The organism is Halovibrio variabilis (genome assembly GCF_007991175.1).
In the GTDB taxonomy this organism is placed as follows: Bacteria; Pseudomonadota; Gammaproteobacteria; order Pseudomonadales; family Halomonadaceae; genus Vreelandella; species Vreelandella variabilis.
In genome coordinates, this window is the sequence record NZ_BJXV01000002.1 from 171193 (window position 1) to 399968 (window position 228776).

The 228776-nt window shown below is 55.1% G+C and carries 211 protein-coding genes, 5 tRNA genes and 1 pseudogene (2 of these 217 only partly in view); 98 read left to right on the forward strand and 119 right to left on the reverse strand.

Annotated elements, in window-relative coordinates; genetic code table 11:
* A protein-coding gene (gene gcvP / locus HVA01_RS02730; RefSeq protein ID WP_146872998.1) for an aminomethyl-transferring glycine dehydrogenase crosses the window boundary here: on the reverse strand, positions 1 to 1423 show its 5' portion. The gene continues 1472 nt to the left of window position 1, outside the view; only the first 1423 of its 2895 coding nucleotides appear in the window; the start codon lies at positions 1421 to 1423; its stop codon lies off the left edge, out of view.
* Between the two features lie 83 nt (positions 1424 to 1506).
* Positions 1507 to 1896 (reverse strand): glycine cleavage system protein GcvH, encoded by a 390-nt coding sequence (gcvH, locus tag HVA01_RS02735; RefSeq protein ID WP_146872999.1) that lies wholly within the window; start codon positions 1894 to 1896, stop codon positions 1507 to 1509.
* Between the two features lie 378 nt (positions 1897 to 2274).
* On the opposite strand from gcvH, the gene HVA01_RS02740 reads away from it, so the two are divergent.
* Positions 2275 to 3672, forward strand: coding sequence for an alanine/glycine:cation symporter family protein (locus HVA01_RS02740; protein WP_146873000.1), 1398 nt, complete (start codon positions 2275 to 2277; stop codon positions 3670 to 3672).
* 136 nt (positions 3673 to 3808) lie between these two features.
* Complete coding sequence (gene gcvT, locus HVA01_RS02745) at positions 3809 to 4921, forward strand: glycine cleavage system aminomethyltransferase GcvT (protein ID WP_146873001.1); 1113 nt, start codon at positions 3809 to 3811, stop codon at positions 4919 to 4921.
* Positions 4922 to 4994: 73 nt separating this feature from the next.
* Here the strand turns inward: gcvT and HVA01_RS02750 are convergent, their stop codons facing one another.
* The 3 genes from HVA01_RS02750 to HVA01_RS02760 all read right to left on the reverse strand — a co-directional run bounded on the left by HVA01_RS02750 (position 4995) and on the right by HVA01_RS02760 (position 7814).
* The gene (locus HVA01_RS02750; RefSeq protein WP_146873002.1) at positions 4995 to 5867 is read right to left on the reverse strand and encodes a LysM peptidoglycan-binding domain-containing protein; all 873 of its coding nucleotides are present in this window, start codon (positions 5865 to 5867) and stop codon (positions 4995 to 4997) included.
* A gap of 59 nt (positions 5868 to 5926) precedes the next feature.
* On the reverse strand, positions 5927 to 6808 hold the full coding sequence (gene yihG, locus HVA01_RS02755; protein WP_146873003.1) for a 1-acylglycerol-3-phosphate O-acyltransferase, YihG family: 882 nt from the start codon (positions 6806 to 6808) through the stop codon (positions 5927 to 5929).
* Between the two features lie 109 nt (positions 6809 to 6917).
* The gene (locus HVA01_RS02760) at positions 6918 to 7814 is read right to left on the reverse strand and encodes a LysR family transcriptional regulator (RefSeq protein ID WP_146873004.1); all 897 of its coding nucleotides are present in this window, start codon (positions 7812 to 7814) and stop codon (positions 6918 to 6920) included.
* A 192-nt stretch (positions 7815 to 8006) separates the two neighbouring features.
* Between HVA01_RS02760 and HVA01_RS02765 the strand changes: the two genes are divergently transcribed.
* Both HVA01_RS02765 and HVA01_RS02770 read left to right on the forward strand, forming a co-directional pair.
* Positions 8007 to 8705, forward strand: coding sequence for a CoA transferase subunit A (locus tag HVA01_RS02765; protein ID WP_146873005.1), 699 nt, complete (start codon positions 8007 to 8009; stop codon positions 8703 to 8705).
* Between the two features lie 64 nt (positions 8706 to 8769).
* Positions 8770 to 9435 carry a CoA transferase subunit B gene (locus HVA01_RS02770; protein ID WP_146873006.1) on the forward strand — a complete coding sequence of 222 codons (666 nt, stop codon included), beginning with the start codon at positions 8770 to 8772 and terminating at the stop codon, positions 9433 to 9435.
* A 40-nt stretch (positions 9436 to 9475) separates the two neighbouring features.
* On the opposite strand, the gene HVA01_RS02775 is transcribed toward HVA01_RS02770, so the two are convergent.
* Both HVA01_RS02775 and HVA01_RS02780 read right to left on the reverse strand, forming a co-directional pair.
* Positions 9476 to 10243, reverse strand: a complete 768-nt coding sequence (locus HVA01_RS02775) for a VOC family protein (RefSeq protein WP_146873007.1) — start codon at positions 10241 to 10243, stop codon at positions 9476 to 9478.
* 114 nt (positions 10244 to 10357) lie between these two features.
* Positions 10358 to 10621 carry a GrxA family glutaredoxin gene (locus HVA01_RS02780; RefSeq protein WP_146873008.1) on the reverse strand — a complete coding sequence of 88 codons (264 nt, stop codon included), beginning with the start codon at positions 10619 to 10621 and terminating at the stop codon, positions 10358 to 10360.
* Between the two features lie 169 nt (positions 10622 to 10790).
* On the opposite strand from HVA01_RS02780, the gene hybE reads away from it, so the two are divergent.
* Both hybE and HVA01_RS02790 read left to right on the forward strand, forming a co-directional pair.
* Positions 10791 to 11216 carry a [NiFe]-hydrogenase assembly chaperone HybE gene (hybE, locus tag HVA01_RS02785; RefSeq protein ID WP_146873009.1) on the forward strand — a complete coding sequence of 142 codons (426 nt, stop codon included), beginning with the start codon at positions 10791 to 10793 and terminating at the stop codon, positions 11214 to 11216.
* Positions 11217 to 11271: 55 nt separating this feature from the next.
* Positions 11272 to 12045: a 3-hydroxybutyrate dehydrogenase gene (locus HVA01_RS02790; protein WP_146873010.1), complete on the forward strand. Its 774-nt coding sequence runs from the start codon at positions 11272 to 11274 to the stop codon at positions 12043 to 12045.
* Between the two features lie 183 nt (positions 12046 to 12228).
* On the opposite strand, the gene HVA01_RS02795 is transcribed toward HVA01_RS02790, so the two are convergent.
* The 3 genes from HVA01_RS02795 to HVA01_RS02805 are packed head-to-tail and all read right to left on the reverse strand — an operon-like array spanning position 12229 to position 14514.
* On the reverse strand, positions 12229 to 12768 hold the full coding sequence (locus tag HVA01_RS02795; RefSeq protein WP_146873011.1) for a response regulator transcription factor: 540 nt from the start codon (positions 12766 to 12768) through the stop codon (positions 12229 to 12231).
* Between the two features lie 50 nt (positions 12769 to 12818).
* Positions 12819 to 14090, reverse strand: coding sequence for an ATP-binding protein (locus HVA01_RS02800; RefSeq protein ID WP_146873012.1), 1272 nt, complete (start codon positions 14088 to 14090; stop codon positions 12819 to 12821).
* Positions 14091 to 14097: 7 nt separating this feature from the next.
* Positions 14098 to 14514 carry a hypothetical protein gene (locus HVA01_RS02805; protein ID WP_146873013.1) on the reverse strand — a complete coding sequence of 139 codons (417 nt, stop codon included), beginning with the start codon at positions 14512 to 14514 and terminating at the stop codon, positions 14098 to 14100.
* A 141-nt stretch (positions 14515 to 14655) separates the two neighbouring features.
* Here HVA01_RS02805 and pyrC point away from each other — a divergent pair, with 141 nt between their 5' ends.
* On the forward strand, positions 14656 to 15693 hold the full coding sequence (pyrC, locus tag HVA01_RS02810) for a dihydroorotase (protein WP_146873014.1): 1038 nt from the start codon (positions 14656 to 14658) through the stop codon (positions 15691 to 15693).
* A gap of 64 nt (positions 15694 to 15757) precedes the next feature.
* Here the strand turns inward: pyrC and mtnN are convergent, their stop codons facing one another.
* Together mtnN and folD are read right to left on the reverse strand one after the other, a co-directional pair.
* Complete coding sequence (gene mtnN, locus HVA01_RS02815) at positions 15758 to 16465, reverse strand: 5'-methylthioadenosine/S-adenosylhomocysteine nucleosidase (RefSeq protein ID WP_146873015.1); 708 nt, start codon at positions 16463 to 16465, stop codon at positions 15758 to 15760.
* Between the two features lie 52 nt (positions 16466 to 16517).
* Positions 16518 to 17390 carry a bifunctional methylenetetrahydrofolate dehydrogenase/methenyltetrahydrofolate cyclohydrolase FolD gene (gene folD / locus HVA01_RS02820; protein WP_146873016.1) on the reverse strand — a complete coding sequence of 291 codons (873 nt, stop codon included), beginning with the start codon at positions 17388 to 17390 and terminating at the stop codon, positions 16518 to 16520.
* A 221-nt stretch (positions 17391 to 17611) separates the two neighbouring features.
* Here folD and HVA01_RS02825 point away from each other — a divergent pair.
* From HVA01_RS02825 to HVA01_RS02840, 4 genes are all read left to right on the forward strand, one after another.
* Positions 17612 to 17688 (forward strand) — tRNA-Pro (locus HVA01_RS02825).
* An 89-nt stretch (positions 17689 to 17777) separates the two neighbouring features.
* Positions 17778 to 17854 (forward strand) — tRNA-Arg (locus tag HVA01_RS02830).
* A gap of 64 nt (positions 17855 to 17918) precedes the next feature.
* Positions 17919 to 17993 (forward strand) — tRNA-His (locus HVA01_RS02835).
* A gap of 34 nt (positions 17994 to 18027) precedes the next feature.
* Positions 18028 to 18102: transfer RNA gene (locus HVA01_RS02840), tRNA-His, on the forward strand.
* Between the two features lie 161 nt (positions 18103 to 18263).
* Here HVA01_RS02840 and amt read toward each other — a convergent pair.
* Positions 18264 to 21641, reverse strand: a complete 3378-nt coding sequence (amt, locus tag HVA01_RS02845; RefSeq protein WP_146873017.1) for an ammonium transporter — start codon at positions 21639 to 21641, stop codon at positions 18264 to 18266.
* A 321-nt stretch (positions 21642 to 21962) separates the two neighbouring features.
* On the opposite strand from amt, the gene HVA01_RS02850 reads away from it, so the two are divergent.
* The 4 genes from HVA01_RS02850 to HVA01_RS02865 all read left to right on the forward strand — a co-directional run bounded on the left by HVA01_RS02850 (position 21963) and on the right by HVA01_RS02865 (position 26193).
* Complete coding sequence (locus HVA01_RS02850; RefSeq protein ID WP_146873018.1) at positions 21963 to 23204, forward strand: NAD(P)/FAD-dependent oxidoreductase; 1242 nt, start codon at positions 21963 to 21965, stop codon at positions 23202 to 23204.
* Positions 23205 to 23359: 155 nt separating this feature from the next.
* Complete coding sequence (locus tag HVA01_RS02855) at positions 23360 to 23569, forward strand: putative motility protein (protein WP_146873019.1); 210 nt, start codon at positions 23360 to 23362, stop codon at positions 23567 to 23569.
* Positions 23570 to 23816: 247 nt separating this feature from the next.
* The gene (locus tag HVA01_RS02860) at positions 23817 to 25406 is read left to right on the forward strand and encodes a peptide chain release factor 3 (RefSeq protein ID WP_146873020.1); all 1590 of its coding nucleotides are present in this window, start codon (positions 23817 to 23819) and stop codon (positions 25404 to 25406) included.
* Positions 25407 to 25425: 19 nt separating this feature from the next.
* A complete protein-coding gene (locus tag HVA01_RS02865) occupies positions 25426 to 26193 on the forward strand; it encodes a TatD family hydrolase (RefSeq protein WP_146873021.1) in 768 nt (255 codons plus the stop codon).
* Here HVA01_RS02865 and ygfZ read toward each other — a convergent pair.
* Complete coding sequence (gene ygfZ, locus HVA01_RS02870) at positions 26190 to 27149, reverse strand: CAF17-like 4Fe-4S cluster assembly/insertion protein YgfZ (RefSeq protein WP_146873022.1); 960 nt, start codon at positions 27147 to 27149, stop codon at positions 26190 to 26192. The two genes, HVA01_RS02865 and ygfZ, sit on opposite strands and share 4 nt — an antisense overlap.
* A 151-nt stretch (positions 27150 to 27300) precedes the next feature.
* Here ygfZ and HVA01_RS02875 point away from each other — a divergent pair, with 151 nt between their 5' ends.
* From HVA01_RS02875 to HVA01_RS02905, 7 genes are all read left to right on the forward strand, one after another.
* A complete protein-coding gene (locus HVA01_RS02875) occupies positions 27301 to 27498 on the forward strand; it encodes a hypothetical protein (RefSeq protein WP_146873023.1) in 198 nt (65 codons plus the stop codon).
* Positions 27498 to 27905: an OsmC family protein gene (locus HVA01_RS02880; protein ID WP_146873024.1), complete on the forward strand. Its 408-nt coding sequence runs from the start codon at positions 27498 to 27500 to the stop codon at positions 27903 to 27905. Before HVA01_RS02875 ends, HVA01_RS02880 begins: the two co-directional genes overlap by 1 nt.
* 37 nt (positions 27906 to 27942) lie before the next feature.
* On the forward strand, positions 27943 to 29967 hold the full coding sequence (gene uvrB, locus HVA01_RS02885) for an excinuclease ABC subunit UvrB (RefSeq protein ID WP_146873025.1): 2025 nt from the start codon (positions 27943 to 27945) through the stop codon (positions 29965 to 29967).
* Between the two features lie 4 nt (positions 29968 to 29971).
* Positions 29972 to 30793 carry an endonuclease VIII gene (nei, locus tag HVA01_RS02890; protein WP_146873026.1) on the forward strand — a complete coding sequence of 274 codons (822 nt, stop codon included), beginning with the start codon at positions 29972 to 29974 and terminating at the stop codon, positions 30791 to 30793.
* 197 nt (positions 30794 to 30990) lie between these two features.
* Entirely contained in the window at positions 30991 to 32496 is a 1506-nt protein-coding gene (locus tag HVA01_RS02895) for a fumarate hydratase (protein WP_146873027.1), read from the forward strand.
* Positions 32497 to 32592: 96 nt separating this feature from the next.
* Positions 32593 to 34011: a cardiolipin synthase gene (gene cls / locus HVA01_RS02900; protein WP_146873028.1), complete on the forward strand. Its 1419-nt coding sequence runs from the start codon at positions 32593 to 32595 to the stop codon at positions 34009 to 34011.
* 61 nt (positions 34012 to 34072) lie between these two features.
* Entirely contained in the window at positions 34073 to 34990 is a 918-nt protein-coding gene (locus HVA01_RS02905; protein ID WP_146873029.1) for a LysR substrate-binding domain-containing protein, read from the forward strand.
* Between the two features lie 36 nt (positions 34991 to 35026).
* On the opposite strand, the gene HVA01_RS02910 is transcribed toward HVA01_RS02905, so the two are convergent.
* Positions 35027 to 36121, reverse strand: a complete 1095-nt coding sequence (locus HVA01_RS02910; RefSeq protein ID WP_146873030.1) for a bifunctional nicotinamide-nucleotide adenylyltransferase/Nudix hydroxylase — start codon at positions 36119 to 36121, stop codon at positions 35027 to 35029.
* Between the two features lie 155 nt (positions 36122 to 36276).
* On the opposite strand from HVA01_RS02910, the gene HVA01_RS02915 reads away from it, so the two are divergent.
* Together HVA01_RS02915 and HVA01_RS02920 are read left to right on the forward strand one after the other, a co-directional pair.
* A complete protein-coding gene (locus HVA01_RS02915; protein WP_146873031.1) occupies positions 36277 to 37176 on the forward strand; it encodes a YihY/virulence factor BrkB family protein in 900 nt (299 codons plus the stop codon).
* A gap of 50 nt (positions 37177 to 37226) precedes the next feature.
* Positions 37227 to 37502 carry an acylphosphatase gene (locus HVA01_RS02920; protein ID WP_146873032.1) on the forward strand — a complete coding sequence of 92 codons (276 nt, stop codon included), beginning with the start codon at positions 37227 to 37229 and terminating at the stop codon, positions 37500 to 37502.
* A gap of 18 nt (positions 37503 to 37520) precedes the next feature.
* On the opposite strand, the gene HVA01_RS02925 is transcribed toward HVA01_RS02920, so the two are convergent.
* On the reverse strand, positions 37521 to 38459 hold the full coding sequence (locus tag HVA01_RS02925) for a D-2-hydroxyacid dehydrogenase (protein WP_146873033.1): 939 nt from the start codon (positions 38457 to 38459) through the stop codon (positions 37521 to 37523).
* Positions 38460 to 38673: 214 nt separating this feature from the next.
* Between HVA01_RS02925 and HVA01_RS02930 the strand changes: the two genes are divergently transcribed.
* From HVA01_RS02930 to HVA01_RS02990, 13 genes are all read left to right on the forward strand, one after another.
* The gene (locus tag HVA01_RS02930; protein ID WP_146873034.1) at positions 38674 to 38973 is read left to right on the forward strand and encodes an FmdB family zinc ribbon protein; all 300 of its coding nucleotides are present in this window, start codon (positions 38674 to 38676) and stop codon (positions 38971 to 38973) included.
* Positions 38974 to 39038: 65 nt separating this feature from the next.
* Positions 39039 to 40820 (forward strand): aspartate--tRNA ligase, encoded by a 1782-nt coding sequence (gene aspS, locus HVA01_RS02935; protein WP_146873035.1) that lies wholly within the window; start codon positions 39039 to 39041, stop codon positions 40818 to 40820.
* 93 nt (positions 40821 to 40913) lie between these two features.
* Positions 40914 to 41477 (forward strand): crossover junction endodeoxyribonuclease RuvC, encoded by a 564-nt coding sequence (gene ruvC, locus HVA01_RS02940; RefSeq protein WP_146873036.1) that lies wholly within the window; start codon positions 40914 to 40916, stop codon positions 41475 to 41477.
* Between the two features lie 78 nt (positions 41478 to 41555).
* A complete protein-coding gene (gene ruvA / locus HVA01_RS02945; RefSeq protein WP_146873037.1) occupies positions 41556 to 42176 on the forward strand; it encodes a Holliday junction branch migration protein RuvA in 621 nt (206 codons plus the stop codon).
* 46 nt (positions 42177 to 42222) lie between these two features.
* The gene (gene ruvB / locus HVA01_RS02950) at positions 42223 to 43260 is read left to right on the forward strand and encodes a Holliday junction branch migration DNA helicase RuvB (protein WP_146873038.1); all 1038 of its coding nucleotides are present in this window, start codon (positions 42223 to 42225) and stop codon (positions 43258 to 43260) included.
* Complete coding sequence (ybgC, locus tag HVA01_RS02955; RefSeq protein ID WP_281288460.1) at positions 43257 to 43670, forward strand: tol-pal system-associated acyl-CoA thioesterase; 414 nt, start codon at positions 43257 to 43259, stop codon at positions 43668 to 43670. Before ruvB ends, ybgC begins: the two co-directional genes overlap by 4 nt.
* A 58-nt stretch (positions 43671 to 43728) precedes the next feature.
* Entirely contained in the window at positions 43729 to 44424 is a 696-nt protein-coding gene (tolQ, locus tag HVA01_RS02960) for a protein TolQ (RefSeq protein WP_146873039.1), read from the forward strand.
* Positions 44425 to 44435: 11 nt separating this feature from the next.
* Complete coding sequence (gene tolR, locus HVA01_RS02965) at positions 44436 to 44879, forward strand: protein TolR (RefSeq protein ID WP_146873040.1); 444 nt, start codon at positions 44436 to 44438, stop codon at positions 44877 to 44879.
* 7 nt (positions 44880 to 44886) lie between these two features.
* Entirely contained in the window at positions 44887 to 46074 is a 1188-nt protein-coding gene (gene tolA / locus HVA01_RS02970) for a cell envelope integrity protein TolA (RefSeq protein ID WP_371860122.1), read from the forward strand.
* The gene (gene tolB / locus HVA01_RS02975; protein ID WP_146873042.1) at positions 46074 to 47363 is read left to right on the forward strand and encodes a Tol-Pal system beta propeller repeat protein TolB; all 1290 of its coding nucleotides are present in this window, start codon (positions 46074 to 46076) and stop codon (positions 47361 to 47363) included. The genes tolA and tolB overlap by 1 nt, the downstream gene beginning before the upstream one ends.
* Positions 47364 to 47415: 52 nt before the next feature.
* The gene (pal, locus tag HVA01_RS02980) at positions 47416 to 47961 is read left to right on the forward strand and encodes a peptidoglycan-associated lipoprotein Pal (protein WP_146873043.1); all 546 of its coding nucleotides are present in this window, start codon (positions 47416 to 47418) and stop codon (positions 47959 to 47961) included.
* A gap of 68 nt (positions 47962 to 48029) precedes the next feature.
* The gene (gene ybgF, locus HVA01_RS02985; RefSeq protein ID WP_146873044.1) at positions 48030 to 48830 is read left to right on the forward strand and encodes a tol-pal system protein YbgF; all 801 of its coding nucleotides are present in this window, start codon (positions 48030 to 48032) and stop codon (positions 48828 to 48830) included.
* 21 nt (positions 48831 to 48851) lie between these two features.
* Complete coding sequence (locus HVA01_RS02990; RefSeq protein ID WP_146873045.1) at positions 48852 to 49613, forward strand: YciK family oxidoreductase; 762 nt, start codon at positions 48852 to 48854, stop codon at positions 49611 to 49613.
* A gap of 57 nt (positions 49614 to 49670) precedes the next feature.
* Here the strand turns inward: HVA01_RS02990 and HVA01_RS02995 are convergent, their stop codons facing one another.
* Together HVA01_RS02995 and ubiG are read right to left on the reverse strand one after the other, a co-directional pair.
* A complete protein-coding gene (locus HVA01_RS02995) occupies positions 49671 to 50339 on the reverse strand; it encodes an HAD-IA family hydrolase (protein WP_146873046.1) in 669 nt (222 codons plus the stop codon).
* Positions 50340 to 51083: a bifunctional 2-polyprenyl-6-hydroxyphenol methylase/3-demethylubiquinol 3-O-methyltransferase UbiG gene (ubiG, locus tag HVA01_RS03000; RefSeq protein WP_146873047.1), complete on the reverse strand. Its 744-nt coding sequence runs from the start codon at positions 51081 to 51083 to the stop codon at positions 50340 to 50342.
* A 194-nt stretch (positions 51084 to 51277) separates the two neighbouring features.
* On the opposite strand from ubiG, the gene galU reads away from it, so the two are divergent.
* The 7 genes from galU (at position 51278) to HVA01_RS03035 (ending at position 61641) form a co-directional block, all read left to right on the forward strand.
* A complete protein-coding gene (gene galU, locus HVA01_RS03005) occupies positions 51278 to 52168 on the forward strand; it encodes a UTP--glucose-1-phosphate uridylyltransferase GalU (protein WP_146873048.1) in 891 nt (296 codons plus the stop codon).
* 3 nt (positions 52169 to 52171) lie between these two features.
* Positions 52172 to 53464, forward strand: coding sequence for a nucleotide sugar dehydrogenase (locus HVA01_RS03010; protein ID WP_146873049.1), 1293 nt, complete (start codon positions 52172 to 52174; stop codon positions 53462 to 53464).
* A 9-nt stretch (positions 53465 to 53473) separates the two neighbouring features.
* Positions 53474 to 54298: a coiled-coil domain-containing protein gene (locus tag HVA01_RS03015; protein WP_146873050.1), complete on the forward strand. Its 825-nt coding sequence runs from the start codon at positions 53474 to 53476 to the stop codon at positions 54296 to 54298.
* A 177-nt stretch (positions 54299 to 54475) separates the two neighbouring features.
* Positions 54476 to 56329 (forward strand): autotransporter assembly complex protein TamA, encoded by a 1854-nt coding sequence (gene tamA / locus HVA01_RS03020; RefSeq protein ID WP_146873051.1) that lies wholly within the window; start codon positions 54476 to 54478, stop codon positions 56327 to 56329.
* A gap of 9 nt (positions 56330 to 56338) precedes the next feature.
* Positions 56339 to 60430, forward strand: a complete 4092-nt coding sequence (tamB, locus tag HVA01_RS03025; RefSeq protein WP_146873052.1) for an autotransporter assembly complex protein TamB — start codon at positions 56339 to 56341, stop codon at positions 60428 to 60430.
* Positions 60431 to 60441: 11 nt separating this feature from the next.
* Positions 60442 to 61062 carry a peptide-methionine (S)-S-oxide reductase MsrA gene (gene msrA, locus HVA01_RS03030; RefSeq protein ID WP_146873053.1) on the forward strand — a complete coding sequence of 207 codons (621 nt, stop codon included), beginning with the start codon at positions 60442 to 60444 and terminating at the stop codon, positions 61060 to 61062.
* Between the two features lie 45 nt (positions 61063 to 61107).
* The gene (locus HVA01_RS03035) at positions 61108 to 61641 is read left to right on the forward strand and encodes a cytochrome c (RefSeq protein WP_146873054.1); all 534 of its coding nucleotides are present in this window, start codon (positions 61108 to 61110) and stop codon (positions 61639 to 61641) included.
* A 29-nt stretch (positions 61642 to 61670) separates the two neighbouring features.
* On the opposite strand, the gene can is transcribed toward HVA01_RS03035, so the two are convergent.
* Positions 61671 to 62318: a carbonate dehydratase gene (gene can, locus HVA01_RS03040; protein ID WP_146873055.1), complete on the reverse strand. Its 648-nt coding sequence runs from the start codon at positions 62316 to 62318 to the stop codon at positions 61671 to 61673.
* 136 nt (positions 62319 to 62454) lie between these two features.
* Here can and gorA point away from each other — a divergent pair, with 136 nt between their 5' ends.
* The 4 genes from gorA (at position 62455) to HVA01_RS03060 (ending at position 66759) form a co-directional block, all read left to right on the forward strand.
* Positions 62455 to 63837 carry a glutathione-disulfide reductase gene (gene gorA, locus HVA01_RS03045; protein WP_146873056.1) on the forward strand — a complete coding sequence of 461 codons (1383 nt, stop codon included), beginning with the start codon at positions 62455 to 62457 and terminating at the stop codon, positions 63835 to 63837.
* A gap of 268 nt (positions 63838 to 64105) precedes the next feature.
* A complete protein-coding gene (ectA, locus tag HVA01_RS03050) occupies positions 64106 to 64684 on the forward strand; it encodes a diaminobutyrate acetyltransferase (RefSeq protein WP_146873057.1) in 579 nt (192 codons plus the stop codon).
* A gap of 309 nt (positions 64685 to 64993) precedes the next feature.
* Positions 64994 to 66262, forward strand: coding sequence for a diaminobutyrate--2-oxoglutarate transaminase (gene ectB / locus HVA01_RS03055; protein ID WP_146873058.1), 1269 nt, complete (start codon positions 64994 to 64996; stop codon positions 66260 to 66262).
* 104 nt (positions 66263 to 66366) lie between these two features.
* Positions 66367 to 66759: an ectoine synthase gene (locus tag HVA01_RS03060; protein WP_146873059.1), complete on the forward strand. Its 393-nt coding sequence runs from the start codon at positions 66367 to 66369 to the stop codon at positions 66757 to 66759.
* A gap of 89 nt (positions 66760 to 66848) precedes the next feature.
* On the opposite strand, the gene HVA01_RS03065 is transcribed toward HVA01_RS03060, so the two are convergent.
* On the reverse strand, positions 66849 to 67382 hold the full coding sequence (locus tag HVA01_RS03065) for a DUF3833 domain-containing protein (RefSeq protein WP_146873060.1): 534 nt from the start codon (positions 67380 to 67382) through the stop codon (positions 66849 to 66851).
* Positions 67383 to 67605: 223 nt separating this feature from the next.
* On the opposite strand from HVA01_RS03065, the gene HVA01_RS03070 reads away from it, so the two are divergent.
* From HVA01_RS03070 to yidD, 6 genes are all read left to right on the forward strand, one after another.
* Positions 67606 to 68442, forward strand: a complete 837-nt coding sequence (locus HVA01_RS03070) for an ATP-dependent zinc protease family protein (RefSeq protein ID WP_146873061.1) — start codon at positions 67606 to 67608, stop codon at positions 68440 to 68442.
* 82 nt (positions 68443 to 68524) lie between these two features.
* On the forward strand, positions 68525 to 70048 hold the full coding sequence (locus HVA01_RS03075; protein ID WP_146873062.1) for an inactive transglutaminase family protein: 1524 nt from the start codon (positions 68525 to 68527) through the stop codon (positions 70046 to 70048).
* Positions 70045 to 71043 carry an alpha-L-glutamate ligase-like protein gene (locus HVA01_RS03080; RefSeq protein WP_146873063.1) on the forward strand — a complete coding sequence of 333 codons (999 nt, stop codon included), beginning with the start codon at positions 70045 to 70047 and terminating at the stop codon, positions 71041 to 71043. The genes HVA01_RS03075 and HVA01_RS03080 overlap by 4 nt, the downstream gene beginning before the upstream one ends.
* 34 nt (positions 71044 to 71077) lie before the next feature.
* Positions 71078 to 71524: a transcriptional repressor gene (locus tag HVA01_RS03085; protein ID WP_146873064.1), complete on the forward strand. Its 447-nt coding sequence runs from the start codon at positions 71078 to 71080 to the stop codon at positions 71522 to 71524.
* A 5-nt stretch (positions 71525 to 71529) separates the two neighbouring features.
* Positions 71530 to 72006, forward strand: a complete 477-nt coding sequence (hisI, locus tag HVA01_RS03090; RefSeq protein WP_146873065.1) for a phosphoribosyl-AMP cyclohydrolase — start codon at positions 71530 to 71532, stop codon at positions 72004 to 72006.
* Positions 72007 to 72068: 62 nt separating this feature from the next.
* A complete protein-coding gene (gene yidD / locus HVA01_RS03095) occupies positions 72069 to 72350 on the forward strand; it encodes a membrane protein insertion efficiency factor YidD (protein WP_246129432.1) in 282 nt (93 codons plus the stop codon).
* Positions 72351 to 72352: 2 nt separating this feature from the next.
* On the opposite strand, the gene HVA01_RS03100 is transcribed toward yidD, so the two are convergent.
* Together HVA01_RS03100 and HVA01_RS03105 are read right to left on the reverse strand one after the other, a co-directional pair.
* Entirely contained in the window at positions 72353 to 72784 is a 432-nt protein-coding gene (locus HVA01_RS03100) for a SufE family protein (protein WP_146873067.1), read from the reverse strand.
* 16 nt (positions 72785 to 72800) lie between these two features.
* A complete protein-coding gene (locus tag HVA01_RS03105) occupies positions 72801 to 73994 on the reverse strand; it encodes a tyrosine-type recombinase/integrase (RefSeq protein ID WP_146873068.1) in 1194 nt (397 codons plus the stop codon).
* Between the two features lie 230 nt (positions 73995 to 74224).
* Between HVA01_RS03105 and HVA01_RS03110 the strand changes: the two genes are divergently transcribed.
* Positions 74225 to 75265, forward strand: coding sequence for a DNA-binding protein (locus HVA01_RS03110; RefSeq protein WP_146873069.1), 1041 nt, complete (start codon positions 74225 to 74227; stop codon positions 75263 to 75265).
* A 93-nt stretch (positions 75266 to 75358) separates the two neighbouring features.
* Here HVA01_RS03110 and nfuA read toward each other — a convergent pair whose 3' ends face one another.
* Positions 75359 to 75985 (reverse strand): Fe-S biogenesis protein NfuA, encoded by a 627-nt coding sequence (gene nfuA, locus HVA01_RS03115; protein ID WP_146873070.1) that lies wholly within the window; start codon positions 75983 to 75985, stop codon positions 75359 to 75361.
* A 317-nt stretch (positions 75986 to 76302) separates the two neighbouring features.
* Between nfuA and metH the strand changes: the two genes are divergently transcribed.
* The 4 genes from metH to HVA01_RS03135 all read left to right on the forward strand — a co-directional run bounded on the left by metH (position 76303) and on the right by HVA01_RS03135 (position 83689).
* Complete coding sequence (gene metH / locus HVA01_RS03120; protein ID WP_146873071.1) at positions 76303 to 79998, forward strand: methionine synthase; 3696 nt, start codon at positions 76303 to 76305, stop codon at positions 79996 to 79998.
* A gap of 3 nt (positions 79999 to 80001) precedes the next feature.
* Positions 80002 to 81339 carry an MATE family efflux transporter gene (locus HVA01_RS03125; protein ID WP_146873072.1) on the forward strand — a complete coding sequence of 446 codons (1338 nt, stop codon included), beginning with the start codon at positions 80002 to 80004 and terminating at the stop codon, positions 81337 to 81339.
* Positions 81340 to 81495: 156 nt separating this feature from the next.
* Complete coding sequence (locus HVA01_RS03130) at positions 81496 to 83148, forward strand: nitrite/sulfite reductase (protein ID WP_146873073.1); 1653 nt, start codon at positions 81496 to 81498, stop codon at positions 83146 to 83148.
* Positions 83141 to 83689, forward strand: coding sequence for a DUF934 domain-containing protein (locus HVA01_RS03135; RefSeq protein ID WP_146873074.1), 549 nt, complete (start codon positions 83141 to 83143; stop codon positions 83687 to 83689). The genes HVA01_RS03130 and HVA01_RS03135 overlap by 8 nt, the downstream gene beginning before the upstream one ends.
* A gap of 128 nt (positions 83690 to 83817) precedes the next feature.
* Here the strand turns inward: HVA01_RS03135 and smrA are convergent, their stop codons facing one another.
* Positions 83818 to 84408 carry a DNA endonuclease SmrA gene (smrA, locus tag HVA01_RS03140; protein ID WP_146873075.1) on the reverse strand — a complete coding sequence of 197 codons (591 nt, stop codon included), beginning with the start codon at positions 84406 to 84408 and terminating at the stop codon, positions 83818 to 83820.
* A 184-nt stretch (positions 84409 to 84592) separates the two neighbouring features.
* Between smrA and HVA01_RS03145 the strand changes: the two genes are divergently transcribed.
* From HVA01_RS03145 to HVA01_RS03155, 3 genes are all read left to right on the forward strand, one after another.
* Positions 84593 to 85072: a gamma-glutamylcyclotransferase family protein gene (locus HVA01_RS03145; RefSeq protein ID WP_246129414.1), complete on the forward strand. Its 480-nt coding sequence runs from the start codon at positions 84593 to 84595 to the stop codon at positions 85070 to 85072.
* Between the two features lie 89 nt (positions 85073 to 85161).
* Entirely contained in the window at positions 85162 to 85785 is a 624-nt protein-coding gene (wrbA, locus tag HVA01_RS03150) for an NAD(P)H:quinone oxidoreductase (RefSeq protein WP_146873076.1), read from the forward strand.
* Complete coding sequence (locus HVA01_RS03155; RefSeq protein WP_146873077.1) at positions 85782 to 86171, forward strand: DUF2069 domain-containing protein; 390 nt, start codon at positions 85782 to 85784, stop codon at positions 86169 to 86171. Before wrbA ends, HVA01_RS03155 begins: the two co-directional genes overlap by 4 nt.
* 8 nt (positions 86172 to 86179) lie before the next feature.
* Here the strand turns inward: HVA01_RS03155 and HVA01_RS03160 are convergent, their stop codons facing one another.
* Entirely contained in the window at positions 86180 to 86869 is a 690-nt protein-coding gene (locus HVA01_RS03160) for a cytochrome b/b6 domain-containing protein (RefSeq protein ID WP_146873078.1), read from the reverse strand.
* A 198-nt stretch (positions 86870 to 87067) separates the two neighbouring features.
* On the opposite strand from HVA01_RS03160, the gene pdxH reads away from it, so the two are divergent.
* The gene (pdxH, locus tag HVA01_RS03165) at positions 87068 to 87712 is read left to right on the forward strand and encodes a pyridoxamine 5'-phosphate oxidase (protein WP_146873079.1); all 645 of its coding nucleotides are present in this window, start codon (positions 87068 to 87070) and stop codon (positions 87710 to 87712) included.
* 39 nt (positions 87713 to 87751) lie between these two features.
* Here the strand turns inward: pdxH and HVA01_RS03170 are convergent, their stop codons facing one another.
* Positions 87752 to 90499, reverse strand: coding sequence for a bifunctional acetate--CoA ligase family protein/GNAT family N-acetyltransferase (locus tag HVA01_RS03170; protein ID WP_146873080.1), 2748 nt, complete (start codon positions 90497 to 90499; stop codon positions 87752 to 87754).
* A gap of 104 nt (positions 90500 to 90603) precedes the next feature.
* Here HVA01_RS03170 and HVA01_RS03175 point away from each other — a divergent pair, with 104 nt between their 5' ends.
* Positions 90604 to 91545 carry a histone deacetylase family protein gene (locus HVA01_RS03175; protein ID WP_146873081.1) on the forward strand — a complete coding sequence of 314 codons (942 nt, stop codon included), beginning with the start codon at positions 90604 to 90606 and terminating at the stop codon, positions 91543 to 91545.
* Between the two features lie 36 nt (positions 91546 to 91581).
* Here HVA01_RS03175 and HVA01_RS03180 read toward each other — a convergent pair whose 3' ends face one another.
* From HVA01_RS03180 to HVA01_RS03200, 5 genes are all read right to left on the reverse strand, one after another.
* Positions 91582 to 91932: a TusE/DsrC/DsvC family sulfur relay protein gene (locus tag HVA01_RS03180; RefSeq protein ID WP_146873082.1), complete on the reverse strand. Its 351-nt coding sequence runs from the start codon at positions 91930 to 91932 to the stop codon at positions 91582 to 91584.
* Between the two features lies 1 nt (position 91933).
* Entirely contained in the window at positions 91934 to 92224 is a 291-nt protein-coding gene (gene tusB, locus HVA01_RS03185; RefSeq protein ID WP_146873083.1) for a sulfurtransferase complex subunit TusB, read from the reverse strand.
* A 17-nt stretch (positions 92225 to 92241) separates the two neighbouring features.
* Positions 92242 to 92607, reverse strand: a complete 366-nt coding sequence (locus HVA01_RS03190) for a DsrE family protein (protein ID WP_146873084.1) — start codon at positions 92605 to 92607, stop codon at positions 92242 to 92244.
* Positions 92608 to 92618: 11 nt separating this feature from the next.
* On the reverse strand, positions 92619 to 93020 hold the full coding sequence (tusD, locus tag HVA01_RS03195) for a sulfurtransferase complex subunit TusD (protein WP_146873085.1): 402 nt from the start codon (positions 93018 to 93020) through the stop codon (positions 92619 to 92621).
* A gap of 83 nt (positions 93021 to 93103) precedes the next feature.
* Entirely contained in the window at positions 93104 to 93784 is a 681-nt protein-coding gene (locus tag HVA01_RS03200; protein WP_146873086.1) for a Bax inhibitor-1/YccA family protein, read from the reverse strand.
* 159 nt (positions 93785 to 93943) lie between these two features.
* On the opposite strand from HVA01_RS03200, the gene HVA01_RS03205 reads away from it, so the two are divergent.
* From HVA01_RS03205 to HVA01_RS03215, 4 genes are all read left to right on the forward strand, one after another.
* Positions 93944 to 94702 (forward strand): dienelactone hydrolase family protein, encoded by a 759-nt coding sequence (locus tag HVA01_RS03205; protein ID WP_146873087.1) that lies wholly within the window; start codon positions 93944 to 93946, stop codon positions 94700 to 94702.
* A 327-nt stretch (positions 94703 to 95029) separates the two neighbouring features.
* Complete coding sequence (locus tag HVA01_RS03210) at positions 95030 to 95356, forward strand: hypothetical protein (protein WP_146873088.1); 327 nt, start codon at positions 95030 to 95032, stop codon at positions 95354 to 95356.
* Positions 95353 to 95496: a hypothetical protein gene (locus HVA01_RS17365; RefSeq protein WP_170243460.1), complete on the forward strand. Its 144-nt coding sequence runs from the start codon at positions 95353 to 95355 to the stop codon at positions 95494 to 95496. The genes HVA01_RS03210 and HVA01_RS17365 overlap by 4 nt, the downstream gene beginning before the upstream one ends.
* An 87-nt stretch (positions 95497 to 95583) precedes the next feature.
* Entirely contained in the window at positions 95584 to 96495 is a 912-nt protein-coding gene (locus HVA01_RS03215) for a homocysteine S-methyltransferase family protein (RefSeq protein ID WP_146873089.1), read from the forward strand.
* A gap of 6 nt (positions 96496 to 96501) precedes the next feature.
* Here the strand turns inward: HVA01_RS03215 and HVA01_RS03220 are convergent, their stop codons facing one another.
* From HVA01_RS03220 to HVA01_RS03245, 6 genes are all read right to left on the reverse strand, one after another.
* Positions 96502 to 97446, reverse strand: coding sequence for a Brp/Blh family beta-carotene 15,15'-dioxygenase (locus HVA01_RS03220; protein WP_146873090.1), 945 nt, complete (start codon positions 97444 to 97446; stop codon positions 96502 to 96504).
* A gap of 41 nt (positions 97447 to 97487) precedes the next feature.
* Positions 97488 to 98672, reverse strand: a complete 1185-nt coding sequence (locus HVA01_RS03225) for a lycopene cyclase family protein (protein WP_170243462.1) — start codon at positions 98670 to 98672, stop codon at positions 97488 to 97490.
* A 2-nt stretch (positions 98673 to 98674) separates the two neighbouring features.
* Positions 98675 to 99739 carry a phytoene/squalene synthase family protein gene (locus HVA01_RS03230; RefSeq protein ID WP_146873092.1) on the reverse strand — a complete coding sequence of 355 codons (1065 nt, stop codon included), beginning with the start codon at positions 99737 to 99739 and terminating at the stop codon, positions 98675 to 98677.
* Positions 99736 to 101289 carry a phytoene desaturase family protein gene (crtI, locus tag HVA01_RS03235; RefSeq protein WP_218031528.1) on the reverse strand — a complete coding sequence of 518 codons (1554 nt, stop codon included), beginning with the start codon at positions 101287 to 101289 and terminating at the stop codon, positions 99736 to 99738. The genes HVA01_RS03230 and crtI overlap by 4 nt, the downstream gene beginning before the upstream one ends.
* Positions 101286 to 102359, reverse strand: coding sequence for a polyprenyl synthetase family protein (locus tag HVA01_RS03240; protein ID WP_146873093.1), 1074 nt, complete (start codon positions 102357 to 102359; stop codon positions 101286 to 101288). The genes crtI and HVA01_RS03240 overlap by 4 nt, the downstream gene beginning before the upstream one ends.
* A 63-nt stretch (positions 102360 to 102422) precedes the next feature.
* Entirely contained in the window at positions 102423 to 103235 is an 813-nt protein-coding gene (locus tag HVA01_RS03245) for a bacteriorhodopsin-like (protein ID WP_146873094.1), read from the reverse strand.
* A gap of 515 nt (positions 103236 to 103750) precedes the next feature.
* Between HVA01_RS03245 and dsrO the strand changes: the two genes are divergently transcribed.
* The 3 genes and pseudogenes from dsrO to HVA01_RS03260 all read left to right on the forward strand — a co-directional run bounded on the left by dsrO (position 103751) and on the right by HVA01_RS03260 (position 108831).
* Positions 103751 to 104527 (forward strand): sulfate reduction electron transfer complex DsrMKJOP subunit DsrO, encoded by a 777-nt coding sequence (dsrO, locus tag HVA01_RS03250; RefSeq protein WP_146873095.1) that lies wholly within the window; start codon positions 103751 to 103753, stop codon positions 104525 to 104527.
* 49 nt (positions 104528 to 104576) lie between these two features.
* Positions 104577 to 105740 (forward strand): annotated as a pseudogene (gene nrfD, locus HVA01_RS03255) (NrfD/PsrC family molybdoenzyme membrane anchor subunit); the annotation flags it as partial.
* Positions 105733 to 108831 carry a molybdopterin dinucleotide binding domain-containing protein gene (locus tag HVA01_RS03260; RefSeq protein WP_146873096.1) on the forward strand — a complete coding sequence of 1033 codons (3099 nt, stop codon included), beginning with the start codon at positions 105733 to 105735 and terminating at the stop codon, positions 108829 to 108831. The pseudogene nrfD and the gene HVA01_RS03260, both read left to right, overlap by 8 nt.
* 8 nt (positions 108832 to 108839) lie before the next feature.
* Here the strand turns inward: HVA01_RS03260 and HVA01_RS03265 are convergent, their stop codons facing one another.
* The 8 genes from HVA01_RS03265 to HVA01_RS03300 all read right to left on the reverse strand — a co-directional run bounded on the left by HVA01_RS03265 (position 108840) and on the right by HVA01_RS03300 (position 115745).
* Positions 108840 to 110306 carry a dihydrolipoyl dehydrogenase gene (locus tag HVA01_RS03265; protein WP_146873097.1) on the reverse strand — a complete coding sequence of 489 codons (1467 nt, stop codon included), beginning with the start codon at positions 110304 to 110306 and terminating at the stop codon, positions 108840 to 108842.
* A gap of 14 nt (positions 110307 to 110320) precedes the next feature.
* Positions 110321 to 112063, reverse strand: coding sequence for a SulP family inorganic anion transporter (locus HVA01_RS03270; RefSeq protein ID WP_146873098.1), 1743 nt, complete (start codon positions 112061 to 112063; stop codon positions 110321 to 110323).
* Positions 112064 to 112116: 53 nt separating this feature from the next.
* Positions 112117 to 112545, reverse strand: a complete 429-nt coding sequence (locus HVA01_RS03275; RefSeq protein WP_146873099.1) for a protein tyrosine phosphatase family protein — start codon at positions 112543 to 112545, stop codon at positions 112117 to 112119.
* A 29-nt stretch (positions 112546 to 112574) separates the two neighbouring features.
* Positions 112575 to 113483 (reverse strand): MBL fold metallo-hydrolase, encoded by a 909-nt coding sequence (locus HVA01_RS03280; protein WP_146873100.1) that lies wholly within the window; start codon positions 113481 to 113483, stop codon positions 112575 to 112577.
* 51 nt (positions 113484 to 113534) lie between these two features.
* Positions 113535 to 114182, reverse strand: coding sequence for a peroxiredoxin (locus HVA01_RS03285; protein ID WP_218031529.1), 648 nt, complete (start codon positions 114180 to 114182; stop codon positions 113535 to 113537).
* Positions 114183 to 114390: 208 nt separating this feature from the next.
* Positions 114391 to 114579 (reverse strand): YgaP family membrane protein, encoded by a 189-nt coding sequence (locus HVA01_RS03290; protein WP_146873101.1) that lies wholly within the window; start codon positions 114577 to 114579, stop codon positions 114391 to 114393.
* Between the two features lie 29 nt (positions 114580 to 114608).
* Positions 114609 to 115082, reverse strand: a complete 474-nt coding sequence (locus HVA01_RS03295) for a DsrE family protein (RefSeq protein ID WP_246129421.1) — start codon at positions 115080 to 115082, stop codon at positions 114609 to 114611.
* A gap of 72 nt (positions 115083 to 115154) precedes the next feature.
* Positions 115155 to 115745: a rhodanese-like domain-containing protein gene (locus HVA01_RS03300; RefSeq protein ID WP_146873102.1), complete on the reverse strand. Its 591-nt coding sequence runs from the start codon at positions 115743 to 115745 to the stop codon at positions 115155 to 115157.
* A gap of 292 nt (positions 115746 to 116037) precedes the next feature.
* Between HVA01_RS03300 and dsbG the strand changes: the two genes are divergently transcribed.
* Positions 116038 to 116820: a thiol:disulfide interchange protein DsbG gene (dsbG, locus tag HVA01_RS03305; protein WP_146873103.1), complete on the forward strand. Its 783-nt coding sequence runs from the start codon at positions 116038 to 116040 to the stop codon at positions 116818 to 116820.
* A 41-nt stretch (positions 116821 to 116861) separates the two neighbouring features.
* Here the strand turns inward: dsbG and HVA01_RS03310 are convergent, their stop codons facing one another.
* The 9 genes from HVA01_RS03310 to HVA01_RS03345 form a co-directional block, all read right to left on the reverse strand.
* Complete coding sequence (locus tag HVA01_RS03310; protein ID WP_146873104.1) at positions 116862 to 117878, reverse strand: c-type cytochrome; 1017 nt, start codon at positions 117876 to 117878, stop codon at positions 116862 to 116864.
* Entirely contained in the window at positions 117875 to 118540 is a 666-nt protein-coding gene (locus HVA01_RS03315) for a c-type cytochrome (RefSeq protein ID WP_146873105.1), read from the reverse strand. The genes HVA01_RS03310 and HVA01_RS03315 overlap by 4 nt, the downstream gene beginning before the upstream one ends.
* Positions 118541 to 118581: 41 nt before the next feature.
* Positions 118582 to 118839, reverse strand: a complete 258-nt coding sequence (locus tag HVA01_RS17610; protein WP_246129436.1) for a sensor histidine kinase — start codon at positions 118837 to 118839, stop codon at positions 118582 to 118584.
* On the reverse strand, positions 118740 to 119900 hold the full coding sequence (locus tag HVA01_RS03320) for a histidine kinase dimerization/phospho-acceptor domain-containing protein (protein ID WP_246129424.1): 1161 nt from the start codon (positions 119898 to 119900) through the stop codon (positions 118740 to 118742). Before HVA01_RS03320 ends, HVA01_RS17610 begins: the two co-directional genes overlap by 100 nt.
* Entirely contained in the window at positions 119897 to 120598 is a 702-nt protein-coding gene (locus HVA01_RS03325; protein WP_146873106.1) for a response regulator, read from the reverse strand. The genes HVA01_RS03320 and HVA01_RS03325 overlap by 4 nt, the downstream gene beginning before the upstream one ends.
* Positions 120599 to 120725: 127 nt before the next feature.
* Positions 120726 to 121130 (reverse strand): DUF6691 family protein, encoded by a 405-nt coding sequence (locus tag HVA01_RS03330; RefSeq protein WP_146873214.1) that lies wholly within the window; start codon positions 121128 to 121130, stop codon positions 120726 to 120728.
* A gap of 71 nt (positions 121131 to 121201) precedes the next feature.
* Entirely contained in the window at positions 121202 to 121666 is a 465-nt protein-coding gene (locus HVA01_RS03335) for a YeeE/YedE family protein (protein ID WP_146873107.1), read from the reverse strand.
* Between the two features lie 178 nt (positions 121667 to 121844).
* Entirely contained in the window at positions 121845 to 124094 is a 2250-nt protein-coding gene (locus tag HVA01_RS03340) for a putative bifunctional diguanylate cyclase/phosphodiesterase (RefSeq protein WP_146873108.1), read from the reverse strand.
* Positions 124084 to 127074, reverse strand: a complete 2991-nt coding sequence (locus tag HVA01_RS03345; RefSeq protein WP_146873109.1) for a CheR family methyltransferase — start codon at positions 127072 to 127074, stop codon at positions 124084 to 124086. Before HVA01_RS03345 ends, HVA01_RS03340 begins: the two co-directional genes overlap by 11 nt.
* Before the next feature lie 260 nt (positions 127075 to 127334).
* Here HVA01_RS03345 and HVA01_RS03350 point away from each other — a divergent pair, with 260 nt between their 5' ends.
* The gene (locus tag HVA01_RS03350) at positions 127335 to 128618 is read left to right on the forward strand and encodes an MFS transporter (RefSeq protein ID WP_146873110.1); all 1284 of its coding nucleotides are present in this window, start codon (positions 127335 to 127337) and stop codon (positions 128616 to 128618) included.
* On the opposite strand, the gene HVA01_RS03355 is transcribed toward HVA01_RS03350, so the two are convergent.
* The 5 genes from HVA01_RS03355 to HVA01_RS03375 form a co-directional block, all read right to left on the reverse strand.
* On the reverse strand, positions 128615 to 129208 hold the full coding sequence (locus HVA01_RS03355; protein WP_146873111.1) for a nucleotidyltransferase family protein: 594 nt from the start codon (positions 129206 to 129208) through the stop codon (positions 128615 to 128617). The genes HVA01_RS03350 and HVA01_RS03355 overlap by 4 nt on opposite strands.
* Complete coding sequence (locus tag HVA01_RS03360; protein ID WP_146873215.1) at positions 129205 to 130194, reverse strand: XdhC family protein; 990 nt, start codon at positions 130192 to 130194, stop codon at positions 129205 to 129207. The genes HVA01_RS03355 and HVA01_RS03360 overlap by 4 nt, the downstream gene beginning before the upstream one ends.
* A gap of 5 nt (positions 130195 to 130199) precedes the next feature.
* Positions 130200 to 132530 carry a xanthine dehydrogenase family protein molybdopterin-binding subunit gene (locus HVA01_RS03365; RefSeq protein ID WP_146873112.1) on the reverse strand — a complete coding sequence of 777 codons (2331 nt, stop codon included), beginning with the start codon at positions 132528 to 132530 and terminating at the stop codon, positions 130200 to 130202.
* Positions 132527 to 132988: a (2Fe-2S)-binding protein gene (locus HVA01_RS03370; RefSeq protein WP_146873113.1), complete on the reverse strand. Its 462-nt coding sequence runs from the start codon at positions 132986 to 132988 to the stop codon at positions 132527 to 132529. Before HVA01_RS03370 ends, HVA01_RS03365 begins: the two co-directional genes overlap by 4 nt.
* 280 nt (positions 132989 to 133268) lie before the next feature.
* The gene (locus tag HVA01_RS03375) at positions 133269 to 133928 is read right to left on the reverse strand and encodes a metallophosphoesterase (protein WP_146873114.1); all 660 of its coding nucleotides are present in this window, start codon (positions 133926 to 133928) and stop codon (positions 133269 to 133271) included.
* 275 nt (positions 133929 to 134203) lie between these two features.
* On the opposite strand from HVA01_RS03375, the gene HVA01_RS03380 reads away from it, so the two are divergent.
* On the forward strand, positions 134204 to 134680 hold the full coding sequence (locus HVA01_RS03380; protein WP_146873115.1) for a type 1 periplasmic-binding domain-containing protein: 477 nt from the start codon (positions 134204 to 134206) through the stop codon (positions 134678 to 134680).
* Positions 134681 to 134836: 156 nt separating this feature from the next.
* On the forward strand, positions 134837 to 137101 hold the full coding sequence (locus HVA01_RS03385) for a sensor domain-containing protein (RefSeq protein ID WP_146873116.1): 2265 nt from the start codon (positions 134837 to 134839) through the stop codon (positions 137099 to 137101).
* Positions 137102 to 137626: 525 nt separating this feature from the next.
* Here HVA01_RS03385 and HVA01_RS03390 read toward each other — a convergent pair.
* The 5 genes from HVA01_RS03390 to HVA01_RS03410 form a co-directional block, all read right to left on the reverse strand.
* Positions 137627 to 138622 (reverse strand): aldo/keto reductase, encoded by a 996-nt coding sequence (locus tag HVA01_RS03390; RefSeq protein WP_146873117.1) that lies wholly within the window; start codon positions 138620 to 138622, stop codon positions 137627 to 137629.
* Between the two features lie 184 nt (positions 138623 to 138806).
* Entirely contained in the window at positions 138807 to 139088 is a 282-nt protein-coding gene (locus HVA01_RS17920; RefSeq protein WP_218031530.1) for a type I restriction enzyme endonuclease domain-containing protein, read from the reverse strand.
* Between the two features lie 384 nt (positions 139089 to 139472).
* Positions 139473 to 142670, reverse strand: coding sequence for a type I restriction endonuclease subunit R (locus HVA01_RS03400; protein ID WP_146873118.1), 3198 nt, complete (start codon positions 142668 to 142670; stop codon positions 139473 to 139475).
* On the reverse strand, positions 142660 to 143772 hold the full coding sequence (locus HVA01_RS03405) for a PD-(D/E)XK nuclease family protein (protein WP_146873119.1): 1113 nt from the start codon (positions 143770 to 143772) through the stop codon (positions 142660 to 142662). Before HVA01_RS03405 ends, HVA01_RS03400 begins: the two co-directional genes overlap by 11 nt.
* 155 nt (positions 143773 to 143927) lie before the next feature.
* Complete coding sequence (locus tag HVA01_RS03410) at positions 143928 to 144488, reverse strand: hypothetical protein (RefSeq protein ID WP_146873120.1); 561 nt, start codon at positions 144486 to 144488, stop codon at positions 143928 to 143930.
* 223 nt (positions 144489 to 144711) lie between these two features.
* Between HVA01_RS03410 and HVA01_RS03415 the strand changes: the two genes are divergently transcribed.
* A complete protein-coding gene (locus tag HVA01_RS03415) occupies positions 144712 to 145224 on the forward strand; it encodes a hypothetical protein (protein WP_146873121.1) in 513 nt (170 codons plus the stop codon).
* Positions 145225 to 145339: 115 nt separating this feature from the next.
* On the opposite strand, the gene HVA01_RS03420 is transcribed toward HVA01_RS03415, so the two are convergent.
* The 7 genes from HVA01_RS03420 to HVA01_RS03450 all read right to left on the reverse strand — a co-directional run bounded on the left by HVA01_RS03420 (position 145340) and on the right by HVA01_RS03450 (position 152607).
* Positions 145340 to 145861 (reverse strand): hypothetical protein, encoded by a 522-nt coding sequence (locus tag HVA01_RS03420; protein ID WP_146873122.1) that lies wholly within the window; start codon positions 145859 to 145861, stop codon positions 145340 to 145342.
* Entirely contained in the window at positions 145854 to 146795 is a 942-nt protein-coding gene (locus tag HVA01_RS03425; protein WP_146873123.1) for a GIY-YIG nuclease family protein, read from the reverse strand. Before HVA01_RS03425 ends, HVA01_RS03420 begins: the two co-directional genes overlap by 8 nt.
* 77 nt (positions 146796 to 146872) lie before the next feature.
* Positions 146873 to 147076: a hypothetical protein gene (locus HVA01_RS03430; RefSeq protein WP_146873124.1), complete on the reverse strand. Its 204-nt coding sequence runs from the start codon at positions 147074 to 147076 to the stop codon at positions 146873 to 146875.
* Positions 147073 to 148470 (reverse strand): restriction endonuclease subunit S, encoded by a 1398-nt coding sequence (locus HVA01_RS03435; RefSeq protein ID WP_146873125.1) that lies wholly within the window; start codon positions 148468 to 148470, stop codon positions 147073 to 147075. Before HVA01_RS03435 ends, HVA01_RS03430 begins: the two co-directional genes overlap by 4 nt.
* On the reverse strand, positions 148467 to 150443 hold the full coding sequence (locus HVA01_RS03440; protein WP_146873126.1) for a type I restriction-modification system subunit M: 1977 nt from the start codon (positions 150441 to 150443) through the stop codon (positions 148467 to 148469). Before HVA01_RS03440 ends, HVA01_RS03435 begins: the two co-directional genes overlap by 4 nt.
* A gap of 318 nt (positions 150444 to 150761) precedes the next feature.
* Positions 150762 to 150852 (reverse strand) — tRNA-Ser (locus HVA01_RS03445).
* A gap of 48 nt (positions 150853 to 150900) precedes the next feature.
* Positions 150901 to 152607, reverse strand: a complete 1707-nt coding sequence (locus tag HVA01_RS03450) for a potassium/proton antiporter (RefSeq protein WP_146873127.1) — start codon at positions 152605 to 152607, stop codon at positions 150901 to 150903.
* Positions 152608 to 152909: 302 nt separating this feature from the next.
* On the opposite strand from HVA01_RS03450, the gene HVA01_RS03455 reads away from it, so the two are divergent.
* The gene (locus tag HVA01_RS03455; protein WP_246129426.1) at positions 152910 to 153896 is read left to right on the forward strand and encodes an ABC transporter substrate-binding protein; all 987 of its coding nucleotides are present in this window, start codon (positions 152910 to 152912) and stop codon (positions 153894 to 153896) included.
* 25 nt (positions 153897 to 153921) lie between these two features.
* Positions 153922 to 155310 (forward strand): 3'-5' exonuclease family protein, encoded by a 1389-nt coding sequence (locus HVA01_RS03460; RefSeq protein WP_146873129.1) that lies wholly within the window; start codon positions 153922 to 153924, stop codon positions 155308 to 155310.
* A gap of 39 nt (positions 155311 to 155349) precedes the next feature.
* Here HVA01_RS03460 and HVA01_RS03465 read toward each other — a convergent pair whose 3' ends face one another.
* The 3 genes from HVA01_RS03465 to HVA01_RS03475 form a co-directional block, all read right to left on the reverse strand.
* Positions 155350 to 156153, reverse strand: a complete 804-nt coding sequence (locus HVA01_RS03465; protein ID WP_146873130.1) for an alpha/beta fold hydrolase — start codon at positions 156151 to 156153, stop codon at positions 155350 to 155352.
* Between the two features lie 39 nt (positions 156154 to 156192).
* The gene (locus HVA01_RS03470; protein WP_146873131.1) at positions 156193 to 156861 is read right to left on the reverse strand and encodes a 7-cyano-7-deazaguanine/7-aminomethyl-7-deazaguanine transporter; all 669 of its coding nucleotides are present in this window, start codon (positions 156859 to 156861) and stop codon (positions 156193 to 156195) included.
* 165 nt (positions 156862 to 157026) lie between these two features.
* Complete coding sequence (locus HVA01_RS03475; protein ID WP_146873132.1) at positions 157027 to 158940, reverse strand: propionyl-CoA synthetase; 1914 nt, start codon at positions 158938 to 158940, stop codon at positions 157027 to 157029.
* Between the two features lie 380 nt (positions 158941 to 159320).
* On the opposite strand from HVA01_RS03475, the gene HVA01_RS03480 reads away from it, so the two are divergent.
* Entirely contained in the window at positions 159321 to 159641 is a 321-nt protein-coding gene (locus HVA01_RS03480; protein ID WP_146873133.1) for an ArsR/SmtB family transcription factor, read from the forward strand.
* Positions 159642 to 159657: 16 nt separating this feature from the next.
* Here the strand turns inward: HVA01_RS03480 and sohB are convergent, their stop codons facing one another.
* Entirely contained in the window at positions 159658 to 160701 is a 1044-nt protein-coding gene (gene sohB / locus HVA01_RS03485; RefSeq protein ID WP_146873134.1) for a protease SohB, read from the reverse strand.
* Between the two features lie 183 nt (positions 160702 to 160884).
* Between sohB and HVA01_RS03490 the strand changes: the two genes are divergently transcribed.
* Positions 160885 to 161196, forward strand: coding sequence for an SCP2 sterol-binding domain-containing protein (locus HVA01_RS03490; protein WP_146873135.1), 312 nt, complete (start codon positions 160885 to 160887; stop codon positions 161194 to 161196).
* Between the two features lie 48 nt (positions 161197 to 161244).
* Here HVA01_RS03490 and nudC read toward each other — a convergent pair whose 3' ends face one another.
* From nudC to HVA01_RS03510, 4 genes are read right to left on the reverse strand one after another with little or no spacing between them, the layout of a single operon-like run.
* Positions 161245 to 162027: an NAD(+) diphosphatase gene (nudC, locus tag HVA01_RS03495; RefSeq protein WP_146873136.1), complete on the reverse strand. Its 783-nt coding sequence runs from the start codon at positions 162025 to 162027 to the stop codon at positions 161245 to 161247.
* The gene (dnaQ, locus tag HVA01_RS03500; RefSeq protein WP_146873137.1) at positions 162020 to 162757 is read right to left on the reverse strand and encodes a DNA polymerase III subunit epsilon; all 738 of its coding nucleotides are present in this window, start codon (positions 162755 to 162757) and stop codon (positions 162020 to 162022) included. Before dnaQ ends, nudC begins: the two co-directional genes overlap by 8 nt.
* A complete protein-coding gene (gene rnhA / locus HVA01_RS03505) occupies positions 162757 to 163227 on the reverse strand; it encodes a ribonuclease HI (RefSeq protein ID WP_146873138.1) in 471 nt (156 codons plus the stop codon). Before rnhA ends, dnaQ begins: the two co-directional genes overlap by 1 nt.
* Complete coding sequence (locus HVA01_RS03510; RefSeq protein ID WP_146873139.1) at positions 163220 to 164095, reverse strand: methyltransferase domain-containing protein; 876 nt, start codon at positions 164093 to 164095, stop codon at positions 163220 to 163222. Before HVA01_RS03510 ends, rnhA begins: the two co-directional genes overlap by 8 nt.
* Positions 164096 to 164262: 167 nt before the next feature.
* Between HVA01_RS03510 and gloB the strand changes: the two genes are divergently transcribed.
* The 6 genes from gloB to HVA01_RS03540 all read left to right on the forward strand — a co-directional run bounded on the left by gloB (position 164263) and on the right by HVA01_RS03540 (position 172015).
* Positions 164263 to 165030: a hydroxyacylglutathione hydrolase gene (gloB, locus tag HVA01_RS03515; RefSeq protein ID WP_146873140.1), complete on the forward strand. Its 768-nt coding sequence runs from the start codon at positions 164263 to 164265 to the stop codon at positions 165028 to 165030.
* A 30-nt stretch (positions 165031 to 165060) separates the two neighbouring features.
* The gene (locus tag HVA01_RS03520; RefSeq protein ID WP_146873141.1) at positions 165061 to 166266 is read left to right on the forward strand and encodes a transglycosylase SLT domain-containing protein; all 1206 of its coding nucleotides are present in this window, start codon (positions 165061 to 165063) and stop codon (positions 166264 to 166266) included.
* A 69-nt stretch (positions 166267 to 166335) separates the two neighbouring features.
* Entirely contained in the window at positions 166336 to 168189 is a 1854-nt protein-coding gene (locus HVA01_RS03525) for an extracellular solute-binding protein (protein WP_146873142.1), read from the forward strand.
* 76 nt (positions 168190 to 168265) lie between these two features.
* Positions 168266 to 169339 (forward strand): microcin C ABC transporter permease YejB, encoded by a 1074-nt coding sequence (locus HVA01_RS03530; RefSeq protein ID WP_146873143.1) that lies wholly within the window; start codon positions 168266 to 168268, stop codon positions 169337 to 169339.
* 2 nt (positions 169340 to 169341) lie between these two features.
* Positions 169342 to 170418, forward strand: a complete 1077-nt coding sequence (locus HVA01_RS03535) for an ABC transporter permease (RefSeq protein ID WP_146873144.1) — start codon at positions 169342 to 169344, stop codon at positions 170416 to 170418.
* The gene (locus tag HVA01_RS03540; RefSeq protein WP_146873145.1) at positions 170411 to 172015 is read left to right on the forward strand and encodes an ABC transporter ATP-binding protein; all 1605 of its coding nucleotides are present in this window, start codon (positions 170411 to 170413) and stop codon (positions 172013 to 172015) included. Before HVA01_RS03535 ends, HVA01_RS03540 begins: the two co-directional genes overlap by 8 nt.
* Positions 172016 to 172188: 173 nt before the next feature.
* Here the strand turns inward: HVA01_RS03540 and HVA01_RS03545 are convergent, their stop codons facing one another.
* On the reverse strand, positions 172189 to 172893 hold the full coding sequence (locus tag HVA01_RS03545; RefSeq protein WP_146873216.1) for a pseudouridine synthase: 705 nt from the start codon (positions 172891 to 172893) through the stop codon (positions 172189 to 172191).
* A gap of 2 nt (positions 172894 to 172895) precedes the next feature.
* Complete coding sequence (locus tag HVA01_RS03550) at positions 172896 to 173723, reverse strand: amidohydrolase (RefSeq protein WP_146873146.1); 828 nt, start codon at positions 173721 to 173723, stop codon at positions 172896 to 172898.
* 72 nt (positions 173724 to 173795) lie between these two features.
* On the opposite strand from HVA01_RS03550, the gene rarD reads away from it, so the two are divergent.
* The gene (gene rarD / locus HVA01_RS03555; RefSeq protein ID WP_146873147.1) at positions 173796 to 174704 is read left to right on the forward strand and encodes an EamA family transporter RarD; all 909 of its coding nucleotides are present in this window, start codon (positions 173796 to 173798) and stop codon (positions 174702 to 174704) included.
* On the opposite strand, the gene HVA01_RS03560 is transcribed toward rarD, so the two are convergent.
* Positions 174675 to 176324: a methyl-accepting chemotaxis protein gene (locus HVA01_RS03560; RefSeq protein ID WP_146873148.1), complete on the reverse strand. Its 1650-nt coding sequence runs from the start codon at positions 176322 to 176324 to the stop codon at positions 174675 to 174677. The genes rarD and HVA01_RS03560 overlap by 30 nt on opposite strands.
* Before the next feature lie 247 nt (positions 176325 to 176571).
* On the opposite strand from HVA01_RS03560, the gene HVA01_RS03565 reads away from it, so the two are divergent.
* The 5 genes from HVA01_RS03565 to HVA01_RS03585 all read left to right on the forward strand — a co-directional run bounded on the left by HVA01_RS03565 (position 176572) and on the right by HVA01_RS03585 (position 181870).
* The gene (locus tag HVA01_RS03565; protein WP_146873149.1) at positions 176572 to 178272 is read left to right on the forward strand and encodes a SulP family inorganic anion transporter; all 1701 of its coding nucleotides are present in this window, start codon (positions 176572 to 176574) and stop codon (positions 178270 to 178272) included.
* A 92-nt stretch (positions 178273 to 178364) separates the two neighbouring features.
* Complete coding sequence (locus HVA01_RS03570) at positions 178365 to 179480, forward strand: MlaE family ABC transporter permease (protein WP_146873150.1); 1116 nt, start codon at positions 178365 to 178367, stop codon at positions 179478 to 179480.
* A complete protein-coding gene (locus HVA01_RS03575; RefSeq protein WP_146873151.1) occupies positions 179477 to 180280 on the forward strand; it encodes an ABC transporter ATP-binding protein in 804 nt (267 codons plus the stop codon). Before HVA01_RS03570 ends, HVA01_RS03575 begins: the two co-directional genes overlap by 4 nt.
* A gap of 19 nt (positions 180281 to 180299) precedes the next feature.
* Positions 180300 to 181241 carry an MlaD family protein gene (locus HVA01_RS03580; RefSeq protein ID WP_146873152.1) on the forward strand — a complete coding sequence of 314 codons (942 nt, stop codon included), beginning with the start codon at positions 180300 to 180302 and terminating at the stop codon, positions 181239 to 181241.
* A complete protein-coding gene (locus tag HVA01_RS03585; protein WP_146873153.1) occupies positions 181238 to 181870 on the forward strand; it encodes an ABC-type transport auxiliary lipoprotein family protein in 633 nt (210 codons plus the stop codon). Before HVA01_RS03580 ends, HVA01_RS03585 begins: the two co-directional genes overlap by 4 nt.
* Positions 181871 to 181882: 12 nt before the next feature.
* On the opposite strand, the gene HVA01_RS03590 is transcribed toward HVA01_RS03585, so the two are convergent.
* From HVA01_RS03590 to HVA01_RS03635, 10 genes are all read right to left on the reverse strand, one after another.
* Positions 181883 to 183727 (reverse strand): protein kinase domain-containing protein, encoded by a 1845-nt coding sequence (locus HVA01_RS03590; RefSeq protein ID WP_146873154.1) that lies wholly within the window; start codon positions 183725 to 183727, stop codon positions 181883 to 181885.
* 11 nt (positions 183728 to 183738) lie between these two features.
* Complete coding sequence (locus tag HVA01_RS03595) at positions 183739 to 185004, reverse strand: 2-oxo acid dehydrogenase subunit E2 (protein WP_146873155.1); 1266 nt, start codon at positions 185002 to 185004, stop codon at positions 183739 to 183741.
* A 17-nt stretch (positions 185005 to 185021) separates the two neighbouring features.
* The gene (locus HVA01_RS03600) at positions 185022 to 185999 is read right to left on the reverse strand and encodes an alpha-ketoacid dehydrogenase subunit beta (RefSeq protein ID WP_146873156.1); all 978 of its coding nucleotides are present in this window, start codon (positions 185997 to 185999) and stop codon (positions 185022 to 185024) included.
* A gap of 1 nt (position 186000) precedes the next feature.
* A complete protein-coding gene (locus tag HVA01_RS03605) occupies positions 186001 to 187203 on the reverse strand; it encodes a thiamine pyrophosphate-dependent dehydrogenase E1 component subunit alpha (protein ID WP_146873157.1) in 1203 nt (400 codons plus the stop codon).
* Positions 187204 to 187355: 152 nt separating this feature from the next.
* Positions 187356 to 188126, reverse strand: coding sequence for an ABC transporter permease (locus HVA01_RS03610; protein ID WP_146873158.1), 771 nt, complete (start codon positions 188124 to 188126; stop codon positions 187356 to 187358).
* Complete coding sequence (locus tag HVA01_RS03615; protein ID WP_146873159.1) at positions 188123 to 189079, reverse strand: ABC transporter ATP-binding protein; 957 nt, start codon at positions 189077 to 189079, stop codon at positions 188123 to 188125. Before HVA01_RS03615 ends, HVA01_RS03610 begins: the two co-directional genes overlap by 4 nt.
* Positions 189076 to 190275, reverse strand: coding sequence for an ABC transporter permease (locus HVA01_RS03620; protein WP_146873160.1), 1200 nt, complete (start codon positions 190273 to 190275; stop codon positions 189076 to 189078). The genes HVA01_RS03615 and HVA01_RS03620 overlap by 4 nt, the downstream gene beginning before the upstream one ends.
* A gap of 48 nt (positions 190276 to 190323) precedes the next feature.
* Positions 190324 to 191250, reverse strand: a complete 927-nt coding sequence (gene osmF / locus HVA01_RS03625; RefSeq protein WP_146873161.1) for a glycine betaine ABC transporter substrate-binding protein OsmF — start codon at positions 191248 to 191250, stop codon at positions 190324 to 190326.
* Positions 191251 to 191374: 124 nt separating this feature from the next.
* Positions 191375 to 192769: a cysteine--tRNA ligase gene (gene cysS / locus HVA01_RS03630; RefSeq protein WP_174787754.1), complete on the reverse strand. Its 1395-nt coding sequence runs from the start codon at positions 192767 to 192769 to the stop codon at positions 191375 to 191377.
* A gap of 19 nt (positions 192770 to 192788) precedes the next feature.
* Positions 192789 to 194468: a glutamine--tRNA ligase/YqeY domain fusion protein gene (locus tag HVA01_RS03635; RefSeq protein ID WP_146873163.1), complete on the reverse strand. Its 1680-nt coding sequence runs from the start codon at positions 194466 to 194468 to the stop codon at positions 192789 to 192791.
* Positions 194469 to 194653: 185 nt separating this feature from the next.
* Here HVA01_RS03635 and HVA01_RS03640 point away from each other — a divergent pair, with 185 nt between their 5' ends.
* A complete protein-coding gene (locus HVA01_RS03640; RefSeq protein WP_146873164.1) occupies positions 194654 to 195154 on the forward strand; it encodes a peptidylprolyl isomerase in 501 nt (166 codons plus the stop codon).
* Positions 195155 to 195167: 13 nt separating this feature from the next.
* Positions 195168 to 195941 carry a UDP-2,3-diacylglucosamine diphosphatase gene (locus HVA01_RS03645; RefSeq protein ID WP_146873165.1) on the forward strand — a complete coding sequence of 258 codons (774 nt, stop codon included), beginning with the start codon at positions 195168 to 195170 and terminating at the stop codon, positions 195939 to 195941.
* A gap of 65 nt (positions 195942 to 196006) precedes the next feature.
* Here the strand turns inward: HVA01_RS03645 and HVA01_RS03650 are convergent, their stop codons facing one another.
* The 8 genes from HVA01_RS03650 to HVA01_RS03685 form a co-directional block, all read right to left on the reverse strand.
* Positions 196007 to 197827 (reverse strand): SurA N-terminal domain-containing protein, encoded by a 1821-nt coding sequence (locus tag HVA01_RS03650; RefSeq protein WP_146873166.1) that lies wholly within the window; start codon positions 197825 to 197827, stop codon positions 196007 to 196009.
* A gap of 118 nt (positions 197828 to 197945) precedes the next feature.
* A complete protein-coding gene (hbs, locus tag HVA01_RS03655) occupies positions 197946 to 198218 on the reverse strand; it encodes a non-specific DNA-binding protein Hbs (RefSeq protein ID WP_009724302.1) in 273 nt (90 codons plus the stop codon).
* A 195-nt stretch (positions 198219 to 198413) separates the two neighbouring features.
* Positions 198414 to 200825, reverse strand: a complete 2412-nt coding sequence (lon, locus tag HVA01_RS03660; RefSeq protein WP_146873167.1) for an endopeptidase La — start codon at positions 200823 to 200825, stop codon at positions 198414 to 198416.
* A 266-nt stretch (positions 200826 to 201091) separates the two neighbouring features.
* Entirely contained in the window at positions 201092 to 202372 is a 1281-nt protein-coding gene (clpX, locus tag HVA01_RS03665; RefSeq protein WP_146873168.1) for an ATP-dependent Clp protease ATP-binding subunit ClpX, read from the reverse strand.
* 74 nt (positions 202373 to 202446) lie between these two features.
* Positions 202447 to 203064: an ATP-dependent Clp endopeptidase proteolytic subunit ClpP gene (gene clpP, locus HVA01_RS03670; protein ID WP_146873169.1), complete on the reverse strand. Its 618-nt coding sequence runs from the start codon at positions 203062 to 203064 to the stop codon at positions 202447 to 202449.
* Between the two features lie 68 nt (positions 203065 to 203132).
* Positions 203133 to 204485, reverse strand: coding sequence for a trigger factor (gene tig, locus HVA01_RS03675; RefSeq protein ID WP_146873170.1), 1353 nt, complete (start codon positions 204483 to 204485; stop codon positions 203133 to 203135).
* A gap of 257 nt (positions 204486 to 204742) precedes the next feature.
* Positions 204743 to 205120: a hypothetical protein gene (locus HVA01_RS03680; RefSeq protein WP_146873171.1), complete on the reverse strand. Its 378-nt coding sequence runs from the start codon at positions 205118 to 205120 to the stop codon at positions 204743 to 204745.
* A gap of 3 nt (positions 205121 to 205123) precedes the next feature.
* On the reverse strand, positions 205124 to 205585 hold the full coding sequence (locus tag HVA01_RS03685; RefSeq protein WP_146873172.1) for a flavodoxin domain-containing protein: 462 nt from the start codon (positions 205583 to 205585) through the stop codon (positions 205124 to 205126).
* 143 nt (positions 205586 to 205728) lie between these two features.
* Here HVA01_RS03685 and HVA01_RS03690 point away from each other — a divergent pair, with 143 nt between their 5' ends.
* Positions 205729 to 205935, forward strand: coding sequence for a DUF2788 domain-containing protein (locus tag HVA01_RS03690; RefSeq protein WP_146873173.1), 207 nt, complete (start codon positions 205729 to 205731; stop codon positions 205933 to 205935).
* A gap of 127 nt (positions 205936 to 206062) precedes the next feature.
* On the opposite strand, the gene HVA01_RS03695 is transcribed toward HVA01_RS03690, so the two are convergent.
* The 13 genes from HVA01_RS03695 to HVA01_RS03755 form a co-directional block, all read right to left on the reverse strand.
* Positions 206063 to 206359, reverse strand: a complete 297-nt coding sequence (locus tag HVA01_RS03695; RefSeq protein ID WP_146873174.1) for an integration host factor subunit alpha — start codon at positions 206357 to 206359, stop codon at positions 206063 to 206065.
* Positions 206360 to 206452: 93 nt separating this feature from the next.
* On the reverse strand, positions 206453 to 208834 hold the full coding sequence (gene pheT / locus HVA01_RS03700; RefSeq protein ID WP_146873175.1) for a phenylalanine--tRNA ligase subunit beta: 2382 nt from the start codon (positions 208832 to 208834) through the stop codon (positions 206453 to 206455).
* Positions 208835 to 208860: 26 nt separating this feature from the next.
* Complete coding sequence (gene pheS, locus HVA01_RS03705) at positions 208861 to 209880, reverse strand: phenylalanine--tRNA ligase subunit alpha (RefSeq protein ID WP_146873176.1); 1020 nt, start codon at positions 209878 to 209880, stop codon at positions 208861 to 208863.
* Between the two features lie 158 nt (positions 209881 to 210038).
* Positions 210039 to 210392 (reverse strand): 50S ribosomal protein L20, encoded by a 354-nt coding sequence (rplT, locus tag HVA01_RS03710; RefSeq protein WP_007114344.1) that lies wholly within the window; start codon positions 210390 to 210392, stop codon positions 210039 to 210041.
* 64 nt (positions 210393 to 210456) lie between these two features.
* Positions 210457 to 210651 (reverse strand): 50S ribosomal protein L35, encoded by a 195-nt coding sequence (rpmI, locus tag HVA01_RS03715; protein WP_007114345.1) that lies wholly within the window; start codon positions 210649 to 210651, stop codon positions 210457 to 210459.
* Positions 210652 to 210733: 82 nt separating this feature from the next.
* Positions 210734 to 211225, reverse strand: a complete 492-nt coding sequence (gene infC / locus HVA01_RS03720) for a translation initiation factor IF-3 (protein WP_146873177.1) — start codon at positions 211223 to 211225, stop codon at positions 210734 to 210736.
* A 60-nt stretch (positions 211226 to 211285) separates the two neighbouring features.
* Positions 211286 to 213208, reverse strand: a complete 1923-nt coding sequence (gene thrS / locus HVA01_RS03725; protein WP_146873178.1) for a threonine--tRNA ligase — start codon at positions 213206 to 213208, stop codon at positions 211286 to 211288.
* A gap of 228 nt (positions 213209 to 213436) precedes the next feature.
* Positions 213437 to 214306 carry an OmpA family protein gene (locus HVA01_RS03730; RefSeq protein WP_146873179.1) on the reverse strand — a complete coding sequence of 290 codons (870 nt, stop codon included), beginning with the start codon at positions 214304 to 214306 and terminating at the stop codon, positions 213437 to 213439.
* Between the two features lie 307 nt (positions 214307 to 214613).
* Positions 214614 to 215081: a DUF2489 domain-containing protein gene (locus HVA01_RS03735; protein WP_146873180.1), complete on the reverse strand. Its 468-nt coding sequence runs from the start codon at positions 215079 to 215081 to the stop codon at positions 214614 to 214616.
* Between the two features lie 96 nt (positions 215082 to 215177).
* Positions 215178 to 216095, reverse strand: a complete 918-nt coding sequence (gene cyoE, locus HVA01_RS03740; RefSeq protein WP_146873181.1) for a heme o synthase — start codon at positions 216093 to 216095, stop codon at positions 215178 to 215180.
* A gap of 17 nt (positions 216096 to 216112) precedes the next feature.
* Positions 216113 to 217159, reverse strand: coding sequence for a COX15/CtaA family protein (locus HVA01_RS03745; RefSeq protein WP_146873182.1), 1047 nt, complete (start codon positions 217157 to 217159; stop codon positions 216113 to 216115).
* A gap of 35 nt (positions 217160 to 217194) precedes the next feature.
* Positions 217195 to 217704, reverse strand: a complete 510-nt coding sequence (locus HVA01_RS03750; RefSeq protein ID WP_146873183.1) for a redox-active disulfide-containing membrane protein — start codon at positions 217702 to 217704, stop codon at positions 217195 to 217197.
* A 63-nt stretch (positions 217705 to 217767) separates the two neighbouring features.
* Positions 217768 to 218394, reverse strand: a complete 627-nt coding sequence (locus HVA01_RS03755; protein WP_371860126.1) for an SURF1 family protein — start codon at positions 218392 to 218394, stop codon at positions 217768 to 217770.
* Between the two features lie 58 nt (positions 218395 to 218452).
* On the opposite strand from HVA01_RS03755, the gene HVA01_RS03760 reads away from it, so the two are divergent.
* Entirely contained in the window at positions 218453 to 218644 is a 192-nt protein-coding gene (locus tag HVA01_RS03760) for a DUF2909 domain-containing protein (protein ID WP_146873185.1), read from the forward strand.
* Between the two features lie 3 nt (positions 218645 to 218647).
* Here HVA01_RS03760 and HVA01_RS03765 read toward each other — a convergent pair whose 3' ends face one another.
* The 5 genes from HVA01_RS03765 to HVA01_RS03785 form a co-directional block, all read right to left on the reverse strand.
* Positions 218648 to 219508 carry a cytochrome c oxidase subunit 3 gene (locus HVA01_RS03765; protein WP_146873186.1) on the reverse strand — a complete coding sequence of 287 codons (861 nt, stop codon included), beginning with the start codon at positions 219506 to 219508 and terminating at the stop codon, positions 218648 to 218650.
* On the reverse strand, positions 219505 to 220152 hold the full coding sequence (locus HVA01_RS03770) for a cytochrome c oxidase assembly protein (RefSeq protein ID WP_146873187.1): 648 nt from the start codon (positions 220150 to 220152) through the stop codon (positions 219505 to 219507). The genes HVA01_RS03765 and HVA01_RS03770 overlap by 4 nt, the downstream gene beginning before the upstream one ends.
* A gap of 31 nt (positions 220153 to 220183) precedes the next feature.
* The gene (gene ctaD, locus HVA01_RS03775; RefSeq protein WP_146873188.1) at positions 220184 to 221818 is read right to left on the reverse strand and encodes a cytochrome c oxidase subunit I; all 1635 of its coding nucleotides are present in this window, start codon (positions 221816 to 221818) and stop codon (positions 220184 to 220186) included.
* Positions 221819 to 221869: 51 nt separating this feature from the next.
* Entirely contained in the window at positions 221870 to 222985 is a 1116-nt protein-coding gene (gene coxB / locus HVA01_RS03780; RefSeq protein ID WP_146873189.1) for a cytochrome c oxidase subunit II, read from the reverse strand.
* A gap of 131 nt (positions 222986 to 223116) precedes the next feature.
* Positions 223117 to 223290: a DUF2970 domain-containing protein gene (locus tag HVA01_RS03785; protein ID WP_146873190.1), complete on the reverse strand. Its 174-nt coding sequence runs from the start codon at positions 223288 to 223290 to the stop codon at positions 223117 to 223119.
* A gap of 191 nt (positions 223291 to 223481) precedes the next feature.
* Here HVA01_RS03785 and HVA01_RS03790 point away from each other — a divergent pair, with 191 nt between their 5' ends.
* Together HVA01_RS03790 and HVA01_RS03795 are read left to right on the forward strand one after the other, a co-directional pair.
* Positions 223482 to 223685 (forward strand): hypothetical protein, encoded by a 204-nt coding sequence (locus HVA01_RS03790; RefSeq protein ID WP_146873191.1) that lies wholly within the window; start codon positions 223482 to 223484, stop codon positions 223683 to 223685.
* A gap of 136 nt (positions 223686 to 223821) precedes the next feature.
* The gene (locus HVA01_RS03795; protein WP_146873192.1) at positions 223822 to 226536 is read left to right on the forward strand and encodes a cation-translocating P-type ATPase; all 2715 of its coding nucleotides are present in this window, start codon (positions 223822 to 223824) and stop codon (positions 226534 to 226536) included.
* Between the two features lie 8 nt (positions 226537 to 226544).
* Here the strand turns inward: HVA01_RS03795 and hrpB are convergent, their stop codons facing one another.
* On the reverse strand, positions 226545 to 228776 hold the 3' portion of the coding sequence (gene hrpB, locus HVA01_RS03800) for an ATP-dependent helicase HrpB (RefSeq protein ID WP_146873193.1). It continues 213 nt past the right edge of the window; the window shows 2232 of its 2445 coding nt (coding positions 214–2445); its start codon lies off the right edge, out of view — the gene reads right to left on this strand; its stop codon occupies positions 226545 to 226547.

The window sequence follows — 228776 nt, forward strand, 5'->3', positions numbered from 1 at the left end:
CACTGTCACGACGACAAGCAGCGGGGATGCCTGAGGTGCCGTTAGCAATAGCGTGCTCATCCAGGGCCGCGACAGAAAGCCCGTGCTCGTCACCGAGTAGTACATCAAACAATGCCGCCACATCGTGGGCGGTGGTGGTTTCGTCCAGGCTAATGCCGACATCGCCGTTGGCAAAGTAGTGCAGGTTAATATCGTCGGCCATGGCGCGGCCATGGATTTTGCCCGCATCGACGCCGGTCAGGCGCAGCGTATCAAACCAGCTGTCATGGGCGAGTGTGACGCCTGCCTGCTTAAGGCCTTCGGCCAGCAGGGTTGCCAAACGGTGAACGCGACCAGCGATTTTGCGCAGTCCTTCCGCGCCGTGATAGGCGGCGTAAAAACCGGCAATGTTGGCGAGAAGCGCCTGGGCGGTACAGATGTTCGAAGTCGCTTTTTCGCGGCGGATATGTTGCTCGCGGGTCTGCATTGCCATGCGCAGGGCGGTGTTGCCACGGCTATCTTTAGAGACACCGATAATCCGCCCAGGAATTGAACGCTTGAGTTTGTCGGCGGTGGCGAAGAAAGCCGCATGGGGGCCGCCAAAGCCCATTGGCACGCCAAAACGTTGGGAGTTGCCCACCACGATGTCCGCGCCAAGTTGGCCAGGTTCTTTAAGCAGCACCAGGCTCAACAGGTCGGTGGCCACGCAGGTCATAATATTGCGCTCAGCCGCGGTGCTTAATAGCGGGGCCAGGTCGCGGACTTCACCACTGGCGGACGGGTACTGGAGTAGCGCGCCAAACACATCATGCTCGGCCAAGGTGTCGGCTGGGCCGGTAATGAGTTCAAAGCCAAAAAACGCAGCGCGGGTTTTGACCACATCCAGCGTTTGTGGGAAAACATCGTCGGCGACGAAGAAGGTGTTGGAGTTGCTTTTCTTATTGCCGCGTTTGCACAGCGCCATGGCTTCGGCGGCGGCGGTGGCTTCGTCGAGCAGTGAGGCATTCGCCAGCTGCATACCGGTTAAATCCATGACCACTTGCTGGAAGTTAAGCAAGCCTTCCAGGCGGCCCTGGGATATCTCCGGCTGATAGGGCGTATAAGCCGTGTACCAGCCGGGGTTTTCCAGCACGTTGCGCTGAATCACTGCGGGCATGTGGGTGCCGTAATAGCCCTGACCAATATAGCTTTTCGCCACACGGTTTTGCCGCGCTAGCTGGGCCAAATAATCCAGCGCTTCAGTTTCGCTGCGGGGTTCGTCCAAGGCCAGTTCGCGGCCAAGGCGGATATCGCTCGGCACGGTTTGCTCAATCAGATCTTCCATGCGCTGCATGTTGAGCGCTTTTAGCATGCTGGCCACATCATCGGCATTGGGGCCGTTATGGCGTTTGATAAAAGCATCATGGTCGGCCAGCTCGGCCAGGCGGCGTGTTTCAAAAGACATGGGTAGATTCCGAACGTGAAGAGAGAGCCGTGCAGGGATGAAAAGCCAAGCGCCTGCCGGAAAAGGCAGGCCCAGTCGTGCGTTTAATCGTCGGCGCTTAGCGTGGCTTGATAAGCATCGGCGTCTAGCAGGTCGTCAAGGGCGTCGTTGTCCAGGCGTACTTTCATCATCCAGCCGCCTTCGTAAGGGGCTTCGTTAACGTTTTCTGGTGAGTCCTCAAGAGTGTCATTAACTTCGATAACTTCGCCCACAACCGGCGAGTAAAGGTCAGACGCGGCTTTGACTGACTCAACGACACCAAACTCTTGTCCCTTGGATAGCGCAGTCCCCACTTCAGGCAGCTCGACAAACACCACATCCCCGAGCGCCTGCTGGGCGTGATCGGTGATGCCCACGGTGACGGTGCCATCTTGATTATCAAGCACCCATTCGTGGCTTTCAGCGTAATGAAGATTGGCAGGAAGATTGCTCATGATGGTTTCCTATGTGTGAAACAGTTTTCTGGACCCGAATACTAACGCCTGTTACTTGCACTATCGGCAGGGGCTGACCGAGACAATAATGCTGCATGTTAACGTGTTTCCAATCGGAAACAAATTCCTTCCTGGCTCCTTGCTAAGTGTAATGAAACAAGTGGTTCTGATACCGTTATGCGCTTGTATTGGGTTGTCACAAAAGTGGCATTCTCTATGCGTAAGCGACATCCGTGTAGATGCTCGCTAAGTTAATGGTGTAAAACGTTTACTGCGTGAGCTGATCGACCATAGCAGTGCTACAACCATAGCAGTGCCAGATGCAGCCAATGATGGATATTAACCAACAATTCACACCAATAGGGTAAGGAGAAGCGCGTGGAAACATTAACTAGCCTATTTAGCGCGATCAACAGCGTGGTCTGGGGACCCTTGATGTTGATTTTGTTGCTGGGGGTCGGGGTTTACTTACAAGTTGGCTTGAAACTGATGCCGATTAGAAAACTCGGCACGGGGTTCAAGCTAATGTTGGCTGGTCGTGGCGCCAAGCCAAGCGCTGATAAAAAAGACGCCGATGAAGGTGAAATATCGCCTTTTGAAGCCTTGATGACGTCGCTCTCAGCGACCATCGGCACCGGTAATATTGCCGGTGTGGCCACGGCCATTGCCTTGGGTGGCCCTGGTGCAGTTTTTTGGATGTGGATCACAGCGTTAGTGGGCATGGCGACCAAGTTTGCCGAAGCCGTGCTGGCGGTGCGTTTCCGTGAAACCGATAGCACCGGCTTCCATGTCGGTGGGCCGATGTTTTATATCAAAAACGGTTTGGGTAAAAAATGGCTATGGCTGGGCGGTGTCTTTGCTTTCTTTGGCGCCGTGGCGGCGTTCGGTATTGGTAATACCGTCCAGTCGAACTCCGTGGCGGATGCCATGGATGCGACCTTCGGTGTGCCGCACTGGCTGACGGGTCTCATCATTATGGTGCTGGCAGGCGCGGTGATTCTGGGTGGGATCAGACGGATCGCCAAAGTAGCCGGTAAGCTGGTGCCCATTATGGGCATTGCCTACGTGGTGGCAGGCCTGCTGGTATTAATTCTTAATGCTGGGCAGATTGGCGAAGCCTTTGGCCTGATCTTCTATTACGCCTTTAACCCCATGGCGGCAGCCGGTGGTTTTGCCGGAGCAGCGGTAATGGCAGCGATTCGGTTTGGTGTAGCGCGTGGCATCTTCTCTAACGAAGCGGGGTTAGGTAGTGCGCCCATTGCCCACGCCGCGGCCAAAACCAAAAACCCGGTGCGCCAGGGCTTAATCGCCATGCTGGGTACCTTTATCGATACCATCGTTGTGTGCACGATTACCGCCCTGGTGATTTTGACCTCAACGGTTTGGCAAGAGGGTGAAGCGGGTGCTTCGTTGACCGCGCTCTCTTTTGATGCCGCCTTGCCTGGGTTTGGTAATCAAATCGTCGCCATAGCCCTGGCCATTTTTGCCTTTACGACGATTCTGGGCTGGTCATTTTACGGTGAGAAATGCTTCCAGTTCCTGTTTGGTACCCGCTCCATTATGATCTATCGGGTGCTGTTTGTATTGGCGATCCCGTTGGGGGCTATCGCTCAGCTAGGCTTTATCTGGCTAATGGCAGATACGTTCAACGCCATGATGGCGATTCCCAACTTGATTGCCTTGGCGCTGCTGTCGCCGGTAGTCTTTAAGCTAACCAAGGACTATTTCGACGGCAAAGATGTGTTGCCAGGCGAAGAGTTGGATCACGATCAATAAGTAGGCCCTGATAGGCCCTGTATGTGAGCAGTAGGGTAAAAAGTGACAGAGTCGGGAAGGCACTTGATCGGTGACTTCCCGTTCTCTTTTTTAAGCGAGCCTTTTTAAATCAGTCATCGTTACGTGAGGAACCCCCATGTCCGAATTAAAGCAAACGCCGCTGCACGCGCTGCACTGCAAGCTGGGCGCCAAAATGGTGCCTTTTGCTGGCTACGATATGCCGGTGCAGTACCCGCTAGGGGTTAAAAAAGAGCATGAGCATACGCGGCAAAAGTGCGGCCTGTTTGATGTGTCCCACATGGGGCAAATCACTGTTTCAGGTCACAACGTCGCTGAGGCCCTTGAAACCTTGATACCGGCTGATTTAGTGGGGCTTGAAAAAGGCGCGCAGCGTTACGGGCTTTTCACCAACAACGACGGCGGCATTATTGACGACTTGATGGTGGTAAACGCAGGCGATCACTTTTATTTGGTCGTCAACGCTGCCTGCAAAGACCAAGACCTGGCGCATTTACGGCTAAATTTAGCGTCGACTCATGCTATCGAACCACAAGAGCGTGGCCTGTTGGCGCTGCAAGGCCCCCAGGCAGGTGAGGTGATGCAGCGGCTTTGCCCAGCAGCCTGCGATTTGGTGTTTATGCAGCATGGCCGCTTCACCATTGCCGGTCAGCATGTGTGGGTGAGCCGCAGCGGCTATACTGGCGAAGATGGCTTTGAAATTTCAGTTGCTGCCGATGCCTGTGAAGCTTTTGCCGAACGGCTGCTAGCCGAGCCAGAGGTAGAGGCCATTGGCCTGGGCGCGCGTGACTCGCTGCGGTTGGAAGCGGGTTTATGCCTCTACGGTCACGATATGGATGAGCAAACCACGCCGGTGGAAGCGGGTTTGATCTGGGCGATTGGTAAGCCGCGCCGTCATGGCGGTGAACGTGCCGGTGGCTTTCCCGGTGCCGAGGTAATCCTGCATCAAATGGATGCAAGGGATCACACGCGCAAGCGGGTTGGATTGTTAGCTGAGGGTCGGGCGCCAGTGCGCGAGGGTGCGTCGCTGGTTGATGAAGCGGGCAACGCAGTGGGCGTGGTCACGTCGGGCAGCTTTGGCCCGAGCGTAGGTAAACCGGTGGCAATGGGCTATGTCAGCCGCAAGCTGGAATCACCGCAAAGCACCGTGTATGCCGTTGTACGCGGTAAGCACTTGCCCATGGTGGTGACCCCCATGCCGTTTGTGAAGCCGGGTTACTATCGCGGTTAACCCCTCGGCCCTGCGTCTGCAGGGTCAAGGGGAAAGCAGTGCCAAGGTACCCGGTATTAAGCGGTGTTATCTTTCAGCGCAGCACCTGTCTGGGGTCAATAGGCTTGCCGCCTTGGCGAAGATCAAACAACAAATCATAGCGCTGGGTTGAATCGCTTTGGCCGACTTCGCACAGCGGGTCGCCAGCGCTAACCTGCTGACCCACCTGAACCACTATGCGCTCACACAGCGCGTACACGGTTTGTAAATTGTCGGCGTGATGCACAATGACCACGTCGCCTAGCTGGCGCATGCCATCCGCAAAACGGACCTCGCCGGGAGCAACGGATTTAGCCTGGGCGCCCGCCTGGGTGGCAAGCAGCATGGGCTGCAGGGTGCCACGGCTATCTGGACCGTAGCGGCGAACCACCCGGTAGTCGTCCAGCGGCCAGGGCCAGCGGCGTGCCGAGCCAGGCAGCGACTGGCTGGGCGCGCTACTGGCGGGTGCGGCAGCGGGTTTGCTTGCGTTTGAGGAAGTGCTACTAGCGCGAGCAGCGCTGCTTGCTGTGGCATTGCTTAAGGGGACGGCCACCACTTGGCCGATTCGCAAACCGGTGGGCGATGCGTTCGGGTTGGCGCTTTGAATGCGGCCACTGGTCGTTCCAAAGTGGCGGGCGATACTTGCGAAGGTATCGCCAGGTCGGATTTGGTAGCGGTAGGGGCCACCAGAGGGGGCGCGCTCTTGCTGGGTGGGTATCAGCAGGCGTTGACCGATTTTAAGACGCCGAGTATCCGCGCTCGGGTTAAAGCGCTGTAAGCGCTCCAGGGGAACGCTGGCCCGGGTTGCCAGCTTGCCAAGCGTGTCACCGCGCTGTACCTCAACCCAGTTACCGCTGATATGTCTGGCGCTGGGGACGGATGCCCGCTGGGATGACGCTGGCGGCGTGCTGGCACAGCCAGTCAGCATGGCCCCTACTACTACCCACGCGGCAATCCCCGTTAGCAGGCGAGCGCTTAACCGGTTGGCTAGTCGTGATCGGTGCGGTTGTCCAGCATGCCGTCTTTTTCCAACCAGAGTGCATTGATCCATGTGTGGAAGCGTTCCTTTTGCTGCTTTTCGTCGTGGTTATCTGGCGCGTACATCCACTGTGGAATGTCCAGTTGCCGTGCATGCAAAGTGACAGACCCTTCCTTGCCGCATAAATACCCCCAAAAAGTAGGCGAGGGATTGGTATAGCTGATCGTGACATCCAGGATACCACTCAATTGATTGCCTAGCAGGCTAAGTACTTGAGCCACACCACCCGCCTTGGGACGTAACAAATGACGGTAGGGGCTCTGCTGTGCGTCGCGTTTAGCAACGCTAAAGCGAGTACCCTCAACAAAGTTAAAAATGGCAATCGGTGCGTTGCGGGCCTGTTGGCACATGCGCTGGGTAGCGGTGCGGTCAATGGCCGCCAGGCGGGGGTTTTGGGCTATTTGTTCGCGACTAAAACGGCGCATAAACGGAAACTCTAGCGCCCAAAAAGCCAAACCGACGATGGGAATCCAGATTAATTGACGCTTTAGAAAAAAACGCGGCATCGGAATACGCCGGTGTAACGCCATCAGCAGCATAAAAATGTCGGTCCAGCTACGGTGATTGGAGATGACTAGCCACCACTGTTGAGGGCTCAAATGGTGGGGGACGCTGGCGTGAAGATCGGGTTTAAGCCAGTGACGCATCCACCATAAATTAAACCCAATCCAATTTAACGCGACCGCATTTAAACCCTGTAATACCCGCTGCCTCAGTCGCTGCCCGGGGGCAATGACTTTGAGAAGGGTCAGCAGAATAAGCGGTACGCCCCAGAATAGCGTGTTGAGCGTCAGCAGCAGCGCGCTGACAAGCCCCTTGAAAATCGGCATACCAGGTTTCCTTACCGTCAGACGAATAGCTCATTGAGGTTGAATGCTAAAGGATCGTTGCCACGCTGCCCAGCATAAACCCACCGGATAGAATCATGTTAAGCGTCATTCAGTCGTCGCTTAAGCAAGGCGCTTGAACCGTTTTGCATAAGACGGTGCGTAACGCATGGGCCGCGACCGATAGCTCTTGCTGGGTCAAAATGCCCACGCGGCAGGAGATGCCCGGGGTTGTTAGCGGTATGCACCGTGCGCCCAGTTCGTGCATTTGACGAATACACATCGAAGGCACCGCGCTGACGCCCAGTCCGTCAGCAACCATGCGGCCCACCGTGGAAAGCTGGTGGCTTTCAAAAGCCACCGGCAGTGCCATGTGCTGATTACGCAGTTCCTGCTCAAGTAAACGGCGGACCATTGACGGGCGCTGAAGGGTGATAAAGTCGTGCCCAAGAAGTTGCGCCCACGATAGCTTTGCACACTGGTTTAGCGTAGAGGCGGGAGGAACGACAGCCACAAAATGGTCTTCAAAAAGCGGTGTAAACAGCAGACTGCCGGTGCCTTCAGGGGAAAAGGCGATGCCTAGCTCTACTTGGCGTGAGCGCACCATTTCGGTGACTTCTTCGTTAATCACATCGTGCACGGTGATATTGATTTTAGGGTACTGCTGGCGAAATTTCACCAGCGCGGCGGGAAGTAGGTTGCAGGCAAACGCGGGCATCGCGGCAATACTAAGACGCCCGAGTTGGAGGGTAAAACGCTGACGCAACCGTTCTTCGGTATTGTCCCATTGGGCAAGCAGGTGTTTGGCAAGCGGTAGCAGCGACTCGCCTTCTGGGGTTAGTCTGACACTACGGGTGCTTCGAATTAACAGTTTGCCGCCCAGCGATGCCTCCAGCCCTTTAATTGCCAAGCTTAGCGCTGGCTGAGAAAGGTGGAGCCGCTCGCAGGCCTGGGTAAAGCTAAGGGTTTGGGCGACCGCAAGAAAGGCGCGAAGCTGTTTGACGGTCATGGCAACCCCTTTCATAAGTTTTACAAATAAATTGATAAGAAAAACAAACTTAACAAATATATCATCAGGGACAACACTGGAGTTGTTCAAGGCTACACTCTAAAGCGACACTTAACGTATCACTGACAGCATCTTTCAACGACAGCACTCTCAACGACAGCACTCTCAACGACAACAATGCGAGGCACAACAATGGCAGGATTCGATAAGCGTGTGGCTTCTTACCAAGAAGCAATGGAAGGCATCGAAAGCGGTATGACCGTGCTCGCCGGTGGCTTTGGTTTGTGCGGTATCCCCGAAAACCTTATCGCTGAAATCAAGCGCCGTGGTGTCGATAACCTCACCGTCGTTTCCAATAACTGCGGGGTGGATGGCTTTGGTTTGGGCATACTCCTTGAAGATCGCCAAATTCGTAAAATTCTTGCCTCTTATGTGGGTGAGAACGCCTTGTTTGAGCGGCAAATGCTCAATGACGAAATTGAGGTGGTGTTAACGCCCCAGGGCACGCTGGCTGAGAAGATGCGGGCCGGGGGCGCGGGTATTCCAGCATTTTACACCGCTACCGGTTACGGCACGCCGATTGGCGAGGGCAAAGAAGTCCGCGAGTTTAATGGCCGCCACTGTATCTTGGAAGAAGCCATTATCGGTGACTTTGCGATTGTGAAAGGCTGGAAGGCCGACCGCTATGGCAATGTAATGTACCGGCATACGGCACAGAACTTTAATCCTATGGCCGCCACCGCGGGAAAAATCACTGTGGTGGAAGTTGAAGAAATTGTTGAGCCGGGAGAGCTTGAGCCTAGCCAGATCCATACCCCGGGTATTTATGTGGATCGGATTATCCAAGGCACGTTTGAAAAACGCATTGAAAAACGCACGGTGCACAGCTAACCCTCAGCGTTTCAAGCGTCTCATAACGATTCAACAAGCGAAGATTCAACAAGAGGAAGTCACCATGGCCTTAACACGTGAACAAATGGCGCGTCGCGTCGCCCGCGAACTCGAAGATGGTTTTTACGTCAACCTGGGTATCGGTATCCCCACGCTGGTTGCCAATTATATTCCTGACGGCATCGATGTCATGCTGCAATCCGAAAACGGGCTGCTGGGGATGGGCCGATACCCGACTGACGACGAGCTGGACCCGGATATGATTAACGCCGGCAAAGAGACCGTCACGGCCCGCCCAGGGGCGGCAATTTTTTCCTCGGCTGAATCCTTTGCCATGATACGCGGTGGTCACGTGGATTTAACCGTGCTGGGTGCCTTTGAAATTGACCAGGAAGGTAATATTGCCTCGTGGATGATTCCCGGCAAATTGATCAAAGGAATGGGCGGTGCCATGGACTTAGTCGCCGGTGCTGAGAATATTATTTGCACCATGACCCATGCCTCCAAGCATGGCGAATCCAAGCTGCTGGAGAAATGCGCGCTGCCGCTGACCGGCGCTGGCTGTATTAACCGTGTGTTAACGGATTTGGCGTACCTTGAAATTAAAGACGGTGCCTTTATTCTCAAAGAGCGTGCACCGGGTGTAAGCGTTGAAGAAATCGTCGAGAAAACGGCGGGTAAACTGATTGTTCCAGACCATGTGCCCGAGATGACCTTTGTCGACGAATAAATACTTAAATGGCGTAAGACTTGCCGATAAAACACACGTCTTACGCCATCACGCAGCGGGTGTGGTGAGGCAGTAGCACCTCGGCAACTCGCTCGTGGTCGTCTTCCACGTGCTTTTGGACCAGCGCCAGGCCGCCTAAGCATAGCCGGTGTTCGTCTCCCTCTCCGAACACCATTTTTTGCGCTGCCGTCGGGTAAAAGCGATGATCGAGCAATGAAGAAACCGCAAAGACGCCGTTTTGTTGGCCACTTAAGCTTGGCATGCCGACGTCTTTGAGTTGTTGATCCAGGGCTGTTAGTGGCTCGCCCAGCTGGCCGCAATCGTAGCCGACGTGATGCAAACGAGGGCCCATCACGGCGAGCCAGGCGGCAAGTGGATGAGCGTATTGCAATTGCTGGTAAAGCGGCCACGACGGCATTGGCCAAGGCCTGCCGCGGCAAAGTAGGTTGTGCCCTTTGCAGTCTTGGGGGTGTGACTGCCGCACTAGTGCTTCCAGTGCTTCGCGAGGCGCCTTGGAAAGCGTGCCCATCTGCAATTCCGCTAGCACCAGCCAGCTGCTACCGTCGCTAGGCGCCAGCAGGTGAACTAGCAGGCCTTTATCGGCCATCGCAAAGTGGCCCATAGGGCGATAACCCATATGCGCCAAGTTGCCAGCAAGCGCAGTAGCGGAAAAAGGGCCGTAATTTAGGGTGACTAGAGTGAGATACTCGGCTTCAGCAGAGAGCGGCCATAGCCGAAGTGCCCCAATATCGGGGTGGGTATGTATGTAGTCAAGCCAAAGCTGCTGTACAAACTCCTGGCGTTGCATAGTGAACTCCTTGCCCAAAAGTGATGGCGCAGCCTAAGTCGAATAATTGTTCAGTATAGGCAAATGCGCAAGGCAAGGGTTCAACGGGTATTAACGGCATCGAATTAGCTAACGTTAAGAGGCAAGCAGCTGCTTGTCGCGCACGAACTGGTCAAACTCAGTGAAGCCGCCCACGTGGGTTTGATCGACAAACACCTGGGGTACGGTATGAATCGGCTTCCCAGCGGTTTTGGCAATGTCTTCTTTGGTAACGCCTTCAGAAGGCATATCGACATAGCGAAAACCTTCAATTTTATTGGATTTTTCTAATTGCTCGGCAAGCTGTTTTGCGCGCACACAGAAAGGGCATGACAGGCGTCCAAAAATAACCACAAACATAGGTGGCGCTCCTTTACGATAAACGGGGAAGTGACATAGCGGTTGCTATGGCTAATATAGCCAAGTGCTAAACTTGCGCCCATTGTGGCTGAGCAGCGCGCTTTTCGCCAATAGCACCTTGCTACACTGACAATTAACGCCAGTTATCACTGAACTACCAAGGATTTTTATGCAAACGCTCAGCGCAGCCGAATACGCATTCCTCGCCGAGTTGGCAACCGCATACCGCGATGAGCACCTGCCGGTGCTCAAACAAACGGAGGGATGGAACCCGTGCCTGGGAGTGGATGCGCTATGTTTTCAACATCACGGCGTTGAGCACATGGTGGGCGCGTTAATTACTCCCTGTGAGCTATGGTTAGTGGCGGTGCCTAACCACGCCCAGCTCACTGGCGCTTTGGCTGATACGTTAACGCTTGCGTTACCTTCGGGGCGCTACCGCTTATCCCTTGAGCGACTACCGGGCGGTTATGAACTCTATAAGCGCATTATTTTGCATGATTTAGGCGAGTTGGACAGCATGCAGGAGGCTGCAAGGCTAGCGCAGCGAATGATGGCGCGTTTGATGCAACCCGCCGAAGAAGCCGATACTTAGCCATGCATGACTATACTGACAGTGACTTCCATTCACTAAGCGAAAGGAAATACCTATGACCTCCCCAGCTGTTACAACGCCGCGAGTTGCGCTGGTCACCGGCACCAGCAGTGGTATTGGTGCCGCCGTGGTCAAGCATTTTTGCGAGCTCGGCCACCAAGTGCTCGCGGTGGATTATAACCCGGCGGGAAAAGCCATTGCTGAAGACGCCGGAGCCGTCTTTTTTGAAGCAGATCTGACCGACCCTGGTGCCTGTCGAGCTGCGGTGGCCGATGCAGTGAAGCGCTTCGGCGGCGTCGATATCCTGGTCAATAATGCGGGCATACAACACGTTGCTTCGATTGAGACGTTTCCCGAAGAGAAATGGCGGCAAATTATGGATCTGATGCTGACGGCGCCGTTCTTGCTGACGCAGGCAGCATGGCCACATATGCGGGCAAAGGCCTGGGGGCGCATTATTAATGTGGCCTCGATACACGCTCAGGTAGCATCTCCCGGTAAAGCCGCTTATATCAGTGCCAAGCACGGCATGATTGGTTTGACCAAGACAGCGGCGCTGGAAGGCGGCGAGCAGGGCATCACCGCCAATGCGGTTTGTCCTGCCTATGTGAAAACGCCATTGGTGGATAACCAGATTGCTGATCAGGCCAAGCTGAATAACATGGATGAGAAGGAAGTCATCGAAAAAATCATGCTCAAGCAGGCGGCGATCAAGCGCTTGATCGAGCCTGAAGAAGTGGCGCAATTAGTCGCTTACCTGGCATCCGACGCTGCCGGTGCGGTGACTGGCTCAAGCTTTAATATTGATCTTGGTTGGACGGCGCATTGAAAACGCGTTTTTTTAATTGTTTCAATTTCTGCTTAACAAACGGTTGAGAGGTCAGGTTGAAGCGAGGGTCTTTCGCCATGGATGGCGAAAGTAGCGCCCAGGGAGGGGTTCACAGCGCCCTCGCGGAAACCTGTCTTCTCACTCCACCCAGAGCTGCCGTCTTGCCTGCTGAGATTAGTCAATTTAACGCCGTACCGGACGTTTTTGTAATTTGCGCTGCAGGGTGCGGCGATGCATGCCCAGCGCCCGGGCGGTGGCGGAGATATTGCCGTCGTGCTCCTGAAGTACTTTCTGAATATGCTCCCAGGTGATGCGGTTAATCGAAGGCGGATTGTCAGCCAGTTCGGTGTCCGGGTCACCGTCCTGGCGCTCAAATGCCGTGAGTACATCATCCGCATCCACGGGTTTGCACAGATAATTGGCGGCGCCGAGTTTTATCGCCTCCACCGCGGTGGCAATGCTCGAGTAGCCTGTCAGTACCACAACACGGCACTGGGGCACTGTGGCAAGCAGCTCGGGCAGCAGTTTTAGCCCCGAGCTATTTTCAAGCTTAAGATCGAGGGTCGCCATGGTAGGTGAGAACTGGGCGGCCATCGTCAATGCTTGCTCGGCATCGTGGGCGATAATGACTTCATAGCCGCGCCGGGTCAGGGCGCGATTGAGTACATGACAAAACATTTCATCGTCATCAATGATCAGCAGGCGTTGCTCTCGGGTTGGCATGATGTCCTCAATCCATTTCTGGGAATGCTTGGGTGGCCAGGTTTTAGGGCCTAGTGGGGCGCCGCGCAGCGAGGCAGCGTCACTTCCGTCAGCGTACCGCCTTCGGGGTGATTATACAGGCTCACGCCGCCGCCAAAGCGATTGATAGTGGCGTGGGTTAAAAATAAGCCGATGCCCATGCCTTTGCTTTTGGTGGAAATAAACGTCTCGCCCAACTGGTCGGCAATCGACATCGCCACGCCGGGGCCATGATCACGGATATCAATCACCACGCTATCGCCTTGCCAGTCTAAGCGAATAGCAATCTGTTCAGGGTTCGCATCGGCGGCATTGTTAAGCAGGTTCATTAGCGCCTGGTCAAGTGTTGCATCGACCGCCAGCCAGGGCTGGCCGCGCTTCTCCGCCACATCGAACTGATGGCTTACATCCGGGCGTAGTACCAGCCAGCGCTGCACGACGCCCGCAAGCCAGCTTTCGGCGTTGAGCACTTCGGGCTCCGCCATGCGCCGGCGGTCCGCATTGGAGACAAGGTTTTGCAAGCGTGATTTGCAGACATCGACTTGCTGGCGCAGCAAGTCGATGTCCTCGTTCAGCCCCGAATCAGGGGGGGCGTCAGCCTGCATCTCCTTGAGCAGTACCGCCATGGTGGAAAGCGGCGTTCCCAGCTCGTGGGCGGTGCCCGCGGCCTGGGTGGCGACCGCGAGTACCTGCTCATTGCGCAAGGCGGCCTCACGGGTGCGCGATAAGGCTTGGTCACGGCTGCGCAGCGCGTGAGCCATTTTATAGATAAAAAAGGTAACCAGGCCCGCGGAGAGGCCAAAGTTAAGCCACATGCCTAAGATATGCAGGCTAAGCGGGTTATCACTGTTGATATGCCCGAGCTGCGGAATCGGGTAATAAGAAAACATTAAAAAGGTATACCCCGCCATGGAGCACGCCGCGATGATCCAGGCGTGACGCCAAGGCAGGGTCGCTGCGGCAATGGTCACCGGGACCAAATAATAGGTGATGAACGGGTTTGTTGAGCCACCCGAAAAGTAAAACAGCAGTGTTAGCCCGGCAATATCAGCGAGTAAGTGCAGCAAGTATTCAAGGTGGGTCACGGCGCGAGGACGCCCCAGCCGCCACCAGGTGGCGATGTTCAGCACACCCATGGCGATAATCACGCTCACTACCGCCGTGACCGGTAGATCGAAAGCAAGCAGCTCAACGCCGACAATAATGGCCAGTAAAAAACCTGTCCAGGTAATGCCGCGTACGATGGTGAGGCGTACCAAGTTACGGTTGGGGGTAGACAGTGGAAGTGGCAGGGTAGTCGGCATAATCAGTTTATTTCTTCGCGGTTTTAAGACGGTGAATGGCAAACTTGATCAATAGCGTCATGACATAGGTTGTCCACCCGGCCGTGGCGAGTATATTGAAGAGCAGCATTTTGGGCGGAAGCCAGGTGCTACCCAGCAGGGCTTCGAGCATGATGTGGATGAACATCGCCAGCAACAGCGGCAGGGCCAGCGTATGAATCCACATGTCGGTCCGCCGTTTGCGAATATGGTAGCGGCGTAGCAAGTACCGCAGTGGCTTGTGCGCCCAACAAATAACCACCAGGGCACCGATAACCAATAGGCTAGCGAGGGTCGGTTCTGTACTGCCGATATGGACTGATAAGGAAATCGACCAGGCAAGGCTTAGCCACATCACTCCTTCCAGGCTGGCAATGATATCCGCATAGCGTCGCACGTTCTGCATAAACAATCGGGTCCTGATATAAAAAGTGCCGCTATGATACGACACTTGGACGAGCGTGTGGGCGCTAGCTCGGCGGATTTATCCAACCGGCCAATGGCGTATACTGGGCGTACGATTCGTTAACTCAGCACAGGATTTACCGTGGACACTGTAACACTGACCCGCCCCGACGATTGGCACCTTCACTTGCGCGACGATGAAGCGCTCAAAGCGGTAGTAGGCCACACCGCCGCCCAGATGGGACGCGCGATTATCATGCCCAATTTAACCCCGCCAGTGACGACGACGGCTCAAGCGTTAGAATACCGTCAGCGTATTCTTGATGCGTTGCCAGCGGGCAGTGCCTTTGAACCGTTGATGGTGCTTTACCTCACCGATACGACGCCCCCCGAAGAGATCGAGCGCGCAGCGCAAAGTGGTATTGTCAAAGCAGTGAAGCTGTACCCGGCGGGAGCAACGACCAACTCCGCATCGGGGGTAACCGATCTTGCCCACTGTGACGCAACCATCGAGATGATGGCTAAGCTCGGCATGCCGCTTCTGGTGCACGGTGAAGTTACCCATGCAGAGATCGATATTTTTGATCGCGAAGCGGTATTCATTGAAAACGTCATGAAGCCACTGCTAGCGCGTCACCCGACGTTGAGAGTCGTCTGTGAGCACATTACGACGCAGCAGGCCGCAGAGTTTGTCGCCGAAGCGCCGGATAACGTGGCGGCGACCATTACCGCGCACCATTTGCTGTTCAACCGTAATAAAATGCTGGTGGGGGGGATTCGCCCTCACTATTACTGCCTGCCTATTCTTAAACGCGAGCAACACCGCCAAGCGCTTTTAAAGGCGGCCACCAGCGGCAGCCAAAAGTTCTTTTTAGGCACCGATAGCGCTCCCCACTCCCAAGGCGCCAAAGAGTCAAGCTGCGGCTGCGCGGGTGCCTACACGGCGCCTGCGGCCATTGAGCTTTACGCAACTGCCTTCGATGAAATGAACGCTTTGGATCAGCTAGAAGCCTTTGCCAGCCTAAATGGGCCACGTTTTTACGGCCTTTCGCCAAACGCTGAGCGTATCACGCTGGAGCGCCGTGAATGGCGCTTGCCGGAAAGCTACCCCTATGCCCAGGGTGAGCAGATTATTCCGCTGCTGGCGGGAGAGACGCTTGGCTGGGCGATTAAGGGCTAGGGTGTCATAAAGGATGCCGCCGACCCGTTAACCGTCGTCGGCATCGAACGTTAGGCTAACCCGGTTAGGCGTTACCCAGCTGCTTTAGCATTTGATCCACCATGCGCGAAGAGTGGTCGGCAGCTACTTCCAGAAACTCATCGAAGGAAAGGTGGTTGTCGCCGCTGCCCGGGATATCAGACAGCGCGCGGATAACCACGAAAGGGCACTGGTAGCGATGGCACGTCTGGGCAATCGCGGCGGCTTCCATCTCAACGGCCAGCATGCTGGGGAATTGCGCCCGCGTGGCAGCTACCCGAGCGGGGTCAGCCATAAAGGCATCGCCGGTAGCGATCAAACCTTCACGCACCTGGACTTCACCTAGCGAGGCGATAGCGTGACGCGCGATCTCGCGCAGCTGTGTATCCGCGTGGTAAGCGGCGGGCATGCCCGGGACTTGGCCAATTTCATAGCCAAACACCACGGCATCCACATCGTGATGGCGGACTTCATCGGAAATGATCACATCGCCAATCTGTAAATCGGTGGCGAACCCACCCGCCGAGCCGGTGTTGATAATGGCATCGGGCTGATGGCGTTCCAATAAAATAGCGGTGCCCACGGCGGCATTGACTTTGCCAATGCCCGATTGCAGCACAATCACCTCAAGGCCGTAGCGTGTGCCCGTATGAAAGACAAAGCCCGCGTGTTCATAGCGCTGGGTGCCGTCTAGCTGGCTCACTAAAGTACTTACTTCTTGCGCCATTGCGCCAATAATACCAATACGCTTCACTGCGCCATGCTCCATCTTGAGAGAAAAAATAAAGTGCCAGGTAAGGCCTGATTCAAGCCAGCTGTTGCTGGGCTAAATCGTGTTGTTCAGCGGCTTCCAGGGTGTTTTCCAGCAGTGTCGCGACGGTCATGGGGCCAACGCCACCCGGCACCGGGGTAATAAAGCTGGCGCGCTCGGCGGCGACTGCAAAATCGATATCGCCGATTAACGTGCCGTTTGCCTGGCGATTGATGCCCACATCAATCACGATCGCGCCTGGTTTAATCCATTCACCCTTAACAATGCCAGGTTTGCCGACGGCCACTACCAAAATATCAGCGCGGCTAACGTGATCTTCAAGGTTGCGGGTAAAGCGATGACAGACGGTCGTGGTGCAACCCGCCAGCATGAGTTCTAACATCATGGGCCTGCCGACGATATTAGACGCCCCCACCACGGTGGCATCCAGGCCGCGCAGGGCGATACCGTTTTGCGCCAATAGCGTCATAATGCCTTTAGGCGTGCAGGGGCGCAGCGCGGGCATACGCTGCGCTAAGCGCCCTATGTTATAGGGGTGAAAGCCATCGACGTCTTTATCGGGAAGAATACGCGCTAGTATTGGCTCTGCATCCAGGTGCTTGGGCAGTGGCAGTTGTACCAAGATGCCGTCAACGGCCGGGTCGTTATTGAGCTTATCGACCAGCGCTTCCAGTTCACGTTGTGAGGTGCTGGTCGGCAGCGCATGTTGAAAAGAGACAATGCCAGCCTGCTCGCAGGCGCGGTGCTTATTATTGACATAAACTTGAGAGGCGGGATCGTCCCCGACCACCACCACCGCTAGCCCGGGTGCCCTTGCGCCGGCTTGTCGGCGTGCGGCGACTTTTTCAGCAACCTGTTGGCGGACGGTAGCAGCGATGGCTTTGCCATCGATTAGTTGGGCGGTCATGTAGTGAAATCCCTGTTGACGTTAAAACCTATGGACGTTAGAAAATTAGCCATCTAAGCGCTTAGCTAACCGCGCTGTAAAGACCGCAATTTTCGCACGCTAGGGCATCCAGGCAAAGCGCCTTAACCAACAGCCACTTTAATGGTTGACTTTAAAATTAGAAATAGTAATATATGCCTCGCTTGAGACGGGCCATGCGGTAGCGTCTAGGGTAATAGAATCGGGATGTAGCGCAGTCTGGTAGCGCGCCTGCTTTGGGAGCAGGATGTCGGGGGTTCGAATCCCTCCATCCCGACCACACCTAACGCGAAAGGTAGTAGTTTGCTTTTCCAAGCTTTGGTTGTGGTCTAGTGCTCACCAGTATTCTTACTTCTGAATGCTTTTTGCGCGCCCATAGCTCAACCGGATAGAGCAACGGCCTTCTAAGCCGTAGGTTGCGGGTTCGATTCCTGCTGGGCGTACCACCTAATTTTGTGGTGCCAACCTGTCAGAATCATATTTTCAAGCTATTTCGCAAGATTGTCTATGGTGGGTGTAGCTCAGGGGTAGAGCCCCGGATTGTGACTCCGGTGGTCGTGGGTTCAAATCCCATCATCCACCCCAGTGACAATAATTGCGTTTCCAGTTTTAGGTTGTGGTGGGTGTAGCTCAGTGGTAGAGCCCCGGATTGTGACTCCGGTGGTCGTGGGTTCAAGTCCCATCATCCACCCCATTGCCTTCGCTAACATGCCTTCTGTTTCCCCCTCTTTTTACCGCCTTTCTTTATTTATACCCTTTTTGCACTTTTATGGCTGATCAGCCATTGATGCCCTTAACGGGATTTTTTCGTTGCTGTCGTTTTTGTTCCTGTCTTTTTTGTGATTTTGCTACGCCTTAACGCGGCATTACTTTTATGCGTTGGCCCGTCATGTTGGTGAGCGGTCCGGGTTTGCCGATTAAATAGCCCTGGGCGTAATCAATCCCAATGTGGTGTAAAACCTCTAGCGTTGCCTGCGTTTCAACAAACTCGGCGATAGTTTCGATCGCCAGCGCCTTACCCACGGCGTGAATCGCTTCTACCATTGCCCGGTCGACCGGGTCCTGATGCACGTTGCGGATAAAGTTACCGTCAATTTTTAGGAAATCGACAGGCAGCTCCTTCAGGTAGCTAAACGACGACAGGCCGGTGCCAAAATCATCCAGGGCGAATCGGCAGCCGTACCCTTTCAAGGTGTGAATGAGCTCACTCACCCGAGACAGTTGGGCGATGGCCGTGCTTTCGGTGATTTCAAAGCACAGGGTGTGATGGGGCAGGCCCGCCGCGCTTACTTGAGCAATGAGATCCTGACAAAAATCCGCATCGGATAGCGACGCCCCCGACAGATTAATACCCCATAGGTCATGTGACGGTTGCGTCGCGTGGCGACGTTGATCGCTTAGCCATGCGAGGGTGTTGCGTACCACCCAGCGGTCGATACGGACCATAAAATGGTAGCGCTCGGCAGCCGGTAAAAAACTGCCTGGCGCAATGATTTCACCATGTTCTTCCAGGCGCAGTAATATTTCATTGTAGCAAGGGGTCGTTGCGCAAACAGGCGCAATCGGCTGAGCAAAAAGGCGGAAGGCGTCGTTATCCAAGCCGTTTTGCAGCCGCTGAACCCACTGTAGCTCGCCGTGTTTTTCCTCTAACGAGCGGTCATTGGGGTGATAGCAGTGTATTCGATTGCGCCCGGCCTCCTTGGCGGCGTAACAGGCGGCGTCAGAGGCATGCAGCGCTTGAGCAAGCGGCATGGGTTGCGTTGAGTCGAGCGCTACCACGCCAATACTGACCCCAATGCCAAAGCTATGCCCTTGCCAAACAAAGCGGTAGTTTTCAATCTCACTGCGCAGCGCTTCCGTGATTTCCAGCGCCTTGCCGACGCCACAGTCGGGCAGTAGTAGCGCGAACTCATCGCCTCCCAAGCGTGCCACGGTATCGCTTTGGCGCACATGGGCTTGGAGTTTTAAGGCGATTTGGCGCAGCAGCTCGTCGCCAGCTAAATGACCGCAGGTGTCGTTAACCACTTTGAACTGGTCGAGATCCAAATAGCACAGCACGTGTTGACCATCGGCTTTCAGAAGGGCGGTGAGCGCGGCTTCAAAGGCGCGTCGGTTTAATAGGTTGGTTAGGTTGTCGTGGCTGGCTTGATAGCTTAGCTGTTCGGCAAGGTGGCGGGTGAGGCTGGTATCTTGAAAAACCACCACCGCTCCCAAGGTAATGTCGCCGCGTGAGCGTATCGGTGAGGCGCTGTGCTGAATGGGGGTGCGCGTGCCGCTACGCTGAACGAGCAGGCAGTGTTCGATGGAGTGCACCGGGGTCAGCAGGGTCAACACTTGGCGGGCGGGGTTGTTGATCGTCTCGCCGCTGATCTCGTCAATCAGCCGATACACCCGATGGATCGGTTTATCGACCGCTTCTTTAAGAGTCCAGCCCGTTAGCCGCTGTGCTTCGCTGTTAATAAAGGTAACGTTGCCGCTGGCATCGCAGGTGATCACCCCATCGCCGATAGAGGCAAGCGTGGTTCTGGCAAGGTCACGCTCGCGGTTCAATTGTTCTTGCAGCTGTTTGCGTTCGGTAATATCCCGCACCATGCCCGAGCACTCAGAAACGGAGCCGCTGGCTCCCTCGCTGACTTGTACTTCCAAGTAGCGCACGCTTTGATCGGCGCTGCGGCGTTTAATCTCGTGACGCGCGCCAGGGGTGAGATGATGATCGGGCAGCAGCCGCGAAATGGGTTGGCCTACAAGGTGGGCGGCGTCTACTCCAAACAGCTGCTCCGCACCGGGGTTAAGGCTCGTCAGAGTGCCGTCTGCCTGCCACGTGATGACGCCATCGTGCAGGTTGCGCAGCATCACCCGGGTATGACCGACGGCGGTTTCTAGCGCGGCGGTAACGCGATTATAGCTAGCGGCTATTTCGCCCACCTCGGTAAAGGGGTCAGCTTCAATGCGTTGGCGCATGTCGCCCTGTTGTTCGTGTTGGCGCATGTGTTCAAGCAATTGGTTGAGCTCATTGCTGGCGCCGTGTTCGGCCAGGTTAAGGCCCATTGTTTCCGCCTCACCCGAAACGCGTAAGGGGAGAAAGCGGCGCGTAATACGGAAAAGTAGCCATGCTGTGCCAAAACTCCAGAGGCCACATACCACCACGCCCAGCAGTTGAACGCTGAATTGTTCTGGCCGCGACAGGCCGGTGGCTAACAGGTCGAGATCGGCGACCCATGCCAGTGCTAGCGTGCCCCATACCCCGGAAACCAGATGGGCGGGAATGGCGCTGACGGCGTCGTCGATATGTTTTTTTAGCAGCCATTCGCTGGACAGTACCATCAGCACGCTGCCAATCGCGCCCAAGGCGAATGCTGCCTGGAGCGACATGGCGTGCGCGCCCGCGGTAACGGCGACCAGACCCGCAATCGCACCGTTGATCGCGTACATCACATCGGCGTAACGGCGCGTGCGAAGCCCCATTAACATGCCTGACAATATCCCGCCCGTGGCGCCCAGAATAGTATTGGCGATGATGCCGGGTATTTGCGCGTTAACCGCCAGGGTGCTGCCGCCGTTAAAGCCAAACCAGCCTAAAATCATAAACAGCGCGCCCAGCATGGCAAGCGGTAGGTTGCCCGATGGGAAGGCGGTGGGTGGCTTGCCGTGAGTGAAGCGCCCTTTACGTGGGCCGATGCAGAGCACGGCCGCCAGTGCCACCCAGCCGCCGACGCTGTGCACAACGGTGGCGCCGGCAAAATCGACAAACCCTAGCGCCGCTAACCAACCGGCCTCGCCGTCTAGAAGCCCGCCCCATGCCCAGTGGCCAAACAGTGGATAAATCAATAGCGCTATCCAGAAGGCTGTCCATAAATAGGCATAGAACGGCATGCGTTCTGCTACCGCGCCGGCCACAATGGTGGCGGCCGTGGCACAAAACATCGCTTGGAAAATAAACACCGTCAGTGTCCAGCTGTTTGAGTTGGCTAACTGCCAGCCAAACAGCGACGTGCCGATGACGCCCTGTGTGGAGAGCCCAAACATCATACCAAACCCGATAAGCCAAAAAATACTGACGGCGATAGCAAAGTCCGCTACGTTTTTCATAGCGACATTGATGGCGTTCTTGGTACGCGTCGTACCCGCTTCCAGGCATAGGAAGCCTGCCTGCATAACGAATACCAGCGCGGCTGCCCATAACACCCACAGCGTGTCGAGCAATGAATTATCCAAAACGTGCGTGGCCTGCATGAGATTTCCTTAGCGGTTTTGGTGCATTGAATGCTTCTTTTTGGTGCTAAATGAGCGGTGGGGTGGTTAAGGTTTTCCCAGGTGCTATGCCTAAATAGCGCATTGCTAATATGACCTAATAAAAACTAAGCAATTGTTGTGCCGTCTACAGTGTTGTTATCCCTTTTGGGCTTTTTGGCGATATTTATAACTAATTTTTGGTGACAAAAGAGTGTTTTCTGCTCTATTTAAGCGGTTTAATTAGTGATATTTTTCAAATGGTTAATGTCGTTAGTTTGCTGTTAGCAAGTGTTCTACAGGCGAAAAGGGGAGTGCATCACAATGACGCGTCAAACGGTGGTTTTGGGAGCAGGCATGGTGGGTGTCAGTATTGCCTGGCATTTGCGGCAGCGCGGGCATGACGTCACCTTGGTTGATCGCCTTCAGCCGGGTCGTGAAACCTCGTTCGGTAATGCCGGGATTATTCAGCGTGAGGCCGTTAGGCCTTATCCTTTTCCCCGCGATGTCAAAACGCTGTTAAGTGTTTTGCCTAATCGCCGAGTTGACATACGCTACCGTACGGGCGGCATGCTGAAGGCCGCTTCTCCACTGCTGCGTTACTGGATGAACTCAGCGCCCAAGGCCTACCAGAAAATCGTGCCGGAATACGCCTCGCTGATTCAGCTGTCGCTTAAAACACACGGGCCAATGATTGAGGCCGCCGGTGCCGATCACTTGGTTCGTCGTCAGGGCTGGCTTGAGCTTTACCGCACTCCAGAAAAGTTGGCAGCGCGGCTAACCGAGGCTGAAGAGGCGCGTCACCTTTATGGTGTGCAGTTTGAACAGCTGGACCGTGCTGCTCTGGAGGAAAAGGAGCCTGCGCTCAGCGATAGCATTATCGGTGCGATTCATTGGCTTGACCCCTGGACCGTGGCCGACCCTGGCGCACTGGTCGCGGCTTATGCCCAGGCGTTTAGCGATGATGGTGGGCGTATTCTGCAGGCGGACATTCGCTCGGTTCGGCAGGTAGGGGATCGCTGGCAGGTGAATGTTGCTTCTGAAACGTTAGACGTCGATGACGTTGTCGTCGCGCTAGGGCCCTGGGCGGGAAGCTGGCTAACAGAGCTGGGCTATCACTTCCCTAGCTTTGTAAAACGTGGCTACCACATGCATTACGCGCCCCAAGCGCCCGCGAAGCTACATTACTGGGTTATGGACGCGGAAGTGGGCTATTTGCTGGCGCCGATGAATGCGGGCGTTCGCTTAACCACCGGGGCCGAATTAGATCGCCTGGATGCCCCGGCCGACGACCATCAGTTAGCCGCGGCAGAGAAAGTCGCGCGCAGCGTGTTTCCGTTAGGAGAGCGCCGTGATGCAACCCCCTGGAAGGGTGCGAGACCCTGCCTGCCCGACATGAAGCCGGTGATTGGCCCAGCGCCGCGTCACCCTGGCTTGTGGCTGGCCTTTGGCCATGGACATCAGGGGTTCACCTTAGGGCCTGCTACAGGGCAGTTGTTGGCGGATATGATGGAAGGGCAACCGACGGCTATTGATATGGCGCCGTTTCGCGCCGACCGGTTCTAACGACCATTAATGATCGGTCGGATTAAGCCGATAGTACTGGGTGATAGTACTAGGTAACAGTACTAGGCGTTGGTAGGGTTAATAGGGCGTTTTCTTTGCACGTGGTCTATTGCTTTGCTAACTTATACTAAACTTGCACACCATGAGGTGGAAATATGGATGTAGGCATTAGCAGTTCAGTGAGCGCATCGCTTTACATGAACCAAGCGCAAACCGCCGAGCAGGCGCAAATGCAGGTGTTTAAAGATGCTTTGGAAACGCAATCAGAGCAAGTGACTGAAGTCATGGCGTCTGCAGACGCTGGCGCACAGCCTGATTTAGCCAAAGAAGGCAGTGTGGGTACGCAAATCAATACCTTCGCTTAACTTTTTGAAAGCTTAAACATGTGAAGATTAAGCTGGCGAAAATAAAGCGATCAAAAGCAGCAAAAAACGCTGGCCATCGGTCAGCGTTTTTTTTGACCTAATCTTTCGTCCCCAAGGACTTGATGCTTGACGCCACCCGCGACAAAACAAAGCGTCTGGCGTTACAATTGCCGCAATGAAAATTGCTCAAAGCGCGGCGGTCAGCTGATTGAACGACACGCTGAGACCACACATTTGTAGAGGCACAATGAAAGATACCCAATTAGCCCGTGAAGCCGAGCTTCGCAGAACCTTCGCTATCATTTCGCACCCGGACGCTGGTAAAACCACCATCACCGAAAAAATGCTGCTGTTCGGCAACGCGATTCAGCTGGCCGGTTCGGTGAAAAGTAAGCGTAATGATCGCCACGCTACGTCGGACTGGATGAAAATGGAGCAGGAACGGGGTATCTCGGTCACCACCTCGGTGATGCAGTTTCCCTACGGCGGGCGTATCGTCAATTTGCTGGACACGCCCGGCCACGAAGATTTCTCTGAAGATACCTATCGCACGCTCACGGCGGTTGACTCTGCATTAATGGTGATCGATGGCGCCAAAGGCGTTGAGGCTCGTACCATCAAGTTGATGGAAGTATGTCGTCTGCGCACGACGCCAATCCTCACCTTTATCAACAAAATGGACCGTGATATTCGTGACCCGATTGAAGTCATGGACGAGGTCGAAACGGTGTTGAATATCCAGTGTGCCCCCATGACCTGGCCAATCGGCATGGGGCGCCACTTTAGAGGCGTCTACCACCTCTACAATGATGTCGTTCACCTGTACACCCAAGGGCAGGGCAGCCGCATCCCGGATGACAAGCGTATCGAAGGCTTGCACAGCTCCGAAGTCGATGCCGCGCTGGGCGAAGATCAGGCGGAAGAGTTGCGTATGGAAGTAGAGTTAGTGCGCGGTGCATCGCATGAATTTGATCTGGATGCTTATCGCCGTGGTGAGCTTTCGCCGGTCTATTTTGGTACTGCCATGGGTAACTTTGGGGTACGTGAGATGCTCGACGGCTTTGTTGAGTACGCGCCGCCGCCCCAGTCCCATAAAACCGATAAGCGTGAGGTGACCGCGGACGATGAACGGTTTACCGGCTTTGTGTTTAAAATTCAGGCCAATATGGACCCTAACCATCGGGATCGTATTGCCTTCTTGCGCGTGTGCTCGGGTAAGTACGAAAAGAACATGAAGATGCGCCATGTGCGGATTGGCAAAGACGTCAAAATCGCCGACGCGCTGACCTTTATGGCCTCGGACCGCTCCCAGGTGGAAGAGGCTTGGCCGGGGGATATTATCGGCCTACATAACCACGGCACCATTCAGATCGGCGACACTTTCACCGTCGGCGAGGACATGCGTTTCACCGGCATCCCCCACTTTGCCCCTGAGCTATTCAAGCGCGTGCGGCTTAAAGATCCGCTGAAGATGAAAGCGCTACAAAAGGGCCTTCAGCAGCTTTCTGAAGAGGGCGCGACGCAGGTCTTTATGCCGATAGACAACAACGACCTGATTCTTGGCGCCGTGGGTACCCTGCAGTTTGATGTGGTCGCTCACCGCCTGAAAGAGGAGTACAAGGTCGATTGCGTGTACGAAGGCGTGAATGTGCAAACGGCGCGTTGGGTCTACTGTGAAGATGCTAAAAAGCTCGAGGAATTCAAGCGTAAAGCCAGCGCCAACCTGGCGATTGATGGCGGTGGTTACCTCACCTATATTGCGCCTACCCGGGTTAATCTGCAGATGACCCAGGAGCGCTGGCCCGACATTCGCTTCCAGCCCACCCGCGAGCATTAACGTTTATAGGTAGAGCCCTATGTTGACGGATGCCCACTGCCATCTCGACTTTAGCCAATTCGATCACGATCGGCAGCGCGTGTTTGCAGCCGCTAAGGCAGTGGGGGTATCACGCTTTGTGGTGCCCGGTACGACCCGAGAGCGCTGGCAGCAGGTGCTGGCGTTGGGCGAACGGGCGGATACGTCGGTATGCCTGGGTTTGCACCCTTACTTTGTCGAGCAGCATCAAACGGCGGATATTGCCGCACTTGACCAGTTCTTGGCTGAACAAGCTGAGGTCGTAGCAGTGGGTGAGTGCGGTATTGACGGTCGTTTTAGCGACACCCTGGAGACCCAGTGGTACTACTTTGACGCTCAGCTGAAACTGGCCAAGCAGTACGCGCTACCGGTTGTGGTTCACTGTGTGCAGGCCAACGATAAAGTCGCCAAACGGCTTCGCCAGCTTGCGCTGCCCAAGGCAGGGCTTATCCACGCCTTCTCGGGCTCGATTGAGCAAGCGACCAAGTTTCTTGATCTGGGGTATAAGCTGGGGTTGGGCGGCGCGGTTACTTATGAGCGCGCCAAGCGATTACGGCGAACCGTTGAGGCGCTGCCTGACGATGCCTTTGTACTGGAAACCGATAGCCCTGATATGCCGCTAAGTGGGTATCAGGGCAGGCGTAATGAGCCGCGCAGAGTCGCAGAGGTGTGCGATGTGGTAGCCACTCTGCGCGGGCAAACGGCGGAACAGATCGCGGCTCAGAGCAGCGCTACCGCCGCGACGCTGTTTGGCATATCCTCAACTTAGGCGTTAATGCTAACCGCTAGCTGTTCGGGGTCAACGCGCTCAATCGCATAGGGCAATGGAAGAAGGGAGGCTGGCGCCCCGGCTAAAAACAGCGGTGTCATTTCTTCGGCTACTTTGGTGTTCATTACTGCCAGTAACTCGACGCTGCCTTGATTATTAAAGGCGCTGACCACCACTTCGCCGACCGCTTTATCGTCACCATTAACCACGCTGGCGCCCACGTCGGGCAGCGACGCAGTCTCTACGCTGAGGCGCATCAAGCGCTTTTTCACCTGACCGCGAAAGTGCGCCCGAGCCACCACTTCTTGGCCGGTGTAGCAGCCTTTTTTAAAGCTAATACCACCCAGCGCCTCCCAGTTGAGCATCTGCGGCAGGAAGTGATCCTGCTGGGCGTCGGTCAACCAGGCCAAACCGCTGCGAATATCCTCAAGCTGCCAGCCGGCTAGCGCGTCATCGTCATCGTTGATGCCCTCTATCGGGCCTTCGCAACAGAACAACCAACGGGGGATGTCGCCGGGGTAGCGTAGCGCGCTGGCTTGCCCGGATGTGGTGTGGGTGCCCACCTGCTGAGGCAGCGTTAGCCCCAACTGATCAGCTAGCGCTGGGGCGTTATCGCTGGCGCCAACGATGGTAATGCCAGGCAGGGCAGTCAGTTCAGCACGGTAGAAAGCGGCGAATTTTTTCAGATGGTTGGCTAAACTGTCTAATAAGGTATTGCTCAGCAGTAAACGAAAATGGCCTTCATCGAGTCGCAGCAGTTGGGCGTTGGCCAACATCCGCCCTTTGGGGGTGCAAAAACACGTTAGCGGCGCAAAACGGCCATCGGCTAAACCGACTTGGGCACTGGCCTGGCCTTGAAGGAACTTTTCAGCATCCTCACCTTTCACATCCAGAGCGGCTAAATGGGTAAGGCGGACGCTGCCATATGAAGTATTAGAGGGGGTGGCGGTCGCCATAAGGACTCCTGCTGAAAGCATGAATAGGCGGCGTGTTGATAACGCCTTTCTTTTAGATATGGGCAGAAAGCGCCAATTGCAAGGCATCCTTGGCGTGCTAGACTGCTTCCCTTGTATCAGTTTTGCATAGGTCAACAGGCAGGAATACGCTATGGCGCAGCAATCGTTAACCTTTCAAGGCGTTAAAACCGTCGAACAAGTTAACCAAATTACCACCGCATTAATGATGTTAGACGGCGTTGATAGCGCCGAAGTAGGGCGACATGGCGCCGATGTGGACGGTAGCGCGAAGCGAGATGCGCTGATTAAGGCCATTGAGAAGCTTAAACTGGGCATAAAGGTCTCCTGATGCACACACCTATTACCGTTATTAGTGAACGCAACCGTGTTTTTCGACAGCGGGTTGAAGTGGAGGGGTTTGAGGACCTCTATGCCGATGCGCCGCCCATCGTCGGTGGTGAAGGTAGCGCGCCTGATCCCCACGACTATTTCGATATTGCGCTAGGTACCTGTAAAGCGATTACGGTGCAGATGTACGCCAAACGCAAACAGTGGCCGCTTGAAGGGATTACCGTGACCGTGCAGCGCGATGATAGTCAGGAAAAGAAGGGCATCTACAAAGTAGCGGTCGTTTTAACGCTGCACGGCATTGACGATCCTGAGCAGCGCGCCAGGCTCGAGGAAATCAGCGGTCGCTGCCCCATTCAGCGTTTAATAACCGAGTCCACGGTCGAGATCGCTACCCGGCTTAGTTAGTTTTATGTGTTTAGTTTTCCCCTGTTGAGGAGTACCGATGAGCAAAGCCTTTCGATTACAGTCGAAATTTCAGCCCGCTGGCGATCAGCCCACCGCCATTAAAGGACTGATTAATGGCCTGGAGTCAGGGCTTGCCCATCAAACGCTGCTCGGGGTCACCGGGTCAGGCAAAACGTTTACCATGGCCAACGTGGTGGAACAGCAGCAGCGCCCAACGATTGTCATGGCGCCGAACAAAACCCTGGCGGCCCAGCTGTATGGCGAATTTAAAGCGTTTTTCCCGGATAACGCGGTAGAGTACTTCGTCTCGTACTATGACTATTACCAGCCGGAAGCCTATGTGCCTTCGTCGGACACCTTTATCGAGAAAGATGCTTCGATTAACGACCACATTGAGCAGATGCGCCTTTCGGCCACCAAAGCGCTACTTGAGCGCCGCGATGCGTTGATCGTGGTGTCGGTGTCGGCGATATATGGCCTTGGTGACCCCGACCAGTACCTGAAAATGCGCCTTCACTTCACCCGCGGTGAACTGATTGATCAGCGTGCTTTTCTACGTCGCTTGGCAGAGCTTCAATACACCCGCAACGATACGGACTTCCGCCGCGGTACTTACCGGGTGCGCGGTGATGTGATCGATATCTTCCCCGCCGATTCCGACGAGGAAGCAGTGCGGGTAGAGCTGTTTGACAGCGAAATCGACACCATCCGCCTGTTTGATCCGTTGACCGGTGCCGTTCGCGGTGAAGTGCCGCGTATGACCATCTACCCTAAGTCGCACTATGTGACCCCGCGGGAAACCATCTTAGGCGCTATTGATGCCATTAAAGGCGAGCTTAAAGAGCGCTTGGAGTGGATGCGTAAGCACGATCGCCTAGTCGAGGCGCAGCGCTTGGAGCAGCGCACCCTTTACGATATTGAAATGATGCTGGAGCTGGGCTACTGCAACGGTATCGAAAACTACTCGCGCTATCTCTCTGGGCGGGCACCGGGCGAGCCGCCGCCGACGTTTTTTGACTATCTCCCTGACGACGCGCTGCTGTTTATCGACGAATCCCACGTTAGCGTGTCCCAGGTAGGCGGCATGTATAAAGGCGACCGCTCGCGCAAAGAGACGCTGGTCGAGTACGGCTTCCGGCTGCCTTCAGCGCTGGATAACCGGCCGATGAAGTTTGAAGAGTGGGAAGCGATTTCCCCGCAAACCGTTTTTGTTTCTGCCACGCCGGGGCGTTACGAAGCCGAACACGCCGGTCAAACGGTAGAACAGGTGGTGCGGCCTACCGGGCTGCTGGACCCGGAAATTGAAGTGCGCCCAGCCAGCACCCAGGTAGACGATCTACTCTCGGAAATTGGTTTGCGCACCGCCGTTGGTGAGCGGGTTCTGGTGACCACGCTGACCAAGAGAATGGCCGAAGATCTCACCGATTACTTTGACGAACACGGTATCCGCGTGCGCTATCTGCACTCGGATATTGATACCGTCGAACGGGTTGAGATTATTCGCGATTTACGCCTGGGTAAGTTTGATGTGCTGGTGGGTATTAACCTGCTGCGTGAGGGCTTGGATATTCCCGAAGTCTCGCTGGTGGCGATTTTGGATGCTGATAAAGAAGGCTTCCTACGCTCCGAGCGCTCGTTGATTCAGACCATTGGCCGGGCGGCCCGTAATGCCAACGGCAAGGCGATTCTTTACGGTGACCGCATTACCGACTCGATGCGTAAAGCCATTGATGAAACCGAACGGCGGCGCGCCAAGCAAACGGAACACAATTTAGAGCATGGCATTACCCCGACCACGGTCACCCGTTCAGTCGCTGATATTCTTGAGGCCGCTCAGGCGCCGGGCAAGAAGAACAGCCGTCGGCGGGGTAGTGAACGTAAAGTGGCGGAAACAGCTGCCGATTACGATGTGGCGAACATGAGTAACCATGACCTGCTGGGGGCTATCAGCAAGCTTGAGGATGCCATGTTTGAAGCAGCGCAAAACCTTGAGTTCGAAGAAGCCGCGCGGCTGCGCGATCAACTCCATCAAGTAAAAGAAAAACAGCTGGCGCTGGGCTAACGGGATGCCTGAAGGGCCGGAAATTCGCCGCGCAGCGGACCGCATTGAAAAGCAGATAGGTGAGCGGGTGATTGAAGCTGCTTGGTTCGCCTTTCCTGAGCTTGCCGCTCAGGCAGATTCGTTGATTGGGACCCGGGTTTTACGGGTGGATACCCGGGGCAAAGCGATGTTGATTCGGTTTGCCGATCAGCGCGTACTTTACTCCCACAATCAGCTCTATGGGGTTTGGAAACTGCATGGCGAGGATCAACCTCCCAACACCAAACGCACGCTGCGAGTTCGCTTAACCGCAGAAGGGCGTTGTGCGAGTCTCTATAGCGCTTCCGATATCTCCCTCTGGCACACAGATAATCTCAACCAGCACCCTTTTTTAGCTCGGCTGGGCCCCGATTTATTGAGTCAAAAAGTGACCCCGGCGGACGTTAAACAGCGGCTGAGCTTAAGGCCATTTTACCGGCGCAGCTTAGGAGCATTGCTGCTTGATCAAGGTTTAGTGGCGGGGTTAGGTAATTACCTGCGCTCTGAAATCCTGTTCTTCGCCCAGCTATCGCCCGGTGCACGGCCGGTTGATTTAACCCCCGACCAGCAGCAAACGCTGGCTCACTGCATTATTGACGTTACCCGCCAAGCCTACCAAACCGCAGGTGTGACCAATCGTGAGGCTTGGATTGTGCAGGCCAAAGCAGCGGGCGAGCCACGCAGGCAGTGGCGTTTTGCGGTTTTCGAGCGGGCAGGGCTTGAGTGCCACCGCTGTGGAACGGTTATCGAGCGTAAAATGGTCGGTTCGCGGCGGCTCTATCGCTGTCCACGCTGCCAGCCGAATTAGACACTTAGGCTACTTATACCGTTATCTTGTTCTGCTAATGCATATCCAGATCAAGCTTTAACGCAGTAATCCGTTATCCACGGCAGAGGGCTGCTGCTCAAAGGGCAATACGGTATACTTATCTAACGCTTAGACGGCCATCTCCGCTTTCGCGGGAAAGGCCGCAGACTAGACGATAACCTAGGAGCAGTTAGTCCATGACCGTGATTCGCCAGGACGACGTTATTCAAAGCGTTGCCGATGCTCTGCAGTACATCTCTTACTACCATCCAAAAGATTTTATTGATGCGATGGCCGCCGCTTACGAGCGTGAAGAGAATCCTGCCGCTAAAGATGCGATTGCCCAAATTCTTATTAACTCGCGTATGTGCGCCACCGGGCACCGCCCAATCTGCCAGGATACCGGCATCGTCACCGTGTTTGTTCATGTCGGTATGAACGTGACCTGGGACGCGGACATGAGTCTGGACGACATGATTAATGAAGGCGTGCGCCGCGCCTACTTGCTACCGGACAATATCTTACGTGCTTCGGTACTGGCGGACCCTGACGGCAAGCGCGCCAACACCAAAGACAACACCCCGGCGATTATTCACCACTCGATTGTGCCCGGTGACAGCGTGGATATTCACGTTGCCGCGAAAGGGGGTGGCAGCGAAGCTAAATCCAAATTTGCCATGCTTAACCCCTCCGACAGCGTGGTGGATTGGGTGATGGAGCAACTGCCCAAAATGGGCGCTGGCTGGTGTCCGCCCGGCATGCTGGGCATCGGCATCGGCGGTACCGCCGAAAAGGCGATGCTGATTGCCAAAGAAGCGTTACTCGATCCTATCGATATCCAGGACCTCCAGGCGCGTGGCGCAAGCAATCGCGCTGAAGAGCTACGCTTAGAGTTGTTTGATAAGGTCAACAAGAGCGGTATTGGTGCCCAGGGCTTAGGGGGTTTGACCACAGTGTTGGATATTAAAGTCAAAGACTATCCGACGCATGCGGCTAACAAGCCGGTGGCGATTATTCCCAACTGCGCAGCGACCCGTCACACGCACTTTACCCTGGACGGTTCCGGCCCTGCCGTGCTTGAACCGCCAAAGCTTGAGGATTGGCCGGAAATCACCCGCGAGGCGGGCGAGAACGTCAAGCGGGTCAATCTCGACACCGTCACCCCGGCAGACGTCAAAACATGGCAGCCGGGTGACACCTTGCTGTTGAACGGTAAACTGCTAACCGGGCGCGACGCGGCGCATAAGCGTATGGTTGATATGCTGGCCAAAGGCGAACCGCTGCCCGTGGATATGAAAGGGCGCTTTATCTACTATGTCGGCCCGGTTGACCCTATTGGCGACGAGGCGGTGGGTCCTGCAGGCCCGACCACAGCAACTCGCATGGATAAATTTACTCGGACCATGCTGGAAGAAACGGGCTTGCTGGGTATGGTCGGTAAAGCAGAGCGTGGCCAAATCGCTATTGATGCCATTCGCGATAATCAGGCAGTCTATTTAATGGCTGTTGGTGGTGCTGCGTATCTCGTCGCCCAAGCGATCAAAAAATCGCGCATCGTCGGCTTTGAAGACTTGGGGATGGAAGCGATTTACGAATTTGAAGTCGAAGACATGCCGGTGACCGTCGCCGTTGACAGCCAAGGGACATCAGTTCACCAGACCGGGCCTGCCAAATGGAAAGAGATTATTGCCCAGACGGCGTAAGGGAGAAAGGGCTGTTTTAGGCTTTAAACGCATGGGTTTTTAAGCGCATAAGGGCCTCGCTAAAGCGAGGCCCTTATATTTAGTAAGGACGTGGCTATGACCTCCTGGTTGCTAGGGACCAGCATTTTATTGATACATCTGCTAGGCATTGTGTCGGCGATTATGGCGCTGATGTCTAGCCGCACCTCGCAGGGGGCGGTGGCATGGATTATATCGCTGCTTACCTTTCCTTATGTCGCACTACCCGCGTATTGGTTTTTTGGCCGGCCGCGTTTTTACGGCTATGTCTCCGCCCGCGGGCAGCGGGACACCATTCTTCGCCGCGTACTGGTCCGTTATCGGGATAATGTGCTGCCCCACGTCGCATCATCCAGTAATGCCGATATTCAGGCAGTCGAGCAGCTCGCCATGATGCCCTTGACCCACGGCAATCGCGCGGCGTTGTTAATCAATGGCCAGGCAACCTTCGACAGCCTGTTTGATGGCATTGAACGGGCTGAACACTATATTCTAATGCAGTTCTTTATTGTCCGTAACGATGCACTGGGTCAGCGTTTGCAAGGCTATTTGCAACGCGCCGCGCGGCGAGGTGTACGGGTTTATTTTCTTTACGATGAGGTGGGCAGCCGCAAACTAGGCGAAGGCTACCTCAATGACTTAATCGGCGAAGGGATAGAAGTGAGTGCTTTTCGCTCGTCGCGCGGCTTTAAACACCGCTTCCAGCTAAATTTCCGCAATCACCGCAAAGTAACGGTGGTCGATGGCAAAGAGGGCTGGATAGGCGGCTTTAACGTCGGCGTTGAGTATTTAGGCGAGCATAAGCGCCATGGCGCTTGGCGGGACACCCACTTAAAACTTGAAGGCCCTAGTGTACTGGGGCTGCAGGAGGCCTTTTGGGAGGATTGGCACTGGGCCACCGGTGAAGTCATCAATCTGAACTGGTTAGCCGATACTTCTCCCACAACGGACCACCATGTGGTGATCGTGCCCTCGGGGCCTGCTGACCGCCAAGATACCGCTAGCCTGCTGGTGCAGCAGGTTATTCATAGCGCCAAACAGCGGCTATGGGTCACCAGCCCTTACTTTGTTCCCGACCAGGGTGTCCAGGATGCGCTACGCCTTGCCGCGATGCGTGGCGTGGATGTGCGTGTGATGATCCCCGAGCGCCCCGATCACTTATTAGTGTTCCTCTCCGCATTTTCATTCCTACCTGATATGATACGTGCGGGTGTAAAAATATACCGTTATCTTCCGGCATTTTTACACCAAAAAATAATTCTTATAGACAACGACGCAGCAACGGTCGGTACAGTCAACTTGGATAATCGTTCTTTCCGATTAAACTTTGAAATTACGGCGTTTATTCCTAGCCAAGACTTTGCTGCCAGTGTGGGGGTGATGCTAGAAAATGATTTTGCGCAGTGCCGCCGTGTGACCATTGATGAAATTAACCAACGCCCGATGTGGATGAAAGTCGTCTCGCGTGCCGCCTATCTAATGGCACCGGTTCAATAGCTAATACCGCGCAGCAGGGAATCCAACATGCGAGCAAGATGGGTGGGACAAGGAGCGATGGGTGAATCTTGAAACAAAATGGCTGGAAGATTTTGTCGCGCTGGCGAATACACGCAGCTTCTCGGCCTCAGCACGCCAACGTCATGTTACTCAGCCGGCCTTTAGTCGCCGCATACGCGCTCTGGAACAGGCGGTCGATGTCACCCTGGTGGATCGCTCAACCACGCCGGTGGGTTTAACGCCAGAAGGGCAGCTGTTCTTGGTCACCGCGCGCAACCTGGTCGAGCAATTAAACGAGTCGCTGAGCCATTTGCGCGGCCTCTCCATCGCCAATGAGGCGTTAGACATTGTCGCGGCCCATTCCTTGGCGCTGAGTTTTTATCCGCCTTGGATCTCCCGTTTACAAAAAGGCCTGGGTGAATTACCCACCCGATTGGTGGCCATGAACGTGGGGGAGGCGATTCATGTGCTGCGAGAAGGCAACTGCGATCTGATGCTCGCTTATTACGACCCCTTTGCCACCATGCAGTTAGATGCAGAAGTATTTCCCTCTTTCTCAATTGGCAAGGTCAATATGCTGCCCGTTTCGCTCCCCGATGAGCAAGGCAAGCCGCTGTTTTCACTACAGCAAGACAGCTCGATCCCTTATCTCTCCTACACTCAAGGGGCTTTTTTGGGGCGCAGCGTGCGTATGCTGCTGAAGAATGACCCGCTGCGTATGAAGCTGCGCACGGTATATGAAACCGCCATGGCCGAAGGTTTAAAGGGGATGGTTTTACAAGGCGTGGGGGTGGCCTGGATACCCGATTTTTGTATCCGCGAGGAATTGAAGGGCGGCCGTTTGGTAAGAGCCGGCGACCCGAGCTGGGACATCCCTCTGGAAATTCGCCTATACCGCTGTTCTATGGTGCATAAGCCGGGCGTAGAGCGTTTATGGCGGCAAATGATGAAATTACCACGCGATTTTCTGCAGGCCTGAGCATTGTTATTGTTATTGGCTATTGGCGAAGATAGCTTAGCTATGGTCAAAACCCGCGGGCAGCCCCAGAAAATTTTGAATAATAAAAAAATGGTCTTCAAACAAGCTGTCGGGCTGCAAATCTGCTAGTGCAATCCAACGGGCATGATCGCCGCCTTTAACGGGCTTCAAGCGAGGCAGTTGCTGCTCCGGGCGCAGCGCAAAGTAAAAAGCTTCCGCTAAGGTGCGCCCGCGCCAACTGCGGTGGGGTTCATCAAACAGGCGCCGGCCGCGTAGCGAGCCTTTCAGCACGGGTTCGGGCACCTTCAGGCGTATGCGTTCGCGTAGTTCACGCAAACAGGCGTCGAGCAACCGCTCGTGGGGGTTGATAAACCCGCCGGGCAGGGCATACAGCCCTTTTCCCGGCGCGGCTGTGCGTTGTACCAGCAGCACGTGCCCCGACTGCACTACCACCGCATTAACCGTGACAAAAATAGGCGGGTAGGGCGCTTGTGCCCAGGCCTTACGGTACTGATCCAGCAATTGCTGCTCCTCCAGCAGGCGCTGATAGGCACTTTCCGTGCAAAACTGTTTGACGCTTTCTACCACCCCAGGCGGCAAATCGTGGTAGGCACCGGTGCTCAGATAATCATCCGTTGAACCGGCTGAACGGAACAGTCGCTCGCGAATCTGACTCGCGGAAATACCCTCAACCGGTGGCACACTGACCGATTCCCACTGTGGAAAAAGCGAAAGGTAGTAGCTTGACTGACCTCTACTGGCCCCGATCAAGCCAATACGTGGTAATCGTGCGTTGGCGGGGGCAGCTAAATCGCGCACTTTACGCTGCACGTCCCGCACCCAGACATCATCGTTATAGAGCGCGTCCAGTAGCGGGGTGATTTCCAAACGTTGATTATCGCTGGCGTCAAATCCCGCACGCAGCATGGTCTGGCGTTCTTCAAATTGCCAGGGGTTGCGCAGTGAGCGTGCTTGCCAGGAAGAACCTACCAATACAATCACTTGGCGGGCCCGTTTAAGGGCTTCGTGAATAATCGCCAAATGGCCCAGATGCGGCGGCTGAAAACGGCCAATAAACACCAAACAGTCGAAGTCACAGTGATTCGCGGGGCGCGACGTGTCGGTGGCCATTTGGGCTTCCTTTTTCGTTTGGTGATATCAGAGCAATAACGTACCAGAAAACTGCGCTAAACGCTGGGGTTAGGTATGCTAGAAAGTAGGATGTTGATAACACATATAAAACGCCCCGATACCTAGCATCGGCACCCAGTACACAGGGAGTGAATATGATCAAACGCACCGCTATCTTCTGGTGGAAAGTCGTCCAAGACGCCACGTCGCTATGGTTGCAACGCAATGCGTTTAGTTACGCTGGCTCACTGGCGTTTTATACGCTTTTTTCACTGGCACCCACGATTATTATCGCGGTCACCGTCATTGGCGTGGTCATGGGTGAAGACGCGGCGCAGGGGCAAATTGTGGCTCAACTGCAAGGGACCTTGGGGACGGACGCCGCGATCGCCATTCAAGAAGCCGTCGCTCAGTCGAGGATTGAAGAATCAGGTATTTTGCCAACACTTTTAGGCGCAGGAGCGCTGGTGATCGGGGCGACCACTGTCTTCGCCCAGATGCAGTTTTCGCTTAATACCATTTGGGGGGTAACGGCAAAACCAACCTCCAATAGCGTGTTGCTGTTTATTAAAAACCGACTGCTATCGCTAACGGTGGTGCTCTCCATTGGGTTTATATTATTGGTTTCCCTGGTGATGGGCGTCGTGTTGAGGGGAATGCTTCAAGCTGCCGATAATCTAGTGCCCTACGCCAGCTTTTTAACAACATCGATAGAGTCGCTGATCTCGCTAGGTGTCGTCACCTTACTATTTGCCACTATTTTCAAAGTACTTCCTGACGTTGTATTGCGCTGGCAGGATGTGCTGATTGGCGCTGTTGTGACCGCCGTGTTGTTTACGCTAGGCCGCAGTGTCATCGCGATTTATCTGGCTTATACCGCTACGGCCTCCACTTATGGCGCGGCGGGGTCAGTGGTGATGATTTTACTCTGGGTTTACTACTCGTCGCTTATTCTTCTGTATGGAGCGGCCTTTACACGTTCTTTGCTACTACGCCGCGGCCGCCCATTGATTCCGCGCAATAGCGCGGTGGTCGTTAAACGCGAGTTCGTCTAACCTCTCAACAAGGTTAGAGGATGTAATCAGAACCGGATGAGGAGAGAAAAATGAGCAACTGCTGTGTGCGTGCCCTGGTAACCGGTAAGGTGCAAGGCGTTTGGTATCGCCGTGCGACCCAAGAAAAAGCACTTCAACACGGCATCACCGGCTATGCTAAAAACCTACCCGATGGGCGCGTTGAAGTGCTGCTCTGCGGTCATTCTGATGCAGTAAAGCTGCTCAGCGAATGGCTATGGGAGGGCTCAGAAGGGGCGCAGGTGACCCACGTCGAGCTCGACGTACTGGATCAGAGCCACGCCCCTGATCACTTTGCGACGCATTAAGGCGAAAGCTTTTGCCACTCAACCTTTTTTCCACGCATCAATGTTGTCGGCCGTTAAACTGACAATATTTTGCCGCGCTTCTGGGGTCACCCACGCATTATGAGGGGTGACAATCAAATTGAGCGGCTCGCTGAGGGCGTCCAGCAGCGGGTGGCCGTTTTTGGGTGGCTCAGTTGGCAACACGTCAACCGCCAATCCGCCCAATTTGCCGTTGCGAAGCGCCTCAAGTGCCGCGATCTCGTCGATAATGCCGCCCCGGGCGCAGTTAACCAGCAGCAACGAGGGCTTAACCTTGGCTAAACGCTGCTGATTAATCAGATGGTGAGTGTCTTCGTTCAATGGGCAATGCAAACTTATAATATCGGCTTCAGGCAGCAGATCATCCAGCGCAGGACGCTTATCATTGGCTTCATTGCCGGGGCGGGCTGCGAAAGAGACGCGCATGCCAAACGCTTCGGCTAAGCGCGCCACTTCGGTGCCTAACTCGCCTTGCCCCACCACGACCAGGTGCTTATCTGCCAGCTGTAATGTGGGGTAGTCCTGCAAGCAGAAGAAGGCGCTGCGCTGCCATTCGCCAGCCGCGACATCGCGCTGATAACGTGGCAGCCGATTGGCCAGGGCTAGTATCAGCATTAAAGTGTGCTGTGAAACGCTGGCGGTGCCGTAAGCCGCCACATTGCTAACCTTAATGTTCTGCTCTTTTGCGGCCTCAAGACCGATATTGTTGAGGCCCGTGGCCAATACACAAATCAAACGTAACTTGGGCAGTTGCCTGAGCGTCTCGGCGTCCAGCACCACCTTGTTGACAATCGCAATGTCGGCGTTGGCAAGGCGCTCAAGCGCTTGTTGAGTGGTGCTTTGTTCAAACACATCAAGGCGAGTGACCGACTCTCTAATGGCCGCTAAATCGATCCCTGGGCCGAGACTTTGAGCATCCAATATTACCGCGTGGGGCATTTTTTTATCTCCATTAACTGCCGGAACTGTATAACCTTGCTCGACAGGGGTCACAAAAGGGTATAATAGCGACGCTTTATCAACCGCCGTCTTGGAATCTATTTCGACTGGCCGCATATTGGCAGCCTAGCAGCGTTTGTGTTCGTCGCCGTTCTGTAAGCGAAGTCTGAAAGAACTGAACCTGTCAACGTTGAGCTTTTAAGGAGTCATCAACATGCCCATCTATGAATATGAGTGCAAGGCCTGCGGCCATCGCATGGAAAAATTGCAGAAAATGAGCGCCGATCCTCTCAAGGATTGCCCTGCTTGCCAAAGCGATGGCCTGCAACGGCTGGTCTCGGCAGCGGGCTTCCGCTTAGCTGGCGGCGGTTGGTATGAAACCGATTTTAAAACGGGAAGCAAAAAGAACCTGGTCGCGGACGGTAAGCCAGCCTCCCCTGAGGCGGGTAAAGCCAGCGATACCAGTGCTTCTTCCAAGAGCGTGACACCCAAAGACAAGGGCGCAGCAGCATAGCTGCGGCCATCAGGGTCAGGACGACTCGCGACACCCAATTGCCACGAAACAGAACAGGATTTGACATGCGCAGCCATTATTGCGGCCAGCTAAACGAAACTTTGGTGGATCAAACGGTTACGGTATGCGGGTGGGTTCATCGCCGCCGTGACCACGGCGGGGTGATTTTCCTCGATATGCGCGACCGCGACGGTATCGCTCAGTTCGTGGTCGACCCCGATACCGCCGAGGCGTTCGCCAATGCCGACCGTGTCCGCAGTGAATATGTCTTGCGTATCACCGGTCGCGTTCGGCTGCGCCCTGAAGGCACTCAAAACCCCAACATGCCAACCGGCATGATTGAGGTGTTGGCAAAAGACGTTGAAGTGCTCAATACCGCCGTTACTCCGCCGTTCCAGCTGGATGAACATGGCAAAGTCGGCGAAGAAGTGCGTTTAAAGCATCGCTATATTGACTTGCGGCGTCCGGACATGATCGAGAAGCTGCGGCTGCGTTCGCGCATTTCGCACAATGTCCGTGCCTACCTTGAGAATCAGGGCTTCCTGGATATCGAAACGCCGGTGCTGACGCGCGCCACCCCCGAAGGCGCCCGCGACTATCTGGTACCTAGCCGCACCCACGCAGGCAATTTCTTTGCGCTGCCCCAGTCGCCTCAGCTGTTTAAACAGCTGCTGATGGTGGCAGGTTTTGACCGCTACTACCAAATTGCCAAGTGCTTCCGCGATGAAGACCTGCGTGCCGACCGTCAGCCTGAGTTCACTCAGATTGATATCGAGGCGTCGTTTGTGGAAGAGAACGACATCATGGGTATTACCGAAGCCATGATTCGCCAGCTTTTCCAGGATGTGCTAAAAACCGAGCTGCCTGAATTCCCGCGCATGACCTGGCAGGAAGCGATGGATCGTTTCGGTTCCGATAAGCCGGATCTGCGTATCCCGCTGGAACTGACCAATGTCGACGACCTGATGCAGCAAGTCGATTTCAACGTCTTTTCGGGGCCCGCCAGCGCGGATGATGGTCGTGTAGCGGCGCTGAAAGTGCCTGGCGGTGCCAAGCTGTCACGTAAGGAAATCGACGCCTACACCAAGTTTGTCGGCATTTACGGTGCTAAAGGCTTAGCGTGGATCAAGGTCAACGAGCGTGCCAAAGGGCTTAAAGGTCTGCAGTCGCCGATCGTCAAGTTTATGGAAAACATCGTTGAAGAACTGCTCGACCGTGTGGGCGCAGAAGATGGCGACATTATCTTCTTCGGCGCCGATAAAGCCCGTATCGTTAACGAAGCCATTGGCGCGCTGCGCGTCAAGCTGGGTGCTGACCTTGAGCTTTACACCCAGGAGTGGGCACCGCTGTGGGTAGTCGACTTCCCGATGTTTGAAGCCGACGACAATGGTCGCCTTAGCCCGCTGCATCACCCCTTCACTGCGCCTTCCTGCACGCCGGAAGAGCTCAAGGCGGACCCTGCCAATGCGCTTTCACGCGCCTACGATATGGTGCTCAACGGCACCGAGTTGGGGGGTGGTTCGATTCGTATCCACGACCAAACCATGCAGAGCACGGTGTTTGAGATTCTGGGTATTGGTGAAGAGGAAGCCCAAGAGAAATTCGGCTTCTTGCTCGATGCGCTCCAGTACGGCGCGCCGCCCCATGGTGGCTTAGCCTTTGGCTTGGACCGCCTGGTGATGCTGATGGTCGGTGCTAAGACGATTCGTGAAGTGATCGCCTTCCCGAAAACCCAAAGCGCCGCCTGCCTAATGACCAACGCCCCGGGCGAGGTCAGCCCCGAGCAGTTGAAAGATCTTAATATCCGCCTGCGCCAAAAAGCCAAAGCGGAAACAGCCGCCGAATAAAGGGGTGGGTTGACCGTCCAACACCGACGCCACGGCGTCGGTGTTTTTTTATCATCCCCAAGCTTATAGCCGCGCTATACGAGTACCGACACCATGGATGACAAAAAGCCTGTCGCGCCTATCCGTATTTTGGGCATTGACCCGGGCTCCCGCGTAACCGGCTACGGCGTCATTGATGTGATTGGTGTCAAACCCTGCTATGTGGCGAGCGGCTGCATCCGCACCGCTGAAGGCGCTTTAGAGGAGCGTTTGGCGCAAATTTATGCCGGTTTAAGCGAAGTCGTGGGGTTGCATCGCCCCGCCCAGGTGGCCATCGAGCGGGTCTTTATGGCCAAAAACCCTGATTCAGCCCTGAAGCTGGGCCAGGCACGCGGCGCAGCGCTCGTTTGCATGGCCAACCATGGTTTAAGCTTGGCTGAATACGCGGCACGTCAGATTAAACAGGCGGTGACCGGGCAGGGCGGCGCAGACAAAGAGCAGGTGCAACATATGGTCACCGCTATCCTGCAGCTTTCTACCACCCCTCAAGCCGACGCCGCCGATGCGCTAGCCATTGCGCTAACGCATGCTTATAACGGTCACGCCTTCAGCAGCCACGTCCTTCCCGCCGCACCGTCTCGGGGCCGCCGCCGCTCTACAGGACGCTGGCGGCTGTAAATGGGCCGAACTACTGGTCACCTGTACAGAGTCGCTTTATAGTAACTATCTGTTTTTTCCCCTAGTGCGAGCGACTTTATGATTGGACGCCTGAGTGGCCAGCTAATGGCAAAACAACCTCCCTGGATCATGATCGACGTTCACGGCGTAGGTTACGAGCTGGAAACCTCAATGAATACGCTAGTGGCCCTACCGGCGGTAGGTGAAAACGTCACGCTGGTTACCCACCTGACCATACGCGACGACGCGCACTTGCTGTATGGTTTTGGACGCGAGCACGAACGCGCACTGTTTCGCGCACTGATTAAAGTTAACGGCGTGGGCCCCAAGCTCGCGTTGGCAATTTTATCCGGCATGGATGAAGATGCCTTTATGCGCTGTGTCCGCGACGACGACAGCAAAGCGCTAACCACGCTGCCGGGAGTGGGCAAGAAAACCGCGGAGCGGCTGATTATTGAAATGCGCGACCGCTTCCCGGATTGGAAAGATAAGTGGGAAGACGGCAGCGATGCCTTACTGCCACTTGAGGCTGGCAATGGCCGGGCGGCTTCACGCGATAACCTTGCCGACGCCGAATCCGCCCTGGTCAGCTTGGGCTATAAGCCCACGGAAGCCACAAAAATGCTGGCGGATATTGACCCTAACCAGTCCACCGAAGCCCTCATCAAAGCCGCGCTCACGCAACGCATGAGCGGCTAGCGGGTCGGCTTTAACGCACTTAACAGCGTACTTAAGAAGAGCACCTATGTTAGAACACGACCGGCTGATCGCCGCTGAACCCGAACAAGGGGAGGGGCGCATAGACCACGCCATTCGCCCTAAGCGGCTGGAAGACTATATCGGCCAGCCGCGTGTGCGTGAGCAGCTGGAAATCTTTATCGGCGCCGCCCGGCTGCGCGAAGAGAGCTTGGATCATACCCTGGTATTTGGCCCTCCAGGGTTGGGCAAAACGACGCTTGCGCATATTATTGCCACCGAGATGGGGGTCGGCATGAAGTCGACCTCCGGCCCGGTGCTCGAGCGTGCCGGTGACTTAGCCGCCATGCTGACCAATTTAGAGCCCGGCGACGTGCTGTTTATCGACGAAATTCATCGCCTATCGCCCGTGGTCGAAGAAGTGCTTTACCCGGCCATGGAAGATTTTCAGCTCGACATCATGATTGGCGAAGGGCCTGCGGCGCGTTCGATCAAGTTGGACCTTCCTCGCTTTACGCTGGTAGGCGCCACCACGCGCGCGGGTTTATTAACCTCGCCACTGCGAGACCGCTTTGGTATCGTTCAGCGGCTTGAGTTTTATAACCTCGAAGAGCTGACTGAAATTGTCTCGCGTTCGGCTCGCTTGTTAGGCGTTGAAACCAGCCACGACGGCGCCATTGAAGTCGCGCGTCGGGCACGTGGCACACCGCGGATTGCCAATCGCTTACTGCGCCGGGTACGCGATTACGCCGAAATGAAGGGCAACGGGGTGGTCGATGTTGCCACTGCTGATGCCGCCCTCAATATGCTCAATGTGGACCATCACGGTTTGGATCATATGGACCGGCGGCTATTGCTGGCCATGATCGATAAGTTTGACGGTGGGCCGGTGGGCATTGACTCACTCGCCGCTGCCATCAGTGAAGAGCGTGACACCATCGAAGATGTGATTGAGCCCTACCTCATTCAACAGGGCTTAATGATGCGCACCCCGCGCGGGCGTGTGGTCACTCGCCAAGCCTGGTTGCATTTCGAACGCGTGCCCCACCAGCAGGCCACCGACATGGAAGGAGAGCGCCGCCCGTGAGCCGTTGCATCAAAGAGGGCTATCGCCTGCCGCTGCGGGTTTATATGGAAGATACTGACGCTGGTGGTATTGTCTACTACGTTAACTACTTGAAGTTTATGGAGCGTGCGCGCAGCGAATGGCTACGCCAGTTAGGCCTTAATCAGCAAACGCTGCTAGACGAAGGCACGCAGCTAGTGGTATACCGCTTGGCCTGTCACTACGCGAAACCGGCTTGCCTGGACGACGCGTTGGAAATTAGTGCTCACGTTAGCGATGTTGGGCGCTGTCGAATGACATTTGAACAGCAGGTTTGGCGCGAGAAGGAACTCCTTTGCTCTGCCACAGTCGAGATAGCCTGCTTGAGCACCGAGCGTTTGCGACCCAAAGCATGGCCAACATCGCTCAATGTTTTGACCCGGGCCTCTTAACCAAGAGGTCACTCACTGCGTCGGCAATCCCGACCCTACTAGATTGATGAGGGCACCTGTGAACGATAACACCATGTCCATTCCCCACCTGATAATGAATGCCAGCACCGTGGTCCAGCTGGTAATGTTGCTACTGTTGGTGGGGTCAATCCTCTCTTGGGTAGTGATTTTTCAGCGCAGTATTGCACTGCGCCGTGCCAAGCAAGAGTACAACCACTTTGAAGAAGCTTTTTGGTCCGGTGTCGACTTAAACGAGCTTTACCGGGAAATTCCCGTCGATGATCCTCGTCACGGCGCCGAACATATTTTTCAGTCGGGCTTTCGCGAATTTAACCGTCTAATGCCCAAAACGCGTGATGCGGGCACCATTTTAGAAGGTGTCCAACGCAGTATGCGCGTGGCGTGGTCGCGGGAAGAAGATCGTTTAACGCAACACCTCGTTTTTCTTGCCACCGTTGCTTCAGCCAGCCCTTATATTGGTCTATTTGGCACCGTGTGGGGCATTATGGGGTCGTTCCAAGCACTGTCGCTTACCCAACAAGCCACCCTGGCCACGGTCGCTCCCTGGATTGCCGAAGCGCTTATTGCCACCGCTATGGGGCTGTTTGCGGCGATTCCCGCGGTTATTTTCTATAACCGTTTGTCAAATGCCTCATCTCGTTTGCTGGGTAAATACGAAGACTTCGCCGAAGAGTTTCACGCTATCCTGCACCGCAATTTGCAAGGTCGTGACGGCAAACAGAGCGAGAGCTAAGGGAGACCGCCATGCAAGGACCATTCAATCGTAGTAGTAACAGCAAGCCGATGGCGGAAATTAACGTGGTTCCTTTCATCGACATTATGCTGGTACTGCTGGTGGTTTTTATGATCACCGCGCCGATGCTGACGCAAGGCGTACAAGTTGATCTACCGCAAGTCTCCTCCCAGCCCATTGACAGCCAGGAAGATAATGACCCGATTGTTATCTCGGTTGACCGCGAAGGGGAGTACTTCATCACCCTGGGCGAGGACTCCACGTCTGTCACGCTGAATGAAATGTCCCAGCGTGTGGTGACGATATTAGAGCGCCGTCCGGGCACGCCGGTGATGGTGCGTGGCGACCGCAATGTCCAGTATGGGCAGATTGTTGTGTTAATGAGTACGCTACAAGGAGCCGGGGTCGCTAACGTAGGGCTGCTTTCTGAGCCGTCGCAAGATGGGGAAGGGTAAAGCGCACATGGCAGTAAAATCTTCTCGCGATCGCCAGGATGTTGGCTATAAATGGCCGACTATTTTGGCGATCGCCGTGCATGCGGCGATTGTCGGTTTTAGCCTGATTAGCTTACCCAGCCGCACGGCGGAGCCTGATAGCTCCTCCATTGTTCAAGCGACGCTGGTGAGTACCGAGACGTTCACCGATCAAGCTCAGCAGGCAACGGAGCAACAAGCGGCAATGAATGCCCCTGCCGCAGCCCCAGAGCCTGAAGAGGCTGAGGCGCCGGAAGAGCCTTCAGCTAGTGAAGAGCCCTCAGCCAGCGAAGAGCAAGCCGCTGCGGAGCAGCAAGCAGCGGAAGAGGCTGCCCAGCAGGCGGCAGAAGCGCAACAGGCCCTAGAAGAAGCCCGTGAAGCGGCTGAAGCAGAGGCCCAGCGCCGCGCCCAAGAGGCAGCGGAGTTGGCCGAACAACAGGCTCAGGAAGCGGCTGAACGCGAGGCAGAAGCCGAAGCGGTCGCCGAGCAACTGCGCGAAGTGGAAGAGGCGCGCCGCCAGCAGGAAGCCGCCGAGCAACAGCAACGTGAAGCAGCAGAAGCCGAGCGCCAGCGCGAAGCCGAAGAACAGCAGCGTCGAGAGGCGGAAGAAGCCGAACGTCAACGTGAAGCGGCCGAGGAACAGCGCCGTGAGGAAGAAGAGGCTCAACGCCAGCGGGAAGCCGAAGAACAACGCCTGCGTGAGGAAGAAGAGGCTCAACGGGAACGCGAGGCTGAAGCACAAAGGCAACGCGAAGCCGAAGAACAGCAGCGTCGCGAAGCAGAAGCCCAGCGTCAAAGAGAGGCCGAAGAAGCCGCAGAGGCGGCCATGCAGCGCCAGCTAGAAGGTGACGCCGCAGCAGCGGCTAATGCCCAGCAGGCTGAGCAGGCGGCCAACAGCTTTATCACTATTGTTCGCCGTGCTGTCGAGCAGGCATGGGTGATTCCGCCCGGGGCAAGTGATTCGATGAGTGCTACGCTACAAGTACGGCTAGGGCCATCAGGAGAAGTATTGGCAACGTCGATTGTGACCTCAAGCGGCGATGGTGCTTTTGACCGGTCTGTGATGCAGGCCGTTGAACATGCTGCACCGTTTGGTGAATTACGCGATTTGCCACTCGATCAGCAGCGCAATTTACGCCAGTTTAATCTGCGATTTACTCCGGGAGATGTCCGCTGATGCAAAGCTTGAGCAAAGTGTGGTTATTCTGTGCGCTGCTGCTAGTCAGCAGTTTGGCGAGTGCTAATAATCTAACCATTGAAATTACCCGCGGCAGCGATCAAGCGCTGCCAATCGGGGTGGTGCCCTTCGCCGGTTCAGACGGCATGCCCGAGGATGTCGCGCAGATCGTTCAAGATGACCTTGAACGCAGTGGCTATTTCGATCCTTTGGCGCGTAGCGACATGTTCGAGCAGCCTAGCCAATCTAATGATGTCCAGTTCGGTACTTGGCGCTCCCTGGACGTGCGCTATTTAGTGGTGGGAAGAGCAGAACAAACTGAGGGTGGCTTTGAGCTGCAGTTTGAGCTAATGGATATTAGCGGCCAGCGCCGCATGGTCGGAGAGACGGTTACCGTGCGCGGCAATGATCTGCGCGGTGCCGCTCACTATATTAGCGATCAAATTTTTGAAGAAATTACCGATATCCGCGGGGCGTTCTCAACCAAAATTGCCTACGTTACCGCCCAGGGTGTCGCTGATAATATGCAGTTTGGCCTCTACGTTGCCGATGCCGACGGGCGCCGCAGCGAACAGGTGTTGACCTCAGACCAGCCCATTATGTCACCGGCGTGGTCACCCGATGGCGGCAAGCTCGCCTATGTGTCTTTTGAATCTGGGCGTCCGGCGATCTACATACAAAATGTAGCAACCGGGCAACGCGTTCAAGCCACCTCCTTCGAGGGTATCAACGGTGCACCCACATGGTCGCCGGATGGTCGGCGCATCGCTATGTCACTGTCCAAAGATGGTCAGCCTGAAATCTATATTATGGATATTGGCAGCCGCTCATTAGAACGGATCACCAATAACAACAGCATTGATACCGAACCCGCCTGGGCGCCGGATGGCCAACGCCTGTTGTTCACCTCAGACCGCAGCGGCGGTCCGCAGCTTTACCAGTATTCGCTAAGCGGAGGCGAGGCCGAGCGACTGACCTTTACCGGTAATTACAATGCCCGTGGCCGCTATTCACCCGACGGTGAGCAGATATTCCTGATCCATCGCTCTAGCCGTGGCTACCAAGTGGCAAGGCAGGATTTAAGCGGTGACCGATTGGTGGTTTTAAGTGAATCAACACGAGATGAATCGCCTAGTGTTGCGCCGAACGGGACCATGGTAATCTTCGCTACCCAACAGGGTGGAAATGGGGTGCTAAGTGCTGTTTCTGCTGATGGCCGTTCTTCGTTTAGGCTGCCGTCAGCACAGGGCGATGTCCGTGATCCAGCGTGGTCACCCTTCTTAAACTGATCAGCACCATTGATTAATTTGAAATTTTAGTTTTCAGGCAAGGAGTCTGATTATGCAACTTAAACCGTTGGCTCGCTCATTAGCGGCAGCGCTATCCATCGTGGTAATCGCTGGCTGTTCCAGCACCGGCGGAACCCAGGACGGTGACTCGTACGGCAGCCAGGATGGCAGTACGACTGGTTCCAGCACCTCGGGTACAGGCACCGGTAGCCAGTATGGTTCTTCTACGGGTTCAGGCTCAGGCGCAAGCCAGCAAGCCGATTCGCGTATACCCGAAGTTCGCACTATCTACTTTGATTATGATCGCGACACGATTAAGAACGAGTATGAGTCTGTGGTGATGGCTCATGCCCGCTATTTGCGTGCCAACCCGAATGCTCAAGTGGTTCTCCACGGGCACACCGATGAACGGGGCACCCGTGAGTACAATATGGCATTGGGTGAACGTCGTGCCAATGCGGTAGCGCGTTTTCTGAATATTCAGGGTGTTTCTTCATCACAAATGAGCGTGGTTAGCTACGGTGAAGAGCGTCCGGCCGTCAATGGTCAGGGCGAGAGCGCCTACGCTCAGAACCGCCGTGTTGTGTTTAACTATTAAGCATTTAATGATTGATGTATTGGGCGTGCGGCTAGAGCCGCACGCCGTTTTGCATCGATGGAGCCATCATGAATCACAGTCTTAAGCGTTACGTTAAGAGGCTGTGCGGTGCGGGAGCCTTAGTGCTCCCGCTGTCCGTATTGCCCCTGACAGCCGCGGCTCAGCAGCCGCTCGTACAAGACCTTTCCGGCGACTCTTCCAGTGGTGGCAGCTTCTATCAACAGACGCAGCGCCAGGAAGCGACCAGCGGAAATTTAGTGCTGTTTAATCAGGTCCAGGAGCATCAGCAGGAAATCCAGCAGTTGCGCGGTCAAATTGAAGAACTGCGTCACCAGTTGGAACAGCTGCGCCGCCAATCGCAGCAGCAGTACCTCGATATTGAAGATCGGTTAATGAGCAGCGGCCCTACACAGATTGAGCAGTCGACGCCAGCAATTGAGCCTGAAGCCGCTGAGGAAGTGGTTAACGCGCCGTCTAGTCGCAATGTCAGCGATGAGGCCCAAGCCGATTATCAAGCGGCTTTTGCCCACGTTCAGTCACGCCGTTTTGAGGATGCCATTGCAGCGTTTGAAGCCTTTGTGAGCGATTACCCCGATACCAGCTTAACGGCCAATGGCCATTATTGGCTGGGCGAGCTATACGCTGCAGAAGGCCAGCTTGAGGCCGCGGATCAAGCGTTCAGTCGCGTTATTGACGAATACAGTAGTAGCAGTAAAGTGCCCGATGCGATTTATAAGCTAGGCTTGGTAAAAGCGCGTCAAGGTGAAGCGGAACGCAGCCGAGAATTGCTGGAACAAGTGCGCGACGACTATCCGCAAAGCAGTGCCGCAGGGCTTGCCAATGACTTTTTACGCCAATCAGCGGGTTAATTTTTGCTTCAAGGACTCAGCATGAACTGCAAGATCGACTATCAACCAGCGCCCAACCTGTTGGCAAATCGCATCGTGTTGGTAACCGGCGCAGGGGACGGCATTGGCCGTGCGGCAGCGTTGAGCTATGCCCAGCACGGGGCCACCGTGATTCTATTGGGGCGTACCATTGCCAAGCTAGAGCGCGTCTACGATGAAATCGAAGCCGCAGGCGGTCCACAGCCAGCCATTTTTCCGTTGAACTTTGAAGGCGCCACGCTCAAGGATTTCCACGACATGGCGGAAACCCTGGATAAAGAGTTCGGGCGTTTAGACGGCTTACTGCATAATGCGGGCTTGCTGGGGCGTATCACGCCCTTTGATCAGTACAATCCCGAGCTTTGGCAACAGGTCATGCAGGTTAATATCAACGGCCCGATTTGGATGACCCAGGCACTGCTGCCGTTGTTGCAGCAATCTGAAGACGCCTCAGTGATCTTTACTTCTTCCAGCGTTGGCCGCAAAGGGCGAGCCTATTGGGGCGCTTACTCGGTGTCTAAGTTTGCCACCGAAGGCTTCGTCGACGTGCTGGCCGATGAGCTCGCGAACCAGTCCAATATTCGTGTCAATTCGCTCAACCCGGGCGCAACACGCACCCAAATGCGGCGTACCGCCTTTCCCGGTGAAGACCCCTTCACTCTGCGTACCCCGGAAGACATTATGCCTACCTATTTATGGCTAATGGGCCCGGACAGCGCCGGCATCAGCGGCGACAAGCTGGATGCTCAGCCGCCGCGAGCTTAGAAACCTTTATTCTTAGAAGCCCTTATTGTTAGAAAGCCTGACAACGCTGTCGATGTTCTAGCGCTTGAACGCGCCCAGGGCATCGACAAGTGCGGCGCACTCTGCAAACCATAGATCAGCAGGCCACTGCTGATAGTCATCTTCTTCGCTAATATATCCATAACCCACCGCCACAGCGGTCATGCCTGCGGCGACTGCTGCCTCGATATCCCGCGCATGGTCACCGATATACCAGCACTGCTCCGGCTCAACGCCAAGCCGCCGGGCCGCCTCCCAAAGCGGCTCAGGGGCTGGTTTTTTAACGCTAAGATCATCCGCACATAGCAGGGCGCCGGGCTGCAAGGCCAGTGCGTCTAATAGCGGTAGCGTATAGCGGCGTGGTTTATTGGTCACAATCCCCCAGGGCCGCTGATCGCCATGCCAGTCTTTGAGCCACACATCGAGTGGCGAAAAAATCCGGCTATGAACGGCGACAGCCTGCTCATAGGCATCGAGCAGAAACTGACGTGCATGCGCATGCCCATCCGATGTAGCTTCTAATCCCAGCGCCAGCGTGACCAGCGCACTGCCGCCGTTAGAGACCTGACGACGAATCACTTCAAAGGGCAGTGGGTCTAAGCCATGGTGAATGCGTAGCGCATTGGTGGCTTGGGCCAAATCTGGAGCGGTATCGACCAGCGTGCCATCCAGATCGAAGAGTATCGCTTGAGGCGCTTGCATCGGCATTTAGTCGCTCACCTTGCGGCAGTACATCATATAGTTGACCGAAACGTCATGGCTAACCAAACGGTAGTGGCGGGTTAGCGGGTTGTAGGTAAGTCCTGTTTGTTCGCGCACTTCCAAGCCACTGTCGCGAGACCAGGTGGCCATTTCTGACGGGCGAATAAATTTTGCATAGTGATGCGTACCCCTGGGGAGCAGCCTAAGCACATACTCGGCGCCTAAAATGGCGAAAGCATAGGCCTTAGCGGTGCGATTCAGGGTAGAGAAAAACACATAGCCCCCCGGGCGAACCAGCGTGCTGCAGGCGCGAATGACGGATGCCGGGTCGGGCACGTGCTCAAGCATCTCCATGCAGGTCACCACGTCATAAAAACCGGGCTGTTGAGCCGCCAGGGCTTCGACGCTAATACGTTGATAGTCAACGCTAACGCCGCGTTCTTCCGCGTGTAGGCGAGCAACCGCTAACGGTGCTTCGCCGAGATCGATGCCGGTGACCTGAGCCCCGCGATGGGCCATCGATTCGCTCAAGATGCCGCCACCACAGCCAACGTCGAGCACTTTTTTACCGGCAAGCCCGGCGCGGGCATCAATAAAATTTAAACGCAGGGGATTAATCTCATGCAGCGGTTTAAATTCACCCTGCGGGTCCCACCAGCGGCTAGCAAGCGCTTCAAATTTGGCGACTTCTGCGGCATCGACATTGCCTTGATAGTGATCAGCAGTGCTATCCTGTGGTGTTGTTGGCATTTTATGGCTCCTGGTGTCATTGGGCATGGAGTGGGGTGTGTCCGCGTAAGCACTCGCGACTGTCCTTGCGACTGTCTTCACGATTGCCCATTAGCGAGGTGGCATCCACTCACGCCTTCAGTATTATGGACATTCTAACCACTCCTGTGTCGGAACGCATGACCTATGTCGGAACGCATAAAAAGGACCTCTTTATGATTCGTAAAGCCGTATTACCTGTCGCCGGGTTTGGCACCCGCTGCTTGCCGGCATCGAAGGCTATTCCCAAGGAGATGATTACGATTGTCGATAGGCCGGTCATCCAATATGTCGTTGAAGAGGCGATTGCCGCCGGTATTCGTGAGATCGTTCTGGTTACCAGCAGCAACAAAAATGCCATCGAAAACCATTTCGACACTCACGCAGAATTAGAGGCCAGCCTTGAAGCCAAAGGCAAACATGAGCTGTTAGCGATGATACGCGGCCTGGTGCCCGACAACGTCAGCATCATCAGCATTCGCCAGGGCGTACCGCTAGGGCTAGGCCATGCGGTTTTATGCGCGCGCCCCATCATTGGTGACGATGAGCCTTTTGCCGTGCTGTTGCCCGATGTCTTGGTGGATAATAGCGCCAATCAGGCAACCGACTTAGCCGGTATGCTGGCCGCGTATGATCAGCAGCAAACAGCCCAGCTAATGGTGGAAGAGGTTGACTGGGAGCAGGTAGAAAAGTACGGCATCGTGGCTCCGTCTGGCGAGGCCCCGGCGGCAAACGAATCGGCGGATCTAATCCGTATGGTAGAAAAGCCCAAGCGCGAGGCAGCGCCCTCTAACCTGGCGGTGATTGGGCGTTACGCGCTGCCCAACCATATTTTTTCGATCTTGGCAGCAACACCGCCCGGCGCGGGTGGCGAGATCCAACTAACCGATGCGCTGGAAACGCTGCGCGAACAGTCGGGCGTTCAGGCGTATCGCATGCAGGGCACCACCTACGATTGCGGCCAGCCGCTGGGCTATCTTGAAGCCACGCTAGCCTACGCCCGGCGTCACCCCGAGTTTGGCGAGGGTTTCCAGGCGCTGCTATCCCGTTACCATCAAGGAGAGTGACCCATGCGGGTATTACTTTACGGTAGCGAATTAAGCGCAGCGACCGCTGCGGCTGCGTTGGCTTGGGTAGGCCATCACGTCCAGTGGCTGCCCCACGAAGACGCCCCTTGGTCGGCACTCGCCCAGGTAGATTGGTTGCACAGCGAACCTCAACTGATGGCTCATCTTGAACAGGGCCTGGCGGAGGGTACGCTGCAGGTAATTGAGCAGCTTGCCGACGCGGCGATACCCGAAGTGATCTGGCTGGCGTTATCGCCGGCTCAACGCCTTGCGGCCAGTGCATTGCTCGGGAACCCTCTGCTAGCTGACCAGCACGGCATGGTCTTGATCAATAACTCCACCTTTCCGGTGGGAGAAACCGAGCGCTTGCATGCCCTGATGGGGGCGCAGCACACCAGCGTGGCACTCCCGGACACCCTTGAAGAGGGCCGTGCCTGGGACTCCTTCACACGCCCCACCAAGCGCTTGCTGGGTTGTGATGACGCTATCGGCGAACGGGTGACACGTGAGCTGTTGCGTGCGTTTAATCGGCGCAGCGAAGTGTTTCAATGTATGCCGCGCCGGGCCGCTGAGCTCACTAAGCTTGCGATTAACGGTATGCTCGCCACCCGCATCAGCTATATGAATGAAATTGCCGGCTTGGCTGATACCCTAGGAGTGGATGTTGAGCATGTTCGCCAAGGCATGGGCGCCGACTCACGGATTGGCTACGAATACCTTTACCCAGGCTGTGGCTTTGGTGGCCCTAACTTCTCGCGGGATTTGATGCGCCTGGCCGATGTGCAGCTGCAAAGTGGTCGTTACTCCGCGCTGCTTGAGCAGGTGATGGATATTAACGAGCAGAAAAAAGAGACCCTGTTTCGTAAATTATGGTCACACTTTGCCGGCCAGCTGGCAGGCAAGACGGTGGCTATTTGGGGGGCTGCGTTTAAACCCGGCACGGCACGCATTGACCATGCCCCGGTATTAACGCTATTGGAGGCGTTATGGGCGCAAGGTGTTAAGGTGCAGCTGCATGATCCGGCAGCCGTACCGGTGCTTCGTGCCTTGGTAGGCGAGCGTGACGACCTGCGCACTTATTCTTATGACCCTTATCAAGCCTGTGAAGGGGCTGATGCATTGATGCTGGTCACCGAATGGAAAACCTATTGGAACCCCGACTGGCATCGGCTCGGCTCGCTATTAAACGCTAAACTCGTCTTGGACGGACGCAATATTTACGATCCTGAGTTCGTTGCCAGCTGTGGATTAATCTACCGAGGTATAGGCCGTCGTGCCGACCCGAAGACTCTTTAAGGAAATGTCATGCCAGACGCCACCGCATCCTCTCGCATTGTGCCCGATGTGGAACAAAGCTTGACGGCGCAACATTTGCGCCACCGAAAAGGACCGACGCTATGGCCGCTTTGGCTCTGTTTGCTATTAATCATCGCCGTATTAGGCGTGGCGGCAGCGGGACTCTGGTACGAACGTGAACGGCTGCTGGACGAGATTCACCGGGTCAGCGGCGAAGTGTCAAACGTTCACGCGCGCCTGGACTCGGATGACAGCGATGTACAAGATACGATAACATTTGTACAAGCGCAGATGGCGACGCTGTTCCAAGAGCAGGAGCAGCTGTCAATGTCGTTGGCCGAAACCCGCGAAGAGTTGTACAGTTTGCTGACCATGAATGAGGACATGGCCTCGAGTGACTCGATTAATACGCTGTTGCAGCAGCTAGCGCAGCTGAGAGAACAGGCAGCGTCGCGCGACAGTCAGCTGACGGCAATGCGTGAATCCCTTGATGCGCTGGAACAAGTGGGCATGTCTGGGCGCCAGAATTTGGTCGAGGAAGTCGCTCACCTAGAGCAGCTAACCGATCAGCGGCTTTCCGCCATGGAGAGCCAGATCGATACCGTTAGCCGCCGCTGGGAAGAACAGCTGGCAGCGCAAAGAGAAGCGATGGATACTCGCTTTACTGAACTGGAAACAGCCGTTGCCGAGGCACAAGCCCCCACGGAACAAGAAGAAGCGCTGGAAACATTAGAGCAAGAGTGGACACAACGCCTCAATGCGTTAGAGAGCGACGTGCGCCAAGTGCGCCAAGCGCAGCTGGCGTTTAGCGCTCAGTTAGAAATGTTGCGTTAGCTACGGCGGGTAAGCCAAACGCTGAATGGTGCGTCTTTGCCGTCGGCTCAAACGGCAAATAATGGCTATATTGCCAGTTAGTTAATACGCGGATAGTGCAGTTAATACACAAATAGTGCAGTTAATACACGGTTAGTGCGATGAAGCCGCTGGTTTAGGTTAGGAAGGAAAGTATGTATGGAAAGACAATGGCGATGGACGTCAGCCACTGGCCGCACACTGTTTGCCGCGTTCCCTCTTTTGTGCGTATCACACAGCGCATGGGCACTTGATGCGACGATTGAAGGCGTAGCCGACGAAATCAGCAGCAACATTCAAGCGTATTTGCAGAACATGGACGCGGAACAGTACACCCAGGTGCGCTTGGAGGGTGAAATCCGCCGACGTACCCAGGAGGCAATGCGTGTTTATGGCTATTACGAACCGGAAATCACCGTTGAGCGTGCCGCCGACGAGCGCGTGCGGCTTGAAATTGAGCAGGGCCCGCAAATTGAAATCGAAATCCTCTCCATCAACGTGGCGGGGGATGCCAGCAACGACCCACCTTTTCAAACGGCAGTCGACGACTTTCCACTCCAAGAGGGCGATGCGTTACGCCACGCTCCCTGGGATCGCCTGCGTGGCCAACTGTCTGGCTTAGCCATTGAACGTGGCTATTTCGACTGGGGATTTACCGATCGGCGCATGGAAGTTCGCCCGTACTTACAAAGTGCGCGCCTCTATATGGATTTCGACAGCGGTCCTCGTTACCAATTTGGTCAGTCGCTTATTACAGGCAGCCATATCGAACTGGATCGTTTGCAGCGCATACAGCCATTTGAGAGCGGTGACCCCTACTTAGCGGAGACCTTGGCAGAGTACAACCAACGTCTTGCGGAAACCGGCTGGTTCAGCTCGGTATCCGTTCGCCCGCGTCTTGAAACGGCCCAAGAACTGACGATTGCTCCAACCGGTGGCGGTGCCCCCTGGTGGACGGAAGCAACCGCTTCTCAGCCAGAGCGCCCGCGCATCTCCAGTGCCGCTTTGAGCAGTGCGCTTAGCATTAACAAGTCAACTAATAACCGGCTACCCATTGATGTTAGCGTTGAGCCCGCAGACCGTCATCAGTTTGAAGTGGGTATCGGTTACGCAACCGACGTAGGCCCGCGTCTGCGTTTTGGCTGGGAGCAGCCATGGATCAACCGCTATGGTCATAGCCTTAACCACGACCTGTATTTATCCGCTCCCGAGCAACGCTTTACGGGGGTGTATAACGTTCCACTTGATGATCCCCTTCGCGATAGCTACCGGCTTCAATATGGCGTGCGTCATCTCGACGATAGCGATACCCAGTCGGTAGAGGGTAGCGTTGAACTGGCCCGGCGCTGGGAGTTCGATAACGACTGGATACAATCGGTCTATTTCCGCACTACCTATGAGGACTTCGAGCAGGGCGGGGAAGCCGATCAAGTGTGGATTTTCTATCCCGGTATTCAGTGGAGCCGCACACGCACCCGGCCGCAACGCTTCCCTTTATGGGGAGACCGCCAGCAGCTGTCGTTGGAATACTCAGACAAGGCCTGGGGCTCTGATGCACAATTTGCGCGGCTAACCGCCGACACGGAATGGATTCGCACCATCGGCAATAACAACCGTTTTGTGGCGCGTATTAGCCTAGGCGCCATCGAAACCGACGACTTTTCAAAGCTTCCCCCATCGCTACGTTTCTTTGTCGGTGGTGACCGTAGCGTGCGTGGCTATTCCTACGAAAGCCTTTCGCCGCGCAATGAAGAAGGGCGACTGCGGGGCGGGCAGCAAATGCTCACCTCAACGCTTGAGTATCAGCGACGCCTTACTGGGGACTGGTGGGGCGCCACCTTTGTCGATAATGGCGACGCGTTTGACAACTGGGGCCCGAACGAGCTGAAAACAGGCGCCGGGGCCGGCGTACGTTGGGTATCGCCGGTAGGGCCGATTCGCCTAGACATCGCCCATCCCTTTGATGACGAAGACGACTGGCGTTTGCACTTTTCCATCGGACCGGAATTTTAGGGGATAGATTTGCCACATACTGAAACATCCAGGTCTGAAAAGCGCCATGCACTGTCTCCCAAGTATCGCATTTGGCTGCTGGTATGGAGCTTGATACGCCTCGTTGTCATCCTGCCTATTTGGTTGTTAGCAATATTAACGCTAATCCTTGGCGTGGCGTTGTCGCCCTGGGGCACTGGCCTATTGCTTTCACAGGGCGAGCAGCGCGATTTTTTTAGCTATACGCACCACGAAGGTGCCTTGCTGGATCACTTTGAACTTGATGGTTTCCAGCTGAATCTGGGATCGACCCGCATTGCGGTGGAGGCGTTTGAACTGGAATGGGCTGACGACTGTGTGCTGTCAGGACGGTTATGCATTGATACCCTGCGTGTCGAAGGCGCGGATATTCATCTAGGCGATTCGGCGAGCCAGGAGGAACAGGCGCCGGCGGAGGCGAAGGGTTCGCCGCTCTCGGTGCGTTTCCCGTTCCCCATCGAATTACGCTCGCTGTTGCTTGACGATGTGAGCCTGCGGCTAGCTGATGGCACCCAGGTTAACTGGCATTCGTTGCGCTCAGCAGCGGTTGCCGAAGGGCGTGAAATACGCTTGGCACCCACGCATTTAGCTCAACCGCGTCTGTATTTACCGCCTTCGCCAGGGATTCTGTTGACACAACACAGTGATACAAGGCTCAACGCCGAAGCAATTGATGCGGCTAGATTAGTCATCAATCAGCCGCAGACAGCAACCGAGCTGGCGGAAGCATCCCCTGCGGACACCCTGGCCTCACGTGAGCGCCTTGAGCTGCCGGAGATCACGTTGCCGGTAGACGTTCAGATACCTGAATTTACCCTCGATGATTTTCGTCTTGAAGGGGCCGCTGAATATCGCGTTGAGCGCTTGCGGCTGAGCGTTTTAACTCACGGTAATAACGTTGAGTTAACCGATCTCTCCGTCGTCACCCCGGATGCTCAGGCTGAGCTAACGGCGAATGCAACCCTGAGTGGCAACTATCCGTTAGATGCTCGCTTAAGTGTCGAGCTTTTTTTGCCGGAAATCCGTCCTGAACTTTTTCAGCAGCAGGGTAGCGAAACGCTGGTAATTGAGCTTGCTGGACCACTGGATGCGCTTGAAGCGCGCTTGAATGCTTCCGGCCCGTTGAACGCCTCGCTAAGCGGGCAAGTCGATGCACTATCGCCCACGCTGCCTTTTCAATTGAACGTCCAAAGCGACCAAGTACAATGGCCGCTGCCATCCCCAGAAGCCAATAGTGAGGGTCAAGAGCAGGGCCAAGAACAGAGCCAAGAGCCGCGCGATGAAGAGGAGGCGACACCGCCCTATATTGTCAATGACCTGGCATTGCAACTATCGGGAAGCCTTAGCGATTACCGGGTCCAGCTCGCCTTGGCAGTGGAAGGCCCCAGCGTGCCGCGTACTCAAGTCGATTTAAGCGGTGAGGGCGACCTAGAACATTTCAACTGGCAGCCTCTTACTCTGACCGTGGGCGAAAGTGCGCTACGCAGCGAAGGCAGCATTCACTGGTTAGCGCCGTTACACGTTGATGCCAACCTTCAGTTGGATGAGTTTGATCCCAGTCATTTTGTTGATCAACTCAACGGTAACTTAAATGGCGATATCGCTTTTTCAGTCCGCCAACAAGCCAATCAGTGGGCGGTCAGCGTGCCGAACGTCGCCATTGATGGCGACTTACGCGACTACCCCCTCACCCTACAAGCGGCCTTTGATGCTAACAGCAATCTGGAGTTGGATATTGATGAGCTGGTATTTACTCAGGGCGACAATCGCTTAACGGCTGCCGGTCAAGTCAGCGAACAAGCCATGTCATTGCAGGCGGATATTGCATTGCGCCAGTTACAAAGCCTCTCGCCAGACTTGGCGGGCACCCTTGTGGGCAGCTTAGCGGCAAGCGGTAGTTTGAATCAGCCGCAATTACGCGCCAACGTATCGGGTAGTGGTATGCGTTTCGCTGAAAATCGTATCGAGCAGCTTGAACTGACTGCCGATGTCCAAGGCATTGACGACCCTGAACTCGATATCCAACTGGCACTGAGCAATTTGGAAGCCGGCGGTCAATCGCTTTCCGAGGTGGAGGCGAGTTTGCTCGGGCGCCTCTCCCAGCACCAGCTGGATCTTGACGTTCAGGGAGCCGACAGCGCCGTGTTAAGCCGTGCACTGCTTGCCCTGAATGGACGTTTCGACCAGCAGGGGCAGCTTTATCAAGCGCGCATAACACCGCTGGAAGTCGATTCTGACGCGGGGGATATTCGCCTTGAAGCGCCCCTGGACCTGCGCTACAACCTAGCCAATGGCCAAGCGCGCCTGTCGCCGTTCTGCCTGCGCCGCGAGCAGGGCGGGCTGGTCTGTTCCGAAGAAACCATCAACGCCTCCGCCCAACAGGGCAATGCAATGCTATCGGTACGCGAAGTACCCATGGCAATGGTGGAACCTTTTCTCCCCGAAGAGTGGCAGTTAACCGGCGATACCACGGCCGATATTGCTGCCAATTGGCGGCAGGGCGGTGCTCAATGGCAAGCCAATGTGCAAGTGTTGAGTGAGCTTGCGATCACGGCAATTAACGATTACGGTCAGCCGGTCCAGCTTCCCGAGATCAATCTGGATGCCCAGGTTGAAGCTAATCAAGCCCAGGCCGATGCCAATGTAGCGCTGACACTTGCCGAGGCGGGAGAATTAAGCTTAATGCTGTCGGTCAACGACCCACTCGGCGCAGGCGAGCTAAGTGGCGAACTACGCGCTGATGAAGTTTCGCTGGAACCCTATCGTCCCATGCTGGTGGGCATGGATCGGTTGGAAGGCGACCTATCGGGGAGCGTTCAAATCGCTGGCACTACCGATCAACCTGATTTGCAGGGCCAGCTGGGGCTGCGCCATATTCGTATCAATGGCCCGGATATTCCCGTTGATGTGCAAGACGGTGAATTAGTGGTCGCTTTTGACGGTGAAGAGGGCGATATCGACGGTTTCCTCGCCGCCGAACGCGGCCGTTTAAATATCACCGGCGATGCCTACTGGCCAAGTGGCGGAGAGTGGCGAATTGGCGTAGATTTAAATGCTGTTCAAGCGCCCATTCTGGTTGTGTTACCGCAGTTTGGCCGTTTAGAAGCCGCGCCGGATATCCGTGTGCGAGTGACACCCGAAAGGCTGCAAGTCAGGGGCGACGTTAACGTACCCTGGGCCCGTCTTGAAATTGGTGATATGCCATCATCCGCCACCACCCCCAGCGGCGATGAAGTGATTATTACAGAACGCGACGACCGTCAGGCTGAGCGCGAAGCGCAACAGGCAGCGGCCAACGGTGATGGGCCCAGTGCGGCCGATGAACTTGCTGCCACCGGCATGGAGCTGGATATATTAATGACCTTAACGCTCGGGCGGGATATGCAAATCGCCGCCTATGGGTTGGAGTCAGGCCTGGATGGCACGTTAGAAATTCGCCAGGAGAGTGGGGCGCTACAGCTGTTTGGCGACGTCAACTTGGTCGACGGCCGCTTTCAAGCGTTTGGTCAAGACCTCGTTATCCGCCGCGGCGAACTGCTGTTTAGTGGCCCGCCGGGGCTGCCCACCCTCGATTTCGAAGCGATACGCAACCCCGACGTAACCGAAGATGATGTGATTGCGGGGCTACGTGTGACCGGCAGTGCTGAAACGCCTAATGTGCAGATATTTTCTGAACCGGCGATGAATGAAACCCGCGCGTTATCGTATTTACTGCGCGGACGTGCACCGGATGCATCCGGTGGAGGCGTTGATAGCGCGCTGACAACGGCGCTGATCGGTATGTCGCTGGGGCGCACCGGCGGGGCGGTGGGATCAATTGGCGAGGCGTTTGGTATTGAGGATTTAACCCTGGATACGGCAGGCGCTGGCGACGATAGCCAAGTCGCTGTTAGTGGCCAACTAACCGACGATATTCGGATTAGTTACGGGGTGGGAATTTTTTCGCCAATTGCAGAACTAACACTACGTTATACGCTATGGCGTAACCTCTACCTGCAGGCAGTATCGGGGACCAATCAAGCGGTAGATTTAATCTATTCGTTTACTCTCTCAGGTGATCCTGAAATTTTCGAGCAGCAATAAGCGAGGGCGATATGTCGCTATTTAACAGTGCTAACCGCGTTTTACCTGGCCGTGAAACCCCTATCAGCACCAGCGAAGTGCATGCGATCAATGGCCACTCTCTACACCCGCCTTTCCCGAGCGGTCACGAGGAAATCGTACTGGGTATGGGCTGTTTTTGGGGCGTTGAGCGCCTGTTTTGGCAATTGCCCGGCGTTTACGTCACGGCGGCTGGCTATGCCGGTGGTGAAACCCCCAACCCAACTTATGAAGAGACGTGCACGGGACGTACCGGCCATACCGAAGTAGTGCGGGTTGTTTACGATCCCCAGCAGGTCGACCTTGAGACACTGCTACAGGTGTTTTGGGAACAGCACGACCCGACCCAGGGCAATCGTCAGGGTAACGACATGGGCTCGCAGTACCGTTCCGCCATTTTTACCACCAGCCAAGCCCAATATGAGGCGGCCCAACGCAGCGCAGAAGCGTTTCAGCAGGCGCTGGATAAAGCCGGAAAGGGACGTATCACCACGGAAATTAAACCGCTGGATACGTTCTATTATGCCGAGGCCTATCATCAGCAGTATCTGGATAAAAACCCTAATGGCTACTGCGGGTTGAAAGGGACTGGTGTCACATGCCCGATTGGTTAAACAGCCAACCGGGCTTAAGCGCTAAACCATCCACAGGATGCCAATATGCAGCGTAATTTACAGCGGCGATTGCAACGCCAAGCGACTTTTCAAAGCGCCGCCTTCACTGGCGCGCTATTGCTCACGCTTTGTGGCCCGAGCGCGTGGGCTGGCGAAGCAGCCGTGGCGATGCCCCAGTCCGTCGACGGCACAGCTTTTACCAGCGAGCGTGAAGCAGTGGTATGGCGCCGCGAAGAGCTCAAGGATATTGAGAGTCTGGTTCGCCAGCTGCGCTTTGACTTGGTCAACAACCAAGACGCCGCTGCGGCTGCACCACGGCTGGCCGAGCTGCGGGAGCGCGCGAGTGCCGGCAACTTACTGCCCGCTTTTATCGCCGGAACGCATGGCAGTGGCTCTGAAGCACGGGCTGATATCTGGGCAGAGTGGGATGATTTCGTTGCCGGTTTTCACGATCTTGAAGTCAAGGTGGACACCTTGATCGAGGCCACCGATCAAGCGGACTACCGGGCGGCAGCACGCGCTCTTGCCGAGGTAGGGGCAAGTTGTAAGAGCTGTCATCGCGCCTACCGCTACGATTAGCGTCATGGCAGGCGCGGTGAAGAAGCGACCTAATCGTCTTTTTGAACCCGATCAATACGGTAAAGCGTTTCCACTTGTTCCAAGCCGGTAATGGTGCAATTAAGGTCTTTGACACGGCCATCGTTTAACCCGTAGACCCAGCCGTGTACGGAGATTTTCTGGCCCCGCTGCCAAGCGCGCTGCAAAATCTTGGTACGGCAAAGACTATTCACCTGCGCTTTGACATTGAGTTCGCACATACGGTCGATTTGCTCTTCCATAGGAAGATGCTCGAGTGAGCCACGGTGGCTGTTGTATTGTTCGCGCACCGAATGCAGCCAATAATCGACGACACCGCATTCGCCGCCGGTCATGGCTGTTTTAATACCTCCGCAGCCATAATGGCCGACAATCATGATATGACTGACTTCGAGTACATCCACCGCAAATTGAACCACCGAGAGCGCGTTCATATCGGTATGGTGGAGTAAATTGGCCACGTTGCGATGTACAAACACCTCCCCGGGCGGAAGTGCAATAATCTGGTTAGCCGGCACACGGCTGTCTGAACAGCCAATCCATAAATAGTCGGGATTTTGTTGATTGGAGAGACGCTTAAAGTAGTCAGGATCCTCTTCGCACATGCGTTCAGCCCAGGCACGGTTGTTGTCCAGTAACGTCGCAATGGGGTCGGACATAGAGTCTCCAGTAATGTTGGCCGTCAAGCAGCGTATGCAGCGCTCGACAGCAAAAATAGTCGCCAATGGTTTTAACCCTCCCTGACAGCCAGGTCAACAACCTGGGTGGACCGAATATTAACGCCAGGAGTCAATGATGGCAGACGTGTCTGAATACGAATATGACCTGATCGTGATTGGTGCAGGTTCAGGTGGCGTGCGTACCGCTCGGATGGCGGCAGCAACCGGCGCCAGGGTGGCGATTGCCGAAGATCGCTACTTGGGCGGCACCTGTGTCAACGTGGGTTGTGTACCCAAAAAACTGTACTCTTACGCCGCGCATTTCCGTGACAGCTTTGACCATGCGGGCGGCTTTGGCTGGCAACTGCCTGGCCCAGCAAGCTTTGATTGGGCGACGCTGCGTGACAATAAAATCAGCGAAATAAAACGCCTTAACGGTATTTACCAACGCATGCTTGAAGGCGCGGGCGTCACATTATTCAATGCCCGGGCGCGCTTGGTCGATGGCCACACGGTGATGTTAAACGGTGAACATGGCGATATACCGCTCACCGCTCAGAAAATTGTGCTGGCTACCGGTGGATGGCCATGGGTTCCCGATTTCCCCGGCAGCGAATACGCACTCGATTCAAATCAGATTTTTGATCTCGACACCTTCCCGAAACGTTTTTTGGTGCTGGGCGGTGGCTATATCGCGGTGGAGTTTTCGAGCATTTTTAATGGATTAGGCAGCGAAACGCACCTTATCTACCGAGGCGAGCTGTTTTTAAAAGGCTTTGATCAGCAGGTGCGCGAGTTTACCCGCGCGGAAATGGAACGAAAGGGCGTTAATTTACACTTCAACACCAACATTGAGCGCATTGAAGCCAGCCAAGATACCTACAAGGTTTATCTCACCAGTGGAGACGTGCTTGACGTTGATGTCGTTCTGGCGGCCACAGGACGCAAAGCCAATATCCGTAGCTTAGGGCTTGATACGCTGGGGCTTTCGCTGGACAAGCAGGGCAAAATCCCCGTAAACGAGCGCTTTGAAACAGCGGTGCCGTCGGTGCTTGCGTTAGGTGACTTGACCGCTGGACCCGAATTAACGCCGCTGGCGATAGCAGAGGCCATGCAACTGGTCGATTATCACTTCACCGATACAACGCCACCGCCGTTAGATTACGCGACGATCCCAACGGCTGTTTTTTGTCACCCTAATATCGGCACTGTGGGCCTTTCTGAACAGGCGGCACGGGAAAAATTCGCCCGTATTCGAGTGTATTGCACCGATTTTCGTGCCATGAAGCACACCCTTTCAGGTAGCCATGAGCGAACCTTGATGAAGCTGGTGGTGGATGATGAAACCGATGTCGTGGTGGGTGCCCATATGGTCGGTGACGATGCGGGAGAAATCATGCAGGGGATAGCGATCGCGGTTCGCGCTGGCCTTACCAAGCAGGATTTTGATCGCACCGTGGGCATTCACCCCACGGGAGCGGAGGAATTCGTGACGCTGCGTACGCCCACACGTTTTTAACTAACCGCAAAGCAGCTTATAGGGGCGCGCCAATTGGCGCGCCCATTTTTGTTAGCTATTCTAAAAGGGCTATGTCTAAAAGGGCTATGTTTATAAGGGCTCGTCTACAAGCTCTATGCGGGCGTCAATCAGATTGATACGGCGCTCTGTACCCCCTTCATCCATAACGATAAATTATGGAAACTAGCGCGGAGAATAATATGACTTTTGAACTGCTCATAATCAGCTGTTATAATGATTTTCAAATTCGCTACAGCGAAGCATAACTATGAGTACGCCGACGACACCTTTTACTCCCTCTGCAGACCTTGCGAGGCCAACTGTCGCAGATGCCGTGGTAGGCCATGCAGAGATGCCGCTTTTTATTCGTAAACCCAATGCTGAAGATGGCTGGGGTGTCTACGAACTTATTAAATCCTGCCCACCGCTGGACGTAAATTCCGCCTACGCCTATTTGTTACTTGCCACTCAGTTTCGTGATACCTGTGCGGTAGCCACTAACGAAGAAGGCGAAGTGGTCGGGTTTGTGTCGGGCTATGTGAAAGACAACGCCCCCGATACCTACTTCTTATGGCAGGTGGCCGTGGGAGAAAAAGCCCGAGGAACGGGGCTTGCACGGCGCTTAGTCGAGGCGATTATGTCGCGCCCCGAGTTAGACGAAGTGCACCATTTGGAAACCACTATCACGCCTGACAATCTAGCCTCATGGGGTTTGTTTCGTCGCCTAGCAGCCCGCTGGCATGCGCCGCTTAACAGCCGTGAATATTTCTCTACCGAACAGCTCGGCGGCGAACATGATCCGGAAAATCTGGTACGTATTGGTCCTTTCCAAATAGACCGTCTCTAATGCGTGTTGCTAACGAACGGTTTTTTTGTAACGACCCGCTTTTATAACGCTATTTATATCATCGTTAGACATGCCATTTTGCTACTCATGCTGTTCTTGGTTTTTTCCGTCACAGCTTTTACGCCACAAAATTAAGCAATAACTTATTAAGAAATACCTTGTCAAGACATAGCTTTTTAAGCAATAGGTTTGTGGGATAGCTTTTGAGACAGGTTGTTGAGACAGGTTGTTGAGATCGTTTTTGAGATAGGTTTGTGTAAAAAGCCGACGCGCGTCGGCCATTAAAATGATCAACAGAGGAGGTTGCTAATGCAGATCCAGACGCTCGAACGCATGGAATCCAATGTACGTACTTATTCTCGCTCATTTCCGGTGGTGTTTACCAAGGCGCAAAATGCACGCCTGACCGATGAGAACGGCCGTGAGTACATTGATTTCCTCGCGGGTGCGGGCACCTTGAACTACGGGCATAACAACCCGCATATGAAACAAGCCATGATCGACTACCTGGCAACAGACGGTGTCGTTCACGGCCTTGATATGTGGACCAACGCTAAGCGGGATTACTTAGAGACACTCGAACAAGTTATCTTTAAGCCACGCGGGCTTGATTACAAAGTGCACCTGCCTGGCCCAACCGGCACCAATGCGGTAGAGGCCGCTATTCGTTTGGCCCGTGTTGCCAAAGGCCGGCATAACATCGTGACCTTCACCAACGGTTTCCACGGCGTCACCATGGGTGCACTGGCGACAACCGGTAATCGCAAATTCCGCGAGGCGACAGGGGGAATACCCACTCAAGGCGCAAGCTTCCTGCCCTATGACGGCTATATGGGGGAACATACCGATACCCTGGATTATTTTGAAAAGCTATTGGGTGACAAATCCGGCGGCCTTGACGTTCCCGCGGGCGTTATCATTGAAACGGTGCAAGGCGAGGGCGGTATCAACGTGGCCGGTCTGGATTGGCTGAAGCGCCTGGAAAGCATCTGCCGCGCCCATGATATCCTGTTGATTGTCGATGATATTCAAGCAGGCTGCGGCCGCACGGGTAAGTTTTTCAGCTTTGAACACGCTGGCATTACGCCCGATATCATTACCAACTCGAAGTCGCTGTCTGGTTTTGGGCTGCCGTTCGCCCATGTGTTGATGCGTCCGGAACTCGATAAGTGGAAGCCGGGTCAATATAACGGTACGTTTCGTGGCTTCAGCCTCGCCATGGTAACGGCTACTGCTACGCTAAAGAAATACTGGAGCAACGATACCTTTGAACGTGACGTTCAGCGTAAAGGGCGTATCGTTGAAGAGCGTTTCCAGCAGTTGGCTACACTGTTAACTGAAAATGGGATGCCAGCGACTGAGAGCGGCCGTGGCTTGATGCGTGGCATTGACGTTGTCTCGGGTGATATTGCCGATAAAATCACCAGCAAAGCATTCGCACAGGGCTTGGTCATTGAAACCAGTGGGCAGGATGGTGAAGTAGTTAAGTGTCTATGTCCGCTGACCATTAGTGATGAAGATCTGCTCGAAGGCCTCGATATTCTTGAGATGTGTGTCAAAGCAGTTGTAAACGAGTAATTTAGCGTTACGCTAAGCATAATACCTTATACCTTTAACACTGTGTCTTCAGTTAGGATTATAGCGGCTGGTGTTCGCCAGCCGTTGAACAATGGAGTATTCCTATGATCGTTCGTAATATCGAAGAAGCACGCCAGTCCGAACGCTTGGTGGCGGCTGAAAGTGGCAATTGGGACAGTACACGCCTGGTGCTCGCAAGCGACGGCGGCAACTTCTCCTTTCATATCACCCGTATCTTTGAAGGCACCGAGACGCATATTCACTACAAGCATCATTACGAGTCTGTTTATTGCATCGAGGGCGAGGGTGAGGTGGAAACACTTGCCGACGGTAAAATTTGGCCGATTAAGCCAGGCGATATCTATATTCTGGACCAACATGATGAGCATTTGCTGCGTGCCCACAAAACCATGCATTTAGCGTGTGTCTTTACGCCGCCCATTACCGGTAACGAAGTCCACCAGGAAGACGGCTCCTACGCTATATCGGAAGACTAATCGCGTGTTGCTTTAACCCAAAAGCAGCCTTGCTGAAAAGCGGGCTGCTTTTTAGTGGGTGATTGACGAGCAGCTAACGCAACGACGATCTACTCATTATTGTCGAATACGAGGGTGATTTCGCCGAGTGTGAGGCCGAATTTGCGCATGGCGGTGCGGTTTATCAAGCGGCCGTCCGGCTGGAGGTACATCCAGTCATCCATGGTAAATGAGATCATACGGCCGTCAATGTCGATCTCTAGCGGATAACGCATGTGAAAAGCATGGCCGTATTGACGTGCGTCCACTTGACCTTCGACATCGCTGGCGGTGCCAATCCAACGGTGCTCGTCGACACGCTCAAAGGTCCAAACCCGCCGGTCGGTTTCGCCGTCTGAAAATACAAATGACTCATCGAGGGTTAACGTGTCGTTTTCATAGCGTCCTTGGATATCCACCGTGAACCGACGCTGTACCTCGCCTGAGTAATCCTGCACCATGCCCCAAGCTCGAGAGGTGCCGGTAAAGTACTCAGCGATATCCAGACGAGGTTCATCGTTAGCGTAGTCCTCTATATCAACGCTGGTACAGCCAACTAACAGGAGAAGTAGGCTGAACAAGCCGTACCGCAGGGATGTCATCATGGCGCATTACCTATATTGAAATTGATGTTTGTACAGCTATAGTTTAACCGTTTCAGCATCGAGTAGCTAAGACAACGTGACGACTACGGATCATCTGGGTTCGCGTAATATATATTATGTTAAATATCTTAGAATGAGAACTCGAAATACAGTGATGGCGTTGGACACTAGTCTTGCTTCTCCTTATCATCCTCTCACTTATTGTCCAAGGATATCGCTCTTTATGCGCCCAGGTGTTTTGTGGCTAATAGCTGGCTTGTCGCTTTCGATCGCTGGCTGCGCAGCAACCCAGCCGGAATCTAATCTTCCCCCGCCGTTAAGTGAAGCATCCTTCAATTCGCGCATCCTTGAATTAGAAAGCCAGTTGAGCCAGCAATGTGCCACTCATTCTGAATGGGAGGCTCGCCAACTCGACCAACAGCAGTTATTAACCGCTGACGTACGCGAAGTCGGCAGCCTGTTGCGCAACCTACGTCAGGATGTGCAGCAGCTCGAAGCGCGAGGTGAAGAGCCGGTTATTATCCGCGAAGAGTGTCAAGTGGATGAAACGCTGACGAATAAAACGCTATTAGGGCGCAGCGAATGGGTTGGCCTGCCAAGCATCGGCACCTACCTTCAAGCACGTGTCGATTCCGGCGCTAGTACCTCGTCGCTGTCTGCGGCGGAGATCACGCGTTTCGAGCGAGACGGCGAAAACTGGGTGCGTTTCAAGCTAGCCCTTAATGAAGACGACGTGGCTGTTGAGGCGGTTCGCGGTGAATGGATTGAAGCACCTATCGTGCGCCGCGTACGCATTCTGCAGGCCTCGGGTGAGGAATCGCGCCCGGTCATATCCCTATTAATGACGCTAGGCCCTATACGCGGGAATGTCGAATTTACGCTCAACGACCGCTCCCATCTAGATTACCCAGTGTTGCTCGGTAGGCGCTTCTTGCTGGATATCGCGTTGATTGATGTGGCAGATACCTATTTGCATGACCGCCCCGAATTTCCCGGCGGCGAGCCAGCTGACCAGGCGGATGAAGACGAAGCCGCTGATCAAAACGATAGCGAAGAGTAGCGGCTCTCCCCTCAGGATAGAGGCCGCATAAGATGCGCATCATTCAGGTCATATAATTGCCCTGACGCAGAAAGGAATCTCCATGTCACGGTTAATGTTTTATATTATTGTCGGCCTGTTATTGGTGGTGGGTATTGCCACCAGCGTACACCGCCATGTGCAATTCGAAATCCCCTGGTTACCCGGCGAACAGCGCCAAGTTTGGGAAATTGAAGCCGGCATCAACTTTGTTGCCCAGGGCGGGCCTGTTCAAGTCGACATGGCGCTGCCTTCCCATCAGGCTGGCTTTCGCGTATTAACCGAGAACACGGCCTCCTCCGGCTATGGACTGGCCTATCAATCCGATGAATTAGGCCGCACGGCACAATGGACGATTCGCGAGGCAACCGGTAGTCAACAGCTGTATTACTCGGTGCAAATGCTGGTATCACAAGATGCCCGCACGCCGGTACAAGCCCCTCCCGAGACGCCCGTTACCACGCCTTGGGAAAGCCCTTATGATACGGCGGCAAGTCAACTAATCGAACAAGCCTGGGCGCGCAGTGCCAGTAACGTTACCTTCGCCCGCGAGTTGATTCGCGACATTAACGGCGAGCGTCAGTCTGAAAATGCCCGCTTGCTGCTATCGCAAGAAGATCCGTCGCCATTGGTAGTGCGTCTTTTAAACCAGGCGGGCGTTTTGGCGCGTGAAGTCAGCGGGCTGCTGCTGGAAGACGGGCGTCGTCGCCAAACGCTGAGCAGCTGGATTCAGGTATTTGATGAATCCGGTGAAGAGTGGTCAATTTTCAACCCGTTGACGGGCGAGCAAGGCAAGCCGGACAACCTCCTGCTTTGGGAGACCGGCGGCCGTGCTGTGTTGGAAGTTCAGGGGGGCACCAATTCTCGAGTGACTTTCTCCATGATGACCCATAATCAGCCAGCCTCGGCGGCGGTGCGCAACCATTACTCTGAAGACACGCTGCTGAATTTCTCCATTCACAGCCTGCCCTTGGAGGAGCAAGCGCTGTTCCAGACGATTCTGCTGATTCCCATTGGCGCCTTGATGGTGGTGTTGTTACGCGTGCTGGTCGGCATCAAAACCTCGGGTACCTTTATGCCGGTGTTGATCGCCCTCGCCTTTATTCAAACCACCCTGCCAACCGGCTTGATTGGCTTTCTGCTTATCGTCGCCGTGGGCCTGATTATCCGTAACTATCTCTCTTACTTGAACTTGCTGTTAGTGGCCCGGGTGTCGGCGGTCATTATTACGGTGATCGCCATTATCGCGCTGTTCACCGTCTTGGCCTACCGCATGGGGCTAAGCGCTGGGTTAACGATCACCTTCTTCCCGATGATTATCCTTGCCTGGACGATTGAGCGGATGTCTATCCTATGGGAAGAGGAAGGTCCCAAACAGGTATTGATCCAAGGCGGCGGCAGCTTGATTACCGCTGTTTTGGCCTACTTGGCGATGAATAACCCCTGGGTGCGTCATATCACCTTTAACTTCCTGGGGGTTCAGCTGATTTTGATGGCGTTTATCCTGCTACTGGGCAACTACACTGGTTATCGCCTGCTTGAGCTGCGCCGTTTTAAGCCAATCACTGACGACGAGAAACCTTCATGAGTTGGTTGAAAAATTGGACCTGGCCCAGCCGACTGCGTGATAAAGGCATTATTGGCATGAATCGGCGCAATATTCGCTACATTGGCCGCTATAACAAGCGCCGCCTTTATCCTCTGGTGGATGACAAGCTTAAAACCAAATTGCTGGCCCAGCAGTATGGGATTACCACACCCGAGCTGATCGGCACCGTGACCACACAGTTTGGCGTCAAGCACATTGGTGCAATGCTTATCGGGCACAATGGCTTTGTCATCAAGCCCGCCAAGGGCAGCGGCGGCAAGGGTATTTTGGTGGTTGACAAGGTAGTCGACAATGCTTTTATCAAACCCAGCGGTTTACAGCTGTCGATCACCGACGTTGAGCGTCACGTTTCCAATATTCTGTCGGGGCTATACTCGCTGGGTGGTTCACCCGATGTTGCCGTGATTGAAACGCTGATTAATTTTGACGAAAGCCTGATGGACTACACCTACGAAGGCGTTCCCGATATCCGGGTGATTGTCTTCAAGGGTTACCCCGTGATGGCCATGATGCGTCTCTCTACCGCTGCCTCCGACGGCAAGGCGAATCTGCACCAGGGCGCAGTGGGCGTTGGCTTGAATATCGCCACCGGTGCCGCCCTACGCGCGGTTCAATTTGACCGCCCCTGCTTCAGCCATCCGGATACCGGGCATGATTTGGCAAGCTTGGTCGTGCCGCAGTGGGAGACGCTGCTTAACTTGGCGGCGGGCTGTTATGAAATGACGGGGTTAGGCTATCTGGGCACTGATATGGTGCTCGACCGTCAGCATGGCCCAATGCTGCTCGAGCTTAATGCGCGCCCCGGTCTCGCCATTCAAATGACCAATGGCGAAGGTTTGCGCCGCCGCCTTGACCTGATTGAACGCCAGCCGGATGGCGTGCCAGCAAAGCAGCGTGTGGCCTTTGCCCAGCACCATTTTGCGCGTCAGAGTGAACTGGTAGAAACTCCTGACGCCTCCCCCGTCAGCGCGTAGACTACTGAGGCTAATCACGTTTAACGAGTTGCCCATGACCCAAACAAATACACTAGTTCAACAGGCGGAATCGCAGTGCCACCTCCGCGGGGTTAGGTTTACCCCCATTCGTCGGCGCGTATTGGAAATGATTGCCGAAAATGGCGGCGGGCTAAAAGCCTATGATCTGCTGGATAAACTTTCCACTGAACACGCCGCGGCGCGGCCACCGACTATTTATCGGGCGCTGGAGTTTTTGATTGATCAAGGGCTGGTACACCGGATTGAATCGCTGAACGCCTACGTAGCGTGTGCTTGCCCCGAACATGCCCACGGCTTTCAATTGCTCATCTGCCGCCACTGCGGCTACGTCGAAGAGCTGCATTTAGACGAAATCAGTGAGCAGTTAGCCGCACTGGCCAAACGCCGAGGGTTTAACGTTGAGCGTCAAACCATCGAGCTACAAGGGCTCTGCCAGGATTGTCGAACAGTTAGCGAGTAAATTGTATGTCCCGTTTTGACCAAGTCGCCCCCGATGCCCTGTTTAAGCAGCTGGAGCGCGCCACCCCTGACGATAGTCTCCCCACAGTGACTGCCCTGCTCGCGGCAGTGCGCTTTAATGCCGATGGCTTGATTCCTGCCATTGCCCAGCAGCATGACTCAAAAGAAGTATTGATGATGGCGTGGATGAACCGTCAGGCGCTGGAAGAAACATTAACCACCCATCGCGTTTGCTACTATTCACGCTCGCGGGGAAAACTGTGGCGCAAAGGCGAGTCATCGGGGCAGCAACAGCAGCTAATCTCGGCGGCCCTTGACTGCGATGGCGATACGCTCCTATTGCAAGTCGAGCAAACAGGTCCCGCTTGCCACACCGGGCGGCGCAGCTGTTTCTATATTGCCGTTGGCGATGAGCATGCGGCGATTACCAGTGAGCCGTTGATCGACCCCGACGAGCTCTACGCTAAAAAACCCTCAAACTAGCCATGAATCGCTCGCTTGCTCGCGTGCGTTCAGCACTCTACTCAGGCCCGCGCTGGGTAGCAATGACAGTGTTGATTGGCTGCGTATACGTCTACCAGTACACGCTCAGCCCGCTGTTAGGCCCGCGTTGCCGCTTCTGGCCCAGCTGTTCGTCTTACACCATCGAGGCGATTCAGGTGCATGGACCGATAAAAGGCGGCTGGATGGCCATCAAGCGAATCGTTAAGTGTCATCCGGGTAATCCCGGCGGCATGGACCCGGTACCCGGTGGCCGCAGCGAGCAGCTCTGCCGGGAGGACGAAGAGGTGTCCTCCCCTTCCTGCTGTGAACGTCATTCAGATTAGATTCAATCTGCGGGGCGGTTATTTTGCTGGGCCACCTGGTAAATTCTTTCCAGCATAGCGTGAAGGCCGTTGCTGCGGGTGGGCGAAAGGTGCTTATCCAAGCCTAAATCCGCCAAAAAGTGGGGCTCGGTAGCGCGAATTTCAGCCGCACTGCGTTCACTGTAGATACGCAGCAATAGCGCGATAAGCCCTGACACAATAGCGGCATCAGAGGTCGCTTTAAACACCAGCTTGTCACCCTCCTCTTCGTGACGCATCCAGACGTTCGACTGGCAGCCCTGAATTTTAAATTCTTCGGTTTTCCACGTGTCGGGGAAGTCTGGGAGCTGCTTGCCCATATCGATAATGTACTGGTAGCGATCCATCCAGTTGTCGAATATCTCGAAATCTTCGATCAGCTCTTGCTGAGCGTGCTCGGCGCCGGAAGTGCTCATAGTGTGTCCTTTTATATTATAAACCTGACCCATTATAACGTTTCGGTGGCGGCTTGAGGGAGTCGTCAGAGGGTGAATTGTGGTGTGATTGGTTTAAACGGTGGCGTTGCTGCTCGTGATGCCACTCAATGTCTTCGTTATGCAGGTAGCGCGAGGTGGTATCCAGGCGCGCGTGGCGAGCACTCTCGGCCAGATGGCGCAAACTAATGCCCGATTGGGCCTGGTGGGTAATCGACGTATGCCGCAGCCAGTGCGGGGTTGCCTGACGTAATGCGGTCACCTGCTCAGGCACCCCTCCCGCATCTTCAAGCGCCTGAGCCGCCTGCTGAAACGTTGCTCGAATAAGCCGGTAAAGCTGGTTATGGCCCAGGCCGCGCCGTCCATCCAAGGCGCGCAGTACCGGCGCTTCACTCTCCAGCGGGCTTGGCTGCTCAGGCAGGCCCAGCGCTTGGCGCCATTGAGCTAGGCAGTCGAGCATATCGTCTGGTAGCGGAATTCGCGCCACCTTGCTTCCCTTGCCGACCACGGACCACCACCAGCGGCCTTCGCTGCGCTGAAAGTCGCCCATCTGGGCGTCAGCCATCTCGCTAATCCGGGGTGCCAATAAATACGCAAATCCAAAGATAAAGCGCCGCCGGGCCTGCTCAAAATGGGCACGGCCGCCCTCCCCGGTTGGTATCGGCTGATTCAGCCATCCCCATAGCCACGCCCAGAGATCGCTTTCCAGGTAGCGTTCAATGCGTGACGTCTGGTTATTCAAGCGTCGCGATTTGTCGCGCATCAGGCGAAACGGGTTGTGGCTCACCCAGCCGGCCTCAACCAGCCAGCTAAACAAGCCCTGCAGAATCACCAGGCTTTGGCGACGGCTAGCGGGCGATAGCACACCGCGAAAAGGTCGCCACGCCGGGTGCGCGCGGGGTTTTGAGGGGCCTACCCACCGCTCGCGGGGCTGCGGGTCGGCAAGAAAAGCCTCAAATTGACGCAAGGTTTCGCGATTGATATCGCCCAGCGTGAGCCCCTGGCTGGCCAGCCAGAGCAGTAGCCGCTCCGCCTCGCGGCGGTAGGCTTTCCAGGTTTGCGGGCTATCCGCGTACTCGTCAAGCCATGCCGCCACTGCCTGGGCATCGCTTTTGGCGTTAATACGGACACCACTGGGCAACTCGTTTAGCGTCACTAGCTGCCCAGTGGGGGTGGTTACATCGTTCGCCATGCCCACTCCTACTCGCTTTAAGGCCTTTTTATACCCTCTTACGTTAGTGTGCCGGTGTAAGCGCATAAATTCAAGATAAGACGGGTAATCTTGAATTTATACCCATAATCATAAATAATTTTACGTATTACATATTACGTAATTATTGATTTTTGACCTGCAAATCGCGACAATAACGGTCTGAATCAGACAATCCACGCCCATAGAGCAAGCCAGTAAAGGACGACAGCATGGCCCGCAACGGCATTCAGTACAGCGATGTGCAACACGCCATCGACACCCTGCTAACCCGCGGTGACACTCCCAGCGTGCAGCGCATTCGCGATGTATTGGGTACCGGGAGTTTTACAACGATTAGTGATCACTTTCGCCAGTGGCGAAGTGAGCGCGAGCAAAACCGCGACGTGCCACCGCCCAAAGGGGTGCCGGAAGTGGTAGTAACGATGGCCAGCGACCTGTGGCGTGAAGCACAGGACGTTGCCAACCAGGCGCTGCTCCACTATCGCGAAGAAGCTAATCGTCAGATTGAAGCCGCCCAGCAGGTTACCGAGGCGGCTAAGCAGCAGGCAGCCAACGCCGAGCAGCGCGAAAGCGCCCTCGCCGAGCACCTGCGGCATATTGAGCAGCGTATGGAGACGTTGAATCGTGAATTAGCCGCCAGCCAAACAGGCGAAAGCCACTGGCAACAGCAGGCTGAAGAAGCAGGCAAAGAGGTTAGTCAGCTGCAAGAGGCGCAGCGGCGGTTAGTGTCTCAGGCTGAGGAGCGCGATCACGCCCATGCGGCGGCGCTTAACCAACAGCAAGCCGCCTGGGAGCAGCGTCTATCGCAAGAAGAGCAGCGCCATGAAGCAGCCGAGGGACGACTGATGGCACTGCTGGATACCGCACAGCAAACCCGCGCCCAGGAAGAAAAGGCCTACCAAAAGCGCCTGCAGCAAGGGGAGCAGCGTATTGAGTCATTAAGCCAAGAGCTTAAAGCCAAGCAGCAGGCCTTGCATGAGCGACAGCTGGAAGCAGGCGAGCGCGAACAGCAGCTCAGCGAGCAACTGCAGCAAATTGCGACTCTGCAAGAAAACAGCCAGACGCTCAGCCAACGCTTAACCGAGGCGCAGTCAGCGCTAGAGCGCCAAGCCCAGCAGCACGCAGAGCAAGCAAAAGAGCTGCAGCAAGCATGGCAGGAAAAACTCTGGAGCCGCATGGAAGCGCTCCAGCAACAGTTAACCGAGCTGCCCGCCTCGCTGGCCCATAAAGAACCGCCTCACAATGATTAACTTAACGGCTAGCAAAAAAATGGCCACCTCAGTTGAGGTGGCCACTTCGAATCCGGCTTGGTTAAGCTTTTATGGCTTTACGGCCGTATCAGCTTAGCGATAATAAGCGTTGGTCGTATCAGTGTGATCGGTCACATCACGAATACCGGCAAGCTCTGGAATACGTTCCATTAAGGTCTTTTCAACGCCGTCTTTCAGGGTTAAATCAACCGCCGCGCAGCCCTGGCAACCACCGCCAAAGGCCAGAACGGCAAACTGCTCTTCAGTCAGCTCAACCAGCTTGATTTCGCCGCCATGAGCCGCCAGCCCCGGGTTGATCTCGCTGTAAAGCACGTAATTAACGCGGTCTTCCAGCGGGCTGTCGGCATTAACCTTGGGCATCTTGGCGTTGGGCGCTTTGATGGTGAGCTGGCCGCCCATGCGGTCAGCGTTGAAATCCACCACCGCCTCTTCCATAAAGGCCAGGCTGTTTTTGTCGAGATAGACATTGATTTTCTCGAGACCCAACAGCACGTCGGTGGGCTCTTCCTCACCAGGGCGACAGTAAGCCAAGCAGGTCTCTGCGTAGGGCGTGCCCGGCTGGGTAATAAAAATGCGTACCGCAATACCTTCGACGTTTTGCTTTTCAAGCAATTCGGCAAGATACGTCTGGGCACTGTCGGTAATATCGATACCTTCTTGGGTATCGGCTTGTACGTCTACTTCGCTAGTCATAGTCATGAGGGCTGTCTTCCTCCCGTGGTAGTGGCGGCGCCACTTCACATGTCGTTTGTGTCTATGGTATGCAAAACCGCGCGCTGACACAATCCCGACTATTTTAGTAAACTATTTCATGAGCGGCTATTTTGATTGATTTAAGCTCTGTGACTGACTTGCGTGGTTCATTAGCTTTTCGAATGCCATCCATAGCAGCCTCAAAGGGCGCCTTTTGTGCTCCCTTTTGCTATCATTACGCGCCACTAAACGACAGATGCTGCTTTTCCCGACGATAACAACATCCCCTTTGACGACTGTGACGCTGGAGAACTCCCCCTGCCATGGCTGATAGTGCTTTGATCGCAACCCTCACCCAACGCCTTGCCGAACGCATCCTGATTCTGGACGGCGGCATGGGCACCATGCTGCAGAACGCCCAGTTGAGCGAGGAGGACTTTCGTGGTGAGCGGTTTAGCGACTGGCCCTCGGATCTTAAAGGCAATAATGATCTGCTCGCACTGACCTGCCCCGATGTGGTTTCGCGTATTCACCGCGACTACCTGGAAGCGGGCGCAGACATCATTGAGACCAACACCTTTAATAGCACCCAGCTGTCACAGTCTGATTACGGTATGGAACCGCTGGTGGTGGAACTCAACCGCGAGGCCGCACGCCTAGCGCGTGAGGTGTGTGATGCAGTGGCCGCCGAAACCGGCGTGCCCCGCTACGTCGCCGGTGTGTTAGGCCCAACGTCACGCACCGCGTCGCTATCGCCGGATGTCAATGATCCCGCCAAACGCAACGTCACCTTTGACGAGCTGCGCGAGAATTACTACGAAGCCGCCGAAGCGCTTATCGCGGGCGGCGCCGATATGATCATGATCGAAACGATCTTCGACACGCTCAATGCCAAGGCGGCAATCTACGCCCTGGAAGAGCTGTTCGATGCCCGCGGCGAGCGCCTGCCGGTGATGATCTCCGGCACCATTACCGATGCGTCGGGGCGTACCCTCTCAGGCCAAACCACCGAAGCCTTCTGGAACTCGGTGCGCCACGCTCAGCCGTTGTCAGTCGGCTTAAACTGCGCACTGGGTGCCGAAGAGCTACGCCCTTACGTGGAAGAGCTCGCTACCAAGGCCGATACTTTTGTCTCCGCCCACCCCAATGCGGGTCTACCCAACGAGTTTGGTGAGTATGACCAAACGCCGGAAGAGATGTCGGAGATCGTCAGCGAGTTTGCCGCCAGCGGCCTGGTTAACATTATCGGCGGCTGCTGTGGCTCAACGCCCGAGCATATTCGCGCCATTGCCGATTCTGTTCGCGATATGGCGCCGCGGGTGATTCCCCAGCGCAGCCACGCCTGCCGGCTATCCGGGCTTGAACCGTTTAATATTCAAGCCGACTCGCTGTTCGTCAACGTCGGCGAGCGCACCAATGTGACCGGCTCGGCACGCTTTAAGCGGCTGATCGTAGAGGAAGATTTCACCACCGCGTTAGAAGTCGCTCTGGAACAGGTAGAGAACGGCGCCCAGATCATCGACATCAATATGGACGAGGGCATGCTCGAGTCCAAGGAGGCCATGGAGCGCTTCCTTAACTTGATCGCCGGCGAGCCGGATATCGCCCGGGTGCCGATTATGATCGACTCCTCCAAGTGGGAAATCATCGAAGCCGGCCTCAAGTGCGTACAGGGCAAAGCGGTGGTGAATTCCATCTCGCTTAAAGAAGGCGAAGACGCCTTCCGCGAGCAAGCGACCAAGTGTCGCCGCTTTGGCGCTGCTATTGTGGTAATGGCCTTTGATGAAGATGGTCAGGCCGATACCTTTACCCGCAAAACCGAAATCTGCCAGCGTGCCTATCGGTTGCTGGTCGATGAAATTGGCTTCCCCGCCGAAGACATCATTTTTGACCCGAATATCTTTGCCATCGCCACCGGTATTGAGGAGCACAACAACTACGCGGTCGATTTTATCGAAGCGACCCAGTGGATTCGCAACAACCTGCCCCATGCGATGATTTCCGGCGGCGTGTCTAACGTCTCGTTCTCGTTCCGCGGCAACAACCCGGTACGCGAAGCGATTCACTCGGCGTTCCTGTACCACGCCATTCGTGCGGGTCTCTCCATGGGTATCGTCAACGCGGGCCAGCTCGCCGTATACGACGACCTGCCCGCCGAGCTGCGCGAAGCAGTTGAAGACGTAGTGCTCAATCGGCGCAGCGACGGCACCGAGCGGCTGCTGGATATTGCCGATAAATATAAGGGCGACGGCAGCGGCGCGGTCAAAAAAGAAGATCTGGAATGGCGCAGCTGGCCGGTCAACAAGCGTATTCAACATGCGCTGGTGAAAGGCATTACGGTGCATATCGAAGATGACACCGAACAGGCCCGCGCCGAGGCAGAGCGCCCCATTGAGGTCATCGAAGGCCCGCTAATGGACGGCATGAACGTGGTTGGCGATCTATTCGGCGACGGCAAGATGTTCCTGCCCCAGGTGGTCAAATCGGCGCGGGTAATGAAGCAGGCGGTGGCCTACTTGATCCCCTATATCGAAGCCGAGAAGAGCGAAGAAACCAAGGCCAAGGGCAAGATCGTCATGGCCACGGTCAAAGGCGACGTGCACGACATCGGTAAAAATATCGTTGGCGTGGTCTTGCAGTGTAATAACTACGAAGTGATCGATCTTGGTGTGATGGTCGCCGCGGATAAAATTTTGCAGGCCGCCAAAGATCACAATGCCGACATTATCGGTCTTTCCGGGCTGATCACCCCGTCGTTGGATGAGATGGTGCACGTAGCCAAAGAAATGCAGCGCCGCGGCATGGATCTACCGCTGCTGATTGGCGGTGCGACCACCTCGAAAGCGCATACCGCGGTCAAAATCGAACCCCAGTATGAGCATCCGGTGATTTACGTCACCGACGCCTCCCGCGCCGTGGGCGTGGCGGGCAAACTGCTCACGCCTGCTTTAAAAACACCCTATGTCGTTGAGATTCGCGAAGAGTATGAAAAGGTGCGCGAGCGTAATGCCAAGCGCCGTCCCAAAGCGGCGGACCTGGACTACACCCAGGCGCGTAAGCGGCGCTTCCGTACCGACTGGAGCAGCCATACCCCCGCCGAACCCACGATGCTGGGGCTGAAAACCTTCGATGATTACGAGCTTGAAGAGCTGATCGAGCGCATCGACTGGACGCCGTTCTTTATGAGCTGGCAGTTAGCCGGCAAGTACCCCAAAATTCTTGACGATAAGGTGGTTGGCGAGGCCGCTCGCAGCCTGTTTGAAGACGCCCAGGTAATGCTGAAGAAGCTGGTTGAAGAGAAGCGCGTTCAGGCCCGCGGCGTTATCGGCATGTGGCCCGCCAATACCGTCGATGACGACGTAATTGAAGTCTACGCCGACGAGTCGCGCAGCGAAGTGGTTGAGCGTCTTCACCATATCCGTCAACAGACCACGAAAGGCCGCGATGGCATCTGCTACAGCCTAGCTGACTTTATTGCCCCCAAAGACAGCGGCAAAGCCGATTGGATTGGCGGCTTCGCGGTGACCACCGGCCACGGTGTCGATCAGCTCTCTAAGGCGTACCAGGAAGCGGGTGACGACTACAATGCGATTATGGTGCAGGCGTTGACGGATCGCCTTGCGGAAGCCTTTGCCGAGCGCATGCACGAACGGGTGCGCAAAGAGTTCTGGGGCTATGTGCCGGAAGAAACCTTGGACAACGAGTCGTTAATTGCAGAAAAATACCAGGGCATTCGCCCGGCCCCCGGCTACCCGGCCTGCCCAGATCATACTGAAAAAGCCACGCTGTTTCGGTTGCTTGATGCCACCGAAAACACCGGCCTGGCGCTGACCGAAAACTTCGCCATGTGGCCCGCTGCGGCGGTTTCCGGCTGGTATTTTGCCCATCCGCAGTCAAAGTACTTTTCGACGGGAAAAATTACCCGCGACCAAGTCGAGGTCATTGCCGAGCGCAAGCAGATGCCGCTTGAGGAAATGGAACGCTGGCTGGCACCGGTGCTGTCCTACGACCCGAGCTGATTGATGCTGTTTGTCACCGGTCGCCATGGCAAGGTGATGCGCTTAGCCTTACCCATCATGCTGGGCATGCTGTCGCAGAGCATGCTCAATCTGGTCGACGCCGCACTGGTGGGGCATCTAGGCGAGGTAGCACTGGCGGGCGTGGGTGTCGGCGGTTACGCCATGTTTATGCTCACCGCGTTAGTATTTGGGCTCTCCTCCAGCGTGCAGGCGCAAACGGCCCAGCGCGTCGGGGCTTGCGAAGATAGCGCTCAAGCGTTGCAGGCAGGGCTGTTTATCGGTCTTCTGGTTGCCCTGCCGCTATCGCTCTGGGCATGGTGGCAAGCGCCGCTGCTGATTGGTTTGATTACCCAAACCGATGACGTTCAAGGCGTGGCCGTTGACTATTTTCGTTGGCGGGTGGTGTCACTGACGGCCATTGCGCTCACGCTATGCTTGCGTGGTTACTGGAACGGGCGTCAGCAGACCCATCTCTATTTGCGCATTATTATCGCTGTTCACCTGCTCAATGTGTTGCTCAGCACCGGGTTGATCTATGGCCTTGCGGGTCTGCCGACAATGGGCGCCAGTGGAGCAGGCGCTGGCACAATGCTGTCACTGTTGATCGGGCTGGTTGTGTGGTGCTGGGTGAGCATGAAAAGCCTTTCTATTCAGCATCTGTTGACACGGCTGCCACAACTAGCAGCGCTGCGCACTACCTTGGCGCTCGCTGCCCCGCACTCGATTCAGCAGTTTTTATTTGCATCGGGCTACGCGGTACTATTCTGGCTATTAAGCCAGCTGGGAACAGCGAGCGTGGCGGTTGGCCATGTACTGATCAATTTATCCCTGCTGCTAATATTACCTGGGGTGGGCGTCGGCGTTGCTGCCATGAGCCTAGTGGGCGAAGCGTTAGGCCGGGATGCTGAGCAGGAAGCCCACCGCTGGGGCATGGATGCCCTGCGGGTGGCTTGGCTACTGCTGCTTGTATTAGCGCTACCCATGCTGATAATGCCCGAGCAGATACTCGCCCTGTTTTTCACCCATAGTAAGCTAGTGGCGCTGGGTAAACTTCCGCTGCAGCTAACCGGCGCGATGATTGTGCTTGATGCAGCAGCGTTGGTGCTGGCTCAGGCCCTGATGGGCGCTGGCGCGCAGCGCACGGTGATGGCATTAACCCTAGGCACGCAGTGGCTGCTTTTTTTGCCCCTGGCCTGGTGGGTGGGGATTGGCTTGGAACACGGCTTGCTGGGTATCTGGCTAATGCAGCTGCTTTACCGCTTAATCAACTCAAGCGGTTTTTTATGGGTATGGCAGCGCCGCCGTTGGCTAGTCGCCCGACAGGCTGCCGGCAGTTTTTAATCAGCCGTTTTAGGCTGTAAAATAGGTTCTAAATAGCTTTTAGAGATAAAAAGATAATTATATATTCTTTTGTAGAATATGACGCGCGCGTTAAGGTATCGCTATATTAACGTCCGTCTCAACGTGACCATTTCGCTTTTAGCAGGATCGTGCCCCATGTACCGTTATGATATTCACGACCAAACCTTGGTTGATGAGCGTGTCGCTCAGTTCCGTGACCAAATGGAACGCTACCGCGCCGGGCGTTTGGGAGAGGAAGAATTCCGCCCCCTGCGGTTGCAAAACGGCCTCTATATTCAACGCCATGCGCCCATGCTGCGTATTGCGATTCCCTACGGCATGCTGGCGGGCAATCAACTACGTGCCTTGGCTGAGATCACGCGCCGCTACGACCGCGGCTACGGCCACTTTACCACCCGGCAGAATCTGCAGTTGAACTGGCCAGCCCTGGAAGACGTGCCGGATATTTTGGCCGACCTGGCCGAAGTACAGATGCACGCCATTCAAACCAGCGGCAACTGCATTCGCAACACGACCAGCGACCAGTTTGCCGGTATTGCCAATGACGAGGTGGAAGACCCACGCCCCTGGTGCGAATTAATCCGCCAGTGGTCTACCATGCACCCTGAATTCGCCTATTTACCGCGCAAGTTCAAGATTGCGGTCAGTGGTGCGGCCCAAGACCGTGCGGCGATTCAGGTGCACGATATTGGCCTGCGTTTTTGGCATAACGCCGACGGTGAGCTGCGCGTTAAAGTGTTGGCCGGTGGCGGCCTGGGCCGCACGCCGATGATTGGCGACGTGGTGCGCGAAGATCTGCCATGGCAGCATCTGCTTACCTACCTGGAAGCCTGTGTTCGGGTCTATAACCAGTTTGGGCGGCGGGATAACAAGTTCAAAGCGCGGATCAAGATTTTGGTAAAAGCGCTGGGCATTGACGAATTCCGCCGCCGGGTTGATGAAGAATGGGCGCACCTCAAAGACGGCCCGCAAACGCTTAACCAGGCAGCGGTCGATGCGGCCAAGGGCCACTTCCCCGAGCCGGACCGCCGCCCAGTGGCTGCGTCTGCAACAGAAGACTTTGACCGCCTGCGCGGAGAAAACCGCAGCTTTGCGCGCTTTGTGACTAACAACGTCACCGATCACAAGGTGCCCGGTTATAAAGCCGTGACGCTGTCGCTGAAACGTCGCGAACACGCCCCTGGCGATGTGACGGCGGACCAGATGGAAGCCGTGGCTGATTTGGCGGATCGCTATAGCTTTGGTGAAGTGCGCGTTACTCACGAGCAGAACCTGGTGCTCTCTGACGTGCCGGTAGACGAACTTGAGGCGCTATGGAAAGACCTCGAAGCGCTAGGCATGGCCAACCCCACGGTTGGCACGCTCAACGATATTATTTGCTGCCCTGGCGGCGACTACTGCAGCTTGGCCAATGCGGTGTCGATTCCCATCGCCCAGGCGCTGCAGGAGCGTTTTGAAGATTTAGACTTCTTGTATGATCTTGGCCCGCTGGATCTGAATATTTCCGGCTGCATGAATGCCTGTGGGCATCACCACGTTGGTCACATCGGCATCTTAGGCGTCGATAAAAAAGGGCAAGAGTTCTACCAGATCTCGATTGGCGGTAATTCCACCGATGATGCGTCACTGGGTAAAATTCTCGGCCCGTCCTTTTTCCGCTCTGACGTGCCGGATGTCGTCGAAAAAGTCTTGGAAGTCTACGTCGCCCAGCGCCATGAAGATGAGCGCTTCTTGGACACTTACCGCCGTATTGGCCTAAAACCCTTTAAGGAGCGTGTCTATGCCTAGTAAAGATAATGAAACGCAAACTGAAGCGACTGAACAGACGCCGGTGCATGTTGACCATCTGATTGCCAACGGCGAGCTAGCGACAGAGAACGCCTGGTGTGTTTCTTATGACGCCGACACCCTACCTGAGCAGCGCCCGGCGTTCGTACCGCTGGCGCTGTGGCAAGCCAATCAGGATGACGTTGAACTGGCGCCGCTATTGACCAGCGATACGTCGCTTAGCGCCGAGCTAGCCGCTGAAGTCAGTCAATCGCCAGCTATCGCCATTGATTTCCCCGCCTTCACCGATGGTCGTGGCTATACTATCGCCCGCCTGCTGCGCGAGCGCTACGGCTATACAGGTGAAGTGCGCGCGGTAGGCGATGTACTGGTCGATCAACTGGACTACATGCGCCGCTGTGGTTTTACCGCTATGGCGCTGCGCGATGACCAGCATCCTGAAGATGCCTTGCGCGCGCTCAGTTTTATCAGCGTTCGCTACCAGCCTGATGTGGAAGAGCGCCAAGCGCTGTTTGAACGCCGCTTAGCCGCTAAAAACTAAATCGCTAAAAACTAAATCGCTAAAAACCAGGTCGCTGAAAACCAGGCCGCTAAAAACTAGCGCAGAATGGTAGGCCAGCAACACTAAGGGCAGCTTCGGCTGCCCTTTTGGATTATTTAATAAAGACATTACCCCCGCCGCTTCTGTTGACGTTCGCGGTTGTTGGCTTTGGCCCGATCGCTTTTGCGTAGCATTACCCAGGTGGCGCCTAGCCCCCCTTCTGATGGCTGAGCGGAGACATACGCCTGCACTTCCTCAAACTGGCTGAGCCACTTGGCAAGGTAAGAGCGTAATACGTTGGCGGGACTATCGATTTCACGCCCACGACCATGAACAATCAGCACCGAGCGTAAATCGTGGGCGTAGGCTTCCTGAATAAACGGGAATAGCATGCGGCGGCACTCACTCAGGGGGCGCCGCAGCAGGTGAAGCTGCGCCTGAACGCTATAGCCACCGTGCTTTAATTTATCGACGACGCCTTGCTGAATACCTTCGTGGCGATACTCCATGGGGTCGAAAGGCGGCAGCAGATCGACAAAGTCGTCGGAGAGAAAGTTGCGCGCTCCCATCTCTTCTTCTGCCCAATCACGCCGGGCCAGCTGGGCTTCAGAGGGCTTTTTACGGTGAGCGGAAGGGTCTGCGCGGTTACTCGGCGGTAGTGGCTTTACATCGCCCACTAAAGCGCGGAAATCACTATTATCACGAAGTGGCTGATTCATTGCAGGCTCCTCCGGCAAGGTGTCATCTCATCCTAGCAAACCCAGGCAGTTTGCTTAAGCCTATTAAATAAGTCGATAACATTGAGCTTGTCATCAACTGTCAGGCGCGCCAAGCTAAGCGATCACTCGTTCTCCTCCTCTTTTTACCGTTCACTTTTTACCGTTCATTGCGAGGCGCCCTGGTTTGATTAAAACGGTTTGGCTAAAACGTCTTTTTATTTTAACCGGTGTGGGGCTACTCAGCCTAGCCGGGTGGCTTTGGTTAACCATGCTAAGCCCGTGGTTTTATGACCGGCCTGATAATCTCCCCGCTATCGAACAGCGTATCCATCATGTCTTTGTCTATGGCACGCTGCGCTATGCACCGGTACGTCTGGTCGTTATGGGCAGTCTGGGCGAGCCGGAAGCAGCCGTGTTGGAAGGTTACCAGCGCAATGGGCTCGACTTATCACCCCAGCCAAATAGTCATGTAGAGGGCCTAAGATTACGAGTAGATGCCGACGAGCTTGCCCGCCTTGACCGCTACGAACGCCTGGGCATCCGCTATGAGCGAGTTAAAAAGACGCTCAACGACGGCACAACCGCCTGGGTTTACGTGCGCCTGCCGGAAGCACAAAGTACGCTCTTCCCATACACAGAGTTGCCGATAGCTCTGGTACCATAGGGGCTAATGTTAACCATGCTTGTGCTGGCTGTATTAGCCTCAGTCATTTGCCCAAGCCGCTTTTGATAGCTCCCCGTTCAGGAAACACTATGAGTGATATGACCCCTTACGTTTTGATCCTCTATTATTCGCGCTCAGGCGCTACCGCCGCCATGGCTCAACAAATTGTCGCTGGGGTAGAAAGCGTGCCAGGCATTCAAGCGCGCTTACGCACAGTAGCGCCGGTTTCCACCACCTGTGAAGCGGTTGAACCAGAAATTCCTGCGGAGGGGGCGGTTTACGCTGACTTAGACGACCTGCGCCACTGTGCTGCGCTAGCGCTGGGCAGTCCTACACGGTTTGGCAACATGGCGGCACCGCTGAAGTATTTCCTCGATTCTACCAGTAGCTTATGGATGAACGGGGCGTTGATCGACAAGCCAGCCTGTGCGTTCACTTCCACTGCGAGCCTCCACGGCGGCCAGGAAAGCACCCTGCTGACGATGCTGGTCCCTTTGCTGCACCATGGCATGGTCTATGCTGGCGTTCCCTACAATGAAACCACGCTACTGGAAACACGTAGCGGTGGCACCCCCTACGGCGTTAGTCATCTGGCAGGCCCGCGCAGTGACCGCCCAGTCGATGATCACGAACGCACCCTATGCCTTGCCCAAGGCAAACGAATTGCTCGACTCGCTTTGGCGCTCCATGCCATGCGTCAGGAGGCGGTATGAGACAGTGGCTGGAGGATGTCGAAGAGCGCCACGGGCTTGATACGCTTACGCTAAGGAGCCGACAACTGGTATTAACCAGCTATGTTATCTTGCTGCTGCTGGTTATATATCGTGGCTTTTTGGTGCAGGGAGAAGACTTTAGCTGGCGCCCTGTGGTGGCCTTTGTGCTCCCGCTGGTACTGTTTTTACCCTCGATTATAGGCAAACGCGCTCGCGGTCACGCTTGGCTAGCGTTTGTCAGCCTGCTCTATTTTACGCAAGGCGTGATGTTGGTAACCCTGCCTGGGCAAGGTATTCGCGGTCTGCTTGAGGCGAGTATCTCGCTTGCGCTATTTACCGGCTGTATGGGCTATGCGCGTTTTCGTAGTCGCCAGTTGCGCCAATAACGAATGCTTTAAAACCATAGCCATACGACCACGCCTGCGGCGATTAATATCACGCCCAACGCGCGCCACCTCAAGAGGCTGATGTTTAGCGGTTCGCTATGGGCATCGGCGGGCTGCTGGCGAAAGCGTTTGGTGCCTATCAGCATCGCCGCTAGCAACGGCTCTCCTAGCAGGCGATGAACGACCACCCCTACTAAATGCAGTCCTATTAAGATGAGTAGCAAATCGCTATTTAGCTGGTGCAACGTTCTTAACTGGCTGCTGACCTCTTGACCAAATAAACCATACAGCGGCCCTTGGAAAAAAATATCGTCGCTCAAAAACAGGCCGCTGAGCGCCTGAAAGGTCAACGAAAGCAGTAAAATCAGCACCATCCATCCACCCAGCGGGTTATGGCTCGCATAGGCAGGCGCTTGGCGCTTCAGCAGTGTTTTTGAATAAGCGATGGTGTCATCGACGGGATATAAAAAAGTGCTAAACCTTGCGTACACACTGCCCACCATGCCCCATAGCCAGCGGAAGACGAGCAGGCCGAGAACCAGGTAACCCGACTGGGCGTGAACGTCGATAGGAAATAAAAAAGGCAGTCCACTGGTCTTGGTGGTATAAAAAGAAACCAACACCGCGGCTACTAAACCCCAGTGGAAAACGCGCACCCAACCATCCCACACATTAATAGCTAATTTAGCCTGGTACATAGCTATACCCCTTATTGCCAATGGTGGGAGAGTTTCGCATTTATTCAGGCTTTCTCATAGAATGCATTACAGCAAGTGGTGTATTGGCTAAAATAACAACGGTAGGCGAATCATCTACTACTCATCCGCTGATGACGGTGACTTGAGCTTTATCGTTAGACCGGCGACCATGGCTGGAAACTCAAGGGGAAGCATTCAATGACACGCAACATAGCCGACATTCGGCGTGATTATGAAGGCGGCAGACTGGAAGAGTCCCAAGTATTCGACGATCCATTCGAGCTATTCGACGAGTGGTTTACCCTTGCGCTGGAAAATGAAGGCAAAGACGCCAACGCGATGACGCTTTCCAGCGTTGATAGCCAAGGGAAGCCTCATGCCCGGGTGGTGCTGTTAAAAGGCTTCGACGAGCGCGGCATGGTGTTCTATACCAACTACCATAGCCATAAGGGTAGTGAGCTAAGCAATGTGCCCTACGCCGCCATGACATTTTGGTGGCCTTCGCTCTCACGCCAAATACGCATCGAAGGCCCGGTTGAGAAAGTATCGGAGGCGGAGTCAGATGATTACTTTGCCAGCCGCCCGCGCGGCAGCCAACTGGGCGCGTGGATTGCCACGCAAAGCGTGGTGATTCCCAACCGCAACTGGATTGAAGAGCGTCAAAAACGTTTTGAGCAAGCCTACAAGGGTAAGGATATCCCCCGCCCGATTCACTGGGGAGGCTATCGTGTTAGCCCGGAAATGATCGAATTTTGGCAGGGCCAGCCCAGTAGGCTTCACGACCGACTGCGTTATGAACGCCGCGACGGTGGCGAGTGGGGCTTATTCCGCCTGGCGCCATAACGACAAACACGCTGTAAGGGATAGCTGACCCAGACAGCGCTAGTCAGGCAGGCTTTCAAGCCGGTGGCGTTGCCATTCGCTTTCCGGCTCATTTAAGCGCATGACGGCGTCAATGACCTGCTCTTCCATGTTGTAACGGCATTTGAATCCCAAGTGCTTCATCAGCGCTCGCATGGGATGATTATCGACCATGATTTTGCCAATCATTTCCAACGTGCCGATATGGGTGCAGTAATCAATCATCTTCTTCATTAACAGGCTGCCTATCCCCAGCCCCTGCATATCATCACGAACAATCACCGAAAACTCGGTGCGAATATTGTCGGCATCGTTCCATACCCGCACTACCCCAAGCATTTCTTTGCTGCCATCGTCGCCCAAATACTCGGCGATAAAGGCCATTTGACGGTCGTAATTAATATGCGACAGGTTCGATAAATCGCGCTGGGTCAGGTTGGATTTATTGTGAAAGTAGCGAAAACGGATGCTCTCTTCCGAGAGCTGGCGATGAAAGGTGGTGATCAGGTGCGCGTCTTCGGCACGAATAGGCCTCACCTCCACCTGCCAGCCGTTCTTGAGCGTTACCCACTCCCGGAGCTCTTCAGGATACGGCATGATGGCAAAGCGGGCGGGCGTGCCCAAATCCATGGCGAAATCGACTGCCACCATTCCCTCCCGGTTGAGGATCAAGGGGTTGACTTCCAGGCCGCGTAAATCGCCTAAATCTGTTGCCATTTGCGAGAGTTTCACCAACATTTGACACAGATGCTGGATATCACGCTCAGGGTCGGGGGAGTGTTCACGAATTAATGAAGCAGCATGGGTTCTACCCACGACATCTTCCGCCAGGCTCATGTTGAGCGGCGGTAGCGCTACCTGTCGATCAGCCAATACATTGACCTTATACCCACCGATACCAAACACAATAAGCGGACCAAAAACCGGATCGCGGGTAATGCCAGCGCAAATCTGCATCGAGTGTTTACCACGCTGCATGGGCTGCAAGCAGTATTCGCGAATGGCGTACTCAGGAAATTTTTCAGCCACTTTTTCGCCCAGCTCGCGTACCCCATTAGCCACCTGCTCGGGGGTTTCCAAATCCTGGAGCAACCCCGCTGAGATTTTATGTGGGTGCTTGCGGTAGCGATAAGGCCGGCAATTGCCTTCATGGACGACTTTAAGCGCTTTGCTGCCGGCAATTTCTGCCGCTCGCTCAAAAGCCTCTTCAGGGTCCTTTAAATAGACGCTCGCTGCCGTGGGAATGCCATACGCTTCAAGTACCTGAGCCGTTTCAGAGTGGGTTAAGGTTTGTCTACCTCGCGCTTTTGCCTGCTTAATCAGCGTACGGCACTGGGCGCGTATTTCGGGACTCGTTGTGAACGGCAGGCTAGGTGGTATTTCCTGCAACAGCGCCTGAACACGCTGGTAAATCACCATATGCATAAACGCCTTAACGGCTTTTTCTGGTGAAATATAGGTAGGAATCCCGGCTAAATTACAGGCATGGCGCGCGTTAAGTGCCTCTTTTAAGCCCATCCAGCTGGTCAGCATATTACGGCGGAATTTCTTGCGGTTATCGATCAGCGCTTGGGCCGTTACCAGCGACGGCGCCATTCGGGTCGGTGCGTGTACCACTAGCACCGCGTCCACATTGGCATCGGCGGCAACGATCTCAAGCGCCTGGACAAACCGCTCGGGCGAAGCATTTCCGCCGAGATCCACCGGGTTCTCGCCCGGCTTGCTCATATCGACTTCGCTACGGTGCAGCGCTGCCTGGGTGTCGGCGCTGAACTCGGCCAGTTTGCCGCCCGCACTAATCAGTTTATCGATAGCCAGCATGGCAGGCCCTAACCCGTTAGACACAATGGCCAATCGATCGCCCTTTAGCGGCTTCATCCGCGACAGCGTTTCCAGCGCATCAAGCAATTCGTCGGAGTCATCAACGCGCACGACCCCCGCCCGAGCAAAGGCGGCATCAAACACCACGTCACGGTTAGCGATGCCGGGCGTAGGCGCCATTCCGGAAATATCCGATTCCGGCGTGCGGCCGCTTTTTATCGCCAATACCAGACGATTACGCGAAGCATCGCGCACCGCCGTCATAAAGTGCTGAGCGTCGCTGATTCGCTCAAGGTGCAACATAATCGCCTGGGCGGGTGAAAACTGATTCACATAGTCGATTAAATCTGGCAACAGCACATCCACGCTATCGCCGACGGTAATCAGATGCGAAAAGCCTACATCGCGCCCTGCCGCCCAATCGATCATGCCATTGGCGAGCATCCCAGACTGCCCAAGATAAGCCACGCGGCCCGCTTTTACCGGCTGGCTGGCGTAAGAGGCATTGAGCTTTTTACCCGGCACGATCAGCCCCATGCATTCTGGGCCCAGCACGCGTATCCCCGACATCCGCGCGGCACTCAGCATCCGTTCACGGATCGAACCTTTATTGCCTTTGTCGCGGTCCAAATAGGCGCCACCGGAAAGCACCAGTGCCGCTTTGACACCGTACTCCCCGAGTTTTTTAATAAGGTCAGGAACCCCTTCTATGGGGGAGCAGACAACGGCCAAGTCGGGCACTTCCGGCAGCTCGCTGACGCGGCTAAAACAAGGCGCACCTAAGACGTCTGAATAGCCTTTAAGGTTGACGGCCCAGAGCGCGCCTTTAAAGCCGCCTTCCTGAATATTGCGCAGCACAAGGCCGCCCAGCGAAGCGGGCTTTTCAGAGGCGCCAAACACCGCTAATGTGCGAGGTTCGAAAAAATGGTGCAAAAAGCGCGTACTCACAAATGAGTCTCCCCTGACATGAATAGCGGCTGTACGACTTATTGACACTGTCGCATAGGGCATGGAGGCGATTAAGGTGTCACCCATAACAATGGAGCGTTGGAATGATTACTGCCTACCTTACTCACCCAGACTGCTCATTGCATCATATGGGCCCCGAGCATCCTGAAAACCCCCAGCGTCTGGAGGCCATTCGCGCTCGCCTATCGCTCATGGGCTTATTACAGCAGACCATGCAGGCAGATGCCAAGGAAGCCTGTGAAGACGCGTTAGCTAGGGTGCATCCCTTGCGCCACCTGCGCGCCCTGGATAAGTGCGTGCCCACTGAAGGCATCGTCACACTGGACAGCGATACCCTGATGAACCCTGATAGCCTGCAAGCCGCACGTGTTGCCGCAGGAGCGGTGATTCGTGGGGTTGATCAGGTTTTCAAGCACCAGGCGGATAACGTCTTTTGTGCCGTTAGGCCGCCCGGCCACCATGCCGAAGCCAGCGATGCCATGGGCTTTTGTTTTTACAATAATATTGCCGTTGGCGCGGCCCATGCGCGGGCAAAATATGGCGCCAAGCGTATCGCCATACTCGATTTTGACGTGCACCAGTGCAACGGCACGATCGATATCTTTAAAAACGACCCTGAAGTACTGATTTGTACTAGCTTTCAGTATCCATTTTATCCGTGGCGCTATCTACGCAGCGAGTGGCAAAACGTGGTCAACACGCCCCTGGAAGTGGGCACCGATGGGCCTGAGTTCCGGCGTATTGTCGAAAGACACTGGCTACCTGCCTTGCACGCCTTTAAGCCTGACTTGGTAATGATATCCGCCGGTTTCGACGCTCACCGCGATGACCCCATGGGGGATATCTGCTTGGAAGATGAAGACTTCTACTGGGTTACCCATTTGGCCATGGAAATTGCTACGCTTTACGCTGATAACCGGATTGTCTCGGTACTGGAAGGTGGCTATAACCCTAAATCGCTGGCAACTGGCGTGGAAGCCCACCTAAAAGCGCTTTTGGGCCTGCCTTTTGGTGAAGTGCCCTAGGCTTGGTTGATCTTTGGGGAGAGAAACGGGCACGGGCTACAGGCAGTTGGTCGGCTTGGGCAAGCCGGCCAGGCGTGCGATACGCTTGGCCGGACTACCTGGAAACAGCTGCATCAGATAAATAGAACGCCCTTTCTCTTCACCCAAGGCATTCTTGGTTGCTTTTACCAGTGGCCGCATCGCCGGTGCCATTTCGTAACGCTGGTAAAATGCCCGCACTACTTCAATAATTTCCCAATGCTCAGCCGTTAAAACAAGTCCCTCTTCTTCAGCCATTAGCTTGGCGACAGACTCGCTCCACTCGGATTGATTAACCAGATATCCTTCCGGATCTAGCGGATACTTTCTTTGTGAATCAAGATAACGGTATATTTTTGATTCAGACATATTAGTACCAGGTAACAATTTTTGCATACTGCTCAGTGAGTGCCACAAAGCCATCCATGTCGAGCATGGGCAGTTCATTATCTACGGCAATGCTGGCAAGCCCGCGGGCGATAAGGTCCTCTGATAGCAGGAAAATACGCGACTGATGCTGCTCCCAAACCGCCCAGGCTGGATCGAGCGCGGCACTCACCGCTTCTTCGATCAACAACACGCTGTCTTGCTCCCCTACCGCCTGCTGCATTTCAATAGATGCACTGCTGTCAGGCGTCTTGGTGAGGATATGTAGCATCATAATTATCTCACTCGCCGCTAAAAGTTGAGTATCTTGGCATGCTGCTGAAACAGCATTGGAATCTCCTGAGCGGGCACTGGCGTTATACCATCGACCAGTAAATCCTGGCGAATACGCAGGCCCTGCAGCGCTTCTTCTGACACCCAGAGCGCATCAATATCGTACATTTCTAACATATCAATAATCGGCAGCGTGGCTTTTTGACCTGGTGCGCCACTGCCCTGCTCCTTTAACAGCGCCATTATCCCCTGGCCCATAAACAATAGATGCACGGGTTGCCCAAACGCAGCGGCTACCAAGGCGGCATCTAATCCTTCGCGTAACCAGTTAGAACTGTGTGGCGCGTGACGAATCACCACCAGTAGCGCATCAGGTGTCGCCATTCGGCCTCCCTTTAAGCAAAGGTAATAAAGCGATCAGCGCGTTGCTGTAAGTCGAGCAATTGGCCAAGCCCAGTTAACTCAAAAGGCGGCGCTACATTGAAGGCTGGCTGACCATGGCGCTGAGCTTCAGACTCGCTCATTAACCCACGCCGCAGCGCCGCCGCAATGCATATATCCAAAGGAATCGCGTGCTGTTGGTTTAGCTCACGCCATGCTTCGTGCAGATTAAGTTCATCCTGTGGAGGCGCCATCAACGAAGCGCCATTGTGAACGCCGTCGTGATAGAAAAAAACACCCGCTATTTTATGCCCACGGGCAATAATGGCGTGGGCAAAACGCAAGGCAGAGTGCGGGGCAGGACTACTGTACGGCGCCCCCATCACTAATAACCCGTAGTGTAACCCATGGTGCATTGGCTGATCCCCACTGTTGGCTATCCTAAAAAAAGACAGGCCCTATCGCTAGGGCCTGTCATATCGTCTACCGCTCACTCATATCAGTCGTTGCTCATAATACCGAGTATCGACAACAGGCTAACAAACAGATTGTAGATCGATACGTAGAGCGTAACCGTCGCTATAATATAGTTTGTCTCACCTTCACGGTGAATGATCTCACTGGTTTGATACAAAATGGCGGCTGAAGCAAACAGCACAAAGCCAGCCGATACCATCAACGACAGCGCAGGAATATTAAAGAAGAACCCTGCTACCATCGCAAGAATCAGCACGATGGCACCCGCCATTAGGAAGTTGCCTAAAAAGCTAAAATCCTTTTTGGTGGTTAACGCAACCGCTGACAGACCCACAAAGGTTAAGCCCGTCATAGCGAGGGCGTTCATGATTAACACACCACCGTTAGGCAGCGCCAGGTAGGCAGAAAGGATTGGCCCTAACGTAAAGCCCATAAAGCCAGTAAAGGCAAACGTTGCCAACAAGCCAGCCGCAGAGTTTGCGGTTTTGTGGACAAGGAACATTAGACCGTAGGCACCAATCAAGAACACAAAGATGTTCAATTGTTGAATGCCGAGGGCAACAGCAGCGCCCGCCGTCACGGCTGAGAACAGCAGCGTCATTGCCAGTAACGCGTAGGTGCTTCGCAACACCTTGTTAGTGCTAACACTATTAGCAACGCTGCCCGACTGGGGGCGTGCCGTACGTGAATCGTTGTAAGCCATGTATTAATGCTCCCTAATAGTATTTCTGACAACGGACAAGCATGCCGTTACCGAGTTCCAGACGCAAGCCTTTGTCTTACACGTGTATAGTCATTCAACGTTGAATCATCTTAGCAGCCATTGTCTATGCTTGCTGAACACCTCATAGGACAGCATACGATGAAAAAAATTCTATTGCCTAGCAGCGCGATCACACTTTTAGCGCTAGCACTGCCTGCCATGGCCTTCTCCCCCGCTGGGCAAGATATTGCCTACAGCGTAAATGAAGAAAATTTCCAGGGCTACTTTGTCTCTGGCGGTGATAACGCTCAGGGCAGCGTAGTGATTATCCACGACTGGGATGGGCTGGGTGATTATGAGCGCCAGCGAGCTGATATGCTAGCCGATGCGGGCTATGATGTTTTCACAGTGGATCTCTATGGTGAAGGCAACCGTCCCCAGTCTGTCGACGATAAGCGCGCTGCAACCAATCGTTTATACCAAGACAGAGAACGAATGCGTGCCTTAACCTTAGGTGGCCTAGCACAGGCTAGAGAACAAGGCGCTGCCGAGCCAACGGTCATCATGGGTTACTGCTTTGGCGGCGCGGTGACGCTGGAAATTGCCCGCTCCGGCGAGGCAGATAACATAGCGGCGTACACCAGCTTTCATGGTGGGTTAACCACCCCCGAAGGCCAAGCCTACTCAAGCGACACGGCGCCTATCTTCATTGCTCACGGTGGCGCCGATAGTTCCGTGAGTTTAGACGACGTTGCTACGCTGGCTGGGGAATTAGAAGCCGCAGGCGTTACCTATGAAGTCGGCATCTACTCCGGTGCACCTCATGCTTACAGCGTGTTTGGCAGTGATGCCTATCATGAGCGCGCCGATCAGCGTTCGTGGACGGTCTTTAACGCCTGGCTTGATGAATTGCTTTAGTTTTTTGCTATAAAGCGGCTATTCGCCATCTAATGTGGGTTTAAGATTGATCGGCTATTTTATTTTCTATCTCACAGTTGAGATCGCAACCACTAAGCCATCTACCTGTTGTGGGAGGCCGCTTCAGCGTGGTCCGACACTTCGGTGGTCCGACACATCGGCGAAAGGTGCCGCAGGCACCCCCTTGGCTTCATCATGCTAGTAGCCCAAGCATTCGCGAGCTGAAGCTCCCTCCCACGGGAGTCATTATCATTCTGGCAGAATTATTAATTCCACACTGGGTGACGAAGAGCCTATAAAGCAGCAGAACGCACCTGAGGAGGCTGCTTGAAAGAACCGCATAACGGTAAAGAGCCGCAAGATGCACTGCGCGCACGGCTCAAGAAAAGCTTACAAGAGCGCAGAGCCACGGCATTACGCCGGCGAATTGGTGCCCGAGCAACGCGTCAGCAGTTCTTGGAAGCAACGCGTAACGTTGGCGTGATTGTCGTGGCGACCTGTTTTACGGCAGGCTGGGTAGTCACCAATCCCAGCCTTAATACCGACAATGTTTGGATGGGCGTAGGGCTGGGTATAGTCTTGATCTTTGTAGGCTCATTCGGCTATGGTTATGTAGAGCGGGATAAAACCTCAGATGAGGAAAGAGAACCATGAACGAATTAATTCTTGCCGGAATGTTAATGAGCCTTGTGGTTGTGTCAGGCGGCATGGTTTGGAGCCAGCACCGCGAGCATCACGGTAAAAAATCGCTAACGGACAGCGCGTTTTCCTGGATCATCAAGCGCTTTGCTTAATGGATAGCAGGATAGTTAAATTAAAAAAGGGTCGCTAATAGCGGCCCTTTTGTTTATAGCTGACGATGTTTAAAGGATGGCGACCTGATGAGTGCTGGAAACAAAAACATAGTGCTGTTAGACGGGGGAATGGGACAGGAGCTCAGAAAACGCAGTAGCCGACCCGTGTCACCGCTATGGTCCGCTCAAGTCATGCTCGATGAGCCCCATCTGGTCACTGCCGCTCACCGCGATTTCATTGAGGCCGGCGCCCAGGTCATTAAACTCAACAACTACGTCGCCACCCCAATTCGCTTGGCGCGCGACGGTGACCCCGCCATGTTCGAACCCTTGCATGCCGCGGCACTCAGCGCAGCCCACCAGGCACGTGTTCAAAGCGGTCGGCAGGTGCGCATCGCTGGCTGCCTGCCCCCACTAGTCGCGAGTTATCACCCTGATAGCGTCCCGGACGACGCTACCTGCCAACGTGACTACCGACGTCTCGTGGAGCGCCAGGCAGACGGTGTCGATTTTTTTCTATGTGAAACAATGTCGCTGATCCGCGAGGCGTGTGCCGCCACTAGCGCCGCGGTGGAAAGCCAACGCCCGGTATGGGTGGCATTCAGCGTGGATGATAGCGACGGCAGCCGCCTACGCTCTGGTGAATCGCTGGCAGTGGCGGCCCGGGAGGTCGTGGCTCTTGGCGCGGAGCGCATAGTGGTCAATTGTTCAGTGCCTGAGGCGGTCACCACCGCCATGCATGAACTCGCCGAGCTCAGCGTACCATTCGGCGGGTACGCCAACGGCTTTACGTCCGTGGCCCCGCTACAACCAGGTGGCACGGTCGATAAGTTAGCGTCGCGAACGGATCTTGATCCTGCCGCCTACGCCGAGCATGCGCTGAGATGGGTCGAGCTAGGCGCCACTGTCGTCGGCGGCTGCTGCGAAGTAGGCCCCGCCCACATTGCCGCCCTAGCCCAGCGCTTGACCGATAAGGGCTACCGTTTGGTGTCGTCTTGAGGTTAGCTAGCGGTTAGCCGCAGACCTGGGGGCTATCCACAAAGCCACCAACAACGCATGCGGCACCGTTAACACGGCCAAGCCCCAGAAAATCACTCTGACGGCGTCGGCAAGCCAGGCGCCTTCCAGGTTGGCAGCCCCGGCATTCATGGCCCACCAGGTACCCCCCCCTAGTACAATAGCGCCAGCAGTGGCGGGGGCTGCACGACGCACCAGTCGTTTGACGTCAATCGCCTTGAACGCCTGACGCTCAGCGCCCAGTAGCAGCAGGAAATGACGCAGACTATGCACAATGCAAAAGTAGAAAGCGAAAGCGATCAGCGGGGGTAAAAGCAGCATGGGCCCGGCCAACGCGCAAAGCTCCAGGAGTAGCACACTGCGGCTAGCACGGGAATTCAGGGCGACGACACCGATCAGCGCTACGACCCACCCGAGTATCAGCAAACGCCCCGCCGGCAGCACCAAGGCCATGACGGCCGCAGGGTCCTGTTGCAAGAGCCAGGCAAACAGCACGGCCACTTGTTCAGGATGCCCTGCCATCGGGCCAATGATGGGCAGACTGCCACTCAACCACCCTACTCCGGCATGCCCACCTTTGGGTAAGAACAGACAATCCGTTATCGCAAAGTGCCATATTGAAAGCCCCAAAAACCCCACCAGGGCGAGCGTCGGTTGCCAAACAATAAACGCCACGGTGAGCGCCATTAGCGCTATATAGCCAGCCAGCCATTGAACACTACTATGCCCGCGCACCACCTTGAGAGTGTTGATAATCACCGGATCGGCGCCGCCGTGGGACAGGCCAAACAGCGCGATCGGAATCACAATAATCCAAAACTGCAGGGCAAGCTCAAGATTAGGCAGCCAAACGGCCACCACACCGGCAAACAACGCCGCCATCATCGCCCAAACGCGGTGACGCTGTGCCGTGGCAGGATTGATTGCGTGCATTATAATTCTCCCCAGGATAAAAACTGCCTGACGCCGACAGGCTACGAGTGTCGCGCCAGCCTAATGGCCGCCTTTAAAAAGGGCCCTGCTGGCAAACCCCGCATAATCGCCAGCAGGTCACTCAGGCGCGGTTCATCGCCCAAAAAACGGCGCTGTTCAATCGCACGGGTACGTTCGAACAGCTGCATAAACCAGCCGGGTGCCTGCTCAGGAGATTGACGCAGTGCCTGTAAAAACACCTTGTCCATCCACTCTAGCGCCGAAGAACGCAGCCGAGGCGGGGTTAGCTCCCAGCGACCGGTCTGGCTAGCCCGTTGGATTTGCCGGGCCACATCGGCCGCCCCCCGTTGGCAGCTGGCAAACATATACCCCGTGGCCGGGCGCATCCATCCCCCGCGAATGCCAGCAGCCAGATAGCGCGGGTTAAGCTGCGGCGCCACCACCGGCATCATGGGTAGGCAGCCCGTCTCCTGCCGCGACAGCGTCCACTGGGTTCCCAGCCGCTTATTCAACCAATCGCTGAGCTGAGGGGGTACCTGCTGCGTCAACAACCGCTGGCAGTCGGGATGCGTTTTATCGACGTGGAAGCAGGTCCACTCGGCCAGCAGTCGATGGTCATCCAATGGCAGCAGGTAGACAAAATTGACCCCGCTAAACCCGGTTTGAAAATCCATCAGGCACGCGGTCGAGGGCGAAACGCCGTGGTCGGGGCAATGCACTTCAACCCCATGAAAGACCTGCCAGACGCCCTCATGGGAAGACAGCATAGCGGCCTGGGGCGGGCGTGTGTCGATGACCAGTTTTGAGGTCAGCCCGCCCTGGGAAGTAGCGATATGCAGGCCATCGTCTTGGGGCGAAATCGTGCCGACGTCAACACCGCGGGTAAAATCAAACTCTGGACGCGTCGCCATTGCCGCATAGGCTGAACGCCGCATGGCACTGGCGGATAACAGCGAATAGCAGTGCTCGGCGTCTTCGCGTTCAACGCATTGGTTTCCAAACCGGACCTGCCACCGGGGCCACCGGTGGCTAATCGCCTTGCGAAAGGGATGCGGCTGCTGATCCCAAAAGCACCACGTGCGGTCATTGGTATCTGCCTGGCGCGCCTCAAGCAGGTGCACGCGCGGTGCCGATGCGTGGGGCGGTATGACGTCAATCAGCCAGCTTGCGATGCTTAGCCCTGCCAGCCCAGCGCCTAGAATGGCGACATCGGTATCGGGAGGCAAACTCAACACCTGCCCCCGCTATCCTGAGCGATGCGGTAAAACATCAGAGTAGAGCCCAGGGGGCGATGAAGTGCCGCGTTATGAACCGGCGGCTTAGCAGGCATTAAGGCTGGCAACGCCAACACGCTCTGATACGCTTTCGCCCAGCCCGGCACAGCCACACGATGGCCCCAATACTGCGACGCATCGAGACGCTGAATACGCCTACCGATGTCACGGTAAACGCGCAACGCGACGCCTATCGCCAGCCGGGCTCGAACCGGCAGGTAAGCCAACCCTTGCCAACCGCTGACATAGTAATGTTCAGCCAGCGCCAGCAACTGTTGGATCGCTTGCCAGGCCTGCTGGCGTGCCTGATCATCGCCTGCGGCAATCTGGGCCGCGGTGACATCAGCCGACATCCAGGCAGCAGGCAGATAAAGCCGACCATCATGCGCGTCTTCCAGCACATCACGGGCGATATTGGTCATTTGCATGGCGATGCCCAAATCAATGGCAAAGGCCAGTGCGCGATCCGGCTCTTCGGCGTCGAGCAAGTGGCACATCATCACGCCGACCGTACCCGCCGCCCCGTAAGCATAGTGCAGCAAGGCAGACTCGCTGGTCAGATGCAGTTTGGAAAGATCGACCGTCATGGTGGCGAGCAGGTCTTGCATGGCGTGAAAAGCCCATGAATCTGAACTGAAGAGTGAGCCGATATCTGTCTCAAGCGCCGCCACGGCCTCTTGATCGGTTGCCGATAGCGGCGGCATTGGCGCGTCATCAATAACGTTAGCGGTTGATTGATCCTCAAGAAACATTAGCGAGGACACTGACGCACCGGGTGCGTGCGCTGCCAGCCGCTGCTGTAAAAGGCAAAGCATCTGCTTGGCGCGAAGCCGCTGTGCCTCGGTGGTCGCATTGTCGGCGATGTCGTCCACCTGCCGACAGACATGGTAAAGCCGCGCCCCCGCCTGCAGCTGGTGCGCGGGCAAAAAGCGCCCCGCCCAATGAAAGCTCCGGCCATGCTGACGCAGGGTAGCTTGAGACGCGGTGGCCGAGGTGGCCGAGGTGGCCGAGGTGGTCATATGACGTTCTCTCCTTGCACGGGCACCAGCCGCTTTTGACGTTTATGGCTGTCTTCCTTCACCAGCCGTTCGACCACGCCAGCAGAAGACACTACCCCCGGCACACCGGCACCAGGGTGTGTACCGGCGCCCACAAAATAGAGGTTGTCGAAATGCGGGGAGCGGTTATGAAAACGCAGCCCGGCCGACTGTGTCAGCGTCGGGGCAATTGAAAAACCACTGCCAAAGGGGCTCGAAAGCGCATCGTGAAAATAGCGCGGCGTTATCGCGTGGGTAGCACTCAGTTGCTCGAACAGATCCGGCATTAGCCGCTGCTGCAACGTCAGCAAAACCCGCTGTGTGAGAACCGGCTCGAGCGTCTCCCAATCTTGCTTACCGTTAAGATTCGGCACCGGCGCCAATACATAGAACGCGTCTTGGTTGGCAGGCGCCATCTGCGGGTCTGTGGCGCTCGGCCGGTGCAGGTAGAGGCTGAGATCGTCGAGCAGTTCATGCTTATCAAAGATGGCGTCAAGTATCTCTTTGAACGTATCGCCGAAGACAATCGTGTGGTGCTCAAGCTCCGGGTAACGCCGCCGGGTGGTAAAGTACACCACCATCAGCCCCATCGACTGTTTCATCCGCCGCCGCCAGCCATTCACTAAGCGGCCCCAACGGCCCATCGGCAACCAGTGCTCGTAGACGTGCAGCGGGTCGACATTGCTGACCACAATATCGGCCTCGTAGTGCTCGCCCGACACCACCTCCACGCCGGTAACGCGGTTACCCTCTGCACTGATCGCGCTGACCTGCTGGCCGGTACGAATGACCCCGCCGTGGCGTTGGAACAAGGCGGCAAGCGCCTCAACCAGTGCACCGGTGCCGCCTTTGGGGTACCAAACGCCTCCGCGGCGTTCGAGGGCGTGAATCAAGCCGTAAAGCGACGAGGTGCGGTACGGGTGCCCGCCCACCAACAGCGAAGGCACTGAAAACGCCTTACGCAAACGTTCATCGCTAAAAAAACGCGACACAAAACCGTAAAGGCTAACATCAGCCCGTAGGCGCACCAGGTCAGGTAATACTTTGAGCATGTCCGTCACGCGGGTGAAAGGCTGCTCGGCCAACTCGACAAAACCACGCTGGTACATCACTTCCGTGGCTTTCAGAAACGCCGCATAAGCGCCGCCCTCTCCGGGCGATAACCGCTCGATCTCTGCGACGGTATCCTCGATACCGCTTTTGTAGTCGAAGTAGCTACCGTCGACAAAATCCATACGGTAGAAAGGTTCAACGGGTAACAGAGTAACGTGCTCTTCCATGCGCTCGCCGAAACGCTCAAACAGCGCTTCAAAAATGAAGGGCGCGGTAATCACCGTTGGTCCGGCATCAAAGGCCACCCCATCTAAATGGAAAACTCGAGCCCGCCCGCCGATATCGGCATGACGCTCAAGCAACTCGACGTCCCAACCTTCAGACAACAAGCGCAAAGCAACGGCAATACCACCAAAACCCGATCCAACGACAACCGCTTTGCCTTGGGTGGATGCTGGCTTATCCATCAGCGCGTTCATAAGGTCTGCTCCGTCATCGCCTGTACACCCTGGTTCGGCACAGGCACTTGATCCGCATAGACCGCCATGGCCTTTTGGTGTTCATCAAGGCGACGGCGTAGCGTTGCCAACACCGCCTGTAATGATGTGCCAAGCACGTTGGGAAAATGCTGAATAAGGGTTTCCCCGCGGGCCAGCGCCGCGGAGGCGTGGCGTGTGGCCCGGCGCATGGCCTGGGAAGCAGGGTTCGCCAGCCGCTGGTTCGCCAGCCGCTGTGGCCGAACCGGCCAATGACACGGCCAAGCGTGGTAGCAATGGTAGTGGTCTGGCTGCAGGCGTTGCGCGCAGCCAATCTCAAGGTCATCTAAATCATCAATAATCTGATAAGCCAGCCCAACGGCTTTTGCAAATCGGTGGAGGTGTTCGCATTGCTGCTGGGTAATATCACCACCCATTGCCGCCGCTTCCAGGGGGAGCGCAATCAAAGGCGCTGTTTTAGCCAGGGTGGCTTGCAGATACTCGGCAACGGAGGGGTCACGGCGTTGATGATGGGTGCCGCGCGCGGCCAATTCGATACTCTGCCCGGCAATCACCTGGCCTGAGCGCTCGGTGAGCAGTTGAATCAGCGCCAAACTGTGCTCGGGTAAGTCACTATAAAGGGCGGCACGGAAGGCCGCGGTAAGTAAAAGATCGCCCGTGCAGAGCGCAACCCCAGGGTTGTCACGTTTCCAAACAGACGGCTGCCCACGGCGCTCGCTATCGCCGTCACAAAGGTCATCATGCACAAGCGATGCATTATGAATAAGCTCTGACGCTGCAGCGGCGGCAATGCGGTGGGCACTCGATGACTTGAATGCCATACCGCTGAGTAGCGCTAAACGAGCGCGCAATTGACTGCCGCCCGTTTCAAGATGATAGAGGCTGGCGGCTTGCGCCGGCCAGTGATCAGCTGCATTAAGGCTGTTACGCATTAATGCATTAACCTGTTCGAGTTCGCGATCGACGTCGCTCGCATCGGATGGTGCTTTCATTGTTTCGTTGCCACCAACACCGTTGAAATTGGCGGTTTGAGTGAGTGTTGCAGTGACCATGCCAACGTCCTTTTAACGGGGCCATCCTTGGCCGTATGTGACTCCTTTTATGAAAGTCGGCGCTTAAGAGGGCTTGGACGTTTCGTTTTCAGCGGCAGCAGCTGGTTTAGAGACGGTTGACGCGGTGCCTTCAATCTCCTGCGATTTGCGCATGGCAATCATGAAGATAAAGACCCCAAAGACGGCCTTAGCCACGATATCCGCTACCGTATAACCAACTTCAACGGCTGTGATGGCAGCTCCGCCTTCCAGACCGACCAGCGGGAAGAGGTAGACAATCGGGTAGAACAACCAGGAACCAATGACCAAGTAGACAGAGATGTTGATCAAGTTCTTCACGCTTTCCGGCTGCTGTGAAATGGACTCTTTAAGACCCACAACAAGCTGGTAAACGATGTAAACAAACGGAATCATCGAGAGCACCCAGAACACGAAGCGCAAGCCACCCGCGCTGGATACTTCACCCGGATAACCCAGCACGATCATTAAGGCAGCCGCACCGCCTAGAACCGTCGTTCTCTTGATGGTTTCTTGTCTGGACAAGCGCATGACCAGTATCAGCTCGATCAGCAAGAGCGGTACCGTCAGCAGCCAATCGACGTAGCGGTAAGCTTGGTTGAAGGGCTTACCAGTTGAGATAACTTCTCCAGACGTTACATCAACAGCGGCCCCCCAAGACAGCATGATTTGCAGGTAGTGGTAGGCAGCAACCGCGGTTACTAACCCCGTGATGGTGATGGCTAGGCGGTAGGCTGGAGCAATTTCAGACTTCATTAACCAGAAAAAAAGCGTTGCGGCGGCCATTACGGCAAAGCCAAACGAATACGCATTCTGGATAAAGGAGTATTGCCCTACGGATAAAGCTTCAAGTTCCATGAGTATCTCCGGCGGCATTAGTTTTTGTAAGCAGACATTACCCATGTGACCGGCACTGATGCCTCATCCATGTGTAATGAGCTACCAACGCATTCCACACAAAAAGTTATTCAGAACATATTTTCTGGATAACTCTTGTTAAGCGTAGTCATACATCAGTAAATAGCCAACTATCTTTTACAAAATTTATGCAGACTTTGATCTGAAGCAATTTTATGAGCACTTCTTGTAGGACTTTTATGTACATCCAAATAAAGCTTGGCCGACCATAACAAACCTCAATGCCGACGTTATCAATAAGGTCCATGGGTATAGGATCGCCCAACCAATTTTTTAGCTATTGATAAATTTAACTAAATATAACAATAACTTATCTATCAAACATTAAGGGAGCATTAAGAAAATAGCCCCAACTCATTGACGCCCATCAATTTCTGACTCAAAGCAAAAGCGTAATCTAAGCGTATTCCAATCATTCGCCCTGCGAATGCCGTTTTATTCACCAAGGAGGCGCTATGGACGCAATGCGTCGCTCGCTCTTGGGCCAACTGGCCCGTTTAAGCGCAGGCGCTGCGCTGGTGCCGCTTTCGAGCTTTGCTCAGGCTGGCATTAATCAACAGCCAGCCCGCCGTGAAGGCGACCCCACTAAACGCTACGGCATGCTGATAGACCTACGTCAGTGCATCGGTTGCCAGGCCTGCACGGTTTCATGTCATATCGAAAACGCGGCACCGCTGGGCCAATTCCGCACCACGGTTTCTCAATACGAAGTAGAGCATCAGGAGAGCGGTGAGCTGGCCACCTTTATGCTGCCGCGGCTGTGTAACCACTGTGAAAACCCACCCTGCGTCCCGGTCTGCCCGGTTGAGGCCACCTATCAACAGCAGGATGGCATTGTGGTGGTCGATAGCGACCGCTGCGTGGGCTGTGCCTATTGCGTCAACGCCTGTCCCTACGACGCCCGCTTTATTAACCAGCGCACTCAAACCGCCGACAAGTGCACCTTCTGTGCCCATCGTTTAGAAGCCGGGTTGCTACCTGCCTGTGTAGAGAGCTGCGTAGGCGGTGCCCGTGTTATTGGCAATATGCGCGATCCGCAAAGCCAGATCAGCCGGATGATTAACGAACACAGTGATGCGTTGATGGTGCTACAACCAGAAAAAAATACCCTTCCGCAGGTGTTCTACCTCGGTATGGACGAGCGCTTCACCACACGCCCCACGGCTGAACCCGTTGCGCTGGAAGTGCTCGACCCACACGGTCAGGAGATGGGCTATGAATTCCACCATTGAGCTACTGGCACCGCGCTACGACATCGCCTGGTAACCTTGGGCGGTACAATACTTTTTTATGATTGCGGTCTCTTACGCCAGCCTCTGGCTAGCCGCCCCGGCGCTGGTATTCGGTAAAAAAGCCTGGCTGCCCACCGCGCGTCTGGCGTTAATCGCCTGCGTCAGCACAACGCTGGTGGCACCCGTCGCGCTACTAGCAGATTTGCACCAGCCGCTGCGCTTTTGGCACTTCTACGCTTACGCCAACAGCCACTCCTGGATGTCGATTGGCAGCGTGGTTCTGCCGCTTTATCTGGTTAGCGTGCTTGGCCTTGCTTGGCTGGCATGGCGACCTGCGCTACAGGCAAAGCGAAACGCATCAGGGCTGAGCGGAATGCTAGCCAACTGGCTCTCTTTAGGCAGTGGCGCAACGCCCCGAGCGCTAGTCGCCGTGGTAGGCGTGGCCGCGCTGGTGCTATCCAGCGGCATTATGCTTTACACCGGTGCGGAGCTAGCGATCGTCAAGGCACGCCCGCTTTGGCACACCGTATGGCTACCACCGATGCTGGTAACCACCGGATTTATCGCCGCTGCCGGGCTCGTATTAGTGCTGAACCGAGTTAGCGGACTTGGCTCGCCAAACACCATTCGTCAGATGCTGTATGTGCTTCTCGTTGCTTGCGGTTTGGCAGGCCTCGTCGCCATTAGCTGGTTTTTGGATGGTGTAAATGCCCATGTAGGTTCAGTGGCCGCTGCCCTGGAATCCGTGCGCTATAGCGCCTCGTGGCACAGTACCGCCCTGTGGGGCGGCGTTACCGGCATCGCGCTGTTTGTCGCCGTGGTGTTTTTGCTGACTCGCCCTACCCTGAAACAGTCAGGCTCAAACTTGGCGTCAACATCTCACCAGCCAACACTCTTTGCCTGGGCATGGTTGCTTGGCCTAGTAGCCATTCATATGGGCTGGATGTTCCGCTGGGTGGTGCTGATGGATGTTCAGCATGTGGCTCGCAACAGCGCCGGTTTTCACCACTACGGCATCCCCGCGGGCTCTTCCGGTATGTTGGGTATTGTTGGCACCTTCGGTCTCTGGCTCGCCGCTATTTTACTGATTGAGCTGTTTATACCCTGGCGGCAAGCCCAGCAGGGAGGCTTTGTGGCAACCCCCACCCACGCTTCTCAAGACGCTACTACTCACCCTCTCACCGCTAAAAAAGGAGCGTCTAGCCATGTCTAAGTCTGCTCAAGACCCGTCACGCCGTCGTTTTCTGAAAGGGGCTGCCGTCGCGGGCGGTGCCGCTACTTTTGCCGTGGGCTATGCCGAGCCACTGGCTAAAATGGCCAAGGGCATTACTGGTAGCGCGGGTGAAAAACCCCGACACAATATTCATGGCAACTCGCTGACCCCAGAATACCGAGTCGATTTAGACACTGGCGAACTTACGCTAACACCCGACCAGCGGGTCGCCTTCACCATTTGCTACGGCTGCACCACCCGGTGCGGCGTGCGAGTAAGGGTCGATGACACCCGTGGTGAAGTACTCCGGGTGTCGGGCAACCCCTACCACCCGCTGTCCGCCGATGACCATTTACCCATGCGCACCCCAGTGGCCGATGCTCTACGCAGCGTGAGCGCCTACGGGGAACAGGGTCAGCTAAACCGCTCTACCGCCTGTGCCCGTGGCAACGCCATGATGAGTCAAATCACTAATCCATTCCGAGTCGACCACTGCCTTAAACGAGTTGGCGAACGGGGTAGTCGCGAGTGGCAGAAAATTTCCTTCGAGCAGTTAATTGAAGAGATCTGTGACGGCGGCGACTTGTTTAACGAAGGTCACGTTGATGGACTGCGCGATATTCGCGACCATGACACCCTAATCGACCCTGATAACCCCGAATACGGCCCCAAGGCCAACCAGTTGATGGTAATGGAAGCCACCGACTACGGGCGCTCTGACCTACTCAAGCGCTTTACTCTCAACGCTTTTGCGACCCGCAACTACGGACACCACGGTGCGTACTGCGGTTTGGCTTTCCGCATGGGGTCTGGTGCGGTGATGAACAATATTGTCACCAACGCCCATGTTAAGCCGGATATCCAAAATGCACGGTTTATCATGTATATCGGCTGCGCGCCCAGCCAGGCGGGCAATCCGTTTAAACGCCAAGGCCGCCTGATCGCCCAAGCCCGTGCAGCCGGAACGCTGGAGTATGTAGTGGTCGACCCAGCGCTCAATGCTGCCACCTCCCACGCAGCTGACAACAACCGCTGGGTGCCTATTCGCCCCGGTACCGACAGCGCTTTCGCCATGGCAATCATTCAGTGGCTACTCGACAATCAGGGCTATGCTAGCGACTTCCTAGCCCTGCCCGGCAAAGCCGCCGCCGATGCAGCGGGCGAAACCACCCACTCCAACGCCACTCACTTAGTCATTGATACCTTCGAGCACCCGCGTCGTGGCTATTTTCTGCGCGCCAGCGACCTAGGTCTTGCCGAAGCAGGTAGCGATGCAGACTCACCGGTAGTGGTAGCCAATGGCGAGCTCGCGCTCAGCGAAGAGGTAATGACCGCCGAGCTGTTTGCTGAACGCGCGATAGAACTTGCCAATGGCGCCACCGTCACCGTTAAAAGCAGCCTGACGCTGCTGCGCGAATCCGCCCATGAGTACGACCTAGACACCTACGCCGAGCATTGCGGCATTCCCAAGGCGACGATCATTACGTTAGCGCGCCGCTATGCGAGTCACGGCCGAAAGGCCGCAGTTAACTGCCACGGCGGCATGATGTCAGGTAACGGTTTCTACGCCGCGTTCAGCGTACAAATGCTGAATCTGCTGGCAGGCAACTACAACATGAAGGGCGGCAGCGCCGTCGGAGGTGGCACCTACAGCGGTACCGGCGAAGGCCCACGCTACGATTTAGCCAACTTCCCTGGAAAACGCGGCCCCCAGGGCGTGTTTCTATCCCGTTCGCGCTTCCCCTACGAAAAATCTTCCGAGTACCAGCGCAAAGTCGCCGCAGGCGAAAACCCTTACCCGGCTAGAGCGCCGTGGCGCTCGTTGGCACCGCCGACGCTCACAGAGCACCTACCCTCGGCACTCAATGGCTACCCTTACCCCATCAAAGCGGTGATTGGCTGTATGGCCAACCCGATTTATGGTCAGGCAGGCCTGAAGGGTGTCATTGTCGACAAGCTGAAAGACCCCAAACGGTTAGGTCTCTTTGTGGCGATAGACGGTTTTATCAACGAAACCAATCGCTACGCCGACTACATCGTGCCTGATTCCGTGATGTACGAAGTGTGGGGCTTTACCGGCGCCTGGAAAGGCACCCTGGGCAAGCTGACCACCGCCTGTTGGCCGGTGGTGGAGCCGCGCCAGCAAAAAACCGCCGAAGGCGAACCGGTCTCTATGGACAGCTTCTTTATCGCCGTGGCCAAACGCCTGGGCCTGCCCGGATTTGGCGACAATGCGATTCCTGATACCGATGGCAACCTGCACCCGCTCAATCGCGCCGAGGATTACTACCTGCGGGCCGCGGCCAATATCGCTTTTCAAGAAGAGCCCCTGCCCGAAGCGGACGACAATGATATCGCCCATGGGGGCATTGCCCCACTACTGCCTAAAATAGCCCGCACGCTGAAAGCCGATGAGCGCACCCGGGTTGCCTACCTCTACGCGCGAGGCGGACGTTTTGAAGATGCCAGCGAGCACTTTATAGGCGAGAAATTGAAATATCAGTGGACGAAAACGCTGTGTGTTTACAATGAGTCGGTCGGCACTAGTATTGACACCACTAACGGCTTGCCCAATAGCGGGGTGCCCTGCCATAAGCTGCCCCAGTTGGCGAACAAGCAGCCCATGCGCGAGGTGTTTTCAGAACAGGAGTGGCCGCTACTGGCGTTCTCGTTCAAATCCAATTTGATGAACTCTTACGCCATAGGCAGTGAGCGGCTGCGCATGATCAAGCCTTATAACCCGGTGCAGATGCACCGCCAAGATGCCGAGCGCTTTGGTATCCAGCACGGCGATACCATTCGCATTGAAAGCCCTGGCGGTAGCGTAGTGGGACTGGCGCTCGTCAGCGAAAGCGTGATGCTTGGTACATTGGGTATTGAGCATGGTTACGGACATCGCGATTTAGGCGCCACGCCACACGTTATCGACGGTGAATCACAGCCGGATATGCCCTGGATGCGCGCAGGCATCAATATCAACGATCTGGGCTTTAAAGACCCCACGCGGGATGTGGATGGCACTTGGCTTGAGCCCATTAGCGGGGCCAGCGTGCGCCAAGGCTTACCAGTCAAAGTGAGCCGTGAGGGCTAGTAGTGTTCTCAATCGCCGGGGCCGCATTCCATACAGCGTTCTAAAATATCAGGCCCCTGCTGTAGATTTGCCTGCAATTCACGAAGTCCGGTGCGCAAACCTTCTTCAAGCACCGGATGATAAAAGGGCATGGCGAGCATCTGACTTACCGTTAACTTTTGTTCTAATGACCAGGCTAGCAAGTGGGCTATATGCTCAACACCTGGTCCAAACAGCTCAGCACCTAAAAACTGCCCGCTGCCATGCGCCGCATAAAGTGCGAAGTAGCCTTGGTTTTCACCCATTACTCGCGCACGCCCCTGATCGGCAAGAGAGACCCCGCCTTTAGCGATACAATCACAGCCACCATATTGCTTCTCTAAGCTAGCGCGACTTTCACCCACCATTGCCATCTGGGGTTCGGTAAACACAATAGCCAGAGGAACGTTACGCTGGCCTACTTGCACATCGTCTAGGTTCGCCGCGTTGCGTCCTGCGATTTTTCCTTCTGCGATTGCCTCATGCAGTAGCGGTACCGCCAGATTGGCATCTCCTACGATGAAAATATGGCTTGGCGTGCCTTGCACATTCAGGCACTGCAACGAAAAGCGGTTAAATTGAGGTACCCCACGATTGTCCAGCGTAAGTTCTGCTTTCTCGATATCCAGCTGGTCCACGTTGGGCTGACGCCCTGTCGCCGCAAGCACATAGTCGAACGTTTCAGTAATAGTTTGCTCGCTGCCACGCTTATTGAAGGTGACATCAACGCCGTTTTCTTGACACTCGAGCTTATCGATATTGGCATCAGGGTCTAAATATAGCTCTCGGTTGAACGTCTCATCTGCCAGTTGGCGCAGCGTCTCGGATTGAAAAGGCCCTACCCCACCGCCCACACCAAAGGTGCGAGTACGTACCCCTAGCCGACTAAGTGCTTGACCCAACTCCATACCAATCACGCCAGGCCCCACGATAGCCACTGATTCAGGCAACGTTTCCCAGTTGAAGACATCATCATTAACGATTAGCCGGTCGCCTGCACCTTCCAGCAGCTTCGGCCATGTGGGCCGCGATCCGGTGGCAATTATAATAGCCTCGGCCGTAAGCCGGGTATGGTCATCGATGATCAACGTATGGGGGTCAGTAAAACGGGCGTGGCCAAGCAGATGATGCGATTCGGGAATCGTTTCCATCGATTTCAATACATGACCGACGAAGCGGTCACGCTCATGCCTGACCCTTTCCATCACCGCTTTACCATCTATCGTTACACCGCTCACCTTGACGCCAAACATGGCAGCGGTGTTGGTACTGTGCGCGACATTGGCAGCAGCGATGAGCAGTTTTGAAGGCATGCAACCCACACGCGCGCAGGTCGTGCCATACGCACCTGCTTCAATCAGCATTACGTCGTCGGTATGTTTGTTCGCGGCGTGCCAGGCGCTAAGGCCCGCGCTACCCGCCCCAATAATGGCTACCTTAGCGTGTCGATGTTGCATGGCGTTGTCTCCTTTTATTGGGTTGGCAAAGGGGGCGTATTGGCTTTGATGGCTTCGGCTAGGGCCTGCCAGGCATCAAAGGTGGTAAAAAACATCTGCCCGGTTAGCGCGTCGCAAAAGTCTGTTTGCTTTAAGCGGTCCATCACTGGGCCTTTCACTTCTGCCATGTGTAGCTTGACGCCTGCATCGCATAACCGCGCGTTGATCGCTTCTAAGCTTTCAAGTGCAGAAGCATCAATGACATTAACCGCTTGGCAGGTCAGCACAATATGCCTTAGCGAGGGCGAACGGGCGGCCAACGCCATAACGGTGTCTTCCAAGTAGCGAGCATTAGCGAAGTAGAGGCTTTCATCGATGCGCAGCATCGCTACGCGCTCATCGGTTTCGACCTGGTGACGCTTGACATTGCGAAAATGCTCGGTGCCCGGTACGCGACCGACCACTGCGCTATGAGGCTGGCTGGTGCGGTAAAGATGTAGCCCCAACGACAGCACTACGCCGCAAATAATACCGACTTCAACGCTGTGCAGCAGGGTCAGTAACAAGGTAACCACCATGGCCGCACCGTCGCTGCGGGAGTACTGCCAAGTACGCTTCACCGCAGGTAGGTCAATCAGCGTTCCGACCGCCACAATGATGGTGGCCGCGAGTGTCGCCGTGGGTAAAAACGCCAGCATGTCAGTGAGCAACAGGGTAGAAAGCATTATACCCAGTGCCGTAAACGCCCCGGCCAGCGGCGTTGCGGCGCCTGCTTCAAAGTTGACAACCGAACGGGAAAAGCCCCCGGATACCGGTGAGCCGCTGCTAACACCGGCACCCAGATTGGCCATGCCCAGCGCAATCAGTTCTTGATTAGGGTCGATGCGCTGGCGGCGCTTTGCTGCCAGCGTTTGCGCAACTGACACCGATTCAACGAAACCTACCAGGCTAATCAGCAACGCTGCGGGCAATAGCCCAAACCACAGCGTTTGATCCAGGCTGGGCAGCCCGATGGCTGGTAAACCACTGGGCACAGTGCCCACCAACGCCACTTCGTGTTGGGCTAGGTTTAACCCCCAGGCCAGCAGTGTGGTGACCACCACCGCTGAGATCGGCGCAGCTTTCACCATGAGCCCGGCAGTGCTGGCAGAGACACCGATAGCTGTGAGCCATGTATTTAACCGCTTGCGGCATACCAGCAGAAAGCCCAATACGCCCAGACCAATCAGCAGCGTCGTTATATTTACCTGCTGCCACTGACTTAGCAGCCCACCCAACAGGTCAATGACGTTATGGCCAGACGCCTCTACGCCAAGAATATGTTTGAGTTGGCTCATCGCAATCAGAATGCCTGAAGCCGTTATAAATCCCGAAATCACCGGATGGCTCAAGAAATTGACCAAAAACCCCAGCCGCAGCACGCCCATGGCGATCAATATCAGCCCAGAAAGCGCTGCCAACACCAGTGCTGCACTGACGTATTCTGGGCTGCCGGGAGTGGCGAGATCACTCAGTGCAGAAGCCGTCATCAGCGCTGCCACCGCCACTGGCCCCACGGCTAAGCTAGCGCTGGTGCCAAAGATGGCGTATAGCACCAGCGGCAGCATGCTGGCGTAGAGTCCCATCTCGGCTGGAAGCCCCGCTAACAAGGCGTAGGCCAGCGCCTGAGGCACCAGCATTAGCGTGACAATGACCGCGGCCAGTGCATCCCGAGAGAACAGCTTGCGGTTATAGCGGCGTAGCCAGCCGACCAGTGGCACCCAACGCTCAATACTCATGGGCAGTATCCGTTTGCTGAGTCAGCGTGATCGCGACAAGCGTCATCGCAGTGTTAGGTTTGTTGTTCTTCAAGCCCTTGCCGATGCTCTTCCAAATCGAAGCCTGCTGCTTTCGCAGCGCTAAACAGCTCAGCAAGGTCGCACTGCTCGGTGTGACGCTTCGCGTAGGCCCATAGATGGGTAGCCCGCTTTCCCGTGCGGCAGAATGCCAGGATAGGCCGGGGTAGCTGCTGCATAGCCTCAGCAAAGGCGGCAACATCCGCTTGGCTGTAGTCACCCGGTGTGACCGGAATGTGCACCCACTGAAGGCAAATATCAGCGGCTTTTTGACGGTAGGCTTTTTCATCCGGAAACTCAGCGCTTTCGCCGGGCTTGCAGTTACAAATGACCGTTTTGAAGCCTTTTGCTTTGACGTGCTCAAGTTCTTCTACCGTAAGCGCTGAGGTAATCTCGATATCCGTTTCTAACGGCTGCGTTTGCATGGTGATGCTCCTGTTAAGTAGTCAAGGGCTTAATCCCAGGCGGCGCCTTCTAAGGCATCCAGCGGGATTTTGAGGTAGCGCTTCCCGTTTGCCTCCGGCTCTGGCAGTCGCCCGCCCCGCGCATTGACCTGCAAGGCGTGCAAAATCAGCTTGGGCATGGGCAGTTCGCTATCGCGCTGATGGCGTAGCGCGATGTAATCCGTTTCGCTCATATCAGCTATGTGCGGGTTACGTTCACGCTGCTCAGCGACCGTGCTCTCCCACTGCGGCTCGCGGTCATCGGGCATATAATCGTGGCCGGTGAATAGCCGAGTGTCAGCGGGCAGCGCTAGAATCTGCTGAATGGAGTGCCACAGCACCTTGGCATCGCCACCGGGGAAATCGGCGCGGGCGGTGCCAAAGTCTGGCTGGAACAGGGTGTCGTGCACGAAGGCCGTATCGCCAATCACGTAGGTAATTGAGGCCAGCGTATGGCCGGGCGAGTAAAGTACACGAGCATCCAGCTCACCGATGTTAAAGGTGTCACCTTCACTAAACAGCGTGTCCCACTGGCGACCATCGGTCGTCATTTCCGGCCAGTGATAGATCTCCTTCCATAGCGCCTGTACTTTGGTGACTTGTTGGCCAATGGCCGTGGGTGCACCGGTTTGTTGCTTTAAATAGTGGGCCGCGGAGAAGTGGTCGGCGTGGGGGTGGGTATCAAGAATCCACGCCACCGATAACCCTTCTTTGTTGATATAGGCCAGCAGCTCATCGGCGTGGTGAGTCGCCGTCGCGCCGGACTTTTCGTCAAAATCCAACACGGGGTCGATAATTGCACACTGCTTGGTGGCAGGGTCGCTTACCACGTACTGGATGCTAAAGGTACGCGGATCGAAAAAACCGGCCACATCCGGCGAGCCTGCGCCGGTATGCTTTGAAAGCGCAAAAGTGTTCATGACTTCTTTCTCCTGAGACTTAAGTAATGTCAGCCTGAAAAGCAGCAAATATCAGAGTGTCTTTTTACAGAAGTACCAGTCTGTGTAGTCATAGCCTTCCGCTTGACGGGCTTCTGCATCCTGCGAAGTGTGGGGTGGCGGCACGATGACCGGCTGTCCAGGCAACCAGGCTTCAGGTGTTGCAACGCCATGTTCATCGCTGGTTTGTAACGACTTAACCAAGCGAAGCACCTCTTCCACTGAGCGGCCGTTGGTCATGGGGTAGTACAACATGGCCCGAAGCACACCTTCTGGGTCAATCACAAAAGTCGCGCGAACCGCTGCCGTATCGCTGGCTCCCGGCTGAATCATGCCGTAGGCGTTCGCCACCTTCATGTTGAGGTCAGCAATAATTGGGAAGGTAATTTCGACGCCGAAGTTATCTTTTATGCTCCGCGTCCAAGCAATGTGCGAGTGAATGCTATCGATGGAAAGGCCCAGCAGCTCCGTGTTGGCCTCTTTGAACTGATCTGCGTAATTCGCAAAGGCCGAAAACTCCGTGGTACACACCGGAGTAAAGTCTGAGGGGTGAGCGAATAACACTAGCCACTTTCCCTGATAGTCGCTGAGCGATTTTTCGCCGTGGGTCGTTTTGGCAGTGAAATCCGGCGCTGCCTTATTCAATTGAGGCATGACAGGTTGATGCATTTGATTTTCCATGACGTTTCTCCTGATGTATTAACGTAAACTGAAATGCTTGGGATTTGATTATGATTATAAAGTTATTCCTTTTTAGAATATCTTTCCAATTGAAACGCTAAATGATAACGATAGGGATAGGACGACTAGCTATTCGACAAACTGAAACGTCCGCCCCACTTGGTGAGCCGGACGCGGTTTCTTACCCTTGCCAAAACTTAGCAAGTGGTCACTTAAGCTTGCAGGTATTGATGCCTACCAGCTTGTAGGCCGGGCAAAAATTGAACAGGCCGGTAGCCAGCGGCACTACCCCTATCCAACCCCAAACGCCGATGGTGCCTACTAGCGTCAGCACAATCAGCGCGATGCCGACTAAAATGCGTAAAATCTTATCGATACCGCCGACGTTGCTTTTCATAATGGACTCCTTCATTTCAAGGTGGATACTCAAAAGCTGTAAACGGGAATGGCAGGATCGCGCATCATTTCCGCTATGGTGCCGGGTGCTGCAATGCCCACATTCTCCACAAGATCCTCTTCAGCATGCGCGCTGTTAGGCAGGTAGATGGCACACACATCCACGCTGGCACCGTTTTCCATCAGCATGTTGAGAATGCCTTCCGGCTTAACCTGGCCAGCTGGGTTGCTTGGGGGTGTAGCGATAGCCTCAGTGCTTGCGTACCCTTGGGTAGCCAGATCACCGGCGGTGTCACAGAGCAAAACGTGCAGGTCGGTGCCCTGCTGCTGCATGGCATTGGCGAGGATCATGGCCATGCCTTGGGTCTGGAGCGATTCACTGGTGAGGATGACCAAGGCCTGGTCTTCACGTTCATCGCTGCCATGGTTATTAGCAATGGCGAGACCTGAGAAACCAATGGCTGCCATGACGGCTGTCAGGGTCAGGGTTGTTTTAAGTGTCATACGTTTACCTCATTGGGTTGGGTCAGTGTCTTTGGCCCAGCGACACAATCTAGCGGACCAAGTATCAGAGCATCAGTTGTCGGGATACCAAGCGAAATCGGGGTTGATGTTGTAGCTCCACGGCAGGCCCGAATTACGCCAGCCATCCATGGCTCTCACACCCTGCGAATCTCCTTCGTCAAGTTTTCCTCCCTCAAAACCGTCGGTCATTGAGTAGACATCGCTATACCCCATCGCGGTAATGACATCGGCCGCGGGAGCGCTGCGGGTGGCGCCCGAACGACACATGACAATAATGGGATCGTCATGGCTTACACCCAGCGCTTCTATCTCAGCCTTTACTTGCACGTCGAAGTCGACGTTCTTGCCCATGGCCCATGTATTGGACTTCTCATCAAAGTTATCGCGATCGGCCAGCACCCAAGGCACATGAATACCGGTGGGTTCAGCGAAACCGGTGAACTTGATCTCGATGGGATCGCGTACATCAATCAGTACGGCACGCTCGTTCTCCTGCATAAGCTCATAAGCTTCAGTGGCAGTAACGTAAAGACCTAACGTCGTCTCACGGTAGGCCGCGGCCTCTTCTGCAAAGGAAGGTGAGATGCCGAGGAAAACCGAGAGCCCCATTGCGGCGCATAGAAAAGGAGACGCTTTTTTCATAATATTTTCCTCTAACGTAATAACTTAATATCAGTACGCCCAGCATAGCTGCCTTACCGCGTAAGGGCACGAGGCAAGTGGTCGCAGCTTGATCCATATCAAGCTATTTACGTTTTAGTGATGGACCTGAGGGGGCTTGAGGTAATCGCCACACTTAGCGGCTTTTCGCATAATCCCTAAATAATGTCGTGGTGCGACAATGCCAACACGGCATTATGCTGGGGCCTGCCAGTGTTAAGATGGCAGCTATTAGCTTTCCAGCTTCTCACTCCTATTCAAACAAGGCGCTGCCATGCACTTGAAACGTCACTCTGTCATTAGCGGTTTTCTCCTACTGACAGTGCTTGGGAGCACCTCTGCAAGCTATGCCGATGAGCTTCCCGCCCCTATTCAGGCACTGGCCGACCAAGGTTTGGAGATTCATGGCCAATTCGAGGCCCCCGGCGGATTGCGCGGCTACGGCGCCAGCGTGCAGGGACAGGAAATGGCGATTTACCTGACGCCTGATGGCGAGCACGCGGTGATGGGTACGCTGATGGATAGCGAGGGTAATGACCTTACCGAAGCACAGTTGGCTGAGCATGTGCGTGCACCGCTGGAGGCACAAACCTGGCAGCTATTAAGCGAAAGCCACTGGATTCAAGATGGCGACGTAGATGCCCCACGGGTGATTTACACCTTCACGGATGCTAACTGCCCCTACTGCCGCCAGTTTTGGCAAGAGACACGTCCTTGGGTAGACGCGGGTGAAGTGCAACTGCGTCATATCATGGTGGGTATTTTAGCGCCTGATAGCCCTGGCAAAGCAGCTGCCATTCTCGGCGCTGACGACCCGGCGGCCACACTGCATGCCCATGAAAGCGGCCAGGAAGAAATCGAGGCCAGTGCCCAACCACGCGAGATTGAAGAACAGGTGTACGCTAATAACCAGCTGTTCGAAGAGCTGGGGCTGTATGCCACGCCCACCTCGGTTTTCCAGCGTGGAACTGAGAATGGGAACGTGCGTATTGAGCGTATTCAGGGTATGCCCAGCGATGAGCGAATGATCGACATGATGGGCAGCGAAGCGCCCTAACCTGTATGAGGGAGGCCGCCAAGACAGCCTCCTCACTACCCTTACTCCTCAGATAGGTTTTCGAACCGCGGCATGCCAACGTTCCAGGGTTTAATATCGCCTTTCTCGCCGAAGTTTTCGTGATCACCCAGCACATGGCCGTCGTGTTCGCGGGTTTGACCGTACAGTGAACGCTTATGGAAGGTCGGGCCAAATCGCTCGGATGTCTCGGCGACATCTCCCGTGTAACGGGGGTCTTGGGGACGCTCTTGGCTGGTTATGTAGTAGGCAATATCCCAAGCCTCTTGATCACTGAGTGAACGCGGTTGACCAAGCGGCATATTTTGGTAAATAAAGCCCGCCATGGTATCGACTCGAACGATCCCCGCTCCCCAATTATTGGAGCCGTCGCCCCAGGGGGCAGGAAACACGTACTCGCCGCTTTCATAGTGACCAGTACCATCTTGCTGATGGCAGATGGCGCAGTTGTTCTGATAGGCCGCTTCACCACGAGCGTAGTCTGGCGTTTGCTCGGGCTCATCTGGCGCTGGGAAGCCACGTCCAAAGATCGGCTTGTCTGGATACATTGGCGCACCGGTGGCCAGCCACTGGTGGTAGGCACTCAGCGCCAGCATTTCATCGCTGCCATACTCGGGCGGCACGCCGTTCATGGAGTAGGCAAAACAGCCTGCAATGCGCTCTTCCAGGTTATTGACATGCTGGTTTTTACCCCGGAAATCCGGCAGCGTGATGGCCGCCGCCCACACCGGAGCACTGAACGGCACCCGCCCTTCACCTAAATGGCAACTCGAGCAGTTCATGTCATTGAACACGTTCTCACCGCGCAACTGCTGGGTATTGGTGAATAGATCGTGACCATAGCGGATGACTTTTTTCAGTTCCGGATGAATATCTGAATTCTCAAGGTCTTCCATGGTGGGGGGTTCATGAACCAGCATATCCAGCGCGGCGTCTGGGCGTTCTTCTGGCTGGGCAAAGACACTCGCTGCGTAAGCAACACCGAGCGCAAGCGAGCAACCGGTCAGCGCTATGATGAAGGGGCGACGACAGCTAATCATTGTGCGGTCTCCTGCTCTGCTGAACCGGATTGCGTGGCATACCAGGCGGACACCGCCTGAATATCGTTATCGCTCATGCGTTTGGCAATGGCGCCCATAAGGTTCTGTGGGTCGTTACTGCGGGTCTCGGTTTTCCACGCCTTCAATTGAGCACTGATATAACCAGCATGCTGGCTGGCGACACCGGGGAAGGTGCTACCAACGCCTGTGCCACCAGGCCCGTGACAGCTTTGGCAGGAAACAATATAGGCGTTCCAGTCGCCACGTTCGGCAAGCTGTTGACCGCGCGCCAGCAGGGCTTCGTCGGCCTGATCGCCGCCTTGGCCAAGCGTTAGCGGCATTTGGCTATAGTATTCGGCCACATCGGCTATTTGCTGGTCATCGAGCATATTGGCAAACGTCGCCATGGTCGCATTTTGTCGCTGCCCGGCTTGAAAGTCGTGCAACTGCTTGGCGATATAGTCGGCATTTAGCCCCGCCAAGCGTGGCCATGACTCACCATTGGGTACGTTCATACCGCTACCATAGGCCTGGTGGCAGGCGGTACAGGTAGCCGCGGCTGCCTGGCCTCGCTCGGCGTCCCCTTGCTGCGCCAACGCGCCGAAAGCGACCAGGCTGATCCCCACCAGCAGGCCCAGCCTGCTTAAGCATTTTTTATTCATATCGGTTTCTCCCTTGCGTTATCTTTTTTGCTATCGCGCTTTTAGCGACGCGCCACTGGCACCTTCAAACAGGCGGTGAAGCCACCCTCAGCTGGGCTTTCGAACATCACTTCGCCGCCAAAGCGTTCGGCTATTGCGGCCACAATGGCTAGCCCCAAGCCACTGCCCTGGTGTTTACTGGCGCGCCAGAATCGTTGCGTTAACTGCGTAAGCGTCGCGTCATCAACACCAGGCCCCTGGTCACTAACGCGAAAGGTAAGAGCACGCTCCCCTGGGGACCAATGCGTATCAACGCTGATGGGGAATCAGCGGACCCATGATAAAGCGCGTTATCGAGCAAATTACGCAGCGCGGTTATAGCTAGCTCACGGGGCATGGCCAGGGTGACATCGGGCCAGCTGAACGGCACGATAAAGCGCGCGGATGTATCGTGCTGGCTATCTGCCAGGGCGTGTTCGACCACATCTGCTACACGGCTGGCCTTGCCATCATCAAAGCGAACACACCCCTCTACCCGGGCCAGCGTTAGCAGTTGATCAAGGGTTGAACTCAAACGCACCACGCCCTCTTCGGCCTGGTTGAGCGATGCGATGGCGGCTTGACCCTCGACCCGGCGAGCAACTTGCAGGTGGGTTTTGATCGCCGTCAGCGGCGTGCGCAGCTCATGGGCGGCGTCATTGGTAAAGCGCTGCTCGCGCATAAGGGTTTGCTGCACTCGCGCCAGCAGGGCATTGAGAGTCTCAATGAGCGGCCGAATCTCTTTAGGCAAGCCATAGGTGGCGACGGGCGCCAGCGCCTCGGGATGGCGGCTGGCTAACGACTCGCGCAGCCGCGTTAGGGGCGCTAAGCCGCGCCAAATCCCTAGCCAAAGCGCAACCATGCTGCCCACCAGCGCCACTACAAAGGGCACCACGGCCATCCGGATCACGCCGCTGAGCAGCATATCGCGCTCATCCATACGGTCGGCGGTGGTAATAACGATGCCACCACGCTCATAGGTAAACACTCGCCAGATCACGTCGCCTGTCTGGCGATAAGTATGACCTCTCTCACCCGGCGCCAGCACGGCATCCATATCGGCATGGGTACGCGCCATGATCTCCCCTTGGGGCGAGTGCACTTGGCAGGCAAGGCCCTCAATAGGTGGAATAGACAGCACGGGATGCTCGGCATCCTCCCAGACCTCAAACGGCAGCTGCAGGACTAGCCCAGCCACCATTCTTGCCGACTGCGCTAAGCGCTGATCCAGGGTTTCCACAAACTTCTCTTCAAGGTCTCGCATCAGCCACGCCGCCGCCACACCCCAGAGCAGGGCCAGCGTTAACCCCAGGGTAAGCAGTAAGCGCGCGCGTAAACTCATCGCTGCCCCGGATAGGGCGTGCCCGCTATATGAATGGCTGCGGGTTTGCCCAGCCGGTAGCCAAGCCCGCGCACCGTTTCAATCACACCGCTACCCAGCTTGCGGCGCAGGTGGTGAATATGCACATTCAGCGCATTGCTCTCGACATCGTCGTTCATGCCGTAAAGGCTGTCTTTGAGCTGATCAGCAGAGAGCACGCTACGCGGCGATTGCAGGAAGGTTTCAAGCAGCACCAGCTCACGGCGAGAAAGCATGATCAATTGTTGATCTACGTAAACCTCTCGTGCCGCTGGGTCTAAGCACAGTGCACCGTGGGAGATCAGACCGCTGCTACGCCCTGCTGCCCGGCGCAGTAAGGCGTGTAGCCGCGCTACCAGCTCATCTAAATCAAAGGGTTTCACCAGGTAGTCATCAGCACCACCCTGCAGACCATCCACCCGGTCACGCACCGCATCCCTGGCGGTTAACACCAGCACTGGCACATCGATTGCCTGTTCGCGCCACTCGGCAAGCAGTTGAAGACCATCGCCATCGGGCAAACCGCGATCAAGAATGACCACATCGCTGGCCACCGTTCGCATTGCCTGACGGGCAGCGTTCACTGTGGAGACGTGGTCGACCACAAAGTCGAAGGTCATCAATCCAGCGCGAATACCCGACGCAACCAGCGGGTCATCTTCAATCAGCAAGACGTGCATAGCGGTTTCCTTTTTATTACCCTTCAGCATGGCTGACGAGCATTAACCCAGCGTTAAGGCAAATAAAAACGCCCTTGCTGTGATGGCAAGGGCGTCAGCATGGCAATCGCCGAATAAGGACGAATGGCTAGGCAAGACGCTTAGCAGCAAACCACCCCAGCACCATCGTCACCAGCATGGCCAGTAGCGGTAACGAAAGACCGCCAATAGAGGCAATCGCCGGCCCTGGGCAGTAGCCGGAAAGCCCCCAGCCAATACCAAACATCGCCGCGCCGCCTAATAGCCTCGTATCTAGTTCTTGCTTGGTAGGTAGCTGAAAGGCGCCGCCCAGCAGCGGCGCCGAGCGTTTAAACACCAGCCGATAGCCGATAAAGGTGGTGACGACGGCCCCGCCCAATACAAATATCAGCGTGGGATCCCAGGCGCCTGCCAAGTCTAAAAACCCGACGACTCGCGCGGGGTCGGTCATACCAGAAACAGCCAACCCCAGGCCGAAAAGCAGCCCCGCCGCGTAGCCTGCTGCTGTTTTCATCGCGCTACTATTTTTAACGCCGCTATCTTTTACGTCGTTCTCTTTTACGTCGCTATTCATTGAGCTATTCATTAAATGCTACCCAGACCCAGCAAGTGACGCGAGATATAGACGGTCACTAACGCCGTCAGTAAAAACATAGCGGTGGCTGCCATGGAGCGTGGCGCCAAGCGGGCTAGCCCACATACGCCATGGCCACTGGTGCAGCCACTGCCCAGCCCAGTGCCTAGCCCCACCAACAAACCAGCCACCAGCATTAACCCTACGCCGCCTGCTGGTGCGCCAATTACCTCACCAGGGCTACCGGCTACATTGCCTAAGCCACCACCTAACGCCATGATTGCTAACGGCCCGCTGATTAGCCCCAACAGAAAAGCCACTCGCCAAGCGCTATCGCCCTTGGGTCGCTGAGTAATTAAATTACCCAGAATGCCGCTGATACCGGCGATACGGCCCAGCGTTGCCATTAGCCAAGTAGCCGAAAGCCCGATCAGCACACCGCCAGCCAGCCCTTGTAAACTCGCACTCAAATCCACCGGTAGCTCCTTCATCATTGGACGCGCTGATTTAACCATGCGGGCATCATATTTTAAATACTGTTCTATGGTTAGAATATTTTAGAATAAAATAGATTTGGTACTATACCTTTCTACGCCACTCACAGATTAACGCCCAGTGGCCCGGCCTTGAGGTGTACGAATTAATAGCCACGAATCAAGAGGTACGCTTAGCGCGTTGCAGCATAGACCTGAAATCGTCGGCTTCCAGAGGGCGAGCGAGGAGGAATCCCTGTATGCGGTCACAGCCGTGCGCTTGCAGCCAAGCCAGCTGTTGTTGGGTTTCCACGCCCTCGGCTACGGTTCGCAGCCCGAATGCCTCGGCCATATAGAGAGTTGCCCGGGCGATAGCTTCGTCGTGTTCGTTTTCACCCAGGCCGTCGACGAAGGATTTGTCAATTTTCAGTTCGGCCAGGGGGAGCCGCTTTAAATTGATCAGGCAGGAATAGCCGGTGCCGAAATCGTCGATGGAAAGTTCGATTCCACTTGCGTGAAGCTTGTCAATCTCGTCAAGCACAAGATCAGAGTGCCCCGCTAGAGTGCTTTCGGTAAACTCCACCTGAAGCTGGCCCGGCAATATACCGTGTTGGCTCATGATCTCTTCCAGCTGGCTAGAAAACTGCCCGTCGCGAAATGCCTTGGGGCTGACATTAAAGGAAATAACCGGGGGTTCGAGCCCTGCCGTTAGCCACTGCTGGAGGTCTGTGCACAGTAGCGCTTGCACTCGCCAACCGAGTTCCGTGATCAGATCAGACCTTTCAGCGATGGAAATAAACCGCTCTGGGCTAATCGTCTCCAGCTCGGGGTCTTGCCAGCGCAATAGGGCCTCGACCCCGACCAGCCGGGTGGGATCGCTTGCGGCGAATTGGGGCTGATACACTAGGCGTAACCCACCGTTAGTCAGTGCCCGGCGCAGGGCCTGCTCAATAGCCCTGTCCTCAAGGAGCTGTTGGTGCAAGGCCGTATCGTATAGCCGCAGCCGGTTGCGTCCGTCTCCCTTGGCCCGGTACACCGCCATGTCGGCCGCCTGGCAAAGACTCACCACATCCTCGCCGTCCTGGGGGTACAACGCCAGGCCGGCGCTGGTTGTCACGCGTAGGTGACGGCCTCGAACCTCAAAGGTGCCGGCAAGCCCCGCCACCAGGCGCTGGGCAATGAACCCGGCCTTCTCGGCGTCACAATCAGTGAAGACCACCGTGAACTCGTCGCCGCCAAACCGCGCCACCGTGTCCTCATCCCGCACCCATTCGCGCAGTTGGGCGGCCACCCGTACCAGCAGCTCATCGCCCACTTCGTGACCCAGGGTGTCATTAATATCCTTGAAATTATCGAGATCCAGAAACAGCAGGCCCGCCTGCCCTCCGCGGCGCTGGGCCTGGGCAATAGCTTCCTGAGCACGTTCCTGAAACAGGCGCCGGTTGGGGAGCCCGGTAAGGGCGTCGTGGCTAGCCAGGTACTCGATCTTGCGTTGCGAGTTCTTGATCTGACTGATATCAGAAAACACGGCCACTAAATTACGCGGCTCGCCGTCGTCGTCAATGCGATTGATGGTGAGCCATTCCGGGTAAATCTCGCCATCCTTGCGACGATCCCATATCTCACCCTGCCAAAAGCCCCGATTGTTAAGGCTTTCCCACATTTTTTTGTGGAAGACCTGTCCTTGGCGTTCGGATCTGACCAGGCCGCTCATAATAACGCCCAAGGCGTCGCTCTCGGTATACCCGGTAATCGCCGTAAAAGCCTCATTGATCGATTGGATGCGTCCGGCGGCGTCCATGACGACGATCGCCTCGCCGATTTCTTCGAATACGCGGGCAGCAACCCTGAGTTTATCTTCGGTCTTTCGGCGCTCGGTGATGTCGATCAGAGCGCAACGGAAGCGAGCGCCGCCTAGGCCCGTGGTCGGCTCCATCACGCTCTCCATGCGCACCGTCCAGGTGGCTTGCTCATCCCTGGCAAGCGTCAAGTCGACAGCCTGCGTGGTTGTTGCAGAGGCAATCGCGCGGCGGTGGAGATGGAGCGCATCTTGGGATTCGGAGGCCACAAAGGCGGACAGCAGCTGGCCGCTTAGATCGGTACCTGGGGCGAGAAGCTGGTTGGCAGCTTGATTGGCCTCTTCGATGCGACCTTGAGCATCCAAAAGCAGGTAGCCCATGGGAGCCCGCTCAAATAGGTCGCGATAGCAGTTCTGGGCATTTTCTCGAGCGATTTCGAGCCGATCCCGCGCTTGTTTCAACTCCTCGTTCTGGATGCGCAGCTCCTCCTGGTGTAGCTCCAGTTCGGATACCAACGACTGAATATCTCTCCCGGTCCAGTCAGAAACGTCTGTCAGGCCCTGGTTCAGGCGGTGGTGGGCGGCATCCCTTAGCGCTTTAGATGAGAACGCATTGTTTGGGTTATTGACCATGGCCGAGGCTCCTTTCGGTGTGTTCTAACGGCATTGCTGCTTGCCTGTAAACTTCCATGGTGAGGAGCAACATGGGGGGACCTTCCTGCACCTCCAAGCAACGCCCATTGAGGCGCAAGTTCGCAGGCTCCGGGTCGCCGAGGTCCATGCGCAGCTCAAAGTCGTTGAAGGCCTGTTGCTGAGGCAACACCTCGGCCAACAAGGCCCTCAAGTCGGGATTATCCCACTGCCCGTCCCCAATGCCGAACAGGCGCTTACCCTCGACGTCATCGGGCGTCAGGGGAAAGGTGCGATAAAAACCATCATTGGCGGAGACCACTTGGAAATCCTCATCGAGCACCAGCAGGGGCTCGCGAACGGTATCGACAACCGCGCGGAAAAAAGCCTCGCTACGCGCCACGCCATGGGCGGCCTGGATATCCTGAAAAGTGCAGATTACCCCGCGAATGACATTGCGAATGCTACGGTAAGGCTGGATGCGCAATAGGTACCAGCGGCCGCTGGTCGTCTGCACCTTAACCTCTTTGGGGGTCAGGCTATCCAGAACGGCATCGGCATCTTCCAAGAGAGCGTCGTAATGAAGCTTCGTGGAAAGTTCGCTCAGGGGTCGGCCAATGTCGGAAGAACGAACCGCAATGAGCTGCTGAACCGGGGCCGTGAAACGTTTGATATTCAGCGCTTCGTCAAGAAACAGGGTAGCCAGGTGGGTGCTGTCCAAGAGGTTCTTGAGGTCGTCATTGACCTCGGTAAGATCGTCGACGCGGATATTGAGTTCGGCGTTGACGCTGCGCAGCTCCTGGTTAAGGGATTCAACCTCCTCCTTGGCGGCTTCCAGCTCTTCGTTACTGCTCTGGAGCTCTTCGTTCATGGACTGAAGCTCCTCGTTTAAGGACTGAAGCTCCTGGTTAGCCGCCTGCATCTCCTTGACCGCCACCTGCTTTTCTTGACGCAGGGCTTCCAGCTTCCTTTTGAGTTTCGCCTCAGCCCCGTGGCTACCCGTGCCTTCTGAAGTACCTTCTGAAGTACCTTCTGACGTAGTTGTCGACTCGAAAGACCCGCTGGCGGCGTTCGCCTCAGCCGACACGGGCACAAGATGCAAAGCCACCAATCGGTATCCCGCTAGGGCCTTGGGGCTCCGGATTAGCTGCACCTCTAATCGGACTTGCTCGGCGTTATCGTTAGTCTGGACCTGCACCTCCTCGATGACATAGTCAGAATCGCCGCTGGCCACCCTTTCTAACGCCTGACTCAGCGGTGCTCGCAGGCCTGGGCGTGCCATTGCCAGCAATTGATTGCGGGTGGGGCCGCTGGCGGGCTCCAAGAAACGGCCAGTGCGACCATGCACATACACCACTTCCCCGCTGTCATTAACGACCACTGCTGGCGGGGCAAACTGCAGCGCGAGAAGGCCTTCAACATTGCGGGAAAGGCTCTCTCCGCCCGCCATTGGCTGGATGCCAGCCGATTCTTGATGCGATAACGAGCGGTGGCGACGGCTGGGCCCAGGCATCTCCAACAGCCGGGGCGGGAAGGAACCTTCGGCGACCCGGTAGATTCGGCTTTCCTTACTCACCACGGCAAAAGCTTCGCTGTGGTGATCCAGGCTCTCCGAGGGCCCTAAAAACAGCAGCCCCTGATTGCGTAAGGTATAGCGAAACAACGCCAGGAGGCGATCCTGGCGGTCCCGTTCCAGGTAGATCAGAAGGTTGCGACAGGTAATCAGATCGAGGTTGGTGAACGGCGGGTCCTGGAGGACGTTGTGCTCGGCAAATACCACCATGTCGCGCACTTCCCGCCCTATCCTGACGGTATCGCTTTCAGCAGAGAAATACCGCTGCAGGTGCGTTTCGCTCAAGTCTTGTCCAATACTTGCCGGATAACGCCCCACCCGGGCTTTCTCAATGGCAGCCTGATCCACATCAGTGGCAAAAATCCTGACTGCGGGGGCCTGTTCCCAGTCAGCGATGCATTCACTGATAAGGATAGCCAGGGTGTAGGCCTCCTCACCGGTGGCACAGCCTGCCACCCAGGCGCGGAATTCCTGCCCCGTGCGTGACGACCGCTGCAGCAGCGCCGGTAACTGCTCGCCCAGAGCAGCCCATGATTCGGGGTCCCGGAAGAAGTTGGTGACACTGATGAGGAACTCTCTAAAGAGCAGGTCGACTTCTTCGGGGTGGGCCTGCAGATACTCCAGGTACGCCTGGGGGTCGAGTATCTGCCTTAGGTCCATGCGTCGCTCCAGGCGACGATTTAGCGTACTGGTTTTGTAAGCTGAGAAATCGTGACCGTTACGAAGCCTCACTTGGTTGAGGATTTTTCGCAAAAGACTGGGCGAAACTCCCGGTTGTTGGCTTTGCATAGCCGCCTGACGATGGTGTTGGGAGCGTAGATAACCGCTCAAGGTGGCCGGCATGTCCGCCGGTGCCAGCACATAGTCCACCTGGTTAGTGGCAATCGCATTGGCCGGCATATCGCCGAACTCGGCGGTATCCGGGTCCTCAGCCATGACCATGCCCGCCTGAGACTTGACGGACTGAATGCCAAGGGTGCCATCGCTGCCGGTGCCGGACAGGAGAATCGCGAGGGCTCGATAGCCTGCTTCTGCCGCCAGCGAGCGGAAGAAAACGTCGATAGGATGGGGGGGACCGGTTTCTGCGCGCTGGTTGGATTCCCCGGACCGGACTAACTGCCCACGGTGAAGGATCCAACCGTCGTCAGGTAGCGCCACATAAACCCGGTCTGGCGCTAGGGTCTCGCCCTCCTCGACCATCTGCACTGGCAGGGCGGTTTGCGGGCCTAAAATTTCGGGCAGCAGGCTGCGTTCGCCTTTGGGATGGTGCGTCACAATGACGTAGGCCGCTCCCGTATCGGCCGTCAAGTTGGCCAGAAAGGACGTAAGCGACTGGAGCGATCCTGCAGAGCCGCCGATGCCGACAACCGGCAAGGCTTCAACTGCGTGGCGATCATTTGATGGAGACATGCGCTGATCTCGGATAAATAATGTTGGTTAAGACGATGGGGGTGGCTTTCCAGACTCACCTCGTCAACTATCATTATGGTTGCTGCGGCGCCACACTGCTAACCTGCTCTTCAAAGCGCGCCTGTTTACTGTAGATGGATATTACGGGCTGATGGATGCCTTGAAAAATTCAACGTGTCGCATTGCTCATTCGGGTTCTCACTGAGAGAATCAAATGCTTATACGACACTCAAGATAAACGCGACTGCGGGGTACCTGGTATGAAGGCCTTGTCAAACATGGGGTTTGCTTTCTTTGGTGCCGCGCTGGTCGCGATCAGTTACGGGCTGGCGCGCTTCGCGTTCGGCTTGTTCGTACCGGCCATCATTGCCGAGCTGGCGCTGACGCCTTACGTGATTGGTATCATCGGGGCGCTGCCGTTTATCAGTTTCGTGCTGGCGACATTGGTGGCACCAAAGGCCGCTGACCGGCTGGGTGCGCGCAACCTGGCAGTGCTCTCGGGGTGTTTCGGTGTTGGCGGCCTTGCCCTGATCAGTCAGTCGTCAGACGCGTTGTCGCTGGGTGCGGGTGTGTTTATCTGTGGCATCTGCACCGGGTTAATGATGCCAGCACTGACCGCGGCTATGCAGGCACTGGTGAGCCGCTCGATGCATGGGCGCGTGAGCTCGATCATGAACGCCGGTACCAGCATTGGTATCATCGTTGCAGTGCCTACCGTGGTGTTTTTATCCGATGCATGGCGTCTTACCTACACGATGTTTGCGGTTCTGACGGGCATGGGAGTAATAGCAGCCTGGTACTTCATTCCTTCGGTGTCACGGGTTGTCCCTGCTAACGCGGCAACGCCCCCGCCCATCACGCGGCTGCAGTGGTCACGGCTTATCCGGCTTTCGCTGTTCGCTTTCGCGATGGGCTTTGTGTCTGCGCCGTACTGGCTGTTTGCGCCCGATCTAGTGGTCAGCCTTGGCGGCTTACCCTCCGCCTACACCGGTTGGCTATGGTTCGCGGTGGGCATTGCAGGCCTAGGTGGTGCCGTTGTGAGTGATTTGGCTGATCGCAATAATCCGCCCATTACCCAAGCATTGATGCTGATGATGCTGTCCTCGAGCCTGGTGTTGCTCGCCGCGAGCCCCGGTCAGCTGGTGCTGGCGATGTTTTCCGCACTGGTCTTCGGGCTGGCCTATATGAGCCTAACAGGGCTGTATTTAATGACCGGCATTCGCTTATTGCCAGGGCGATTATCGATGGGGCCCGTCGTGCCGTTTATGGCCTGCGCACTTGGCCAGGCAGTAGGCTCCCCTGTGATCGGCACGCTGGTGGTTAAATTCGGCTATGCCGACGCGTTTGCCATCTTTTCGGTAGTGGGCATTTTAGTGGCGGTCTTGTCGCCGATTTACCCAGGCCACATCGACTACTTGACTGAAGAAGAAGAGCAACCCCTGCTAGAGGCAGAAGATACCGGCCTTCAGGCGGCCTACGACCAACAGTTGGTCGATGAGGATGGCAACCCACTCGAACCAGTGAACGAAGAAGAGACGCTCTAATACATTGACCGCCCTGCCCAGGCGGCAAGCTGTTCGCGGCTATCGATATCCCAGCGGGCATTGGGCATCGGGCATTCCGACACGGCCATGGCTGATTCGTACAGCACTGCCTTTGCGCCTTGGTCGCCTTTGAGCTGCTTCAATCGAGCAAAGCTCTTGGCGCCGAAAATAGCCGGTACGCCACGTTTTCCATGGTAAACCGCACAGGCGATGTTGTTGCCGTCAAAAGCCGCCAGCAATTGCTCCAGATCCGTTCGCGTAAGCGCCACCTGATCCGCCAGCAGCACCAGGATGGCCTCATAATCGCGCTCCAGGTGTTCGACGCCGGCGACCAACGAGGCCGCCAACCCCTTTGCCCAGCTATCCACATAGACGAATGAGGCGCCGGCCAACTTTTTTTCCGCCCTGGCTGCCATCAGCTCACGATGCCAGGCCCCGGTAACAACGTACACATCCTCGGGAAATAGCCCGGAGGCCAAGTCGATACGCTGTTGCAGTAAGCAGCTGCCCTCTACGTCGGCAAGCAATTTACAGCCATCAAAGCGCGAGCTGGCGCCGGCGGCCATTATCAGGGCAGCGATTCTGTTCATAGTTCAGCGTGCGTGCGGCCGCGTCTTACGCGCACAATATCAGCCATGATGGACAATGCGATCTCCGCCGGGGTCTTGCTGCCGAGATCCAGCCCGATGGGCATGTGAATGCGTTGAATCTCAGCGTCATTTAGCCCGCCCGTTCGGCGTAGCCGTTCAGCTCGGTGCTGTGTCGTGCGCTGTGACCCCATCACGCCGATGTAAAAAGCAGAGGTTTTGACGGCTTCCATCATGGCCAGATCATCAATACGCGGGTCATGGGTAACGGCCACCACCGCCGTGGAGGGGGTACAGGCCCCAGGTGAGGCGATATAGCGCGAAGGCAGTTGAGCTATGAACTCCACCCCTGCCGGAAGCGCAAGAGATTGTGTCACTTCCTCGCGGGGGTCGCAGAGCACCACCTGATACCCCAAGCTAGTGGCAAAATGGGCACAGGCCTCAGCCACCGTTGAGTAGCCTGCCAAGATCAACTTGGCGATAGGGCCAATACGCACCTTAGCGATCTCTTCGCCCTCCTGCCAAACAACGCGCGCCCCGGTCGGCTCAATGTCTTCCAACCAGCGCTTGCCATCGGTCAGCCTGATATGCCGCGCAAGCTCACGCTCGCCTGACAAGGTTGCCCTGAGCTGCTTAAGGTGGGCCACATTCTCGGAATGAGCGATCATTCGTTCCACCAAGACGTCAAGAATGCCACCGCACGGCAACCGGACCTGAGCGCTTTCCAGGCCATCGCCCTGCGCGCCATAGCGAACAACAACGGCAGGCTGGTCGTATTCACCGGCGGCCAGCCGCGCCAGAAAGTCGTCCTCAACGCACCCGCCTGAAAGCGACCCCACATGCTCCCCTTGTGCGGTAGCGACCATCAACGAGCCTGGCTCCCTGGGCGACGAGCCGAAAGTGGACAGCACCGTGCACAGCCACACCGTTTTGCCTGTGGTTTGCCACTCAATGGCCTGTTCCACCACCTGATAATCCAGACTCAGCATAGGCATCAGCTCAACTGGTTACCCACAGGAAGACGCCGGATACGTTTTCCGGTGGCGGCATAAATGGCATTGCAAAGAGCGGGGGCAACCGGTGGAAAACCTGGCTCCCCAACCCCGCCCATGGCATCGTTGGGGTTATCGATCAGGTGCACCCGGAGTACTTTGGGCGCATTTGGCATCCGCGGTATCAGGTAGCTATCGAAGTTGCTCTGCTGAGCGACGCCATCTTTAAACGTCACCTCGCTTTGAAGCGCCACACCAATGCCCATCACAACGGAACCCTCCATCTGCGAGCGAATACGCTCAGGGTTTGCCTGGGGTCCGCAGTCAAAGGCAATGTCCGCCCGGTGAATGGTCACCTCACCCTCATCACTTACTTCCGCGTCAAAGACCACGGCGGTGTAGGAAACAAAGCTGTGGTGAAAGGCAAGGCCCAGCCCTCGCCCGCTGCTTGTTTCACGCCCCCAGCCAGCCTCATCGGTGGCGCGTTCTATCACACGCCGCATGCGGGCAATATCAATCGGGTGCAGGTCGGGGTCCTCACCGTAATTCCAGCCATCGCCTACGGTTAGGTTATGCACTTGCCGATCCGGCCCCAGCAGTTCCAGCACATAGTCACGGTGATCCTTACCGGCAGCGACGGCCATTTCGTGGGCAAAGCTCTGAATCGCCCAGGCGTGAGGAAGGTTGTACACCGAGCGGAACCAGCCGATACGAACGTGGGCGGGTGCCGGTGGATTTTCCAGGCGGATGGATGGAATGTTGAAAGGCATGGTGTTGAAGCCCATGCCCAGTTCGAATTCGGCTTTGTGCTCAGGGTCAGGAGCAAACAGAGAGGTGATACTGGGCGAGAGCGTGCGGTGCCGCCAGCTGGTCGCGTTGCCACCGCTATCGAGACCGGCATCCAAATGATCGACCGATACGGCGTGAAAGTAGGCATGCTGAATGTCATCTTCGCGGGACCACTGCAGCTTGATGGGCTGTCCCTCAAAGTGTTGCGCCACTCGCGCTGCCTCCGTTACGAAATCGGGTTTTGACTTGCGCCCAAAGCCACCGCCCAGCAGCGTCTGGTGAACGGTGACGTTCTCCTGATCGATCCCCAGTGCAGCGGCGATGCCCTCGCGGGTCGCCCTGGGGTTCTGGATCGGCGCCCAGGCCTCGGCTTTGCCCTCAGTGATTCTCACCACCGCGACAGGTGGCTCCATAGGGGCCTGCGCCATGTGAGGCATGTAATAGGTCGCCGATACCCTTGTGGCGGCCTCCTCAAGGGCTTTATCGACATCGCCCGACTGGCGGATGACCTTCCCCGGGGATTGCGCCGCTTCCTCCAGCGCTTTTCGATAGGCATCCGTAGTGTAATTAGCGTTGTCGCCTGCCGCCTCCAAGTCCCATTCTATCTTCAGCGCTCGTCGCCCCTCCATGGCCGCCCAGGTATTCGACGCCACCACCGCCACTCCCCCGAGCGGGTTAAAGGCCCCAGGCTGATCGGTACCTTCAATGCGCAATACCCTGTTAACACCAGTGACATTCAGCGCATCGCTGTCATCGACGCTTTTGACCTTGGCGCCGTAGACTGGCGGGCGGGCAATGACGGCATAGAGAGTACCTTCCAGGTCGACATCGGCGCCAAACACCGCCTTGCCGGTAACGATATCTTCGCCATCAATGGCTTTGGGGTGGGCGGACTTGACATCCCCGTTGATCAAGCCAGATTCCTTGCCGATAAAACGTAGTGCGCTATCGGGCTTAAGCACCAGAGCCTCGCGATTGGGAACCTCCCGCTCGCTCGCTGCGTTGGCCAGCTCGCCAAAGCCGAGTTCCCGGCCCGAGGCTGGGTGGACCACCTTGTGGACCTCAGCCTGCACTTCATGCACCGGCACACCCCATTGGTTGGCGGCGGCCTGCTCCAGCATCATACGTGCAGCGGCCGCTGCGCGGCGAATGGGATCATACCAGTGGCGCATGCTACGCGAGCCATCGGTGTTCTGGTTGCCATACTTTTCCTGATCCGCGTTTGCCTGCTGCGCTCGAACCTGCTCCCAGTCGGCGCCCAGTTCGTCGGCAGCCACCATCGCCAGGCTGGTACGTATCCCTTGGCCCATCTCGGCACGGTTATTAATAAAGGTGACGATGCCATCCGTATTAATATGAATAAACACATTGGGATCATCAACCCAACCACCGGGCATGGCGCCAGCCCCAAACTGCGCCTGTTCATTGGCCCAGCTCAAATCCCAGCGTGCGGCCAGCAGTAAGGCCGAGCCCGCTGCCATTCCTTTCAAAATACCGCGGCGGCTGACGTTGGCGAGTAACAAGGTATCGTTGAATCGGCTCATGAGCTGGCCTCCTCCGTTGAGACACGCTCAATAGCTGCCAAAATGCGATTGTAAGTGCCGCAACGACAAAGGTTGCCCGCCATCTCATCGACGATTGCTTGAGTTTCCGGTTCCGGGGTCCGTTTTAGCAGCGCCGTGGCGTTCATAATCTGGCCACCCTGGCAGTAGCCACACTGTGCAACGCCCAAATCCAGCCAAGCTTGCTGGACTTTCTTGCCAACGGGGTCATCGGCCATGCCTTCAATGGTGGTGATCTCCCCTGTCGCAGCGGAAACCGGTGTGACGCAGGATCGCGTCGCCACCCCGTTCAAATGAACGGTACAGGCACCGCATTGAGCGATACCGCATCCAAACTTGGTACCTTTCATTCCCACCACATCCCGAATGGCCCACAGCAAAGGCATATTGTCGGGAATATCCAGCTCGTGCTGCTGCCCGTTTATGGTCAGGTTAATCATTTTTTTCTCCCATCATCGTCTTGTCAGGTCTTGAACTGCCATCGGCCAAATAACCTCAACGTAGATGCTATAAACACACATTGCCATTGCATCTATTGATTCTAAATCAACGAGTTATTAGCAACCAGTGGCGAACACGACACTACCGACCCGAGATCCAGGCAGTTTTGCAAGCCATAGCTATTGGCAGCGATTTATCACTCATGGGTCTTTCAGACAACATAGGCGTTATTCGCTGATCACGCCAAATTGCACTTGTGGTTTGCATGATCGCCGCCATTCATCCCAACGCCTCTTGGGCATTAATCAACGTCAATCGGCCCGTCTGAAAGGCACCAGTATCAATGTAGAAAACATTACCCAGCCAAGTTGGTTGCTCGATGATCGTATGGCCGACCACCACGGCATCAATGCCGGCCACGGGCGTTGTGTCCATGCTTTTGATACGTTTTCGCCCCCATACCATTTCCTCTTTACTGCCCGCGCTTGCCCCTTCAATCAGTGACCAATCAGCAGGCGGCTCAGCGTGAACAATGCCGACCTGCTGGCCCATCACCTCAACCTGCCGTGCGTAGGGCAGATACGTGAGGGCATCAAGAAGCAGTTGGCGTACTTCGACCTTGTCCTCAGTGATTACCCAAGTGCCGCCGTTGATCATCCAGAGATCTTCATTTTTCCCTCCATTTTCGAGCGCGTCGATTGCCAGCATCTCGTGATTGCCGCGCACGCCGAAAAACCAAGGCTCAAAGGGCAATGATAGGCACTTGAAGGAATCAGCCCCCCGATCAATCAAGTCACCTACACAAAACAAGCGATCCTTTGCCTTATCGAAATCCACGCGCGCCATGGCCTCAAGCAGCAAGTCATATTGCCCATGAATGTCGCCGACGATGAAGTCTCTTCCAGCCAAGTTCTGCTCGTGCTTTTGAATCAAGCTCATATCTCTAGCTCCTGGTTGCGATTCCACACCATAAATCGGCGGGCGATTTGGTCAAATGAAACACAGCTTGTTTCCCCCGAAAACATTCTGCCGACAAAGCATTATTATGTAGGCCCACGTCTTCGGAGGATTAAAGGTTTTATCGATTCGGGCCGATACCACAAGATAGGCATCTCATTATTCGGTTCCCTTGGTGACGACGTTCCAGCATCGGCACTGGCACTCGCCCAAGCGTATGAACGCTATTGGAACAAGCTTAGACGGAGTGATCTTCATTGCTAAAATGTAGCGACGGTACCAACCTCTATCACCCACCCATGGCTGACGCCGCTGGGTTGAATGAGGCGGGCATTCAACCGCTTAACCAGGCGTTAGCGGAAGTGGGAGCCCAGCCATTGGCAAGCGGCGGTGGGCAAACCTACCCGAAATACCGCGGGTTGCTAGGGAAAATCTTTTCCGGCAATGCCAAAGTACCCTATCGACCTTATGCCACGTTCAGCGCCTCGGAGGCCTTTGCACGATGGTTTCAACGCTTCTATGACACCTCGTCTGCAAAGTTTTACTACCGTTGGTCAATCGAGGGTCCTGTTCGCAGCCAGGGATATTCGCTGGTGTGGACGATAGCGCCCTCAGATAATCGATTAGCAAAAGGGGATGTCGAAGCGGCCTTTATGAAAAATGACATTCGTGCCCTAGCCACCGTCGTAAGGCAAGCATCGGTGAATATTACGGTCAGTACAACGCCAGGCTAATGTCAATGTGTAGACCCTAACCTTCGCACGCCGGATGGGCACGATGTACACCGCCATCTGATACTCTTTCTGCACGATGAAAATCAGGATGGTAAAGTCTTTGTAAATGCTCCTTATTAATGTTTCATTGAAAAGCGCTCTCTGCAGGCAATCGAAATGGATTTTATTCTCAACGAATCTCATCAAAATGCTTTGAATTTGTTAGTCAAGGCGGCCGCTTACTCGGCAGACTGCCCAAACGGATTCCTGGTAGGCGGTACAGAGACTAACTGGAACCTGTTAGCCAGTTATGGAGAACAACCCCCACTTCTTTTTGATGACTCAACGGAAAAGTGGCTGAAATTAAGCCTGACGAATAGGCAACCAACCATCATCAATGATGCATTAGGCCAGACGCTTCCTGTTTATTTTCACCAGCTACGCAGCCTTGGCCATCAATTTGTTGTGGGCATAGCGATATGGTGTGAAGAAGAGAAAATAATCGGCGTATTATTTGTCAGCAGTCCTTTGCCACAACAGCGCTTAAGTACTGCCCAAGCGTATGCCTTGCAGACTCATGCGGCGCTTATTGGTCAAGTCCTCCAATTACAAGCGGGGTTATTCCTCCCGAAACAAAAACCGCTCATGGAGCGCCTTCGCTTGTTGGAGTCAGTGGTAGTGAATGCGAAAGACGCGATCCTGATCACAGAGGCAGAGCCCATTGACGAGCCGGGACCAAGGATCGTTTATTGCAATCCGGCTTTCTTAAGCACGACGGGCTACACGTTATCCGAGGTCATCGGGCAGACGCCGCGGATTCTTCAATGTGATGACACTAGCCGTGCAACCCTGGATCTCATCCGAAAAGCGCTTTCAAGCTGGCAACCAATAGAAGTCGAGCTCATCAATACCCGTCGTGACGGCAGCAAATTTTGGGTTGAGCTAAGCATTGTCCCCGTGGCTAACGAGAAAGGCTGGTTCACACATTGGGTGTCCGTGCAGCGGGATATCAGTGAGCGTAAGAAGTCTGAGTATTTAGCCATACAGGCTCTGGCGGATCGAGAAGAAAAGGTTGCATTGGAAAGTCGTTTAGAGGAGCGCAAACGCATTGAAGAAGCGCTGTCCTATGCAGCTTACCACGATGAATTAACGTCGTTGTATAACCGGGCATACCTGATGGCACTTTTGGCGGATGTCTTTAATAATAATGGTCACAAGCAGATACCTGCCGCCACGGTACTTTTCCTGGATCTTGATAGATTCAAATTTGTAAATGACAGCTTGGGTCATCAGGCAGGCGACATACTTCTTGAAGTGGTCTCACGCCGACTCGAAAATTGTATTAGAGAAGACGATGTATTAGCCAGGGTCGGCGGAGATGAGTTTGCTATCCTGCTTGCTGATGAGAATCAATCGCCCTTAGCAGTCGAGCTTGCTCAGCGCATTGTCAGTCAATTAAGTTTGCCGGTTGACATTGACGGACATAACATTTTTACTTCTTGCAGCATAGGTATCGTGACCGCTGATGTTACGCATACCTCGCCAGAAGATCTGCTCCGAGATGCAGACATTGCAATGTATGTCGCCAAAAAACAGGGTCGAGGGCGATGGGCTTTATTCGATGTATCAATGCGTGAAGCAGCTATCGACGCGTTGGTGATGCAGAATGCTCTCAAGCAGGCCGTGGCGAATAATGAATTTTCTGTTGTCTATCAGCCAATTTACAGCCTCCTTACCGATGAGATATGCGGTGCAGAAGCGTTAGTGAGATGGCTTCATCCAGTGCTCGGCCAAGTATCTCCAGACCGCTTCATCACTGTCGCTGAAGATATCGGGGTCATACACGAACTAGGTAGCTGGGTCATGCAGGAGGGATGTGCTGAACTGCAACGTTGGAAGGCTGAGTTTCCCGAGCTGGAATTGCATCTGAACGTGAATGTGTCGGGTGTAGAGCTTAATCGACCAGGGTATGCGAACCAGATAAAAGATATTCTTGCTCAGACGGGTATCGACGCCCATGATCTCCAGGTTGAAATCACTGAATCCGTTTTCCTTCACCAGCCGGATGCAACAGCGCGAGTGTTGGAGAGCATTCGAGAGCTCGGTGTCCGTATAGCATTGGATGATTTTGGTACCGGGTACAGCGCACTCGGCTACATTGATCGCTACCCAACTGACGCCATCAAAATCGACCAGTCATTTGTGTCCAGAATGATGACCTACCATCGCAGCGACGCTATCGTCAGAAGTATCTTGTCTTTGGGTCGTGCTTTGAATGTCGATATCATCGCCGAGGGCGTCGAGACCCTGCCCCAGCTACAGCGTTTAAGAGAAATGGAGTGCCCATTTGTTCAGGGTTATTTGTTAAGCCGACCTGTCAGCGCCGAAAAAATCATGACACTTCTGCAATCTCAGACAACTAAATCGACGCCGATTTCCTAAACATCCTGAATTAAAGCAATAACTGCAGCACCACCAAAAACTGTGTCAGCAACATAGGCACATCAATGAGCCGGTTAGCATAGCGGTAGCCGTTACTGAATATTTCCCCCTTCGACCCGCACCATCTGCCTAACGCCTTCGTCCCAGATAAAGGCACGATCCCACATTGCCCATAGTTGGAATATTTCGATGGTGGCAGACACCATAACCACGGCAGAAATCGCGAACGTCGTGCGATATTTTTATGTCGCCTGGTTGACTGTCATGGCTTCCGCCTGAGCGTCCAACAAAAGCCGCTAGGCTTTCACCCTGCTCACGCAAGCGCGTCATTATCTAACAGATCCCCCCGCCCTCTTCATAGGTGAGCTGCCGCTAGTGTCATGGAAGCGATAAACCTTCCAGTCAAAAATGTGCTTGACCACATTAACTGCAATCATTGCTTTGAATGTATCGGCTCGCTTCTCTGCATCGCTGATGTCAATGATCTGGCGATAAACCAGCACCGGCAGAGGGGCTTACCTGTGATTAAATCTCTTTGCGTGTAGGCGGCGCCATGAACTCGGGCCCTACCGGGTCTTTGATGCAACGCTCGAGTATCTCATCAATGGCTTTGAACGCCTCCGCGTCCAGTGACCAGCCCTCGATCTCGCTGATCGGGTCAAGCTGACCCGGATTGCGTGCGCCCCAGAGCGCCGTGGTGACATCCTTTTGATCAATCAGCCAGCGCAGCGCCAATGCCAATACACTCTTCTGGTAGCGTTCCTTGGCAAATTGATCCAGCTCCGCCACTGCATCCAGATACTGCCGATAGCGTTCGCCCTGGAACTTGGGATCGATCTTGCGCAGGTCATCGCCAGTAAACTCGGTGTCTTCACGCATCTTGCCGGTCAAAAGCCCCCGGCAGAGGCCACCGTAGGTGATGGTGGCAAGTTCGTGCTTTCGGCAATAGGGCAGAATGTCCTTTTCAATCTCCCGCTCGAACAGGTTGTAGGGAGGTTGCAGGCTGTGGAGAGGAGCAACCTCACGAAACGCATCCATCTGCTCCGGGCTGAAGTTGGAGACGCCGATCGCACGAATCTTGCCAGACTGGTACAGCTTTTCCATGACCCGTGCCGTCTCCTCCATGGGTGTTTCCGGATCAGGCCAGTGGATCTGGTAGATATCAATGGTGTCGGTCTTGAGGCGTATCAGTGAGTCCTCAATCTCCCGCTCGATACGAGGCGCTGTGGCATCGCGCCAGAGATCCTCATCCTCGTTCCAGTTCAGAGCGGCCTTGGTGGCGAGCGCAACCTTCTGCCGTCTGCCGCCCGACAAGGCCTTGCCAATGATCTCCTCGGACCGACCGAAGCCATAGGCAGGAGCCGTGTCAATCAGACCGACCCCCTTGTCGATGGCCGCATGGATGGTATCAATGGATTCCGATTCGTCGGTGCCGCCCCACATCCAGCCCCCGATGGCCCAGGTGCCGAGGCCAACCGGTGTGACCTGAATATCGGTGTTGCCAAAACGTTGCGTGTCCATCATGCCTCCCAGGTTCATTTATGACACTAAAAGCTTGGCAGCCATTGGTGAAGCGCGCAAACCGGTCTGCATATTCGTTCGGTTGGGCGTCACCGGATCGGTGCTGCCACACTCCGCTCGTCAGATTAAGAACCTGATACAGCTCGTCTATTGTCGGGAAAAAATAATGAGCTATTCGCAAGAATCATGCAGGCAGATGCGTCTTGAAATTCTCTGCCTGCTCGAATATCTCCTTGTACACCTCATCACGATCAACAGGCGGGTAGCCGTATTTGGCCAGTAGCAGTAGGCCGACCTTGAGCTCGGGGCTTTTATTGGCACGCTGACGCCGGGAACAGTGAGTTTTTTTGTTCCCTACACCTGAGCCGTTCAGTGACCAGAAAACCATAGGCTGCGATGCATAGACTGGCATATTGCGTTGCGTTGGTGGGTTGAGCCGGGTGGCATTTTTGAATATGGTGCGCATGGCCGCTCCCAGGGAAGAAACTGGTTTTAAGCACAATTATAGATCGGCTTTTGGGCGTCCCTCGGGGCTATCTTGGGGCAACGTATTGGGAGTGAAAAACTCACTATACCGCCAAAAATTAACTATGCTGGCCTACTCATTACGCCCCGTCTTTTTGTGCACCAATAGCCTTCCCTCGCGTTGTGTTTTCATTCTCGCCATTGTTCCGAGTCGTCACCAGTTAATGTGAGATCCGTAGCGCTTCATCCTCACAGTAGTAGGTACCCATCGGGCCAGCATGGAGGAGCAGATCGGAAAGTTCACGTTGGCATGCTTAGTATTTCCAAAAGCGTGAAATAGCCAGTGTTAAGTACTGGCACCCTTCGCGCTAAACACTTGCCACAACTAGGGGTAGGTGCCCTCCTGACGCCCCGCTAACAGTTTCAAAATCAGCAGCGCAAACTGCCTGCCAGTTTCTTCGTTTTCCAGCAGCGGCATACTCAGTTTTTCATGGTCGTTCATCGCGTCCAACACGGCATCGGTCACGCGTTTGGGAAATAGCCCGTGCATCACTTGCGTGTCGTCATGGTGGGTGATCTGGGCCATGACAGCATCATCACGTTCAATGCGGTCGGCAATGCCATTGGCAAAATGCAGTTTATCGCCATCGCTGATATCTGCACCGTAGAGGTCATTTAAACGCTCAATAATCTCATTTAGGAGCTGGGTCTCTGGATCATGGGGCTTTCCGGAACCAACATCTGAAATAGGTTTCAGGCCGTAATCGCCGCTCTCCTCTTCAAGCGAAAGTTTCTGTTCGGCGCGTTTGGTCAGCCGGTAGCTGTCCAGCTCAAGCTCACTGACATCGATAGGGTCGCCAATTAATAAGCGGTCGATACGTAGCAGGGGGTACAGGTGCTTGGCGTAAACGCACAGTTGCTCTAATTCAGCATCATCGAAGTGAATAATCTGGCTCAGAAATTCATAGGTGCGCACAAAGCTCTGTAGGTTTTTACGATACAGGTCAAGCTCATCGCGGGTTTTACCGGCATCTTCCAGTTCCTGCTCGGCACGCTTTATGCCTTTATCGTCGCCCTGCTGCTCCGCTTGGTACCGGGCTTCCTTCCAGGTCTGCTGTTGCTCGACGGTGACTTCATAGCGTTTCTTAAAGCGCTCTTGAGCGGGATGGCAATGGTAACTCAGGCGCGAGGCCGGCGCTTTGGGGTCAAAGAAAGCAGTAGCGAACGCTTCTACCTCGGGCCAGTGGTAAATGCCGTTAGCATCCAGCGTGCGCTTTAGGTCATACACTACCTGAGGATCAGAAACGTCAGCCAGGGTTGCCTTGCGGTAATACGGCGCAAACGCCTCCAACACCTCTCGTGGTTCATTGAAGAAATCGAGAATAAACGTCTGCTTGCCGGGAAACAGGCGGTTCAGCCGTGAGAGTGTTTGTACACAGTCGACGCCTTGCAGCTTCTTGTCCACGTACATGGCGCATAGCTTGGGCTGGTCAAAGCCAGTCTGGTACTTGTTAGCGGCGATCATCACGTTGAAATCGTCGGTATCTAACGCCGCCGCTAAATCACGCCCACGCACTCCTGGGTTAAGCAGCTTGCTGGTTTCGCTAACTTCTTCAGGAATTATTTCATCTGCCGCTACGGTGCCTGAAAAGGCCACCAAGGGATGAACGTCGCTATAGCCTTTGTCTTCAACGTATTGGCGCATAGCGAGCTGGTAGCGCACCGCCTCTTGGCGGCTGGCGGTAACCACCATGGCCTTGGCTTGGCCGTCCAGCAGATGGCGCACATTGGCACGGAAGTGTTCAACAATTATCTCTACGCGTTGAGCAATGTTGTAAGGATGCAAGCGCACCCACTTGGCTAATGTTCGGGAGGCCTTCTTGGCATCCACCTCCTGCTCTTCATCTTCTAAATGGGCCAGTTTCCAGGCGGTGCTGTAGGTCACGTAGTTACGCAGCACATCAAGAATAAAGCCTTCTTCGATAGCCTGACGCATCGAGTAGAGGTGAAATGGCTCGGGTTTGTTGTCCGCACTTGGCGGCAAACTTGGGTCTGGCACACGGCCAAAAAGTTCTAACGTTTTGGCTTTGGGTGTGGCGGTAAACGCGTAGTAGCTGATGCGCTCATTAGGGCCACGAGTGGACACAGCCGCATCCAGCATGTCCTCGGCACTGATTTCCTCGCCATCTTCTGCATCCTCGCCAGCGGCGGCTAACAACGCCTTGAGCTTGCGCGCAGAATCGCCCGCCTGCGAAGAGTGTGCTTCGTCGGCAATCACTGCATAGCGGCCTTCGGCAAGTGTTGGCCGCTTATCCAGCGCATCGAACAGCGCAGGAAAGGTCTGGATGGTCACGATGATGATGCGGGTATTGCTCGCCAGCGCCTCAGCCAGCTGTTCAGACTTGCTCTGGTTGCCGACATCGCGGGTAATGGGGCACACCACGCCGTGAGCGTGCTCAAACTGGTAAATGGTGTTTTGCAGCTGGCTATCGAGCACCGTACGGTCGGTAACCACAATGACAGAGTTGAATCGCTTCTGTTGGCCGCTTTCGTCATACAGGTTGGCGAGTTGGTGAGCCAGCCAGGCAATGGAGTTGGACTTACCCGAGCCCGCGCTGTGCTGAACTAAGTAGCGCTGCCCGGCGGCTTCGGCCTGGGTGGTTTCAATCAGCTGATTGACCACTTCCCATTGGTGGTAGCGCGGGAAAATCAGCGTTTCTTGTGTTTTACGCCGCCCCTGAAAGTCTTCGGTAGTTTTCTGTTCCAAGTGCAAAAAGCGTCCGAGAATCTTCAGCCAGGCATCCGGCAAAAGCACACGCTCCCATAAGTAGCTTGTGGCGTAGCTGTTGTCATCGTTTGGTGGCGGGTTACCAGCACCGCCGCCATCGGTGCCCAGGTTAAACGGCAGAAAGAACGTCTCTTTACCCGTCAGTTTTGTAGTCATCGCCACTTCCGCTTGGCTGACGGCAAAATGCACCAGCGCGCCGCGCTTAAACGCCAGCAGCGGTTCTACCTTGCGAGTAATGGGGTCTTTTAGTGGACGATCATTGCGGTACTGGCGTTTGGCATTTTCTACTGACTGCTTAAACTCGCTTTTCAGCTCTAATGTGGCGGTAGGAATGCCATTGACGAACAGCACTAGATCTAAGCGCGGGTTGTAGCTTTGATCACCGCTCCCTTTTACACGCGCATGGGGCGAATAGGAGACTTCTGGTACCACGCGCAAGCGATTGGCGCGGTAGCGAGCAAGCGCTTCGGGGTTCATGGCATGGTCGGGCTTAAAGCTGCACAGGTCGAACGACACCCCCGGCACTTTAAAGCCGTGGCGTAGCACTTCCAGAGTGCCCGCCCGCTCCAGCTCGCGCACCACTTTCTGCACAAATACCGTTTCAGACGATTGCGGGTTGGCCTTACAGAACTTCTCCCAACGCTCGGGCCAAGCCTCTTTCACATAACTCAGCAAGTCTTCGGTATAGAGCGCTGTGGTGCGGTCATAACCGCTGGCAGTGCCCACTTTCCAACCACCGGTAACCATGGCGTCGATGATGTCTTGCTGGAACTGGGCTTCCTTGCTATCGGCCATTTTCACTCTCCATGGCTACTTCGCGCTGCCAATCTTTCTCCATGGCAATGATCCCGCGTAGGTAGTTGGCGACGGCCTTCTCAATAGCTTCCCACTTCATCTCCAGGAAGCCATGATAGAGGTTGTACTGCCACTTCCCGACTTTATGATCATCGAACTGGTTACAGTCAAAACCTTTTTCTGCTAACTGGGCAAGGTCGCCATTACGCCTGTCAATATAGGTCTGAACCCACACTTGCTTTGATTTTTCCAGTTCAAGATATATGACCACACTTGAGTGACCTTTCCATCCCTCGGGTGCAAAGCGTAGCGCCGGACCGACAGGCCAGTTTTCCTGCCAAACATTGATCGATTGGCCAATGTCACTGAGTGAGTCGTTGATACCCGCCTGAAGCCGCTGCCGTAGATTGAGCAAAGCACTGTTCTTGGCCCTGGTTAGCGCATCGATATCGCCTAGGTGCTCCAGCACATATTGCTCTTGTTCATTCGTTAAGGTATCGGCCATCGTCAGGTTCTCGAAATGAAGGACAAATTCGCGTAGGAATAGCAGCCATTTACTTTCGCCGTGTTGCTCATAGAGCGCACCGATAGCTGCGCGTAGCTGTTTCAGAAAATCTGCGTAGCCAATTCCCAGCCATTCATCGACATTGGGTGCAAGCCCTTCGGGCGACAACACAGCAAGCAACACCCGACGGCTTTTTTGGCCGGATAAACGCAGCTTTAAGTCACTGCCATAGTGGTCGAAGTCGTTGTGAAACCCGTGATATATCTTGTTCTCAATGGCCAACACCCAACGATCTGACTCTAGCACTAGATCAATGCGCTGCTGTTCAGAGGTCATCCATTCGCGTATAGGTGAACGTGTTAGATACCCGTCATCCGAAGACGGCTGCTCTGGCTCAGGGAGGCAGTCCAACAGAGCGTTTAATACGACACTGCCAAAGCCATGCTCAGCGCTAGGATCGAGAAAGAAAGCGAGCAAGTCTGTTGTCGGGTTTTCAAAATAACCCCGCGCCCCTATATCAAACAGAGTCCGCTCTCGTTCGGGTTGTTTTAGATGGCGTGCTTTATCTAACAACGCCTGCATATCACTCACTTCCATGTTTCCCCTTATTATTAGGACCCGAAAAACAAACAGGAATTATCGTGCTCATTTTTTTGATATTTCGCAAACTGACGTGAAACTATTGCTGCATGCTTCATAGTGGGTAACAATTTTTTAGGCACAAAGAGCGACAGGCGCTCAGCGGTTAGATGTTAGCCAATTAAAGTCTCTTCTAACCGGGCGATGACCTGCTGGCGCAGGCTCGGGTGCGCATCGGGTAGCGCAAGGGCTTCCTCGTACCAGAACTCGTGGGGAGAACACGACTCGGAGCTAAGCTCGACAAGGCCCAGCAGCAGCGCCATGCGGAGCGTCTGGCAATTTGGCGGCATTCGGGCGAACTTATCCAGCGAGGCATTCCAATCCTCGCCATTGCCTGGCTCGCCTATTGCTCGACTAGTTTCCACAACGTTAGCGATATCTTCTCCAAACGCTTTGGCTAATTGATCGAAGCTCAGTTGTTTCACTTCCAGCAGCATTAAAAGCGATACCGCTATTTGCTCAGCCTCCGGACATCCCCCATCAAGCAAGGCTTTCTGAGCGATTATGATAATCGCATCATAACCTTCTCGTAGGTCGAGCGGGCTTACCATCTCAAACATGCTGCTCTGAGCTTCTTGTTCGGCCTGGGTATATGCCGCATCGTGAAAGGCAACTAAGCAGGCCTGCTGCGTCGACGAGATTGGCTGCTCTTGTCTCTTGGCTTGATCCTTCAACTGGCTTCCTCGTTTACTATCACCATTGAATTAATAGCTTAAGTTATATTCGACCTCGCCGATATACTCAAATGGCTATTAAAAACCACCACAAAGGCGCAAGCACTTGATAAAATCCTCACCTAACAGCCGACGCCAGGCCATTATAGACGCATTAGTACTTGCCCATGAGAGCGCCCAGCAGCTATGCGGGACATCGTTGAACCGTATGCCGGAGTATTATATGGCGATGCGCGTAGCCGATTACTTCGCGGATAATTTTCTCAATTTCGGCTATCGTCTGGAGCCTCAGGTCAAGCGAACCTTCCAGAGCGCTCATCTCTGGCACGAAGAGGCCGAGTCACTATGTGCTGACCCAGATATACGATCTAACGGCCGTTTTGACTTAGTGCTTTACAACAACAAGCGAGAACGTCCCGCCCATGTAATCGAATTCAAACGTGGCGCCAAGTTGGAATCTCTACGCCCAGACATAAAACGTTTAGCCCGAGTGTGCTTTCACGCAGGCCACAAAAGTTTGGAAACGAACTATCTGGTTCTGACCCGAAAATGTCCCAAGGGCGACTCACGCTTAAAGAAGGCAAAGCAGGTGCTTAGCGAAGAATTAGATGGCATCGAGGGGGTGAGCTACAAAATATCTTATAGTGATCCTCTCGAACCATTTATCAACCGGGAATACGAAACCTTGGCCGATGCCACTTTCCGTATCTGGGTTATCGAAATCAAGGCTTTGTAAGCTGTAACTGGCGGCTCAACGAAACGAGCCGCTAGCTATAAACTTAGAGGCTTACCCCTTCCCAGGCCCGCTCCTTGGGTGAATAAATTCATGCCAAAGCACGAAGAAACGCTTTTCAAACCATTAGAGCGCTAAGCTTATCTTGGTTATAAACGCGACCATAGCGGCTTATGAGCCCTTTAGGGCCAAGCATCGTCAGGCTAACCACGGGCGTGACCGTTTTAGCAAAGTTATCCGCTAATGCTATCTCTTGCTGGGTCGAGGTTAGCAAGCCAATCCGCTCGGGCGTGTAATGCTCGCCTAGTTCCATCAATACGAACTGTGTCCAACCCGGCGTGAGGCGAACGCTACGACCTCGCTTATTTTCATGGGTAATTGCTTTAACTTGGGTTCGCAAATTGCTCTCTTCAAGATCAAAGCCGGGGTTCGAACTCCCCTCCATCATGGCAGGTTCTTGGCCGAGTGCTTCCAGAAACCGAAGGCCGATAAACTCACCAATGCGACCAATAATGTTGTCGTTGCCGCCAATACGCTCTGGCACCTCTCGTCCAAGTTTTAGAATGGCCTGACGTGCTCGGAGATAATGATCAATGGCTTGTTGTATCTCGGCATCTCGGTGCTGTTGAGGTTTAGTCATAGCTGCCCTCATTCGGCGTCGCTGCCGCAGCACTTACTTGTTGATCCTGCCATGCGCCATAGGTTTGGCCGGTGCTTTCTAGCTTCCAGTGACGACGGCCATTAGCGCTGCGGCCACAAAACACCGCTGCGGCTGCACTGGGGCTTGTAAACGCATAGTCGCGGGCAAAAAGCTTCAAACCTTTATCACAGTCCACCAATACCTGATCGTCACAAAGTTGTTGATATAACGACTGGTAACCACCTTCAACGCCGTTCCAAGAACCCCGTGCCGTCGATCCTTCGAGCACATAAAATTCACCATCAATTTCCTGACCAAAGGCTTTAATACCATGGCGAGGCACTTCAGCGATAAATTTGGGTGACTTAGCAGCAGGCATTGACGCCACAGATGGCTGATGGGAAATAGCAGGTCTCACTCGCAAAAAATCTAGCCCCAACACCGGCAGCACGGTGCGTATCTGCTCGACAAAGAACGCCATATCGGCGCGGTCAGATTCGGGCAAATTGGCGTAATCGTGTGAGGTGCCATTGATCAGCTTGCAGCGTCCAAGCTCACCTGCGGACTGAATTAGCAGGCTTTCCAAATACTTAACGTGCGCTTTGGTGATATTTTTATCCTTGCTAGTGATTAAGCAGACCTTTTCCCAAAAGTCCTTGCCGCCTTTGTCTTCCGTGCGGTTGTGCTGCTTGAGGCGGGTGCCAACGTCGTCACTTTCACCGATATAAACCTGTGGGCGAAGACTACCTTCAATATCAGGGCCAACCAAAAAATAGATGCCAGTGCGGCCACACTCGGGGCGCTGCACTAGTTCTGTCAGTTTGGTACGTGGGCCGGTCAGCACATGGCCTGTCCAGTTCATGATCTCGGCAGTAAGCAAGCCATTAGGCGTGCCATCCACTAGAAACAGCCGAATGCTGCGTCCCTGTGTCATATCATCTCCGCTAGTGCTATTCGTTTGAGCCAACTCGAGAGTTGGCTATACACATTGCTTGGAATACTCAGCATTAATCAATGGCGCGTCTTGGCCTGCTGATCATCATCAGGGGCTGTTTCGTCGGGATTGTGCGGTGCATCCTCACCGACAAAAACGGGCCTACCCTCCTGCCAAAACACCGCATACTGACCCAACCGGCGCTTGCGCTCTAAGGTTTCGGCCACAGCTGTGCGAAGACTATTGAGCATTTCCTGGGTATCGGGTGGAAGTTGGGTCATACCACCTCCATCTGAGTGATCTCTTCAGTAGCCACCGCCGAATCCTCTGGCGGCTGCCAGCCTCGCACATCAATCTTGCCGGTAACGGCGGCGGAGATCAGGGCAGAGCGGCGTTCTTGGAGTAAATTAATAGCTTTTATACCCTCTTGCATCAGATCATCTAAACGAACAGCCTCAATAGCAAGGAAATCCAGCACTTCCCGTTGCTCCTCAACTGGAGGGAGCGGCAATGGACAAGACATTACGCTACTTGAAGATATTGATGCCAAATTCGTGCTTTGCTTGGAATAGAGATAAAAGTAAGCGCGAGCTGCATTGGAGCGAGTGAACATGGAGAGCCAGCGAGGCAACAAGTACTGATTCGGCCGAATGGCAAAAACATGATTTTGGTGAAGGCAATCAGTAATCTCTCCCTTCCAAACGGTACCACGGCCAAGCTTGTCGTTATCTCCGCCTTCATTCATCAATACATCTCCCGATTGAAGGCGATAGCGGCCTACCTCAGAAACAGCAACTTCCACTGTTTTAACCGTTGATAGGTCTACGTAACCGTCCTGAACATTCGCTACGCGAAGATAAGGGAGCTCTACAGTTGGTGTTTCAGCATTATAACTCTTACCTTTGGCGATGCCTCCTTGGATCGTTGCATACCAACGAAGTGGACCGACAGTCCAATGCGCCGGCACTTCCCCTAGCCACTCCACCCCGGAGTCTTTCATCGGCACATCGGGGTCGAGCCCTTTGGTAACGGCATGGGAGATCACGGCCTGACGCTTCTCCTTGAGCAGCGCAATCAGGCGTTGTTGCTCTTCCACCAGGGCGTCAATGCGGGCGGTTTCGTGGTCGAGGAAGGATGTGATATTCCTCTGCTCAACCTGCGGTGGAATTAAAGCTGGCAAGGATTTCACAGAAGCTGTCGATATGCTGGCCTGATTTATGGCTGGTTTCGCTCTGGACTCGACCTCTTGCCGAATATTTTTTGATTTTAGCCAGTACAAAACCCAGCTGCTGTCTACGGAAGCTGCTGGCTGTATCCGTAGTAAGTTCATTCCATGGAGAAGAGGCTTGTCGCCTTCGTAAACAGCCGCGTTGCCTATCATCGGCAAAGAGTTTATGTGTGAGAAAAGAACATCTCCCGACCTCAACAGAAATCGTTCATCGAGCTCATTAAGTCTTACATAGCCAACTTTCGAGAAATCGACCTTTCCCTTTGATATTGTTTCTATTCTGGAAACTGCTATCGAATTTTCTTCCTGATCGACTTGGTTAGCGGTAGTTCCATTGCTGAGCGACTTAATCAAGTGTCTGAAGCTTCCAAGCATCCAATGTGTCGGCACTTCCCCCAGCCATTCAACGCCAGAGACTTTATATTCTGGATAGATTGGGTAGCTCATGCCGACAGCCCTTCGATCATCTGAGTGATTTTGTCAGTGCAGGCTTTGAGGTCGGCGTCAATTTCCTCCAGCGGGCGCGGCGGCGTGAACTGGTAGAAGTGGCGGTTGAACGGGATCTCGAAACCGACAATGCCGATGCGGCCATCCAGTTCGTCGCGTTTTTCTTCGTCAATCCAGGCATCTGGCACATGGGGTTTTACTTCGCGGTCGAAGTAATCAAACACGGATTCCCCGTAGGGCACGTTCTCGTTATCACGCAGGCCGCTGTCTGGTTCGGGGTTGCCGTGCTTATCCAGACAAACATCTGCCTCGGGGTCACGTTCGGATAGCGCGTTGAGTATCGCCTTCTGCACTGGCGCGCTAACTTTCAGCCCTTCGGCTTTTAGCGCAGTGTTCAACGCTTTGGTGAACACTTTGCGGTTAGTGTAGCGCTCTGCACTTAGCTGCTCGCAGGCGGCCTTGAGTGCCGCTTGTTCATAATCACCCAGCTTCTGGATAGATTTTTCAGCGTCAAGCTTCGCAAGGCGTTCTGCACTCGCCTCAAAGTTAAGCCGCAGCGGCCGCTCGACGGTAATGCGCCGGTAGCCAAAGGTTTCGATAGGGAAGATTTTGCTTTCGTCGCTTTCTTCAAAGGCGCCGTAGAGCCGTACGACATCATCAATGTCGCGGTCGGTGATGAACTGGCGCTTGCTGCCCAGCGACTTGCGCATCTTGCTGGCACGGCTAGTCGCGTTGATCAGCTGTACCTTGCCTTTACGGTTGGCGGGTTTGCTGTTGGAGAGCACCCATACGTAGGTGGCGATGCCGGTGTTGTAGAACATATCTGTGGGCAAGCCGACGATGGCTTCCACCATGTCGTGCTGCAACAGATAGCGGCGAATTTCGGATTCCCCACTGCCCGCGCCGCCGGTAAACAGTGGTGAGCCATTAAGGATGATACCAATCCGCGAGCCACCCTCTTGGCGCGTACGCATCTTGGCCACCAAATGCATCAAAAACAGCAGCGAGCCATCGGAGACGCGCGGCAGGCCGGGGCCAAAGCGGCCGTCGTAACCGCGATGCTTGTGCTCGTCGGTGACCTGCTTTTGTACCTTCTTCCACTCCACCCCAAACGGCGGATTGGAGAGCATATAGTCAAAACGCTCGCCCGCCAGTTGGTCATCAGAGAGCGTGTTGCCCAGTTTGATTTGCTCAACCTCCTGCCCCTTGACCAGCATATCGCCCTTACAAATGGCGAAGGACTCAGGGTTGAGTTCCTGCCCGTGCAGCGAGACGGTGACATTCTGGCTGACCTGCTGAATGTACTCGTCGCTTTCGGAAAGAAACCCGCCAGTACCCGCTGTCGGGTCATACACGGTCACGATGCTGTTGGGTGTGAGTTTGGCCTCTTGACCGGTGAGCACCAATGAGGTCGTCAGGTGGACAATATCACGGGGTGTGAAGTGCTCCCCGGCGGTTTCGTTGGAGCTTTCGGCAAACTTGCGGATTAACTCTTCAAAGATACCGCCCATGCCGTGGTTACTCACCCGCGCCGGGCTCAGATCAATCGCGGCGAACTGCTGCACCACCTTGTAGAGCAAGTCATTGGTGCTGAGCTGCTGAACAAAGCTCTCGAACTCGAAGTGCTCGAATATCTCACGAGCGCTCTGGCTGAACGACTGCACATAGCTCATCAGGTCGTCGGCGGTCTGAGTATCGGAGAGGCTGCCCAGGGTTAGCGGCGAGGCATTGAAGAAAGGTTGATCAGCGGCGCGTAGCAGTAGCTTCTCGCGTACGGCTTCTGGCTTGTTCTGATGAATTTCAGCCGCTTTCAACACGTCGACCTTGGTGGGCGCTAACACGCACTCCAATCGGCGCAATAATGTAAAGGGTAGAATGATACGGCCGTACTGGGACTGCTTGAAATCGCCACGCAGAAGATCCGCGACCGACCAGATAAAAGCAGCAAGCTGAGAGTGACTTTCCGTGTTCACGGAGGTTCCCCATATTCAGTGAAAATAAATGAGCACTACCATACACATCAAAGCCGCATAAATGGCACTTACCTGCAACGGTAGACACTGGTTTTAGCGATCACTCACCTGTATGAATTAATTCATAGTGGGTAATGGTTACCAGTCTTAAGCAATCGACGGCGGCTAAGATTAAAAACCGTGATATTCGCACATTCCCAGACACAATCTAGACACACTGAAAGACCGGTGCATTTGATAGAAGGTCTGCTTGGCAGGAAACGTAAAGCCTAAAACCAAAAAAGCCCCTGACGAATCAGGGGCTTTTTTGTATTGATGTGGCGGAGGGACAGGGATTCGAACCCTGGGTAGGTTATTCACCTACGCCGGTTTTCAAGACCGGTGCATTCAACCGCTCTGCCATCCCTCCGGCTTATGGGTGCGTATAATATCAGCATTTCCTTAGAAGTCAACGCCTTTAGTACAATCGCAGGCCAACACGGGTAATTTTTCCCCCTTCCATATCGCTGACGACCCAATGAATACCGTGCCAGTCGACGTCGTCGCCTACCACGGGGTGGCCGCCTACGCGTAGGGCAATAAACTCCGCCAGCGTCATGTGCTGCTCGCCTGGGCTCAAGGTTAGGCCATAGGCTTGGGCGACATCTTGCATCTGCGCGCTGCCGTCCAGGGTAAAAGTCCCGAAGAAGGCGCGCTCTTTCTTGAGCTTGGCGTCGCCGTTGAACAGCCTGTTAAGCGCATACAAGTCTTCTGAGCGGCCGATAACGCAAATCACGTCGCCCAGCTTTAAGCGCGTGCTGCCTTTGGGGTGAAGCATGGTGTGATTGCGGAACAGGGCGGAAATCAATGCCCCTGACGGGAAACGTAGCAAGCGAATAGGCACGTCTTCTAAATCTTGGTTCTCCACGCCGTATACAAACAGTTCAAAATCGTTTTCGGGGAGTATGCCCAGCGGGCCACGTCGGTTAGGCACCGTGCCGACCGGCACTTCTACCCTCAACCACCGGGCCATCAGCGTGAGCGAGCCGCCTTGAATCAGTAGCGACATCAGCACCACGGCAAAAGCGATATTAAAGTAAAGCGAGGCATTTTCGACCCCACCGATTACCGGAAAAATCGCCAACACGATGGGCACCGCGCCTCTCAACCCCACCCAGGCAATAAAGAAGGTTTCCCGCCAGCGGAATTTAAAAAACGGCTTAATGGTGATTAACACGGCCAACGGGCGGGCGATAAAGATAAGCGCCAGCGCCACTAAGCTGGCAGGCAGCGCCACGTCCCATAGCTCGCTGGGGGTGACCAGTAACCCCAGCACCAGGAACAGGCCGATTTGGCTTAGCCAGGCCAAACCGTCGTGAACGGGAAGAATAAAATTGAGGTGGCGCCCGGGCTGATTACCAATCATCAAACCGGCCAGGTAGATCGCCAAGAAACCGCTACCGCCCAGCACGCTGGTTAAACCAAACACGCTGAACCCCAGCGCTAGCGCCAGCATGGCGTAAAGGCCCGGCGCCAGGTCCAGCCAGCGCAGCAGTTTGGCACTTAGCCAGCCACCCCCAATGCCAATGATCAAGCCAATACCGAATTGCGAAATGAAAAACAACAGCGTTTCAACGGGGCCGCCGATATCGCCGACCAATAACTCGACCAACATCAGTGTCAGGAAAATCGCCATCGGGTCGTTGGTGCCCGACTCAATCTCCAGCGTCGCCCCTACCCGCTCGTTGAGATTGACACCCCGGCCACTGAGCATAGAGAAAACCGCAGCCGCATCGGTAGAGCCCACAATGGCACCGACCAGCAACCCCTGCACGATGGTGAGATCAAATATCCACATGGCGATTAAGCCAACGATGCCGCTGGTGATAAAGACCCCGAAGGTCGCCAGGGAGAGCGCGGGCCTAAAACCTACCCGGAAGGTTTTGAGACGGGTACGCAAACCGCCATCTAACAAAATCATGGCAAGGGCGAGATGACCGATCGCAAACGCCATGGAGTAGTCGTCAAACTCAACGCCCAGCACGCCTTCTTCACCTGCCAGCATGCCTAGCCCGAGAAAGATCAGCAGCAGCGGTACGCCCATCATTGAAGATAGTCGGCTGGCCAGAATACTCAGCGTCATTAGGGAGCCGCCGACCAAAAAGAACGTATAAATTGCGTCCATGATTCTCCGTCTCTACATCAATACAGCGTTATTATTGCATGTAAGCGTTGAATTTACTGTGTCTTCTCCATGCGTGCCGATAGGTAAAGGGCTGGTCATAGGCTTTCCATGGCAGCTACACTTCGCTGCTACAACATTTGGAGTTACTGGCTATGTTGCGCGGCTTATCACGCTATTGGCACCCTGTTTTACTCAGTCTTATCATTACATTATTAGTTTTTAATTCAGCCAGTTACGCAAATGAAGAGGAAGAGCAAAGCGCTCAAGACTCGGCGCCGCTTGGGTTGCAAACAGACGTTGAGGTGCCTCACACTTTATGGCTCCCCGTTGAAAGCGAAGACGACGATGCAGTGCCCACCAAGGCGCTAACACCGGCGGCGCCGCTGGAGCCACCGCCACTAAAGCACGTCACCCTGATGTTGGATTGGTACTTGAGCCCGCAACATGCCGCTCTGGTGATCGCTCAAGAACGTGGCTTGTATGCCGCTCAGGGGCTTGAGGTAGAGATTCAGTCGCCGGCCGACCCCTCCATTGCGATTAAATTATTATCCGCTGGAGACGTTGATTTGGCGTTAACGCGCCAGCCTCTGCTGCATCTACACGCCCACCAGGGCGCACCAATCGCACGCATCGCGACGCTTATCGAGACGTCGCTATCGGCGGTGATTATTACCGGTGAGGAACAGGCTGAATCGGACAATAGCCTGGCGGGATTACACTATGGTTTCACCACCCTTGAAGGGCGTGACTTGGCCATTCCCCGCTTGCTGCCAAGTTCAGTGCGGCAGACCAATGACTTCACGCCGCCCGAAAATTTACACTTCGATCCCGCCAGAGCATTAAGGGAGGGGCAAGCTGACGCTATTGCCGACGGCTTTTATCACTATCTGCCGCCCCAACTGGCCAACGAAGGTATCACCACCCACCTCATTCGTTATGATGAGTTGGATATTCCCCGCCACGATGGCTTGGTGGTGTTGGCCAATAGCGATACGCTGGCCAAACGGGCAGACACATGGTCACGTTTCACGCTGGCGCTTGAAGAGGCAAGTCACTGGATCATTGAAAACCCTGACGCCGCCTGGGAACTGTTAATAACCGCGCATCCCGTGGTGGACAATGCCATTAACGCCACCGTTTGGGAGGATATATTGCGCCGAATGACCCTTAGCCCTGCGGCCTTGGATACCCGGCGCTACGCCGCGTTTGAAGCCTATTTGCTAAAAATTGGCCTGATTGAAGACCCGCTCCCCGTTCCACGTTTAGCGGTAGACCCCCACTTGTTATAATGTTCGATTATCACCACGGCGCCCCATGAGCGAAACAGCGTTAATCTTTGTCGACGTAGAAACCACCGGTACACGGGCCACCCGCGACCGGATTACTGAAATTGCTGCCCTGAAAGTCGTTAACGGCCAGCTTGTCGATCGCTGGTCGAGCTTGATTTACCCAGAATGCAAAGTGCCGGCACAAATCAGCCAGCTTACCGGCATACGCGACGATATGCTGAGCAATGCGCCACGCTTTGCACACATTGCTGAATCACTGCGTGAGTGGCTTGGCGATGGGCGTCTGGTCGCCCACAATGCGCGCTTTGATTACAGTTTTTTACGCAACGAGTTTAAGCGTGCCGGACAAGACTTCCGTGCTTCATTAATATGCACCCTGCGCCTGTCGCGGCGGATAGCGCCTCAAGAACGCCAGCACAACCTGAAAGCACTCCTCAGCCGCTACGGCATTACGTCTATCCGCCACCACCGCGCCGGGGATGATGTCGATGCGTTGTGGTCGCTCTGGCAAGCGTGGCAGATAGCACACAGTGAACAGACATGGCAGACCCTGCTGAGCGAAGAGCGCCGTCACCGCGCGCTGCCTGCGCACCTGGATAGCGGTCAGCTGGAAGACTTGCCCTCTTCCCCAGGGGTTTACCTGTTTTATGGCCATAACCGGCTACCCCTGTATGTCGGCAAAAGCATCAATATACGCAGCCGCGTACTGGGCCATTTTCAGCGCGACCATCAAGACGATAAAGAAATGCGCCTCGCCCAGCAGGTGCAGCATATCGAATGGGAAGCCACCGCAGGCGATCTCGGCGCGCAGTTGCGCGAGGCGCAGCTGATCAAAACCTTAATGCCGATTATGAACCGGCAACTGCGTAAGCAGCGCAAACTCACCACTTGGCATTGGCCAGAAGCGGCCAGCCAGCCTGAGCTGCTCAGTGGTAGCGCTCTGAACCAACCGCTAACCGGCAGGCTGTATGGGTTGTTTCGCAATGCCAGAGAGGCCAAGAATACACTACGCACGATTGCCGAAGAGCAGCGGCTCTGCCCGCGCGTGCTGGGGCTTGAAAAAGGGAAAGGCCGTTGCTTTGCCAATCAAGTAGGTAAGTGCCGTGGCGCATGCAATGGCCAGGAGTCAATCGCCACCCACACCCAACGGGCGCAGGCGGCGCTCTCGCAGTTGAAGGTCAATGTGTGGCCTTGGCCGGGCAGTATTGCCATCGAAGAACAGCCACTAGGTAATACGGCGCCCGCGTGGCACGTCGTCCGCCAGTGGTGTTATTTAGGCAGCGCTGCCAGCGCAGCGGAAGCGCAGGCCCTGGCGCACGCGCCCGCCACCTTTGATATGGATGACTATCGCATTTTGAATCGTTTCTTGCGTTACCCTGAGCAACACGGGTTAACCGTTATGCCGCTTAACTAGGCCATTACTAGGCCATTTAGCTGCCTAGCATGATGGCTATTATTGGGCGTTAATAAACGCGTCCACGGCCTGCTGGAAGGCTTCTGGCTGGTCGGCGTGTAGCCAATGACCGGCGTTTTTGAGCGTCACCACCCGGGCGCGCGGCAATATCTCGCGCAGCGCGGGCAGCATATCGTCAGCCACATAGGGCGAATCACCACCGCGCAACACCAGCGTTGGGCCATCAAAAGGTTGTTCGCCGTCCGGCTTACCAATAATGGCCTCGTAGCCGCGTTGAATCTGATCCAAGCCCACCCGCAACGCCATAACGTTATCGTCGTTGCGGACGAGGTTAGTGGCGAGAAACAGCCGCGTGGGTCGGAAATCCACGTGTTCGGCCAGTAGTTCATCGGCTTCACGGCGATTTTTTGGCTGCCCTTCCCGCACGCGCTCTAGTGCGGCAAACACATCATCGTGGCCATGCTGATAAGCCACGGGGGCAATATCAGCAACCATCAAGGACGCCACCCGCTCAGGCGCCAGGCGCGCCAGGCTAATAGCGACTTTACCGCCCATTGAGTGCCCTAGCACGTGCGCGCGTTTAATCGAAAGCTTATCCATCAGCGCCAGCACATCGTCCACCAGCGTTGCATAGCGCATGCCCTCGGCGTGGGGTGAGCGGCCATGATTGCGCAGGTCCAGCGCTATGACGCGACGGGAACGCTGCCACACTTTGAGATGCGAACGCCAGTTATCGGCACTCCCCAGCAGGCCATGAATAACGACCAGCGGAATCTCATCCACGGCGGCATCGTCGGCGGGCATATCGATACAATGAAGCGCAACGGTGGCAACGTCGGTCATGCTAACTCCTAAGCCTTGGCAGTTATGATAGGGCCGTGTTTAAGCGGCCCGTGGTGCGCTGTCTCGCTGCCCCGTCCACACCACCAAACGGCGCGTTAGCCAGGCAAGCAACAAACCATACAACGGCAAGAAAAACAGCAGGCTGATGGCTAATTTAATCGCATAGTCGACGACGGCAATTTCCACCCAATGGGTGGCCATAAACGGGTCGGGGCTGTTATAGAACGCCGCTGAGAAGAATGCAAAGGTGTCGGCCAGATTACCCAGCACCGTTGAGCATACCGGCGCCACCCACCAGGCCCACTGGCGTAAGCGGTCAAATACCTGAACATCCAGCAGCTGACCCATCACATAGGCTAAAAAGCTGGCAAGGGCGATGCGCGCCACGAACAGGTCCCACTCACCCAGCGCTTCGATCCCGGCAAAGCTGCCGCGGGGAAAGACCACCGAGACAACATAGGACACCACGAGCGCAGGAAACATGACACGCAGAATGATAGCGCGGGCGGGGCCCTTTCCAAACAGGCGAACGGTCAGGTCGGTAGCCAAAAAAATAAACGGAAAACTAAACGCCCCCCAGGTGGTATGAAAACCCAGCAGGGTAAAAGGCAACTGAACGAGGTAGTTACTAGCGGCGATAATACCGATGTGAAACGCCACCATGACCAGCAGGCAACGGCGGCGTTGAACGTCACTGAGTGCAAACATGCAGATAGACCTTTTTTATCGATAAGAGGGGTTAGGGAACCCTCATGAACGTCGGCATGCTGCGTTTAGAGTAGGATGCCGCTTGGGGGCAGCATTATACGGTTTCTGCTTACTAATGAAAGTCGGGCACACCAAACCACCCTTGGCGCTGGGCGGCGTGGCTTATCAATCAAGCGGCGTGGCGTCTTCGGCCGCCCCGACGCTGCGCTCGCGCATCGCCGCATGCACATCCGCAAGGCTTGTGGGGTCGTCAATGGTCGAGGGAATCGCAAATTCCTTACCGTCGGCAATGTTGCGCAGTAGCTTGCGCAATATCTTCCCCGAGCGGGTTTTAGGCAAGCGGTCGACCACTAACACCTGTTTGAAACACGCAATCGCTCCGATATATTCACGGACGCGGGCGATCAGCTCGGCTTCAAGTGCGGCCTCATCGCCATCAAAGCCGTCTTTGGGAATCACCAGCCCAAGGGGCAACTGGCCTTTGAGATTATCGTGGATACCAATCACCGCACACTCGGCAACCGCCGGATGCGCGCCAACCACCTCCTCCATTTCACCGGTCGATAGCCGGTGGCCGGCGACGTTAATCACGTCATCGGTGCGGCCCATGATGAACAGATAACCCTGGTCATCAAAATAGCCACCGTCGCCGGTTAAATAGTAGCCGGGGAACGCTGCCATATAGGCGGCGTGAAAACGCTGCGGGTCGCGCCACACACCGGCTAAACAGCCCGGTGGCATTGGTTGCTTGATCACGACGCTGCCCTGTTCCATCGGCTGAGCCTGCTCGCCGTCACGGTTAAGTACCTGTACGTTAAACCCCGGTACTGGGTAGGTCGCCGAACCGGCCTTGGTGGGCATGGGTTCGATGCCGGGTAGATTCGCCGCAATCGGCCAGCCGGTTTCGGTTTGCCACCAGTGATCAATCACCGGCACGTCCAGCAGGTCATCCAGCCAGTGGAACGTGGGCGGGTCAAGTCGCTCACCGGCGACGTAAAGATGCTTCAGGCTGCTGATATCGTATTTGCTTAGCAGCGACGCGTCGGGGTCCTCTTTTTTAATCGCCCGGAACGCCGTGGGCGCGGTGAAGAAACTCTTCACCCGGTATTCTTCAATCAAGCGCCAGAAGCTTCCCGCATCGGGGGTTTTTACCGGTTTACCTTCATAAACCACCGTGGTGCAGCCAACCAGCAAGGGTGCATAGACAATATAGGAGTGCCCGACCACCCAGCCCACATCCGAGGCGGTAAAGAACACGTCGCCTGGCGCCATGGCATAAATTGCTTCCATCGAATAGGCCAGCGCAACCGCATAACCGCCAGTGTCACGCACGACGCCTTTGGGCTTGCCCGTGGTGCCGGAGGTATACAGCACGTAAAGCGGGTCAGTCGCTTTAACCGGCACGCAATCGGCGAAAGGCGCTTTCGCCACTAGGTCAGCCCAGTCATGGTCGTTTGCTCCTAGCTCGGCACGGTGCGCATTGCGCTGGTATACCACGCAGGCATCGGGCTTGTGAGCGCTCAATTCCACCGCTTGATCGACCATCGGCTTATACGGCAACACTTTATCCAACTCGACACCGCACGAGGCCGCCACCACCACTTTGGGTTGGGCGTCTTCAATTCGCGCCGCGAGCTCGTGGGGAGCAAAGCCGCCAAACACCACCGAATGAACGGCGCCTAACCGGGCACAGGCGTACATGGCGATCAGCGCTTCGGGGATCATCGGCATGTAGATAATCACCCTATCCCCCTTCTCCACGCCTAGCTGCGCTAACGCGCCCGCAAAATAAGCCACTCGATCGCGCATTTGCAGGTAGCTAATCGTTTGCTTGGACTGCGTGGCAGGAGAGTCCCAGAAAATAGCGGCCTGGTCGCCGCGGCCCTGTTCAACGTGATAATCCAATGCCGCGTAACACAGGTTCATTTCACCATCGCTGAACCAGCGCGCGTGGTGTTGATCGTCATAGCTGAGAATCGTGCGGGGCGGCGTGAACCAGGGGATGCGCTGAGCCTGTTCGGCCCAGAAGGTTTCGGGATGTTCAACCGACTGCTGGAAGATTGCTTGGTAGCGGCTCATGGTGTGCCTACCTTTGTTGTATTAAGTGTTGTAGTGGTTGTTTTATTAATTATTACTGAATTAGCTATCGCTTTATTAGCATCTATTTTAGCGAAGCCCTGTTTTGAGGGCGCAACCCAATTGTTGACACTTTATAAAGTAAATCACCGCGACGCCCTCATACTATGGGCTAAATAGCGACCAAAGCAGCAGGTACTCCCAACAAATTGTCGACAGGATGTCGACCGCCTACCATTGATTAAGCGTTAAACGGCACTTTGGACAAAGCTCGCTAAATTACTGATCATTAAACAACTGAATCTTCGCGACGCGATGATGCCTCGACAACTTATAACAATGCTGATTAACACGCTGAAGTAAACAGTGTAGGCAAGGAGATTATTATGTCTGCTACAAGCGCCGCTTCACGCCTGCTAGAACACAATTGCCGTGCTATTGAGGAGGGAACCAACCTGCTAAAAGCGCTAGCAAACGAAAAGCGCCTGCAAATTCTCTGCCTGCTTGCTGAAAAAGAACTGTCAGTGACGCAGATCAACCAACAGTTAGCGCTAAGTCAATCGGCGCTTTCCCAGCATTTGGCTATTTTAAGACGTGACGCGCTGGTCGATACACGAAGGGAGTCGCAAACCATCTATTATTCATTGAGCAGTGAAAGCGCCAAAGCGGTTATTACCACCTTGGCGCATCACTACGCAGCCTAATGCGAGCGCTTGGGCATCAGTGCCGCTGCCAACCGGCGGCGTCGATAAGCCCTAGCGTTTTCAGGGCGGCTCGTTCAACCCCGGCCGAAACGGCCAACCCTAGCTTGCGCGTCATGGTTTTGGGAGGCTCGAGTTTTACGCTATACACGCGGGCCTGCGCCATGCGCTCAACCAGGTAGGCTTCGCTGGTACCGACGCTATCGACAAGCGATTCGGACAGCGCTTCACTGCCGTACCAAATCTCCCCCGTAGCGATTGTCTCAATGTCCATCGCGGGACGGCGTTCGGCCACGTAGCCCTTGAACAGTCGGTGGGTGTTCTCTAGGTCTTCTAAGAATTTCGCTTTGCCCTCTTCGGTGTTTTCGCCTAACACGGTCAAGGTGCGCTTGTATTTGCCGGCGGTCAGCAGCTCAACATCAACGTCGTGGCGTTTAAGCAGCCGATGGATGTTGGGCACTTGCGCCACCACACCGATTGAGCCAATCACGGCGAAGGGCGCCGCTTTAATGTGGTGTGCCGTACAGGCCATTAGATAACCACCGCTAGCAGCTACCTTATCGATACACACGGTGGTGGTTAGCCCCGCCGCACGTAGCCGGTCTAACTGCGCCGCCGCCAAGCCATAGGCATGCACTAGCCCACCCGCTGATTCCAGGCGGATGACGACCTCATCGTCCTGGTTAGCCACATCGATAATCGCGGAGACCTCTTGGGCAAGTTGCTCGGTTTGCGATGCTTTAATATCGCCATGAAAATCTAATACCCAAACCCGCGGCTCCTCTGTCGCTTGCTGATTGCCCTTTGCGCTCTTGTGACGCTTTTTATCGTCATGACGAAATGCTTTCAGCAGCTTTTTACGTGCCGAGGCCTGCGTGGCCGCCAGGCGTAAACGGCGTGCTCTATAGCGACGTTGGTCGTTAAGCGGCTCGATAGTGAGTTTTAAGTCACTTTCTTTGTCTTGCTTTGTCCGCGTAATCAGGATCAAGCCAACGCCTAATAGCGCCATCACAATGGTCGTTTGCACAATAAACGTGCCTATCTCTGCTACCCATTCATTCATTGACGTTCTCCGTTCGTTTATTAAATTTTTTACCGCCAGTGGCGTAGGCCTGCGCGCCGGGAATGCACCACCATGGCGCTTGATTGAAACGCTTGTATGAAATAATCTCGTTTGCTTACACGCTTGTGTCTACGGGCTAGTGTCGCTAGCCTTGGTTTACTTTACTTAACTGAGAGCAATGTGATGTCGACAAACACCCTTGAGAAGTTGCAAGCGCGCTTCAACCCTGAAGCAGCCGAGGGCATGAACGAAATTTTTCAGTTTCACTTTACCGATGCTGGCAGCCATTACCTTCATATCAAGGATGGCACGCTGGATGTACAGGAGGGAGAGCACGATGATCCTTCCGTTAGTTTAAGCCTTACCACCGAGACACTGAAGGGCATTATGAACGGCGATGTTAATGGCATGACCGCCTTCATGACCGGAAAGCTGAAAGCAACCGGCAATGTCATGCTGGCCACTAAGCTGACTAACTTATTCCCGAGCGACTGATTAACATATTTCCTAATGAGCAATTGTCATACCAGCAGGCGGCGCCGGTTATTCGCGCCAGCGTGCCAAATGGGTTTCAATGAGCTCTCGGGATATCGAGTACGGTGGTGGCAGCGACGGCAATTGGCGGGGCGAAAACCAGGCGGCATCGCTGATCTCCACCCCATCAATATGAATGCGCCGCGTGGTCGCCTCGGCGAAATAACCGAACATCAGCGAATGGGGAAATGGCCAGGCCTGGCTATGGTGGTAGCGCAGCTGATCAATATGCACCCCCACTTCCTCAAAGACCTCACGATGCACCGCTTCCTCCGCCGACTCGCCCGGCTCGACAAAACCTGCCAGGGTCGAGTAGCGCCCCGGCGGAAAGCGCGGGCTGCGCGCCAATAGCATCGCCTCACCGCTCGTCACCAGGGTAATAATGCACGGCGAAATACGCGGATAGTTGCGGTGCCCGCAGGCGTGGCAGTGCATGGCGAATTCCGACGTCAGCTTGGTCGCCGGCGCTCCACAACGGCCACAAAAGCGGTGATTCTCTAGCCAAGCGCCTACCTGTAGTGCCGTCGACAACAGGCTGAACCACGCCGTCGATAGCTCGCTCATCCATTGACGACCATCAATCCAGCCACTTTCCGCTTGCGGCTCGACGAGCAGCGCCACCGGTTCATCATCCCAATAGCACAGCGGCTGCATTTGCGCTGTCCAGGGTTGATGCGGCTGAAGCGGGGTTAACCCCTCATCTGCTTTTAAAGGCGCAGGGGCTATCAGACTGCGCGACAGCCGGATCACGCGCCCAGATTGTTCGTGGTGGGGGATTTCTCGCCTAAGCATCGCTCGCCGCACCCTCAAACCAGTTAAGTTGATGCGCCTCACACTTGGCCTTATGCGCCGCTTGCTCATCAGCAGAAGGACGCACCACACGTAGTTGACCAGGGGTTAAGGCAAGCCGCTGAATCGACAGCCCCTCACTGGACACATCTGCCTGGGCTTGTTCTGAGGCCGAGGCAGCGTCTAGCGTCAGCGCCGTTTGACCGCCGGTCATCGCCAAGTAGACCTCAGCGAGGATTTCTGAGTCTAGCAGCGCGCCGTGCAATACCCGGTGGCCATTATCGATAGCGTAGCGTTTACACAACGCATCAAGGCTGTTGCGCTGGCCGGGGTGCATTTTCCGGGCCATGGGCAGCGTATCTAATATCGCGCAATGATCGCGTACCGGCCCTAACGCGGGGGATTTGCGCTGCTTATTCAGCATGCCCAACTCGTGGTCAATAAACCCCACGTCGAAGGGAGCATTATGGATAACCAGCTCAGCGCCGTCGATAAACGCCCAAAACTCATCGGCTATTTGCGCGAACACCGGCTCGTTGGCAATTTTGGCGTTATCAATGCCGTGAACGGCGACAACTTCGGCGTCGATATGCCGTTCAGGGTTAATGTACTGGTGATAGGTGCGCCCGGTGAAACGACGGTTGATCATTTCAATGGCGCCAATCTCAACCAAGCGATGCCCATCTTTGGGATCGATACCGGTGGTTTCAGTATCTAAGATCACCTGGCGCATCATGCTCTCCTTTTTTGGTGCTCATCAATAGCTTCATTGGCCAGGGCATCGGCGCGTTCATTGCCGGGGTGCCCGCTATGCCCTTTTACCCAGTGCCACTCTATCTGATGACGCTGGGTTTCCTGGTGAAGGGTTTTCCATAGTTCAACGTTTTTAACCGGTTGTTTGGCCGCGGTTTTCCAGCCCCGTTTGATCCAATTATGGATCCACTGGGTGATCCCTTGGCGAACATACTGCGAGTCGGTCCATAGTGCCACTTGGCAAGAGGTATTCAGCGTACGCAGCGCCGAGATCGCGGCCATCAGTTCCATACGATTGTTGGTGGTCTCGGCTTCGTAGCCTTTTAAGGCCTTTTCATGCTCGCCACTCGCCAGCACGACGCCCCATCCGCCGGGTCCTGGATTGCCCCGGCAGGCGCCATCGGTATACACCGTGACCTGGGGTAACTGCTCGGCAGCCTCATTAGTCACTCTCTTGATCCTTACTTTGATGCGCCTGGGTTTTATGCGCCTGGGTTTGTTGAGGCAAGGCCTGTTGAGACTTAGCTTTTTGAGACCGGGCTAGATGCGGCGGATTGGATTGATAATGGGCCGATGAGCCTGACCGGGTAACGCCGCCTAGCGCTGCCGGTGAGACGGGCGCCTTTAAGCCAAATTTTAACCTCTGAACCGGCGCGTGCCGCTGTCGCCGCCGAGCCTGAATCATATAGCTCTCGCCGAAGGGCACATTATGCCGACGCCCTAATGACTCCCAATGCTCACCGCACTTAGCACTCGTCCTACCACGAAAACAGCAATAGTCTACGCGCTCCACCTCAAAGTCGACAAACGCCAGCCAGTCGCGAAGACGGCGCGCGGAGCGCCAGGTACCGTTCCAAGGAAACTGCTGTTGGCGCTTACGCCATTGGCGCGCAAGCCCACTGACCCCAATAGGATTAAAGCCAAACAGCACCAAAATGCCATTGTCGGCCGTCACCCGCGCGGCCTCTTGCAGGGTGAAATGGGCATCGTCCAAGCACTCTAGCCAGTGGTGAACTACCATTATATCCAAACAGTGGTCCGGCAGCGCAAGCTGATCCGGCGGGCATATCAACGTGCTGTCGTGGTCGGCCAACTGGCGGGTTGGCGACCAGCGTAGGGCATGAGGAATCGCCGACATGGTCAGCATGGCCGGGCCCATACTCATTTCCAAACTGTGGCCACCCACTCGGGTTTCCACCACGGGCCCCAGGCAAGCACGTTGGGTTTCCCATAACGAACGACCCGCTTCACTCTGCCAGTAAGTCTGGCTACTGGTTAAGCGCTTGGCGAGTGTTGTTGCCGTCGTCGAATTTGACATGAACAACGCTTCCCTCCAAAGTAACGACTTTTAGCGGCTTTTACGCACCGATTAGCGCTTATACACCATAGGCGCAACAGTTAACTAAATGACTGGTTGGCTGTTGTGCGCTTTTTTATGAGCTCTATTTTGTGAGTTCCGTTTCCTGAAACTAAAGGATCTCGTCGATGATGAGCGTGACACCGATCCCGGCCCTTAGCGACAACTATATTTGGCTACTCAGACAAGATACCAGTCAAAGCGTTTGCGTGGTTGATCCTGGTGAAGCAGCCCCGGTTATCGAGTTTCTAGAACGCGAGTCGCTAAGCCTAGACAGCATCTTAATTACCCATCACCACCATGACCATACCGGTGGTTTAGCGGAATTAATCAAACGCTACTCGCCACACGTCATCGGCCCGGCCAATTCGTCGATCGAAGGCATCGACGAAGCCGTTGGCGATGGCGATGAAATACGTATTATGGGCCGTCTCTTCGACGTCATGGCCACCCCTGGGCATACGTTGGATCATATCAGCTATTTTACCGCGGGCATCCCTGCCTTGCTGTTTTGCGGCGATACGCTGTTTTGCGCTGGCTGCGGCCGCTTATTTGAAGGCACACCCGAGCAGATGTTCACCGCGTTGAAACAGTTTGCGGAACTCCCCGAAGATACCTTGGTCTTTGCTGCGCACGAGTACACCCAGGCAAACCTTACGTTTGCCCGTGCTGCGGACCCGGAAAATGAAGACGTCAAGCACGCCTTAGAGGAGTGTGAAAAGGCGCGGGCACTGGATCGCCCCACCTTACCCAGTACGATAGGGCGCGAGCTGAAAATCAATCCCTACCTGCGCGTCAACACAGACAGTGTGCGCCAAGCGGCAGGCACTCAGGGAGCCAATGATAATGATCTCGCGACGTTCACCACGCTGCGTGAGTGGAAGAACCGTTTTTAAGAACGCTATCGAAACCAACCAAATGACACTATGACCTATCAAACAATTCGCCAACGCTTGCTGCTAAGCGCAGTGAGTACGCTAATGACGGGGCTAATGTTAGCCGCTGCCACAAGCACTCAAGCTTCCGCACCGGCTTATGAAACAGCCAATGGCTCGGCAAGTGCGTCGGCAAACACTACCCAGCCGCGTCCCACGCCTTTCCAAACGAACTTCTGGGAAGCTTTGACGTTAGAACCCCAGGACGCCTGGACAACGCTGCGTAAAAGCTTTCAATGGCAAGATAAGATCCTGCCAGCCGACGCCCAGGCAAGGGTGGATGAATGGATCGAGCACTACCGCTCAAGCCCTGAAAACATTGCCACGATTACCGAGCGTGCGAGGCCCTGGCTTGCCTGGATTACTCAGCAGGTGAGCGAACGTGGACTCCCCGGCGAAGTCGCGCTAATTCCGTTTGTAGAAAGCTCCTTTGACACTGGGGCAAAAAGCCACCGCGGTGCTGCAGGACTGTGGCAGTTTATGCCCGCTACCGGAGACGCGTTAGGGCTAGTACGCAACGGGAATTACGACGGGCGGCTAGACGTAGTCACCTCCACCGAAGCGGCGCTGGATTACCTGGAAATGCAGGCCGACCAGTGGTATGAAGGCGATTTAATGCTTTCATTAGCGGCGTATAACGCAGGCGCTGGCACGGTCAACCACGCCCTTCGCCAAGCACAGCGCCAAGGCTTGCACGGTGACTACTGGGACCTCTCTTTACCCTACGAAACAATGCAGTACGTACCCAAACTGAAAGCCATTGCGACCATCATCAATGACCCCGAGCGTTACCATGTGACGTTGCCTGAGATTCATACCGAACCGGCGTTTGCGAAGGTGCAGCTGGCCCATGCAGTTAGCCTTTCCGAGGCATCGCAAATGCTTCAAGTGAGGCAATCGGCCCTCGCTGAGCTTAACCCTGGCCTGCTCAACGGCCGTATTGATCCACGCAGCACCCAAACGCTTCTCGTACCTGAAGAAGTCGACTCGTGGGCATTGGCTCAGTTGGCCCAAGGCAACAGCCAAGCAATCGCACAAAGCGATAGCGCCGATACCTACCGTGTTGAAAGTGGCGATAGCCTTTCTACCATTGCGGCCCGCTACAATATTGACCAGCAAGACCTGATACGCTGGAATGCGCTTGACCGCCCCGGCTATTTACAACCGGGCCAGCTGCTATCGATTTCAGGCCGCTAAACGCGCTTAACACCGTACTGCTGAAGCAGCACGTCAACCAGTAGGCTGTGTTCACATGGGAAGTCACCAATGCCACGTGGTGTATTTTTTACCAAAACGCTTCTGTTCATAAGTTACGTTGTCTTGAGCGTATCGGGTGTCACGGCAGATGAGGCGGTCGAAACCGTGCATGGACTATCGCTCTACGATAGTCCCGCGCTTGAAGAAGGTTTCGCCCACTTTCCGCATGTCAACCCCCAAGCACCCAAAGGCGGGACCATTACCCGCACCGCCGTAGGCAGCAGCTTCGATTCCACCAACCCTTTTATTATTCGTGGCACCCCCGCCACCGGCATTTCACAAATCTACGATACGCTGATGGCCAGCAACCCTAACGAGCCGTTTAGCTTGTACGGCTTACTGGCCGAGGGAGTGCGCCTGGACCCTGACAGACAGTGGATCGAGTTCGACCTGCGCCCTGAAGCGCGCTTCCAAGACGGCGAACCGGTGACTGCCTACGATGTGGTGTTTTCGCTCAACCTACTCCGTGAAGAGGGTAATCCGTTTTACGCCAGCTACTACGCAGGCGTCGACGAAGCCATTGCGCTAAACGAACACCAGGTGCGCTTTACCTTGAACGACGCTGAGTCTCGCGAGCTGCCGCTAATCGTTACCCAATTGCCCATACTCCCCCGCCACTACTGGGAACCCAGGGACTTTACCTCACCTACTCTGGCGGCCCACCCGGGCTCGGGGCCTTATCGCATTAGCGGAGTTGATCCGGGGCGGCGGATCGTATTTAAGCGCGATGAGGATTACTGGGGTAAAGAGTTACCGGTCAACGTTGGCCGTTACAATATTGATCATATTATTTACGACTACTACCGTGACCGCGATATTGCCTGGGAGGCGTTTAAAGCCGGTCTGACGGATTTTCGTACCGACGCCCGCGCCTCCACCTGGGCGATTGGCTATGATTTTCCGGCCTATGAAGCGGGCCTGGTGAAGCGGCTAACGGTACCCGACGTTAACCCTTCCATGATGCAGGCGTTTGTCTTCAACCTGCGCAAAGACAAGTTTCAGGATCCGCGGGTACGCGAAGCATTAAGCCTCACCTTCGACTTTCCGTGGCTAAACACCAATATTTTTTACGATACCTACCAACGCACGGAAAGCTTCTTCCAAAATTCTGAAATGGAAGCCACCGGCCTACCCTCAGAAGAGGAGCTGGCGCTGCTGGAACCTTTTCGGGAAGAGTTGATCGCCTCCCACGGCTCTGACCGCCTGTTCACCGAACCGCTACCTATTGAGCAGCCAACTGATTTGCGCGAGCGACTGCGTAAAGCGCTCAATCTCCTCCGCGAAGCGGGCTATCGCGTTGAAGACGGAATACTCATTAATCAACAAACCGGGCAACCCTTAAGCCTGGAAGTGTTGCTCTACGACGCTGGGCTCGAACGCGTGGTTCAGCCCATGCTGCGCAATATGGCCCGTTTAGGGGTGCAAACCTCCATGCGTATCGTTGATATCAACCAGTATTTAAACCGACAGCGCAACTACGACTATGACATAGTCATCAGCCACTTTCCGCAGTCCAATAACCCGGGCAATGAGCAGCGCGATTTCTGGACCAGCGCCGCCGCCGAAGCGCCACAAAGCCGTAATCGAATGGCGTTGGCCCACCCAGCGGTGGATGCGCTGGTGGAAGACATCATTCGTGCCGATGGCCGCGAGGAGCTGGATACCGCCGCGCGTGCGCTGGACCGGGTGCTGCGCTGGGGGTTTTATGTGATTCCCCACTACCACTCGGGAGAAACACGCATTGCGATCTGGGATAAGTTTGGCTACCCCGAACCCTTCCCAAAGTACGCCATGGACCTGGATGCGTGGTGGGTAGACACCGACCGTGAAGCAGAATTACAGCGCCGTCACCGCGACCGCTAACCGTGTCGGTATGACAACCCTTGATTGCAATGGCTTACCCTTAACGGTTTCATGGTCATAAACCTCGGAGTGCTCTGTGGCACGCTATACCCTACGCCGACTGCTGTTAATGATTCCGACGCTTTTCGGGATCATGTTACTCAATTTCATTATTGTTCAGGCGGCGCCGGGCGGGCCGATTGATCAGATGTTGGCACGCTTTGAAGGGGCTGACGCCATGGCTAGCACCCGCTTGGATATGGGCGGCGCCGATGTTCAGGTTAGCGACGACTCCCGAGGTGCCCGCGGCATTGACCCGCGCTTTATTGAACAGCTGGAACAGCAGTTTGGTTTTGACAAGCCCGCCCATGAGCGTTTTATCGGCATGATGGCGGATTACCTGACCTTTGATTTTGGCACCAGCTTTTTCCGCGACCGCCCGGTCACCGAGCTGATGATCGAGCGGCTGCCGGTGTCCATTTCGCTGGGGCTTTGGACCACGCTGCTAGTCTATTTAATCTCTATCCCGTTAGGCATTAAAAAAGCCCTGCGCCACGGCTCCCGGTTTGACGTCTGGTCGTCGGGGTTAGTGATTGTCGGCTACGCCATCCCCGGCTTTTTGTTTGCGATTCTATTGATCGTTTTGTTTGCCGGCGGCACCTACTGGGACGTATTCCCGTTACGCGGCTTGACCTCACCCGACTTCGACCAGCTTTCGGCCTGGGGCAAAGTCAAAGACTACTTCTGGCACATCACGCTGCCGGTTATCGCCGCCTCGATTGGCAGCTTTGCCACCTTAACCATGCTGACCAAAAACAGCTTTCTCGATGAAATCCATAAGCAGTATGTCATCACGGCGCGTGCCAAAGGCGCCGACGAGCGCCGGGTGCTTTATGGCCATGTATTTCGCAATGCCATGCTAATCATTATCGCGGGCCTACCCGCCGCCATGATCGGCATTTTCTTCACCGGGGCACTGCTTATCGAAGTTATCTTTTCGCTGGACGGGCTGGGCCTGCTCGGTTTTGAGGCGGTGATGCAGCGCGATTACCCGGTGATATTCGGCACTCTGTTCCTATACACCGTGATCGGCTTAATCCTCAAGCTGATTTCTGATTTGACCTACGTGTGGGTAGACCCGCGTATCGATTTTTCGACCCGGGAGTCGTGATAATGGCCTCTTTATCATCGCGTTTGTCGCCGATTACCCGCCGCCGTATCGTCGCATTTAAAGCCAACCGCCGCGCACGCGTGTCGCTGTGGCTGTTTGGCACGCTGTTTATCCTCAGTCTGTTTGCCGAGCTGATCGCGAACGATAAACCCATCGTTATGCAGTACGACGGCCAGTGGTATGTTCCGTTGCTGGTGGATTACCCCGAAACCGAGTTCGACGGCTTTCTACCCACACGTACCGATTATTTAGACCCGTTTATTCAGCAGCAGATTGACGATCATGGCTGGGCGCTATGGCCGATCATTCCGTTTTCCTACCAGACCCTGGATATGAACATGACCCGCCCTTCCCCGGCACCTCCCGATAGCCGCCACTGGCTGGGCACCGATGACCAAGGCCGTGATGTAATGGCTCGGGTCATTTACGGTTTCCGGCTTTCGGTCGCTTTTGCCCTGGTACTGACTGCCGGATCGTTAGTGATGGGCGTGGTGATTGGCGGCGTACAGGGCTACTTTGGCGGCAAGATTGATTTGATTGGTCAGCGGTTTACCGAAATCTGGTCGGGCCTACCGGTACTGTTTTTACTGATCATTTTGGCCAGTTTCGTGCAGCCGGGTTTCTGGTGGCTGCTGGGCATTATGCTGCTGTTCTCGTGGCTGGGCCTGGTGGATATCGTGCGCGCCGAGTTCCTGCGCGCGCGCAATTTGGAGTATGTTCGCGCCGCCAAAGCCATGGGGTTGCCGTCACGCTTAATTATGTGGCGCCACGTGCTACCCAACGCCATGGTCGCCACGCTGACGTTTATTCCGTTTCTGTTTACCGGTGCGATTGGCACCCTGACCGCGCTGGATTTTCTCGGTTTTGGTCTGCCGCCTGGCGCGCCATCCCTCGGTGAGCTGGCGGCCCAGGGCAAAAACAACCTACACGCCCCGTGGCTGGGCATCACGGCGTTTATGACGCTGGCGATCATGCTCTCGCTACTGGTGTTTATCGGCGAAGGCTTGCGCGACGCCTTTGACCCGCGCCACGTGCAGCAGCGCCAAACAGGCCCTGCCCAGGAGCCCAATCATGTCTGATCCACTGCTGCGCATCGACAACCTTGATATTGCTTTTGATGGCAGCCCGGTGGTGCATTCGCTATCGCTCAGCGTCAATACCGGTGAAACCCTGGCAATCGTGGGTGAATCAGGCTCGGGTAAATCGGTATCGGCGCTGGGCATGGTTAATCTGCTGCCCAGTAATGCCACCCTTCAAGGCGAACGCTGGCTCGGTGAGACCAACCTGGCCAACTTAACGGAAACTGAGTGGAACGCTGTACGCGGCAATCGCGTCGGCTTTATTTTCCAGGAGCCAATGACCTCGCTTAACCCGCTGCACCGGGTTGGCAAGCAAATCGCTGAAGCGCTGCGGCTGCATCAAGGCCTACGTGGCCAGGCGGCACGTGAGCGTAGCAAAGCATTGCTGGAACACGTTAAGCTGCCGCGCCCGGATGAACTCTTGAATGCCTGGCCCCACCAGCTTTCAGGGGGGCAGCGCCAGCGGGTGATGATTGCCATGGCGATTGCCAACAACCCATCGCTGCTGATTGCCGATGAGCCCACTACCGCGCTGGACGTAACGGTACAGCAAGACATTCTCGCCTTACTGCGCGAGCTGCGTGACCACCATGGTATGGGCATGCTGTTTATCAGCCATGACTTAAATCTGGTGCGCCGTTACGCGGACCGTATTTGCGTGATGTATCAAGGACGCATTCAGGAAATCGGCCCGGTGGAGCAAGTCTTTCAGCACCCGCAAAGTGATTATACCAAGGCGCTGCTCGCCGCCGAGCCGGAAGGCAGACCCCAGGCCATTGCGCAGGCGCCGCCGCTACTCACGGCGCGCCAGTTAAGCGTGAGCTTTAAACGTCCCAACACCGGTTTGTTCAAGCGCCAGCCGCCCGCCTTTGTCGCGGTTCAGCCGACCGACCTGCATATCGCCCCTGGGGAAACCCTGGGCATTGTGGGTGAGTCCGGGTCGGGGAAAACCACCCTCGCCTCGGCAGTCATGCGCTTGGTCACTAGCCAAGGCGAGATCACCCTGGGTAGCGACACACTTAGCAGCCTGACCGGCGATGCGTTGCGGCGCCAGCGCCACCGCTTGCAAATGGTGTTTCAAGACCCTTATGGCGCGCTTTCCCCGCGAATGCCGGTGTTTGATATCGTTAGCGAAGGGCTGCGTTTTCACTACCCCCATCTGACCACTGAGGTTATCACCCAGCGGGTTAAACAAACGCTACACGAAGTTGGGCTGCCCGAGAGCTGCGCCGCCCGCTACCCCCACGAGTTTTCCGGGGGCCAGCGCCAGCGTATTGCCGTGGCCAGGGCCATTATTTTGGAGCCCGAGCTATTGGTGCTCGATGAACCCACCTCGGCGTTAGACCGTACCGTACAGAAGCAGCTGGTCACTCTGCTGCGCGATCTACAGGCGCGGCACCAACTTAGTTATTTATTTATCAGCCATGATTTAGCCGTTGTGCGCGCCATGGCACATCGCATTATGGTGCTCAAGGATGGCGAAGTGGTCGAACAAGGCCCCTGTCTAGAGGTTTTATCAGCCCCCAAACACGCCTACACCCAAGCACTGATTGCCGCGGCGCATCTAGCCACTCAAGACGAAGCAACGGCTAACTGAAACGGCCAAAAGCACAGGTGGCAGGCAACTTCAGCTAGCGCTCTTCTTGCTGACGAGTATACGCTCTAGGCAATAGCTTATGGTAAACATGTAAGATAACGGTATAAATATTTAGCTAAAAATAAAGCCGCTCACCCGTGGGGGCAGCGGCTAAGGAGACCTTAAACAAAGGCTCAGAAAAGCGCGATTTCGTCGGCGGTTAATTCTCGCCACTCGCCGGGCGCCAGGTTGGTATCCAAAACTAAATCACCGATGGAGCTCCGGTGCAGTGAGTTCACGTGATTCCCCAAAGCGGCAAACATACGCTTTACCTGATGGTAACGCCCTTCGGTAATGGTGAGCTCCGCTTGGGTCGGCGATAAAAGCCGCAGCGTTGCCGGGTGCGTCGGCGACTCCTCGCCATCTAACATCAGGCCGTCGGCGACTTGGCCAATCGCCCACTCCGCCGCCGCGCCTTCCATAGGCTCGGCAAGCTCGGCGATATACACTTTGGCGCAACGGTGGCGCGGCGACGTAACGCGATGCGACCACTGGCCGTCGTCGGTTAACAACAGCAGGCCCGTGGTATCCACATCTAACCGCCCTACCGGCTGTAAGCGCTCGACTTTGGGCAGATCAATTAAATCGATCGCTCGTGGATAAAGCCCCCGGCGGGCGTTGCACTCAACGTCGACCGGCTTGTGCAGCATAATGTAGCGTAAACCGACCAGTGCCAGTCGTTCGCCATTCAGCACAACAACATCGTTATCGGTATCGATCTGAGTGGCCGACTGCTTAATCGGCTCACCGTTCAGGGTGACCTCGCCGTTTTTCAGCGCTCGTTTGGCGAGGCTACGGGTTAACGGCGAGGTTTCACTTAAGAAGCGATCAAGGCGCATCATTAACCCACTCCTGGCAGCAGCTCAAAACGGTCGGCATCTTGCCAGGCAGGAAATTTTTCACGAAAAGCATCAAGGGTAGTTTTATCCAGCGTGCCCGTTTCGATAAACGGGGTATGAGCAGGGTGGTCAATGAGCGGTTCACCTTTAAAGTCGACTAATAAGGAATCGCCACTGTAGGCAAGCCCTTTGGCGTCTTCTCCAACGCGATTCACACCAATGACATAACTTAAATTTTCTATTGCCCGGGCTTGCAGTAGCGTCCGCCAGGGTTGGCGACGCGGTGCTGGCCAGTTGGCGATACACAGCAGCGCATCATACTCGAAATGATCGCCTTTCGCAGGCTGCTGACGCATCCACACCGGAAAACGTAAGTCGTAACAAACGCTAAGCAGCAGCTTGAACCCCTTGAGTTCGACGATTTTACGCTCTGTGCCCATGCCGTAGCGCTCATGCTCACCGGCCATCCGGAATAGGTGTCGCTTGTCGTAATAGGTTAGCTCACCGTCAGGTGTCGCCCAGATCAGGCGATTATAAAACTCGCCGCCCTCTTCGATCGCCACACTGCCGGTCATCACGCAGTTACGTGCCTGTGCCTGAGCCTGCAACCAGGCCACGCTCTGGCTTTGTGCCATTGGCTGGGCCATTTCACGCGAGTTCATGGTAAAACCGGTAGCAAACATTTCCGGCAACACAATCAGGTCGGTATCGTGGCTGTCCAATTCACCCAACAATTGTTCCAGGTGGGCATGGTTCGCTTGGGGATCTTCCCAGCGTAAATCGCACTGGACCAGGCTGGTTCTAAGTTCGCTCGTTCCAAGTTCGCTCATTCAACACCTCCATTCAACCAGTGTTATGACAACGTTTATGATAGATTAGCCTCTTTAAATAATGAGGCTGCTATGCTTCCTACTCCAACACGCGACCCTGAAGCAGTCAAAGGCGTCATGTTCGGGTTAACCGCCTACACCATGTGGGGCTGTTTTCCACTATTTTTTGCCTTGTTTGACGGCGTTCCTGCGTTCGAAATCTTGATTCACCGTATTCTATGGGCATGTATATTTCTAGTTGGTTTAATCACCTTATTGCGCCGCTGGCCGCCGGTGGTCGCCGCACTGGGGGAGCCCAAACGGCTGGGTCGGGTGTTGGCCTGTGCGTTGCTGATCGCTTTTAACTGGGGCATCTATATCTATGCGGTGGAATCTAAACAGGTATTGCAGGCAAGCCTGGGCTACTTCTTAACGCCGCTGGTTAACGTTGCCCTGGGCATGTTGGTACTGCGGGAAGTGATGGCAAAGCTGCAGCTGGTCGCGCTGGGCTTGGCCACTATCGCCATTGCCACCCAGTTTGTGATGCTCGGCGAGCTGCCTTGGATTAGTTTGGTATTGGCGCTGAGCTTTGGCAGTTACGGGCTATTTCGTAAGCAGGTGCCGCTGGACGGACTTTCCGGGCTGTTTGTCGAAACCCTGCTGCTATTCCCCCTCGGCCTTATCGCCTTAGGGTGGCTAAGTTGGAACGGCAGTTCTCACTTTTTGCAGGATACATCGACCACCGGGCTGTTAATCGCCAGTGGTGCTCTCACGGCGCTGCCACTGATGGCGTTTGCTGGCGCTGCCCGCCGACTGCGCTTGGCGACCCTGGGGTTTCTGATGTACATCAACCCCAGCATTCAATTTCTTATCGCCCTTAGCGTGTTTGGCGAACCATTAGGCCTTATCCAGTTGGCGACCTTTGTGCTTATTTGGATTGGGCTCGCGCTCTACTCGTGGTCGGCGTGGCAGTCACGCACGCGCTACGCGGTGGCTAGCTAACGCCAGCGGTGCCGAGGCATCGGCGATAACCTCTGGCGGGTGATCGCGCTCGGGCTGATAGCCAACGCGGAAGCCGCCCCAGTGTTTGCCCTGAACATACACCGGCACAGAAAGGTCGTGCATGATCTCACCGGTATCACGCTTGTAGGTTTGCAGTAGCAATGGCTTTTCATGAGCACCACAGCGACTGCCGGTCGGGTCATCGAAAATACGTTTGTTGCGGCAGAATTTCAGGTCGTGGGCGTAGTCACCGGTTGGCTCAAGGCTGACCGCTTTATTGTGAGTGGGCACATAGCCCTGGCGGTCACAGGCGATGGCATAGCTTAAACCAAGTTGAGTGAGCAAAGGCTCTTGCAGATCCGGCAGGTACCTGTCCGTGAAACTATCAAAGCCGGTTTTATACTGCGGCGGCTGAGTGTCGGGAATTTGTTCATAGCGGGGCTGGAAAAGCGTCGTGCCTGCAAGCTCACCACTGGCGATGGCTTTTTCAAATAGCTTGCCCAGCTTATCAGCGGTTGATCGCGCGGCATGAAACACTTGCTGGTGACGCCCTTCTAAATGCTGCTGCGCAAGTTCACCGTCGACCCCTTCCGCGGCCTCCATGAGTGATCGCGCCTGCTCAGCTAGGTCGTGCATGTTGCGATTGCCTTCATCGACATCGTCTTCCAACTGACGCAGGCTATCTGCCACGGTTTGGCTGTGCTGACGAGTGTTTTCCATCGCATCGGCGACGCGGGTAATTTCACTCTGCACCTGGTCAAATTCTTGGGTCATTGTCCCCAGACTGCTGCCGACTCCTTGTAACCCTTTGGAACGCTCGCTGATACGCGTCATTAAATCGCCCATCGTGACCACTACCGATTGACCGCTCTCATGCATGTCTTTCACTAACTCATCGACGCTTTGCGTTGCAGTAGAGGTTTTTAGTGCCAAATTGCGCACTTCACCCGCAACCACTGCAAACCCTCGCCCGTGTTCACCAGCGCGTGCCGCTTCAATTGACGCGTTGAGCGAGAGTAAATGCGTCTGTTCGGCAATATCCTCGATCATCGAGGTAACGCTACGTACGCGCTCAATTTTATCGTTCAGCGCGGTGAGCATCTCCAGCGCTTGATTGGAGCGGTCGGCAACATCACTCATGTCCTGGACAATATCATCCAGTTCGGCATGGTTGTGATGGCTAGCTTCCCGAGCACTCTCTGCCAGCGCCGCTACTTGGCTGGCGCTGGCGCTGACCTGCATAATAGCGGCATTAATGGCGGTCATGCTTGATGACGCCTCGCGGGCCATGGTCTCTTGCTGGGTAAGGCGGTGATCCATCAGGTCGGCATAGTGCGAGACTTCTGCCGAGGCAATCGCAGTGCTGCTGGCACGGTTCATTAGCCGGTATGCCATGGCGCGCAGCGAGCGGTAATCACGCAGTGACTTGACGCCACGCTGGTGCTGTTCAAGGCGGTGCTGACCAGCGCGGTGCACGCCCTCAAAAACGCTCAACAACAGGGCCCCACCGCCGAAAGCGGCACTCACCAACGCCGCATACCCCCAGAGGCCACCTTGGGCGGCAAGCACAGCCGACAGTACCAACAACAGTAACGGAACCAGCAATAGCATTATGCGCATGAGGTGATCTCTTTTGTTGACGTTATTGAGTGAAGATTACCTTGCAGAAAGCATGATTAACTTTCCTTTATTTCTAAGCTTAACGGGTTACACAGTTTAAATAACTAGCACTTTGGGAGGGGAAGATGAATGTTGTGCAAAGGTGCTCGTCTGTCACCGCTGTATTGAAGCACAAATGAATATAAGCACTGACACAAAATGAATTATCACTTACCCTCACTGCTTAGCCATAAAACCACTGGACCCCATGCTTAAGCGCTATTTGCCCATTTTGACGTGGTTGCCCCACTACCATAAGCGCCTGTTGGGCGCTGACCTCTTAGCAGGGTTGATTGTCACAGTGATGGTCATTCCCCAGTCACTTGCCTATGCGCTGCTCGCCGGCTTACCGGCGGTGGTTGGGCTGTATGCCAGCATTCTTCCCCAGCTAATCTATACGCTGTTTGGCACTAGCCGAACGCTAGCAGTAGGCCCCGTCGCGATTATTGCCCTGATGACCGGTGCGGCGCTCTCCTCTGTCGCCATGCCTGGCACAGACACCTATTTACAGGCGGCGCTCATTCTCTCACTGCTTTCTGGCGGCATGCTGGTGGCGATGGGATTAATGAAAATGGGCTTTTTTAGTAATTTTCTCAGCCACCCTGTCATTTCGGGCTTTTTAACGGCGTCGGGCATTTTAATCGCCGCCAGCCAGTTGGGCAGTTTGCTAGGGGTGGAAAGCAGTGGCTTTACCTTGGTGGAGCGCCTCATGACGCTGGTACCCAACTTCGCCACCTTTAATCTGCCCACCCTGCTGATCGGCAGCGGTACGCTGGTGTTTTTGATTACGATACGCCGTTTTGGCAAAGCCACACTACATAAAGCCGGCTTGCCCCTTACCCTGGCGGACCTAATCGCCAAATCCGGGCCGGTATTTGCAGTCGTTGTCACCTCTTTAGTGACCTGGCACTGGCAATTAGCCGCTAGCGGCGTTGCGGTGGTGGGGGAAATTCCTGGTGGTTTACCGGCGCTGAGTTTCCCCTGGGGCGACTATTCGCTCTGGCGCGCGCTGTTAATTCCCGCGCTGCTGATTAGCCTCGTCGGCTTTGTCGAGTCGGTCTCCATGGGTCAGATGCTGGCGGCAAAACGACGTCAACGCATTTCACCCAATCAAGAATTGATCGGTCTGGGGGCCACCAATCTGGCCGCCGGTTTATCGAGTGGCATGCCGGTTACTGGCGGGCTTTCGCGCACAGTGATCAACTATGATGCGGGCGCGCAAACACCCGCCGCGGGGGCATTTGCGGCACTGGGTATCGCGCTGGTGACAATGTCGTTTACCGGTTGGCTCTTCTATCTGCCCATCGCGACACTGGCCGCGACGATTACCGTTTCGATCTTGACGCTTGTCGATATTCCCATGCTGCGCCAAACCTGGCGCTATTCGCGCAGCGACTTTGCCGCCATGGCAGTGACCATTCTGCTGACGTTATGCGAAGGGGTTGAGGCTGGCATTATTGGCGGTGTCACCCTGTCTATTGCACTATTTTTATACCGCACAAGCCGCCCCCACAGCGCGCTGGTGGGACGCGTTCCTGACACCGAGCATTTTCGCAACACGGAACGTCACGATGTGGAAACGGTTAGCAATGTGGCGCTTCTACGCATCGACGAGAGCCTCTACTTTGCCAACGCGCGCTATTTAGAGGACACCGTTTATAACCTTGTCGCGAGCCAACCTGAGCTGGAACACGTTGTGTTGATCTGTTCGGCAGTCAATTTAATTGATGCCTCGGCGCTTGAGAGCCTAGAGGCTATCAATGCCCGCTTAAAAGACTCCGATGTAAAACTGCACTTATCCGAGGTAAAAGGCCCGGTGATGGATCAGCTTAAGAAGAGTGATTTTTTAGAGGCGCTGACCGGACGCGTCTTTCTCAGTACTTATGCCGCCTGGCGTGAATTTTCCTGAGCGTGCGCTGTGAAGCTTTTACTAACGCCTGTTTGAATGCATCATAAGCGTGTTAACTAGCGCATCAGTATTAATTAGGCCAAGGAGCGGGGATGCCAAGCGAGTGGATAGCACGCCGTGATGAATCACTCACGTTGCAGGGTGAGTGGACGCTTGCCAATTACCGGTGCATTAAAGCCGAGCTTCGTCAGCAGCACATCAGTCAAGCGACAGGCGCTATTTCGTTGGCAGCGATCACCCGGCTCGACACCGCGGGCGCCGTTCTTATTGTCGAACTTATCGGCGTCGAAAAAGCGCATTCGGTCGCTAAATGGGCAACTGAACTGCCTAAAGTGCAGCAGGCCCTACTTATACGTATTGCCGAGGCCATGCAAGCGCCGCTCATCGTTGACCCGCCCGCCTATTCGCGTATCAACCAAACGCTTGCCAACATTGGTCAGCACATGGCGGGGCTATGGGCGCAGCAGCGTCAGTTGTTGGCATTTATCGGCCTGGTGATTGCCACCCTTTTCCATCTGGCATTGCGGCCACACCGCTGGCGGGTGACCGCCACGGTGGCCCATGTTCAGCAGAGCGGCCTTAATGCGGTACCCATCGTCGCCCTGCTAACGTTCATGGTTGGGGCAGTAGTGGCGTTCCTTGGCGCTACCGTTTTGCAGGATTTTGGCGCCACGGTGTATACCATCGACCTTGTGGCTTTCTCTTTTCTACGTGAGTTTGGTGTTTTGCTAGCCGCCATTCTCTTGGCTGGGCGCACCGCCAGCGCCTTTACGGCGCAAATTGGCGCCATGAAATCCAACGAAGAAATAGATGCCCTGCAGGCGCAGGGGCTGGACCCCATCGAGCTATTGGTACTGCCCCGCGTGATGGCAATGCTGATTAGCCTGCCGCTGCTCACCTTTGTAGGCATGCTCAGCGGTTTAGCCGGTGGCGCCATGGTGGCGTCGTTGTCACTGGATATTTCGCTGGGCCAGTTTATCGCAACGCTGCAAAAAGACGTCTCGGTGACGCACTTTTTGGTAGGCCTAAGCAAGGCGCCGGTGTTTGCCTTTGTGATTGCCGTTATCGGCTGCCTTGAAGGCTTTAAGGTCAGCGGCAGCGCACAATCGGTGGGCGAACACACGACTTCCAGTGTCGTTCAGTCGATTTTTATGGTGATTCTGATTGATGCCGTCGCCGCGCTGTTCTTTATGGAGATGGGCTGGTGACGAATTCAGATAAACCAACAGAGCAAACCAGCCAACCGGTCATTAAGGTTCGGGGCTTGATCAATCGATTTGGCTCTGTTGTCGTTCACGATAATTTGGATCTAACCCTTAAACGCGGGGAAATTCTCGGTGTTGTGGGCGGTTCTGGTACCGGTAAATCGGTGCTTTTGCGCAGTATCATTGGTTTGAAACGCCCTAACGGCGGCACGGTAGAGGTGTTGGGCACTCCGCTGAATACGCTTGGCGAAGCGGAGCGCAGCCAAATAGAACGCCGCTTTGGCGTGCTGTTTCAACGCGGCGCGCTATTTAGCTCGCTGAATCTGCAGGAGAACGTTGCGCTACCGCTGATTGAGCACGCTAAATTACCGCGGGAAGATGCCGAACACCTCGCTCGGGTCAAGCTTGCGCTGGTCGGCCTTTCCCCGGAAGCAGCGCTTCAATTTCCTGAGTCGCTGTCTGGCGGCATGGTCAAGCGCGCTGCTTTGGCCCGAGCCTTAGCACTTGATCCTGATATTCTATTTCTCGATGAACCCACTGCAGGATTGGACCCTATCGGCGCAGCCGCCTTCGATCAGTTGCTGGTAACGCTTCGCGATGCGCTGGGTTTCAGCGTTTTCCTGGTCACCCACGACCTGGACACCCTGTATGCCGCCTGTGATCGGGTAGCGGTGCTGTCGCAAAAACACGTCTTAGTAGTGGACACTATCGACAAGGTGGCCGAAACCCAGGACGAATGGATTCAAGACTACTTTCACGGGCCTCGCGGGCGAGCCGCTCAGCGCGCACATAACGATTACTAGCGACCAGGAGTAACAGCAGATGGAAACCCGCGCGCATCACGTGTTAATTGGTCTATTTACCTTGGGTACCGCCGCGGCTGCACTGCTGTTTGCGCTGTGGATGAACTATGCCGCGGGCGAGCGCAGCTACCATCCCTATCGCATCCTTTTTGAACGCAGCGTTAGCGGTTTATCAGAAGGCAGTACGGTGCAGTACAACGGCATTGAAGTCGGTGAAGTCACCGAACTAACCCTGAACCCTGACGACCCACGCCAAGTCATTGCCAGTATCCGGGTCTACGATGATACGCCGATAAAATCGGACACCCGCGCTAAGCTGGCCATTACCAGCATCACCGGCAGCATGTCCGTTCAACTCCATGGTGGATCGCCAGAAAGTCCGATGTTGATTGACCAAACCGACGACAATGTACCGTTTATTCAGGCAGACCCTTCACCCATCGCCACGCTGTTCGATGAAGGCGAAGAAATGATCGAAAACATCAATTCAATTCTGATTAGCGTTAACCAACTGTTTGACGACAGTAACCGCGAGCAGGCGGGCAATATCCTGACTAACATTGCCCAGATCACTGACATGATTGCCTCCCAGCAGGACGCTTTAAACCAAAACATGGCGTTTTTTGGTGAGGCGTCTCGCCAGGCAACGACCACTCTCGACAGTATCGATGCACTGAGCCAGGAAGCGATACAGTTGCTGCGTCAAGATGGCCGACTGGTGATGCTGAGCGCCGCCGACGCAAGCCGCGATGTGGCACGTGCGGCGCAGCGCATCGAGCAGTTAGTGGAGACTAACGCTGGGGCTATTGAAGGCAGTTTACAGGGCGCGCAGGATATTGCCCCGGCGCTGTCGTCACTGCGCTCCACGCTCGATACGCTGGATCGTATTACCCGCCAGCTAGAGGAGAGCCCAACCGACTTTTTCCTCGGCCGTGATCAGGTAGAGGAGTTTCGCCCATGATTTTCCGTCTCACTGTTATCGCCATCCTCAGTGCCGCACTATTACTGAGCAGTGGCTGTTCAATACTGCCTGCAGATGAACCGGCGACCCTCTATCGGTTACCCTCTGCGGATATTCAGCCTAGCGCTTCACCCGTGGAGTCGGCGATGACCACTAGGCGTCTGGGTGTTGCCCAGCCTGAAGCTGGCCACTTGCTGGGTAGCAACCGCATCGTGGTCTACCCAGCCAGCAACGTCGTGAACGTATACGCAGGCGCTCGCTGGCACGCAGACACCCCGGAGTTGCTCCAGGCGCAACTGATAGAGGGCCTACAGCAGCGCCAGCTGTTTGCGAGCGTAGGCAGTGCCAACCTTCCCTCTGACTTGCTGCTGTTGAGTGAGCTACGCCACTTTCAGAGCGAATACGATAATGGGCTGCCAAGCGCTAAGGTGGCGTTAGACGTACAGTTGATCGAAGCTCAAAGCCGCAGGCCACTCGCTGCGCGCAGCCTCACCGCTCGCGCCCAAGCCAGCAGTGTAGAGATAGCTGATGTTGTCGATGCCTTTGGCCGTGCCAGCGATACGCTCACTGAGCAACTGGCAAACTGGTTAGCCACCCAGTCAGCGGTGATAGGCACAACGAACCAATAAATGGCTTTCATTTTAGTAGGCTAATTTTTTAACGTACCCCCGTGGATCGCGGGGGTAATAGCGCTCTGGCTGGCTTTCCAAGTGGGTAAAATAGCGGGTGTCTTTATAGGGCATTTTCATGTAGCCCGACACGCCTAGGCCCTCTATTTGGTTTACCGAGGTGAGAATACGCGCCAGCAGTGTGCGGAACGCTTCTTCTCGAGCAGGATCCAGCAAACGGTAATAGCTATGGATTTTGAGATGCCGAGGTAGCGCCTCAAAGATAATCATCCCGGTATGATGAATAGCGTTGAGCTGTTGCAGCGCCTGCATAATGGCATCCGGCAGTACCAGCAACTCCTCGGGGTCGGGGCCGTCCTCAAAGTAGCTGTGCTGACGGGAGCGATCCTCAAGCTCCGGTACCGCGCTTAGCTCGTAGTCAATCGCCATCTTCGCGTCACTGACAAAGGGTTCATCTGCTGATGCACGTTCCAGGTGAAGGGTTTGGCGGGCATTAAACAGGCAGCTTTTGAATACCCCTTGGCGGTGAATCGCCCGCGCCAAATGCACCATGTTATTCACCGCTTCGATAAAGGCGGGCTTCAACGCCGGGTCGTGTAAATTTAACGACGAATCGATATACACCCCTTCGCGTTCCCAACGCAGCGCCAAGCCCCCCACCACCGGGTATTTTCCCAAGCGGCTCACCGACGCCAAAAAGGCTTTCTCGGTTTCGCCCATGCCCTGCATAAACTGCTTGTAGTAGCGGTCGAGCTGTACATCGTTGACATCATTCAGGGTTTCTTGAGCGCCTGCTTCGCGTAGAAAGGCTTTGCGCGAGCTATACACCACGGTCTCTATTTCCTGATCTGCAGGACGCGCCCATACGGGTACCAGCGGTACATTGCGCGATGCAGGCAGATCAATCATCACCACCCTGGCCATACGCGGCATGTTGTTTAAAAAGTAGTCGCCGGCTTTGCGCCGCACCTGGGGGTCAGGGTCGAGCATGCCATCCAAGGTACGCGCAAACTCCATGGGCAGGCCCAGCGAACAAGCGGGAATGGCGCGGTGGCCAAAGCGGCAGGATTGCGCCGACGCCAGGGCATACAGGGTCCCCGCCGCGCCCTGCTCATCAAAGCGCGGCGAAGAGAGTGCGCCGTTTAACTGCTCTTCGCCAATAAAATAAACATCGCCCAGACGAGCATTGGTTTGCTGCAGGTTATCCGACATCAGCTCCATCACATTGGCGCCCACAAACTGCAGCTGTGCGTCTAGCTGGGCAAATACCGATGAGCCCCAATCGATAAGTGCAATAGATTCATGTCCTGGGTCAAAGACCACATTGGACGGCTTAATATCGCCATGCACCACTGGGCGCGCCTGGGGCCCTGACTCTCGGCGCAGTGCGGTGAGAATATCGGCCAACTGCGCCGCAATGCGAACAATCAAGCGTGGAGAGAGGCGCCCCTGCTTAAGCGATACCTGCTCTAAATTCCAGCCGGGCGCTCGCTCCATGACTAAAATAGATTGCCCTCTGGTACGCTGATAAGCAATCAGGCTGGGGATTCGCGGGTGTGAGACCTGATCGAGCATAAACGCCTCTTCTTCGAGGCGCTCCTGCAAATGGGTAGGTAGGGTAATGCGCGAAAACTTAAACACGTAGTGAGCGATAGCGCCTTGGTGGACGGTGCTACCGGCAAATACAAAGCCGTAGGCGCCTTTACCAATCAACTCAATATCTTGGTAGCCCAACTGGGTAAGCTGCGCCTGACACAGCGCCACCCAGTCTTTAAGCTTGCGGGCATCATGATGACTGAGCAGATAAACCGACTGCTCTTCAGGTATGTAAAACTGCTGAAGCGGTGCTTGGGGCATAGTGTGGCCTGTTAGCCCAAATGAAGCAGCATTGTTTCCGGTGTCTCCAAAAAGCCTTTCCAGCAATTACAGAAGCGCGCAATGGTACCGCCGTCGATAAAGCGGTGATCGCCTGCCCAGGTAATCGTCATAATCGCGCGGCGCTGCACGACGCCCTGGTCATCAAAACGTGGCAGCCACTGGGTTTTGCCGATCGCCACAATGGCGGCTTCCGGGGCGTTAATAATCGGTGCGGCATAGGTCCCTCCCAGCGCACCGATATTGGAAATACTGATGGTGCCACCCTTTAGATCAGCCTGATCAACCCGCCCCTCCCGCGCTGAGTTGGTTAGTCGTCCCACTTCCCGGGCAATTTCCAACAGGGTTAGGCGTTCAACATTTTTAACATTGGGCACCATCAGGCCTGCTTTGCTATCCACCGCCATACCGATATTGCACTGGGGGTAATAATGCAGCTCATCCCCCGCGGCATTTAACTGTGCATTCATAATGGGTTCTTTGGCGACCGCCAGTGCCATGGCTTTCATAAACAACGGCATCAGCGTCAGCCGTTCACCCTGGGCCTCTGCCAATGGCTTTAAGCGCTCCCGTAGCGCCAGCAGTTCGGTCACATCAATCTCTTCGCCGTAGTGAAAATGGGGAATGGTGCTCGCCGCTTCCACCATGCGCTTGGCCATCACCGCGCGCACGCCGCGCAGTGGCTCTACCCTGGGCACGCTGCTTTCGGCTTGGGTTTTAACCGCTACTTGGCTGGATGGGGTAGCGGTTTGCGATGCTTGGTCAAGATGCGTTAGCACATCCTCTTTTAGCACCCTGCCATCTTTACCGCTACCCGCGATCTCCGTGAGCTGTAAAGCGTGTTCACGCACCAAGCGTCTAACGGCGGGGCTGGCGGGAACCTTGTAAGATAAGCGGCCAGCAGCCGACGTAGCTGTAGCGGTGGAGGGTTCTGCCGCCCGTTCACTCGGCTTTTCACTGGCGGCCGTTTCTGTATCAGCCTCACTCTTATTGTTGCCAGTCGGTTCGCTGGTCTGATTCTCCCCTTCCACCTGATAGGCAAATAGCGGCGCATGCACTTTGGCAATTTGCCCTTGGACCACATGAAGCTTGGTGACAACACCCGCTTCGGGCGCGGTAATCTCCACCAGCGCCTTGTCGGTCATGACTTCAACGATGGGCTGGTCTTCTTCAATTTGATCGCCTTCAGCGACGCGCCATTCAACGACTTCGCACTCGACGATGCCTTCGCCAATATCCGGCAGTAAAAAATCACTCATTGTTGTTCTCCTCAGCGCTAAAAGTTGACGCTTTCGCGAATCGCTTCAAAAATCTTCAGATGATCGGGCAGGTACTCTTTTTCCAGCACCAGTGGAAAAGGCGTATCCAGCCCTGTCACCCTGGCAATCGGCGATTCCAGGTAGAGAAAACAACGCTCTTGAATAGTGGCGGCAACTTCGCCCGCAAAGCCGCCGGTCAGTGGCGCTTCATGGCTAACCACTAAACGGCCGGTCTTAAGCACCGACTCAACGACGGTGTCGGCATCCCAAGGCAACAGCGTTCTCAGGTCAATGACTTCACAGGCGATGCCCTGCTCTTCGGCTAGCTCGACCGCTTTGCCGATCACTTCCATCTGCGCGCCCCAACCCACCACACTAATATCCGTGCCCTCTTTGGTGATGTCGGCTTCACCAATGGGTAGCTGGTAATCCTCTTCGGGCACTTCGCCCACGGCGGCGCGGTAGAGGCGCTTTGGCTCCAGGAAAAGCACTGGATCCGGGTCGCGAATAGCCGCGAGCAGTAGCCCTTTGGCCTGATAGGGATTACGCGGTACCACCACCTTTAAACCCGGGGTATGGGTGAAATAGGCTTCAGGGGATTGGGAGTGATAGAGGCCGCCCGCGATACCGCCGCCGTAAGGGGTGCGAATGGTCAGCCCGCCGACGTTAAACAGATCACCGGAGCGGTAGCGGAACTTGGCGGTTTCATTCACGATTTGGTCAAAGGCGGGAAAGATATAATCGGCAAACTGAATCTCGGCAACAGGCACAGAGCCCTGGGCCGCCAAGCCGTTGGCAAAGCCGATAATGCCCTGTTCGACCAGCGGCGTGTTGAAGCAGCGAGCCTTGCCGTGCTTTTCCTGCAGGTGGCTAGTGGCCCGAAAGACGCCGCCGAAAATCCCCACGTCTTCACCAAAGCAGATGACTTTTTCATCCTCTGCCATGGCGATATCCAGGGCGTTATTAATCGCCTGGAGCATATTCATGGTGGCCATGTTACGCCTCCCCTTGGGAATCAGTCTCGGCGCCCACGTCTAAGTCCAATGACGTTGCCCCGCGGGGATAGGCCTCGGGGTAGCGACGGATATGGCGTTTTAACTGATCAAACTGACGCTGTAGCGCAGGGGTAATGTCCGCATATACATCGCTAATCAGGCTGTCCAGGGGTGGCGATGAGCGTTTCTCTGCTCGCTTCATGGTGTCGAGCACGTCACGGCGCAGGGTTTCCTGTTGAGAGACTTCCTCCTCTTCACTCCACCACTGCTTGTTCAACAGCCATTTTTGCAGCCGCAGCAATGGGTCTTTGGCACGCCACAGCGCTTCTTCATCTTTTGAGCGATAGCCTGAAGGGTCATCGGAGGATGAGTGCGCGGCAAGCCGGTAGCTCATGGCTTCAATAAGCACCGGTTGATTGTGTTCAACGGCAATCTCGCGAGCTTGACGCGTCGCCTCATACACCGCCAATACGTCGTTGCCATCCACGCGGATCACATGCATAAGATAGCCAAAGGCGCGCGGGGCGATACCGTCGGCGGCGTACTGCTCGACGGCGGGGGTGGAAATGGCATAGCCGTTGTTACGACAGAAGAAAATCACCGGTACCTGGTGCACCGCCGCCATGTTCAGCGCAGCGTGGAAATCACCTTCAGAGGCAGCGCCTTCACCAAAGAAGGTCAGCGTGCAGTGACCTTGGCCGGCGAGCTTTTGCCCATAGGCGTAACCCGTCGCCTGGGGAATCTGGGTGGCCAACGGCGACGAGATGGTCATGTAGTGCAGCTTGCGCGACCCATAGTGAATCGGCATTTGGCGGCCTTTGCCGTAGTCCAGCTCGTTGCCGAACAGCTGATTCATAAATTCGTCGATGGAGAAGCCGCGGTACATCAAGGCGCCCTGTTCGCGGTATTGGGCCATGATCATATCGGCGTCATTAAGCGCAGCGGTGGCGCCCACCACGGCCGCCTCTTCACCCGTGCACTGCATATAAAAGCTGAGCCGCCCCTGGCGCTGAGCCGCCATCATGCGTTCATCGAGAACCCGCGTGGCCAGCATCGCCTGATAGATACGCCGGGCGTGGTGACGCTCAAGTGCGGGCTCAACAGCACCGCCGTAGAGCTTACCGTCCGGGTTGAGTAGACCAAAGGTAGGAATCGTAACTTCGTCGCCGGTCATAAAGGCCGGCTGGTGTACGTACTGAGTCATCATTATTGTCCTTGTTTTACCCCTTTTGAGGGCAGTGTTGTTGGTATTAACCGTTTATGCCAGTGGGTTTATCTGGCATGGATCAATACAACTACTCAGACACTAACGCAGCATTAGGCTGTTAGGGATACGACTTAAGACGCAGAAGAGGATTAAGATGACAGACGCGAGCGTAGCTGACGTTGGAGGATTTCAAACAGGCTATCCACCGACAGGGCCAGCAAGGCAATCGTCAGCGCGCCTTGAACCACATAGGCCATATTGCCGTTCACGATGCCGGCAATAATCGGGTCACCCAGGTTACTGGCCCCGACAGTAGCCCCCAAGGCAGCGGTGGCGATATTAATCGTCACCGAGGTACGCACACCGGCTAAAATAACCGGTGCCGCCAGCGGCAACTCGACCTGTCGCAGGATTTGTATCGGCGTCATGCCCATGGCGTGGGCCGCGGTTTTGATATCGCTATCGACCCCCTGCAGGCCGGTCAGCGTATTACGCACGATGGGAAGTAGCCCATACAGAACCAAGGCGACAATAATCGGCAAGGTGCCAAACCCCAAGGCGGGAACCGCTAGCGCCAGCACAGCCACCGGGGGAAAGGTTTGGCCCAGCGAAGCCAGCTGGCCCACCAGCGGCAGAAAATCCCTGCCGCGTTGGCGCGTCACCAAAACCCCTGCTAACACACCCACCACAATGGTCACGACCGCGGCCACCCCCACCACTAACAGGTGGCGACCCAGCAGTACGTAGAAATCGGCGCGGGCATAAATGACCTGTCGGGCATCGGGCTCGATCCAGCGAAAAAGCGGCTCCGCAGCGGCCATTGCGACCACGCTAATCAGTAACAGCGCCCCCCACAACAGGGGCCACAGCCACAGCGGGGCTTGTTTGCGGGATGGCGCAGCGCTTAGCGAGTTACTCACGCGCTTCCTTTATCCAACTGAGCTTCCTTGATTATCCGGCGCAGCGATAGCTCACCGATGGGCACATCGTGCTGGTCGACGACGGTAAGCCTGTCGCAATGATCGCGCAGCATCATAGAGAGCGCCTGGCGCAGTGAGAAATCGGCGGGAATACGCGACTGCGCGGGCAACATTTGCCCCATAGACGTCATATGATCTTTAACGCGCGTTAAAGATGCCTGCTTAAGCCCTCGTTCAAGCCCGCCCAGGAGCGACTCGACAAAAGGGTCAACGGGGTGCTGCAGCAGCGCCAGTGGCGAGCCCTGCTGGACGATTCGCCCTGCGCGCATCACTACTAAATGGTCTGCTAGTTTGAGAGCTTCATCCATATCGTGGGTCACGAATACCACGGTTTTATGCATTTTCGCCTGGAGCCGAGCCAACTCATCCTGGAGTTTCTCTCGGGTGATAGGATCCAGCGCGCCGAAGGGTTCATCCATCAGTAAAATATCGGGATCTGCCGCTAGCGCCCGGGCGACGCCTACGCGCTGCGCCTGCCCCCCGGAAAGCTGATGGGGATATTTATGCCCGAACTCCCCCACCGACAAACCTAACAGGTTCATCAACTCTTCTACTCGCGCCTGAACCTCTGCCGCTGGCCACTTCAATAAACGCGGCACCAGGCCGATATTGCGAACCACGCTCCAGTGCGGAAACAGCCCGGTATGTTGAATCACATAGCCGATACGGCGACGCAATTTTACCGGGTCGTACTCTTTTATCGCCTGACCATCGAGGATGATGTCGCCCTCGCTGTGCTCAATTAAGCGATTGATCATGCGAAGGGTGGTGGATTTGCCACAGCCAGAGGTGCCGACCAGGGCACAGAATTTGCCCTTCGGCACGTGCAGTGACATATCGTCCACCGCGGTTTCATTGCCAAATCGCTTCGAGACGTGGGCAAGCTCTATCATTGTATCCCTCCGGGGCGCAGCGCTTCTGCCAGGGCACCTAAGCCTGCATCGACCACCAGAGCCAGCATGAGAATAGGCAGCGCGCCGAGTAACACCATATCCATGGCGGCCTGGCCTAAGCCTTGAAAAATAAATGTGCCTAACCCGCCAGCGCCAATCAAGGCGGCAACCGCGGTAAGCCCAATCGCCTGAACGGTGGTAATCCGCACCCCTTCGAGCAGCACCGGCAACGCTAGCGGCAGGCGGACCTGCCAAAAACGCTGGCCGCTGCGCATACCCATGCCTTTGGCAGCGTCTAACGTTGCCGGGCTGACTTCTTCAAGGGCGATATAGGTATTACGCACCATCGGCAGCAGGCTATAGGCAATTAACGCAATCAGCGCAGGGGCCGTGCCAATACCGCTAACGCCTAGCTGAGCCAAAAATGGCACCTTGGCGGCAAGCCACGCCAGCGGGCCTAACAGCAGTCCGAACAGCGCCAGGCTGGGAATCGTCTGCAAAAAATTCAGCAGCGCAAAAGCGCCTTTTTGCAGGCGACTATAGCGACGCATCAACATCGCTAGCAGCATGCCCACTACCACGCTAATACTGACGGCGATGCTGACCAGCGTTATGTGCTGACCAACAGCGCGTACAAACTGCGCGTCACGCGCCCTGAACTCCTGAACCAGCGCGAGACTGTCCAGCCAAAGCGCGGCACACAGCCACCAGATAAGCGCAACCGCGGTTAACAGCAGCGTTGGCCATAGTCGGCTCAGTTTCAGACGTAAACGAATTTCAATTAAACACAGCAGCAGCAAAAACAGAATGACCCAATACGCCGCCCCCAGGCCTAAGCGAGCCTGAGGAAGGTCTGGATCAATGAGTAAATAACTGCTGGCAATTAAGCCTACCGGCATCAACGCCATCAATGCCATTAGCGACGCTAGCAGCGCACGATAGTGCTGCGTACTAGGCTGCCACGCAAAAAGACCTATAGCGGAAAGCAGTAGCGTCGCGAGTAGCACACCGGGCCAGCCGAAGGCTTCCAGCGCGCCGTACCCCGTACCGGCCACAATGCGATTGGGCGCCACGCTCACCGCGTCCAATGACCAAAATGCCGCTAGCATGACAACGCTGAGGCTGAGGAGTACCCCGTTAGGGCGCCGCCCTTCCCAGCGAAGCCGCGGAGTGGGCAGCGCATCCATTAACGACATTAATTAGTTTTCCCGAGCATCAGCGTTGGTTCTTAAAAACATCGCGCATTAATTATTAAGCATATCGAGGTAGTCGCTGGCCACTTGGGATGGAGACAGCCCGTTAACGGCGACATCGGCATTGAGCGTTTGCAGAGTAACCAAATCGAGACTGGTGAAAACGTCATTGAGCAGCGGTTCAATGTCCGGGTACGTTTCCAATACACCTTCACGCACCACAGGGGCGGGCTGATAAACCGGCTGTACGCCTTTCGAGTCCTCCAACACGACCAGGCCCAGCGCGCTTAACCCACCGTCGGTACCGTAGGTCATTGCCGCATTGACACCGCTGGTTTGCTGGGCGGCGGCCCGCATGGTGGCGGCGGTATTGCCGCCGGAAAGTACCAGCAGTTGATCGTCACTTAACTCAAAACCATAGGCTTCCTGGAAAGCGGGTAGCGCCTGTGCAGACTCCACAAACTCAGCGCTTGCGGCAAGCTTGAACTTACCGCCTTCAGCTAAATAGTCCGCGAGATCTTCCAAACTCACCAGGTCGTTGTCAGCGGCGACCTCTTCGCGAATGCTTATGGCCCAGGTGTTATTAGCGCTGGCGGGCTGCAGCCATATCAGGCCTTGCTGCGCATCAAGCTCGCGAACAGTTTCATAAGCTTGATTCGCATTATTCCATACGGAACTATCGGTCATATCGAAGAAGAAAGCGCCATTACCCGTGTATTCTGGATAAAGGTCAATTTCGCCCGCTTCCAAGGCAGCCCGAACGACGCTGGTGCCCCCCAGCTGCAGGCGGTGTTCGGTAGGGATATCGTGGCGCTCTAAGGTCTGAATAATCAGTTCTCCCAGCACCGAACCTTCCGTGTCGATTTTGGAGGAAACCACCACCGGTTCGTTGGCACTAACGGGAGACAATGCCGCGATGGATACGGCGCAGGCAGCGATTAATGGCTTGGCAATGAAAGCATTAGCTGAAAGGCGCATATTAAAATTCCTTGTGCGTTGGCTTTTGTAGGCGAAGGTACTTACTCAGTATAAGAGCCTCTCGCGTAAGAGCCATCAACGTTATCCCAGCGCCTACCGACTCAGTGATAATGCTAGGCAGCCATTAAGTTGCCTCTAGCACCCAGGACGTTCCCTCCCGTGAGTCTTTCAGAATAATCCCTAGCGCTGCGAGTTCATCGCGGATCGCATCGGCTTGGGCAAAGTCTTTGTTCTCTTTGGCTTGCTGACGCTGGGCGATCTTGGCGTCGATCTCGCTTTCACTTAACGGCATGCCCTGCTGCTGCGTGCCTTTTAGGAACGTTTGTGGCGCTTGCTGAAGCAGCCCCAAAATAGACCCCAGCTGTTTTAGTTCAGCCGCCAGTTTAGGCGCTTGTTCAGGATTTTCTTGTTTCGCGCGATTAACCTCGCGGGCCAGCTCAAACAGCACCGCCAGCGCCTCAGGCGTATTGAAATCATCGTCCATCACCTGGGTAAAACGCTCACGGTAAGCCGAAACGTCACTGCTGGCGATAGCACCAAGCTCAACCCCTTCCAGCGCCGTATAGAAACGCGTTAACGATTTTCGCGCCTCGGTCAGCGAGTCTAGCGAGTAGTTAATCGGGCTACGATAGTGGCTAGCCACCAACAGAAAACGCACCACTTCAGGGTCGTGCTCGGCCAGCACATCGCGAATGGTGAAGAAATTGCCCAGGGATTTTGACATTTTCTCCTGATCCACGCGTACAGCGCCAGCATGCATCCAGGTATTGACGTAGGTTTTACCAGTGGCTGCTTCACTTTGCGCAATTTCGTTTTCATGGTGCGGAAAGGTCAAATCCGGCCCGCCGCCATGAATATCGAAGGTATCGCCCAAGCAGCAGGTCGACATTGCCGAGCACTCAATATGCCAGCCTGGCCGGCCGTTCCCCCAAGGGGACGCCCAGTGCGCCTCCCCCGGCTTGGCGGCTTTCCAAAGCACAAAATCAAGCGGGTCTTCTTTATGAATATCCACTTCCACCCGGCTACCTGCACGCATATCGTCGAGTTGACGGTTGTTCAGCTTGCCGTAATCGGCAAATTTGCGCACGCGATAGTACACATCACCGTTATCGGCGGCGTAGGCAAAGCCTTTTTCAATCAGCGTTTCAATCATTGCCACGATATCGTCAACATGCCCGGTGGCGCGGGGTTCATGGCTCGGCGGCAGCACAAACAAGCGCGCCTCGTCCTCGTGCATGGCAGCAATCATGCGCTCGGTCAGCGTCGTGATGCTTTCGCCATTTTCATCGGCACGCTTGAGAATCTTATCGTCAATATCGGTAATGTTGCGCACATAGTTAACGTCGTAACCACGCTCACGCAAATAACGGCTAATGACGTCAAAGGCGACCATCACCCGGGCATGGCCCAGGTGGCAATAGTCATACACTGTCATGCCGCAGACATACATGCTTACTTTTCCCGCTTCAAGCGGGGTGAACGGTTCTTTGCGACGCGTCAGCGTATTGTAAATTTGCATCTGGCTATCCATGTTTTTCTTAGCCCTTCTGCTTGATTTTAGCCCAGCTATCTTTCAATCCTACCGTTCGGTTAAACACCAAATGCTGCGGCGTGGAATCGTGACGATCCGCGCAGAAGTAGCCGATGCGCTCGAATTGGAACCGCGACTCGGGCGTCGCCTCGGCGAGGCTTGGCTCACCAATCGCCTGGCAAACAACCAAAGACTCGGGGTTTAGATGCTCCAGAAAATCAACATCTTTATCCCGATCGGGCTGCTCAACGGTGAATAGGTTGTCATAAAGACGCACTTCCAACGGCAGACCGTGGGCAGCGCTGACCCAATGAATCACGCCTTTGACTTTACGTCCTTCCGGATTTTTGCCCAAGGTATCGAAATCCACCGAGCAGTGAAGTTCGCTGATGTTACCAGCGGCGTCTTTAATCACCTCGTCGCAGCGAATCACGTAGCTATTACGCAGGCGTACTTCTTTACCCGGCGCGAGGCGGAAGAATTTTTTGGGCGCATCTTCCATAAAGTCGTCTTGATCGATATACAGCTCGCGGCTAAACGGCACTTTGCGCATGGTCATATCGTCACGGGCGGGGTGGCCCGGCACGTCGTACACTTCTTCGTGGTCTTCGGGCACGTTGGTGAGCACGACTTTTAGCGGTTTCAACACGCACATGGCCCGCGGTGCGCTATCTTCAAGGTCTGACCGAATCGCGTGGGTCAGCATGGCGATATCCACCAAGCCTCCGTCGGCGCGGGTGACGCCAATCATCTCGCAGAATTTACGAATAGACGCTGGCGTGTAGCCACGGCGGCGCATGCCGGAAATAGTCGGCATGCGCGGGTCATCCCAGCCATCGACAATATTTTCATCGACCAGCAGCTTCAGCTTGCGCTTAGAGGTCAGGGTGTAATCAAGGTTGAGGCGCGCAAACTCGATCTGACGCGGCTTTGTGGGTACCGGTAGATTATTTAAAAACCATTCGTAAAGCGGGCGGTGGTCTTCAAATTCGAGCGTGCAGATCGAGTGGGTAACGCCTTCAATGGCATCCGACTGGCCATGGGTAAAGTCGTAAGAAGGATAAATTTTCCACTTATCGCCCGTCTGGTGGTGGCTGGCGTGGCGAATGCGATAAATAATCGGATCGCGGAGATTGATGTTCGGCGATGCCATATCAATTTTGGCGCGCACCACTTTTTCACTTTCGCCAAACTCACCTTCGCGCATACGTTCGAGCAAATCGAGATTTTCTTCCACGCTGCGTTCACGGTAGGGGCTGGGCGTACCCGGCGCTGTCAGGGTGCCGCGGTACTCACGAATTTCATCCGGTGAAAGATCGTCGACGTAGGCCTTGCCTTCACGCATCAGGTGCTGCGCCCAGGCATAGAGCTGGTCGAAGTAGTCGGAGGCAAAGCGCACTGGGCCTGCCCATTCAAAGCCTAGCCAGCTGACATCTTCCTTGATCGCGTCGATGTAGGCCTGCTCTTCTTTGGCCGGGTTGGTGTCGTCAAAACGCAGATGACACTCGCCACCCAGTTGCTCCGCCAACCCGAAGTTTAGACAGATCGACTTGGCATGGCCGATATGCAAAAAGCCATTTGGCTCGGGGGGGAAGCGCGTCACGATTTTAGTGACCTGGCCGCCCTCGAGTTCGTCGCTTACTTGGTTACGAATGAAGTTCGGCGCTGGGGTGGTCTCGTTGGTCATGGCGGTGTTGATAACCTCGTGGTGGATGGCGTACTGAGCCGCGCGAACATAGGTTCTGAAAACATAGGTTCTGAAAACATAGGATACGCCTATGGGTCTTCGCGGTGCAGGGCAAAACAGCTATTATAACGTGACGCCGATGCACAGCGCCAAGGCGAACGCCTTTATTGAACAGGAATTTATCCATGATCGTATTACAGACGAACCACGGTGACATCACCGTCGCCCTTAACCACGAAAAAGCGCCGATTAGCGCGGCGAATTTTGAGCAGTATGTTCGCGACGGATTTTATGACAATACCTTGTTTCACCGTGTCATTGACGGCTTCATGGTCCAAGGCGGCGGCTTCGATAAAGACTTTAACCAAAAGCCGACCCGCGACCCCATCGACAACGAAGCCGACAACGGCTTGAAAAACACCATCGGCACGCTGGCCATGGCGCGCACCCAGGACCCCCACTCTGCTACGGCGCAATTCTTTATCAATGTGGGCGATAACAGCTTTCTTGACCACAGCGGCAAAAGCCTCCAAGGCTGGGGCTATGCGGTGTTTGGCGAAGTCGTTGACGGCATGGACGTCGTTAACGAGATTAAAAACGTCGCCACCACCCGCCGTGGCATGCATGCCGACGTACCCGCTGAAGACGTCGTCATCGAGCGCGCTTACGTCAAGGATGCGGAATAATCCCGGGAGCTTTATGCGCACACTGCTTGTTGCCGACCTGCATCTAAGTGGCGATACCCCTGAGCTTAATCAGGGGTTTTACCGCTACCTGGAGCACACCGCCGCTGGGGCCGACGCGCTGTACATTTTGGGCGATCTCTTCGATGCCTGGATTGGCGACGACCTACTTGATGTCAACACACACCCGCTTAGCGGCATTGCCCAAGAGGTCATTAAGCGTTTACGCACGCTTTCAAGCGACGGGACTGCCGTTTACCTCATGCACGGTAACCGCGACTTCCTGCTCGGTGAACGCTTTGTGGCGGCCTGTCAGGCAATGCTGCTACCGGATATCGAGGAAGTCGAAATTCAGGGCGTCCCCACGGTGATCCTTCATGGTGATACGCTGTGCACCCAGGATGAAGCCTATATGGCGTTTCGTCAGCAGTCTCGCGACCCAGAGTGGCAGGCCCAAATGCTTGCCTTACCGCTGGAACAGCGCGTGGCGTTAGCACAAAGCCTGCGCATGCAATCGGGCGAGGCCAACGCCAATAAAGCGGAAGCGATCATGGATGTCACCCAGCAGGAGGTCATCAAGGTGATGGCGCAGTACGGGGTTACCACCATGATTCACGGCCACACCCACCGCCCCAAGGTGCACGACCTGACGGTTGAAGAAGTCCCCGCCAAACGCTATGTGCTAGGCGACTGGGATGCCCAGCATGGCTGGGATATCGTCGTTGAGCGCGCCGACCATACGGCGCCACGGCTGCGTCAGTTTTCTTTAACCGAATTACCTGACGCCTGATTGCTGTTGGCGGGTATAAAAAAGCCGATCGTGAGATCGGCTTTTTTTGGCCTGCTTAAACGCTTCTAACGCTCTATGTCTGCATCGCTGCGCAGGTCATCAATCAATCCCTGCATCACCGATTGAGCACGTAACTGCTCGGCCATTTGCGAGACAAATGTCTCCATCTGCTCATTAACCTCACCGTCGGTAACGCTATCTAAAGCCACCAGAGCAACGCCTTGGGGCAATTCAACGGCGCGGTAGACACTCTCACCCTCTTCAGGGCGCGTCATGCGGAAGGCTTCTTGAACAATCAGTTGAGGCACAGTGGTATCTGATTGCCGACTCACCGCATTGGCTTCGAGCCAATCGATATCGACGTCGTCATTATCTTGAAGCTGGGCAATACGTGCTTGTGCTTCCTCCTGCAGCGCTTGTTGCTGCTGCTCAGCGGCCACAGACATTTCAACTTCATCGCGCACTTCATCCAGCGGTAACAGCGTCGCGTCGCGCTGCTCAGCGACACGCAGCACTAGCCGGCGGTCTTGGTCTAGCTCAATTACATCGCTGTTGTAACCCTCTTCAAGCACATCGTCGCTAAACGCTGCCGACATTACGCCGGGCTCTGATAAAACGCCCTCGACTTCGTCGTTGCGAGCAAGCCAGCGACTCTCATTGAGGGTCAAGCCAATCTCATCGGCAACGCTTTGTAGATCGTCGGCGGCAAAACTTTCATCGATGAGCTGCTGAACCTGCTGATTAAACTCATCGTCAACCTCGCGAAGTGCCACCTCACGCGCCAACTCATCGCGCTGCTCCGCAAAAGAGGGGCCCTGTATATCCGTTACCTGAATAATATGAAACGCGTTTTCCAACGCAACCGGCTGGGAAATCTCGCCCTCTTCGAGACCAAAGGCGGCTTCATCAAAGGTATCGCCAAAAAAGCCGCGGCTGATCACGCCAAGGTCGCCGCCCTCTTCAGCGCTGGCGGTATCGTCAGAGTAGCGTGCAGCCGTCTCTTCAAACGTTTCGCCATCATCCAAGGCTTCACGGGCGGTTTCTGCTAAGGCCTTGGCCTCTTCACGGGAGCGCTCATCACCAAAGGTGATCATGATGTGCGAAACGCGCCGATCAGCGCCACGATTTTGCTCGCGCCATGCGTCACGCAATGCTTCTTCATCGACATCACGCCCTTCCGCCATGGCTTGACGATTGATCACAACATATTCAAGGCGTACCTGCTCGGGACGCTCATAACGCTCATGATTCGCTTCATAGTAGGCCTGCACATCGTCTTCGCCGACATTGATCTCAGTATCAAGATCGTCACCATTGAGAATGACGTAGCGGAAGCTACGCTGCTGACGCTGCAGTTCGGCTAAACGCGCTTGTTCACTTGGAAGACTAAAATCACTGCCGGCTAACCCTTGCTGCAAATGCTGACGCTGGATATCAACGCGCAACTCTTGCCGAAAGGAGAGCGGCGTATAGCCAGCGCCCGCTAAACGGTTGCGAAACACCTCCGCCGAGAAGCGCCCATCCTGATCCTGAAACTCCGGCAGGCTAACAATTAACTGGTCCAGCTGCTCCTCAGACACGGCAAAGCCGCCCTCTTCAGCGTACTGCGATAGCAATTGCTGGGTAATGAGCTGATCAAGCACATCGCTGCGCAAGGCTCGCTCTTGCTCTGGCGGCACCTGCCCTGAACGTAGCGCGCGCTGAACCTCAAGCTCTACCTGCTGACGCATAATGGGCTGACCATTAACGCTTGCCACTTCGTCAGGATCATCACCTAAAAGACCAAACAGGGACTCAATCCCGAAAAGCGCCATGGCCGCGACCATGACACCGATAATAATTTTGGCACCCCAGCTCCTGGAGCCATCTCGAATACTTTGCAGCATGCTAGCCTCAGATAGTCACAGCCAAACAAATCGGCCACTAATAAAAAGTGGGCCAGAAAATAACATGGGCGCATCGCCAATGCGATGCGCCCATTAGATTACAGCAAATGCGGACAAATTAGTTAACGGCGTCTTTCAGTGCCTTGCCTGCTTTGAAACTGGGTACTTTTGCTGCACTGATCTCAATCGGTTGGCCCGTTTGTGGGTTGCGACCGGTGCGAGCAGCGCGCTCTTTAATCGCGAAGGTACCAAAGCCCACCAGTGATACGCTCTCACCCTTTTTCAGACTGTCGGTGACAGACTCTACCATGGCATCCAATGCGCGGGTTGCCGCAGCTTTGGGAATATCTGCAGACGCGGCAATGGCTTCAATCAGCTCGGACTTATTCACTCTTCACCCCTTGACTGTTTCATAAAATGGTTCTGAACGGCATGGTCACCGATGGTTACGACGGTCAAAACTTAGCTGCGTTTTATAGCAATGCCTTGAAACATCTGTCAAGCAACCATGCCGCAAGAAACCCGCCACACAAAGCAGCGGGCACAATATTAAGTAAAATTAAAGACCAATGCGGACTTTAAAAGCTTAATGGGTACTGGCAACAACGCTATTGCTAAACGATGCTTCGGTGCTTTTTAGCGGCGCACCTTCTGCGCTGTTATCGGCGAGTGCGACGGCTAACACATCATCTATCCAACGTACCGGACGAATATCTAATGCATCTTTGATATTGTCGGGTACTTCCTTGAGATCACGGCGGTTTTCTTCAGGAATTAGCACTGTCTTTATACCACCGCGGCGGGCTGCCAGCAATTTCTCCTTCAACCCACCAATCGGCAATACCTCGCCACGCAGATTGACTTCACCGGTCATAGCGACATCGCAGCGTACCGCCCGCTGGGTATAGGCAGACACAATCGCCGTCACCATGGCAATACCCGCGCTGGGGCCATCCTTCGGCGTTGCCCCTTCAGGCACGTGAATATGTAGATCCTCTTTTTCGAAACGCTCGGGGTCAATGCCATACGCTTCTGCTCTGGCACGTACAACCGTTTGCGCAGCACTAACCGACTCTTTCATCACATCGCCCAGTGAACCGGTCTTGTTGATGCGCCCTTTACCCGGCGTCACCACCGACTCAATGTTGAGCAATTCACCACCGACCGAGGTCCAGGCCAGCCCCGTCACCCGGCCAATCTGGTCATCCTGCTCGGCTAAGCCGTAGCTGTAGCGGCGTACGCCCGCGTAGTGCTCAATTTGCTCGGCGGTCAAGCTCTGACCTTCTTGGCTGGCCGGTGAATCGCGCTCTTTCTCGATCCGCTCACGCAGCACCTTACGCGACACCTTGGCAATTTGCCGTTCTAACTCACGCACACCCGCTTCTCGGGTGTAGTAGCGAATAAGCTCTAACAATGCGCTGTCTTCCAGCGTTAGCTCATCGCCTTTTAAACCGTTAGCGGCTAATTGCTTGGGCAATAAGTAGCGTTTAGCGATCGCCAACTTCTCATCTTCGGTGTAACCCGGCAGACGAATAATCTCCATGCGGTCAAGTAGCGCACTGGGAATATTCATCGAGTTAGCGGTACAGATGAACAGCGTCTCGGAGAGATCGTAGTCGAGCTCCAGATAGTGATCGCTAAAGCTGTTGTTCTGTTCTGGGTCAAGCACTTCGAGCAGTGCAGAGGCAGGATCACCGCGATGGTCCATGCCTAGCTTGTCGACTTCGTCTAACAGGAACAGCGGGTTTTTAACCCCGGCACGGCTCATACGCTGCATTAATTTACCCGGCAACGAGCCGATATAGGTGCGCCGATGACCACGAATTTCCGACTCATCACGCACGCCGCCTAACGCTAGGCGGACATACTTACGGTTGGTGGCACGGGCGATGGACTGGCCAAGCGAGGTCTTGCCCACCCCAGGCGGGCCAACGAGGCACAGCACTGGGCCTTTCATCTTACGCACACGTTTCTGCACGGCAAGATATTCCAGGATACGCGCTTTGACTTCTTCTAGACCGTAGTGGTCTTCATCCAGTACCTGCTGCGCCTTGACGAGATCGTGCTTAACACGGGTGCGTTTTTTCCACGGCACCGCGATTAACCAATCCAGATAAGAGCGCACCACGGTGGCCTCAGCTGAATTAGAAGCCATCATCTTAAGCTTATTAAGCTCTTGGGTGGCTTTGTCAGCGGCCTCTTTTGGCATGCCCGATTCTTTGATCGACTGCTCGTACTTGTCGGTCTCATTGGGCACATTATCCAGCTCACCCATTTCTTTCTGGATAGCTTTCATCTGCTCGTTGAGATAGTACTCGCGCTGGGTTTTCTCCATCTGCTCTTTAACCCGCGAGCGGATGCGCTTTTCGACTTGAAGCAGATCGATTTCAGACTCAATCAGCGCCATCAGGTGCTCGATACGATCACGCACCCGGTCCATCTCTAGCAATTCCTGCTTATCGCCAATTTTCAGCGATAAATGGGCACAAATGGTATCGACCAAGCGGCTAGGATCTTCAATGCCCGACAGCGAATTAAGTACTTCGTTAGGGACTTTTTTAGACAGTTTGACGTACTGCTCAAACTGATTAAGCAGTACGCGAACCAGCGCTTCTTGCTCACGGCTGGTCAGCGGCTCACTTTCTCGCGGTGTTAGATGCGCCTGGGTATAGCCGGCGGTATTTTCCTCAACCTTCAGGACATCCGCGCGAAAATTACCTTCAATAAGGACTTTGACCGTACCATCAGGCAGCTTAAGCAACTGCATAATGTCAGCCACGGTACCCATTGAATAAAGGTCGGCGTTATCTGGCTCATCTTGAGACGCTTCTCGCTGAGCTACCAGTAACACACGCTTATCAGTCTCCATCGCCGCTTCGAGCGCCTGGATAGACTTTTCACGACCTACAAACAAAGGGATGACCATTTGCGGATAGACAACCACATCACGCAAAGGCAAAAGGGGTAGACATTGTGTCTGTTCGGCGTTCTGCTGCATCGCAGACGTTCCTCGACAATCGGATGAGTACTTGATGGAGTACTTGGAAAAGTACTGCGCAGCCGTCAATACGCTAGATAGACAAACGTTAGCATTGAGTAGACTGCGGAGTAACACTTCACGTGCTGTACGTCGCCACTGGCTTCACATCAGCGTCCTGCAGTACGCTTTACAACAACACGCTGCAATAACAAGGGGCCGCCTAGGCGACCCCTTGATTTAGCGCAAGCGGTTGAAGCTGGGCCGCGGGACGCCTCGATTAGCCACTAGCCATCAGTGCCGTCGACACGAGCTTCTTCCTGCTGGGAGTAGATCAGTATGGGCTCGCTCTCACCGGCAATGACGGAGGCATCAATGACGACCTTGGTAACGCCTTCAAGCGATGGAATCTCGTACATGGTATCCAGCAGCACTGACTCTAGAATAGAGCGCAGCCCGCGAGCCCCTGTTTTACGTTCCATGGCTTTCTCAGCCACCGCACGCAGCGCTTCCTCTCTGAACTCAAGCGTCACATCTTCCATTTCAAACAGTTTAACGTACTGCTTGATCAGTGAGTTTTTGGGTTCGGTGAGAATCTGCACCAACGCGTCTTCGGTGAGCTCCATCAGCGTCGCAATGATCGGCAAACGACCTACAAATTCAGGAATTAAGCCAAATTTGACCAAGTCGTCGGGCTCAACATCGGCTAGCAGTTCGCCTACGCCACGCGAAGACTCTTTGCTTTTCACTGCCGCATTGAAACCGATGCCGCCTTTTTCAGCACGATCTCGAATAACTTTATCAAGACCGGCAAAGGCACCGCCGACGATAAACAGGATATTAGCCGTATTAACCTGAACAAATTCCTGCTGCGGATGTTTGCGACCGCCTTGCGGCGGCACCGAAGCCGTGGTGCCTTCGATTAACTTCAGCAACGCTTGCTGCACGCCCTCACCCGACACATCACGAGTGATGGATGGATTATCAGATTTACGTGAAATCTTATCGATTTCATCAATATAAACAATCCCGCGCTCGGCTTTTTCGACGTCGTAATCGCACTTTTGCAACAGCTTTTGGATGATGTTTTCAACATCTTCACCGACATAGCCGGCTTCCGTCAGCGTGGTTGCATCAGCAATGGTAAAAGGTACATTCAACAGCCGTGCCATGGTCTCTGCCAATAGTGTTTTACCACTACCGGTAGGACCAATCAGCAGAATATTGGATTTACCTAGCTCAACATCGCCGTCGCGTACATCCGTTTTCAGACGCTTGTAGTGGTTATACACCGCTACAGAAAGCACCATTTTAGCGCGATCTTGTCCAATGACGTAGTCGTCTAACGTATAACGTATTTCGCGAGGCGTAGGTAAACGCTCCTCATCGCTCTCGGCATCGGCTTCGAGAACTTCCTCGCGAATGATGTCATTGCATAAGTCGACACACTCATCGCAGATATAAACGGACGGGCCCGCAATCAGCTTACGTACTTCGTTTTGGTTTTTACCACAAAACGAGCAGTAAAGCAGTTTGCCACCTTCGTCCTTGCCTTTGCCGTCGGCCATTCGTATACCTCTATCACTGCGGCGGCTTACGCCGCCGGAAAAGCTCGTTAGAAAAGCAGAATCCTATTACGCTATCAGGATGTAGGCCGCTTATCCAGCACTGCATCAATCAAGCCGTACTCTTTGGCCTGATTGGCGCTCATGAAATTATCCCGATCGGTATCACGCGAGACATCGTCAATGTCTTGGCCCGTGTGATGGGCAAGAATCTGATTCAGCTTCTCACGAATACCCAGAATTTCACGGGTATGGATTTCAATATCCGATGCCTGACCCTGATAACCGCCTAGGGGCTGGTGGATCATGACCCGGGAATTGGGCAAACAGTAACGCTTGTTCTCAGCGCCTGCGGTCAAGAGCAACGCGCCCATACTGGCCGCTTGGCCAATACACACGGTAGACACATCAGGTTTAATAAACTGCATGGTATCGTAAATCGACATGCCCGCGCTCACCGAACCACCTGGTGAATTAATATACAGGTGAATATCTTTGTCCGGATTTTCCGACTCCAGGAACAGCATTTGCGCGACAATCAGATTTGCCGTGTAGTCTTCTACCGGCCCGACCAAAAAGATCACACGCTCTTTTAACAGGCGTGAGTAAATGTCGTAGGCTCTTTCCCCTTTGGCGCTTTGCTCAACCACCATGGGCACTAAACCGCCGGCGTTTTGAATATCAAACTCACTCATTCAGGTGATTCCTTGCGTCCGGGAAGGGAAAGGCGCACCGACATAGAGGTGCGCCACGTTCCAGGGTGTTAGGCGCTAGCTTGCTCGCCTTCTTCAGCACCCTCATCTTGCTCTGCTTGCTGTTGCGCAGCGGCAAGGGCTTGCTGGTAAGACATTTCAATGTCTTTAATGTTCGTCTGCTCAAGCAATTTCGCCACTGCTTTCTCTTCAAGAATGGCAGATTTTACCTGAGTTTTTAACTCTTCATTACCCATGTAGTAGCTAACCACTTCATCAGGATCCTGGTACTGCTCAGCCAGCTCAGCCACCTTCGCTCTGATAGCATCATCGTCAGCATCAAGCTCATTCGCCTTGATCACTTCGGCAAGTAGCAGGCCGACTTGAACGCGGCCTTTCGCCTGCTCTTCAAACAGCTCGTTAGGCAGTTGGCTGACGTCAAAATCTTCGCCTAAACCGAACTGCTGCGCTGCTTGGCGCTTCATGCCATCGGTTTCTTGCTGAACAAGCGCGCTTGGCACCGGAATCTCATTGACTTCTTTAAGCGCATCAAGCACTTGCTGCTTAACGCGATTATCAATCGCTTGCGCTGCTTCACGGGTCATGTTTTTCTTGATTTCAGCGCGGAATTTTTCCTGATCGCCGTCTTCAACCCCAAAACGCTCGATAAACTCCGCGTCTACCTCGGGCAGCGTCTGGCGGCTAACCTTGTGCACCTTAACGTTGAAGGTCGCTTCTTTACCGGCCAAATGTTCCGCCTGGTAATCATCCGGGAAGGTCACCTGAAGGCTTTTTTCATCACCGGCTTTAGCGCCAATCAACTGCTCTTCAAAGCCTGGGATAAAGCTGTTGGAACCGATAACCAGCGAGTGGCCTTCAGCGCTGCCGCCTTCAAACGGCTCATCGTCAATATAGCCCTGGAAATCAATAGTGACTTGATCACCATCGGCAGCAGCGGCGTCAACTTCTTCCCATGCTGCGTTTTGCTTACGCAACGTATCAATCATTTCTTCCACATCCGCGTCGCTAACGGCAACGACCGGACGTTCGATATCCGTACCTTCGATGGAGGCCAGCTCGATCTGCGGGTAGATCTCCATTACCGCGACGAACTCTAAATCTTGGCCCGACTCATTGATCGATGGCTCGATTTTCGGGAAACCGGCAGGGTTCAGACCTTCTTCCGTGATCGCGCGCACATAGCGTTCACGCATTACTTCGCTGACGACTTCGTCGCGTGCATCTTGGCCGTAGCGCTGACGAACCACTGCCATCGGCACATGGCCCTGGCGAAAACCGTTCAAGCGAACATTCTTCGCGGTGTCTTTCAAGCGAGCATTAACGGCCTCGTCAATTTCGGCCGCCGGCACTTGAATAGTAATGCGGCGTTCGATCGGGGAGGTCGTCTCAACAGAAACTTGCATGAATTGTCCTCTAACGGCTGGGCGTTGTATTGATGGCGTGTAATAAGTTCAAGGGGGCAATTTTAAGAACCCCAGCGCATGGTAGCAAGCGCCATGCTCGCAACATGGGGGCAGCAAATGCAAAAACAAGCCAATACGCGAGCAATTAACCGCTCTAGGGCGTATTTATGATCATTATTAGCCCGATGTCACGTGATCGCTACTATTCTACTGCTTTGCTAAGCGTGCGGCGACTGTTCAATTTTCACCGCCAAACGCTAGTCGGTCTGGCGGGCACCTGTCCACCATAGGCTCAATGCGTGCATCAGTACCCCTAGGGTGGCGCCATGAGAAATAAACACCTGCCAGCTGATCCAATCCGTAAACAGCGCGTGCCAGCCCGCCATGACCAGCAGGCCTAACAGCATCATGACGACTAGCCGCTTGAGCAAGCTAGGCAGCCTTTGGCGTGCTTCTGTCGACACCATACGCCACTGTATGGCCGCCGCTGAAGCAACCAGCACCAAGGCAATAACGATCAACGTTTGGCGAGTTTCATGGCCACCGGCTATGTAGCGGGGCAGCGCTGCGAGCATCACCACGCACAAACCAAACGCCACGCTGATGCGCTCCGGCGAATAGGCAACTCGTTGCATTGTTTACGCCACCTTAAGTTGCTGACCCGCGATCCACTCTTCAACCCAGGGGATGGCAGCGTCATCGGCCATAAACGTTTCCATGGCGTCGACTTCCAGGCGCTCGCCTAGACGCGTTGCGCCGTGATCTTCCAATAGGGCATCTAATGCTCTTCCCGCGCCACAAAACGTGTCGCCATACGAGCTATCGCCTAACGCAATCAGTCCATAGCGCAGCGAAGTAAGCGACGGGCTTTGTTCCCGCAAGCTACGCACGAAAGGTACAAAATTGCCGGGAAAGTCCCCGCTGCCGGTAGTCGAAACACAAAACAGTACCAAATCAGCGTCGCCGGTAATATCCGCAACCGATGGCTGCTCAAGTATGGCGACCGTGTAGCCCGCATCCTCAAACTGAGGCTTCACCTGCTCGGCAACGTCTATCGCGCCGCCATACATCGTACCCACTAGAATATTTAGCTTTGGCATCGTCACTCCCCTGTCAAAGTGTCACAGTGCCAACCCGCAAGTCGACAAATACCCGATTAATTTGCTCAAATATTAACATGACTCGGTAGGATGGAACACGTCACTCGCAACGGGTGGCCAAGACGCAACGCTTAGGAGCACCTATGCAGCAGATTTTTGAGGCCTGGATCACGCCGGTAATGATTGGCGGTTTAATGATATTTATGTGTTTTATTATCTGGGACCTGGCCAAAAAGTCGAATGCCGGTAAGTTTGGCACCATTATGCTGTTCGTCGTACTGGGCGCGGGTATGCTGGGCTACGTCATCAAGGTGGTGATTACTTGGTTGATTGAAGGCAATGGCATGTAGCGGGAGCGGCACAACCGGCTGACCAAAAAAGAAGGAGCACCCCAAGAGGCACTCCTTCTTTTATATAGTGTAAAACCGTTACTCGGCATGTCTTACTTGGTGGGTAAGTGCAATGCGCGGCACGCTACTAACTGCCTGCATGGTTCTCCACTTGCTGCTTGAGCTTCTGGCCAGGCCGAAATGTCACCACACGGCGGGCGGAAATAGGAATTTCCTCGCCCGTTTTTGGGTTGCGGCCTGGACGTTCGCGCTTATCACGTAAATCAAAGTTACCGAAACCCGATAGCTTTACCTGCTCGTTCTCACGTAGACAGGCTCGAATCTCTTCGAAAAAAGCTTCGACCATGGCTTTCGCTTCCCGCTTGGACAGGGCTAGCTCCGCATGTAAATGTTCAGCTAGCTCTGCTTTGGTCAACGCACCCATAAGACCCCTCCTTGTAACCAACAGATTGCCAAGAACGTGATAAGCATTGTGACGCGGCTACAGCACTTAGGTAAGTCTTTATTTAGGTACTTTTTAGCCGCGCAGCTCAGCCTCCAGCTTGACACGCACTTGTGTCACGATTGAATCGACCAACTGATTGATTTCCTCATCGTTTAGCGTGCGCGATGGATGCTGCCAGGTCAAGCCCAATGCAATACTCTTGTGCCCTTCGGGTACGCCTTTACCTGAATAGACGTCAAATAGCTTGATGTCTTGCAGGTACGCCCCCGCCTGCTGCTTGGCACAATCCAGCAGCGCCTGCACAGGCGTCGCCTCCTCAAGTATAAACGCCAAATCGCGTCGCACCTCTGGAAAGCGCGAAAGCGGCTCGAAAGCCGGAATCTGGCCCTGGCTCAGGGCATCCAGGCGGACCTCAAACAGCACGGCATCCATCTTTAAACCCAGCGTAGCACGCACCTGGGGGTGCAGGGTGCCAATCCAGCCTGCTGGCTCGTCGTTATGCAGTAACTGAGCACTTTGCCCTGGGTGAAGAGCAGGATGCTCAGCCGGCTCGAAGCGCCAGGCCTCGGCGTCGCCCCCCAACGCCAGCAAACTCTCCAGGTCGCCTTTCAGATCATAGAAGTCCACACGCTGCTTAGCCCCACTCCAGCCTTCAGCCTCGCGCGGACCACACACCAGCGCACCCAGCATGGGCACTTGTGATAGCGCGTCCAACTCGCCGTTAAAAACTAACCCGGTTTCAAACAGCCGCACGCGGGTTTGTTGACGATTGAGGTTGTACTCCATGGTGCGCACCAGGCCTGGAAACAGGCTTGCACGCATCACCGACAAATCGGCGGAAATAGGGTTAGCCAGCACCGGCGAGACGGCTTCTGGCAACATGGCCGCTTGCAGTTCAGGGGCAACAAAGCTGTAGGTGATCGCCTCTTGAAAACCACGGGCAACCATCTGACGGCGAAGCAGTGCCTGGGTAAGTGTCGCCTCGTCGGCAGAACGCAGCGCAAGCCGCGCTGCCGGACGCCGCACGGGTAAATTATTATAGCCGTGAACGCGGGCTACTTCTTCGATCAGGTCTTCTTCGATCGTCAGGTCAAAACGCCAGCTGGGTGCGGTGACTGCCCAACCGGCCTCCTGCACGCTGACGTCAAGCCCTAGGCGCTGCAAAATATCGGTCACATCATCGCTGTCGAGCGCCTTGGCAAGCGCTTTTTCTAAACGCGCACTGCGCAACACAATCGAACGCTCCGCAGGCATATGTTCAGCACTTTGCGCTTCGACGACAGGCCCAGCCTGGCCGCCGCAGATATCCAACAAAAGCCGGGTGGCCCGCTCGACGGCAACGGGCGTTAACTGAGGATCAACACCGCGCTCGAAACGGTGCGAGGCATCGGTGTGCAAGCCGTAAGAACGCGCCTGACCGGCAATTGCGAGCGGGGTAAAAAACGCCGATTCAAGAAAAATAGTCTGCGTATTTTCATTGACGCCGGAGTTTTCACCGCCCATCACCCCTGCCATGGCGAGCGGGCCGGAATGATCAGCAATTACCAGAGTTTCCGGGCGTAGCGCGATATCACTACCGTCAAGCAGCGTTAAACGCTCGCCTGGCGTGGCCATGCGAACCACCATGCCACCTTCTAGGTTGTCACGGTCAAAAGCATGCAGCGGCTGGCCTAGCTCCAGCATCACGTAGTTGGTAACGTCTACCACCGGGTCAATAGAGCGCACGCCGCTGCGGCGCAACCGCTCGACCATCCACAGCGGGGTATCGACGTTAACATTGACACCTTTGATAACGCGGCCGATATAACGCGGACACTGTTCGAGTGCTTCAATACTAACCTGAAAGCTGTCCTCAATTTCAGCAGCCACCGGCGCTATGGTGGGCCCATTGACCGGCAAACGGTTTAGCACACCCACTTCACGTGCCAAGCCTTTAATGCTTAGGCAGTCGCCGCGATTGGGCGTCAGGTCGACCTCAATGGTCATGTCGTCAAGCTGCATGAACTGTCTGAAATCAACGCCCACCGGCGCTGACGCCGACAGCACCAAAATGCCCGGCGATACCTCCTCTTCAAGCCCCAGCTCGGAAGCTGAACAGATCATCCCGCGTGACTCGACGCCGCGCAGCTTGGCTTTTTTAATCTTGAAGTCGCCCGGCAGCACGCCACCCACCTGGGCAAAGGGAATTTTCTGACCGACAGCGACGTTGGGCGCCCCGCAAACAACCTGCACAGGTTCGCCACTACCGTCGTCAACGCTACAGACATTGAGTTTATCGGCGTCAGGGTGCTTCTCTTTGCTCAGCACCTCTGCCACCACTACGCCGCTGAAGGCGGCAGCCACTGGCTCAACGGCGTCGACTTCCAAGCCCGCCATGGTAATTTGGTCGGCAATTGCCTGGGTATCCAACTGCGGCGACACCCACTCCCGCAGCCATTGTTCTGAAAATTTCATGGTTGTTCCTGTCTCCGACAGCGGGCTTAAGCGAATTGACGCAGAAAACGCAAATCGTTTTCAAAGAATAAACGTAAGTCATTAACGCCATAGCGCAGCATCGCCAGACGCTCTGCCCCCATCCCAAAGGCGAAGCCGGTATAGCGCTCAGCGTCGATACCCGAATGACGGAAGACTTCAGGATGCACCATGCCGCAACCCATGACCTCCAGCCAGCCGCTATGGGAACAAACACGACAACCTGCACCGCTGCACATGACGCACTGAATATCCACTTCGGCAGACGGCTCAGTAAAGGGGAAATAAGAGGGACGAAAGCGTACTGAGAGGTCATCGCGCTCAAAAAATGCCTGAAGAAAGTCTTCGATCGTGCCTTTCAGGTCAGCAAAACTGACGTCTTCATCGACCAGTAAACCTTCCACTTGGTGGAACATGGGCGTATGGGTCAAATCTGAATCGCTACGATAGACGCGCCCTGGGCAAACAATGCGAATGGGCGGCTCACTGTCTTTCATCGTGCGCACCTGTACCGGCGAGGTATGGGTACGTAGCAAACGCGTGGCATCAAAATAGAAGGTATCCGCCATGCCACGGGCCGGGTGATGCGCGGGAATATTGAGCGCTTCGAAATTGTGATAGTCATCTTCAATTTCGGGGCCGAGGGCCACGTCATAGCCAATGCGCGTGAACAGCCCTTCGATACGCTCGAGCGTCCGCGTCACGGGATGCAAGCCGCCGCTTGACTGGCCTCGCCCAGGCAAGGTGACATCAATACGTTCGGCGGCCAAACGAGTATTCAGCGCCGCGCTTTCAAGCTCCTGGCGCTTAGCGTCGATTTCATCGGCCAGGGTCTGTTTGGCCTGATTAATACGCTCACCCGCGGCCGGGCGTTCATCAGCAGAAAGCTTGCCCAGGCCTTTCAGCAAGGCGGTTACTTCACCTTTCTTACCTAAATAGCGTACTCGTAACTCGTCTAGCGCGGCGACACTCTGCGCGGCCTGAATGGCGTCGCGCGCCTCAGATACCAGAGTAGGAAGGTGATCCATCCGTTTCACTCCGAATTAAGCGGCGTCCATCCATGAAGATGGCGTGGCACGTTGAAGGTAACAAAAAACAGGGGAAGAGCGGCTGCTCTTCCCCTGGATGGGTCACTCTGCAATGACCTCAGGTACGTTGCACGGGCATTAACCCAGCGCAAACTACCTTATTGGGCAGCCTTGGCTTTTTCCACGATGGCAGCAAATGCAGCCTTCTCGTGTACTGCCAAATCGGCCAATACTTTACGGTCGATTTCGATACCGGCTTTCTTAAGACCGCCTACGAAGCGGCTGTAAGACATACCGTTGACGCGTGCACCGGCGTTAATACGCTGGATCCATAGCGCACGGAACTGGCGCTTACGGTTACGGCGGTCACGGTAAGCGTACTGACCCGCTTTAATAACGGCTTGCTTGGCAACGCGGAAAACACGCGAACGAGCTCCGTAGTAACCTTTAGCAAGTTTCAATACTTTTTTATGGCGACGACGTGCTACTACGCCACGTTTAACTCGAGTCATAACACACTCCTGACTTTAAGGCTGAGGCACACAAAAGGGGCGCTCAGAAAAACGAAAACCCGACTTATAGATTCGGCAGCATACGCTGGATGAGCGCTTTGTCAGATGCGTGAATCTGTTTCATACCACGCAGTTGACGCTTACGCTTGGTCGTTTTCTTGGTCAGGATGTGGCTACGGTGAGACTGCTTGTGCTTAAAGCCATTAGCAGTCTTTTTGAAGCGCTTCGCAGCGCCACTGTTACTTTTGATTTTCGGCATGAGAGATACTCCGCTCGATATTTTTTAGAAAACCCAGGGCCGACCACCGGCTGTGCGGTGGCCCGTTGACAACGCCGTTGGATCACTTCTTTTTCGGGGCAATAATCATGATCATCTGGCGCCCTTCCATTTTCGGGAAAGACTCTACCACTCCGATCTCTTCCAGGTCTGCCGCGATCCTTTCCATCAGCTTACGGCCGATGTCCTGGTGCGCCATTTCACGACCACGGAAGCGCAGTGTGACTTTGCCCTTGTCACCACCTTCCAAAAAGCGCGTCAGATTTTTAAGCTTGACCTGATAATCGCCTTCGTCGGTGCCAGGACGGAATTTAACTTCCTTAACCTGGATTTGCTTCTGCTTCTTCTTTTGAGCCGCTTTCTGCTTTTTGGTCTCAAAAACGAATTTGCCGTAATCCATAATCTTACAGACGATGGGATCGGCATTCGAAATTTGCACGAGATCCAAGTTTTCAGAAGCAGCTTTCTCTAGCGCTTCGGTGGTGGGCACAACACCCAACTGCTCACCGTCACTACCGATTAAGCGTACTTCTTCTTCAACAATTCGCTCGTTCATTGGTGGGCGCTTGTCGGCTGGACGCCCGCGCTGGTTGCTTCTCTTGATCGTTCCGTCTCCTTAGGCAATTGACGATGTCGCCAGGGCTGCTCTCTCGACAGTATGGCGTTCAATAAATTCATCGACCGTCATTGTACCGAGGTTTTCGCCGCTGCGTGTTCGCACGGCCACTGAGTCAGCTTCGACTTCCTTATCTCCTACCACCAGGAGATAGGGAACTTTCTGTAGTGTATGCTCACGGATTTTAAAGCCGATCTTCTCGTTCCTCAAGTCCGCTTTAACCCGCAAGCCACTTTTTTGCAGACGTTTCTCCAAATCAAGCGCATAGTCGCGCTGCGAATCGGTGATAGTCATGACTACCGCCTGCTGTGGCGCAAGCCATAATGGCATAGCACCCGCATAATGCTCAATTAGAATCCCCAAGAAACGCTCGAAGGAGCCTAAAATCGCACGGTGAAGCATTACCGGGGTCTTGCGTACGCCGTCTTCGTCAACGTATTGAGCCCCTAAGCGCCCTGGCAGATTAAAGTCGAGCTGTAGAGTACCACATTGCCAGACACGATTCAGACAATCGCGCAACGCAAACTCAATTTTAGGGCCATAAAAGGCACCCTCGCCCGGCTGCAGATCCCAGGCTAAGCCCGTTGCGTTCAACGCCGCCTCCAGTCCCTGTTCAGCCTGATCCCACATTTCAGCCTCGCCCAGGAAGTCTTCAGGGCGCGTAGACAGCTTAAGCTCCACGTCTTCAAAGCCAAGCGTTTTATACACTTGCAGCGTTAGCGCTATAAAATCTTCCGCTTCCGCTTGAATTTGCCCTTCGGTACAGAAGATATGCGCATCGTCTTGGGTAAAGCCACGCACGCGCATCAGACCATGCAGCGAACCGGAAGGTTCATTGCGATGGCAGCTACCAAACTCGGCCAAACGCAGCGGTAAGTCCCGGTAGCTTTTCAGCCCTTGATTAAAGACCTGCACATGGCAAGGACAGTTCATCGGTTTTACCGCGTATTCGCGTTTTTCCGACTCGGTGGTGAACATCAATTCACTGTAGTGGCCCCAGTGACCTGACTTTTTCCATAACGAGAGATCAACCACCTGCGGCGTTTTAATCTCCTGATAGCCATGCTCGCGCTGAACCTTGCGCATGTAGTCTTCCAGGGCTTGGTAGATCGTCCAGCCATTGGGGTGCCAAAATACCATGCCGGGCGCTTCTTCCTGGATATGGAACAAGTCCATCTTGCGCGCCAGCTTACGGTGGTCACGCTTTTCTGCTTCTTCAAGGCGCTTGAGGTACGCCTTTAACTGCTTCTTGTCGGCCCATGCGGTGCCGTAGATACGCGTCAGCATGGTGTTAGCAGCGTCGCCGCGCCAATAGGCGCCGGCTAGCTTAGTCAGCTTGACAGCTTTTAAGTGACGGGTATTCGGCACGTGCGGCCCGCGGCACATATCGACATACTCTTCGTGATGATAGAGCCTAATCGTTGCATCATCGGGAATATCGCGGATGATCTCTTGCTTGTAAGGCTCGTCACGGTGCAAAAAGGTCAACATTGCCTGGTCGCGATCAACGTATTCGCGCACCACATCGTACTCGCGATCGATCAATGACTGCATGCGGGCTTCAATCGTTTCCAGGTCTTCCGGCGTTACCGATTGACCGAATTCGATATCGTAGTAGAAGCCATCATCAATCACTGGTCCGATCGCCATTTTAGCGTCGGGGTACATCTGTTTAACCGCGTGGCCCAACAAATGCGCGCAGGAGTGGCGGATAATCTCCAACCCTTCTGCATCCCGCGCGGTAATAATGGCCACGTGAGCATCTTGCTCAATAAGGTCTGCGGCATCCACTGGTACACCGTCTATCTTCCCAGCAACGCAGGCCTTAGCCAAACCAGGGCCAATGGATTCTGCAAGCTGCATAATGGAAAGCGGTGCTTCAAACGTTCTTTGACTGCCGTCGGGCAGTGTCACAATAGGCATTCAGGTTCCTTGAGCGCAGTGGTGGTCCATACCAAGGATCACATTTCACTATCAATGGTCTTGGGAGGCATATAAGGCGTTACGAGGTAAAAACAGCGGCAATCTTAGCAGACTTACCTACTGCTTAAAATAAAACGGGAGGCCGAAGCCTCCCGTTTAGTTTTACTTGAAACTTGCCCGCTAACCGCTACACACGGTCAGCGAAAAGAACGCTCTATTGACGCGAACTTAGTTCCACTCATCCAGTTCAACACGACGGTTCTGAAAGCGACCTTCTTCCGTCTCGTTAGAGGCGATCGGACGCTCTTCACCGTAACCTACCGCACGCATGCGATTAGACGCTACACCGCGGCTAGCAAGGTAAGCTGCTACAGACTGGGCACGCTCTTGTGACAAGTTTTTGTTGTACTCGTCAGAACCGCGTGAGTCAGTGTGCCCTTCGATGCTGACACGTACATTAGGGTTGTTAACCAGACGCTCAGCGACACCGTTCAACACGCTACGCGCGTTAGAAGTCAGCTGTGCAGAGTCAAATTCGAAGTTAACTTCCTGTAGAACAACGCTGTCCGGGCAACCCAGAGCGTTTACTTCTACGCCAGCAGGCGTATTCGGGCACTGGTCACGATAATCCGGCACACCGTCATTATCAGAATCAAGCGGGCAACCGTTGGCATTTACTGCAACGCCAGCCGGTGTGCCTGGGCACTGGTCACGGTAATCCGGCACGCCGTCACCGTCAGAATCTAGCGGGCAACCCTCGGCATCAACGGCAACACCAGCAGGCACTTCACCGTAACTCGGGCACTGGGGTACAACCGGCTCAGGCGTGCGGTCAGCACATAGCAAACCGCCAATAGCAGCACCGGCAGCAGCACCTGTTGCTGAACCGTTCGTTTCATCAGAACTACCGCTGGTAGCATAGCCAATGCTGCCGCCGATAACACCGCCAGCTAAGCCACATACTGCAGGGTGCTGGTACCAGCTACGATCGCTACTCGCGCTTGATTGACCGGAAGACTGCGACGCCGAGCTGGCGCAGCCAGAAAGGCCGACTACCAGTGCGGAACCGATTAGCAAGCCAGTGGTTGATTTTTTCATGCAAGACTCCTTCTTGATCCAATGCTGAAATGACCATAATTGGCCAAATCTATCCAATGCTTCTTATTGCGAGAGCATCCATTTTTTCGCTTGTTCGGCATTACTAAACACAACATGCTTAGGCAATGCAAAACGTATGCCTATCATCAACGCTTCAGCGCCAGAAGACAACCATGCCAAGATATCAACTTCTTGCTGATACTGACATCAATTAGCATAGCAAAATTGCCGCAACGAGCACTAAAAAAAGCGGCGCTAAAACATAGTTGCTATACCTTGAGCAGCGCCAGACCCCTCATACGTGATTTTAATGCAGGGCACCAGGACCTTTAGCACGCCATGTCAATACGGCCTGGGCGGCCTGCAATACGGGTTTGCGCATGTCATCTTCTACTATTAACCGCTCTTTGTCTTCTTGCATACGCTCACGGGGGGTCAGTTGTTGACGGGCCGAGTGAGTTTTCAAGTGGCTAGTGCGGTTGTAGTGCTCTGCAAACGCTGCAAATTCGGGCTTTTCGGTCAGGCTCGAATCGATAATTTCCAACAGTACCTTACAACGCCAGGCCCCCTCGGTAATATCGACCTGTTCCTGAACCAATGCGCTTGCTACATAATCAAGATTTTCTAAACTATTACTTTGCGCGCGCATGTCTTCGTCGCGTCGATACGCTTCTCGGCGGCGAACCTCTTTACGTAGGTGCCAAGCGTAGAAGCATAGGCCTACAATGACCGCCAATGCCACCACCAATAAAACTATCGCAATTGTTGAGTTCATAAAACTCCTTGTTAAGCGTGTAAATTACTTAACAAAAATTGTACACCCTTATACCACCGATCGGCTAATAGCCTCTATATATGGTTCCCTATTGGCTCACCAAGCCAGCGCCGTTGCATAGTGATCGAACAACAGCGCCCCAAAAACGCTCAGCAGATAACGAATGGAAAACCAAAACGCATTGATAGGCGCGCTGGGATCTTGCCCTCGCCAGACTTTCCAATTCCAAAACATAAACCGAGCGTTAAGGCATAGCACAGCGAATAAATAGAGGGTGCCGCTCATACCGATCATCACCGGCATTAACGTGGTTAATACGGTTAACCAGCCGTACAGCCAAATTTGCAGCCGCGTAAAAGGAATGCCGTGGGTGACCGGCAACATAGGGATACCGGCACGCGCGTAATCATCACGCTTATGAATCGCTAGCGACCAGAAATGCGGCGGTGTCCAAGCAAAAACAATCAGCATGAGCAGCAGTGGTTCTGGCGTGATTTGGCCGGTTATTGCCACCCACCCTAATAAGGGAGGAGCCGCCCCGGCTACACCGCCAATCACGATGTTTTGCGGCGTCGCGCGTTTAAGAAAAGCTGTATAAATCAACGCATAGCCAATCAGGCAGGCAAAGGTTAGCGTCGCCGTTAAGACATTAACCTGCCACGCTAATAGCGCCAAGCCGACGCTGGACAGAAGGCATGCCCAGCCTAATGCGACCGCTACCGGCAAACGCTTACTCGCCACGGGACGCCGTGACGTACGGCTCATCAGCGCATCTAGATGACGATCTAAAATATGGTTAAAAGCGGCAGCCCCGCAAGAAGCTAACCCGATGCCGACTAAACCGGCAAACACGCTGTTTAGCGGTGGCAGGCCCGGCGTGGCTAATGCCATTCCCACCGCGGTACACACGAGCATCACAGCCACGACGTTGAGTTTGCAGAGACCCAGTAACTCTTTCCAGCCCCACATCACCGTCGGCAATCTCGCTGGTAGCGTCATGGTTGTATTTCGCATGCCAATGCCCCCTTTGGTTAAGCGACAACGTCGCTATAGCGTGAATAGTTTGTTGTTGTGTTCGCGCTCAATGCTTGATGACGCCAATGCCACCAGGCCCAAACAAACCCCATGGCTAAGGCAATAGCGCCAGCTGTGTGCAGCAGCGCCAGCCACAGGGGGAGCCATAGCCACACGTTGGCCACGCCTAAAGCGACCTGCAGTGCATATAATCCAACCACGATCATCAGCGGCCTAGCGACGCCCTGCCATTGCCGATAGCGCCACCATAGCGCCAACAGCCCAATACCTAACAACAGCGCCCCTACACGGTGAACAAACTGAACGGCGCTGCGCGCATCTGCGTGCAACTGCCCATGAAGATAATTAGGCCCCACCGTTTGGGTAAGATGAAACCCCTCACTAATATCCATTTCGGGCCACCACTGACCATTGCAAGTAGGAAATCCTTGGCAAGCGATACCGGCATAGTTGCTGGATACCCAGCCGCCTAGTGCCAACTGCAGGACTAACAACACAGCCGCCACGACCCACCAAGCATTACCGCGCTGACGCTCGCCCTTGGGGCCAGCCAATACGCGCCGCAGGCGCAGGTGCAGCCAAAAGAACAGCAGCAGTACGCTCAGCCCTCCTAACAGATGAAGAGTGACGACTTGGGGCCATAGCTGGAGAGTCACCGTGAAGGCGCCAAAGGCGCCTTGCAGCAAAATAACGCCCAACAGCGTTAAACTTACTCGCCATGGATAGTGACGACACTGGCGCAGCGGCCAGCCTAATGCCACAACGCCTAGGACCACTATCCCTAACAAGCTGGCAATATAGCGATGAGCCATTTCCACCCAGGCTTTGAAGGGCTCCAGAGGCACGTCTGGATGACGCAGTGTGGCAAGCTCACTGTCAGGCACCAGTAACTGTCCGTAGCAACCCGGCCAATCGGGGCAGCCTAAGCCGGCATCTACCAAGCGCGTCCAGGCCCCCACCAACATCACCACCGCAGTCAATACAGTGCCTAATAACGTTAGTTGCACCAGCCACCGTAAGCGGCGCTCACTTGAATCGTGCATGGCGTTTCCTTAACAACGGTTGAGGCTAGCGCACTTTATTGAGGATTAACTTTAAGTAAGTACTGAATATCGTCAAGCACATCCCCCGCCGCCACACTGGCATCAAATGCCAGTGCTGGCCGCCCCCTAGGATCGAGTAACCACACTGAATTGTCTTCCCGCCAAGGGGGAAAATGACGCCATTGGCTGGTCATCTCACCGGGTAGCGGCTCAGGGTCCCCACCGATTCTCAGGCGGGTTAGCCGCGGCGCTTCACGGCCTAACGCGCGGTGTAGGCGCCAAAACTCATCCTTACGCTGCTCGCATTGCTGGGCGCAGTCGAATGCCAAAATCCACGCTTGCTGATCATCGACCGCCGATGTTGTTAAAGGCCATTCATCAAGCATAGGTAATGCCAAATCCACCTGCCCATGAGCCGTATGTTGGTCCGGAATACCAATGCGTAGCTCAACCATTGCCCAAGCAGTCAGCATAGGCGCCGCGAATATCGCAAAAATCAGGATTAACTTGAGCCGCTGGCGGCGAATGTGTTTGGTATCCTGCATGTCATTCTTCCCCTGCTTTATTGTTATGGACTCGTATTTTGATGACTTAAGGCATGGCGCCTTTCATTGACTCGTATCGCGTCGTAACCGAAGACCACCGACAAACATGACGACCAAGGCCGCCAGTGCTAGGCCCCACCATTGAAACGCATAGCCCACATGCCGACTGGGTGGCATAACGCTGGCTTCCCACCAGGGGATTAACACCCCATCCCCCTCTTCTGCATGCAGCCAGCCCGCATAGCTAAATGATCCCAACGTAGGCTGCCAGGGCTCAAGGCTTAGTTGCTGCAGCCTTGAGCCTTCCCTGTTATCACCATACAGCGGCCCGCCCGCCTGTACTTTTTGCCACTCGCCGGTCAACTCAACCCTGCCGCTCGGCGTCGCCGTCTCTGGTGGGCGGCGATGAGGTCCTGTGGCCAAAAACCCCCGCTGCACCAACCAAAGTTGCCCATGGCTGTCGCGTAAAGGGGTTAGCACCGCCACGCCAATGCGTCCATCTACGACACGATTATCCAAATAAAGCGTGTGTTCGGCCAAGTACTCCCCCTGCAAGGTAATTTCTGCGCCCTGCGCTGGCGGCGTCGTGGGCGCTATCAGCGTCGGTGCCGACTCACGTTCAACGACCGCCAAGCGCTTGTCATCTGCCCGCTCCCACTGCCATAGTCCTAAGCAGGTACCTAATGCCACGAGTAAACTCCAGAACAGATACCAACTAAAAAAACGCCATTGCCGAGAGGTTTTTATCATGTGGTTACAACTACTCATTGCCGCAGTCTTCCTAGCGATGGTCATCAGTCTGGCCATGGGAGCAGGCTTTTTATTGCGTGATCGCGCTTCCTCACGCCGACTGCTTGTCGCTCTAAAGTGGCGTATTGGGTTGGCTTGCTTGCTTATGGCCCTGATTATCTTCGGCTTTTGGTCCGGCCAACTCGGCTAAGGGTTAAACCACATAGACAAAAATGAATAACCCCACCCAGACCACGTCAACGAAATGCCAGTACCAGCAAGAGGCTTCAAAACCAAAGTGGTTTTCATCGCCAAAATGGCCTTTCTGAATACGCACCAGCATGGTGGCTAGAATCAATGTGCCAATAATGACGTGCAGCCCATGAAAACCGGTCAAGATAAAGAATGTCGCACCAAAAATCCCGGCTTCCAGGGTAATCCCGTAATGGGCGTAAGCCTCGTAGTACTCAACGCCCTGAATCATGATAAAGCAGCACCCTAACAGTACGGTGCCGACTAGCCAGTTGCGGCATGTGCGCCGATACCCCACCTTTAAGGCTTCATGTGCCACCGTTAAAGTAATACTGGAAGTAATCAAAATCAGTGTATTCACCAACGGCAGTTGCCAGGGGCTAAATACTTGCTGAGGCCCTTCAATGGCTGTATCGGGAGGACTCAAAAGCGGCCATGTTGGTACAAAGTCAGGCCACAGCAAGGCGGATACCCCTTTTGCACCTTCACCACCCAACCAAGGGATGGCAAACATACGCACGTAAAATAGCGCACCGAAAAATGCCACAAAAAACATCAATTCCGAAAAAATAAACCAGCCCATTCCCCAGCGAAAAGAACGCTCCATTTGCTCGTCGTATAGCCCCCCCTGGGATTCACTGATCACGTCGCGAAACCAGAACCCCATCACCGCTATAACCCCTATCAAGCCAATCAATAACAGTGGCAACCCGGTGCCATAAACCAACGTAATACCGGTACCCACCATCATGGCACCCAGCGCCACTGAGCAAAGAACAGGCCACCGACTACTCGCCGGAACGTAATAGCTACCACCGCTCATATCGTTTCTCCCGACACTTGGGTTTTGTTGGAATTGTTGTTTGAGTCGTTGTTAAAATCGTACTTAGGATGGTCATTAAGGAGGCTATCCAGCGAGGCGTTTTGAATCTCATGCGCTACCGGATACAGGGTATACACCAGCGTAACAGTATTAATATCGGCAGGGAGATCTCTCGCCAATTGGAAAACAAGCGGGATGGTCAAACGCTCATTCCCTTGTAAATGCTGCTCCTGAAAGCAGAAACAGCTGATTTTACGCAAGTGAGGCGTGGCATTTGAGGGTGACACGCTAGGTACCGCCCTACCCCAATTTTCACTATGGCTATTGTTGGTAAAGGTAAAATCCACTTCCGCCATTTGCCCTGGATGCACACTCATCTGGTGCGTTTCAACACTCATCCGCCACGGCAAGCCGGGGCTCCCCCTGGTGATAAATTGCACATTAATCACACGGGTTTCATCCACCTCCTCATGCACAATGCTTTGTGCAGTCGCGTCAACCTTGCCGTTTAGACCCGTAATGCGGCAAAAAACGTCATATAAAGGGACCAGTGCAAAGGCAAACGCAAACATGCCAATCAGCACGGCGATTGTTCTTATCACCGTGCGGCGGACCCCCACTTGTGCTTGGTCTCGACTGTCCATAACACCTCATTGGCCGGGTGGCCGATGTGATTTAGGTGGAAGCACGATGAAACACGGGTGGCGTTTCAAAGGTGTGCAGTGGAGCAGGGCTGGGTACCGACCACTCTAGGTCTACTGCTCCCTCCCAAGCTTTAGCCGGTGCTTTCTTGCCACCACGTACACAGAGTATGACGCCCAGCACAAATAGCAGCTGTGATGCGCCGAAGAAGAACGCGCCGATACTGGATAGCAAATTGAAATCGGCGAACTGCAGGGCATAGTCGGGGATACGCCTTGGCATACCCGCCAAGCCCGCGAAATGCATGGGGAAAAAGGTCAGATTGACACCAATCACCGAGAACCAAAAATGCCACTGGGCCAACCGCTCATTGGGATAATGCCCTGTCCATTTCGGCAACCAGTAATAGACCCCTGCCATGATGGCAAAAATAGCCCCAGGCACCAGCACATAGTGAAAGTGAGCCACCACAAAGTAGGTGTCGTGATATTGAAAGTCCGCCGGAGCAATCGCCAACATCAACCCTGAAAAACCACCGATGGTAAACAACACCACAAAGGCAAGCGCAAACAGCATCGGTGATTCAAAACTAATCGAGCCACGAAATAGGGTGGTAATCCAGTTAAACACCTTTACCCCAGTAGGCACGGCGATCAGCATGGTGGAATACATAAAGAACAGCTCCGCCACCAAGGGTAGCCCCACCACAAACATATGGTGAGCCCAGACCAAAAATGACAACAGCGCGATGGCGGCCGTGGCATATACCATGGATGCGTAACCGAACAGCGGCTTACGTGCAAAGGTGGGGATGATCGCCGAGACAATACCAAAGGCGGGCAAGATCATGATGTACACTTCAGGGTGGCCAAAGAACCAGAACAGGTGCTGAAATAGCACAGGATCGCCACCGCCTGCCGCATTAAAGAAGCTAGTGCCAAAATTAATATCCATCAGCATCATGGTGATCACGCCCGCTAATACCGGCATTACCGCAATCAGCAGAAAGGCGGTGACGAGCCATGTCCAAACAAATAGCGGCATATCCATTAAACGCATGCCTGGCGCACGCATATTCAAAATAGTGGCAATAATGTTGATCGCGCCCAAAATCGAGCTAATACCGGCAATATGCAGCGCCAAAATAAAGAAGGTAGTCGAGGGTGGTCCGTAATTCGTCGACAGCGGTGCATAGAAGGTCCAGCCAAAATTAGGGCCGCCGCCTGGCATAAACAGCGTTGAAAGTAGCAGCGTAAAGGCCACCGGCAGCAGCCAAAAACTAAAGTTATTCAAGCGGGGCAACGCCATATCCGGCGCGCCAATTTGAAGCGGTATCATCCAATTAGCTAGCCCAGTAAAGGCTGGCATCACAGCAGCGAATACCATGATCAGACCATGCATGGTGGTCATTTGGTTGAAAAATTCAGGCTCTATCAACTGCAAGCCGGGCTGAAAGAGCTCAGCACGCACCACTAGGGCAAATATTCCGCCGATAAAAAACATCGTCAGCGAGAAAATCAAATAAAGGGTGCCGATTTCTTTATGATTCGTGGTTAGCAGCCAGCGCCAAATACCTTTTGGCGGTGCCGCATGGCCATGGGCCTGCCCATCGGCGACAGCCGTTGTGCTGTGTTGCAAGGGAGGCTGTGGTGGTAGTTTGGGCGCCATACGTCTCTCCGAGAAAAATTATTGTAGTCGTCGATTGTGGCAAACCTGTTTTTACTCAGAAATTTGTTCAGCCACGGTTGAGGGCTGCACGACATCGCCGGTATCGTTACCCCACGCATTGCGCGTGTAGGTAACCACGGCGGCAATTTCAACGGGATTCAAGGTGCTTCGAAAAGCAGGCATTGCCGCACCGGACACCCCATTCAAAACCTTATCAATATGCCAATCTACATCGCTAATCAACTGTTCGTTATTAGCTAACGCAGGAAATGCTGGCGGCGACCCTTGTCCATCGACTTGGTGACAAGACGAGCAGATCGATTGGTAAACTGACTCGCCCCGCTCTGCTAGCTCTGCCATTGCCCACTCGCGGTCAACTCCCATGGCCTTTTCGGCAGCCGCCTCTTTTCGCCCGATCAGCCAGTCCTCAAACGCCGCCTCTTCCATTGCGTGAACTACCACCGGCATAAACCCATGGTCGATACCGCATAGCTCAGCACACTGGCCACGATAGATACCCGGCTCGTTAATCTTTACCCAGTTCTCATTAATAAAACCAGGAATGCTGTCTTGCTTGACGGCTAAATCCGGCACCCACCAAGAGTGAATGACATCGTCTGACGTCATCAGTAAGCGTATTTTCCGGTTAATCGGCAGGACTAACGGTTCATCAACTTCCAATAGGTAATGTTCCCCACGTGTCTCTTCGCCACTAATTTGTGCTCTTGGCGTACTCATATTGGAGGTGAACGCCACATCCTCGCCAAGGTACTCATAGCGCCAGCGCCATTGCTGGCCGGTAACCATGACGTCTAATTCAGCATCGGAGGAGTCATACATATCCTTTAAGGTGGCGGTGGCGGGAACCGCCATACCGACAAGAATCAGCAGTGGTATGACGGTCCACAATACTTCGACACCAGTGTGCTCATGGAAGTGGGAGGCTTTGGCGCCTTTGGAATAGCGATAGCGAAACAGGGAATAGAACATCGCCCCAAATACCAGCACACCAATTACGACGCATATCCAAAAGATGGTCATATGTAGGCCGTAGATGTCGCCGCTCGTATCGGTCACCCCAATGGGCATATTCCAGCCATTCGCCTGAGCCTGTGAAATACCCATCGCCAAGGATATGACTGATAGCCACCGCCACCATGAATGCATAGACACCTCCAGCCAGGATTATTGTTGTTATTGCTTATCGTTAAATTAGCGCAAAGTTAAATCAGATATTAGCAGTATAGAAAATATGTGGCATTCGTCACGTTTTGGTCATTTAGCACTATCAACGCTTTTCAGCGGGCGGCAAACCTTGCCAGGAAAATAAGCACCAAAATGAACAGCAGCGTTATCACGATCCCCGTGACTATGTACGCGGTGGGTTTGCCGCTGCTGAAGTCTTCCTGCCGCTGTTGGTTACTCTGAACGCCTAGCAAAGCTGCTAAAACCGACTTCACCACCGACCACATAGAACCTCCAATGCAATTTACACGCTTGCGTTTATTTCAGCATTAATGACAAATCATTTTTATCATAAGCAGGCATCAATGATACAGAGGAAAGATCTACCCATTTACAGCCAGTAAAATAGCCACCTATGATTTCTCAGTATGCGATACTCAGCTCATTGTTAGAATCAGCGCCACCCAAGGAGTGCCTTATGCTAAAGCGCCGCCTCGCATTACCCATCAATACGTTATGGGTGATTGTTCCACTGCTACTCACCGGTTGTACGACGTATACATGGCCGGACGGCTCTCAGGAAACCGTTATCGGCGTTGTGCCTGAAGAGGAAAATCAACGCTACGAAGAAGAACGGGTAGACGGTGTACGCTACCGTATTCCAGACGAAATCCCTGAATAAGACCGGATTAGCCGATCAGGCACGTATAATGCGCCCTGTTTTCAATTAACCACACCTTCCTTGCTCTCAATCACTGCATTGCAGCAAAAATACTCTATGCTTAGGTCATAACTTGGCCACAGTGGGGTATTGACGAGTGACGACGCCAAATACTGAAACACAAGAGTCGCCTTGGCATAGCTGTAGCATCAATGCTGCATTAACTCGACAACGCACTGCGTCAGAAGGTTTATCCAACCAAGAAGCCGCTGAGCGGCTAGCCAGCGGTGGGCCCAATCTGATTCAACAAGCGCAAGGCCGCTCCTGGTATAAACGGCTTTTCGATCAGTTCAACAATATCCTCATGCTCATTTTGATCGCCGCCGCCATTGCCAGCCTCTTGTTAGGCCATGTACTAGATGCAGCGGCCATTGTTGGCGTCGTTGTGATCATTGCCCTGATTGGTTTTTTACAAGAAGGAAAAGCGGAAAAATCGCTGCAAAGCATACGCAATATGCTCTCCCCTCAGGCCAACGTTTTACGCGATGGGCAGCGCAGCACGGTGCCTGCTGAATCATTAGTGCCCGGTGATATCGTGCTTATTGAAAGCGGCGATCGTGTCCCCGCTGACTTGCGCTTAATTGAAACCAGACGTTTTTGTACCGACGAAGCGGCTTTGACCGGCGAATCTGTGCCTGTCGAAAAACAAACCTCGCCGGCAGCAGCAGATGCCGATCTCGCTGATCGTAGCTCGATGGCTTACGCCAGTACGATGGTCGTGCAAGGTACTGCTAAAGGCTTAGTGGTTGCCACGGGCAGTCACTCTGAAATTGGCAAAATTTCTGAACTTTTGCGCGGCGTTGAGCAGCTGAAGACACCGCTGCTGCGACAGCTGGATCGCGCAGGACGGCTGTTAGCCTTCTTTATTCTTGGCGCCGCTGGGCTCACTGCTTTACTTGGGGCTGTCATCCACGGCCAACCCGCCGCCCAGATGTTTATGGCCGCCGTTGCCTTGGCAGTGGCGGCCATTCCCCAAGGGCTACCCGCTATTGTCACCATCGGCCTTGCGCTTGGCGTGCAAAGCATGGCGAAACAAAATGCCATTATCCGCCGGCTCCCCGCAGTGGACACTCTCGGTTCTATTTCAGCTATTTTCTCAGACAAAACCGGTACATTAACGCGTAATGAGATGACCGCCCAAGCTATCTGGCTGGCCAATACGCGCTATGCCATCGACGGTATCGGCTTTGAGCCTGAAGGTAACTTTTATCAACTCGATGCAGACGGTAACCGTCAAAAAGATCACACCAGTGCTGACGAAGACGCAGCGCTTAGTTACTTTCTGCGCGTAGCGACCCTCTGTAACGATGCAGAACTCGTTCATAAAGAAGACCTATTTAGCATCCAAGGCGATCCCACCGAAGGCGCGCTGATCGTCGCCGCGGAGAAAGCCGGAATTGATGTCCAGCCGCTGCGTAAAGACCATCCTCGCCTTGATGCGATTCCGTTCGAGTCTGAACATAAGTACATGGCCACCGTGCACACCATTGACGAAAAGCGCCGTGTGCTGATTAAAGGAGCGCCTGACAGACTGCTAGAAATGTGTAGCCAAGTGCGCGATGAATCTGGTACTTCACCACTTGAAAATAGCGTTTGGGAGGAGCGTATTGACGTTCTCTCCTCTCGCGGTTTGAGGGTATTGGCTGTCGCAGAGGTACTGGCAACAAGCGAACAGCCACTTGAGCATGAGACGTTACAACAAGGGCTAACGCTACTGGGCATTATCGGCCTGCTTGATCCGCCCCGCGAGGAGGCCATTGAGGCGGTGGAGCAATGCTTAGCCGCGGGCATTCGTCCGGTAATGATTACCGGTGACCATGCGGCCACCGCCAAAGCCATCGCCAAGCAGCTGGGTTTTTCACAAACCGAGCGTGCCGTTACCGGGCGGGAAATCGAATCAATGTCGGATGCCGAACTTGAAGACATTATCGTAGAGGTTGATGTTTTCGCTCGCGCCTCCCCTGAGCATAAGCTCAGGCTGGTAAAAGCCATGCAGGCTCGCGGCGGTGTGTGCGCCATGACCGGTGACGGCGTCAATGATGGCCCGGCATTAAAACGCGCCGATGTTGGCGTCGCCATGGGCATTCAAGGCACGGAGGCCGCCAAGGAGGCCGCTGAAATGGTGCTGGCTGACGATAACTTCGCCACCATCGTCAAGGCGATTAAAGAAGGGCGTAAGGTTTACGATAACATTCGTAAAACAATTACGTTTATTTTGCCCACTAATGGTGGCCAGGGCTTGGCCATTATGCTGGCCGTGCTAGCCGGTTCAACGCTACCGATAACACCGCTACAAGCCCTTTGGGTCAACATGGTGGTGGCCATTACCCTGGGGTTAGCCCTCGCTTTTGAACACGGCGAAGCTGATTTGATGGAGCGCCAGCCCCGCGATCCGAACGCAGCCTTGTTGGATATGTTTCTGCTCTGGCGCGTCATCTTCGTGTCGATATTACTGCTAGCAGGTGTTTTTGGTATTTTTTCCTGGCTACTCGCCCAAGGCGAAAGCATTGCCCTGGCCCGCTCGGGGGCGGTCAATATGCTGGTAACGGGAACCGCTGCTTATTTAATTAATAGCCGCTTTTTGATCGCTAGCACCTGCTCGCTTAACGGCATCTTCGGCAGCCGCCCGGTGTGGTGCGCCATTGGCCTGGTGATGCTGCTGCAGATGGCATTCACTTATTTGCCCTTTATGCAGCTCATCTTCGCCAGTGAAGGGCTGCGTATTATCCACTGGTTAGCGATCTTAGTAGCTAGCCTCGCGATTTACCTGATAATTGAAATTGAAAAAGTGCTCTTGCGGCGCAGGGGCTGAATAACCGATTACTTAGCCGTTCGATGCTTGGTCTTGGCCGTGGCGACCGCCGTCAGCGGGTTTTCTGGCCAGGGGTGTTTTGGGTAACGACCACGCATCTCCTTGCGTACCTGGGGATAGCTATTTTGCCAAAAGCTGGCTAAATCCTGGGTGACTTGCAGCGGATGGCGGGCTGGCGAGAGCAGATGAATCATCACCGCCACCGTGCCATTTGCGACGGTGGGCGTTGTCTGCCAACCGAACGCTTCTTGCAGCTTTAAGGCCAGCACGGGCGGACGCTGCTCGAGACAAGGTAGGTAATCCAGTGCGACCCACTTGCCACTCGGCACAGCAACCGCGAGCGGGGTTAACTGCTCAAATTCGCTCTGCTGCGGCCAGCTTAAAGTACTCAATAAGTAGTGTTCAAAAGGCAGTTTCTCAAGTTGATTTAGCCGCTTGATTCCTGTCAGATAAGGCGTTAACCAACGCTCTAACGATGCCATTAGCGTCTGCTCCGACCAGTCAGGCCAAGCATCGCCTAGGCTTGAGCGTAGCAATGCCATTCGCCCACGCAGTTGCTGTAGCTTATCGCTAAATAACCGCCATGGCTGTTGGCGCACGGCCGTTAACAGCGCTTGTATAACGGCGTCCTCAGGTAAGTGAGCCAAAGGTCGCCTAGCCAGCACCAAGCCTGCGTGGGCCTGCACTTCTTCACCGATTAAACGGCCGTCCTGCTGGGACCACGCCACCCGCGCCTGCCATTGGCGACTCTCAGGATAGAGCGCCATCAATGACACCACGTTTAACGGCTCACCGGTAATCATCCGCGCCTGATCGCCTGCCGCGCTATTTAAGGCCACAGCGACTACATAAGCCTGATGGGCCAATGCATCGTTTAACGACAGCGTGACGGTTTTGCCATTGGCGAGGCGAAAGGTACCCGGGCTTATCTGTTGGCCGATTCGGTCCGGGTACGCCAACGCTAAAAGCGGGCCAAGCGGCTCTGGACTGGCGGCCCTGAGCGCGACCCCCGCTCGCTTTGCCAGCTTGAGCGCTTCTCGCTGCCAGTTGGGAAAACGCTGAGACTGACGCAGCCGCAGTGCTAAGGCATTGTGCAGTGACCGCTCAGCGCTGTCGCGCTCCTCCAGCAGCGCCGCTAACGCGCAGGCCAGCGGCACTGCTTGTAAATCAGCAGCACGCTCGAGCATAACGGCTATCCGCGGCTCAACAGGCCACTTAGCGCAACGGCTACCCAACTGAGTCAGCCGTTGCTGTTCGTCTAACACGCCAAGCTGCACAAGCAGTGACTGACCACGTTGCCAGGCACCTTCAGGTGGCGGCGTTACCCATTGCAGCTCGCTTGGCGATGCAACTCCCCAGCTGGCTAACTCAAGGACAACGCCAGAGAGATCCGCTTGCTGAATGTCGGGCTCGCCGAAGGGCACCAGGGTCTGCTCTTGGGCCCAGAGGCGAAAGCACAGCCCAGGGCGTTGACGCCCCGCTCGCCCCCGCCGTTGATCAGCGCTGGCACGATTAATCCGCCGCGTGGTTAAACGGGTAAGCCCGGTGCGCGGCTGAAAAAGCGGTACGCGCTCTAAGCCACCGTCAATCACCACGCTCACACCATCTACGGTAATGCTCGATTCGGTGATAGCGGTGGAGACAATAATTCGCTGCTTGGATGTGTTCGCCGCCAGGGCTAACTGCTGTTCAGCAATACTCATTCTGCCGTGCAGCGGCCGAATCGCCAGGTGAGGCCGCGTCTTTTCCAGCACCTGAACTAAGCGATTAATTTCAGCGACACCGGGCAAGATGACCAGTATGTCCTGGGTATCTGGCAGTGATAGCGCTTCCTCGGCCACCCGAAGCGCGTGGCTGACGCTCTCTTCACCACTTAGCGAAGGACGATAAGCCGTCGTTACCGGAAACTGGCGCCCATGGCACTCAATGACCGGCACCTGCTCACCCAATACCCGCTTGAGCGCTTCAATATCCAAGGTTGCCGACATCACCAGTAAGCGCAAGTCGTCACGAATGCTGGTTTGCACATCCAGTGCCAGCGCCAAGCCTACATCGGCCTCCAGGCTGCGCTCGTGAAATTCATCAAAAATGATCCCGGCCACGCCCTCTAATAACGGGTCATCCTGTAGCATGCGTGTAAGCACGCCCTGGGTAACTACTTCTAAACGGGTATGCGCACTCACACAGCTGTCGCCGCGCATTCGGTAGCCCACCGTTTGACCAACGTTTTCCCCCAATTG

Excerpts from the sequence above, each read along its gene's own strand:
- tolB (WP_146873042.1), top strand. The coding sequence starts at position 46,074 with ATGCAAAGCTTGAGCAAAGTGTGGTTATTCTGTGCGCTGCTGCTAGTC.
- HVA01_RS02795 (WP_146873011.1), bottom strand. The coding sequence starts at position 12,768 with ATGCCAACCCGAGAGCAACGCCTGCTGATCATTGATGACGATGAAATG.
- HVA01_RS02750 (WP_146873002.1), bottom strand. The coding sequence starts at position 5,867 with ATGCTGACTGGCTGTGCCAGCACGCCGCCAGCGTCATCCCAGCGGGCA.
- HVA01_RS03560 (WP_146873148.1), bottom strand. The coding sequence starts at position 176,324 with ATGCGCATAATGCTATTGCTGGTTCCGTTACTGTTGTTGGTACTGTCG.
- rarD (WP_146873147.1), top strand. The coding sequence starts at position 173,796 with ATGCTTCCTACTCCAACACGCGACCCTGAAGCAGTCAAAGGCGTCATG.
- hybE (WP_146873009.1), top strand. The coding sequence starts at position 10,791 with ATGCAAACGCTCAGCGCAGCCGAATACGCATTCCTCGCCGAGTTGGCA.
- HVA01_RS03640 (WP_146873164.1), top strand. The coding sequence starts at position 194,654 with ATGATCGTATTACAGACGAACCACGGTGACATCACCGTCGCCCTTAAC.
- HVA01_RS03545 (WP_146873216.1), bottom strand. The coding sequence starts at position 172,893 with ATGCGCCTTGATCGCTTCTTAAGTGAAACCTCGCCGTTAACCCGTAGC.
- HVA01_RS03300 (WP_146873102.1), bottom strand. The coding sequence starts at position 115,745 with ATGAAAAAAGCGTCTCCTTTTCTATGCGCCGCAATGGGGCTCTCGGTT.
- HVA01_RS03365 (WP_146873112.1), bottom strand. The coding sequence starts at position 132,530 with ATGAGCCGATTCAACGATACCTTGTTACTCGCCAACGTCAGCCGCCGC.
- lon (WP_146873167.1), bottom strand. The coding sequence starts at position 200,825 with ATGCAGCAGAACGCCGAACAGACACAATGTCTACCCCTTTTGCCTTTG.
- ubiG (WP_146873047.1), bottom strand. The coding sequence starts at position 51,083 with ATGCCAACAACACCACAGGATAGCACTGCTGATCACTATCAAGGCAAT.
- nudC (WP_146873136.1), bottom strand. The coding sequence starts at position 162,027 with ATGCTTAGGCGAGAAATCCCCCACCACGAACAATCTGGGCGCGTGATC.
- HVA01_RS02990 (WP_146873045.1), top strand. The coding sequence starts at position 48,852 with ATGAACTGCAAGATCGACTATCAACCAGCGCCCAACCTGTTGGCAAAT.
- HVA01_RS02895 (WP_146873027.1), top strand. The coding sequence starts at position 30,991 with ATGACCGTGATTCGCCAGGACGACGTTATTCAAAGCGTTGCCGATGCT.
- HVA01_RS03070 (WP_146873061.1), top strand. The coding sequence starts at position 67,606 with ATGCGCCCAGGTGTTTTGTGGCTAATAGCTGGCTTGTCGCTTTCGATC.
- ybgF (WP_146873044.1), top strand. The coding sequence starts at position 48,030 with ATGAATCACAGTCTTAAGCGTTACGTTAAGAGGCTGTGCGGTGCGGGA.
- HVA01_RS03015 (WP_146873050.1), top strand. The coding sequence starts at position 53,474 with ATGCCAGACGCCACCGCATCCTCTCGCATTGTGCCCGATGTGGAACAA.
- crtI (WP_218031528.1), bottom strand. The coding sequence starts at position 101,289 with ATGAACGCGCTGATGGATAAGCCAGCATCCACCCAAGGCAAAGCGGTT.
- HVA01_RS17365 (WP_170243460.1), top strand. The coding sequence starts at position 95,353 with ATGAACGAATTAATTCTTGCCGGAATGTTAATGAGCCTTGTGGTTGTG.
- HVA01_RS03190 (WP_146873084.1), bottom strand. The coding sequence starts at position 92,607 with ATGGCGACACCTGATGCGCTACTGGTGGTGATTCGTCACGCGCCACAC.
- HVA01_RS03230 (WP_146873092.1), bottom strand. The coding sequence starts at position 99,739 with ATGACCACCTCGGCCACCTCGGCCACCTCGGCCACCGCGTCTCAAGCT.
- HVA01_RS03680 (WP_146873171.1), bottom strand. The coding sequence starts at position 205,120 with ATGCAACGAGTTGCCTATTCGCCGGAGCGCATCAGCGTGGCGTTTGGT.
- metH (WP_146873071.1), top strand. The coding sequence starts at position 76,303 with ATGGCTGATAGTGCTTTGATCGCAACCCTCACCCAACGCCTTGCCGAA.
- HVA01_RS02860 (WP_146873020.1), top strand. The coding sequence starts at position 23,817 with ATGAAAGATACCCAATTAGCCCGTGAAGCCGAGCTTCGCAGAACCTTC.
- HVA01_RS03360 (WP_146873215.1), bottom strand. The coding sequence starts at position 130,194 with ATGCTGAGTCTGGATTATCAGGTGGTGGAACAGGCCATTGAGTGGCAA.
- HVA01_RS02775 (WP_146873007.1), bottom strand. The coding sequence starts at position 10,243 with ATGCAACGCCAGGAGTTTGTACAGCAGCTTTGGCTTGACTACATACAT.
- HVA01_RS03565 (WP_146873149.1), top strand. The coding sequence starts at position 176,572 with ATGCTTAAGCGCTATTTGCCCATTTTGACGTGGTTGCCCCACTACCAT.
- gorA (WP_146873056.1), top strand. The coding sequence starts at position 62,455 with ATGGCAGACGTGTCTGAATACGAATATGACCTGATCGTGATTGGTGCA.
- HVA01_RS02780 (WP_146873008.1), bottom strand. The coding sequence starts at position 10,621 with ATGTTTGTGGTTATTTTTGGACGCCTGTCATGCCCTTTCTGTGTGCGC.
- HVA01_RS03385 (WP_146873116.1), top strand. The coding sequence starts at position 134,837 with ATGGATTTTATTCTCAACGAATCTCATCAAAATGCTTTGAATTTGTTA.
- yihG (WP_146873003.1), bottom strand. The coding sequence starts at position 6,808 with ATGCCGATTTTCAAGGGGCTTGTCAGCGCGCTGCTGCTGACGCTCAAC.
- HVA01_RS02790 (WP_146873010.1), top strand. The coding sequence starts at position 11,272 with ATGACCTCCCCAGCTGTTACAACGCCGCGAGTTGCGCTGGTCACCGGC.
- HVA01_RS03525 (WP_146873142.1), top strand. The coding sequence starts at position 166,336 with ATGCCACGTGGTGTATTTTTTACCAAAACGCTTCTGTTCATAAGTTAC.
- HVA01_RS03620 (WP_146873160.1), bottom strand. The coding sequence starts at position 190,275 with ATGTCGTTAATGGATGCGCTGCCCACTCCGCGGCTTCGCTGGGAAGGG.
- ygfZ (WP_146873022.1), bottom strand. The coding sequence starts at position 27,149 with ATGGCGACCGCCACCCCCTCTAATACTTCATATGGCAGCGTCCGCCTT.
- HVA01_RS03650 (WP_146873166.1), bottom strand. The coding sequence starts at position 197,827 with ATGCTGCAAAGTATTCGAGATGGCTCCAGGAGCTGGGGTGCCAAAATT.
- dsbG (WP_146873103.1), top strand. The coding sequence starts at position 116,038 with ATGCACTTGAAACGTCACTCTGTCATTAGCGGTTTTCTCCTACTGACA.
- HVA01_RS03240 (WP_146873093.1), bottom strand. The coding sequence starts at position 102,359 with ATGGTCACTGCAACACTCACTCAAACCGCCAATTTCAACGGTGTTGGT.
- HVA01_RS03205 (WP_146873087.1), top strand. The coding sequence starts at position 93,944 with ATGAAAAAAATTCTATTGCCTAGCAGCGCGATCACACTTTTAGCGCTA.
- HVA01_RS03080 (WP_146873063.1), top strand. The coding sequence starts at position 70,045 with ATGAGTTGGTTGAAAAATTGGACCTGGCCCAGCCGACTGCGTGATAAA.
- yidD (WP_246129432.1), top strand. The coding sequence starts at position 72,069 with ATGACAGTGTTGATTGGCTGCGTATACGTCTACCAGTACACGCTCAGC.
- pheT (WP_146873175.1), bottom strand. The coding sequence starts at position 208,834 with ATGAAATTTTCAGAACAATGGCTGCGGGAGTGGGTGTCGCCGCAGTTG.
- ctaD (WP_146873188.1), bottom strand. The coding sequence starts at position 221,818 with ATGGCGCCCAAACTACCACCACAGCCTCCCTTGCAACACAGCACAACG.
- HVA01_RS02930 (WP_146873034.1), top strand. The coding sequence starts at position 38,674 with ATGCCCATCTATGAATATGAGTGCAAGGCCTGCGGCCATCGCATGGAA.
- HVA01_RS03425 (WP_146873123.1), bottom strand. The coding sequence starts at position 146,795 with ATGACACAGGGACGCAGCATTCGGCTGTTTCTAGTGGATGGCACGCCT.
- HVA01_RS03550 (WP_146873146.1), bottom strand. The coding sequence starts at position 173,723 with ATGAGCGAACTTGGAACGAGCGAACTTAGAACCAGCCTGGTCCAGTGC.
- HVA01_RS03260 (WP_146873096.1), top strand. The coding sequence starts at position 105,733 with ATGTCTAAGTCTGCTCAAGACCCGTCACGCCGTCGTTTTCTGAAAGGG.
- HVA01_RS03175 (WP_146873081.1), top strand. The coding sequence starts at position 90,604 with ATGATTACTGCCTACCTTACTCACCCAGACTGCTCATTGCATCATATG.
- rpmI (WP_007114345.1), bottom strand. The coding sequence starts at position 210,651 with ATGCCGAAAATCAAAAGTAACAGTGGCGCTGCGAAGCGCTTCAAAAAG.
- HVA01_RS03330 (WP_146873214.1), bottom strand. The coding sequence starts at position 121,130 with ATGAAAACAGCAGCAGGCTACGCGGCGGGGCTGCTTTTCGGCCTGGGG.
- HVA01_RS03370 (WP_146873113.1), bottom strand. The coding sequence starts at position 132,988 with ATGATTAACCTGACCATAAACGGGCAGCAGCACGAGCTGGATATTCCC.
- gloB (WP_146873140.1), top strand. The coding sequence starts at position 164,263 with ATGATGAGCGTGACACCGATCCCGGCCCTTAGCGACAACTATATTTGG.
- HVA01_RS03465 (WP_146873130.1), bottom strand. The coding sequence starts at position 156,153 with ATGACCGACGTTGCCACCGTTGCGCTTCATTGTATCGATATGCCCGCC.
- thrS (WP_146873178.1), bottom strand. The coding sequence starts at position 213,208 with ATGCCTATTGTGACACTGCCCGACGGCAGTCAAAGAACGTTTGAAGCA.
- HVA01_RS02875 (WP_146873023.1), top strand. The coding sequence starts at position 27,301 with ATGGCGCAGCAATCGTTAACCTTTCAAGGCGTTAAAACCGTCGAACAA.
- nfuA (WP_146873070.1), bottom strand. The coding sequence starts at position 75,985 with ATGACTATGACTAGCGAAGTAGACGTACAAGCCGATACCCAAGAAGGT.
- gcvT (WP_146873001.1), top strand. The coding sequence starts at position 3,809 with ATGTCCGAATTAAAGCAAACGCCGCTGCACGCGCTGCACTGCAAGCTG.
- HVA01_RS03520 (WP_146873141.1), top strand. The coding sequence starts at position 165,061 with ATGACCTATCAAACAATTCGCCAACGCTTGCTGCTAAGCGCAGTGAGT.
- clpP (WP_146873169.1), bottom strand. The coding sequence starts at position 203,064 with ATGAGTGAGTTTGATATTCAAAACGCCGGCGGTTTAGTGCCCATGGTG.
- HVA01_RS03615 (WP_146873159.1), bottom strand. The coding sequence starts at position 189,079 with ATGATAGAGCTTGCCCACGTCTCGAAGCGATTTGGCAATGAAACCGCG.
- nei (WP_146873026.1), top strand. The coding sequence starts at position 29,972 with ATGCCTGAAGGGCCGGAAATTCGCCGCGCAGCGGACCGCATTGAAAAG.
- galU (WP_146873048.1), top strand. The coding sequence starts at position 51,278 with ATGATTCGTAAAGCCGTATTACCTGTCGCCGGGTTTGGCACCCGCTGC.
- HVA01_RS03790 (WP_146873191.1), top strand. The coding sequence starts at position 223,482 with ATGCTAAAGCGCCGCCTCGCATTACCCATCAATACGTTATGGGTGATT.
- ruvC (WP_146873036.1), top strand. The coding sequence starts at position 40,914 with ATGGATGACAAAAAGCCTGTCGCGCCTATCCGTATTTTGGGCATTGAC.
- HVA01_RS02865 (WP_146873021.1), top strand. The coding sequence starts at position 25,426 with ATGTTGACGGATGCCCACTGCCATCTCGACTTTAGCCAATTCGATCAC.
- HVA01_RS03635 (WP_146873163.1), bottom strand. The coding sequence starts at position 194,468 with ATGACCAACGAGACCACCCCAGCGCCGAACTTCATTCGTAACCAAGTA.
- gcvH (WP_146872999.1), bottom strand. The coding sequence starts at position 1,896 with ATGAGCAATCTTCCTGCCAATCTTCATTACGCTGAAAGCCACGAATGG.
- HVA01_RS03310 (WP_146873104.1), bottom strand. The coding sequence starts at position 117,878 with ATGATTAGCTGTCGTCGCCCCTTCATCATAGCGCTGACCGGTTGCTCG.
- HVA01_RS03405 (WP_146873119.1), bottom strand. The coding sequence starts at position 143,772 with ATGGAAGTGAGTGATATGCAGGCGTTGTTAGATAAAGCACGCCATCTA.
- sohB (WP_146873134.1), bottom strand. The coding sequence starts at position 160,701 with ATGAATGAATGGGTAGCAGAGATAGGCACGTTTATTGTGCAAACGACC.
- HVA01_RS03475 (WP_146873132.1), bottom strand. The coding sequence starts at position 158,940 with ATGAGCCGCTACCAAGCAATCTTCCAGCAGTCGGTTGAACATCCCGAA.
- HVA01_RS03215 (WP_146873089.1), top strand. The coding sequence starts at position 95,584 with ATGAGTGCTGGAAACAAAAACATAGTGCTGTTAGACGGGGGAATGGGA.
- HVA01_RS02765 (WP_146873005.1), top strand. The coding sequence starts at position 8,007 with ATGGCAGGATTCGATAAGCGTGTGGCTTCTTACCAAGAAGCAATGGAA.
- uvrB (WP_146873025.1), top strand. The coding sequence starts at position 27,943 with ATGAGCAAAGCCTTTCGATTACAGTCGAAATTTCAGCCCGCTGGCGAT.
- HVA01_RS02920 (WP_146873032.1), top strand. The coding sequence starts at position 37,227 with ATGAGCAACTGCTGTGTGCGTGCCCTGGTAACCGGTAAGGTGCAAGGC.
- tamA (WP_146873051.1), top strand. The coding sequence starts at position 54,476 with ATGGAAAGACAATGGCGATGGACGTCAGCCACTGGCCGCACACTGTTT.
- ruvB (WP_146873038.1), top strand. The coding sequence starts at position 42,223 with ATGTTAGAACACGACCGGCTGATCGCCGCTGAACCCGAACAAGGGGAG.
- HVA01_RS03785 (WP_146873190.1), bottom strand. The coding sequence starts at position 223,290 with ATGTGGTCGGTGGTGAAGTCGGTTTTAGCAGCTTTGCTAGGCGTTCAG.
- HVA01_RS03540 (WP_146873145.1), top strand. The coding sequence starts at position 170,411 with ATGTCTGATCCACTGCTGCGCATCGACAACCTTGATATTGCTTTTGAT.
- HVA01_RS03130 (WP_146873073.1), top strand. The coding sequence starts at position 81,496 with ATGTACCGTTATGATATTCACGACCAAACCTTGGTTGATGAGCGTGTC.
- HVA01_RS03745 (WP_146873182.1), bottom strand. The coding sequence starts at position 217,159 with ATGCACGATTCAAGTGAGCGCCGCTTACGGTGGCTGGTGCAACTAACG.
- HVA01_RS03355 (WP_146873111.1), bottom strand. The coding sequence starts at position 129,208 with ATGAACAGAATCGCTGCCCTGATAATGGCCGCCGGCGCCAGCTCGCGC.
- cysS (WP_174787754.1), bottom strand. The coding sequence starts at position 192,769 with ATGCAAATTTACAATACGCTGACGCGTCGCAAAGAACCGTTCACCCCG.
- HVA01_RS03155 (WP_146873077.1), top strand. The coding sequence starts at position 85,782 with ATGAGACAGTGGCTGGAGGATGTCGAAGAGCGCCACGGGCTTGATACG.
- HVA01_RS03285 (WP_218031529.1), bottom strand. The coding sequence starts at position 114,182 with ATGGAAAATCAAATGCATCAACCTGTCATGCCTCAATTGAATAAGGCA.
- HVA01_RS03450 (WP_146873127.1), bottom strand. The coding sequence starts at position 152,607 with ATGGACGCAATTTATACGTTCTTTTTGGTCGGCGGCTCCCTAATGACG.
- HVA01_RS03490 (WP_146873135.1), top strand. The coding sequence starts at position 160,885 with ATGTCGACAAACACCCTTGAGAAGTTGCAAGCGCGCTTCAACCCTGAA.
- HVA01_RS03085 (WP_146873064.1), top strand. The coding sequence starts at position 71,078 with ATGACCCAAACAAATACACTAGTTCAACAGGCGGAATCGCAGTGCCAC.
- HVA01_RS03315 (WP_146873105.1), bottom strand. The coding sequence starts at position 118,540 with ATGAATAAAAAATGCTTAAGCAGGCTGGGCCTGCTGGTGGGGATCAGC.
- amt (WP_146873017.1), bottom strand. The coding sequence starts at position 21,641 with ATGCAGGCCACGCACGTTTTGGATAATTCATTGCTCGACACGCTGTGG.
- HVA01_RS17920 (WP_218031530.1), bottom strand. The coding sequence starts at position 139,088 with ATGCGCACCATATTCAAAAATGCCACCCGGCTCAACCCACCAACGCAA.
- HVA01_RS03295 (WP_246129421.1), bottom strand. The coding sequence starts at position 115,082 with ATGACACTTAAAACAACCCTGACCCTGACAGCCGTCATGGCAGCCATT.
- HVA01_RS02760 (WP_146873004.1), bottom strand. The coding sequence starts at position 7,814 with ATGACCGTCAAACAGCTTCGCGCCTTTCTTGCGGTCGCCCAAACCCTT.
- HVA01_RS03345 (WP_146873109.1), bottom strand. The coding sequence starts at position 127,074 with ATGTCTCCATCAAATGATCGCCACGCAGTTGAAGCCTTGCCGGTTGTC.
- HVA01_RS03125 (WP_146873072.1), top strand. The coding sequence starts at position 80,002 with ATGCTGTTTGTCACCGGTCGCCATGGCAAGGTGATGCGCTTAGCCTTA.
- HVA01_RS02910 (WP_146873030.1), bottom strand. The coding sequence starts at position 36,121 with ATGGCCACCGACACGTCGCGCCCCGCGAATCACTGTGACTTCGACTGT.
- HVA01_RS02880 (WP_146873024.1), top strand. The coding sequence starts at position 27,498 with ATGCACACACCTATTACCGTTATTAGTGAACGCAACCGTGTTTTTCGA.
- HVA01_RS03075 (WP_146873062.1), top strand. The coding sequence starts at position 68,525 with ATGTCACGGTTAATGTTTTATATTATTGTCGGCCTGTTATTGGTGGTG.
- hisI (WP_146873065.1), top strand. The coding sequence starts at position 71,530 with ATGTCCCGTTTTGACCAAGTCGCCCCCGATGCCCTGTTTAAGCAGCTG.
- HVA01_RS03585 (WP_146873153.1), top strand. The coding sequence starts at position 181,238 with ATGATTTTCCGTCTCACTGTTATCGCCATCCTCAGTGCCGCACTATTA.
- HVA01_RS03695 (WP_146873174.1), bottom strand. The coding sequence starts at position 206,359 with ATGGGTGCGTTGACCAAAGCAGAGCTAGCTGAACATTTACATGCGGAG.
- pheS (WP_146873176.1), bottom strand. The coding sequence starts at position 209,880 with ATGGATCACCTTCCTACTCTGGTATCTGAGGCGCGCGACGCCATTCAG.
- HVA01_RS03390 (WP_146873117.1), bottom strand. The coding sequence starts at position 138,622 with ATGGACACGCAACGTTTTGGCAACACCGATATTCAGGTCACACCGGTT.
- HVA01_RS03350 (WP_146873110.1), top strand. The coding sequence starts at position 127,335 with ATGAAGGCCTTGTCAAACATGGGGTTTGCTTTCTTTGGTGCCGCGCTG.
- HVA01_RS03290 (WP_146873101.1), bottom strand. The coding sequence starts at position 114,579 with ATGAAAAGCAACGTCGGCGGTATCGATAAGATTTTACGCATTTTAGTC.
- HVA01_RS03685 (WP_146873172.1), bottom strand. The coding sequence starts at position 205,585 with ATGCCAAAGCTAAATATTCTAGTGGGTACGATGTATGGCGGCGCGATA.
- HVA01_RS03750 (WP_146873183.1), bottom strand. The coding sequence starts at position 217,704 with ATGCAGGATACCAAACACATTCGCCGCCAGCGGCTCAAGTTAATCCTG.
- HVA01_RS03645 (WP_146873165.1), top strand. The coding sequence starts at position 195,168 with ATGCGCACACTGCTTGTTGCCGACCTGCATCTAAGTGGCGATACCCCT.
- tig (WP_146873170.1), bottom strand. The coding sequence starts at position 204,485 with ATGCAAGTTTCTGTTGAGACGACCTCCCCGATCGAACGCCGCATTACT.
- HVA01_RS03435 (WP_146873125.1), bottom strand. The coding sequence starts at position 148,470 with ATGAGCTACCCAATCTATCCAGAATATAAAGTCTCTGGCGTTGAATGG.
- HVA01_RS03200 (WP_146873086.1), bottom strand. The coding sequence starts at position 93,784 with ATGGCTTACAACGATTCACGTACGGCACGCCCCCAGTCGGGCAGCGTT.
- HVA01_RS02805 (WP_146873013.1), bottom strand. The coding sequence starts at position 14,514 with ATGCAGAACGTGCGACGCTATGCGGATATCATTGCCAGCCTGGAAGGA.
- HVA01_RS03105 (WP_146873068.1), bottom strand. The coding sequence starts at position 73,994 with ATGGCGAACGATGTAACCACCCCCACTGGGCAGCTAGTGACGCTAAAC.
- tusD (WP_146873085.1), bottom strand. The coding sequence starts at position 93,020 with ATGCACCATGGGTTACACTACGGGTTATTAGTGATGGGGGCGCCGTAC.
- folD (WP_146873016.1), bottom strand. The coding sequence starts at position 17,390 with ATGACCGCCCAACTAATCGATGGCAAAGCCATCGCTGCTACCGTCCGC.
- HVA01_RS02850 (WP_146873018.1), top strand. The coding sequence starts at position 21,963 with ATGACGCGTCAAACGGTGGTTTTGGGAGCAGGCATGGTGGGTGTCAGT.
- HVA01_RS03760 (WP_146873185.1), top strand. The coding sequence starts at position 218,453 with ATGTGGTTACAACTACTCATTGCCGCAGTCTTCCTAGCGATGGTCATC.
- dnaQ (WP_146873137.1), bottom strand. The coding sequence starts at position 162,757 with ATGCGCCAGGTGATCTTAGATACTGAAACCACCGGTATCGATCCCAAA.
- tolR (WP_146873040.1), top strand. The coding sequence starts at position 44,436 with ATGCAAGGACCATTCAATCGTAGTAGTAACAGCAAGCCGATGGCGGAA.
- HVA01_RS03595 (WP_146873155.1), bottom strand. The coding sequence starts at position 185,004 with ATGAGTGATTTTTTACTGCCGGATATTGGCGAAGGCATCGTCGAGTGC.
- smrA (WP_146873075.1), bottom strand. The coding sequence starts at position 84,408 with ATGAATCAGCCACTTCGTGATAATAGTGATTTCCGCGCTTTAGTGGGC.
- HVA01_RS03735 (WP_146873180.1), bottom strand. The coding sequence starts at position 215,081 with ATGAACTCAACAATTGCGATAGTTTTATTGGTGGTGGCATTGGCGGTC.
- HVA01_RS03420 (WP_146873122.1), bottom strand. The coding sequence starts at position 145,861 with ATGACTAAACCTCAACAGCACCGAGATGCCGAGATACAACAAGCCATT.
- clpX (WP_146873168.1), bottom strand. The coding sequence starts at position 202,372 with ATGGCCGACGGCAAAGGCAAGGACGAAGGTGGCAAACTGCTTTACTGC.
- HVA01_RS03010 (WP_146873049.1), top strand. The coding sequence starts at position 52,172 with ATGCGGGTATTACTTTACGGTAGCGAATTAAGCGCAGCGACCGCTGCG.
- HVA01_RS02770 (WP_146873006.1), top strand. The coding sequence starts at position 8,770 with ATGGCCTTAACACGTGAACAAATGGCGCGTCGCGTCGCCCGCGAACTC.
- HVA01_RS03035 (WP_146873054.1), top strand. The coding sequence starts at position 61,108 with ATGCAGCGTAATTTACAGCGGCGATTGCAACGCCAAGCGACTTTTCAA.
- HVA01_RS03600 (WP_146873156.1), bottom strand. The coding sequence starts at position 185,999 with ATGGCCACCATGAATATGCTCCAGGCGATTAATAACGCCCTGGATATC.
- HVA01_RS03400 (WP_146873118.1), bottom strand. The coding sequence starts at position 142,670 with ATGGCCGATAGCAAGGAAGCCCAGTTCCAGCAAGACATCATCGACGCC.
- tolA (WP_371860122.1), top strand. The coding sequence starts at position 44,887 with ATGGCAGTAAAATCTTCTCGCGATCGCCAGGATGTTGGCTATAAATGG.
- rplT (WP_007114344.1), bottom strand. The coding sequence starts at position 210,392 with ATGACTCGAGTTAAACGTGGCGTAGTAGCACGTCGTCGCCATAAAAAA.
- HVA01_RS03375 (WP_146873114.1), bottom strand. The coding sequence starts at position 133,928 with ATGAGCTTGATTCAAAAGCACGAGCAGAACTTGGCTGGAAGAGACTTC.
- HVA01_RS02995 (WP_146873046.1), bottom strand. The coding sequence starts at position 50,339 with ATGCCGATGCAAGCGCCTCAAGCGATACTCTTCGATCTGGATGGCACG.
- ruvA (WP_146873037.1), top strand. The coding sequence starts at position 41,556 with ATGATTGGACGCCTGAGTGGCCAGCTAATGGCAAAACAACCTCCCTGG.
- HVA01_RS03460 (WP_146873129.1), top strand. The coding sequence starts at position 153,922 with ATGAGCGAAACAGCGTTAATCTTTGTCGACGTAGAAACCACCGGTACA.
- HVA01_RS03060 (WP_146873059.1), top strand. The coding sequence starts at position 66,367 with ATGATCGTTCGTAATATCGAAGAAGCACGCCAGTCCGAACGCTTGGTG.
- aspS (WP_146873035.1), top strand. The coding sequence starts at position 39,039 with ATGCGCAGCCATTATTGCGGCCAGCTAAACGAAACTTTGGTGGATCAA.
- HVA01_RS03415 (WP_146873121.1), top strand. The coding sequence starts at position 144,712 with ATGGCGATGCGCGTAGCCGATTACTTCGCGGATAATTTTCTCAATTTC.
- tusB (WP_146873083.1), bottom strand. The coding sequence starts at position 92,224 with ATGATGCTACATATCCTCACCAAGACGCCTGACAGCAGTGCATCTATT.
- HVA01_RS03275 (WP_146873099.1), bottom strand. The coding sequence starts at position 112,545 with ATGCAAACGCAGCCGTTAGAAACGGATATCGAGATTACCTCAGCGCTT.
- infC (WP_146873177.1), bottom strand. The coding sequence starts at position 211,225 with ATGAACGAGCGAATTGTTGAAGAAGAAGTACGCTTAATCGGTAGTGAC.
- HVA01_RS03690 (WP_146873173.1), top strand. The coding sequence starts at position 205,729 with ATGCAGCAGATTTTTGAGGCCTGGATCACGCCGGTAATGATTGGCGGT.
- HVA01_RS03570 (WP_146873150.1), top strand. The coding sequence starts at position 178,365 with ATGCCAAGCGAGTGGATAGCACGCCGTGATGAATCACTCACGTTGCAG.
- HVA01_RS02800 (WP_146873012.1), bottom strand. The coding sequence starts at position 14,090 with ATGCCGACTACCCTGCCACTTCCACTGTCTACCCCCAACCGTAACTTG.
- HVA01_RS02855 (WP_146873019.1), top strand. The coding sequence starts at position 23,360 with ATGGATGTAGGCATTAGCAGTTCAGTGAGCGCATCGCTTTACATGAAC.
- HVA01_RS02925 (WP_146873033.1), bottom strand. The coding sequence starts at position 38,459 with ATGCCCCACGCGGTAATATTGGATGCTCAAAGTCTCGGCCCAGGGATC.
- msrA (WP_146873053.1), top strand. The coding sequence starts at position 60,442 with ATGTCGCTATTTAACAGTGCTAACCGCGTTTTACCTGGCCGTGAAACC.
- HVA01_RS03270 (WP_146873098.1), bottom strand. The coding sequence starts at position 112,063 with ATGAGTATTGAGCGTTGGGTGCCACTGGTCGGCTGGCTACGCCGCTAT.
- HVA01_RS03160 (WP_146873078.1), bottom strand. The coding sequence starts at position 86,869 with ATGTACCAGGCTAAATTAGCTATTAATGTGTGGGATGGTTGGGTGCGC.
- HVA01_RS02915 (WP_146873031.1), top strand. The coding sequence starts at position 36,277 with ATGATCAAACGCACCGCTATCTTCTGGTGGAAAGTCGTCCAAGACGCC.
- HVA01_RS03265 (WP_146873097.1), bottom strand. The coding sequence starts at position 110,306 with ATGCAACATCGACACGCTAAGGTAGCCATTATTGGGGCGGGTAGCGCG.
- osmF (WP_146873161.1), bottom strand. The coding sequence starts at position 191,250 with ATGCGCCTTTCAGCTAATGCTTTCATTGCCAAGCCATTAATCGCTGCC.
- HVA01_RS03770 (WP_146873187.1), bottom strand. The coding sequence starts at position 220,152 with ATGGACAGTCGAGACCAAGCACAAGTGGGGGTCCGCCGCACGGTGATA.
- HVA01_RS03535 (WP_146873144.1), top strand. The coding sequence starts at position 169,342 with ATGGCCTCTTTATCATCGCGTTTGTCGCCGATTACCCGCCGCCGTATC.
- pdxH (WP_146873079.1), top strand. The coding sequence starts at position 87,068 with ATGACACGCAACATAGCCGACATTCGGCGTGATTATGAAGGCGGCAGA.
- HVA01_RS03110 (WP_146873069.1), top strand. The coding sequence starts at position 74,225 with ATGGCCCGCAACGGCATTCAGTACAGCGATGTGCAACACGCCATCGAC.
- HVA01_RS03510 (WP_146873139.1), bottom strand. The coding sequence starts at position 164,095 with ATGTCAAATTCGACGACGGCAACAACACTCGCCAAGCGCTTAACCAGT.
- pal (WP_146873043.1), top strand. The coding sequence starts at position 47,416 with ATGCAACTTAAACCGTTGGCTCGCTCATTAGCGGCAGCGCTATCCATC.
- HVA01_RS03280 (WP_146873100.1), bottom strand. The coding sequence starts at position 113,483 with ATGAACACTTTTGCGCTTTCAAAGCATACCGGCGCAGGCTCGCCGGAT.
- HVA01_RS03340 (WP_146873108.1), bottom strand. The coding sequence starts at position 124,094 with ATGGTCAATAACCCAAACAATGCGTTCTCATCTAAAGCGCTAAGGGAT.
- HVA01_RS03730 (WP_146873179.1), bottom strand. The coding sequence starts at position 214,306 with ATGAAAAAATCAACCACTGGCTTGCTAATCGGTTCCGCACTGGTAGTC.
- HVA01_RS03580 (WP_146873152.1), top strand. The coding sequence starts at position 180,300 with ATGGAAACCCGCGCGCATCACGTGTTAATTGGTCTATTTACCTTGGGT.
- cyoE (WP_146873181.1), bottom strand. The coding sequence starts at position 216,095 with ATGCGAAATACAACCATGACGCTACCAGCGAGATTGCCGACGGTGATG.
- wrbA (WP_146873076.1), top strand. The coding sequence starts at position 85,162 with ATGAGTGATATGACCCCTTACGTTTTGATCCTCTATTATTCGCGCTCA.
- HVA01_RS03590 (WP_146873154.1), bottom strand. The coding sequence starts at position 183,727 with ATGCCCCAAGCACCGCTTCAGCAGTTTTACATACCTGAAGAGCAGTCG.
- ectA (WP_146873057.1), top strand. The coding sequence starts at position 64,106 with ATGAGTACGCCGACGACACCTTTTACTCCCTCTGCAGACCTTGCGAGG.
- HVA01_RS03100 (WP_146873067.1), bottom strand. The coding sequence starts at position 72,784 with ATGAGCACTTCCGGCGCCGAGCACGCTCAGCAAGAGCTGATCGAAGAT.
- ectB (WP_146873058.1), top strand. The coding sequence starts at position 64,994 with ATGCAGATCCAGACGCTCGAACGCATGGAATCCAATGTACGTACTTAT.
- HVA01_RS03765 (WP_146873186.1), bottom strand. The coding sequence starts at position 219,508 with ATGAGCGGTGGTAGCTATTACGTTCCGGCGAGTAGTCGGTGGCCTGTT.
- cls (WP_146873028.1), top strand. The coding sequence starts at position 32,593 with ATGACCTCCTGGTTGCTAGGGACCAGCATTTTATTGATACATCTGCTA.
- HVA01_RS03180 (WP_146873082.1), bottom strand. The coding sequence starts at position 91,932 with ATGTCTGAATCAAAAATATACCGTTATCTTGATTCACAAAGAAAGTAT.
- HVA01_RS03135 (WP_146873074.1), top strand. The coding sequence starts at position 83,141 with ATGCCTAGTAAAGATAATGAAACGCAAACTGAAGCGACTGAACAGACG.
- HVA01_RS03065 (WP_146873060.1), bottom strand. The coding sequence starts at position 67,382 with ATGATGACATCCCTGCGGTACGGCTTGTTCAGCCTACTTCTCCTGTTA.
- HVA01_RS03430 (WP_146873124.1), bottom strand. The coding sequence starts at position 147,076 with ATGACCCAACTTCCACCCGATACCCAGGAAATGCTCAATAGTCTTCGC.
- coxB (WP_146873189.1), bottom strand. The coding sequence starts at position 222,985 with ATGCATTCATGGTGGCGGTGGCTATCAGTCATATCCTTGGCGATGGGT.
- HVA01_RS03470 (WP_146873131.1), bottom strand. The coding sequence starts at position 156,861 with ATGTTTGCACTCAGTGACGTTCAACGCCGCCGTTGCCTGCTGGTCATG.
- dsrO (WP_146873095.1), top strand. The coding sequence starts at position 103,751 with ATGGACGCAATGCGTCGCTCGCTCTTGGGCCAACTGGCCCGTTTAAGC.
- HVA01_RS03320 (WP_246129424.1), bottom strand. The coding sequence starts at position 119,900 with ATGAGTTTACGCGCGCGCTTACTGCTTACCCTGGGGTTAACGCTGGCC.
- HVA01_RS03245 (WP_146873094.1), bottom strand. The coding sequence starts at position 103,235 with ATGGAACTTGAAGCTTTATCCGTAGGGCAATACTCCTTTATCCAGAAT.
- can (WP_146873055.1), bottom strand. The coding sequence starts at position 62,318 with ATGTCCGACCCCATTGCGACGTTACTGGACAACAACCGTGCCTGGGCT.
- HVA01_RS03325 (WP_146873106.1), bottom strand. The coding sequence starts at position 120,598 with ATGCACGTCTTGCTGATTGAAGATGACCCGCTGGTTGCGTCGGGTATT.
- HVA01_RS03605 (WP_146873157.1), bottom strand. The coding sequence starts at position 187,203 with ATGACTCAGTACGTACACCAGCCGGCCTTTATGACCGGCGACGAAGTT.
- HVA01_RS03220 (WP_146873090.1), bottom strand. The coding sequence starts at position 97,446 with ATGCACGCAATCAATCCTGCCACGGCACAGCGTCACCGCGTTTGGGCG.